The following is a 228,403-nucleotide window of genomic DNA, read 5'->3' as shown; positions in this document are numbered from 1 at the left end:
AGCGCCTGGTCACCGATCTCGGCCTGGCGGTGCACACCGGTGTCGGCACGTCCTCGATCGAAGCCGCCGACCAGGGCGTGCGGGTCACGCTGTCGGACGAGTCGGTGATCGAGGCCGCGCTGGTCGTGTTCTCCGCCGGTGTGCGTCCGCAGGACCAGATCGCCCGCGACAGCGGCTTGGAGGTCGGCCCCCGCGGCGGCATCATCACCGACCTCGGCCTGCAGACCTCCGATCCGAACATCTGGGCCGTCGGCGAATGCGCCGCGGTCGAGGGCACCTGCTACGGCCTGGTCGCGCCCGGCTACACCACCGCCGAGATCGTGGCGGACCGCCTGCTCGGCGGCGCGGGCGAATTCCCCGGCGCGGACATGTCGACCAAGCTGAAGCTGCTCGGGGTCGACGTGGCCAGCTTCGGCGACGCGCACGGCACCACCGAGGGCGCGCTGTCCGTCGTGCTGCACGACGCCGCGAAGGGCACCTACGCCAAGCTCGTCGTGTCCGACGACGCGCAGATCCTGCTCGGCGGCATCCTGGTCGGCGACGCGACGGCCTATGCGTCGCTGCGCCCGCTGGTGGGTCGTCCGCTACCGGCCGAGCCCGCCGCGCTGATCTCGCCCGCGGGCGCGGAACTGAGCGCCGATGCACTACCGGACGATGCCCAGATCTGCTCGTGCAACAACGTGTCCAAGGGCGATATCTGCGGCGCGATCGCCGAGGGTGCCTGCGATATCGCCGGGGTGAAGAAGTGCACCTCCGCCGGAACATCGTGCGGCGGTTGCGTGCCGATGATCAAGAAGCTGCTCGAGCAGTCCGGCGTGGAGATGTCCAAGGCGCTGTGCGAGCACTTCGAGCAGTCCCGTTCCGAGCTGTTCCAGATCGTCCAGGTCACCGGCATCCGCACGTTCTCGGGTCTGATCACCAAGTACGGCAAGGGATCCGGCTGCGATATCTGCAAGCCGACGGTCGCCTCCATCCTCGCCTCGACCTCCAGCGAACACATCCTGGAGGGCGAGCAGGCGGGTCTGCAGGACACCAACGACCACTTCCTGGCGAACCTGCAGAAGAACGGCACCTACTCGGTGGTGCCGCGGATGCCGGGCGGCGAGGTGACGGCCGATCAGCTCATCACCATCGGCCAGATCGCCAAGGATTTCGACCTGTACGTCAAGGTCACCGGCGGTCAGCGGATCGACCTGTTCGGCGCGCGCGTCGAGCAGCTGCCGTTGATCTGGCAGCGGTTGGTCGATGCAGGCATGGAATCCGGGCACGCCTACGGCAAGTCGCTGCGCACGGTGAAGAGCTGCGTCGGCTCCACCTGGTGCCGCTACGGTCAGCAGGACTCGGTCGGCATGGCGGTGCTGCTCGAAAAGCGGTATCGCGGACTGCGTTCCCCGCACAAGCTGAAGCTGGGTGTGTCCGGCTGCGCCCGCGAGTGCGCCGAGGCGCGCGGCAAGGACGTCGGCGTGATCGCCACCGAGAACGGCTGGAACCTCTACGTCGGCGGCAACGGCGGTCTCACGCCCAAGCACGCGGTGCTGCTCGCCGGTGAGCTCGACGACGAGACGCTGATCAAGTACATCGACCGATACTTGATGTTCTACGTCCGCACCGCGGACCGGTTGCAGCGCACCGCGCCGTGGCAGGAGGCACTCGAGGGCGGCATCGACTACGTCAAGCAGGTGGTCTGCGAGGACAGCCTCGGCATCGCCGACGAGCTGGAGGCCACCATGGCCCAGCACATCGATGGCTACCGCGACGAATGGGCCGCGGTGCTCGAGGACGAGGAAAAGCTTTCCCGGTTCGTCTCCTTCGTGAACGCCCCGGACGAGGCCGATCCGACCATCTCCTTCGACGAAAGCGGCGAACGGAAGGTGCCGGTGTTACTCGGCATGCCGGATATTCCGGTCGCTACGCGCGGGAAATGACGGCTTAACCCCATAGAAACAGGACGCCGGTACCAATGAGTAAGGCGTTTGGAGGATGACACCGATGACCGTGATCGATACCCCTGGCATTGCCGCTGCTACCGCCACCGGCTGGACGCAAGCGTGCCGCCTTGACTACCTGATCCCCGGCCGCGGCGTCGCGGTGTTGCTGAAAGGTGGCCGTCAGGCCGCCCTGTTCCTGCTGCCCGACGGCATGCTGTACGCCGTCGGCAACATTGATCCGTTCGGACGCGCGGCGGTCATGTCGCGCGGGATCGTCGGCGACCGCGGCGGCGTGCCCGTCGTCGCGTCGCCTCTGCTCAAGCAGGCTTTCTCACTGGTCGACGGGCGCTGCCTGGACGACGAATCGGCAATGCTGCCGGTATACGCGGTGAGCGTGACCGACGGCATCGTGTCGATTTCCAACGAGCCGGTGGTTGCCGAGCTCGCTTCCTCGGACGGATGAACCAATGAACACAGCATCGCGAAGCGACTCGATGGGGGGCGGTGGCCGGGCGACGGGCGGGTCAACTCCCGATGCAAGCGCCTGTCTCGCGGGATTCACCATCGGCATCACGGCGGCGCGACGCGCCGACGAGTTCGCCACCCTGCTGGTCCGCCGGGGCGCCGGCGTGGTGTTCGCCCCCGCCATTCGCATCATTCCGCTCGCCGACGACGACGAACTGGCGCGGGTGACCCGCCAGCTGGTCGTGGATCCCCCGCAGATCGTGGTGGCCACCACCGGCATCGGCTTCCGCGGCTGGATGGAGGCGGCCGAGGGCTGGGGTGTCGCGGAGCAACTGCGGACCACCCTCGCGTCCACCCGGGTGCTGGCGCGCGGCCCGAAGGCCAAGGGCGCCATCCGCGCGGCCGAACTGCGCGAGGAGTGGTCGCCCGCGTCCGAGTCCTCGGCCGAGGTGCTCGATCATCTGCTCGCCGAGGGTGTGGACGGGGTGCGGATCGCGGTGCAGCTGCACGGCGCGACCACCGAGTGGGAGCCGGTGCCCGACTTCTGCGAGGTATTGCGTTGCGCCGGTGCGGATGTCGTGCCGGTGCCGGTGTATCGCTGGGAGCCGCCGCCGGATCAGCAGCCGATGGACCAGCTGATCGAGGCCATCGTCACCTCCAGCCTGGACTGCGTCACGTTCACCAGTGCGCCCGCCGTCGCGTCGATGTTGATGCGCGCCAAGGAAACCGGACTGCTCGACGGGCTGTTGCACGCGCTGCGCGGCCGGGTGCTGGCCGCATGCGTCGGGCCGATCACCGCGGCGCCGCTGGAGGAACTCGGCGTGCCGACCTCCATGCCGGGGCGGGCCCGCCTCGGTGCGCTGGCCCGGCACGTCGCCGAGGAACTGCCGCGCCGGGCCAATCGGATCTACGCCGCGGGCCACACGCTGAGCGTGCGCGGCGGCTGCGTGGTGGTCGACGGCGAGGTGCGCCAGCTGGCGCCCGCGCCGATGGCGCTGATGCGGTCGCTGGCCAGGCAGCCCGGCCGGGTGGTTTCCCGGGAGCACCTGCTCGCCGCGCTGCCCGGCGGCGGGGACGACACGCACGCGGTGGAAACCGCGATCGCCCGGCTGCGCGCCGGACTCGGTGCGCCGAAGGCGATCCAGACCGTGGTCAAGCGCGGCTACCGGCTGGCCATGGACGCGGCCGAATGCGTCGACAACAACCCGCGGCCCGAACTCGGCGGGCCGCAGATGCCCGGTTTCGGTACACCGCTGCGGCACGCCCAGACCATGGGGGCGTGGTGAGCGCCCCCGCGCTGGTGCTCGTCGCGCACGGCACCAGGAGCGCGCGCGGCGTCGAGATGATCGCCGCGCTGGCCGAAGCGGTCGGCAACGAGCTCGGCGTCGCGGTTTCGGGGCGCGACGCCGATGCCGCTGCGGCCCGGGAACCCCTTCCCCTCGTTCCCGGACCGCAGCAGGCAGCCGTGCCCGTGCTGCGGACCGCTTTCGTCGACGTGCTCGGCCCGTCACCGGCCGAGGTGCTGCGCGACCTGACCGGGCCGGCGGGGGAATCCGTTCCCGCCGTGGTCGTTCCGGCCTTCCTCGCCTCCGGGTACCACGTCTATCAGGATGTGCCGCGGGAGGTGGCCGACAGCGGTCATGGCGCGGTGGCGATCACCCCGGCCATGGGGCCGGACCCGGCGCTGGCCCGGATCATGACCATGCGGCTGCGCGCCGCGGGCTGGCGGCCCGGGGACGCGGTCGTGTTCGCCGCCGCGGGTTCCTCGGATCCCCGTGCGCGCCAGGATGTCCGCCGTGCCGCCGCGATGCTGGCCGAACGGCTGGACACGCCGGTCCGCCTCGGCTATATCGCCACCGGTGCGCCGCGTGTCGCGGATGTCGTTGCCGCGCTGCGTGCTTCCGGTGCCCAGCGAGTCTTCGTCGCGTCCTATCTGCTGGCGCACGGGCTGTTCCAGCAGCGGCTGCACGACGCCGGGGCCGACGGCGTGGCCGAACCCATCGGGGTCCATCCCGCCGTGGTCCGGCTCATCGCCGACCGGTATCGCGTCGCCGCGCGGGAACTGGTGCGGGCGCGCGTGCGCTGACGTACCTCGGTACCTTCGGCCCGCGACTTCGTATAGCGCCGGGTGTGCTCGTTCGTCGGTCGATGTCGAGCCCGAGCGGGGGCCGATTGTCGGGATCAGCCCATCTGGGCAGGTAGGCGCCTGTGCACGCGCCGATTGTGCTGGAATTACGGAGGGTTCACGCCTGGATGCCGTAAGTTTGCCCCTGGATGATTCAGCGGTGGCTTTCCGAATCGCAGGGAGGCGTGTTGACCGGAGCCGACGCCACGGCGCAGCCGATGTACCCGCTGTCGACGGCGCAGCTGCGCTGGTGGGTGGCCCAGCAGTTGCATCCGGGGGTGCCGATCACGGTCGCGATGTACCTGGACCTGTCGGGCCCGCTCGAGATCGGCCTGATGTCGCGCTGCGCCCGGCGCGCGGCCTACGAACTGCAGTCGCCGCACCTGCGTTTCCGGGTGGTCGACGGATATCCGCGCCAGTACGTACCCGCCGCGGCGGAGCTGCCGATCCGGCGGATGCGGCTGACCGACCAGGCCGACCCGATGGCCGCGGCCCTCGAACTGATGGAGCGCGACTACAGCGCACCGCTCGACCCGCTCACCGATCAGCTCACCGTCGCGACGGTCTTCCAGGTGGGGCCGGATCATCACCTGCTGTATTTGCGCAGCCACCACATCGTGCTGGACGGGGTGGGCGCGGCGGCGGTGCTGCGGCGCACCGGTGAGCTCTACCGTGCGGAAGTCGTTGCCGCGCACCGGCTCGACGCCGTGCACGACTGTGCGACCGAAACCGGTGCCACCGCACGGCCCGTCGGTGCCGGTCGCCGCTCGACCACCCGGGTGCTGCGCCGGTCGGCGCGTGCCGTCCCCGACAGTGCGCCGCGCACCGGCTCCTACGCCAGTATGACAATGGAAAACGTTGCGGCGGTGAGTAGTTCGCTGACGTCGTCGAAGGCGTCCGCTGCCGCGCGGGCGTTGACGGTGCCGGAGCTGCTGGAAGACGAACGCAGATACCAGGATTCGGCACGCGCCGGGACGGACCGGGACTATTGGCGCGAGCAACTGCACGCGCTCACCGAGCCGGTCGGCCTGGCCGGTCGTCCCGCGGCGCCCGAGCCGCGACCGCACCGGGTGAGCGCGACGCTGGACGCCGCGACGGCCGAACTGCTCGCCGCCGCCCGCGCCACGCACGGCGCCACCTTCCCGGAACTCGCGGTCGCGGCGTTCGCCTGCTATCTGGCGCGGATGACCGGGCGCGACGAGGTCACACTCACGCTGCCGGTGACCGCGCGCCCGACCGCGGCGCTGCGCCGATCCGCGGGGTCGCTGTCGAACGTGGTGCCGCTGCGGTTGTCCGGTCTGGACACCGCGACGGTCGGCGCGGTGATCGCGCAGGTGCGCTCGCGCGTGATCGGCGCGCTGCGGCATCAGCGGTACCGCTACGAGGACATGCAGCGCGATCGCGGACAGCAGCACGTCGAACGGGGCGGCTTCGGGCCGGTGGTCAACGTGCTCGGGTTCACCGAGCCGCTCAGCCTCGGCGCGCTGACCGGGCAGGCACGGCTGCTGTCGCTCGGGCCGGTGGAAGACCTGCTCGTCAACGGCTACCAGGCCGGTCCGGACGAGCGTTCGGTGAGCATCGACTTCCACGCCAACCGGGCGCGCTACCGGTACGACCTGGTGGCCTGGCAGCACCGCATGTTCCTGGACTACTTCGCGCGTTTCCTGGCCGCCGAAACCGAATGCCCCACACCGGCATTGGATCTCGCGCCACCTGCGCCGGTGGCCGTCGAGCCGAGTGGCCCGATCCGGGTGCTGCCCGATCTGCTGCGGGCGGGGCTGGTGCCCGACGCCGTCGCGGTGCGGGACGGCACGCGCACCATGACCTATCGCGAACTAGACGAGCGCTCGGCGCGGTGGGCCCGGCAGTTGATGGCGGCCGGGGCACGGCCCGGCGAGTTCGTCGTCGTGGCCGTGCCGCGCTCGCTGGAGTCGGTGCTCGCGCTGTGGGCCGTCGCCAAATCCGGCGCCTGCTTCGTCCCGATCGACCCGGCCGACCCACCCGCGCGGATAGCCGCGGTGATCGCGGATTCTGGTGCGCGTCAGGGGCTTACGGTCACCTCGGTGCGTAAGCTGCTGCCCTGCGACACCGGGGAGCTGGTGGGTGCGGGCCGGTGCAGCGTGCAATGGCAGCTGCTCGACGATGTCCGCGCGGTGACCCAGGTGGTGCGCCGGGCGGGCACACCGATAGACGACGCCGAGCGGCCGCGCTCGCTACGACCGGACCACCCCGCCTATCTGATCTACACCTCGGGCACCACCGGAGCGCCGAAAGGGGTGCTGGTCACCCACCGCGGTCTCGGCTCGCTGACCGGTTACATCCTCGGACACTATGGGGTGGAACGAGATTCGGTGGTGCTGCACGCGCACGCGCCGTCGTTCGACGCGCACCTGCTCGAGCTGCTGAGCTGTTTCGCGGCCGGTGCGCGGCTGGTGGTGGCATCGCCGGCCGTGGTCGCGGGCGGCGCGCTCGCCCGGTTGCTCGAGCACAGCGGCGCCACGCACTTCCTCACCACGCCCGCGGTGCTCGCGACCTTGTCGCCGAGCGCGGTACCGGGGCTGCGCGCCGTGGTGGTCGGCGGGGAGGCGTGCCCGCCGGAGCTGGTTCGCGAATGGGCGCCGCACGTGCGCTTGTTCAACGGTTACGGGCCGACCGAAACCACCGTCATGGCAACGCAAACCGAGGCGATGCGCCCCGGCGAACCGGTGTCGATCGGCGCGGCGCTGCCGGGCGTGCTGGCCGTGGTGCTCGATTCGCGTCTGGTCCGGGTGCCGCCCGGCGCGCGGGGCGAGCTGTATCTCGGCGGCCTCGGGGTCGCCGACGGATATCTCCGTGATCCGGCGGGCACCGCGGTGCGGTTCATCGCCGACCCGTTCGGCATCGGCCAACGGCTGTATCGCACCGGCGATCTGGTGAGCGCGAGCCCGGACGGCGCCTTCGAATTCCTCGGCCGGGCCGACGGGCAGGTGGAGGTGCGCGGGCGGCGGATCGAACCCGCCGAGATCGAGTCGGCGTTGCTCGCAGGACCCGAGATCGCGCAAGCCGTGGTGACTGTCGCCGACGCGGGCCGATCCGAGGCGCGCCTGGTCGCCTATGTGGTGACCGCGCCGGGCGCGCGGTTCGATCCGGTGACCACCGCACGCCGACTACACAGCACCCTGCCCGCGGCGCTGGTGCCCGGGGCGCTCGTCGAACTCGACCGGCTACCGGTGTCCGGCAACGGGAAACTCGATCGTGGGGCGCTGCCGTCACCGGTGGCCGCGCCGCGTCCCTACGTCGCGCCCGAGACCGACACCGAACGGCTGGTCGCCGCGCAGATCGAGCGGGCGACCGGGCAGTCGCGGGTCGGCCTGGTCGACGACTTCTTCGAGCTGGGCGGGAATTCCCTGCTGGGCGTGGCGGTTTCGGCCGAGCTGGCGGCCGCCACCGGCGTTCCGGTGACAGTGCGCTGGCTGTACACCACGCCGACAGTCGGCGCGCTCGCCGACCGCATCGCGGGCTACGACGGCGCGGACACTGCGGACGACGCGCTCGGCGTGCTGCTCGCCCTGCGCGGCAACGGCACTCGGCCACCGCTGTTCTGCGTGCATTCCGCGGTGCCGCTGGCGTGGTGCTATGCCGGGCTGGCCCGCTACGTCACCGACCGGCCGGTGTACGGCCTGCAGGCGCCGACGCTGACCGGCCAGGGCGAGGCCATCGGCACCATCGATGAACTTGCCGACAGCTATGTCGCGACGATGGTTCGCGCCCAACCCGAGGGCCCGTATCACCTGCTGGGCTGGTCGCTCGGCGGGCAGATCGCGCACGCGATCGCGGTGCGGCTGCGAGCGCGCGGCGCCACCGTCGGCGTGCTGGCCATGCTGGACAGCGTCGTCGTTCCAGACGGTGCCGTGCCGCCGCCGGTGCCGCGGATGCGAGACCTGCTCACCCACTTGCTCGGTGACGAACCAGTGGACGCCGACGCTGCCCCGGAGGTGAGTGCCGAGGAGGCCGCCGCCGAATTGGCGCGCGCGGGTGCGTCGTTCGGCACCGGTCTGTCCGCGCTCCAGCTCGAGCGGCTGCACCGCGGTTACGTGGACGGCGTGGCGCTCGCGCACGGCTACCGTCCCGGCGTGTACGACGGTGACCTGCTGTACTTTTCGGCGACCCGCGGGATGACCGAGCTGTTCGGTGCCGAGATGTGGCGGCCCTACGTCACGGGTGAACTCATCGAACACCCGGTGGCGGCGACGCACGCTCAGCTCACCAATTCCGACGTCGTCGCCGTGATCGGGCCGATCCTGGCGCGCCATCTGGAGCGCACGGCGGCACCCGTGCCGGCGCGGGAACCGTGAACCACGTGTATTTCGACACGCGCACAGGTGGTTTCGCCACTCCCGGCGAGGGCCGGTCGTGAGCCCACGCACCCACGTAGGGCCGCGTACCGGCCTCGAATGGTGCAATGTCTACGACGATCCGGACGCTTGGGCGGAGCGAAACCCCCACGCGGGCACGCTGTTACGGTACCTCGCCGACCGATTGACCCATCCGGATCCCGCCCTGGGCCGCGACGGGCCGGTGTGTCCCTTTGTGCGCCATACGATGACGCATCACAGCCTGTGGGTCGCCGTCGTGCCCGGCGCGCAACCGGCTGTCGACACCATGACCGCCGCGGTGGACGACGCCTTCGAGATCTATCGCGCGCTGCGCGCCGCCGCCGGACGCGACGCCGGCATGCTGGCAGCCATCACGCTGTTTCCCGACCTCACCCGGTACGGTCCGGTCGACGCGGTGCATCGGGCGCGCAAGACCGCGGTGGTGGCCGAGGGGCTGATGCTCGGCCAGTTCTATCCGGGCTGCGGCGTATCCGGGCTGTGGAACAAGGACTTCCGCCCGCTCGACGCGCCACTGCCGATGCTGGTGATCCGCAAGATGATGAACACCGACTTCCCGTTTCTCGTCGAACGCACCGAATGGCTGTACGCGTATCTGACCCAGGTGGCGCCCGACCTCCCGCGCCGTCTTCGCTGGTCGATAGCCGAACGGCTGCAACGGACCGGGGTCGCCGACGATGGCATCACCGACCTGCGTGTTCACTCGCCGGGCGAACACGCCCGCTGAATGCCACGGGTCGCCATCCGCCTGATAGATACTCGACATCATGCGCCGGCTGATGCGTTGCCTGGTTTCCCTGCTCGTGCTGCTCGCCGCGATCGTCCCGGCCGTGACGGCGGGCGCCGATCCCGATTCCCGCATCCTCGACGTGCGGCCGCTCGGCGGACGGCAACTAGAGGTGGTCGTGCATTCCGCGGCGATGAACAAGCCCATCACCCTGTGGATGTCGCACCCCGGCGCCGGCGCGCCCGCGCTGTATCTGCTCAACGCCGTCGACGGCGGCGAGGACGGCGGGCCGTGGATGCGCCGCACCGACGTCGCGGACTTCTTCGCGGACAAGAACGTCAACGTGATCGTGCCGATCGGCGGGCGGGCCAGCTTCTACACCGACTGGCTGCAGGACGATCCCGCGCTCGGCCGCAATCAGTGGACCACCTTCCTGACCAGGGAACTGCCGCCGCTACTGGAATCGCGGTTCGACATGACGGGCCGCAATGCCGTTGCGGGACTTTCCATGTCGGCGACCTCGGCGCTGAACCTGGCGATCGGCGCGCCCGGGATGTACCAGGCGGTCGGGGCCTACAGCGGTTGCCCGCGCACCAGCGACGCCGGGGCGCAGGCGCTGGTCACCTCGCAGCTCGCGGTGTTCGGCGCGAACGCCGCGAACATGTGGGGCGCGCCGGACAATCCGGCGTGGCTCGCGCACGATCCGACGGTGCAGGCCGAACGCCTGCGCGGGGTGGCGCTGTACGTCTCCTCGGGCACCGGTGCGCCCGGCGAGCACGACAACATCAGCGACACCGGGGTCGACGGGAATCCCGTTCGGCTGATCGATCGAGTCCTGGTCGGCGGCGTGATGGAGACCGTCGTCGGCGGCTGCACCCGGCCGTTCGTGGATCGGCTGCACCAGCTCGGCATTCCGGTCACCGCGAACCTGCGCCCGGCGGGCACGCACGCCTGGACCTACTGGCAGGACGACGTGCACCTGTCCTGGCCGCTGTTCGCCGCGGCCATCGGTGCTTGACCGGCGAACCTGTCGGTGCCCGGAGAGACAATACCGCCATGGCGTATGACGAGGAATTGGCCGATCGCATCCGGCTGATGATCACCCCGGGGCCGGAGCTGTCGGAACGAAAGATGTTCGGCGGCTTGGCCTTCCTGATCGGCGGCAATATGGCGGTGGCGGCCAGCGGGCAGGGCGGACTGCTGGTCCGGGTCGACCCGCGAGAGCACGACGACCTGCTCGCGCGGGATATCGTGAGACCGATGGTGATGGGCGGACGCGACATGACCGGCTGGTTGCGTGTCACCGCCGAGGCGGCCGACGACGACGCGGTGCTGCGCGAATGGGTCGATCGCGGTGTCGGTTACGCGCGGTCGCTGCCGCCGAAGCAGAAGCCGGGCACTAGCCGCGGACCTGCCGGCGGTAGGTGACCTTGTCGAATTCGCGGCCGTACTCGTCGACCGCCGCCACGTCCATCTCGCTGGCGAAGATGCCGGGCCGCACGTCCACGCGCAGGAACGAGTAGTTGCGGAACCGGACCCGCGACCACGCCGCCGCTTCCGCCCGCTTGCCGCCGCCGGGCACCCACACGTAGCTGTTCGGCACCGTCGTGTCCGGTAATTCGTTGCCGCGGTAGGACTCCTGCGAGCCGGGCTGGAACTCGTAGCGGGGACGACCACCGCCGCCGACCGTGTAGTAGACGGTGCCGTCCGACTCCGGATAGACGATCGAGTTGTCGCCCGCCACCTTGGTCGCGGCATTGCCGCGGATCGGGTCGGTGCGTTCGAAGACGTGATTGTGCCCCTGCAGCACCAGATCCACCTGATACCGGTCGAACAGCGCGACCCAGGCGTCGCGGACGCCGCCGTCGCTGGCGTGCGCCTCTGTCGTCGAATAGGCGCAGTGGTGGAAGAAGCAGACCAGGAAATCGATCTCGGGGTCCGCCCGATAGGCGGCCAGCGTGCGCTCCACCCAACTCGTCTGCGCCCCACCGGAATACCCGGTGTTGGCGCGGATCTCATAGGAGATGTCGTTGGCGTCCAGCGAGAGCACCGCGACATTGCCGTAGGTGAACGAATACGCCGACGGGCACCCGGCGGGCCCGTTTCCGGGGAAGTCGAGCCGCGCCGCGTGCCCGCCGTAGCCGAGCGCGCCGTAGGTCGCCTCCATGTCGTGGTTGCCGGTGGCGAACATCCACGGCGTCTGCGCCGCGCTGGTCTCGATCGCGCCGAAGTACACGTCCCAGACATACGGATTGAACTTGTCGAAGCCGGACGCGAGTTTGCCGCCGTGCGGGACGAATTGGTTCGGTTTACCCGCACCGGACGGATCGGCGTAGGCGATATCCCCGGCCAGGATATGGAAATCCGGTTTGGCGGCGGCGATTTGGCGCAGCACATTCGTGGCGTGCGGCGCCGACGGATCATTGTCCGCTTTGTAGTATTTGTCGTCATAATCGCCGGGCGCGACGCCCGGCGGCTGCGCCGGGGTTTCGTCGGTGCCCTGATCGCCCATCATGGTGAACCGGAACGGCAGGAGCGCCGCGCGCGCGGTCGGCATCGCCGGGGCGGCGGCGCGGATATCACCGGCGAATCCGTCCGAGGTGCGCCAGCGGTAGAAATGCGGCAACCGGCCCGGCAGGCCGTCCACCGGCGCGTGCGCGTAGAACTGTTCGGCCGCGAGCACGCCGCCGTCGCTGCGCGGCACCTGGGTGAGCAGGTTGCGCACCTCGGCCTGCACCGTCGCGCCGAGCGCGGGAGTCGGGCCGTGATCGAGAAAAACCTTGGTACCTGCGGGTTGCCGGGACAGCTGTCCGGCGAAACGCAGCTGACTCGCCGCGTCCGGCCCGAAACCGACGTGCCGACCGCCGACCGCCAGTTGCGCGTCCTGCGCGTAGGCGCGCCTGCCGAACGGCGAGGTGCCCACCGCGGCCACGGCGGCGGCCGCCGCGGCGCCGCGCAGGATATTGCGCCGCGACACCGGATGCCGCCGCAGATAGTCCCGGTGCCAATCATGCTGTTCGGCCATGGTCATCTCGGCGGAAAGCTCGGCCGGAATTCCGGTATCCGGAATATCGCCTGCGGGGTTCAGCGGATGCGACGGCATTCGCATCATGCTGTACGGCCCGCCTGTCGCGGGCAACTCGACACCGCAGGCGCCGCGCGAACAATTCGTGAACTTTCCCTTCACCAGCTTCAGTGCCTTTCCGGCAATTGCGACAAAACGCATTCCGTCACCGTTGTCGCGCCGGTTAGGCTCCGGCGATGAGGCCATTCCTCCGCGTGGTCGGCGCGGCGATCGTGCTCGGCGCGGCCGTCTGCGGTGGTGCCACCGCCACCGCCACCCCTGGCACCGACATCACCGCCGTCACCCTCGCCCAAGCCCAGATCCCCGCGGGCCTGCTCCCGTTCGTCGCGGGCACCGATCTGGTGGTTCGCGAAATCACCATCGCCCCAGGCGGTTCCACCGGTTGGCACTACCACGACGGCCCCGTCTTCGGCTTCATCCGCGCCGGCACCCTCACCCACCCCGGCCCCGACTGCACCGGCCCCACCTACCACCCCGGCGATTTCATCTACGAACCCGAAGGCGCCTGGAACGTCCACATCGGCCGCAACCAAGGCCCCACCCCCTTGATCCTCGACGTCGTCTACGCCCCACCCACCGCCCACCCCCTCTTCCAAGACGCCCCCGCCCCACCCTGCGCCTAGTGCTTCCGACGTTTCTGGCCCGCCAGCCTTGAACTGACATAACATCCGTGTTATGAATTGGGGAGAGGTAGAGCTGGAACCGGAGGTGGTCGAGTGGTTCGACTCGCTCGGCCAGGACGACCAGGAGACCGTGATCTTCTATGTCGACCTTCTAGCGGAGCGGGGAGTGCTGCTGGATGAGCCGTACACAAGGCAACTGGACGGAAAGCTGCGTGAGCTCCGTTTCTATCTATCTCGGGAAGCAGTGCGGATCACCTACTGGATTGCATCGGGCAGGCGCATCATTCTGCTGACGGTATTTCGCAAGCATCGGATGCGTGAGACCGCCGAGATAGACCGTGCGGTGCGGGCGATGAAACGATGTGCTGCTGAGGCACATACCGTGGAGGAGGAAGAAATCCATGGGTGAACGGAAAAGCTGGACCGATATCCGTGACGAGGTGATGAGTCGGCCCGGCGCAGGTGCCGGCTACGAGGCGGCGCGGATTCGCTTCGAACTCGGTGCCGCCGTCCGTGAGCGGCGCGAAGAACTCGGACTCACCCAGGCGGAACTGGCGGAGCGGGCCGGTTTGAAGCAGCCTGCGATCGCTCGGTTCGAGGCGGGCGGCACGATGCCGACGATCCCGATGCTGGAGCGTCTTGCGGAGGCTCTGTATCTGCGGCTCAACGTACGGTTCGATCGGCTGCGCGAGGCTGGATGATGGCCTCCAGTGTGTTGGCGGGTGGATGTGGACCAAGCGACAGATAGGTGGGGGTCACAGAGGGTTCGTACGGTTCACAGGGGGTGTGGGGGCTGTGAGGGGTGTGGATGGTGTGTGAAACCGGCCAGTTGGCGGGTGGTTGTGCGGGTGGGGGTGGGGGACGATCGGGGGATGGATGACGGGTTCGTGGTGCGGGTGGTGGAGTGGGCTCGGGGGCGGGGGGATGTGCGGGTGGTGTTGCGGACGGGGTCGCGGGGGCGGGTCGGTGGGGCGGTGGATGCGTTGTCGGACCATGACATAGAGGTGTTCACGACGGATCCCGAGCTGTATGCAGGGGAGGACGGGTGGGTGCGGGAGTTAGGGGAGGTGTGGGTGAACGTCGAGCTGGAAGGGCCGTACGACAACCCGGCGCATCTGGTGTTCTTCGAAGGCGGGGTGAAGGCGGACTTCCAGATACTGCCGGTGGACCTGCTGAGCGAATTCGCCGCGGACGGGCTCGACGAACTGCACGAGCGGGGCTATCAGGTGCTGTTCGATCGCGACGGGATCGCGGCACGGCTGCCCGCGGCGACCGGGGCGGGTCCGGTGGTGGACTTACCGGATCAGCAGGAGTTCACGGCGCACTGCGCGGAGTTCTGGTTCGAGATCGCCCACCTGCCACGATATTTGGCGCGTGGTGACCACTGGGTGGTGCGATCACGGGATCAGGAGACCAAGGACCTGCTGCTGACCATGATCGAATGGCACGCGGTGACCCACCACGGCGCCGGACACGACGTCTGGCACGGCGGCACCAAGATGCGGGACTGGGCCGCGCCGGGCGTGTGGCAGCGCGTCGAAGAGATCTTCGCGATCGGCGACCCGCTGCGCCAGGCCCAGGCCACCGCGGACCTGTTCGCCGAACTCGCCAGGGCGGTCGCCGCGAGTCAGGGCCTGGACTACCCGGCCGCCGCCGAGAAAGCCGTCCGCCCGTACCTCGATCAGCTCCCGCAGCGCTGAAAGGCCAGCTCAACGCGGTGCGGAAAATTCTTCGAAGTTTTCTGACGAGATACGTCGAAGGCGTCGACCCGGCTCCGACCAGAGGGTGACAGCAAGTCACCGATTCGCAAGGAGCACAGCATGTCCGTCAACACCTTCTTCTGGTTCGACAACGCCGCCGAAGAAGCGGCCACCCGCTACACCTCGGTGCTGCCGAACTCGGCGGTCACCGATATCGCCCGCAACGCGGACGGTTCCGCGTTGGTCGTCACCCTCGACCTCGACGGGCACGCCGTCACCCTGATGAACGGCGGACCCGGGCACCCGCTGACCGACGCCGCTTCGTTGCAGGTGGTCGTGGAAACCCAGGACGAGGTGGACCGCCTGTGGGACGCGCTCACCGAGGGCGGTGCGCCCGGCCCGTGCGGCTGGCTGACCGACCGCTTCGGCCTGTCCTGGCAGATCGTCCCCGCCGCCCTGCCGAAGCTGCTGGCGGGCGACGACCCGGCCAAGACCATCGCGGTCGGCACCGCCCTGCGCAGCATGTCCAAGCTGGACATCAAAACCCTGCAGGACGCCTACGACAATGCCTGAGGCCGCCGACGAGGCTCGCGCGGATACCCGCGCGAGCCTTGTCGGCCCTGCTCAGCCGAGTAGGGTCGGCGCATGGAGGAATTCGTGGGAACGGTCGAGTCGGCGCTCGGCGGCGGTGCGTTCGTCGCCGTCCCCGCGGCGGTGTCCGCCGCGCTGGGCGGCGGGCGCGTCCCGGTCCGCGCCACCTTCGACGGCATCGAATATCGCGGTTCCATCGTGGACATGGGCTCGGGTCCGTGCCTGGGGGTGCTGAAAGCGATCCGCACCCAGCTCGGTAAGGGGCCCGGCGACACCGTGCTCGTCACCGTCGCGCGCGACGACGCCGAGCGGACCGTCGAGGTGCCGGACGATCTCGCCGCCGCCTTGCACGCCGCCGGCCTGCGTGCGGCCTTCGACGCACTGTCCTATTCGCGCCGCCGCGAACACGTCACATCGGTAGTCGACGCCAAACGTGAGGACACCCGCACCCGCCGGATCGCGAAGGTGGTCGCCGCACTGCGGTGAAAGCGGTTGTGCCGAAACATGATCAGCGCCAGCGCTGGGGCGTGACCGGTGCGCGCCAGGCGCGGGCATAGCTGCTCTTGGTGCCCGTCTCGGCGGCCTTGCTGCGGTAGACGATGTAGGGACGGGTCAGATAACCGATGGGCGCGCTGAACATGTGCACCAGCCGGGTATAGGGCCAGATGCCGATGAGTACCAGGACGACGAGGCCGTGCAGCTGGAAGGTCCACGGGGTGCCGACCATCAGGTCGGGCCGCGGGTCGAGGGTGAAAAGGCTACGGAACCAAGGGGATACGGTGGCCCGATAGTTGTAGACGCCCCAGAAGACGTTGCTGCCCCAGGTATTCAGCATGCCGGTGATCAGCGCAGCGGCGAGCAGGCCGTACATGAGCTTGTCGTTGCCGGTGGTGGCTTTGCGCACCGCCGGGACGGTGATGCGACGGTAGAGCAGGATGGCGACGCCCGCGAGGACCGCGAGTCCGGCCACCGACCCGCACAGCACGGCGCACAGGTGATAGTCGTATTCGGGGATGCCGAGCGCGTCGGTCCAGGATTGCGGGATCAGCAGGCCCATGACGTGACCGCCGATCACCCCGAGCATGCCGAAATGGAACAGCGGGCTGCCGAGCCGGAGCAGCCGGCTCTCGTAGAGCTGCGAGGATCGGGTGGTCCAGCCGAATTGGTCGTTCCGATAACGCCACAGGTGGCCTAGCGCGAACGACGTGAACGCGATGTAGGGCAGGATCAGCCACAACGCGATCGGCAGGTGCGGGGTCAGGTTCATCGGCGTCCTTCCGAGTCGGCGAACATCGACGGGTCCGCCGCGAAGGGGTCGAGCCCGACCTCTTCCTCGGGTGGGCCCTGAGCGGCCAGTTCCGCGATGCGCCGCCGGTCCGCGGTGGTCGGCGGCGGCAGCGTGGCCAGCACGTCGGCGAGCACGTCGGCGTACGGAGAACCGCTGTCCGCCAACGAGAGCCGGAGCAGCTCGAGCACCGGTACGTGCTCGCCGAGCAATCGTTCGCCGCCGATCGGGTCGACCGTCGCGGCGAATTCCAGGACCACCGGCAGGTGGTCGGGTAGCTCGGTGCCGGCGAGTTCGGCGCCTGCCTGCCCGTAGGCGTGCTTGAAACGCAACAACGCCATGCCGCGCTTTCGAGTATCGCCGTAGGCGTAGTAGGTCAGATGCAAACTGGCGCGGCGGCGCAGGTCGAACGTCTCGACGTAGGCGGCGGCGAGTGCCAATGGCGGTGTGCCGCGCAGATATTCGAGGAACCGCACCAAGCCGGTGCCGATATCGTCCGGTAATTCCGCTGCGGCACAATCCAACCGATCCGTCATCGCCAGCAGTGACTCGCTCGGGTAGTCCAGCAGCAACGCGGCCAGCCGCCACACCAGGTGCCGATCCCGTTCGGTCATCGCGACGGCGGGCTCGGGACGGCGGCGCAGTTTCAGGATGGTCATCGGGCCGCACCGTCCGGTACGTGGATGGCCGAGGCGTCGGGCATCAGGCCCGTGGTACTCGACCCGTCCCAGTCGAGCAAGTTGATTCGATTCGATTTCTCTTGCGGTGCAGCGCCGTTGGTGTCGGTGAGGTGGAACTTGTCGACCATGGTGTCGAGGGCGGTCATGCCCGGCCCACCATCGTTGTCGAGGCTGCATCCGGTGGCGAGGGCGTCGAGTTGGTGGGCTTGTGATCCGGCACCGGACGGGATGACGTAGCGGTGTTCGTATTTGGCGATAGCGAGTAGTCGGTAGAGGGCTTCGATTTCTTCGGGTTCGAGCCGAATCGAGGGGGCGATCGCCGGGTCGGGTTCTTCGCCGAGGTTGATCGAGCGCATGAATGCGCGCATTCCGGCGAGTCGTTGTAGTGCGGCGCGGACGGGTCCTATTTCGCCTGCGGTGAAGAGTTCGGCGAGGTATTCGATGGGGATGCGGAGGGTGTCGATGGCGCCGAAGAGGTTGTGGGGGTTTTCGCCGTCGTGGCCGGTTTCGGTCAACACGTCGACGATGGGTGAGAGGGGTGGGATGTACCAGACCATGGGCATGGTGCGGTATTCCGGGTGTAAGGGTAGGGCGATTTGGTAGTCGGCGATGAGTTTGTAGACCGGGGAGTCCTGGGCGGCTTGGATCCATTCCGGGGAGATGCCGGCGTGTTCGGCTTCGGTGATGACGCGGGGGTCGTGGGGGTTGAGGAAGACGCCGAGTTGGGCGGGGTAGAGGTCGTGGGGGTCGGTGACCGCGGCAGCTTGACCGACTTTGTCGGCGTCGTAGAGCATGACGCCGATGTAGCGCAGGCGGCCGACGCAGGTTTCCGAGCACACGGTCGGGATCCCGACCTCGATGCGCGGGTAGCAGAAGGTGCATTTCTCGGCTTTGCCGGTTTTGTGGTTGAAGTAGATCTTCTTGTAGGGGCAGCCGGTGACGCAGTGGCGCCAGCCCCGGCATTTGTCTTGATCGACGAGCACGATCCCGTCCTCGGCGCGTTTGTAGATCGCCCCGGACGGGCACGACGCCGCACACGACGGATTCAAGCAATGCTCACAGATCCGCGGCAGGTAGAACATGAAGGTTTGCTCGAACTCGAGTTTCACCTGGTCGGACAACCGCCCCAGCAACGGATCCTTACCGACCTGTTCGGGTCCGGAACCGAGGTCGTCGTCCCAGTTCGCACCCCACGTGATCTGGGTGTCGGCGCCGGTGATCAAGGATTTCGGGCGTGCGACCGGGGTGGTGTCCATCGCCGGGGCCGAGAGCAAAGTGTCGTAGTCATAGCTCCACGGCTCGTAATAGTCGGCGACCGTGGGCAGGTCGGGGTTGGCGAAAAGGTTGAGCAGCCGTGTGAACCGTGACCCCGACTTCAACGTCAGTTTGCCGCGCCGGTTGAGCCTCCAGCCGCCTTTCCACCGGTCTTGGTCTTGGTACTGGCGGGGATAGCCTTGCCCGGGACGGGTTTCGACGTTGTTGAACCACATGTATTCGGTGCCGCCGCGGTTGGTCCACGCCTGTTTACACGTCACCGAGCAGGTGTGGCAGCCGATGCATTTGTCCAGGTTCATCACCATCGCCAGTTGTGCCATGACACGCATCTCAGTACTCCACTTCCTGGCTACGGCGCCGGATCGTGGTGACCTCGTCGCGCTGGTTACCGGTCGGGCCGTGATAATTCAACGCGAACGACTGCTGGGCATACCCGCCGATCAAATGCGACGGCTTGATCATGATCCGGGTCAACGCGTTATGGATCCCGCCCCGCTTACCCCGCGCGTCATCGACCTGCGGGCGGTCCTCGATCCTGGGTACACCCACCGCCCGGTCCTGCGCGTGATACATGAACACCGTGCCCTCGGGCATCCGATGCGACACGATCGCCCGCGCCACCACCACCCCGTTACGGTTGACCGCCTCGATCCAATCATTATCGGCCACACCGATCTTCGCCGCGTCACGCTCCGACATCCAGATCGAGGGCCCACCCCGCGACAACGTCAACATATGCAAATTGTCCTGATACGCCGAATGAATCGACCACTTCGAATGCGGCGTCAAATACCGCACCGTCACACCCCGCTCCGACACCGCCCCGACCTCGGGCTCACAGAACAACCCCGTCATATCCAACGGCGGCCTAAACACCGGCAACTGCTCACCCAACTCGATCATCCAATCATGATCCAAATAGAAATGCTGCCGCCCCGACAACGTATGCCACGGCTTACACCGCTCCACATTGATCGTGAACGGCGAATACCGCCGCCCCCCCAGACTCACTCCCCGACCACTCCGGCGAGGTGATCACCGGCACCGGACGCGCCTGCGTATCCGCAAACGTCACCCGCTTACCCTCATGCTCCGCAGCCAAATCCACTAGCTCGGTACCCGTACGACGCTCCAACGCCTCGAAACCCTCGACCGCGAGCCTGCCGTTCGTGGTTCCGGACAAGGCCAGAATCGCCTCGGCGGCATGGATATCCTTGGCGAGTCGCGGGCGACCTTGGGCCGCACCAGAATTCGCCACACCGTTGACTCCGGCCAGATACGCTACTTCGGCTTCGGGATAGGTGGTGATGCCCTTGGTGGTCAGGCCCAGCGTCTCGACCAACGGTCCCAATGCGGCCATCTTCTCGGCGATCTTGGGGTAGTCCCGTTCCACCAGCACCAGTTTGGGCATCGTCTGACCCGGAATCGGCTCACACTCACCGGCTTTCCAGTCCAGCACCCGCCCACCAGCTTGCGCCATCGCATCCGGCGAATCATGTTGCAGCGCAACGGCGACGATGTCCTTGCGCACGCCGAGATGGTGCTCCGCCAGGCGGGAGACCTCCTGAGCGATCCGGTGGAACGCCTCGAAGTCGGTCTTGGCCTCCCACGGCGGTGAAATCGCCGGGGAAAAGGCGTGCACGAACGGGTGCATATCGGTCGAGGACAGGTCGTGCTTCTCATACCAGGTCGCCGCGGGCAGCACGATATCGGAGAACAATGTCGTGCTCGTCATCCGGAAGTCCAGCGACAGCAACAGATCCAGCTTCCCCGTCGCCGCCTGCTCCCGCCACACCAGCTCCTGTGGCCGCACACCGGTCACATCGGTGGTCTGCAGGTTCGAATCCGCACCGAGCAGATGTCTGTTGAAGTACTCGTTGCCTTTACCGGAGGAACCGAGCAGATTGGACCGCCACACCGTCAGGCAGCGCGGGAAGTTCTCCGGGGCATCGGGGTCCTCACACGCGAAACGCAGGTCGCCCGATTTCAGCTTGCTCACCACGTAGTCCGCCGCGGACTCGTCCGCGCGCTCGGCCTCGTCCGCCAGATCCAGCGGATTGCGGTCGAAGGTCGGATAACTCGGCATCCAACCCAGCCGACTCGCCAGCGCGATATTGTCTGCGGCGGTGCGCCCGGCGAACTTGCCGGTGCTCAGGGGCGAGGCGAATGTCTCGGCGGTGAACGGGTCGTAGCGCCACTGATCGTTGGTCAGGTACCAGAACACCGTGCCCTGCATCTGGCGTGGTGACCGCTGCCAGTCCAGCCCGAAAGCCAGTGTGGACCAACCGGTCAGCGGCCGGCACTTCTCCTGACCGACGTAATGCGCCCAGCCGCCACCGTTCACCCCTTGGCAGCCGGTGAGCAGCGTCAGCGTGAAGAACGCACGATAGATCTGATCGGAATGGAACCAGTGATTGGTGCCCGCACCCATCAGGATCATCGAGCGACCGCCGGAACGCATTGCGTTGTCAGCGAACTCGCGCGCGATCCGGGTCGCTTGCCCGCCGGGTACGCCGGTGATGGCCTCCTGCCAGGCGGGCGTATACGGCTCGGACGCATCGTCGTAACCGGTCGGCCAGGTTCCGGGCAGACCGTCGCGTGCGACACCGTACTGCGCCAGCAGCAGATCGAAGACAGTGGTAACCCGTTTTCCCGCAACGGTTCTCGTCGGCACACCGCGAGTCAGTACACCGGGGACGTCGCTGTCGAAGCGGGGAAGACGGACAGTTGCGTGCTCATCACCGTGGTGATAGAGCGTCAACAGCGGATCGACGTCACCGAGGTCGAGGTTCCACCGTCCGGCCCCGGCCGCACCGAAGCGATAGCCCAATGCGCCGTTGGGCACGACGGGATTCGCCTCGGCGTCCAGGAGCACCGTCTTGAACTCGGCTCCTTCGCCATCTTCGCCCAGATCGGCGGCGGTCAGGAACTTGCCCGGCACGAAGTGCCCGTCGCGATCGTCCAGTTCGACCAGCGGTTGGTGCGCGGTTCATCTCGTTGCTGGGTGGGTCGATGTTGTCGTTCTATGACTGGTATGCCGATCTGCCGGTGGCGTCGCCGCAGGTGTTCGGTGATCAGACCGATGTGCCGGAGTCGGCGGATTGGTTCGATGCCGGGTATCTGATCATGTGGGGTTCGAATGTGCCGGTGACGCGGACGCCGGATGCGCACTATATGACCGAGGCGCGGTATCGGGGGCAGAAGGTCGTGGTGGTGTCGCCCGACTATGCCGACAATACGAAGTTCGCCGATGAGTGGGTGGCGGCGCGGCCGGGAACCGATGCGGCGCTTGCCATGTCGATGGGGCACGTGGTGCTGCGCGAGTTCTTCGTCGAACGGTCGACGCCCCGGTTCCTCGATTACGTCAAGCGCTACACCGATCTGCCGTTCCCTGGCTGACCATCGACATCGCCGGAATCGGCGAGAAACCCGCCACCCGATCCGGACCGTACCGCTTGATCGTGTAAACATGCGCCGCCGCGGCGATCTCGGTGGCCTCGCGCCATTCGGCGCGCACGAAGCCGCCCCTACCGCGTGCGGCCTTGTAACGCTTCGCCTTTACCGGGTCCTCGACGATCTCGGCCCAGGCCAGCACCGGATCGCGAAGCCGGGCCTTCGCGTCCCGATACAGTTCGAGCAGTGTCCCGCGGACGTACGGATAGCGTACTCGCGCAGGCGAATACGTATACCAGGAGAACGATGCGCCGCGCGGGCACCCCCGCGGCTCGTACTCCGGCTTGTCCGCCCCGACCGAGGGATAGTCGGTTTGCTGTGCCTCCCAGGTGATCACGCCGTCCTTGACGTAGATCTTCCACGAGCACGAACCCGTGCAGTTCACGCCGTGGGTCGAGCGCACCACCTTGTCGTGCGCCCACCGCTCCCGGTAGAACTTGTCGGCTTCGCGCCCGCCCCGCCGGTGCAGGGTGCGCTGATCGGCGGAGATTTCGCCGCGCTGGAAATACTTGCCAAACTGTAAAAGCAGATCCCCGACATCGTCGGATCGCGAGTCAACCACTACGCCTCCAAGCGGCAGTGAATTCGGTAGCCGTTACTCACTCTAAAGATGTTTTCGGCGTGCTGCCAAGAAACATTCTTCGAGCGCGCCCTATCGGCTGCGCGCGGAGCGTGGAGGCGCTGACCGGCACGGCCGCACGAGGCGGGCGAGAACGCAGGAAGATGCCTGCTACCTGCGCATTTGTCGACTACGCAGGCGGTTGCCCGAGACTATCGGCCAGCATTTGTCAATGCTGTGGAAACGCTGTGTTTTTGGGCGCGTCACATTCGCGGGCGTGTCGATGTCGTTGCCGTGGATGTCGCAAAGTCCGATATGTGTAGTTTCATCTGGTATGAACTAATTGCGCTAGTCGTGAATTGTTCGCTCTTTGTTTGCGCCTGGAAATTGCCGTAAAGGGCGCAATCGATGGGCAATCTATTCGGCGCGCGGCTCGATATCGGCGAAGGTGTCCACCCACCGGTGCGGCGGCCGCGGCGGGTTCGGTTCCCCGGGCCGCGCCAGGCCGACCACCTGCCAGCCCGCGGCGACGGCCGCGTCCAGTTCGTCGGGGTGGTCGGACAGGAACAGGATGCGCTGCGCGGGCACGCCGATCGCGCTCGCGATCTTTTCGTAGGAGGCGGCCTCGCGCTTGCCGCCCGCCGTGGTCAGATCGAAGAAGCCGCTGATCAATGACGCCAGCTCGCCGTCGCGCGCGAAGGTGAACCAATCCTGTTGGTTGCGAACAGATCCGGACGAGTACACGTACAGCCTCAGCTCGGCCGCGTGCCATGCCCGGAGTGCGGGCGGCACGTCGGCGAAGAACTCACCGTGCAGCTCGCCCGCGCGGAACCCCTCCGCGCAGATCAGCCCCTGGGCGGCTTTGAGCGGTTCGGCCTTGACGTCGGAGTCGAGCCAGCCGCGCAGCACGGCCGCGATCTCGTCGGTGTCGGCCGCCGGGCGATCGGCCAGCTTCCGGGTGCCGTCGATGATGGACGCCGCTGCGCCCTCGCGGTTTTCGGCGAGCCAGCCGGGCAGCCGAGCGCGGGTGTAGCCGTAGAGGTCTTCGCGCACCGAGCTGGTCGGGCTGGTCGTTCCTTCGATATCGACGACGATCGTCGTGATCATGACTCGGCGAGCAGCTCGTCGAGGGTCGGGAACCCTTCGCTGATCCGGTCACCGGTGAAGTCACCGACCCAGCCGTCCTCCTCCTCGAAGAACCGGATGGCGATGAAATCGGGCCGGGTGCCCATGTCGAACCAGTGCAGGGTGCCCGCGGGCACCGAGAGCAGATCGCCGCCTTCGCAGACCACGGCCAGCACCTCGTGCCCGAGGTGCAGATAGAAGCAGCCGCGTCCGGCCGCGAAATAGCGGACCTCGTCCTCGGCGTGGCGGTGCTCGTTCAGGAACTTCTCCCGCGCGCCCTTGGCGATCTGCGGCCACTCCGGATTGCTGTCGTCGGGGTGGATGCGGGCGATGTCGATGTGCTTGTACCGTCCGGACTCGTTCAGTTCGGCGACGTTGTCGGTGTAGTGCGCGAGCAGGTCGTCCGAGGACACCGCCGCGGCGTCGGGCAGCACCGGCCAGCGGCCGAAAGTGATGCCGTGCGCGGCCAATTCGGTGCCGATCAGCTCGTCGTCGGTGGTTCGCACCCGCACGTCGGCCGCGTTGCCGGCGGCCATCACCTGGAGCAGGGTCATGTCAGTCCAATCTCGAGTGGGTCCGCGCGCTCGCCGAAGGCCTGTGTCCGGGCGGTCCGGGAGACCAGCTCGCACAGGGCTTCCAGGCATTCGGCGCGATCGCGCGCCTGGGAAAGATTGTCCCCCCACGCGGTGATCCCGTGACCCGCGATGAACAGGATCGGGGGCGCGTCGGGATGGTCGATGAGATAGCGCTCGATGTCGGCGCCGATGCGCGGCACGTCGGTCCAGTTGGGGTACACCGGAATATCGATGGCCGCGGGATCGGTGCCGCCGAGCCCCTTGATGAGTTCGTAGTCCGTGATCCGCATCGTGGTCACGGCGTCGAGCGCGCCGGGGCGGGTCGCCAGTGCGGTGGCGTGGGGCGGGTGGATGTGCACGACCGCCCGGGCCGCGGTGGCGCGGTAGACAGCGGTGTGAATCGCGGTCTCCGCGGACGGTTTCCGGCCGTGGTCGGTGACCGGCGCCGAATCGACGACCCGGACGGTGACCATATCGCGTTCGGTGAGTTCACCTTTGGACAACCCGCTGCCGGTGATCACAGCGGTATCGCCGGTGCGCACCGAGATGTTGCCCGCGGTCCCCGGCATCCACCCCCGCTGATAGAGCCCGCGCGCAATTCCGGCGATCTCCTTGCCGGGCAAGGGTGGCAGGCCCGCGCCGCGGTGCACGACGCCGAGTTCGGTCACCACGGCCGTCACCAGATCGCCCGGCGTCACGTCGAAGGCCGGATTGAACACCGCGGTGCCGGCGGGAGCCGTTGCCACACCGCCGAATCCGGTGACCTCGTCGGCCGCGCGTTCCTCCACCACGATGTCGCGGCCGGTGACCGTGTTCGGATCCCTGGTCGATTCCGGCGCGACCACGATGAATGGAATGCCGTGGTGGCGCGCGGCCAGCGCGAGCGGGTACGTGCCGATCTTGTTCGCGACATCGCCGTTGGCGGTGACGCGGTCGGCACCGACGAGTACGCAGTCGACCTGTCCGGTCGCCATCGCCCAGGCGGCCGCGGCGTCGATGGTCAGCCGGTGCGGGATGCCCGCTTCGGCCAGTTCCCACGCGGTGAGCCGGGCGCCCTGCAGCAGCGGGCGGGTCTCGTCGACCAGGACGTCCGCCACCGCGCCGCGCTCGGCGAGCACCCGCAGCGCGCCGATCGCCGTGCCGAACGCGCTGGTCGCGAGTCGTCCGGTGTTGCAGTGGGTGAGCAGCCGCAGCGGTCGGTCCGCACAGAGTCGCTGCACCAGGTCCGCAGCGTGCGTCGCCGCCGCGCGGTTGACCCGGCCGTCTTCGGCGAGCAGGTCGAGGGTCGCGGCCAGCACGGCGTCCGCGCCCCGCTCGACCTCGGCGCGCACCCGCCGCACCGCCCACGCGAGATTCACCGCGGTCGGCCGTGCGGCCGCGATGCGGTCGGCGTCGGCGTGCACCGCGGCGGTGTCGACCACGCCGTCGACGGTGTGCGCGGCGGTGGCGAGGACCACGCCGAACGCGCCCGCGATGCCGATGGCCGGGGCCCCGCGGATCGCCAGCACCCGGATGGCGTCGATCACCTCGTCGACCGTGCGCAGGCGCAGTTCCCGGACTTCGTGCGGCAGTCCACGCTGGTCGATGGTGACCAGCGCACCGTCGTCCCAGATCAGAGAACTGTCGTCCATCAAGCCCGTCCTTTACCGCATGTCACCAGGTTGTCCCTGGTCAACGGTATCGGAAACGGAACAGCCGGGAAAAGTCGGCTGCGCGCCGGGCGCCGGCGCCGAAAACGCTGCGCCGGGCTCAGGCCGCCGAGGCGCCCGCGCGCAGTTTCGCCGCGCGCTCGCGCGGGTCGTAGTCCGGCCCGACGCCCTCGATCAACAGCAGATCGCCCTCGATGTGGTCGGTGCGCAGCGGCATGATCGCCTGATACGCGGGGGAGCGGTACCACTGCCGTGCCGTGTCCAGATCCGGGAATTCGAGCAGCACCATGGATCCGGGCCAGCTCCCCTCCACGATCTCGGCAGGCGGGCCGTGAATCACGAAGCGGCCGTGGAACGGATCGAGGGTGTCCTGGATGCGTTCCAGGTATTCGAGGATGTCGGCGTGCGGCGTGCGCACACGCAGATGGGCGAAGCCATAGGCGGGCATGAGCGGTTCCCTTGTTCGGTGGCGTCGCAGGATCGGGACGCCACCTCGACCGTAGGAGGCCCGGTGCGGCCGGACAATTACCTCCGGGGTAAGCACCGGTTCGCTTACTCCGCAACGAATTCCGCTTCCCATGCCGCGGCTTCGTAACCCAGCTCGGTGTTGCGTGGCTGCTGCTCGGTGCCCGCGGGAAACAAGCCCTGCGCGAACGGAATGTCTGGCTCACCAGCGTTTCACGCAGGGTGCGGGTAACCCACGGGGTGAACGCGCACAACCGCGGCCGCCGGTTCCACAGTGAACCGGCGGCACGCGGTGTGGATCAGTTAGTTGTGGCCCATCCTGCGCTGATCATCGTCACGCCGGTCGTTGTCCGACTGGCGCTGGTTCGGCATGCGCTGGCCTTCGGAATTTGCGCCGCCTCGGTTCATACCTTGGTTCTGGTTCTGATCCTGGCGCTGTTGCTGCTGCTGCCGATCCATCTGCCTCGGCATTTTCTTAGGCGCTTTCTTCGACTTTTCAGTCATCTCCACTCGGTCCTTTCCGGGGATTGTTATTCGCCTAACGTTCCCCACGATAGCGAGCGGATGGCAATTCCGAAAGGGTAAGTGAAAAAAGCACGTCGCACCGGCGATCCTAGGCAAATGCCCAGGTAGTACGGGGTGTGGCGCGGTGTCAGGGTTTACGGGCCTCGATTAGGAATCGGGTCGAATGGGCGACGAACGGTCCATTCTCTTCGATCTCGCCGTGCATCGTCACGAGTCGATCACGGTATCCCTCGACGGTGAAGTCGGGCACCATCCACGGCACCTTCCGGAGGAAGTAGACCACCGCGCCGATATCGTGGAACTCGACGCGCAACCGTTCGTAGCGCAGATCGACGACTTCCAATCCCGCCGCTTCGGCCGCGGCGCGATCGTCCGCCGGATTTCGCCGCCGCCGAATTTCTTCACTCTGCGGCCCGATGAAATACTCGACCAGTTCGAAAACGCTTGCATCGCCGACATGTTGCGCCAGATAGGTACCGGACGGGCGCAGCACCCGCGCGATCTCGCGCCACCACACGGTGACCGGATGTCGGCTCGTCACGAGGTCAAAGGCGTTGTCGCCGAACGGCAACGGCGGTTCGTCCGGGTCCGCCACCAGCGTGATGCCCAGTGGGTGCAGCAGCTGGGTGGCCTTGGCGACATTCGGCGGCCAGGATTCGGTGGCCACCAGCAGCCGCGGGATCTGCCCCGCACCGGCGAGCACTTCGCCGCCGCCGGTCTGAATATCCAGTGCCGCATCGACTTTGCCGAGGCGCGCACCCAGCAGCCGCTGATAACCCCAGGACGGCCGCTGCTCGGTGGCGCGCCCGTCCAGCCAGCCGAAGTCCCAACCCGCCACGGAGACCGTGCTCGCCTCCGCCACCAGATCCTCGAAGCTTCGTTTCATGCCGGGTGACATTGCCAGCTGGTTGCCACGGCGGCAACGGGAATACCGGGACCCGCCGTCGACGCGGTGATTCGGCCGCGTCACCTGGGTAGCGGCAGGAACTCGACCGTCGCGCCGTCTGCGGCCTCGGCCGGGACGACGACCAGGCCGTCGCGGTCGACCAGGCCGCCGAGGTGGGCGGTGCGGATGTGCGGATCGCCCAGCCAGCCGCCCGCGTCGGCGTAGCGCGCGGGCACGATGCGGGGGACCGGTCCGGAGATCTCGCCCGCGTTGTGCAGCGGACCGAACTGGGTGCGCCCAGGGGTGCTGCCGGTGCGGCCGTCGACCACCGCGGGTGCCAGCGCCAGCAGCGTGGCGACCGCCGCGTACGGATTCCCCGGCAGGCCGAGAACCGTGGTGCCGCTGGGGAGTTCGGCGACCAGGGTGGAACCGCCCGGACGCAGGCGCAGGCGGTGCACCAGTATCCTGGCCTGCGCGCGGGCCACCGCTGTGCGCAGTTGATCGGCCGCACCGCCGCCGGTCGCCCCGACGATCACCAGCAGATCGCATTCCGCTGCCGCGGCGAGCACTTCGTCGAAGCCGTTCGGGGTGTCGCGCAGGTGCACCCGATCGACGGCGTGAATCCCGTACCAGGACAACAGCTCCGGCAGGATCGGCCCGATCGAGTCCCGGGTCTGGCCCGCGTGCAGCGGGCCCTTGTTGCGGATCTCGTCGCCGGTCATGACGATGCGGGCGCGCACCGGGCCGCGCACCGGCGCGGCGGTCACCTCCACGCTCGCGGCCGCCGAGATCAACGCCGAGGTGACCGGAGTGCCCTGCGGCGCAACAAGATCCCCGGGTTCGCGATCCTCGCCGCGGCGGCGGATATCGTCGCGGAGCGGGGTGTCCGGTAGTCGGTGCAGCTGGTCCCCGTCGATCTCGATGAATTCGTCGCGTACCACGCCGGTGGTGCCGTCCGGCACGTGCGCGCCGGTGGCGATGCGCACCGCCTCGCCCGGCAGCAAGCCGACCGGGCGCTGGCCGCCGGCGAAGCCGATATCGCGGCGCAACCGCCACGGGCCCGCACCCGCCACCGCGTAGCCGTCCATTGCCGAGACGTCGAAACGGGGCAGTGGACCGGCCGCGGTCAACGGCGCGGCGAGCGCGGCCCCGCGCACCGCGCGTAGATCGGCTACGTAGCTGGTCAGCCGGGTGAGCCCGGTGCGCAACTCGGTGCGCGCCGCGGCCAGCGCGAGTGCTGCCGCGGGTGGCTGGGCCACCGACTCGCGGGCCAGCCGCACCTGCTCGTCGGTGTCGCAGTCGGCGACGCCGGGGAGCGGGATGATCGCTGAGTCGGCGGGGATCAACGCTTTCATCGGTTGGTTGATCAGCGAATCCAGCCGATCGAGCGCGGCGGTGAGCGCGGTGCGCCGCCACACTCCGATCAGATACTGCGGCCGCCCCGAGTCGTCCGCCGCGAAGACCGCGTCGGCCCCGGATTCTCCGGCGTGCCTGAGCAATTCGGTGATCGACCAGGCGGTCAGGAACGGCAGATCCGCGGCGAGCACGACGACGAACGGCGCGGCCGAACCGAGCGCGCGCAGCCCCGCGCCGATCGCCGACACCGGCCCCGACCCGGGTGGCACCTCACGCACCTGCCGAATCGACTCCGGCAGCTCGGGCCGGTGCGGACCCACCACCACCGTGTGCGCGCAGCCGGTGACGGCCACCAAGGCGGCGTCGAGCATGGAGCGGCCGCCGATGACGATCGCGGGTTTGTCGACACCGCCCATCCGGCTCGCCCGCCCACCGGCGAGCACGATCGCGTCGGCGGCGGTCACCCAGCACGACCTCGAGCAAGGTACAACATGGCGGTCATGCTAATTCGTCGCCGCGACGAACCCGGGAGGCGGCGGCCGACCGGCTAGGCGGCCGGACCTCGAGACAGGGGGCCTAGGCGGTCGAGCGGTCGCGGGCCGGGCGCAGCAGACAGAACTCGTTGGTCTCCGGGTCGGCGAGGGTCAGGCTCGGCACCGAGCCGAGGCTCGCGCCGGTGTGCGCGATGGGTGTCGCGCCCGCGGCGCGCAGCCGGGCGAGTTCGACCGCCTGGTCGTCGTAGGAAGCCAGATCCAGGTGCAGCAGATTGCGACCGGACTTCTCCTCCGGCGAGCGGACGAACTCGAGCCAGGAGCCGAGCCCGGTCGGCGAACGCAGGCCCGCGATCTGCGCGCCGCCGTGCGCGACCGGCCAGCCGGACGCGGCGGACCAGAATTCGGCCAGCCGCACGGGATCCCGGGTGTCCACCACGATGGCGGCCACCGCGCCGGTGTCCACGTACTCCTCCCGCGGTTCCAGCACGCAGAACTCGTTGCCCTCCGGATCGGCGAGCACCACCCAGGGCACCGCGCCCTGGCCGATGTCGATCCGGCGCGCGCCCAGCGACAACGCCCGATCGACCTGCAGCCGTTGATGATCGATCGAGCGGCTGGCGAGATCGAGGTGAATGCGGTTCTTGGCGTTCTTCGTTCGGGTCGCGGGCGCGAAGGTGAGCGCGAGTTCGGCACCGTCGGGGTCGGGCGCCGCGACGTCCACTCCCTCCGGACGCTCGATGGTCACGCCCCACCCCAGCAGCTCGGCCCAGAAGTCCGCGACGAACCGCGGCCGGTCTGCATCGAACACGACACACGCCAGGCGGGTGGACATGAAACAACGGTAACCGCCGCGCCGCCCGCTCCGGGGGTATTTCCGGGACTAGGGGAACGGAAAACGCGCCGCCCGCAGGTCGACTCGGCCGTCCCGCACCGGCGTGCCCTCCGCCGCGAGCAGGCGCAGCTGGCGCTCGGCCAGATGCGCGGCGGGCCTGCCGCTCGCGCCGAGCACCCGGTGCCAGGGCAGGTCGGCCGCGTCGGTGCGCATGATCCAGCCGACCGTGCGCGGCGTGGACAACCCTGCGGCCGCGGCGATATCGCCGTAGGTGGCGACGCGGCCGGGCGGGATCGACGCGACCAGCGCGCGCACCCGCTCGACCTCGGCGTCCGTGGTGGCCACCGGCTCAGAGCACCGAGCGGATCAGTGCGGCTGTCTGGGCCGGAAGTTCTTGCGGCACCATGTGATCGCACTCCCACTCGTGCACGGTGAGCCGGTCGCCCAGGTGGGCGGTGAGCGCGGCGCGGAACTCCGGGGTGACGAACGGCGGCTGCACCTTCGTCGCCTGCACCAGCACGGTCGGCAGCTCGCGAGGAGGCAGCACATAGGGCCGGGCCAGCTGACCCCAATACGAGGCGACCGCGGGCACGCTCATCCGCCAGCCGAACCGGCCGTGCGCCGTGGGCACCAGGTGCTCGGTGAGTTCGGCCGCCAGGATGTGCGGCGCCACGTCGGCCCACGAGGACGCCAGCTTGTCCTCGCGGGCGCGCGCCACGGACTCGTAGTCGGGCTCGGCCACGAGCGATTCGGCGATATCGCCGACGAATTCGGGTGCGAGGCCGATCGCCGGATCCAGCAGCACCAGCTGCCGGACCAGTTCCGGGTGACGTTGCGCCAGATACACCGCCGACGCCCCGCCGAAAGAGTGCCCGACCACGGTCACCGGCTGCCCGCCAGCGGCGGTCAGCAATTCGGCCAGATCATCGGCGACGGCTTCGAAGGTCCACGGCGGGCGCGTGCTCGACCGGCCGTGTCCACGCAGGTCGGGTGCGATGATCCGGACCTCGGGGAGGTGATTGGCGGCCAGGTCCGCCCAGCGTTTGCCGTGGCCGGTCACGCCGTGCAGGGCCAAGACGACCGGTCCGGTAGCCGGGCCGAATCGGTAGGTATGAAGAGCTGACACTGGTCCATTCTGACCTGCGGGCGCAAGGCCCGCTGGGCGAGTCGTGCGGAGGGGGCCGTCGGCGTGTCGGTCGTGTCTGTTGCAATAGCCCGCGTGGTGCGATCGGATAGCGCGGTGCGACTTGTGCGCCGGAACGTGGCGGCACCCCGGCCTCGGGTCTGGGGCGCCGACGTTCGCGTGCTGCTGGATGCCGCCGCCGCGGCCGGGCCGACGCGCCCCGGGTGGCGACCCTGGCAGGTGCTCGGCGGACCGGGCACGGGCAAGACCGCCCTGCTCGTCGACCTGGCGGCCGGGCGCATCGCCGCGGGCGCCGACCCCGAATCCGTGCTGGTGCTCACCCATTCGAAGCAGGCGGCGAGCACCGTGCGCGACGCGATCACGGCGCGGTTGGCCGGCCCGGACGCCGAGGGCGGGGTACCGGGCGCGACCAGGGAGCCGCTGGCGCGCACCCTGCACTCCTACGCCTTCTCCGTCCTGCGCAGACACGCCACCACGCACGGCAATCCGCCGCCGCGTTTGCTGACCGGTGCCGAGCAGGATGCGGTGCTGCGCGAAATGCTGCGCGGTGACCTGACCGACATCGCGGCGGGCGCGGACGGACTGTGGCCCGAGCGATTGCAACCCGCGCTCGCGCTCGGCGGATTCGCCGAACAGTTGCGCGATCTCATGTTGCGCGCCACCGAACGCGGGCTCGGGCCGGAAGACCTGGTGCGGCTGGGTCGCGAGCACGGTAAATCGGAGTGGGTGGCGGCGGGCAACTTCGCGGTGCGCTACGAGCAGACCATGCTGTTGCGCTGGTCGGTGGGCGTCGAGGCGCCGGAGGCCACGGCGCCCGCGCTGGACGCGGCCGAATTGATCGGCGCCGCACTGGATGCGCTGGCCGGTGACGCCGAACTGCTCGCCGCCGAACGGGCCCGCATCCGGTATCTGCTCGTGGACGATGCCCAGCATCTGGATCCGCAGGCCGCGATGCTGGTCAAGGCGCTCGGGCGCAGCGCACACACCACCGTCGTCGCGGGCGACCCGGATCAGGGCATCTTCGCCTTCCGCGGCGCCGACGCGCGCTTCGTCGCCGATCTGGACGCCCCGGACGGGCAGCGGATCGTGTTGCGGGACAACCATCGCTGCGGCGGACCCGTGCAACTGGCGGTGGCCCGGATCGCGGCGCGGTTGCCGGGCAGTGCGCCGCAACGCTTTTCGCTACCGGACCGGGACCATCGCCCGGCCGGCGACGGCACCGAGGTCCGGGTGCGGGTGCTCGGCACGCCTGCCAAAGAGGCGGCGCTGATCGCGGACCATTTGCGGCGCGCGCATCTGACCGGCGCGGTGCCGTGGTCACGGATGGCGGTGATCGTCCGATCGGTGCCGCTGTCGCTGGCCCCCCTGCGCCGTGCGCTGCTCGCCGCCGGGGTGCCGGTGCAGCAGCCCGCGCTGGACACGCCGCTGGCCCGGCGGCGCGGCGCGGCCTGGATGCTGCTCTCCTTGCGCGCGGTGCTCGCGAGCGAACAGAAGTCGGCCTTCGGCCCGGACGACGCCCTCGACCTGCTCGCCGGCCCGCTCGGCGGCGCCGACCAGATCACGCTGCGGCGCCTGCGGCGTGGTGTGCGCCGCAGCGTGCTGGAAGCCGAACGCCACCGATCCCGCTCCGGCCGAGCGAGCGACGAGCCCACGCCGAGCACAGAATTCGAGCAGGTCGAGCCCGCAGCCGAGACTTTCGAGTCGAGCGCCGCCCACCCCGAACCCAGCCCGCACACGCTCGAACGAGCCGCGGACGACGCCGACTGGTACGGCGTGGACGCCGAATGGATCCCGGACGACGTCGAATGGCGCGGCCCCGAAGCCGAGCCGGAGCCCGCCGATACACCCCCGTCCGACCCAACCGTCGATTCGCCCCTCCCCGGCACCGATTCCACCGCCCCGGCCTCCACCGCAGCAACGCCCACGGACGCTGCGGCCACTGGCTCGACGGGTGCCGTCCTCGACGAGGCCGCGTCCGGTGACGTGCTCGCCGGGCCGGAGACTGCAACCGATGGTGTGTTCGCCGCGACGGCGGCCGTGCCTGGCGGGACGGACGCCGCGTCCGGTGACGTGCTCGCCGGGCCGGAAGCCGCGCCCGATGACGTGGCCGCCGGGACGGTGGCCACGCCGGGCGACATGCTCGCCGGGCCCGAAGTCGAGTCTGGCGGCGTGCCTGCCGGGACGGAGGCTGCGCTTCGTGACGTGCCTGCTGGCACAGCGACCGCACCCGGTTATACGTCCGCTGCGACGGGAGTTGCGTCCGGTGTGCTGCGGCACGGGGTTGATCAGTCTTCCGCGGAGGTGTTGCGGGATCTGTTGATCGGGGTGGGGGATCCGGAGCTCCTGGAGCGGTTGACCGAGGTGGAGGCGGCGCCGCTGCGGCGGGTGCTGGACGCGCTGGAGCGGGCGCGGAAGGCGCGTCGTCGCGGTGCGGGGCTCGAGGATGTGCTGTGGGCGCTGTGGACGGGGTCGCGGCTGGAACGACGGTGGGTCGCCCAGTCCGAACGCGGTGGCGCGGTCGGCATGCAGGCCGATCGGGATCTCGACGCCGCCGTCGGCCTGTTCGACGCGGCCGCGAGCTATGTCGACCGGCTGCCGCGCGCCAGCATCGAAGGTTTCGTGGATTACCTGTCGCAGCAAGAGATTCCGAACGATTCCGGCCCGCGTACCGCGCCGAAGGAGGCGGTCGCGCTGATCAGCGCACACGCGGCCGCGGGGCGGGAGTGGGACGTCGTCGCGGTCGCCGCTGTGCAGGAAGGGATCTGGCCGAACCCGCGCCCGCGCGGCACGCTGCTCGACACCGAGGACCTGGTCGACGTAACGGCCGGCGTGATCGACGCGGGCGAACAGGTCAGCCGGGCCGCGCCGATTCTCGCCGAGGAACGCAGGCTGCTGCTGGTCGCGTGCAGCCGGGCCCGGCGCTCGCTGCTGGTCACCGCCGTGGAATCGGTGTCGGGCGAACGCGATCTGGTGCCCTCCCGGTTTCTGTCCGAGTTGCTCGGGTACGACGAGGACGGCGAGCCCGGCGCCTTGCCGGTCGCCGACCCCGGACGCGCCCTGGTGATGCACTCCCTGGTGGCCGAATTGCGCGGCGCGGTCTGCGATCCCGAGTCGGATCCCGAGCGCAGGCAGCGCGCGGCGCATCAGCTCGCCCGCCTGGCCGAGGCCGGAGTTCCGGGTACGCACCCCGACGACTGGTACGGCACAGCCGAATTGAGTTCGTCGCGTTCGCTGTGGTCCGAGGACGAGACCGCGGTGGGGCTGTCGCCGTCCACGGTGGAGTTGTTGCGTACCTGCCCGTTGCGCTGGGCGCTGGAACGGCACGGCGGCACCGACGGCGACAATCCGCACGCGGTCAAGGGCAACCTGGTGCACACACTGGTGCAGGCGCTGGCGGGCAAGGTGCCCGAGGCGCAGGTGCGCGCCGCGCTCGACAAGGCCTGGCAGCAGGTCGATCCCGGCTCCGGTTGGCATTCGCGGCAGGAGCTGCGCCGGACCGAGGCCATGCTGGCGACGTTCATGGCGTGGGTGCGCAATACGCGCGGCGAGCTCACCCAGGCCGGTGTCGAGGTGCCGGTCGACTGTGAGCTGCCCGCGCGCACCGAAGACGAACTGCCCGTGCGGATTCGCGGGCGGGTCGACCGCTTGGAGCGGGATGCGCAGGGCCGCTTCGTGATCGTGGACGTGAAGACCGGGAAGACGCCCGTCACCAAGCAGGCGGCGGTCGATCACGCGCAGCTGGCGACCTATCAGGTGGCGGCGGCGATGGGCGCGCTGGACGCCGCCGTCGACGAATCCGATGCCGAAGCAGGGGAGTCGGACGACTCGGCGGCGACCGACTCCGGTGACACGACGGGCGCACTCGGTGCGCCGGGCGGCGCGCGACTGGTGTACGTCGCCAAGCCGAGCAGCAAAGAGGGCGCGACCCAGCGCATGCAGCCGCCGCTCGATCCCGAAGCACTCGACCAGTGGCGCAACACCATTCACGACGCGGCCGCGGCCACGCAGGGTCCCAGCTATCTGGCCATGCGCAATGACGGCTGCCGTCATTGCGCGGTAGCGGGCAGCTGCCCGGTGCAGGACACCGGCAGGCAGGTGACCGACGAGTGAGCCTGCCGAACAGCCGCACCTGCCGCGCCGACGGGTGTGCCCCGCATCGAAAGGGGCGCGGCCGCGGGGTGTTCCCGTGACCCGCGTGACGCCGCATCAGCTGGCCGACGCGCTGGGGCTCCCGCCGCCGACCGACGAGCAGGCGGCGGTGATCGCGGCGCCGCCGGGACCGACGCTGGTGGTCGCCGGCGCCGGAGCGGGCAAGACCGAGACGATGGCGGCGCGCGTGGTGTGGATGGTCGCCAACCGCCTGGTCCTGCCGGACGAGGTGCTGGGGCTCACCTTCACTCGAAAAGCCGCGCAGCAGTTGACCGCTCGCATCCGGACCCGACTGGCCCGGTTGGCCGGCGCGCCGCTGCTGCGCGAGCTGGACCCGTCGGGGCAGTTGCGCGCCCAATTGTCCGGCGCCGAGCCGGAGATCAGCACCTATCACTCGTACGCGGGCAGGCTGCTCACCGAACACGGCCTGCTGCTGCCGGTGGAGCCGTCCGCGACGCTGCTCACCCAGACCCAGCTGTGGCAGCTCGCGCACCAGGTGGTGCGCTCCTGGGACGGCGACCTGGACACCGACCGCACCCCGGTCTCGGTCACCGAGGCGATCCTGGCCCTGTCCGGCCAGCTCGCCGAGCACCTGATCGAACCCGAGCAACTCGCGGAGGCGCACACCGAGCTGGAGAAGCTGGTGCACACCCTGCCGCCCGGTCCGCGCCAGCGCGGCGGGCCCAGCCAGACCCTGTTGAACATCCTGCAAGTCCAACGGGAGCGGGTCGCGCTGCTGCCCCTGGTCCAGCAACTCGCCGAAGCCCTGAACCGCCGTGGCGCACTGGATTTCGGCGCCCAGATGTCCCTCGCCGCCCGCCTCGCCGCCGAGCACCCCGAGGTCGCCGCCGCCGAACGCACCCGCTTCCGCCTCGTCCTGCTCGACGAATACCAAGACACCGGCCACGCCCAACGCGTACTGCTCGCAGCCCTGTTCGGTGGCGCGCCGGAGGAGACCGCAGGGGGCCCGCACACCCAAGGGGCGACCCGCGCGGCCCCGCCGAGCGAAAGACATGGAGGTCCGGCGACCGCGGCCGAAGATCGCGGTCGCGCCGAGAACGCTGATACGTCAGGGCCGGGGGGCGCGCAGCCCACTGGAACCCGCGCGGCGATATCGAGCGAGGGGTCGGGACGTCCGGCGAGTACCGGCGCGACAGCGGCCGGGCAGAGTGGTCGCGCCGAGGACGCCGACAGGCCGGAGCCGGGGGACATGCAGCCCGCTGGAGCCCGCGCGGCCACGACGCGCGAAGAGGCTGGGCGTCCGGCGAGCACAGGTGCGGCGGCGGCCGGGCGTCGTGGTCGTGCACAGAACGCCGACGCGGCGCAACAGGCGCCGGGCCGACGGCAGCGGTTGGCGGTGACCGCGGTCGGTGATCCGATGCAGTCGATCTACGGCTGGCGCGGTGCCTCGGCGGCGAACCTGCCGCGGTTCGCGACCGACTTCCCCAGTGCGGCAGGCGTTCCCGCGCCGATTCTGCCGCTGCTGACCAGCTGGCGGAACCCGCCGGAGGCATTGGCGCTGGCGAATCTGGTGGCGGATCCGTTGCGGCGCAAGGCGCTCGAGGGTGGCGGTGTCACGGTGGACGCACTGCGCGCGAAACCCGATGCGGGCGCGGGCGTCGTCGCGCTGGCACTCACCGACACCGTTGCCGAGGAACGCGATTGGCTCGCCGTCCGGATCGCCGAGGAGTGGGCGGCTCGCCGCGCCGCCGGGGAACCCCCGCCCACCTCCGCGGTGCTGGTGCGCCGCAACGCCGATGCCTCGCCGCTCGCCGAAGCGTTACGCGCGCAAGGCTTGCCGGTCGAGATCGTCGGGCTCGGCGGTCTGCTCGCGACCCCCGAGGTGGCCGATATCGTCGCCACCCTTCGGCTGATCGCCGAACCGGGTGCGGGCAGCGCGGCCATGCGGGTGCTGACCGGCGCGCGCTGGCGCATCGGGGTCGCCGATATCGCCGCGCTCGCGCGGCGCGCGCGTGCGCTCTCGATCAGCAGATTCACCAGTGGCGAGGCCCAGGAGATCACCGATGCCCCCGCCCTGGCCGCCGCGCTGCGCGAGGTGGCGCCGGAACCGGCCGAGCAGGCCGGTCTCGCCGACGCGATCGCCGATCCCGGTCCGCGCGAGCAGTATTCGGAGTCCGGCTGCGCCCGGATCGAAGCGTTGAGCCACGAACTCGCGGCGTTGCGCGAACGCAGCGGCCAGTCGCTGACCGAGCTGGTCGCCGACGTGGAGCGCACCATCGGGGTCGGCGTGGAGACGCAGGCGCGCCGGGCGATGGCCGGGACCGGTGCCGGCCGCGAGCATCTGGACGCCTTCGCCGAGGTGGTGGCCGGATATGCCGCCGATTCCGGTGCCTCGCTCGGCGGGCTGCTGTCTTTCCTGGCCGCCGCCGAATCGGTCGAGAACGGTTTGGAGCCGGGCGAAGTCGAGGTCGCCAAGGACCGGGTGCAGGTGCTGACCGTGCACGCGGCCAAGGGGCTGGAGTGGGAGATCGTCGCCGTGCCGCACGTGGTGCGCGGGGTGTTCCCGTCCGGTACCGCCTCCGGCACCTGGCTCGGCGCGCTCGCCGAACTCCCGACCACGCTGCGCGGCGATCGCAGGCAGGACGACGCGGGCGAAGGGGTGCCGGTGCTCGACCTGGCCGATCTCTACGACCGGGCCGACCTGGAGCATGCGATCAAGGCGCACAAGGAGGCGCTGGAACGCCGCCGCATCGATGAAGAGCGCAGGCTCTTCTATGTCGCGCTCACCAGAACCGAACGCGTGCTGCTGGTTTCGTCGCATCACTGGGCCGAGACCGGTAGTTCGCCGAAGGGCCCGTCGGACTTCCTGCTCGAGCTGAAGCACGCGAGCGAAGCCGCCGACAGCCCCGCCAATGGTGTCGTCGACGTCGTGCGCTGGGACGAACCGCCGGAGCACGACGCGGTGAATCCGTTCACCGACAACCCGGCCACCGCCGAGTGGCCGCGCGATCCGCTCGGCAACCGCCGCGACCCGATCGAACAGGGCGCCGCGCTCGTCCGGGCCGCGCTCGAGGAACTGCGGCTGCGGCCGCCCGCGCCACGAGAAGCGCCGTCGCACAAGGAATCCGAGCAGCCGCACGCCGGTGCGCAGTCGGCCCCGGACCTGCCCGGCACGCTTTTCGACGATGCCGCACCGGAATACCTCGAACCACCGGATTTCGACGACCCGCCGCCACCCGATCCGCTCGACGGGTTCGATGGTGCGCCGCCGGTCTCCGACATTCCGCCCGATCCGTACGACGAGCCGCTCTCCGCGGCCGATATCGCCTTCGCCGCAGCCGAATTCGATCCGGAGCGGCCGGCGGATCCGGCGGACCCCGACGGCTGGGCCGCCGACGTCGACGCCCTGCTCGCCGAATTCGAGGCCGAGCAGGGCGCGGCGGAGGAGGTCGAGCTGCCCGGTCAGATCGCGGCGACCGCGCTGGTCGAGCTGCGCGCCGATCCGCGCAAACTCGCCGCGCGGCTACGACGTCCGCTGCCGTTCCCGCCGAGCCCGCTGGCCCGCCGCGGTACCGCGTTCCACGCCTGGGTGCAGCGCTGGTTCGGTGCGGACCGGCTGCTGGGCTTGGACGAGCTGCCCGGCGCGTCCGACGGCGGTCCCGCCGACGACGTGGACAAGGAACTGACCGCGATGCAGGACGCGTTCCTGAACTCCTCGTGGGCCAACCGCAGTCCGCTGGAGGTGGAGATCGCGTTCGAAACGTCCATCGCGGGCACCGTGATTCGCGGCCGGATGGACGCGGTGTTCGCCGAACCGGGCGGCGGCTGGATCGTGGTGGACTGGAAGACCGGCGCCGAACCCACGCCCGCCGAGGAGCCCGCCGTGGCGATGCAGCTCGCGGTGTATCGCCTGGCCTGGGCCAGGTTGATGGCGGCGCGGGAGGGCAGGCCGGAGCAGGAGATGCTGGGCCGGATCGGCGCCGCGTTCCATTACGTGCGTACCGGGCGCACCATCGCGCCCGCCACGCTCGCGGGCCCGGCCGAGCTGGCCGAGCTGATCAGGACTGCCGCGCCGACCGGCTCACCTTCAGCGCCTGCGTGATCAGCGGGATCTGCAGCGGCAGCCGCAGCACCGAGCCGATCTTGACCACCTGCGGCAGCTTCTTGTTGCCCAGCATGTCGATCGTCATCTGCACGTTCGCCGGGAAGACCGCGATGAACAGCAGCGCGGCCAGTCGCCCGCCGAGACCGCGGGTGCGCGGGATCGCCAGCGCCGCCGCGACGCCGAGCTCGGCGGCACCGGAGGCGTAGGTGTAGTTGCGCGGTGCGCCCGGCAGGTACTTCGGGACGATCGCGTCGAACGGTTTGGGCAGCACGAAATGCAGCACGCCCATGGGGAACAGCAGGGCGGCGAGGCCCAGCGCGGGGCGGCGGCCGTTGGTGCGGATGGGCGGATGAGCGTTTTCTGCCATGAGGCACCCTTGCATTCACCGGTGTTCGCGTCGAGTCCGGGTCAGGCCGGGCGCAGCGGGTAGGCTCCCGTGCTGTGCCGGAGGGACAAACGATGCCGGGGACGACCGACCCGATGAGTACCAGGGCGGGAGCGTCCATTGTTCGGTGATCGTGCGCGCACCCTCGGGCTGTCGAATCGCCCGCATTTCGCGCTGGTAGGCGTGCTGCGCATCCCGGAAGTGCAGACCAGTCCGTGGATTTCACTGACCAGGCGGGTGCTGTTCGCCATCTTCCTGCTGTTCGCCGCCGCGCTGGTGGTGTACATCGGCCGCGACGGCTACCGCGACAATTCGGGCGACCCGCTGTCGTTCCTGGACGCGTTCTATTACGCGACGGTATCGCTGTCCACCACCGGTTACGGCGATATCGCGCCGGTGACGCCGGACGCGCGCCTGGCCAACATCATCATCATCACCCCGCTGCGCGTGCTGTTCCTGATCGTGCTCGTCGGTACCACCCTCGGCGTGCTGACGGAACGGTCCCGGCAGGCGTTCAAGATTCAGCGATGGAGGCACAGCGTGCGCAATCACACCGTGGTCGTCGGCTACGGCACCAAGGGACGGACCGCGATCGACGCCATGCTCGGCGACGGTGTGCAGCCCGCCGATATCGTCGTGGTCGACACCGACATGGTCGCGCTGGAGCAGGCCGCGAACGCGGGCCTGGTGACCGTGCACGGTTCGGCGACCCAATCCGACGTGCAGCGGCTGGCCGGCGTGCACAACGCCGCGTCGGTGGTGGTCGCGACCAATCGCGACGACACCGCGGTGCTGGTCACCCTGACCGCCCGGGAACTCACCAAGAGCGCCAAGATCGTGGTCTCGATCCGCGAGGCGGAGAACACCCACCTGGTGCGCCAGTCGGGCGCCGACTCGGTGGTGGTGTCTTCGGAGACCGCGGGCCGGCTGCTCGGCATCGCGACCACCACGCCCTCGGTGGTCGAGATGATGGAGGACCTGCTCACCCCGGAGGAGGGTTTCGCGATCGCCGAGCGCGATGTGGAACCGTCGGAAACCGGCGGCTCACCCCGGCATCTCAGCGATATCGTGCTGGGTGTGGTGCGCGGCGGAGTGCTGGTCCGGGTCGGCGAGCCGGATGTGGACTCGCTCGAGGCCGGGGACAAGCTGCTCTACATCCGCCGCACGACCAAGTAGGACCCGCCGCGGCGCGGCGCGATAGTGTCGAGGGGTGCCGGCCTTTCAGCTCAATAATGTTCCGCTGCTGTCCCGTTCCGTGCTCGATCGCGCCGAGGAGACCAGAGCCGACGCGCAGGCCCTGCTCGCGGGCTGGCAGGACGCCAAGCTGCTGCGGGTGAACCAGCGCGGCCAGGTCCGTTTCGAGGACGGCGCGCTCGTCCTGGACAAGGCGATCGAGTTGTCGCCCGAGCCGAGCCCCGACGCGGTGTTCCTCGGCATCGACAACGGCGTCCACCTGTGGGCGGTGCGGGATCGGGAACTGAGCGGATCGCTGACCGATCTGCGCGGCATGGCGAGCACCGTCGACGACCTCACCGCCGCCCTGCTCTCCACCGCCGCCGCCCTGCTGAACTGGCATGACAAGGCCGCCTTCAACAGCGCCGACGGCACCGCGACCACCTCGGCCAAGGCGGGCTGGTCGCGGATCACCGAGAGCGGTTACGAGGAGTTCCCGCGCATCGATCCCGCGGTGATCTGCCTGATCCACGACGGCGCGGACCGGGTGCTGCTCGCCCGTCAGCAGAGCTGGCCGCCCACCTTGTTCTCGCTGCTCGCCGGATTCGTCGAGGCGGGCGAATCGCTGGAGCGCTGCGTCGAGCGGGAGGTGAAGGAGGAGGTCGGCCTCGATGTGCGTGACATCCACTACCTCGGCAGCCAGCCGTGGCCGTTCCCGCGTTCGCTGATGCTGGGTTTCGCCGCGGTCGCCGATCCGGATCAGCCCCTGGTGTTCTCCGACGGCGAGATCGCCGAGGCGCACTGGTTCAGCCGCGACGAGGTGCGTGAGGCGTTGATCGTCGGCGACTGGTCCGCGCAGGGGTCCGGTGCGCGGCTGTTGCTGCCGGGGTCGATCTCGATCGCCAGGACGATCACCGAATCGTGGGCGGGGTTGGGCGACGAACCGACGGCATGAGTCCGCGGCGGACCGGCAAGGTCCGCGCGGAGGGAACGTCCGGATCGGAGCGTTCGGTCAGGCGAGTGTGGCGAGCGCCTGCTTGACGGCGGCCAGCGACGGGTTGGTCGCCGTCGAACCGTCCGCGAATTTCACGGTCGGCACCACGTGGTTGCCGCCGTTCACGCTGCCGACGAATTCGGCCGATGCCGGATCCTGCTCGATATCGATCTCGACATAGGTGATCCCGGCCTCGTCCAGCTGCGTCTTCAGCCTGCGGCAGTAGCCGCACCAGGTGGTCGAGTACATCGTCAGGTCGGGCGTCGCATCAGTCACGGATCTTTCAACGCCGGACAACCCGTTGCTGTTCCACCGGCGCGTTCTTCGGCCCGCTGGGTGCGCGGACCCGGCCGTTCACCGCCGACCTGCTGCGGGATCGGGGAACCGGCTAGAGCACCTCGTCGATCCCGAGACCGTGCCGAGGCCGCCGGCGCGGGCGATCCGGACCGGAACCCTTGCGCCACTTGCCGTCCGCGCGGGTCTGCCACAGCACCGCCCAGAGCAACAGCGCCGCGACGCCGTACACCAGCCCGAGCGCGCCGAGTTGCGGGCCGAACGCGCCGAGCACCAGCGCCAGCACCGCGCCGGGCAGCGGCCACGTGCACACCCAGCGCCACCCGGCGGCGCTGCGCGCGCCCCCGATCGCGACGATCGCGAAATACGCGGCCGCGCCGCCGCACAGCGCCCAGCCGATCCCGGTCGATACGTGACCTTCCGCGTGTTCCACGGCGAGCCCGAGGCCTGCCGTGATGGTGGCGATCGCGCCGGTGATCCAGCAGTGCATGGCCATGACGTACTGCCTGGGCATCGTGTGGTCCGGATCGTCGCCGGTCAGCAATCTCGGCACGATTCCGTACAACAGCGTCAGCGCCCAGAGACCGGCCAGGATCACGAACGCGCCGAACCCGAGAGCGAGCACCCGTGCGTGCCAGGTGACCTCGCCGACCGCCGCGATCACCGCGATGAAGCCCTCGCCGAGCACGATGATCACGTACAGCCCGAGCCGCTCGCCGAGATGCGCGGCGTCGGTGTGCACCGCCCTGATCTTCGGCGGCACCACGTCGCGGAATCGACGCGAGCGGCGGAACCGGCGATCGATGGCCTCCTGCGCGCCGGTGATCATCCCGTCGCCGCTGACCGCGAACATCAGCCACATGTCCAGCGCGAGGCCGGCGGCCCACAGCCAGTACTTCCACGGTTCGGGCACCCACAGCGAGACGACCCACGGCAGCACGCCGACGGTCAGCTGCGCGATCGGCCAGTCGACCAGGTAGGTGCCGCGACCCCAGACGCGCGCGGCGACGGTGCGCACGATGACGTACACCGCGGCGAACGTGGTCGCGTGCCGGTCCGGTATCCCGGCCACCGCGCTCGCCATCACGCCGAGGCCGAGCATCGTCGCGAGCATCAGCGGGACCCTGGTGTGGTCGCGGGCGATGTTGCCGTACAGCATCATGCACGCCCACACCGTCCAAAAGGCCAGGTAGAGCAGGACATACAGGGCGAAGTCGGACAGCGAGGGCCCGCGGTGCAGCAGATGGGTGAGCTGGCCGATGCCCGCGACCGCGACGAGGTCGAAGAACAGTTCTATCCAGGTCGCGTGCCGGTCGGTCGGTCTAGCGTCAACTGACGGCGTGTCGTGTGCCACGAGGCGACAGTATTGGTCACGCCGCGAGAGTTGTCGGCGGGCACTGTCATGATGGGTGCCGTGTCGTCAACCAGCACGCACCAACCCGCCGGCCCTGCGCTGGATTCTCTCGACCCCGAACAGGCCGCCGCGGTGCGGGCTCCCCGGGGTCCGGTGTGCGTGCTCGCGGGGGCGGGCACCGGCAAGACCAGAACCATCACCCACCGCATCGCGCACCTGGTGTCGGCCGGGCACGTGAAGGCCGACCAGGTGCTCGCCGTGACGTTCACCGCCCGCGCGGCGGGCGAACTCCGCGGCCGGCTGCGGGCGCTCGGCCTGGGCGGAGACGCGAACCAGGTGCAGGCGCGCACCTTCCACGCGGCCGCGCTGCGCCAGCTCAAGTACTTCTGGCCGCAGGTGGTCGGCGACGTGCCATGGCGGCTGATCGATGGCAAGTTCCCGATCGTCGCGCAGGCGGCGAACCGGGCCGGGCTGTCCTCGGCCACCGACAGCATCCGTGACCTGCTCAGCGAGATCGAATGGGCGAAGGCTTCGCTCATCGCGCCCGAGGACTATCCCGCGGCGGCGGCCAGACAGCGGCGCGAGCCGCCCTACGACGCGCTGCGCGTGGCCGAGGTCTACGCGGGCTACGAGAAACTCAAAGCCACCCCCGAAGGCCTGCTGCTCGACTTCGACGACCTGCTGCTGCACACCGCGGCGGCGCTCGAGGACTATCCGGCGGTGGCCGACGAGTTCCGTGGCCGCTACCGCAGTTTCGTGGTCGACGAATACCAGGACGTCACCCCGCTACAGCAGCGGGTGCTCGACGCCTGGCTCGGCGACCGCGACGACCTGACCGTGGTCGGCGACGCCAACCAGACGATCTATTCGTTCACCGGCGCCACACCGAGCTATCTGCTCGACTTCTCCCGCCGCTTCCCCGACGCCACGGTGATCCGGCTGGAACGCGACTATCGCTCCACCCCGCAGGTGGTTTCGCTGGCCAACCGGGTGATCGGGGTGGCGCGCGGACGCATCGCGGGCACCCGGCTGCAGCTCATCGGCCAGCGGCCGGACGGCCCGGAACCGGTCTTCGCCGAATACGACGACGGCCCCGCGGAGGCGAGCGCCGTCGGCAAGTCGATCAAGCGGCTGATCGATGCGGGCACACCCGCCGCCGAGATCGCGGTGCTGTATCGGATCAACGCTCAGTCCGAGAGCTATGAGCAAGCGCTCACCGAACTCGGCATCCCGTACCAGGTGCGCGGCGGCGAAGGCTTCTTCTCCCGTCCCGAGGTGCGTCAGGCCGTCTCGGTGCTGCGCCAGGCCGCGGCCCGCGACGACCTGCCCGCGGCCTCGCGCAGCGGCGCGGCGCTGGTCACCCTGGTGCGCGCGGTGCTCGCGCCGGTCGGGCTCACCGCGACCGAACCCGCGGGCGCGCAGGCACGGGAGAAGTGGTCGTCCCTGGTCGCGCTGGTCCGGCTCACCGAGGAACTGGTCGACCACGACGACGACCTGGACCTGCCCGGCCTGCTGCGGGAGCTGGCGGCGCGCGCCGAGGCCAGGCACCCACCGACCGTGCAGGGTGTCACGCTCGCGTCGTTGCACGCCGCGAAGGGCCTGGAGTGGGACGCGGTCTTCCTGGTCGGCCTCGCCGACGGCACGATGCCGATCGCGCACGTGCTGGAGAGCGACGGCAAGGTCGCCGACGAGGCCGCGCTCGAAGAGGAGCGGCGCCTGCTCTACGTCGGCGTGACCAGGGCGCGGGAACATCTGCAACTGTCCTGGGCGCTGGCGTGGGGCGAGGGGAAGCGGCGCACCAGGCGGCGTTCCCGGTTCCTGAACGGCCTGGTACCCGACGATTCCCCGGCCTCGCGGATCGCCGCGCCGGTCACCGAGAACGCGGGCAAAGGCGTGCGCCCGACCTGCCGGGTCTGTGCGAAGCCGCTCATCGGCACCTATGCGACTATGCTTGGCCGCTGTCGTCGGTGCCCGGCGGAACTCGATGCCGAGCTGCTGGTCGCTCTGCAGGAGTGGCGGGCGGAGAAGGCGGAGACATTGCGGGTGCGTGAGTTCGTGGTGTTCACCGACACCACCCTCACCGCGATCGCCGAACAACTCCCAGGTGACGACGCTGCGCTGGCCTCGATCGCCGGGATCGGCGCGAAGAAGCTCGAGCAGTACGGGGCGGACGTGCTCGCGATCATCGCGTCGCGGCTGCGCGCAAGACCCCAAAACCGCAGGTAGAAAATAGGTTGTGTGCTTCGGCGCACTTGCCTATGGTGGGTTTTACGCACCGGGAGGTCATCCCGGCGCGGCCAGTCAACAGGACACAACGAGATTAGGAGGGAGGCAGACGTGAGCATCACATTCTTCAGCGGCAGCGACGTTGCGGTGAATTCACCCATGTCCGCCTCCCGGGGGATCCTCGCCTTGCAGGGGATCGGTCTGTCCGAAATTCGTGGCGCATTCGGCGCGCAAGCACATCTCGCTGAGATGCATGACGCCGTCTGCACCACCCGTATTCAGGACGGGCCCAACGCGGGTAGCTGGCACAAGTCTGTCTTCAAGAAGGCAGACGACGTCGTCGTCATCGCAGCAGAAGCCGGCTATGAGCCGGCGGATCTGCAGGCAACGCGCCTCCGCCCCGCACACCCAGCGATCGTGATCAGGACTCGACAGAGATGTCGAATACCTAGGTAGGGAAAGCTCCCTCCCAGACCTCCTGGCCACGGATCGCACGAAGCGAAACCGTGGCCAATCTTTTTCGGCCCTTCAGCCGGCCGGCCTCGGTTTCGCGGAAACAACGAAACGAACCGCTGCAACGAGCTGAAGGAGAACGACGTGTTCACCGCCCAGGAATGGCCACAAGCCACTACTGACGTGACATGCCGAACCGTGGCCACGACTACCCGGGCCAGGGAGGTCAAGGACGTGCCGTGCCGAGCTGGAGACCCCGATCTCTGGTTCGCCGAGAGCCCGGTCCAACTGGAGCAGGCCAAGGCGCTGTGCGCTTCTTGCCCGATCCGCAAGGGCTGCCTGACGGCCGCCATGGATCGGCGTGAGCCGTGGGGTGTTTGGGGAGGCGAGATCTTCGAACAGGGTGTCGTCATCGCCCGTAAGCGCCCGCGCGGTCGTCCGCGCAAGGTCGCGGTCCCGGCATGAATCCGGGAGTGACTTCCCTCCCTCCGGTCGATGTGCTCGATTCGGTTGGTCCTGACACGGGCCGAGCCAACGAACGAGAAAGCAGACGAACCGCCCGCCGTTGCCCGGTGGGCGGCTCGTTTGCGTTGTGCTGCAGTGGTTTCGGGGGTCAGGTTCGCCGGGGCCGGTTCGGTGCCCGGCGGACCGCCAGCCCGTCGGCAACGGCGAGCACGAGTGTCGTGGTGTCGTCGGTGTGCGCCCACCAGCGGTGGCGCACGCCCGACCCGCAGTAGAAAGTGTCTCCGGTGGACAGCGTCAGCTCCTCGCCGTCGGCGACCAGCGTGATGGTCCCGGAGACCACGTAGATCAATTCATCGTTCTGATGGGTGAATTCGCGCCCGCCCCGGCCGGTTCCGCCGGTGAATTCCAGCGCCCGCAGATCTCGGGCGCCGTGTACCAGCGACCGCACCGAGCCGTCGTTGTCGGTCTGAGCCTGTTCGAGCGCGCCGTCCCCGGCGCGCACGAGCACCGCGCCCGGCGCGTTGTCCGCGGCCGCGAGCAGTTCGGTGGCGGTGGTGCCGAGCGCGTCGGCGATGCGTTGCAGCGAGCGCAGACTGGTGTTGGTGCGCCCGTTCTCCAGCTGACTCAGAAACGATTGCGACAGTTCCGTTTTCGCGGCCATGGTGGCCAGCGTCAGCCGCGCGGCACGCCTGCGGTCGTGCACGACATCGCCGAGCCCGGCCCATCTGGCCGGGTCGCCGCTCTCGTTCCGCACCAATCCAGCCTCTCTCCTTCGCTCTGCACATTGTCGGCTGTGTGGCACAGAAGGCCCGTGTTTACGTCACGGTGATCGGAACGCTTCCCGCGCGTCAGAAGTTGAAGACGGCGACCGTCGTCGCCTGCAGCACGCACATGTTGGAGAAGACGCCGTGATCGCTGACCGGGGCACCGCGCCAGACGCCATCGATGGTGGCGTAGACCGGATCGAAGTTCTGCGGGCAGCGCGGCGGCACGGTGAAGGCGGCGAGCGCCCGGATATTGCCGTCGGCGTCGGTCAGCGCCCGGCAGGCGTCCACCGCGTTCGGATGTGTACCGCCGATCGACGGGGTGCAGGTGAGGGTGACGGCGCGACGTTCGGCGGCGGCGATCGACACCCCGCGGCCCACGGTCAGCGCGAGCACCGAGGGGGCGTCGTCGGCGGCCGCCGCGACGGTCTGCGGCGATATCAGCAGCACCGCCGCGCTGATCGATAGGACGACGATCCGGTTGGTGCAGGACATGACCATCACCCCTCGCCGACGGAGCCGACCCGACCGCATGAGGCTATCCGACTGTCCTTGCCGGACCTGGGAACTCAGGTCACCCGGGCCGAGTCGCTCGGCGGGTCAGCTGGCCGTGCGCTCGGCGCTGAAACCGGGCATCCAGGTGCGAACCAGTTTCATGAAGGGCAGTTCGGCGTCCAACTGGGCGAGGATGCCCACGGAACCGCCCAGCACCCGGAAGATCATCACGTATTCGGCCGGAAGTTGCAGGGCGCGTGCGGTTTTCATCTCCGCGCTGGAGATGTCGGAGGCCTTGCCCGCCACCCGCTGCATCCAGCGGCGGGTGAAATGGAACGAGTCGGACCGGATCGGGTCGGTGAACGGACGCAGGTAGTCCGCGATCTCCTGGTGGGTGACGGTGCGGCCCGGGATCACCCAGCCGTTGTCGTACATCAGATCGGTGAGTTCTTCGAACCGCTCGTCCACCGCGAGCGCGAGCATCCGGCCGAGAACGGGTGGGAACCCGTTCGGCAGCGGAGCGCACGCGCCGAAGTCGATGACGGCGAGCTTGCCGTCGCCCAGCATCATGAAGTTGCCGGGGTGCGGGTCGGCGTGCAGCAACCCGACGGTCGCGGGGGAGGAGAAGTGGAAGCGGCCCATCAGGCCCGCGACCCGATTGCGCAGCGCCCGGCTGCCCTCCGGGTCTTCGGCGCCCGCCTTGATGATCGCGGAGACCGGGGTGCCGTCCAGCCATTCGGTGACGATCACCTTCGGCGCGCTGGCCACCACCTTGGGCACCACGATCTCGGCGTGCCCGTCGAAACCCTTCGCGAAGGCGCGCTGGTTGGTCGCCTCGTTGCGGTAGTCGAGTTCCTCCTCGGTCCGCTCGGTGATCTCGGCGAGGATCGGCTTCACGTCGGCGCCGGGGATCACCGACGCGAGCAGTCCGGTCATCCTGGACAACGTCTTGAGGTCCGCGCGCAACGCCTCGTCGGCGCCCGGGTACTGCACCTTGACCGCGACGGTCCGCCCGTCCGACCAGACCGCCTTGTGCACCTGGCCGATGCTGGCCGAGGCGGCGGGGGTGTCGTCGAACTCCTGGAATCGTTGCCGCCATTGCGTGCCGAGCTGCTGGTCCAGTACCCGGTGCACGGTGTCGGCGGGCATCGGCGGCGCGGCGGCCTGCAGTTTGGTGAGAGCCTCGCGATAGTGCTCGCCGAATTCCTCGGGAACCGCGGCCTCCATCACGCTGAGCGCCTGGCCGAACTTCATCGCACCGCCCTTGAGCTCACCGAGCACGGTGAAGAGCTGTTCGGCGGCCTTCTGGTTCAGCTGTGCGTTGATCTCGGACTTGTCGCCGCCGGCCAGCTTCTTCCCGAATCCCACGGCCGCGCGCCCGGCGATGCCGAGCGGAATCTTGGCCAACTTGGCGTTGCGGGACGAGCGACGGCGCACGATCTCAGACACCTACCCATCATGGCGGAAGGAGCCGCTACTTAGCCACGGCAATCTTGAATCGACGCCGCCTGTGGTTGTGAGCCCGGTCACGTGAACCTCTATGCAGCATAGCTCGCGCGGAGCCGTCCGGACCATCTCGAAACGCCCTGCGGGGTAACCACCTTCAGGTTTGTTCACGCAGGTCCACCGTTATTTCGTGACACGAGCACGCGGTGTGCCGCGGCCAGCGCCGCCGGTCGATCAGGTGCGTATCGAGGTCCAGCTCCAGGGTGCTGTCCAAGATCGCCAGTTCCCGCCTGGTCGACATGGCCAGCACGGCTTCGACCTCGCTGACCGCGAGCGCCGCCGTCGCCGCGATCCGGGCCGGCGACGCGTGACCCACCCGGCCGAGCAGTTGCGCGGCCAGATGCGGCCAGTCCGCGTCGTGGTCGGCGCGCAGCAGGTCGGCGCAGCGCAGGCAGCTGGTCGCGCCCGGCAGTACCAGCGGGCCGACCACGCCGCGCCCGTCGCGGATCCGGACCGGCAGGTGAGCGACGCGATGCAGGCCGAGATCGTCGAGCAGTTGCGGGTCCGGCATCAGCGCGTCGGTCAGCACGACGAGATCGGCGTGCCACGCGGGCACCGCCGGCCCGCTGTAGTCGCGCGAACGGCTCGGCCGCACCCCGAGCTTGCGCAGCCCGGACACGACCGCGTCGGACAGCGGACCGATACCGTGCACCCGCACCGACCGGATCCGGCCGACTCGCTCCTCGGGATGCTCGAGCATCCGGGCCGCGTCCAGGACCTCGAGCAGCGCGATCGCATGATCCGGTTCGATGCCGAGTTCGCCTGCCCGCCAGACGATCTGGGGGCGGGTCTGCATGCCGTCGAGTAGCCGCAGAAACGCGAGCACGGTCTTGGCCGTCAGCCCGGCGGCGTCCAGGACCAGGGCGGTCTCCGGATTCCAACCGAGCTGGACGACACCGGACGGACGGACCAGCACGGTGATGTGCGGATGCAGCAGCGGGCCACGGCGTTGAGTGGTCATGCCGAGCAGTGTGCTCAGCGAGGCTGTCCCTCTCCGCATCGAATCCTGTGGTTATGCACAGGGATTCGCGGTTGCCAACAGGACACTCAGGCGGACTGTCCGCCGTCCTTACCCAGGTCGGGGCCCGACTCGCCGGTGTCCGGGGTGTCCTCCCCGGCCTTGGCGCGCTCGGCCTGCTCCCGCGCTTCGGTCTCGGCCAGCTGCGCCAGCGGATCGTCGAATGCGGTGGCGCCGCCGCCGATCACCGAATCGATGAAGCCGGCGGGGGAGTCCAGATCGTTGGAATCGGGCAGCAGGTCGGGGTGCGCCCACACGCCGTCGCGCTTCTCCATGCCCGCGTCGCTGGTCAGCCTGCGCCACAGCGCCGCGGCCTCGCGCAACTTGCGCGGCCGCAGTTCGAGCCCGACCAGGGTCGCGAAGGTCTGCTCGGCCGGGCCGCCGGTGGCGCGCCGCCTGCGCAGCGTCTCGGCCAGCGCGCCCGCACCGGGCAACCGATCGCCGACGGCGTCGGTCACCACGACCTCGACCCAGCCCTCGATCAACGCGAGCAGCGTTTCCAGCCGCTCCAGCGCCTGCTTCTGCTCCGGCGTCGTCTGCGGTTCGAACGCGCCCTGCGCCAGGATCTCTTCGATCTTCGAGGGGTCGGTCAGCGCCATCGGGTCGATGCCCTGCGCGGCCTCCTCCAGCGCGGAGAAGTCCATCCGGATGCCGCGCGCATAGTCCTCGACCGCGGCCAGCACCTGCTGACGCAGCCACGGGACGTGCCCGAACAGCCGCTGGTGCGCGGCTTCCCGGGCGGCGAGGAACACCATGATCTCGCTCTCCGGCTGCTCGAGGCCCGCGCTGAACTCCGCGATCGCCGCGGGCAGCAGCGCCGCCGTGCCGGACGGGCCGAGCGGTAAGCCGATATCGGTGGAGGTCAGCACCTCCTTGGCGAGCTGGCCGAGGGCCTGGCCGAGTTGCGAGCCGAAGGCGAGCCCGCCCATCTGACCGAGCATGCCGACCATCGGGGCGGCGAACTCCTTGGCCTCCTCAGGCAGCGACGCGGTCCACATGCCCGAGATCTGCTGTGCCACCGGGTCGCACAGCCGCTGCCAGGTGCTCAGCGTCTCCTCGATCCAGTCGTTGGCCGTCCACGCGACGGTCTTGCCGGCGCCCGCGGGCAGCGTGGTCGCGCTGTCGAGCCACAGCTCGGCGAGGTGCGCGGCGTCGGTGACGGCACTGGCGGTGCTCGCCGTGACCGGCGTGATGGTCGAACCGAGCTGCTGGCGCGCCAGCCGTTTGGCGACGTCGTAGTTCACCGGCCCGGACTGCCCCGACCCCGGCTGGCCCATGCCACTGAGCATCTGGCCGAGCGAGGTCAGCATCTGCCCGAGCTGCGACGGATCGAACCCGCCGCCCGGCCCGCCCACACCGAAGCCGAACGGGTTGTTCGACTCGGGACCGCCCGGCTCGTCACCGCGCTTGCGGTCGTCGTCGTCGCGGTTCGAAAATCCGAAGGGGACGTCACTCATATCCCTTACGTTACGCGTGCGGTGCAGGCTGTTGATGTTCGCGCGGCGCGAAATCGAGGTCGCGCGGCGACACGGAATGTTCGCCTCCGGCATCCGGGCAGAGCGGCGATCATTACTGTGGTCCAGGTGAATCGTCGGATCCTCACCCTGGTGGCCGCTCTGATCCCGGTGCTCGTGCTCGGCGCGCTCGGCACCGTGCTCACTGTGCCGTTCGTCGCACTCGGTCCCGGCCCCACCTTCAACACCCTCGGCCAGGTCGACGGCAAAGAGGTCGTCGACGTGCGCGGCACCGCGGTGGACCCGACCACGGGCCATCTCAATATGACCACCGTGTCGGTGCGCGACGGGCTGAGCATCTTCGAGGCGTTCGGCTTCTGGGCGAGCGGCAAGCACGGCCTGGTGCCGCGTGCGGAGGTGTATCCGCCCGGGGTCTCGCGTGAGGAGATCGACAAGTCCAATCAGCAGGACTTCAAGGATTCCGAGGGCAACGCCGAGATCGCTGCGCTGCACTTCCTCAACATGCCGACCGTCGTGCTGCTGCGCAAAGTCTCCGATGACGGCCCCGCCAAGGATCTGCTGAAGGCCGGCGACGAGATCATCAGTATCAACGGCACGCCGATCGCCGCGCCCAAAGACGTGGTCACCGCAGTCGGCGCGCAGAAACCCGGCGACGTGCTGACCGTGCAGGTGCGTCGCGAGAGCGCCGAGCAGACTATCCAGGTGACGCTCGGCGAGCGACCGGACGACAAGGCGAAGGGCTACCTCGGCGTCACGCCGGGCGAGGGCGCCCGCCCGCCGCTGCAGGTGGACTTCAACCTCGCCGATATCGGTGGACCGTCGGCCGGTCTGATGTTCAGCCTCGCGCTGATCGACAAGCTCACCCCGGGCGAGCTGGACGGCGGGAAGTTCGTCGCGGGCACCGGCACGATCGACAACGACGGCAAGGTCGGGCCGATCGGCGGCATCCAGTACAAGATGATGGCCGCCCGCGAAGCCGGTGCGGAGACGTTCCTGGTGCCCGCCGCCAACTGCAACGAGGCTCGGCAGCGCACCCCCGAGGGGCTGCGGCTGGTGAAGGTCGAGAACCTCACCGGCGCGGTGCAATCGCTGAACGAGATCAACGCGGGCAAGGAGACGGTCAGCTGCGGCTGACGCCGGGTCACTCCAGCGTGGCGAGCAACGCCTCGATCAGGTTGGGCGCCAGGTTGGGGTAGGTGCGCAGGTCCATGTCGGCGAATTCGTCGGCGTCGTCCTCGGGACGCACCTGCAGCAGGCACAGCGACGCGCCCTCGCGCAGCACCGCGGCGAACAGCCGGGCCTCGCGGCGATCGGGATGCGCCTCGGCCGCGGCGCGCGCGGCCGCGTCGGCCGCGTCGTGGTCGGCGAGCAGCGGCACCAGCGCCGCGTCCAGGGTGGATTCGGCGTCCGGCGGCAGCACCACGATCTCCTGCACGAGCACGCACCCCTGCACGGCGGGCGGCCAGCTGGTGGTCGCGAGGAACTCGTCCAGCGCCATCGACCCGCCGGTGATGTCGTCCGGGAACGATTCCTGCGCAACGGGTGTCAGCTCCGCGCCCTCGTCGAGTTGCTCGAGCAGTTCGGGCTGCGCGGCGACCAGGTCGGCGGTGGGTACCAGCGCGAACATCTGCGGCGCTCTGCCCCATCCTTCGGCGTCGACGAACTCGGCCACCTCCCGGACGGAACGGGCGAGGACGAGTTCGGCATGCAGATCTGCAGGGGTCACGGGGGACATCAAATCAAACGAGTGGAACACTGCCGCGCCCGCGCGGTCCGAATGTCGAACACCGCCGCGCTTGCGCGGCCCCTAATGTCGAACACCGCCGCGCCCGCGCGGCCCAAATACTGTCCGATTCCGTAGAGTGGGGCGCGACGGTCCGGAAGGACCACCCGCAACATCGGACTGCGGCGCGCCGTCGGGGCCACTCGATGCGCGCGCCGCCGGACCTTGGAGAGTGGCATCGTGGGCATGCGGCCCCCCACCGGCTTACCTTCGCTTTCCCGACGCAGCCGGGTGCTGCTGCTCGCGGCCATCGTCCTCGCGGCGTTGCTGCTGCTCGGGCCACGGCTCACCGACGCCTATACCAACTGGCTGTGGTTCGGTGAAGTCCATTTCCGCAGCGTATATCTCACCGTGCTGCGGACCAGGGTGCTGCTGTTCCTCGGGATCGCGATCTTCGTCGGTCTGGTGGTCTGGCTGGCACTGCTGCTGGCCTATCGGTCCCGGCCGGTGTTCGTGCCGGTGGCCGGCCCGAACGATCCGATCGCCCGGTATCGCACCACCGTGATGAGCAGGCTGCGGCTGTTCGGCGTCGGCATCCCGGTGCTGCTCGGCCTGCTGTCCGGTCTGGTGGCGCAATCGAATTGGGTCACCGTGCAGCTGTTCCTGAACAGCAGCGAGTTCGGCCAGCAGGATCCGCAGTTCCACCTCGACGTCAGCTTCTACGCCTTCGAGCTGCCGTTCTACCGGATGGTGCTGAACTGGCTGTTCGTCGCGGTGGTCATCGCGTTCTTCGCCAGCCTGGTGACCCACTACGTGTTCGGCGGCCTGCGGCTCAGCGGCCGCGAAGGCACGCTGACCCGGGCCGCGCGCATCCAACTCGCCGTGCTCGCCGGACTTTTCGTGCTGCTCAAGGCGATCGCCTACTGGTTCGATCGGTACGAGCTGCTGATGAGCAGCCGCAAGGAGCCCACCTTCACCGGTGGTTCGTTCACCGATATCAACGCGGTGCTGCCCGCCAAACTGATCCTGCTGTCCATCGCGGTGATCTGCGCGATCGCCTTCTTCGCCGGCATCGTGCTGCGCGATCTGCGGGTGCCCGCGATGGCCGCGGCCCTGCTCGTGCTGTCCTCGATTCTGGTCGGCGCGGTGTGGCCGCTCGTCGTCGAGCAGTTCTCGGTGCGCCCGAACGCCGCGGACAAGGAAAGCGAATACATCCAGCGCAATATCGCCGCGACCAGACAGGCGTTCGGCATCACGGACGACAAGATCGAATACGTGGACTACAAGGGGGAGAGCAACAAGAACCCCGTCAACGTCCCGGTCGACGCGGCGACGATCGGCAACGCGCGCCTGCTCGACCCGAACATCCTGTCGCCCACCTTCACTCAGCTGCGGCAGCTGAAGAACTTCTACGGGTTCCCCGAGGCGCTCGATATCGACCGCTACAACCTCGACGGCGATGTGCAGGACTACATCGTCGCGGCGCGCGAGCTGTCCCCGGCGGCGCTGTCCGGTAACCAGAAGGACTGGATCAACCAGCACACCGTCTACACGCACGGCAACGGTTTCGTCGCCGCGCCGGCCAACCGGGTCAACAAGCCGCAGTCCGAGGATCCGAACGCGACCGGCGGCAGCAGCGACAGCGGCTACCCGATCTTCATGGTCAGCGACCTGTTCACGCCCACCGACAAGCAGCGGATCAAGGTCGACCAGCCGCGGATCTACTACGGCGAGGTGATCTCGCAGGCCAATCCGGACTACGCGATCGTCGGTGCGTCCGAGGGGCAGCGTCCGCGCGAATACGATTCGGACGCAGCGCAGTTCACCTACGACGGCAAGGGCGGCGTGCCGATCGGCAACTGGTTCAACCGGCTCGCCTTCGCCGCCAAGTACGCCGAGCGCAACATCCTCTTCTCCTCGGCCATCGGCCCGGAGTCGAAGATCATCTACAACCGCGCGCCGCGCGAACGGGTGCAGAAGGTGGCGCCCTGGCTGACCACCGACGGCAACGCCTACCCGGCGGTCGTCGGCGGCCGGATCCAGTGGATCGTCGACGCGTACACCACGCTCGACAACTACCCGTACGCGCAGAAGACGTCGCTGGACGGCGCGGTCGAGGACAGCGTGGACAAGAAGACCGGAAGGTTGTTGCCGCGCAAGGAAGTCAGCTACATCCGGAACTCGGTCAAGGCCACCGTCGACGCCTACGACGGCACCGTGACGCTCTACGAAACGGATCCCAGCGATCCGGTGCTCAAGGCGTGGCGCGGGGTGTTCCCCGGTGCGGTGAAACCGATGAGCGATATCTCTCCGGAATTGCGCGCGCATTTCCGTTATCCGGAGGATTTCTTCAAGGTGCAGCGCGAAATGCTGACCAAATACCACGTGGACGATCCGCGAGAGTTCTTCACCAACAACGCATTCTGGTCGGTGCCGAGCGATCCGACGATCGAGGGCGGCGGCACGTTCAACCAGCCGCCGTACTACGTGCTGCTCGGTGATCAGCAGACGAACAAGCCGACCTTCAACCTGACCAGTGCCATGGTCGGTTACAACCGGCAGTTCCTCTCCGCGTACATCTCGGTGCGTTCAGATCCGGATGGCTACGGCAAGTTCACGATTCGACGTTTGCCGACGGATACCCAGACGCAGGGTCCGCAGCAGACGCAGAACACGATGACGACCGCGCCCGAGGTCTCGCGGGAGCGGACACTGCTGTCCAACTCGAACAAGATCAAGTACGGCAACCTGCTCACCTTGCCGGTGGCCGACGGCGGCATCCTGTACGTCGAGCCGTTCTACAACGAACGCAACACCGGGCCGAACACCTCCACCTTCCCGCAGCTGCTGCGCGTGCTCGTCAGCTACCGCGACGAGGCGGGCAGCGTGAAGGTCGGTTACGCGTCCACGCTGGCAGAGGCGTTGAACCAGGTGCTGCCCGGCGCGGGTGCGCTGGCCACACCGTTCGGCGGTGACCCGGCGACCAGGCCGAAACCCGGCACCACCCCGCCGGTCGAAGGCACCACGCCGCCGCCCGGCAACAACACCGGCACGCCGCCTCCGCCGCCGCCGGGCGGGGTCACTCCGCCCGCCGGTTCGTCGGCGGCCAAGGACGCCGCGGCCGCGGAGCTGAACCGGAAGATCGAGAACGTGCGAAATGCCATGCGCACGGGCAACTTCCAGGACTTCGGCAAAGCGCTGGACGAACTGGACGCCGCAGTGAAGGCGTATCAGGACGCCGGGCGCTAGGGCGCCCGCGGCCTGAATCGCACCAGGCTGCAACGGAACACGAAAGCGGCGCTGCTATCCGAACGGATAGCAGCGCCGCTTTCGTTGTGCGAGAACTATTCTCAGCTACCGGCGATCGACTCGATCAGCGGGTTGGTCTGCTGCAGCAGCTGCTGGTACTGATCCTGCAGGCCGTACTGCTTGGCCAGCGCGTCGCCGGCGGACTTGGCCTGCTCGACGTAAGCCTTGGTGGTGCCGGGGGCAGGCAGCGCGGGCGCGGCCGGCTCGGGCGCGGGCTCCGGCTCGACCACGGCTTCCGGCTCCGGCGCGGAGGTGCCCGGGCGCAGGTACTGCCCGCACACCGGCCAGGCGCCGACGCCCTGGGTGGCGAGCACGTTCTCCGCGACGCGGATCTGCTCTTCCTTGCTCGCGGTGTGGGCCGAACCCTGGCCGCCGTTGGCCCGCCAGGTGCTCGGCGAGAACTGCAGGCCACCGTAGTAGCCGTTTCCGGTGGCGATCCCCCAGTTGCCACCGCTCTCGCACTGCGCGACACCGTCCCAGTCGTGGGCAGGTGCGGCGGAGGCGGTCGCGGTGGAGAGTGCGAACGGGACGGCAACAAGAGCGCCGGTGACGGCGGCGAGGCCGAGGGCGCGGGCGTTGAACTTCCGGTTCTCAGTCATGTGTGTTTTTCCCTCCCTGCGCCTACCGAGCCCGGCGATCCAGCTGCCGGGTCCCTGCCCCCAGGTCGTCGGGGATCCTCGAACCGTGGGGCAGGGTCGCCGGTATTCGTCGGTTCGAGTTCGAGCCCTTCACGGATGATCCGGGCCGTGAACGCACGGTAACGAAGAAATCTCGGCAGATCACATCTTGATAACACACGAATTGCATGAAGCGAATAACCCGAATATGGTTGTTTACGCAGCTCGCAAACGCCATCAACACGCATTCCGGACGGTCTGTTATAGCAACGTTATGTGTTCGAGATCACTGTTTAATAGTGGTTCAGGTCACGTTTAACCGCTCCGGACGGGCGGATGCCGAGGCCGTGGGCGTGGCGAAGCGGCGTCTGTGATCGGTCCGGCGGGTGAACCGGCGAGTTTTTCCGGATGGGTTCGCGGTGGGGTCTGAGTGCCCTTCACTGTGCCCAGTCGGGTGCCTTTTATGGCTCTGACCAGGCGATTTGGCGTCAACTCTAACCCGTGTGTAATGTTGTGTTCACCGACGCGGGGTGGAGCAGCTCGGTAGCTCGCTGGGCTCATAACCCAGAGGTCGCAGGTTCAAATCCTGTCCCCGCTACTCATGAGGGCGGTCTCGAACGAATAGTTCGGGACCGCCCTCGTTCTTTATCTGGGGTCTGTCAGGTCGGAAGTCCTTGGGTCGTCAATCCCGACCGTAAGCAGCCAGGAACAGGTCGATCGCTGGTTCGACGGTGTCGGTCGCGGTGTTGGTTGCGGTGTCGGTGGGGGTCGTGATCGCGGTGGTGGCGTCCAGCATCCGGGAGTTCAGGGGTGCGCCCACGACCAGCCAGGTCAGCTGTTCGGCGGCGATATCGGGGTCCGGAATCCGCAATGCGCCGCGGCTGTCCAGTTTCCGGAGGGTGGTGGCGAGGTTGCCGATGTTGCGGACCCAGCTCTGCTGCAGATAGGTCGCGCCGACCTCGGGGTGGCGCGCGGCCTCGGCGGTCACCAAGCGGCGCATCTCCACCACGGGCGGGGCGAGCACGCCCGCCCGAAGGCCGCGCGCCCAGGTGATCAGGCCCGCACGGACATCCTCGGCCGCCTCGAGCTGCTCCAGGGCGGGCCGCATGGCGTCGCGACCCGCGCTCGCCCACTGCTCGACCACCGCGGCGAACAAGCCCGCCTTCGACGGATGTTCGCGATAGAGCGAGGTTTTGGATATCCCCGCACGCGCGGCGACCTCGTCCATCGTCGACCCGGCGAAGCCGCGCTCCAGAAACACCGCGCGGGCGACGGCCAGTAGTTCGGTGCCGGACTTCCCCGGCGGCCGGCCGCGGCGTCCACCTGCAGAGCTCATGCGCCCCACTTTAGTACTTGACAGTACTAAGATCCCAACCTAAATTTAATACCGCATCGTACTTAAGGAGTTCGCCATGGTAGTCGCAGGTATCGCCGTCGCGGCGGTCGTCTCGTTCGTCATCAGTGCGGTGTTGTACGCGACGCCCCCGGTCGCGGCGCTGGTGTCGCGGACGAGCACCCCGCGCCCCGGCATCAGCCTGCCGGTGCAGATGGCGTTCGTGGTCCTGCGTGGTCTGCTGGCGGCGGCGGTGCTCGCGATTCTGCTGATCATCGGCGATCGGCATGGCGTCGGAGCCGGAGCGGCGCTGGGCGCGATCGTGGCGATCCTGCCGGTGACCATCCTCGCCGGGGCGATCGTGCACGAGAACGTGCCGATCCCGACCGCCCTGGTGCACATGACCGACTGGGTCCTCAAACTGGTCGTCAGCGGTGTCGTCCTCGGACTGTTCCTCTGATCCTTCGACAGGAGACCTCCCATGGCTACTGGACCCCTCGACGTCACCTTCACCGCCGTCCTCGGAAAAGTCCGCGAAGGCGACACCTGGACGTGCGTGCAACTTCCCGACTCCGCCACGATCTTCGGCACCCGAGGCCTGGTCAAGGTAAAAGGAACCGTGGACGGCGTCCCCTTCACCTCCTCCTTCATGGCCCTCGGCGACGGCACCCACAAGCTCCCCGTCGCCGCCGCGATCCGCCGCCGCATCGGCAAAACCGACGGCGACGAAGTGACCATCCACCTGACCGAACGCCTGAACTGACCCCAACGCCTCTCGGCACGCCGTCGTGGTCCGCCGGGAGTTCGACCCCGCACCACTTCCGCGTTCCCGCACCCGTTTCCGCGCGCCGAAGCGGAAGAGCGGCCGCAGTCTCGCTACGCCGATGACCACCATGCTTGTTCGCGAGCCGCGTTGCATCGGCGACCTTCCTTATGTCGGCGGGGTGCTGAACTGTTCGGCGACACTCGTGCTCGGCGTGATTGAAGCGGCAGCAGATTCCGTGGTGACGCTGCTCTACTGTGGCCGTCAGCCGTCAGCCGTCAGCCGTCAGCCGTCAGCCGTCAGCCGTCAGCCGTCAGCCGTCAGCCGTCAGCCGTCAGCCGTCAGCCGCGGCGCGCCGACGGCGACGCGCCGCAGCCTCGCTGGACAGGTGATCACCAGGTAGTCCTGGCGGCCTCGTGCGAGGTCGACAACACCATGACCTGGTGATCACCTGTCCAGAAGTAATTGCGAGTCGGCGTCGGTGGTCGGATGCGGTGCATAGGATCGGTGATCGTGACCAGCGCTGGATCCGCACGCTCTGCCTTGATCGGAAGCCGCAAGTTCGACGACCGCAACGGGGTGCCCGTGACGGTCGAAGTCGATCAACCCGTCTACGACGACGCCAACGGTTGCTGGCGTTGCGTCTGGCGGATCGGTGGACTGGGTCGCGGCATCGAACCGTTCGACGGCTTCGGCCTGGGCGAGGACTCGATGGAAGCCCTGATGTACGCGCTGTGGGGCGTGGAGGCGGTCCTGAGCGCCCCCCGCAACGACCCACCGGTGACTCGCCACGGCACCACCGACTTGGGCCTGCCGCGCAACTCGACACCTCCCCTGTCCGACGAATATCGCAACCTGTTCGAGGGCATGCTCCCTCCGCACGAGTAGTACGGGTCCGAGTCTCCGGCAACCAACAAGCCGACCCCACCGCGCAGGCGACCCTTCTGACTTCCCGCACCACTTCTGCGCTCCCGCACGTGCTGTGCCAGGCCAGAACAGGTGCGGGAGCGCGGAAGTGGTGCGTCTGTTCTGCTGGCTCCGTGCAGCCGCTACCAGCGGGCGTCGAGTTCTGGGCCCGAGGCCGCCGTGGCGAGGAGGCCGTCGATGATGACGCGGAGTTTCCACGTGGCGCGGTCGGGACCGCCTGCGGTCAGGAAGGGGCCGAGGGCGTGGATCGTCGGGTACTCGTCGGCGGGTAGGGCGGCATAGACCGCGTCGAGATAAGCCCTGGTCTCCTCTTCCGAGCCCGAGCCCGAGCCCGAGCCCGAGATTGCACCGGGGTCGGAGTTAACGCCTGCGCGCGAGTCGGAGCCCTTGTCGGACAGGAGGCCGGGGTTTGAGGCTAGGCCGGAGAGCGAGTCCGCGCCGGAACTCGGGCGGGAGCTGTTGTCGGACTCGGAGCCGGAGTCCGGGGCTGGTTTTGCGTCGAGGCCCGAGCCCGAGCCTCCTCCCGCACGGAACCCTGACTCCAGCGCAGCGGAGGCTATGTATTGGGCGAGGAGGTCTACCGCCCAGGCGCAGGCGGGGTCGGGGAGGGCTTGGCGGAGTAGGCGGAGCATTTCTTCGATGAGGCGGAGGAAGTGGGGGCCGGTGGGGGCTTCGGTGAAGCCGAGGGCGGCGAGGTCGCGGTGGGTGGCGAGGGCGGCGATGGTGCGTTGGACGAGGAGTTCGAGGCGGGCGCGCCAATCGCCGTCGGCTTCGGTGGGGAGTTCGACGGCGGCTACGGCCAGGTCGTGGGCGAGCAGCATCAGTTCCCGTCGGTCGTGCACGTAGACGTAGAGGGAGGCCGATCCGGTGTCGAGGGCTTGCGCGACCCGGCGCATGCTCACGGCGTCGCAACCCGATTCGTCGATGAGCGTGAGGGTGGCCCGTACGACCGCGTCGAGGCTGAGCGGCGCCTTGGCGGGGCTGGTGCGCGGGTTGGGGCGGGGCATGCGCGAATCCTAGCTTGACAAACAGTGCTCGCGGCGACCATCGTTCTGAGCGATCAGTGATCGTTGCGATCACTGATCGTCACCAGGAGGTTGAACATGAGCAATGTGGTCGTGTTCGGAGCGGCGGGCCGGGCGGGACAACACATCGTGACGGAGGCGCTCAGCGCCGGGCACACGGTGACCGCCGCGGTGCGCAGTCCGGCGACGCTGTCGGGACCGTTCCGGGTGGTGCGCGCCGACGTCCGCGATCCGGACAGTGTGCGGGCTGCGGTGGCGGGCCACGACGTCGTGGTCAGCGCGATCGGGCCGTCCGGCTGGCACGCCGACGGCTTGTATTCCGCGGGCGCCCGCGCCTTGGTGTCTGCGATGCGCGAGACGGACGTGCACCGCCTCATCGCCATCACCTCCAGCGGTGTCCGCCGTGACGATCCGAACCACCCGCTCTGGTATCGCCTCGTGGCGAAAACCTTGATGCGCGAGCTCTACGGCGACATGCGCCTGATGGAAACGATCATCCGGGACAGCGGACTCGACTGGACTTTCGTGCGCCCCGCCCGTCTCACCGATGATCCGCCGACCGGCACCTGCCGCGTCCAGGACGGCGAAAACCCCAGCGGCGGTTGGCAACTCTCGCTTACCGACCTGGCCCGGTTCATCGCCGCCGAACTGGACGCACCGCAGTGGATTCGCCGAACCCCCACTCTCGCACAGTGATCGGCGCTAATCGTCCAGCGCGTGCCTGCCGGTGAGCGGCCCCCACACCCCGACCAGGGTGACCATCGCGAGCAGGGCCACGGTGATCACCGAGAAGACCAGTCCCGGCCCGCCCGGACGGTCGAGCAGCGGCAGCAGCAGAAATGGCAGCAGTGCCGTACTGACCTTGGACAGGGAGTAGGTCGCGCCGGACGCGGTGCCGCGCACCGCGGTGGGGAAGGATTCGGGCAGGTAGGCGTGGATGGCGTCGGAGAAGACGTTGCTGGTGATGGTGAACAGCGCGCCGGAGAGCAGAATCAGCGGCACGCTGGTGGCGAAACCGAAGACCAGCCCGAACACCGCCATCAGGGTGGCGGTGCCCATCACCAGATGTTTTCGTTCGAATCGCTCCATCAACGGGATGGCGAGCAGTGAACCCAGCGGATAGCCGAGATAGGTGATGGCCAGATAGCTCAGCGAGGTCACCACCTCGAATCCCTTGCGGTCCAACACGAGTACGGCCAGCGTGCCGAAACCGTAGTACCCGAAGACCTGCAGGATCATCACCGCGGAGAACAACGTGGTGCGCGCGCGATACGGCGGCCGCAGGATCGCGCCGAAGGGCAGCGCGCCTTCCTTCTGCTCTTGCCGGGCCAGCCAGCGCGGCGATTCGGGCATGTTCCGGCGCGCGACGACCACCACCGCGGCGCCGAGCCCGCCGATCACGAACAGCCAGCGCCAACCGTCGACCCCGAAGGGCTGCAACGGAACCAGCCATTTGGCGAGGAATCCGACGGTGGGCACGGCGCAGAAGCCGATGGTGTAGGCCGTGGCGATCATGCGGCCACGCACCTGTGGCGGAACGACTTCGGACAAATAGGTATCGGAGACCGTCATCTCCGCGCCGATGCCGAGCCCGGCCAGGAACCGGGTCGCCATCAGGAAGGTGATGTTCGGGCTGAACGCGCCGAGCAGGGTGAAGCCGGAATACAGCGCGATGTTGACCATGAACATCCGGCGCCGGCCGAACACATCGGACAACCGGCCGATCACCAGCGCGCCCAGGAACTGTCCCGCGAACGCCGACCCGACGATGCCGCTGAGCTGGAAGGTGGACAGGTGCAGTTCTTGCTTCAGTACGCCGGTGATGGTCCCCGCGAGGAACAGCTCGTAGAGGTCGAAGAACAACCCCGCACCGACGAGGACAACCAGTTTGCGATGGATGGGACGAACCGGCAGTTCGTCGAGACGCAGCCGCTCGCGCCCGACATCGGAAGCAGTTGTCATGCCGCCATACTCCTGATCAACCCCCCTTGCGGCAACTAATCCGCGTCATATCCGGTTTTTGTGCCGTTTGTACTCCGACAGTGGGTGCACAACAGCGGATTCCGTTGCCCGCCACGGCGGCCTGATGGTTGACTTGCCGTGCGCCGGGCCGTCCCGGCCACGTCGCAGCAACCCGAGGTCAAGGAGGCCACGGACATGCCCACTCATGAAGGAAGCTGGCCGCAGGGAACGCCGTGCTGGGTCGACAGCCAGGTCGACGACACGGCAGCCGCCCGCGAATTCTATGGCGATCTGTTCGGTTGGGAGGTCTTGGACAGCCCGCCGGACGCGGGCGGATATCTGATGGCGCTACGTCACGGCAAGCCCGCCGCGGGTATCGGACCCAAGCCGGAGGGCATGGCGATGCCCTCGGTGTGGACCACCTACTTCGCCGCGGACAACGCCGACGAGATCGCCGAGAAGGTCAGCACGGCAGGCGGTTCGGTGATCATGCCGCCCTTCGATGTGCTCGATGTCGGCCGGATGTTCGTGGCCGCCGATCCGGTGGGTGCGATCTTCGGCGTGTGGGAAGCCAAGGCGCACACCGGCGCCGGGATCTCCAACGAGGACGGTGCCTACTGCTGGAACGAACTGCACACCGACCGGTACAAGCAGTCGCAGGAGTTCTACGCGGCCGTATTCGGTTGGCACTACACCGAAATCGGCGACGGCAACAACTTCGTCTACTCCACCTTCGGCCTGTCGCCGGAGGGTGATCCGGTCGGTGGGGTCAACGACGCCGGCAAGACGCCCGGTGACGCTCCGTCGTTCTGGCTGACCTGGTTCCAGGTCGACAACACCGACGCGACCATGGCCAAGGCGACCGAGTTGGGCGCCACGGTTCTGATGGGACCCGATGACAGCCAGTTCGGGCGGATGAGTGTGCTGCAGGGTCCGCAGGGCGAGGCGTTCGGTGTCATCGATCCCACGACGACGACGGGTGCACCGCCGACGGGCGCTTAGCGCCGCCGGAGTCCGGTCGCCGCGGCCGCGGTGATTTCCGCGGCCGTGGCGACCTGCGCCAGTTCGACATCATCGGGTGCGGCGGCGGCCCGCTCCGCCGCGCGTACCGCTCGCTCGGCTTCTAGTACGCCGAGGAGGCTGTCGGTGGCCTGCTCGGCGGCGAGGATGGCAGTGTAGGCGGCCTTGGCGGCGTCCGCCGCGGCGCGGGCCGCTTCGACGGTGGTCGTCGCGGTGTCACTGTGCAGGCCGGGTTGTGCTTTCGGCGCCGCCGCGGCCCCGCCGGGGCGGACCGCTCGTTCCCGGGCCTGAGCACTGTCGATTCGTTGCTGCGCCTGCTCGATCAGGGCTTTGCGGGTGGCGGGCGAGGTTGTGCCCCGGTCGGCCCGGTCCTGGGCGAGCGCGACACCGGCTCCGGGCAGGAGCAGCGCGACACCGATGACCGTGGCGACAATCCGGGCGCGAACACAACGCATTGCGGGCTCCATCCATCGAAGAAGACCAGGCAGTCCGCTAAACCGTACTGTCCCCTCGCCTGATTTGCGGAGATCTCGGACGGGCGTGCCGGAAACGGCCGTTACCGCGGGTGCCGCGGGACCAGGCCGTGCTGATAGGCGTAGACGACCGCGTGGATGCGATCACGCACGCCGAGCTTGGCCAGCACCCGTGAGACGTGCGTCTTGACCGTCTCGTCGCCGACCCCGAGCGTGCTCGCGATCTCGGCGTTGCTGCGCGCGTCGGCGAGCAACAGCAGCACCTCCAGCTCGCGCGCGGTCAGCTGCGCCACCTCCGGCGGGGTCTGCGGGGGAGCGATGCTGTGCGCGAACCGGGCGACCAGGCGCTTGGTCATCGAGGGATCGATCAGCGCGTCGCCGCGGGCGGCGATGCGGATGGCCGCGAGGAGTTCTTCCGGTGCCAGGCTCTTCAGCAGAAATCCACTCGCGCCCGCCTGTAGCGCCCGGTAGAGGTTGGTGTCGCTGTCGTAGGTGGTGAGCACCAAGACGTAGGTGCCGCCCGCCGCCACGATGGCCTCGGTCGCGGCGAGGCCGTCCAGCTTGGGCATTCGGACATCGAGGATCGCGACATCCGGTCGCAGCCGGGCGGTTTCGGCGATGGCGGCGCGGCCGTCGCTCACCTCGGCGACGCAGTCGAGGTCGTCCTGGCTGTCGACCACGGCGCGCAGGCCCGAGCGGAACATGCTGTGGTCGTCGGCGATCAACACGCGGATCTGGTTGTTCACGATCCTCCGATCGCCACGGAAACCTCGGTGTGCCAGTGTGTTCCGGTCTGGTCCGGGCCGTACTCCAGCTTGCCGTCGAAAAGCTCCGCGCGCCTGCGCATGCCACCGAGGCCGCGGGGCACCGCGTTGCCGGAGATCGTGGGCGGGTGCGGCATCGGGTTGCTCGCCCGGATGGTGACGCGCTTGGGACGGTAGGCCACCTCCAGTCGCGCATGCGCGCCGTCGCCGTGGCGCAGCGCGTTGGTCAGCATCTCCTGCACGATGCGATAAAGCGTGATGTCGAGCGAATCCGGTAGTGCGACAACAGGGCCGGTCACGCTCACCGCGACAGTCAGCCCGGCGGCGCGGACGTGCTCGACGAGCCGGTCGACATCGGCCAGCCCCGGTTGCCGCTGGCCGTCGTCGTCGTGGCCGTGCAGCAGATCCAGTTGACGGCGCAGGTCCTCCATCGCCGCGCGGCTGCTCGACTCCACCGCCGTCAGCGAGCGGGTGGCGGCCGTATTCGCGGTGCCCGCCAACGCCATTCGGGCCGCGCCCGCGTGGATGCCGATGGCGCTGACGTGGTGCGAGATCACGTCGTGCAGATCACGCGCGATGGCGGCGCGTTCCTCGGTCACCACCCGTTCCAGCGCGACTTGATGTTCCTGCTGACGTAGTTTCGCGCGCTGCTCCAGATCGGCGATATACGCGCCGCGCGCAGCCGTGTAGCGGCCGACCAGCCAGGGCACGCACCCGGCCGACGTGGTTCCGGCGAGTAGCAGGAGCCAGTCGACGGAAGCGCCGCCGCGCGCCAGCAGCCGCGCCACAGTGACGCCCGCACACAGGGTGAGCATGGTGAGCACCGATTTCGAACCGGCAAGCCAGGCGCCCGCCCGGTACCCGGCGACCAGGAAGCCGACATCGGCGAAGCGCGGTCCGAACCCGTGATGGATCAGCAGCAGTGTGGCGAGCAACCGCACCACGACGTGGACCAGCGCGACCACCCCCGCCGTGCGCGGCGGCGCGGCCAGGGCGAGGTCGGCCGCGACGATGCAGGTCACCGCGGCGGCGGTCTGCCACGGGGCGACCGCGAACACGCCGCCGAACCCGAGCACCGTCGCGTCGACCACCGCGGCCGCCACGGCGACGATGACCGATTGGCGGGCGAGTGACCTGCTCACATCCAACAGTTCGCCACCGCCTTCGTGTTGATCCAGCGTCCGATCGTAGCCAGGCGCATCGTCGTGCCTACGCAACTGTGCCCGCGGAACGGCCACGTCGCGTCCCCCGCGGGAGGGATCTCGTCTCCCTCGGCGGCGCGATGTTTGCGCAGGCCAGCGACCGTATCGTCGAAAAGCGACAGCAGACGGTGAAGGAGATCTGATGATCGAGCGTCGAGTGCGGCCGAGGGCCGGCGAGGTGGTGTCGTGAATTCTGTGGAGTTGCTCAGCTATGCCATTCCGGCATTCGCGATATTGATGGCGGTGGAGTGGCTCGCGTATCGCCGCGACCCCGACCGCGCCGAGCACGCCGGGGCCGGCCGGGACACCGTGTCCAACGTGGCGACGTTCACGCTCGGCAGGCTGGTGAAGCCGCTGATGCAGTACGTGCTGCCGTTCTCGGCCGTGGTCGGCGCGGCCGCGATCACGCCGCTGCACCTGTCCCCGAAGTCCTGGTGGGTCTGGGTGCTCGGCCTGGTGGTCACCGATTTCTGCTACTACTGGGCGCACCGTGCCGATCACCGGGTCCGGATCATGTGGACCGCGCACAGCGTGCACCACTCCAGCGAGTACTTCAATCTCTCCACGGCGATCCGCCTGCCGTGGCTGCATCCGGTGGCGACCCTGTTGCGCGGATTGGCTTGGGTGCCGGCGGCATTGCTCGGTTTCCCGGCCTGGATGATCTTCGTGCTGCAGAGCATCGGCCTGCTCTACCAGTTCCCGATCCACACCCAGCGCATCAAGACCCTGCCGCGCCCGATCGAGTTCTTGTTCAACACCCCCGCGCACCACCGCGTCCATCACGGCTCCAACCAGCCGTATATCGACAAGAACTACGGCGGCATCCTCATCATCTGGGACCGCATGTTCGGCAGTTTCGCCGCCGAGTCCGAGCCGATCCGCTACGGGCTCACCAAGAACATCGGCACCGACAATCCGCTGAAGGTCAACTACCACGAGCTGGCCGGCCTGGTCCGCGATGTCCGCGGCGCTCGTACCTGGCGTGGCCGCCTCGGTTACATCTTCGGCCCGCCCGGCTGGACCGAGTTCCCCGCTGCCGCCGAACCCGTTGCGGCGCAACCGGAGAAGTCGATCCAGTTGGCCTGACCGTGGGTCAGTGCTGGTCGAGGAAGAAGCGCACGGACGCGATATGCGGTGAGCCCGCGGTGAAGTCGACGAACACGACACCGCGGGCCTCGCCGATCCGGACACTCGCGCTGACGGTACGGCCCGCCGCGATCAGCTTGCTCCACCGCATGTTTCGCGCCCGGTTCGTGAACTCCTCGAGCGAAACCGGTGTGCCCGCGGGTAATTCGACGACGGCGTAATGGCCGAGCAGGCCGCGGACGCGGGCGATATCGGTGCTGCCCGCGGCGGCGAAAAGGCGTGCCGCCGTGCGCTTGCCCGCGGTGCCGACGCCGCCGAGCGCCCGCATCATGCCGAGCGCTCCGGTGACGCCCTGGTTGGTGATCAGTTGCGGACCGAGTCGCAGCCCGGCGCCCACGCCGCGCGGCCCGGTACGCAGGAGTTGCATGATCATCGGGCCGAGTTCCCAGTGCGCGGCGAGGTGCGCGATCTTCCACTCGCCGTGCTGCTCGGTGAGCTGGTAGCGCAGGTGCATCGGCACCGACACCCGAGCGCCGGTCGCCATCGTGGTCTGGATGGTCAGATCGCGGACCACCGTCGGCGGCCGCACGATATCGCGATCGACAAGGAAGGCAATGGAATTCGGACCGATGAAGGTGTCGTAGAACCGTTCGATGGCGGGCCCGCCGACATGCGGACTCGACCCGACCGGATCGTTGACCACCGCATCGTCCGCGAAAAGCGCGACCCAGCCGGACTTGTCGTGCGCGGCCACCGCGCGCGGTGACGCCTGCACGGCTGTCAACAGCTCCGCGGCCGCGGGTTCGAACGGCATGGCAGTTCCTCCGATGTCGGCATTGACTCGACCCATGGTAGAACAAGTTCCAATTCTGGCGGCCGGTTCCGGTCGGCGGTCGAATCGCGTTCAGCCGACGCCGGAGTTCTGGCCCGCGACCGCGGTGCCCTCACTCCGGGAGGCCGAGCGCATCGGTCATGGCGCAATTGTTCTTCGCTGCTCGAAAGTCTGGGATCAACGATGCATGAACGTTGCAATGCGGCAGGACCTCGTTAGAGTCGAGGCATGGGCATCGAGTGTTCGACCGTTGTCGCGGCACCCCGCGCCGAAGTCTTCGCGTGGCATGCCCGACCAGGTGCGTTCGCCAGGCTGGCACCGCCGTGGCAGCCGGCTTCGGTGCTGACCGAGGCCGATTCGCTGGCGAGCGGCCGGGCCGTGCTCGGCTTGCCGGGCGGATTGCGCTGGGTGGCCCAGCACGACCCGGACGGCTACGACCCACCGCAGCGGTTCATCGACCGGATCGCCGTCGCCGGGATCGCGTCCTGGCCGGCGGGCCTGCTGCTGCGCTGGCAGCACACGCACGATTTCGAGGTCGTCGACGAGACGCATACCAGGGTGGTGGACCGCGTCGCGACACCCGTCCCGGCCTTCGTGCTGCGGCCGATGTTCGACTACCGCTACCGGCAGCTGACCGACGACCTGGTCGCGCACGCCGAAGCGACGCGCGCGGGATTCACGGCTCGGACGATCGCGGTAACCGGCGCCTCCGGCCTGGTCGGTACGGCCCTCACCGCCTTCCTGTCCACCGGCGGCCACACCGTGGTGCGCCTGGTCCGGCACCCGCCCGGGACAGGTGAAAGGCAATGGGACCCGGACGATCCCGCGCCGGATCTGCTCGACGGCGTGGACGCGGTGATCCATCTGGCGGGCGCCTCGATCGCGGGCCGGTTCACCGACGAGCACAAGAAGGCCATCGTCGAAAGCCGCATCGGGCCGACCGAGCGGCTGGCGGCACTGGCGGCTCGGGCGGGCATCCCGGCCTTCGTCAGCGCCTCCGCGATCGGCTACTACGGCTACGACCGCGGGGACGAGCGGTTGACCGAAACCGCTTCGCGCGGTGGTGGTTTCCTCGCCGACGTGGTCGAGAACTGGGAGGCGGCCACCCGCGCCGCGGCCGACGGCGGTGTCCGCGTCGTCACCGTGCGTACCGGGATCGTGCAGTCGCCGCGCGGCGGTACGCTGCGGCTGCTGCGACCCTTGTTCGCGACCGGTCTCGGCGGCCGGATCGGCGACGGTGAACAGTGGTTGTCCTGGATCGGCCTCGACGACCTGGTGGACATCTACCATCGTGCCCTCTGGGACGACACCTTGTCCGGGCCGGTGAATGCCGTTGCGCCACAGCCGGTGCGCAACAGTGAGTACACCCACGTGCTGGCGGCGGTGCTGCACCGGCCCGCGTTGCTCCCGGTACCCGAGTTCGGTCCGGCGCTGCTGCTCGGTGAGCAGGGTGCGCGCGAACTGGCCGCCGCGAGTCAGCGCGTGCTGCCCGCCGCGCTGGAGCGGGCCGGACATCGTTTCCGCACACCGGATCTCGGGACCACGCTGCGACATCTGCTCGGCCGTACCTGAGTTCGACCGCGGGTCACACCGCGGCGTCGCGGGTCAGCAAGATCTGGTGTACATCGAGGTAGCCGCAGCGGAATCCGGCCTCGGCATGCGCCAGATACAGCCGCCACATCCGCCGGAAGACCGGATCGAAGCCCAATTCGGCGACCCGTTCGGTGCGGGCGTTGAACCGCTGCTGCCACAGTCGCAGTGTGTGCGCGTAATGCTCGCCCATCGAGAGTTGTTCGCGCACAATCAGTGTGGTGCGGCGAGCGGCGACGTCGGCGAGCAGCCGGGTGGACGGCAGGAAGCCGCCGGGAAAGATGTACTTCTGCACCCAGGTGTAGGTGTGGCGGGTGGCGCGCATGCGGTGGTGCGGCATGGTGATCGCCTGGATCACCGCGCGTCCGTCCGGTGCGAGCACCCGGTCGATGGCCTCGAAGAAGGTCTCCAGGTATTCGTAGCCGACGGCCTCGATCATCTCCACCGACACGACCGCGTCGTATTCGCCGCGCACCCGGCGGTAGTCGAGCAGATCGACGGCGACGCGCTCGGCGAGCCCCGCGGCCGCGATCCGGTCCAGCGCGAGCGCGCGCTGCTCGGTCGAGAGGGTCACCGAGCGCACCGACGCCCCGCGAGCGGCCGCGCGCAGCGCCAATTCGCCCCAGCCGGTGCCGATTTCGAGCAACCGGGTGCCCGGCCCGACGCCGGCGCAATCGAGGATCCGATCGATCTTGGCGCGCTGGGCGGCGGCGAGGTCGGCCCAGCGCGGCGGCGGCGCGGTGGCCGGGAACAGCGCGCTGGAGTAGGTCAGGGTCTCGTCGAGGAACAGCTCGAAGAGATTGTTCGACAGGTCGTAGTGCCTGGCGATGTTGCCGCGGGTGTTCGACTCGCTGTTGCGTTCGGTGGCCGGCTGTCTGGCCACGTAGAAGCGGCGCAACGCGCGCAGTGGCGCCGGGACGAGGGTGTCGATATGCGCGGCGAACACCGCCAGCGTCGCGGCCGGATCGGGCGCGGACCAGTCGCCGGCCATATAGGCCTCGCCGAAACCGATCAGGCCGCCGACGCCGAGCCGCGTGGCGAAATCGCCGGGGCGGTGCAAGACGAGCCGGGGCGCGTCCGCACCGCCTCCGCCAAGCGTGCTCCCGTCCGGATATTCGACCAGCAGCGGAAGCGCGCGTACGGCGCGCCGGAACAGCTTGTCCGCCACCGCCGCGGCGAGCGTGGCGCGGATGCCGGCGGGCACGCGCTCGATATCGGGCCATGTGGTCGCGGGGAGTGGCGCGACATGGGATCGGATGCTCACCGCGAATACTCCTCGAGGTGCTCGGCGGGTCGGGGGACGAGCGGCAGGCCGCGTGTCCGGAGCTGGACGGCGTACCTGCGAATGCGCACCGAGACCACAAGTGCGGCAAAGGGTATTGCCACTGTCGCGCGCAGGATGGTACGGACGGTGGCCGAATGGCAACGGCCGGTCATCGAGGCGGCGAAGATCGGCCGGTTACCGGCAGCTGAATTCGTGACGCCGCGGGACACGGCGAACACGGTGGACCCGGATGCGGACGACCTTCCTGTTGCCCGCACCGCAGGGTGACCCGAGCCCCCGCCGAGCCATTCGACGGTGCACAGAACGAACCAAGTGGACCCTGGGAATGTGTCGCATCCAGGATGGATTGCCCGCAGTTGTCCAACGGTCGCTATGGCAAACTGCTCTGCATCGAATATGCATCGTTTTCGAGGGTGACCCCTACAAGACTCAGTGCGGTAGCCGACATGGCACGCGCGTCGGCGGGCGCGGGTGCACGCGGATGGATTTCGCCTCGGAGTGCGGGACGGATGGGTGGCGAATTCGGCGGGCGCGTCGTCCGGTCACCCAGCCGTTCGCCGGCGCGGCACGCGCGCAGTCGGTGGGTTGCGGGTGCACGCGGAAGGATTGCGCCTCGGAACGCGCGGCGGATGGGTGGCGAGTTCGGCGCGGGCGGCGTCCGGTCAGCCCAGTTGTTCGATGGCATCGAGCGGGCTCGCGACGCGGTGCGCGGAGTCTGGCGGAATCGCGGCATCTCAGCCTCGGGCAGTCGACGAAGACCTGGGTGGCGTCAGGTCGGTCCAACGGTTCGGCGGTAGTTCACGTTCGCGGTCGGCAGGGTGTGCGCGGAAGGCTTCGCTTCGGAGTGCGGGACGGACGGGTGGCGAGTTCGGCGGGCGGCGTCCGGTCGGCCCAGTTGCTCGATGGCATCGAGCAGGCTCGCGACGTGATGCGTGGAGTTGGGCAAAATCACGGCATCCCAGCCAGGGCCGCCGACGACGACCCTGGCGGCGTCCGGTCGGCTCAGCTGTTCGACGGCGTGGCACGCGCGCGGTCGGGGCGGATGAGCCGGCCAGTCAGCTCAGCTGGTCGACGGCGTCTTGCAGGCTCGCGACGCGGTGGGCGGAGTCGGGCAGGATCACGGCATCCCAGCCGGGGCCGCCGACGAAGACCCGGGCGCCGGCCTCGTGGCACGCGCGGATGGCCGAGGTCAGGGCGGTCGATTCCTGCTGGGACCAGAGCACTACCGCGGCGGGGCGGGTGTGCCTGGCCAGGCTGTCGGCCAGTGCGCCGGTGGGTACGTCCGCGCCGAGCATGTGGGCGCCGATATCTTGTTCGGCCAGTGCCGCCCGCAGCACCTCGAGCGGGAGCGCGTGCGTTTCCCCGCTGGTGCAGGCCAGCACCACCGGTGTCGTGGCGGGTGCGACCGGTGGCGGGTTGGTGCGGTGCAGCACCGAGGTGATGCACCAGGAAAGCAGGTGCTCGACATCGATGCAGCGCTCGCCCGCGCCCTGCCGGTCGACGATGTCGGCGAAAGCGGGGCGGCACAAGCGATCCCAGGTATCGGCGACGCCGTAGGCGCGGAAGTGGGCCTCGAGGTGATCCGATACCGCGCGGGTTTCGAGCATGAAGGCCGCGGCGAGCAACGGATACCGATCGCCCAGTCGCGGGGCCGGTCCGCGCACCGCCGCAGCTGCACCCGCCGGGGTCGCGCCGTCCTGGATGAGCGTCAGCATGCGGCCGAGCTGAGCGATATCGGCTTCGGTGTAGAGGCGGTGCTTGCCCGGCCGATGTTGCGGCGGGCCGATGTTGTAGCGCCGGTTCCAGCTCCGCAAAGTCGCCGTCGGGATGCCGAGTCGCTCGGCTACCGCGCGGACCGTGTAGCCGGCCGCGTCGGAAGCGTGAGCAGAACCGGCGGTCATCGCCTCATTCTGCCTCCCCCGCCGCGCCCGATTCACCACGCCCGGCCGCCGCGCCGTCGCGCGGAGTGTTCGGCGGCCCGCCCACCGTGCTCAACGCGCTACGGCGGCGACGGTCGCCACCCATCGCAGTCCCAGTTCGCCGCCACCGCGACGGCCTCCCGCCCTGCACCCGCCCAACGTAGCCAAGGGCGTAGCGCCGGGCAGCTGAGCGAAGACCTGAGCAGCGCGGTCCAGCTCTGGCGGATCGATGCTGGATGCGTCGCCTGCCAGTAATCTGCGCCGCGGAAGTTGCAGTCCATGTTCTGGGTGGGGATTCCGGCGTGGTCGTCTGGACCAAGCGACAGATAGGTCGAGGGCTCACAGAGAATTCATACGGTTCACAGGGGCTGCAGGCCTTGTGAACCGAATGGAAAGTCTGTGAGCCTCCGCCTCGCAGGGCCGGCCATGGGCCCGCCCGCCGGGTGGGATCATCCGGCCAGCTGCACGGTTCGAGCATGAGGGCGGGCGCTCGGGACCGCGGCGCCGTCGCTGGCCGTCGGCCCCGGGCGCGGCAGCCAACCGTCGCGACCTCTCGCGGTGCCGGCGGCTGCGGCTCGTCCCCGGCGGGATACGGGGATATTGAATCGGTTTTGCATCGTTATGCGATAGGATGGCAGATATCGTCGATAACCGAGGAGTTCGTGTGACATCTCGAAGTAAGCGGCATTCTGCACGTCTTTTCCTGGTTCTGGCCGGATTCGCGGCCGCGGTTCTGCCGATGGCCAGTGCGCAGGCCGCGCCGGTCGCCGGTCCGGCGCCGGTGCCGTCGCTGGACCTGAATCGGTACCTCGGTACCTGGCAGCAACTCGCCGCGGTCCCGCAGTACTTCAACCTCGCCTGCGCTCGCGACACCAAGGCGAACTACTCGCTCGACGCGCAAGGCAATGTCGCGGTGCGCAACACCTGCACCACCTGGACGAACGCGAACAACGAAATCGCGGGCACCGCGACAGTCAACGACCGCGCCACCAATGCGCAACTGCACGTGAGCTTTCCGGGCGTGCCCACCCAGGATCGGCTCGACGGACCCACCAACTACATCGTCACGGCGCTCGCCCCGGACTACTCCTGGGCGGTGGTCACCGACCCGAGCCGGCTGTCCGGCTTCGTACTCGCGCGCGACACCCGGCTCGATGCTGCGTCCTGGTCCAGCGTGCGCGCGGGAATCGTTGCGGCAGGCCAGGATCCGTGTGTGTACCTGACCTCGCCGAGTACCGGTGGCTTCACCGGGATCGTTCCGCTCTGCACAGTGTGACCTCCGGTCCGGCGCTCGTGAGGGTCGCGTCGAGGGTCGCAGGCCTGAGCCGCCCGTCGCGCCGCGGCGCCACCCTTCCGGGCGCCGGACCGCATTCGTTTCAGCACTCGAAGAGGAGCAGATGACCGTCACCATCGCTTTGTTCACGCGCGACCTGCGGGTGCGCGACAACCCGGTGCTCACCGCCGCGCATCGCGAGGGCGCCTCGGTGGTACCGCTTTTCGTGATCGACGAGGCGATCGCCGGTGGTCGGTTCGCGGCGCCGAACCGGGCGCGTTTCCTGGCCGCCGCGCTCGGCGAACTGGACGCCGAGTTGCGGGCGATCGGCGGCAAGCTGGTGGTGCGGCGCGGCGACGTCGTCGAACAGGTGGCCGCGGTGGCCGAAGAAGTGCATGCCGACAGCGTGCATATCGCCGCCGACGTCAGCGGTTACAGCCGCCGGCGGGAACAGGCGCTGCGGGATCGCTTGGCACAGCGCAGTTGTCTGCTGCACAGCCACGCCGCCTCGATCACCGCGGCCGATCCGGAGGTGCTCGTCCCGTCCACCGGCCGCGACCACTTCGCCGTCTTCACACCGTATTTCCGCCGCTGGACCGAGGCGCACCAGCGCACACCGCTCGGCAAGCCGCGCGAACTCACCATGCCGCCGGTACGCAGCGATCCACTGCCCGAACCCGAAGAACTCTGCGCGGGCGACACCTCCCCGCAGCTCGCCGTCGGTGGCGAGACGACGGGGCGAAAGATCGTGCGGGACTGGCTGTCCGGCCCGATCGAGAATTACGAGGAGCGCAACGACGACCTCGCCGCCGATGCCACCTCCCGGCTCTCGCCGTATCTGCATTTCGGTTGCGTCTCGCCGGTCGAGCTGGTGCACCGGGTCGATATGTCCACCCCGGGCGGCCATGCTTTCGCCAGGCAGCTGTCCTGGCGCGACTTCCATCACCAATTGCTCGCGGCCAGGCCGGATATCGCGTGGTCGGACTATCGGCCCCGCCCGGGCGAGTGGCGTGATGATCCGCAGGCCGCCGCGGCGTGGCGGGACGGCCGCACCGGGTTCCCGATCGTCGACGCCCCCATGCGCCAGTTGCAGGCCGAAGGCTGGATGCCCGGCCGGGCCAGGCTCATCACCGCCAGTTTTCTGGCCAAATCGCTGCGCATCGACTGGCGCGTCGGCGCCGCGCATTTCCTGCACTGGCTGGTGGACGCGGATCTGGCGAACAACCAGCTCAACTGGCAGTGGGTCGCCGGTACCGGCACCGACACCAGGCCCAACCGCGTGCTCAATCCCCTCCGGCAGGCCAAGCGCTACGACGAGAACGGTGATTACGTCCGGCGTTGGCTGCCCGAACTCGCCCATCTCTCCGGTGCCGCGATCCACACGCCGTGGCGTGCGAACATCGATCCCGCGGACTATCCCGCGCCGATCATCGAATGTGTCGGCATGTAGCGCACCGATTCCGCGGCAGATGCGCCCGTACCCCTTCCTAATTCGCGACGCCGGGTCTTGAATTGGTACATCGAGGCTTGTTCGTCCCTGCGGAAAGGGGGCCTGTGATGATGGGTACCGTCGATATCGCGATCACCGTCGCCCGGATCTTCGACACGTTGCAGAAGGCGCTATTGCTGCTCATCCTGCGCTGATCCGCCGCCGCGCGGCCGACTGCTGCCAGACTGGTCCGATGGCGACCGTCGTGGCATTGCACGCACACCCGGATGACGAAACCCTGCTCACCGGAGGCACACTGGCGAAGCTGGCCGCGGCGGGGCACCGCACCGTGCTCGTCGTGGCGACCGACGGGCATATGGCCACGCTCGACGGACCCGCGCCGCGGCTGGCCGAATTGTCTGTCAGCGCAGCCGCATTGGGGGTCGCGCGGGTCGTGCACCTGGGCTACGCCGACAGCGGGCACGGCGCGGTGCTCTACGCGGACCCGGCGGACCGAACCCGTTTCGTCCGAGCCGATCCCGAGGAAGCCGCCGCGCGGTTGGCCGCGATTCTGCGCGACGAAGCGGCCGAGCTCCTGTTCAGCTACGACCGCAACGGCGGGTATGGCCACCGAGATCACGTGCGGGTCAGCGAGGTGGGTAGCCGGGCAGCGGAACTGGCAGGCGTGCGGGTACTGCAAGCCACCATGCCGCGCGAAAACGCGCTGCGCATAGCGCGTCTGCTCACCGCGCTCCGCATCCGGGCCAACCTCGCGCGGTTGGACGCAGGCTACAGTCCGGCCGCCGAGATCACCCACCGGATCGATGTGCGCGGCTTCGCGGGTCAACGCCAGACCGCGCTCGCGGCGCACCGCTCGGTACTCGCGGGTACGAGTGGCTTCGCCACCATCGCCAGGCTGCTGCTGCGAATGCCGACGTGGATGCTGGGCCGGATCATGCGGTGGGAGTGGTTCATCGAGGAGGGCGCGGTGCCGCAGAGCCCGCCGCTCGACGACGTGCTCGTCGCCGCTGAGCGGTGAAATCCGTTGTGCGTGAGACGATCTAGGCGGCCGACGGCCGACGCGGTAAGAACACGGTGAAGGTGGCTCCTTCCCCCGGCCTGCTGTCCAAGTTCACCCGTCCGCCGTGCGCGGCGACCAGTGCGTGCACGATCGACAAGCCGAGGCCGGTGCCCCCGCTCGCTCGCGTCCGCGAGGCGTCGGTGCGATAGAAGCGTTCGAACACCCGCGCGGCCGCCTCGGGGGAAAGCCCGGGCCCGGAATCGATTACGTCGAGACGCACCTCGTCGACGCAAGGCGTGAGCCGGACGACGACGGCGGCTGCGGGCGGGGTATGGGTCAGGGCGTTGCCGAGCAGATTGGCCAGCACCTGGCGCAGTCGCGGCTCGTCGCCCAGCACATCGAAGGTGCCCTCGCCCGGTTCGATCACCAGGCCGATCCGGCGCTGCGGTGTGCCCGGCGCGTGCTGGCGGGCGGCCATGGCCTGCGCGCTGTGCACCGCGTCGCCCGCGAGCGCGAGCAGATCCACCGGTTGGCACGCCAGCGGCCGCTTCTCGTCGAGCCGGGCCAGCAGGAGCAGATCCTCCACCAGCAGCCCCATCCGTTCGGCCTCCGATTCGATCCGGCCGACCACCATGGTGGCGTCCTTGCTCGCCCCCTGCCGATACAGCTCGGCGAAGCCACGAATGGTGGTCAGCGGTGTGCGCAGCTCATGGCTCGCGTCCGCAATGAAGCGGCGCATCCTGGCCTCGGAGCGCCGCGCCGCCTCCTCGGACGCCTCGGTGGCGGCGACGCCGTACTGGATCTGCGCCAGCATCTCGTTCAACGAGCGCGCCAGATGGTCGACCTCGGTGTCCACGTTCCGCACCGGGACCCGCCGGTGCAGGTCGCCGCCCGCGATCGCGGCGGCGGTGTCCTCCACCGCGCGCAGCGGCCGCAGACTGCGCTGGATCACCAGGTAGCCGAGCACGCCGAGTGCGACCAAAGCCGTTGTGCCGATGGCCAGTTCGAAGAAGATCAGTCGTGAAACCGTCTCCTGGTTGTCGGTCAGCGGCAAGGCGATGATGGTCGAGCCGTATTCGTTCGAAATGGACAGGACCCGCCAGCGCACCGACGACCCACCGGTCGATCCCACGGTGGCCGGTGAATCACCGAGCTGGGTCGGCAGCTCCGGCGCACCGGAATTGGTCCCGCCGCCATCGGGTTTCGTATAAAGCTGACCTCCGGCGCCCTTGCGCAACTCGAAGAACCGGCGCGGCTGATCGCCGATCGAGCGGGGCGCCGGCAGTTGTGCCGGCGCGTCGGCCGGAATCCATTGCACCGCACCCTGGTCGGAGAGCACCACCTTCATCGGCCGCGGCTCGGCCCAGGAATGCGCCGCGTCGAGCAACTGCTCGTCGGTGCGCTCGGTCAGCGAGCGGCTCAGCCCCGAGGTCACCGCCACCCCGGAGGCGAGCAACGCGGTGGTCGTCAGCAGCAGTACCGCGACTACCAAGCCGATCCGCAACGGTACGGCGGACAGCCGCCGGGCCAGGCGAGCGCGCAGCTTCACGAGTGCCGCACCGAGCGCTGCGCCCGCGTGCCCCACGCACGGATATCACCCATCATGGCCACCAGGATGACCACCGAAATCCAGCCAGAGCTGCGAGCCCGCTGAGTATCTGCTGTGTACTGCGGCCGGTCGGGTCGTCGGTCTCGACCTGCCTCGATCGCCGGGTCCCCGCGGGCGCTCCGCCCGTGCGAGACTCGCTCATGGCCTCTAGCAAGTCACCGCTTGTCCTGCTGCACGGCGTCACCACGTCGGCGCGAGTGTGGGACGAGGTCATCCCGCTGGTCACGCCCCACCACGAGGTCTTCGCGCTGACGGCGCTCGGGCACCGGGGTGGCCCGCCCGTGCGGCGGCGGCCCGCCACCGTCGCCGATCTCGTCGACGGCGCCGAGCGCATGCTGGACGAATTCGGGTTACACCGGCCGCACCTGGCCGGGAACTCCCTCGGCGGCTGGATGGCGATCGAACTCGCCCGGCGCGGCCGGGCGGCCAGTGTGTGCGCGTTGTCGCCGGCCGGGTTCTGGACGGCGGGCACGCACGCGCAATCCGCGGGCGTCACGAAGTTGCGCAGGCTGGCCGCGCTCACCCGGCTCACCCGCACGGTGCAACCGGTGGCCTTCCAGGTGCCGCTGGTCCGTCGCTTGGGCATGCGCGACATCGCTTGCCGCGCAGACCGTTTGACGCCGAGCGCGGCCGCGCAGACCGCGCGTGATCTGCTCGACTGCGCGGTCACCGACGATCTGCTGGGCACCGGTGAACAGATCGCCCCGCTGGACCCGCTGCCGTGCCCGGTCACCCTGGCGTGGTCGAGCCGTGACGCCATCCTGCCGCCGGAGGTCAACGGCAAGATCGCCCGGGAACGCCTGCCCCAGGCTGATTTCGAGCTGCTTCCCGCCGTCGGTCACGTCCCGATGATCGACGACCCGGCCCTGGTCGCCCGAACTATTCTCGCCACCACGCGAACCCACACGCCCGACGCTTAGGTCTCTCGAAGTCCCATTCAGGCCGCCACGGTCCAGCTCGCCGCCTGGCTGCGTCGTTCCTCGCCGGGCGACGAGCTGAACCGCGCAGGCATCCAGCCGGACTTCGCAACCGGGATCATCCCGGCAGCCAGCTCCGCCCAGGCTGAACCCACTTGCGGTCCTTGATCATTCGTCGGGCCGCTCGCTGATTCCGGCCGATGAGCCGGTCGAGATAGAGGTGCCCGGCGAGGTGGTCGGTCTCGTGCTGGAGGCACCGGGCCAGGTAGCCGGTCGCCTCGACGGTGACCGGTGCGCCGTCGACATCCGCTCCGGTGACGCGAGCCCAGTGCGCCCGCCCGGTCGGGAACCATTCACCCGGCACGGAGAGGCAACCCTCCAGATCGTCGTCGGGATCGGGCATCGTCTCCGGGATCGCGGAGGTCTCCAGCACCGGATTCACGACGCACCCTCGATACCGGGTCGGGCCGTCCACCAGGTCGTAGACGAACACCGCCCGCGGATCACCGACCTGATTCGCGGCCAGCCCCGCGCCGTTGGCGGCGGTATTGGTCGCGAAGAGATCGTCGACGAAGGCGGCCAGTTCCGCGTCGAAGGTCGCCACCGGCCGGGCCGGTGTGGTCAGTCGTGGGTCACCGGCAATCAGGATCGGTCGAACAGCCATGCGCATCAGAGTACTCAAATACGAGTAGTCGTGACAGACTAGAAGGGTGAACGAGACTCGCCTGTTCGTGCTTGCGGCGCTGGCCAAGAGCGGCCCGATGCACGGTCATCAGTTGCGCCGCGACGCCCGGCTGGATCGCGCGGAACTGTGGTCGCGGGTGAAACCGGGCTCGCTGTACGGGGCACTGCATCGGATGGCGGACGAGAACCTGATCCGCCCGCTGCGGACCGAGCAACCCGGCGCATTGCCCGCCCGGACCGTCTACGAGATCACCGACGAAGGACTGCGGGAGTTGCGCGCATTACGCGACGAGGCGCTCACCGAAGTCGACATCCGGCCCGATCCGGTCGATCTCGCCCTGGCGGTCAGTGCCGACCTCGACCGGAAGCTGTTGCGCGGCTATCTCGAAGACCGCATCGCCGCGCTCCGCGCGCACGGTTCCCGGATCGCGCATCACCTGGAACGGCGCTGGCCCGAGCAGAGCGTGGTCGACGATCTCGTCGTCGACCACGCCGTCATGCGAATCCAGGCCGAGATCGATTGGCACGAAAAGATTCTCGCCAATATCGACGAACTCGGCGACGCCTCTTGACGGGTCGTGCGGGCTCAGTGGCGGCGGATGAGCAGGACGTTGTCCCGGCGGGTGCCGGGTTCGCCCTCGGGGCTCGGCTGGTCGCGCTCGGCGAGGTCGTCGCGTTCGACGGTCCACTCGGCGGGGTCGAGACGCAGGGCGGCGAGTACCTCGGCGGTGGTGGGGAAGTGGATATCGGTCGGCGGTTCGGTCACCCAGCTCGGCCAATGCGCGTGGCCGACGATGAGCAGTAGACCACCGGGGGCCACGGCGTCCGCCGCGCGGGACAGGATGCGCTCACGCTCGTCGGCCTGCGCGACGGGCGAGTGCAGGTACTGAGCGGAGACGAGATCGAAGGTCCCGGCCGGGAACGAGTGCGCGAGATCGACCTGCTGCCAGGTGATTCCGGTGAGGCCGAGCTCGGCCGCGTGGGCGCGGGCCCGGCCGAGCGCGGTCTCGGACACATCGACGCCGGTGACCTGCCAGCCCCGCTGGGCCAACCAGATCGCGTCCGCGCCCTCGGCACAGCCGAGGTCCAGCGCGGTACCCGCGGGCACCCCGGTGATCTCGCGGACCAGGAGGAAGTTCGGATTGCCGGACCAGACGCGCTCGCGCTCCTGGTAGAAGTTCTCCCAGAACTCGACGGTATTACCGGCCTGGTCTGCGCCGACGCCGTGGCTGTGTGTCTCGGTCATGTCCACCACGATCCCCGCGCGAGGCGCTATTGGCAAACTCGCGTTGCTGATCTGGCAACAATCAATCGGCCTTGCTGTCCGGTTCGCGCTTGGTCAGCTCGACCTTCTGGGTGACCGCGCGGTCTTGGACGAGCGGGGTGCTGCGATGCCCGCCGCTCCACCCGACGCTCGCCTCGGTGCGCATCCGCTCGACCATGTGCGGGTAGTGCAGCTCGAAGGCGGGACGCTCGGACCGAATCCGCGGCAGCTCGTAGAAGTTGTGCCGCGGCGGCGGGCAGGTGGTGGCCCACTCCAGCGAGTTGCCGTAGCCCCACGGATCATCCACGGTGACCACCTCGCCGTACCGATAACTCTTGAACACATTCCAGATGAACGGCAGCATCGACGCCCCGAGCACGAACGCGCCGATCGTGGAAATCATGTTCAGCGCGGTGAATCCGTCGCTGGGCAGGTAGTCGGCGTAGCGGCGCGGCATGCCCTCGGACCCCACCCAGTGCTGCACCAGGAAGGTCAGGTGGAACCCGACGAAGGTGGTCCAGAAGTGCCACTTGCCCAGGCGCTCGTCCATCATCCGGCCGGTCATCTTCGGGAACCAGAAGTAGATGCCGGCGAAGGTGGCGAACACGATGGTGCCGAACAGCACGTAATGAAAATGCGCCACAACGAAATACGAGTCGGTGACGTGGAAGTCCAGCGGCGGCGACGCGAGGATGACGCCGGACAGACCACCGAAGAGGAAGGTCACCAGGAAGCCCAGCGACCACAGCATCGGCGTCTCGAAGGTCAACTGCCCGCGCCACATCGTGAAGATCCAGTTGAAGAACTTCACCCCGGTCGGCACCGCGATCAAGAAGGTCATCAGCGAAAAGAACGGCAGCAGTACCGATCCCGTGGCATACATGTGATGCGCCCACACCGCCACCGAGAGCGCGCCGATCGAGATCGTCGCGTAGATCAGTGCGGTATAACCGAACAGCGGTTTGCGGCTGAACACCGGGAAGATCTCGGTGACGATGCCGAAGAACGGCAGCGCGACGATGTACACCTCGGGATGCCCGAAGAACCAGAACAGGTGCTGCCAGAGCAGCACGCCGCCGGTGGCGGTGTCGTAGATGTGCCCGCCGAGGTGCCGATCGATCGCGAGCGCGAACAGCGCCGCGGTGAGGATCGGAAAGGCAAGCAGCACAAGGATGCTGGTGATCAGGATGTTCCAGGTGAAGATCGGCATCCGGAACATGATCATGCCGGGCGCGCGCAGGCAGATGATCGTGGTGATCATGTTGACGCCGCCGAGGATGGTGCCGAGGCCGGACAGGATCAACCCCATGATCCACAGGTCGCCGCCCGCGCCAGGCGCGTGCTCGAATGTGCTGAGCGGCGTGTAACCGGTCCAGCCGAAGTCGGCGGGCCCGCCCGGCGTGAGGAAACCCGCGGTCGCGATGCTCGCACCGAACAGATACAGCCAGTAGCTGAACGCGTTGAGGCGGGGGAAGGCGACGTCGGGCGCGCCGATCTGCAAGGGCAGCACGGCATTTGCGAAGCCGAACACGATCGGTGTCGCGTAGAACAGCAGCATGATCGTGCCGTGCATGGTGAACAGCTGGTTGTACTGCTCGGTCGAGAGGAACTGCAAGCCGGGCCGGGCCAGCTCGCCACGCATCAGCAGTGCCATCAGGCCGCCGATGAAGAAGAAGGTCATCGCGGTGACCAGGTACATGACCCCGAGCACCTTGGGATCGGTGGTCGTGATCATCTTCCAGAGGTAGGAACCCTTCGGCCCGGTGCGGGCCGGATACGGTCGAGTCGCCTGAAGTTGTTCGGTCTGCGTCACACTCACGGCCGCCGCCACCTCCCGAACCGGGGTTCACCTACGGCCGGCTGGACCGGCCCCGCAGTCAACGTAACCATGTGACGGCGGTCTCACGCCAGCCCTTGATCGACTTTGCCGAAGGTTAGCGGCTGTCCGGCGAATAGCGGGCCCTTGCTTGGTATTTGCTGTCAAGGGGAGCGATCGGCGCGACGCGATGGCGATAGGCCACCGGTATCAGCGAGCGCTCAGAGCTCGAGCGGGTCGCGGATGATGATGCCTTCGACGGCGCGCAGCCGATCGGTCATGGTGGCCAGCAGATCGATCGAGTCGGTCGAGAGGCCGACCGCGGTGTGGATCAATCTGCGCAGCAGCGGGCTGGCCAGCGCGCTGGCCACGCTGATGTCATGGTCGATCGGTGTGGTGCCGAGTGGTCGAACGAGCTGGTCGAGATCCACGGTGAAGTACTCACAATCGGTCATCTGGCCCCCTGGGACCATTGTGGGCGCGCTGGGCCGCGCGCCGACGCGTCGTGCGGTCGGCGAGTTCGATCGCCTGATGCTGCAGCGCACAACGCACTCCCTTCGTCGCTGCATCGACCCAGAACGTTTCGTCCGGTTTCCGGACGACGGACGGAAAACGACAACGATGCCCCGGGCGGACGTGCAACGATGAGGGGCGGCCGAACAATACCGATCTGGTGAGGGGGCCCGCATGGGGACACTGGACGACAGGGTAGCGGTGATCACCGGCGGTGCCCGAGGTCAGGGTCGCGCGCACGCGCTGGCGCTGGCCACGGCGGGCGCGGACATCGTGATCTGCGATATCGCCGAACAGATCGCCGGCCTGCACTATCCGCTCGCCACCCCCGACGACCTGGCCGAAACCGCGAAGCTGGTGGAGGAGACCGGGCGGCGCTGTGTGCCGCTGCGAGCCGACGTGCGCAGCCAGGCCGAGATGAACGCGGTCGCCCAACGTGCCATCGATGATTTCGGTCACATCGACATCCTGATCGCGAACGCGGGTATCGCCTCCAACTCGCCGCTCGCGGACATGGGCGAGCAGATGTGGCAGGACATGATCGAGGTCAATCTCGGCGGCGTCTTCCACAGCTTCCGGGCGGTGGTGCCGCACATGATCGAGCGCCGCTGGGGTCGCATCGTCGCCACCTCGTCCATCGTGGCGCGGATGGGTGTGCGCAACGCCGGCCACTACGCGGCGGCGAAGTGGGGCGTGCTCGGTCTGGTGAAATCGCTGGCTCTGGAGGTCGCCGAGCACGGCATCACGGTGAACGCGATACTGCCCGCGGGAGTGGACACCGACATGATCCAGAATCCGGCCACGTATCAAATGATGTTGCCGGACAAAGAGAATCCCACCCGTGAGGACGTGATGGAGATGTTCGCCTCGGGTCCGCCCAACGGTGATCTGATCGCGCCCGCCGAGGTCGCGGACGCGGTCTTGCTGCTGGTGTCCGAGCACGGCAGGCACTTCAACGGCGAGGCGGTGACCATCTCCGGCGGCATGAGCGCAGGCACCGTGTGACGGGCCGCCCGCCTGGCCGTTCGTGAGCTGTCTCATACTTGGCGCGCTGCCGGAACTTTCCCTTCCGCGTATCCGACCGGTCCTGCGAGACCTGTTGTAGGTGCGTGGACTTTTCAGAGGATGGTGGACTTCAACGTGCAGGTGAAACCCTCGACAGTCCACCTGGTCCGGTTCGGCACCGCGGTCGTGCTGCTCGCCGTCGTCCTCGGCTCGGTGGTCGAGGTGGGCGAGCTGCCCTATCGGGCGGCGGGCACCGCCTATCCCGGATTCGCCGACGTCCTCGGGTACGTGCTGCTGCGCGTCGCCGCCGCGCTGGCCGGTGCGACCGCGCTCGGTGCGCTGGTCTACGCGGTGTGCTGTACCGCGGTCACCGGACGTGGCCGCCTCGATGTCGACGGGTACGCCGGTCTCCGCCTCGCCGAGCGAGCGGGGGTGGTGTGGCTGCTGTCCGCGCTGGCGCTCATCCCGGTGACCGCGGCGAATATCGGCGGCATGACGGTGTCGGGCGTCTTCCGGCTCGGCGCGCTCGGCGCGCTGATCGACGCCGGTGAGAAGCCGAAGGCGTGGATCGTGGTCGCGGTACTCGCCGCGGTGGTGACGCTGGGCGCGCGAATCATGTTGTCCTGGAACGGCGCGGCGGTGCTGCTGCTGGTGGCGGCGATCGCCGTGCTGCCGCCCGCGATGGTCGGCAACGCGGGGGAGGGCCCGAACCACGACTACGGCACCGGCGCGATGATCATCTTCCAATTGGCCGTGTCGGTGCTGCCCGGTCTGCTGTGGTGCGTCACGGAACACGTACGCAGGCAGGGCGAACACGTGGACACGGCGGTGCGCCGCGGCGCGATCATCGGCCTGCTGTGTGTGCTCGCCGCCGCGCTCAGCGGTCTGGTGCTGTGGCTGATCCTGTTGCCCTGGTCGGCGGTGTTCAGTACCGGTTACGGCAGGCTGGCGCTGCTGGTCGGCGCGGCCGGTGTGGGTCTCGCGTTCGTCCTGCGGTTCGCGTTCGCGCGTCGCTCTGCGGCGCCCACCCGCCGGACGGCGCTGCTGATCGCCTGCGGCGCAGCGCTTTCCACGGTGGCGCTGGGCGCGACCGTGGCGATGGCGGTGCAGCCCGCTCCCGCCTTCGCCGATCGGTCCTTCACCGCGCAGGAGGTGTTCCTCGGCTTCGACCTGTTCGATCCGCCGAATGTCGCACGGCTGCTGACCCTCTGGCGGTTCGACCTGGTGATCGGCACCGCGGCGGTGGCGGGCATCGTGCTCTACGTGATCGGCGTCGTACGCCTGCGCCGGCGCGGTGACGCCTGGTCGCGGTGGCGGACGCTGTCCTGGGTAAGTGGTTGTGCCGCACTGCTCATCGCGACCTCGTCGGGCATCGGCACCTACGGCTTCGCCATGTTCAGCATGCACATGATCACGCATATGGCGTTGAACATGTTCGTGCCGGTGCTGCTGGTGCTCGGTGCCCCGGTGACCCTGCTGCTGCGCGCCGTCCCCGCGGCGAAGCGCGGCGAGGTGCACGGGGTCCGGGAATGGGTGCTGGCCCTGCTGCATTCGCGGCCGACCGCGATCATCGCGCACCCCGCGACGGCGCTGACCCTGTTCGTGATCTCGCTCTACGGGCTGTATTTCACGCCGCTGTTCGAGAGCCTGATCCGCTACCACTGGGGGCACGTGCTGATGAACGTGCACTTCCTGATCGTCGGCTACCTCTACTACTGGGGCATCATCGGCATCGACCCGGGCCCGCGCCGCCTGCCGCATCTGGGTCGGCTCGGGGTGTTGTTCGCGGTCATGCCTTTCCACGCCTTCTTCGGTGTCGCCGTGATGTCGATGAACACGGTCATCGGGTCGCGTTTCTACACCAACCTGCAGTTGCCGTGGAACATCGACCTGCTGGCCGATCAGCGGATGGGCGGCGGCATCGCCTGGGTTTCCGGCGAAGTCCCGGTCCTGCTCGTGGTCGGCGCGCTGCTGACCCAGTGGGCGGCGCAGGACCGCCGCACGGCGGTCCGCACCGACCGCAAGGACGACGAGTACCGCGACTCCGACCTCGAGGCCTACAACGCCATGCTGGAGAAACTGGCCCAGACCCGGCGCTGAACCCGGCGAAACCGGTTCGGGCTCACCGCGCGAAGCGCACCTTGCGCAGTCGCAGGCTGTTCGACACCACGAAGAACGACGAGAACGCCATGGCCGCACCGGCGATCAGCGGATTCAGGAAGCCCAGCGCGGCAACCGGAATGGCGAGCACGTTGTAGCCGAACGCCCACACCAGGTTGCCCTTGATGGTGCGCAATGTGGCGTGCGCCAATTCGATCGCGTCGGCGACCGCGCCCAGATCCTCGCGGACCAGGATGACGTCGGCGGCCGCGATCGCGACGTCGGTGCCCGCGCCGATCGCCATGCCGAGGTCGGCGGTGGCCAGCGCCGCGCCGTCGTTGATGCCGTCGCCGACCATCACCACCCGGTGCCCCTGCTCCTGCATGCGGGCGATCAGCTCGACCTTGCCCTCCGGAAGCAGTTCGGCGACCACCTCATCGATGCCGATCTCGTCGGCCACCGCCTGTGCGGCGAAGGCGTTGTCACCGGTGAACATCAGGACGCGCAGCCCGAGCCGGTGCAGCCGGGCGATCGCCGCCGCCGCGGTGTCCTTGACGGTGTCGGCCACCGCGACGACCGCGACGACCGCACCGTCCACCGCGACGAGCACCACGGTGCGCCCGGACTTCTCCTGCCTGCGCACCGCGCGCTGGGACTCCTGCGGGATCTCGATGCCCTGATCGTCGAACAGCCGCGCCCGGCCGACCAGCACCGTGCGCCCGTCGACAACTCCGCGCGCGCCCAAACCCGGTAGCGCTTCGAAGGATTCGACGGCGGGCAGGTCGTCGTCGAGCTGCTCACGGGCGTAGCGGGTGATCGCGGCCGCGACCGCGTGCTCCGAAGCCGCCTCCACCGCACCGGCCCACCGCAGCACCTCGGCGACCGGGTACGGCGCGTGTTCGGTCACCGCGACGACGCTCATCGCGCCGTTGGTCACGGTGCCGGTCTTGTCCAGCACCACGGTGTCCACGTCGCGGGTGGCTTCCAGAGCCTGGTGGCCTTTGATGAAAATGCCCAGCTGCGCACCGCGTCCGGACGCCACCATGAGCGCGGTCGGAATGGCCAGCCCCAGCGCGCACGGGCAGGCCACCACCAGCACCGCCAGCGCGGCCGCGCCCGCGCGATCGGCGCCGGCACCGGCGATCAGCCAGATCACGAACGTCACCGCGGTGATCAGGAAGACGAACGGCACGAATACCGACGACACCCGGTCGGCGATGCGCTGCATGCGCGCCTTGCCGGTCTGCGCTTCTTCGACGAGCCGGATCATGCCCGACAGTTTCGTATCCGCGCCCACCGCTGCGGCTTCCACGATCAGCCGTCCGGTGAGCGCGGTGGTGCCGCCGATCACGGCCATGCCCGCGTGCACGTCGACCGGGATCGACTCACCCGTCATCGCGCTGGCATCGACACTCGATGCGCCCGACACGACGAGCCCGTCGGTGGCGATGGTCTCGCCCGGGCGCACCACGAAACGCTGGCCTTCGACGAGTTCGCCGATGGGAACACGCATTTCGCGACCGTCCCGGGTCAGCACGGTCACCTCGCGCGCGCCTAGCGCGGCCAGCGCCCGCAGCGCGCTGCCCGCCGACCGTTTGGCCTTGGCCTCGAAATACCGTCCGGCCAGGACGAATGCGGTGACGCCCGCCGCGACCTCCAGATAGATCGCGTCGCTCGCCCAGATCGCCGCCCAGACGCCGTCCGGCGCGGGGCCGGACCGATTCGGGTGCAGGAACATGGTGTCCAGCGACCACAGCGTCGCGGTGAGCACACCGACCGAGACCAGCGTGTCCATGCTGGCCGCACCGGCTCTCGCGTTGGCCAGCGCCTTGCGATGGAACGGCGCCGCCGACCAGACCACCACGGGCAGCGCCAGCACCGTGAGCACCAGCTGCCAGCCGGTGAACCGGGTCGAGGGGATGGTGGCGAACATCACCGACAGGTCGGCCAGCGGGAAGAACACCATCAGCGCGACCACCAGCCGGCGCTGCAGGCTGCTGACCTCCGCGTCCTCCGGGGCGGCGCTGATCGCCTCGGCCCGGTCGGTCACCGGCGCGGCACCGAAGCCGATCGCGTCGACCTCGGCGCAGAGTTCCTCGGCGGCGATGCCCGCGGCGGCGTCGATGGTGGCGATGCCGGTGGCGTAGTTCACCGAGGCGGTCACGCCGTCGACCTTGTTGAGTTTGCGCTCGATCCGGTTCGCGCAGGCCGCGCAGCTCATGCCGGTGACGGCGAGCGAGATGCGGGTCGGTTCGGTGGCTGCGGCAGGCTGATCGGGTCGAAGCTGGTCGAGCTCGATGGTCATGAAAGTCCGTTCACGCGGCGGGATCTTGGGTGGAACGCAGGTGGCCGAGGCGACGGCCGAACTGGGCGCCCGGCGGCAACACCAGATCGGCCGGTGCGCGATCGCTGGCCGGTGGCGAGGTATCGGGGCGGCGGCTGCGGTGCACCACCACGACCAGGGCCAGCGCGACGACGAGCACGCCGTGCGAGAGCACCCGCGAGATCGGCACCACGCCGGAGTACAGGTCCGCGACGACGAACGCGCTCAACGCCGCGACCAGCACGCCGAGCACCGGGAGCACACCGGCGGCGGCGTGCGGACGCAGCGCGCAGTAGAGGAAGCCGATGCCGATGGCCAGGCTCCACGCGGTGCTCTCGTTGAGCAGATGCCGGGTCATCTCGGCGCCGTGATGATGGCTCATGCCGAAGTCGAGCCCGGCGAGCTGCGCCAGGCCAAGCACGCATTGCAGGACACCGAGCGCACCGAGCGCGACACGCGCCCAGCCGGCGCCTGTGGTGAACGTGACATCGCGCACCCCGGCCACGGCCGCGCGCCACCGCGACAGTCGCGCGCGATCCGGCCGTTCCAGCTCGGCGGCGGCGAAGATCGCATCGGTCAGATCGGGCGCGTACGACGAGGTGTCGCGCAGCCGTTTCGAGGTCTCGACGGCGGCGACGTACCAGGAACAGCACTCGCCGCACTGCTCGAGATGCTCGTCCACGCGCGCCGCGGGAACGGTCTCCCGTTCGCCGTCGATCCGGGCGGACAGGGCCGTCCGGCACTCTTTGCACTCCACGTCCAGATTGTCGTCTACGGGGCCGCCGAAGTTCCCCGGGGATGCTCGCCGGTTGTCGAGGCCGCCGTGACGACGGTTATTGTTCACCTCATGCCCACCCCCGCCGACGACGACGAGACCACCCGCCTGGCATTGGCGGCGGCTCGCGGCGACCGGCGGGCGTTGGAGAGCTTCATCCGCGCGACCCAGAAGGACGTGTGGCGGCTGCTCGCCCACCTGACCGAGGTCGGCCGGGCCGACGATCTGACCCAGGAGACCTATCTCCGCGCGCTCGGCAGCATCAAGCGTTTCGAGGGCCGGGCCAGCGCGCGCACCTGGCTGCTGTCCATCGCGCGCCGGGTGGTGGTCGATCAGGTGCGGATGGCGGTGGCGCGGCCGAAGATCGCGCACGGTGTGGACTGGGCGGCCGCGGCCGACCGTCAGGTCTCGCGCCGCGACGGCCTCGCCGAGATCGTCGAACTCAACCTGCTGCTCGACGACCTCGCGCCCGAACGCCGGGAGGCGCTCGTGCTCACCCAGGTCCTCGGCCTGTCCTACGCCGAGGCCGCCACCGTGTGCGGCTGCCCGGTCGGCACGGTTCGTTCGCGTGTCGCGCGCGGTCGTGAAGATCTGGTCGCCGCAACCCGATTCGGCATCCGGCGCAGCGCCAACGGCTGAGCCGCCCGGCCGCAACCTCGCCTTTCCTCGCCCGGGATCTGTTGGCCGGGAACAACCTTCGATTCGCCCGCGGTGACTCCGCATGGCCCGCACCGGCTCCGGCCGCCGGAAATTCGCACCGCCCCGTGTCAATTCCGGCGAAGTGGGCATTACCGGCGGTGAAGAAGCGAGGCAATCATGAGTATTTTTCGCAGTGCGAACACTTATCGACGGCGGGACCGCATCGGCACGCGGCGCGGGTGGGGCCGTTCGCGGGACTACCGCGACGGCCGCGGGCGGTCTTGGGGCCGCCGGTCGCAGGATTGGCGTCGGCGCAGGTCCGCGAGTTCGGGCGGATTGGAAGCGGCCGCGCGTTTCGGCTTCGTCGCCCGCGGTATCGCCTACCTCGCGATCGGCATCATCGGGTTCATGCTGGCGATCGGCACGGCCGAACACGAGCCGGACGGCGGCGGTGCGCTGGCTGCGATCGCGAGCAAACCGCTCGGGTATCTGCTGCTGTGGATTCTCGTCTTCGGCTTCGCCGCCTTGGTGGCGTGGCGGGTCACCCAGGTGGCCAGCGCCCGGCGGACCTACTCGGGGGGACACCGGCTCTACGCCGCACTCTCCGGAATCGTCTATGCCCTGGCCTTTTTGGGCACACTGCGGTACGTCGTGCACGGCCGGACGCCGAAGCCGAGCGACGCCATCGCCCGTGACCTGACCGCCCGGATCCTGAGCTGGGACGGCGGCCAGGTGGTCGTGCTGCTGCTCGGCCTGGCCGTCATCGCCTTCGGGATCTGGCAGACCGTGCGCGGCCTGCGCCTCGAATTCGTCGACGACCTGCGCATGGGCTGGATGACGCACGGGTCGCGCCAGGCCGCGATCTGGCTCGGCCGCATCGGCTACGTCGCGCGCGGGGTCGTCGTGCTCGGTATCGGGCTCGCCGCCGTCGTCGCGGCGTTGAACTACGACCCGGCCGAGGCCAAGGGCGTCGACGCGGTACTGCGCGATTTCGCCGAAATGCCTTTCGGCCCTTGGCTGCTCATCCTGGTCGCGCTCGGCCTGATGGCGTTCGGCGCGCTGTCCTTCCTGGAGGCCAAGCACCGCCGCACCTATGGCGGTGTCCCGGTCTGAGCGCCGGATCGGTACGGCTCAGCGGGTGGCGTCCATCCGCTGCGTCCCGATCACGGACAGCAGGCGCAATGCCTCCTCGGCGGAGGATCCCGGTGCGGCGGTATAGATCACGACGCGCTGGTCCCGGTCGGTGAGGTCGAGGACGTCGCAGTTGACGGCGACCGGGCCGACCAGTGGGTGGTCGAAGATCTTGCAGAGCGTGGGTTTCGCGCAGACGTCGTGGGCGGTCCACAAGGCCTCGAATTCCGCACTGCCTGTGCGGAGTTCGTGCACCAGCTCGCCCACCTCGGGATCGTCGGGATAGCGGGCGGCAGTGGCGCGCAGGACGTGGGCCGCGCTGCGCGCGAATTCGTCGGCGTCGGACACGCCGTACAAGCGCCGCCCCGCCACATGCGGGCCGAGGAAGGCCCGGCGCACCAGGTTGCGGTCGCGGCGCGAGAGCGCGGAGAAGTCCTCCATCAGTGCGGCGGCCAGATCGTTCCAGGCGATCACCTCGTAGGTGGCCGACAGCACGACCGCGGCCGCCTGCGGCAGCCGCCGCAGCAGATCGAGGATGCTCTGCCGCACTTCGCGCGACGGACCGGCGGCAGGGCCGGGCGGTGCGCCCGCCAGATGGTGCAGGTGGTCGCGTTCGGCATCCGAGAGCCGTAACGCGCGGGCCAGCCCGGCCAGCACCTCGCGCGACGGACGCGGACCGCGCGCCTGTTCCAGGCGCGTGTAGTACTCGGTGGAGATGAAGGCCAGCTGCGCGGCCTCCTCGCGGCGCAGGCCGGGAGTGCGGCGGCGCGGCCCCGCGGGCAGCCCCACCTCGCCGGGGGCGATCCGTTCCCGTCTGCTGCGCAGGAAGTCCGCGAGTTCTCGTCTGTCCACGCCTCCAGTGTGCTGGAGCGTCGTCGTGCCGAGCCAGGTACACCCGGTACCTGGCTCGGCCGTCGGCCCGGCCCGAGGGTTGACGCCATGGACAACACACAGATCGCCGGAGCGGGTCTCCTGGCCGACAAGGTCGCTTTCGTCACCGGTGCCGGACGTGGGATCGGCGCCGCCGCGGCGCGGCTGTTCGCCAGAGAGGGGGCCCGGGTGCTGCTCGCGGCGCGGACGGAGACGCAGTTGAAAGCGGTGACAGAGGACATCGCAGCGGCGGGCGGCACCGCCCACTACGTGGTGTGCGACCTCGCCGATCCGGCCACTGTACGGGCCGCCGTCGCGCACGCCGTGGATCGGTACGGGCGGCTCGACGTGGCCTTCAACAACGGCGCGGCCGGCGTGCCGCCCGGTCCGATGGACCGGGCGCGGGAAGCCGACTTCGACCACGTCTACGACGTGAACCTGAAGGGCACGTGGGTGGCCATGGTCGCCGAGCTCGAAGCCATCCGGGCGACCGCGGGGACGGGAGCGATCGTCAACACCTCGAGCGTCGGCAGCCTGATGGGCAACCCCGAACTCCCGGCCTACGGTGCGACGAAGGCGGGCGTCAACAGCCTCAGCGCGAGCGCGGCCGTCACGTACGGCCCGGAAGGCATCCGCGTCAACGCCATCGCGCCGGGCACCACCTCGACGGAGATGCTGCACGACTGGGATGCGCAGTCCCCGGGTGTCATCGAGCGGCTCAACGCTGTCACGCCGCTGCGCCGGGCCGCCGATCCGGACGAAATCGCCCAGGCCGCAGCGTGGTTGCTCAGTGACCGGGCCTCCTACGTCACCGGCACGGTGCTGCGCGTCGACGGCGGTATGCGCGCCTGACCCGCCACGGTCTCAGGGATCGGCCAAAGGCTCTGCCGCATAGTGCAATCGAATGACACCGTCCTCGTGGCGTGCGGTGGTGGCGAGCACGCCGAAGACCTTGCGGAGCAGGGCGGGGGTCATCACGTCGAGCACCTCGCCCGCGGCGACGACCGCGCCGCGGTCGAGCACGACCAGCTGATCGCAGTGGCGGACAGCGAGATCCAGCTCGTGCAGGACGGCGAGGGTGGTGATGCCGGTCGAGCGGATCAGGTCGAGCAGCTCGAATCGGGCGCGGACGTCCAGGTGGTTGGTCAGTTCGTCGAGCACCAGCAGCCGCGGCTGCTGCGCCAGTGCCCGGGCGAGCAGCACGCGCTGGCGTTCGCCGCCGGACAGCGAACCGATGGTGCGCTCGGCGTAGGCGGTGACGCCGGTGCGCGCCATCGCGTCCGTGACGGCCAGCCGGTCAGCCGCGGTGTCCCTGCTGAACAGCGAGTGGTGTGGATTGCGGCCGAGCCGCACCACCTCGTGCACGGTGAGTTCGGTTGCGCCGGAGCCGTTCTGCAGCACCGCCGCGGTGGTGCGGGCCGCGGCCCGGATCGACATCGCGGCGATATCGGCACCGTCCACGGCGACGACGCCGCTGCTGGGTGCCAGCGATCGATAGATCGTGCGCAGCAGGGTGGTCTTGCCGCTGCCGTTCGGCCCGACGATGCCCACCACCGCCCCGGGCGCCGCCCGCAACGTCACCCCGTCGAGCACCGCGGCCTCGCCGAAGGTGACCCGCACTCCGGTCACCGACAGTTCGGCGGCCGGTCGCGCGCTCATTGCAGACCGCCGTTGCGACGCAGCAGCCATAGGAAGAACGGCGCGCCGAATGCCGCTGTGAAGATGCCGAGCGGCAGTTCGTTGGGCGCGTCGACGGTACGCGAAAGCAGGTCCACCGCAACCAGATACGCGGCCCCGATCAGTGCGGACAGGGGCAGCACCCGCCGGTGGTCCAGCCCGAACGCCAGCCGCACCACATGCGGAATCACCAGGCCGACGAAGCCGATCCCGCCCGCGGCGGCGATCAGGACGCCGGTCAGCAGCGCGGAGAGCACGAGCAGCAGGATCCGCAGCGTCCGCACGTCGACGCCCAGCGCGGTCGCCTGCTCGTCACCGGTGCCGAGCACGTTGAGCCGCCGCCCGAACGCCAGCACCACCGCCACGGTCACCAGCACCACCACGGTGACCGGGCCGAGCCGATCCCACCGCGCCCCCGCCACGCTGCCCATCGTCCAGAACATCACCGTGCGCAGCTCGTTCGGCGTCGCGCGCAGTTGCAGATAGTTCGTGGCCGCCAGCAGCAGATAGCCCACCGCCACACCCGCGAGGACCAGTCGAGTGGGCGCGAGCCTGCCGCGCTGCTGGCCGAGCAGGAACACCACCGCGATGGTGGCGATCGCACCACAGAACGCCGCGGTGGACACCCCGACACCGCCGAGTGCGCCGCCCGCGGTGACGATCACGATGACCGCACCGAGCGAAGCCCCGGACGACAGGCCGAGCACATACGGGTCCGCCAGCGGATTGTTCACCAGCGCTTGCAACAGCACGCCCGCCACCGCGAGTCCGCAGCCGCACAGCGCGGCCAGCAGGACCCGCGGCAGCCGGTAGCTCCAGACGATCTGATCGACGGTGAAGCCGACATCGGCTGTCCTACCGGACAAGTGGGCGACGATCACGCGGGCGGTATCGGCCGCGGAAACCGTCACCGACCCCACCGCGATCGAGAGCACCAGGACGGCGAGCAACACTGCGGCCGCGGCCCCCAGCGCGATCGGCAGCGGCACTCTGGCCAGTGGCGGCCGGGCGCTGGTCCGCGTCACCGGAACTGCTCGGGGTGCACCAGTTTCGCGATCCGCCCCACCGCCACGTCGTTGCTCGGGCCGAGGTAGATCGAATCCGCCAGTACCGCATAGCTTCCGGTCGCCGCGGCCGGCCACTGCGGGAACTGCGCGAGAATTCGTTTCGCGACCGCGTCGATATCGGGGCTGCGGTAGTTCACCACGACCAGCCCGTCGATGGGCGTCGCGGCGAGCTGCTCCTTGCTGATCGTCACGAAGGTGGTGCCGTCGGTCCGCTCGAACGGATTCACCCCGCCCGCTTTACCGATGACGTCGTTCCAGATGCCACCGGCCGCGATCGCCGAGAAGTCGGAATCATCGCCGCCCATGCCCATCCCGGCGAAGACGAGCAGCACATTCTTCTTCGGCTGCCCGGCTACCTGGGCGGTGGTCGCCGCGATGGCGCGCTGCGAGTCGGCGATGAGCCGATCGGCCCGGCCGGGCACGTCGAAGATGGCCCCGAGGTCGCGCAGCAGGGCGTAGCTGTCCTCGATCGTCGGCGTGCCGGTGACCGCTCCCGTGACGCCGCAGTTGGCCCTGGGCACATAGGTATTCGCACCGGCCGCCGCCAGCTCGTCCCTGGTGGCGAAGCCCTGGTCGGCGGCGAAACCGCCACCGCCGGTCGAGATCACGAGGTCGGGCCGCTGGTTCAGCATGGCCTCCCGGGGAATGTCCTGCAGGCTGTTCGGGGTGATGTTCCCGGTGGGGAGCGCATCGATCGCGGCGGCGCGGCCGGGCACGTCGGAATTGCCGTAGGACTGGGCGTTGGCCACCACCCGGTCGGCCACGCCGAGTGCGAGCAGCGCCGACACCTCGCCGACCGAACCGCCGTTCATCACCACGACACGGTTCGGGGCCGCGGTGAACGTGTAGCTCCTCCCGCAGTTCTCCAGGGAAAGAGGGTATTTCGTGACACCCTCGGTCGCCGCGGTCGCGGGCCGGGTATCGGCGGCATCGGTCACCGACGTGGTGCAGGCGGTCGCCGCGAGCACACTCGCCGCGAGTACCGGCAGCAGTGCGTGTTTGATCAGCATGGGTGCCTCTTCGATGGTTGCGCGCCGACCGGGACCGCGGGCGGCGGGAGGAAACGGGTCCGAATCAGGTAGTCGACGCCGGCCCGCACGGCGGACAGCGAATCCGGTTGCGGCACGGTGGCATCCGCCAGGGCGGCGCGGGTATTCGTGCGGCTGTAAGTGGCGGCGGTGCCCGGCCGGGCCAGGTGTGCGGCGTGCGCGCGGGCGATGGTCAGGGCGTGATCGCCGCGTGCCGAAGCCTGATCCGCCAGTGCGGTCAAACGGTTGTGCCAGTCCGTCGCGGGGACGGTGGCGATCGGATAACCGGATTCGCGCAGCACCGCGACGATCGCGGCGAAGGGCAGTGGCTGTTCGCTGGTCAGATGGCAGGTCCGGCCGACGCCCCGCTGCGTGACCAGATGCGCGATGACAGCGGCCACCCAATCCACCGGGACCACGTCCACCGTGCCCGTCCGGTACAGCTCGTCGGGCACCGCCCCGAGCACGACCATCGCGCGCAGCAGGCTCCAGAACGCGTCGTCCGGGCCGGATACGCCGGTTCCGGAGTGCCCGCCGATCCGGCCCGGCCGGGTCACCGTCACCGGCACACCGCGCGCGGCGGCGGCATACAGCAGCCCCTCCGACACCCACTTGCTCGCGACATAGCCGTTGGGCGGCAACGACGTCGCGGCCACCCGGCGGTCCTCGCTCAGCACGGCCGGATTTCCGTCGACCGCGAAGGCGGTGTCGACAGAGGAGACGAAATGCACCGAGGCGGGGGTGCCGGTGCAGGCCAGCCGCAGTATGCGTGCGGTCCCTTCGACATTCGCCGGACGCAGCCTGGCATAGGGCTCGAAGTGATGGACACGAGCGCCGTTGTGCACGATGGTGTCCACGGTGTCGGCCAGCTCCCGGTAACGCTCGGGGGACAGGCCGAGCAGCGGCTCGGCGAGATCGCCTGCGAGCGGAACGATCCGGGATTCGCGCCGGGCAGATCCGGGGCGCGACGGATCTGCCGGGGGCGGTGGATCCGCCCGGTCGCGAAGACCGTAGCGCGCAAGGGTGTCCCGGAGCCGGGTCATCGCGGCAGCGTCGTCCTGCGCTCGGACGAGGCAGTACACCCGCAGGTCGGTCTGTTCCAGCAGAGCTGCGAGCAGAAACGCACCGAGGAACCCGGTCGCACCGGTGAGCAGTGCGACCCGGGGCGGTGCCGACGGCTCGCCGATCGCGACGAGATCGTCGACCAGGTGCACGTCCTCTTCTAGATCGGCTGTGCTCCAGGGCAATTCATCTATTTCTCGACCTGACTCGAGCCGCTCGGCCAAGCCGGCCACGGTCGGTGTGTCGAACATGGTGCGCAGGTCCCAGCGCGCACCGAAGGCGGCCCGCACCCCGTTGAGCACCCGGGCCGCGCGCAGCGAATGCCCGCCGCGCGCGAAGAAGTCGTCCTCGATGCCGACCGAATCGAGCTCTAGCGCCTCGGCGAACAACCGCACCAGCGTCCGCTCGGCGGGCGTGCGGGCGGGCCGTTCGGTGGTGGCGGCGGCCGGCGGCGCGGGCAGCGCCGCCCGGTCCAGCTTGCCGTTGGCGGTGTGCGGCAGGCGCCGCAGCTCGAGATATATCGACGGCACCATGTAGTCGGGCAGCCGTGCTGCGAGGTGCAGGCGCAGGGCGCGCGGGTCCGGCAGCGCCGCGCCCGCCGTGGGCACCACATAGGCGACGAGCACCTCGGCGTGTATCCGCACCGCCGCGCCGCCGACGCCGGGGTGGGTGGCCAATGCGGCTTCGACCTCGCCGGCCTCGATTCGATAGCCGCGCAACGACATCTGCGTGTCACCGCGTCCGAGATAGTCCAGGCCCCCGTCCGGCTGCCGACGCACCAGATCGCCGGTGCGATAGAGCCGCCCGCCCTTCGGATCGAACGGGTCCGCGACGAATTTCGCGGCGGTCGCGCCGGATTCGCCGAGATAGCCCTGTCCGACGGGTAGGCCGCCGACATACAGTTCGCCCACCACCCCGGGTGGCACCGGCCGCAGCGCCAGGTCGAGCACGTGACACCGCCCGTTGCTGACCGGCCCGCCGATGGACGGCGCGGCGTGCGCGGCCACCGTGGTCCAGGTGGCGTCGACGGTGCATTCGGTTGGCCCGTAGAGGTTGTAGACCGCGATCTCCGGCTCGGCGCGCAACTCGGACCACAGGGCCGCGTCGGTCGCCTCGCCGCCGAGCGCGAGCACGGCGGGCCGGTGCTGCCCGGCGAGCAGTCCCGCCCCGAGCAGCTCCCGTGCGAAAGTCGGTGTGACATCGAGGAAATCGATGTGCTGCGCGCGGATGTAGCGGACGAGCGCGTCTGGGTCGCGCCGCAGCTCGTCATCGATGACGTGCAGTTCGTGGCCCGCCAGCAGCCAGAGCAGCCCTTCCCACGCCGTATCGAAGGTCATCGACGCGGTGAGCGCCGCCCGCATCCGCCGGCCGCCGCAGGCTGCCACCGCGGGTTCGATCAGCTGCTCGCGATGGTGGTGGTAGAGGTTCCGCACGGATCGGTGCGAGATCACCGTGGCCTTCGGTGTGCCCGTGGTGCCGGAGGTGTGGATCACCCACGCCGGATGATCGGGATGCAAGGGGGGCGTGACAGTGTCCGCGGTGACCGCGGCGTGGTCATCGACCAGAACCGCTCGATCGGCGAGTGCGGCGGGGAGCGGGGAAGTCAGTGCGGTCGTGGTGAGTATCGCGCCGAGTTCGGTTCGGCCGCAAAGCCCGTCGAGCAGCACGGCGGTGCGGGCTGCGGGTTGTTCCGGGTCCACTGGGACATAGACCCCGCCGCAGGCCAGTACCGCGAAGACCGCGGCGATCGCATCGCCGGTGCGCGGGAGCAACACCGCGACGGCGTCGCCGGGACGCGTCCCCGCCGCCACCAGCGCGGCTCGCAATTGCTGTGTCCGCGTGGCGAGTTCGCCATAGGTCAGCGATTCCTGGCGTCCGCCGGCACCGGTGGCGACGATCGCCGTGGCCGTTGCCGACCGCAGGGTCTGCGCCGCCAGCACCTCGTGCACCAGGTTCGCCGGCCACCGGCGCTCCGGCCCGTGACCGGCGGCGCGCAGTGCTGCTCGTTCGCCCGGCAGGAACAGATCGATCGCGCCGAGCGGGCGGTCGGGCTCGGTCAGCACGCGACGCAGGAACGTGGTGAACCGCCGCAGCTGAGTGGCGAGTTCGGCAGAGGTATAGGAGCCCGGGTGACCGTCGAGATACAGCGTGGGCGCGTTGCCGTCGCCGCGGTCGTACAGGTTGAACACCAGATCGTCGATCATCCCGGCCGTGACGTTGTGCACCGTGCTGGTGCACGCGCCGAAGCGCAGGTCGTAGTCGAACAGCATGATGTTGACCGAGGGCCCGTACATGCTGCGGTCGGTGCCGACCAGGCCCAGGTCGCGGCGTACCTGCTCGCTCCGATACCGCTGGTGGCGCCGGCCGCGCACCAGGTCGCGGGCGACCCGGCCGGTGAGCGTGGTCAGCGTGGGCTCGCCCGCGAATTCGGTCCACAGCGCGACGCCGTTGAGCGTCATGCACGGCACCCGCAGTGCGGGCGTGCCGGTGCGCAGCATGACCGGCAGCGCGAGGCATACCTCGGTCGCACCGGTCATCCGGTGCACGTAAGCGGCGATGGCCGTGGTGAGCACGTCGGTCCAGTTCGCGCGGGCGGTCTCGGCGACCCGGCGCAACAGCGCGACCGTCTCGGCGTCCAGCGCGGTGAACTCCCGCAGGGTCCGGCCCGCGCTGCTCGGCGCGTGCGGTGTGGCCCCGGACAGCGTCACCGGGGCCGGGCGATTACCGAGGTAGTCGAGCCAGTACGCACGGTCGCGCTCGCGCTCCGGTGATTCGGCGTATGCCGCGTCCGCCGCGATCACCGCGTCCCAGGAGCCGAAAGCGTAGGGCGGCATAGACGTTCCGGTGACGCGCGCGGTGTACAGCTCCGCGACGCGGCGCGCGATCAACGCCATGCCGTAGCCGTCGAGCAGGATGTGATGCACGCGGTGATACCAGAGGGTGCGGTGCGGCGTGAGCCGGAAGACGATGTGCGCGAACAACTCGTCGCCGGTGAGGTCGCGCGGCTCGGCCACGTCCCGGTCCATCAGTGCGCGGGCGGCCGCCAACGGATCCGGTGCGGCGGAGACGTCCACCACCTGCACCGCCTGATCCGGCGTGTGCTCGACCTGACGCGGGCCGTCGGCGACGAAGCGGGTCCGCAGTACTTCGGTCTCGGCTACCGCCGCGCGGACGGCGGCCACCAGCGCGTCCAGCTCGAGCGGACCGGAAATGTCCACGTACTCGGCGATATTGAACGCCGACGACGCCGGGTCCAGCTGCTGGCCGAGCCAGACGCCGAGCTGGGCGGCGGTGAGCGGCCGTCCCTGCGGCGACCTCACCGCGCACGCCGCGGCGCGAGCAGGGGCCACCACGCGGCGAGGGTGGGGTGCTCGGCCAGATCGACGAATGCCGGTGCGGCACCGCGTTTCTTCCACCGTTCGATGAGTCCCATCAGGCGCACCGAGTCCAGCCCGGCGGCGAACAGATCCTCGGTGTCGGTGAGCTCGTCCGGTTCGAGATAGAGCACGTCGGCGATGTCCGCGCGCACCGCGGCATAGGTCAGCGGTTCCATTCAGTTCACCTGTCTGTCCCGCTCGGCCCAGAACCGATCGCGCAATTGCCAGCGCATGATCTTGCCGCTCGGGTTGCGGGGCACGGCGGCGACCACTTCGAAACGGGCCGGGATCTTGAACCACGCCAGGTGTTCCCGGCAGAACGTCATCAGGTCACGCACCCGCACCTGCGTGCCGGGCCGGCACGCGACGAACGCGTGCACCGATTCGCCGAACACGTCGTCCGGTACGCCGATCACCGCCGAATCCGCCACGGCCGGATGCCGGGCGAGGACGTTCTCGATCTCGGCGGGGTAGATGTTCTCGCCGCCCACGATGATCATGTCCTTCAACCGATCTCGGATATAGAGATAGCCGTCGGCATCGACATATCCGGCGTCGCCGGTGTGGATCCAGCCGTCGATCAGCGTCTGGCTCGTGGCCTCGGGCAGTTGCCAATAGCCGAGCATGGCGGCGGGGGAGCGCAGGCAGATCTCGCCGACCTCCCCTGGCGGTCGCTGCGTCCCGGCGGCGTCGATGATCCGCACGGACACACCCGGATACGGCCGTCCCGCGGCGGCCAGCCGGGGATTGCCCGGCACGTGATCGCGCGGCGGCAGGCAGATCGCCGTGTTCCCGGTTTCGGTCAGGCCGTAGATCTGCGCGAACTCGGCGTCGAAGAGCTCGAGTGCTTCCCGCAACAAGGTTTCCGAAATCGGTGATCCCCCATAGACCACCTTGCGCACCGACGCGACCGCCGCCGAGTCGATCGCGGGCTCGGACATGATCAGCCGCAGCATCGACGGGACGACGCACAGGGTGGTGATCCCGTTCTGCGCGATCAGTGCCAGCGCGGTGCCGCTGTCGAACCGCGGCATCGCGACATTGGTGACGCCCGCAGCGAAACCCTGCATCGCCCACCAGATTCCGCCGACGTGGAAGCCGGGAATGCCGATGAGGCTGCGGTCGCCCGCGCGGAAGTCGATCCAGTCCAGGCTCGCGTCGGCCAGCGCGTCGGCGATGGCGAAGAAGCTGCGCTGCGCCAGCACAACGCCTTTGGGCAGGCCGGTGGTGCCGCTGGTATAGAGCTGGATCACCGCATCGTCGCGCCCGCCGGCCGATGAGTCCGAGGCCGGCTCGGCGGGACCGGCCAGCCAGCTCGCGAACTCGTCGCCGTCCAGGTCGACGACGCGGGCGTGCGGCGCGGCGGCCCGCGCGATCTCGGCGGAGTCGGCGTCGACCAGCACAACCGTGCTGCCCGAGTCGCCGATGATGTGTTCGACTTCCGGTGCGGTCAGCCGGAAATTGATCGGGACCAGCACCGCCGCGAGTCGCGCGCAGGCGAAGAACAGCGCGTAGTAGTCGACGGATTCCTTGCCCAGATAGGCCACCCTGTCGTCCGCGGCGATGCCGGCGGCGCGCAGCGCGCGGGCGAGCCGGATGCTGTCGGCGCGCAGTCGTGCGTAGTCGAGTTCTCTTCCCGCGCACGAGATCGCGACCGTTCCAGGGCGGTGCGCCGCGTGCTCTTCGAGAATCGAAGTCACCGTGCGGGCACTCATCGCGCGGCCCCCAGGGCGCGGGCCGCGTCGACGACGGCCAACCGGACGACGCCCGCGCAGTGGCCGCCGTGGTCGTCCCAGCAGCGGAACGAGGTGTCCAACGCGGTGAACGGCGTGCCGTCGAGCGAGCTCGTGCGCTCCCGGCTGTCATCGAGGGTGAACTCACCGGAGAACCGGCGTGGGTCGATCGGCCTGCGGAAATCGCTGTGGAAGCGGGTGATCAGAATGTCCGGCAGCTGGCGTCGCCAGAAATCGTCCATCGTCCACTCGGCGAACACCCCGAGCTGCCCGCGCACCATGACCGCGATGGTCTGATAGAGCATCTGGTTGTAGCAGATGTTCACCTCGACCGAGTTGAGGTGGCCGGTCGCGTCGATATAGCAGGACTCGGGTATCTCGAAAGTTCCGGTGGCGGTGACCTTCTCGCCCGACGATCGGACCTCGAGCGTGCGCAGATAGCGGCAGTGCGGCTTGTAGCAGTGCAGGACCCGCGCCAGCAGCAACGGATCGTCCGGGAACACCCGATCGGTCATGCCGGAACGCCCGGTTCGTCGTCGTACACGGTGACCCGATGCGACACCGCGGGCTCGGCGGTGGCGTTGTGCAGCGCCCGGTGCACCATGGCGCGGTTGTCCCAGATCAGCAGATCGCCCCGCTCGAAGGTCTGCAACCGGATCGCCGGATGCGTGCAGGTCTCGTCGAGTTGTCCGGTGACACCGAGTAATTCGCGCAGCAACTCGGGGCGGTCGGTACCGTCCGCACCGGTGATGGACGTGGTGAAGCCCTCGCTGAGGTAGAGCACCGGCTCGCCGGTGTGGGGGTGCGGATGCACCGTGGGCAGGTGCACCGGCGGTGTTTTGGCCTCGATTTCGGCGAGCACCTCGGAAATGGGCCGATAGACATCGCTCGGCCGGATCTTGAAGTAGCGGGCCACGCTGTGGGTGGCGACCGTGTCCGTGAGTTCGCGCTGCAGTTCAGGGCTGAGCCCGCGATAGGCGGCGACCAGATCGAGGAAGTAGGTGCCACGGCTGTGCTGGGGCACCACCTGGGGCAGGATGAAGGTCAGGTCGAACGGGCGGGGCATGAACCCGTAGTCCGAATGCCAGAACTTCCCGGTCTTGGGCACGCCGACCCGCTGGGGACCGCTGCCGACGTTGGACGATACGAATACCTCGGGTACGTCGGGGTGGTGGTAGATCGGCTCGTAGTACCGCACCGGTTCGCCGAAACCGCTTGCCAGCGCGAGGAATTGGTGCGGATCGAGCTCGACGCCCTTGACCACGGCGATGCGCTCGCGGTACACCGCCCGCTTGACCGCACGGATGTCTTCCTGCGATGCGGGGTCGAAGTCCTCGATCACCACACCGAAATCTCCCTGCGGGCTGATCCGCATGGCTGTTCGCTGCATGACCACTTAGTCGGCCCACTACAGCCGGTAGTTCCCGGCAATTTCGACCGATTCGTCCCGTCGGGTGCGGTTGCTGTGACCTGGCCGACACTCGGCGGTCAACGGTTGCGCGGCCCGTCGGCTGCGGCTAGCGTCCTTGCGCGGTGGACGGCCACCGCTCGCACGGCGAACCGACAGCTCTCGGTTGAAACGCCAATATTGCTTCTCTGCAACATCTTTCGATTTCACAGGCGCGCCTCGGCGGCGCCTGATCTGCCGTCGGTGTGTATCGACGCGAGACGATGAGGGGACTTCCATGGGTAGAACGACATTCGTCGCGGTAGCTGTCTGTGTGGTTGCCGCACTGGCCGGTTCGGCCGCCACCGCGCACGCGCAGGCCGAGCCGGCCGAAATGCACTACACGGCAAGCGCGGTCGGCGCATCGGTGGTGCTCACCACCGATGTGGGCGCGCTGCGCGCGGTCGACGGCCATTTCGAGGTGCGCGATCCGTCCGATCGCCTGGTGGTTTCGATGCCGCTCAGCTATCAAAACGACAACAAAGTATGGCCGATCACAGCGCGGATCGACGGCCGCACCGCCACCCTCACCCCCGGTACCGACCCCGCGACCGCCCGGCCCGCTCCGGCCGAACTGCGTGATATCGCCATCGACCCGCAGTCCACCGACTTCAACACCGCGGTGATGAACTTCGCCACGGTCGCGGGCCTCGGCGTCGCACTCGGCACGCTGATCGGCACGACCATCGGCGCTGCCCTCGGCTGTGTCGCGGGTGGCGCACTGGTCGGTGCCGCGGCCGCGGTGCCGACGATCGGAGTGCTCGCGGTCCCCGGGTTCCTCGGCGGTTGCCTGGTGACCGGTGCCGCCGCCGCCCCGATCGGCGCGATCATCGGCACCATCGTGCTGGGCGTCCCGGCCGCGGTCATCGGCGGGCTGCTCTTCGCGGGCGCGCTCGGCAAGCAAGCCGCGAGCTGACCGGGAGTCGTGCAGTTCGAAAGCCGCTGTGTTGCCTGAATGCCGCCGTGTTGCCTGAAGGGCGTTGTGCTGCCTGAAGGGCGCGCATTGTTCGAAGGGTGCGGCGTTGTTGAAAGGCCGCTGTGCTGTACAGCCCCGAGACGCCGTGCTTCACTTGGTAGACAGGTCCGCCCCGCCACCGAGACGGGCCGAGGAGTCGTCCAATGTCCAGCAACGACGATGCGCGGTACGCCGCTGCTCCGCCGGACAGGTCGGCCGAAGTCGCTGACCTGCTTCGTTTTTCGGTGTTCCGCCCACGGCACGATATCGCGATGATGATGGTGTACGGCCAGATCGATCTCTGGACCGCGCCGAGCTTCCGCGATCAGCTGAGTCGAGTCATCGGCGCCCGATCCACGGTGATCGTCATCGATCTCTCGCCGGTCACCTTTCTGTCCGCCGCCGGCCTGCGCGTGCTGTTCGACGCCCAGGCGCATCTCGAAAAGATGTGTCGGCGAATGGTTTTGATCACGAAGACGCGGTGCGTCGATCGTGCGATCGAGGTAACCGGCTTGGCGTCCAGCTTCCGCCGGGTGCGGTCGCTGGACGCCGTGCTGGCCGATCGTGGCGTGGGATACGAAGAGTCGGCCTAGATTTCGATCTCAGTGCAGCCGCTGCTCCACCCGGTGCCGGGCCGTGTCCGCGAACCGGCCGCCGCGCTTGCGGGCGGTCTCGGCGAGTTCGGGGGCGCGGTCGCGGGCGGTGTCGGCGAGTTCGGCGCTGCGCTCACGCGCGGTTTCAGCCAGCTCGGCGCTGCGTTCCTTGGCGACCTCGGCCCACTCGGCGCCGCGGTGCTTGGCGACATCGGCCAGCTCCGCGCCGCGTTCCTTGGCCAGTTCGGCGAGTTCGGCGCTGCGTTCCTTGGCCAGTTCGGCCCATTTGGGTCCGCGGTTCCTGGCGCGCTCGGCGAGTTCGGCGCCGCGATGCTTGGCCACGTCGGCGAGTTCGGCGCCGCGTTCCTTGGCGGTCTCCACCAGCGGTGCCGCGTGTTCCTTTGCGGCGGCGGCCCATTCGGGGCCGTGCTGCTGCACGGTGTCGGCCAGTTCGGAACCCTTGGTGGCCGCGGTGCTGCCGAGAGCGCCTGCCGCCGAAGCGACTTCGTGTGCCCGGCGGCGCAGCCCCTCGGTCGCGGCGCCGTCCGAGGATCCCGTGAACGGCAGCGCGGCACTGACCGTCGCGGCCGCGCCACGGGCGGCGCGCCTGCCGCGCCAGCCCAGCGACGGCTTGCCCTCCGTATCGGCGGCCGCGATCATCAGCCCGCCGAGCAGCCCGAGGTCCTTGAGGAAGGCGTTGCGCTTGGCCGCCTTCTGCGCGGGATCGGGTTCGTTCCAGAAGTCCTGTTCGGTGACCGTGGCCGGGACCACGGTCGCCGCGAGCACCAGCGCGGCCAGGCGTGGCGCCTTGCCTAGGGCGAGGAGCACACCGCCAGCTACCTGCGCGGCGGCGTTGACCTGCACGACGGTCCCCGGATCGTTCGGCAATTTCGCGGCGTACTGCTCGGACAGCCGTCGCTGGCCGCGCTGCACCAGCTCGGTGGCCGCCTTCACGCGTGACTCCGGGTGCCGCAGCGTATCGACACCCTCCACGACGAAGACAGTGGCAAGTAGTGGGCGGGCAAGTCGGCGCAACAACATGACGGATCCCTTTCCTCGACGGCTCTATTCGACCGGGTTCCCGGAAGGTGTCTCATCAAACCCGGTGGACGGGCAGTAGCGGACGTATCGGACGTCGAATCTACACCGAGTAACGGCAATTATTTAGCAAACGATCTGCCTGGTGTGGGTACGCACCGACCCACCGCGGTCTCCCGCTCTGTCCTGCCGGAAGGTACCCCCGATGAACTCCGAAACGGTCCCAACGACTTTCGAGAAGATCGTCGCTCAGCTCCCCGCCGCACCGGCCTGCACCCTCCGCTTCGACACCGTCCCCTGTCGGCATCGGGCCGAGTGGTTCATCCGCAAACGACCGTGCTGCCATCCCGACGGGGTGGACTTCATGTGCGATACCTGTCACACCCGGATCACCTGGATGCTCGCCCTCGGCATCGAATTCGAGTGCGCCGGTTGCGGTGTGCGCTCGGACAGCTTCGCCGAGCTGTACCCGACCTCGGCGCCGCTCTGAGCCGCGGACTCAGAGACCACCCGCGGCCTTGGGGACCGTGGCCCGGTGCGCGGTCGCGAGGAAGTCGGTGATGACGGCGCTGACCCCGGCCGGGTCCTCGACCATCGGCAGGTGACCGCAATCGGGCAGTTCCACGGCGGTATGGGCGCGCAGCGTGCGGCTGAGCCGGGCACCGGCGCGAGCCGACAGGATGCGGTTCTGCTTACCCCAGATCGTGCAGATCGGTGGGAAGGCGGCGGGCGGGGTGAATTCGTCGAAGGCCGCGAAGGCGGGGAAGTCCTGCACCAAGCCGTGCAGGGCCTGCAGCCGGCCGCGATCGGACCAGTGCGCGCGCAGCCGCGGCGAGTTCTGCAACTGCTGGGCGCGGCCGCGGGCGCCGAGCTGGTTGCCGACGATCAGCGACACCGCGGGGCCGGGCAACGCCAGCCTGCGGGCCAGCGGGCCCAGCGGGAGCCGTGCGTCCGCCCAAGCCAGGCCCGCCGACTGACCGGAACGGACGGTGTCCCAGGTGAGCGGGTTGATCAGCACGAGCGCGCGCACCCGCTCCGGGCGGTCCATCGCGTAGCGCAGGGCGGTGGCGCTGCCGAGGCAATTGCCGACGAGCGCCACGCTCGCGAGCCGGTGCGCGTCGAGGAAGGCGCCGAGCATCCGCACGTAGTCGGCGAGGCGATAGCCCGCCGCGGGCTGCTCGGATTGCCCGTAGCCGGGCAGATCGATCGCGAACACCTCGTGCTCGTCGCGCAGCGCCGCCACCTGATCGTCCCAGATGTGGCGCTGGGTGCCCGCGTTGTGCAGGAAGACGACCGGCGTCCCGCTGCCCACCCGGTCGTAGGCCACAGCCCTGCCCTGATGCTCGAAAACGTCCACGTCGACTCCTCGCGAGCGGCCGGGCAACCAAGTCACCCGTTCTAGGTGCCTTGTCCAGGAACTTCGGCACGTTTCTCGACAGTCTGGGACGCCCGCCGGCCGCGTTGTCGTCGTCGCCGATACAAACCCGGTATCGGCTCCTCCTCCGCCTTGCCGGCGGACGCCCCAGACCGCCGATAAACGCACCGACCTTCCTGGACAAGGCACCAGCAATTTTACGGTGCTGTCAACCGCGTCCGTCAGATCTCGATCCCCGTGCGCACCACTTTGCCGGTGGCGTTGCGCGGCAGCTCGGTGGTGGTGAGGCGCCAGCGCGCGGGCACCTTGTAGTAGGCGAGCCGTTCCGCGGCGAACGCGCGCAACTCCGCTTCGGTTGTCGCCGCGGGGTTTTCGAGTACGACCACGGCCGCGACCTGCTGACCGAGATCCGGGTCCGGGATGCCGACGACGGCGCACTCGCGGACCGCGGGATGCTCGTCGAGGCACTGTTCGATCTCGACGGGATAGACGTTCTCGCCGCCGCGCAGGATGAGATCCGAACGCCGCCCGGACAATCGCAGCCGGCCGTCGGTGAGCACGCCGATATCGCCGGTGCGCAGCCAGCGGTCGGCGGTGATCGCCGCCGCGGTGGCTACGTCGTCGTTCCAGTACCCGAGCATCACATACGGGCTGCGCACGCAGATCTCGCCCTCGGCGCCGTCCGGCACGATCTGCCCGGCGCTGTCGCGGATCTGCACCTCGGCCCCGATCACGGGGCGGCCCACGGTATCCGGGAACGCGGCCAGTTCGGCCGGGGTGGCGATGGTGGCCGCCGTGCTGGACTCGGTGAGCCCGTAACTGGTGACCAGCGCGGTCCGCGCGACCGGAAGCCGTTCGCGCAGTTGCTGTTGCAGTGCCGCCGAGGACGGAGCGGAGTTCAGCGAGAAGGACACCAGCGAGGACAGGTCGTACCCGGACAGGTCGCGTTCGAGCAGCCGGGTCGCCATGGTCGGCATGGCGCCCCAATTGGTGACACGTTCGCGTTCGATGAGCCGCAGCACCCGGTCGGCGTCGAAGCCACCCTGATAGAGCACCGCGGTGTCGCCGGTCACCAGCCGGGGCACCACGAGGTTGTGCAGGCTGGCGATGTGGAACAGCGGCGAGGTGAGCAGAAACCTGCGGCCGTTCGGTATGTCACCGGCGCCCGCGAACTCGGCCGCGAGCGCGTCGTTGAACTGGTGATAGCCGATGACCGCCAGCAGGTTTCGATGCGAGTGCACCGCGCCTTTCGGCCGCCCGCTCGTGCCGCTGGTGTAGAGGACGACGGCGGGGTCGTCTTCGGCCACCGGCGCGAGGGCCGTTGTCGCCCCGGCGAACTCGGCGAGCAACGCGGGCAGGTCGTGCTCCATGGTGAGCACGGGCATCCGGATATCCAGCTCCGCGACCAGGGCCGCGCGCTTCGCGTCGACGATGAGCACGGCGGGGGCCGTGTGCTCGACGCCGTAGGCGATCTCCCGCGGCGTCCACCACGCGTTGTAACCCACCGCGATCGCGCCGAGCTGCTGTGCCGCCCAGAACGTGCAGACCCATTCCGGGGTGTTGGCCGCCAGAATGCCGATGCGGTCGCCCCGGCCGACGCCGTACCGGTCCCGCAGCGCCGCGGCCAACGCGTCGACCGCGCTCGCGTGCTCGGCGAACGAGATCCTGCGGTCCTCGGTCACCAGATAATCGCGCGCACCCCAGTCCTTCGCGGTGGCCAGTACCTCGCCCAGCGAGCGGGCTCGGTTGCGCAGCACCGGCATCGGCGCACCGAGCACCTCCTCGACCACCATCTCGAAGCGGCCGCCGGGGCCGGTCAAACGGGCCACGGCCGCTGCGGCGAACGCCTGTGCATCGAACGGCTTCGTCATCTACCGCACTCCCTCATTCATGGAACCACTACCGCGCGACCGGTGACCAGCCCACGCTCGAGCCGGTCGAGCGCCGCGCGCCCGTCGGCCAGTGCGTACTGCTCGACCGCGATCTCGAGCTTGCCCGAACGAGCCAGCGCGACGGACTCGATCAGATCGGATTTGGTGCCGCCGTACGACTTTCGGATCGAGGCACCCCACGGCCAGCCCGGGCCGCCCGCGGGCGCCGCGGTGATCTCCGGCGTGCCGCCGCCCAGGCCGATCATCCGGTAGGCGCCGTTCGGCGCGACCGTGGCGACGGCGAGCGCGCAGGTCTGGTCGTTGCCGACGAAGTCGAATACCGCGTCGGCGCCACGGCCGTCGGTGCGGTCGAGGATCTGCTGCGCGGTGCCCGGTCCGGCCCGCAGCCCTGCGGCCGCGCCACCGCGCGTCGCCAATTCCAGCTTGTCCGCGGCGACGTCGACCGCGAGCACCTCGGTCGCGCTGGTCGCGGTGAGGATCTGCACCGCCGCGTGCCCCAGCCCGCCGACGCCGATCACCACTGCCACCGAGCCCGGCCGCAACTGCTCGCGTGCACCGCGGATCGCGTGGTAGCTGGTCAGTGCCGCGTCCGCGAGCGGAGCGGCCTGCCGGAAATCGAGATCGCCGATCGGCACGAACGCGTCGGCCGGCATGCGCAGGTACTCGGCCATGCCCCCGTCCGGACCGAGCCCGGGGCACGGCGGCATCGCGGTGCGGCCCGCGGCCAGGCAGACGTTCTCGTTGCCGGACACGCACTCTCGGCACCGGCCGCACGACCAGCACAGGTAGACGACGCCGCGTTCGCCGGCGCTGCGGCCTTCGACCGCCTCGCCGACCGCCTCGATGGTTCCCGCGACTTCGTGTCCGAGTGTCAGCGGCTCCGTGCGCAGCCGGAACGGCAGGTGCAGCACATGCAGATCGGAATGGCAGATCCCGGCCGCGCCGACCCGCAGCAGCAGCTCGCCCGACCCGATCTCGGGGACCGGTACCTCGCGCAGCTCGACGACGCCGGGACCGGTGAGCTGCAAGGCGCGCATCATGCCGAAGCTTCTTGCTCGGCGCGGACCGCGTCGAACACCGCGCGCAGGTAGGCGTCGGCGCGTGGGGAACCGATCAGGCCGGGCGCCATCTTGTTCATGGTGTACGCGACGGTGATGCGCCGGTCCAGGTCGTTGACCACCATCGCGCCGCCGTAGCCCGCCCACCAGCAGACCCGGCCGTCCGGTACCGCGGGTGCGGTCTGCGCCTGCGGCAGTCCGTAGCCGAGGCCGAAGCGCAACGGCACCAGCAGCGCGAGATCGATACCGTCGGACTGCTGGTCGAAGATCAGCTCGATGGTCCGCTCCGACAGGAAACGCCGGCCGTCGAGCACACCACCGCAGGACACCAGCGACTGCACCCGCGCCACCGAGCGGGCGTTGCCGTGCCCGTTCACCGCGCCGATCTCGGCCTCGCGCCACCTGGTGCTCGCGGTCTCGGCGAGGTCGAGCAGCGGGTTGGTCAGCGTTTTGACCAGCACGCTGTCCTGATCCAGTGCGGCCAGGTCGAATTCGAGCTGCGGCGGCGGCACGAGGGGCGCGATGCGGTCGTGATGTGCTGCGGGCGTGCCGATGTGGAAGTCCGCGCCGAGCGGCTCGGCGAGTTCGGCGGCGAAGAACCGGCCCAGCGTCTGTCCCGTGACGCGCCGCACCACCTCGCCGATCAGGTGCCCGTAGTTCAGCGCGTGATAGCCCGAGGCGGTGCCCGGCTCCCACCACGGCGGCTGGGCGGCGAGGCGGGCGCAGGCGGGCTCGGCGTCGTAGATATCGCGCAACTCGATCGGCGGCGCCCAGCCCGAGACCCCGGAGGTGTGGCCGAGCAGGTGCCGGATCTCGATGTCGCCCTTGCCGTTCGCGGCAAATTCGGGCCAATAGTGCGCCACCCGCTGGTGCACGTCGAGCTCGCCGCGGTCGACCAGCAGCAGCGCGCTGAGCGCGGTCATCGTCTTGCTGATCGAGAACACGTTGACCAGGGTGTCGGCCGTCCACGGCTGCGTGCGCTCGACATCGCGATAGCCGCCCCAGAGGTCGACCTCCGCGACGCCGTCCACCGTGACGCAGAGGGCCGCGCCGAGTTCTTCGCCGGCGGCGAGGTGGTTCTCCAATTCCGTGCGCACGTCCGCGAACCGGTCCGCGCAGTATCCCGCGGTCCGCGGCTCGCCGGTCACGCGCGCTCCAGCGCTCGGGCCGGCACAGGCAACGGGTTACCCGCCGCCGCAGCGCGTTTCGCGCCCTCGGCCATTTCCCGCCGCATCGCCCGCACGTATGGTTCGAACTCCACCTGGATGGTGTGCCTGGGCGAGTCGTAGTAGCGGCCGGTCCGGGCGGCCTCCGCCGCGCGGACGGCCGCGTTCATCTCCGGTACCGCGGGCGGCAGATAGTTGCCGGTGAGATAGGCGGCGACGAACTTGCTCTGCTGCTCGGCGAAGTTCACCAGCGTCGGCAGCGGCTGCGCCAATCCGAGGAAGAACAGGTCGGGCACACCGGGTTTCATCATGTGCTGGAACAGCGGGAACCGATTTCGGGCGTCCGGCAACAGGTCCGGATCGGCGAAGAACGGGAAGTTGATCCGATAGCCGGTGGCGCAGACGATCACGTCCACCTCCTCGGTGCTGCCGTCGGCGAAACGCACCCGCGGACCCGCCAGCGCGGTGATCGCCGGCTTGAAGGCGATATCGCCGCAGCCGGCCCGGTGCAGGAACTCCTCACTGGCCGAGGGATGCGCCTCGAACGGGCGATGGTCCGGTTTGGGCAGGCCGTAGAACTCCATGTCGCCCCGGAACTTCCGGACGAACCGCTGTTTGAGCCGCAGCGACACCTTGCGCGGAATCCAGCTCGGCACCGACTGTTTGTCGCCGACCTTGCCGTGCACGTACTTGGGCAGCACCCAGACACCGCGCCGGGCCGAGACGGTGAGTTTCGCGGCGAGGAAGCGCTGGGACAGCTCCGAGGCGATATCGAGTCCGGAGTTGCCCATCCCGACGACCACCACCCGCTTGCCGCGCATGTCCACCGGATCGAACGGATCGTTGTAGGCGTGGCTGTGCAGCAGCACGCCGTCGAATTCCCCGGGATAGTCGGGCAGATTCGGATCCCAGTGGTGCCCATTGCACACGATCAACACGTCGTAGCGGCGCGTGTGGCCGTCGCTGCTCGTCACCAGCCAGCTGTCGTCGGGCGCCCGTTCGGCGGCGGTCACCACGGTGCCGAAAAGGATCTTCTCGCGCAGCCCGAAATGATCGACGTAATCCTTGAAGTACTGGAACAACTGCGAATGGTGCGGGAAGTCCGGCCAATCCGCGGGCACCGGGAAATCCTCGAAGGCGAGCCGGAATTTGCTCGTATCTATGTGCAGCGATTGATAACACGCCGACATGCCGTTCGGATTCTTGAAATACCAATTGCCGCCGACCTCGTCGGAGGCCTCGAAGCAATCGAACGGGATGCCGTGGTCCTGTAATCGTTTGGCGGCGGTGATCCCGGACGGGCCCGCACCGATCACGGCGACGCGGGGGAGTTCGGTTGGAGTCATTCAGTGTCCTCATGCTGAGCGGGGACGTCACCCACCTGCGGTGGCGCCGCGGCGCCACAACCGTCCGGCGCCGTGGCGACCGGAGTGACGTAGGCAACAAGGTAACACTCGCTAGACACTGCGTCTAGTGAATGACATATTGTCTAGTGAGACGCGGCGGACCGCCGCTTCAGTACACTCGAGCAGCGAAAGTCGCACGTCAGCACAGCATTCGACCGACATGGGGTAGCCGTTGCGCACCAACCCGAGCCCGGCGGGCAGCAACCTGCGGGACGAACAGAAGCAGCAGACCAGGGCTCGCCTGCTGGCCTGCGCCAAGGAGCTGTTCACCGACCGGGGCTACGCCGCGGTGCGGGTGGACGACATCGCCGCCGCTGTCGGTTGCAGTCGCGCCACCTTCTACCTGCACTTCAACTCCAAGCAGGAGGTGCTGCGCGCGATCGCCGAACAGGGCACGGCCCCGAGCGCGCTGCATTTCTACGAGGATCTGGACCGGGTGCTCGACACCGGTTCGCGGGCCGAGTTCGTCGCCTGGGTGACCCGGGCGATCGCCTGGTTCCACGAGCACAAGGACCTGCTGCCCGCCTGGGACGAGGCCACCGCGCTGGAGTCGGAGTTCCGCGAGATCGCGCGCAACGGGATCATGGCGCTGCCCAACGCGATGACCTCCTACCTCGCGCGCTGGCCCGCCGACCGCGCGGACGAGGCGCGGCTGCGAGTGGAACTGCTTGTCGCCCAACTCGAACGCTTCTTCACCCGCTGGGCCGTCCAGGGCACCATCAACGTGTCCGCGGAGCGGGCCGCGGAGGTGCTCGCCGACATCTGGTTCCCCGCGCTGCAGGCGCCGCCCGACCGGAACTGACGCCCGTCGAAAACACTGAGCGGTAAGGCGATCCGATCGGCCCGCCGGGGCGTAGCTCCGGGTTCGCTGACCCGGCGGTTCGTCGTGTTCTCGGCCTCGATTTCCCGGTGGCCTGCAAATCTGTCGGTGCGGTGCGGCATCATCTGTGCACGCAGCCATCCACGAATATTGCTCGGAGTCATCAATGCCGTCGCCCAGAACCAAGCTCAAGCCATTGTCGGACAGCGAGATTCAGCGGATTGCCACCGAAATCGCCGGCGGCAAGCCGCCCATGGTGTGGTTCACCGCCGCCGCGGTGGGCGTGCCGGAAGGACGGTCGGGAAAGGTGATCGCGCTCGGCGATCCCGCCGACGGAGACTTCCTGCAGGTCCGGCCCACCGGCTCGAAGGATGTACTGTCCTTTTCTCCGACAGAAGTGACGTTGACCAAGCCGCAGCGAGGTGCGGCGCCTGTTTCCACCGCCCAGCCGAAGTCGACAACCAGGAAGGAAACACCCGTGACCCAGCCGTCGACCTTGACGAGCACCGCGACACCCACCACCCCCGCCAGTTCCGTCACGCCGCCCCCGGTGGTCCCGAAACCCGTTGCGAGCACGCCGGAATCGGAGGAGCAGGACAGCGGCGTGAGCAAGGCGCCCGCACCCAAGCCGAGCCCGGCCGGCGCGAAGCCCGCCAAGGCGGCGGCCCGCCCGAAGGCGAAGACGCCCGAGGTCACGGTCACGCTGACCGGTACCGCCGACGGCGAATGGTCCGTCGACGTGGTCAGCGGCAAGAAGCGCGCGGTGCGCGGCCTCGCCGTGCCCAGTTCCGCGGTGGCGCAGGCCGCCAAGATCCTGCACCCCGAGGTGGCCGACGTGGTGGCCGGCATCCTCGATGCCGCGCGGGAGGCCCAGGAGGCCAAGGTGCAGGCCTTGCAGGCCGAACTGGAAGCGGCCCGGCGGCTGCTCGAGGAACTGGCCGACTAGACCGCCCGGTGCTGTCGACGGTGTAGACCGTCAGACCGCGGTGCTGGTGGATCTGGTGCTCGCGTGCCAGATCCGCCGCCCGCTCTCGGCGGGAGCGTGCCGCACGGTATCGGCGCCGGCGTGCCGCACGGTATCGGGCGCGTGGCGCGCGTCGTCGTGGAACGCGTAGCCGAGCGAGTACTCCTTCGCGTGGTACATGGCCGAATCGGCGTCCCGGATGAGGTCGTAGATGGTGGCGTCGGTGCTGCGCGGCGAACCACAGGCGATGCCGATGCTCGCGGTGATCGGGATTTCGCCCGCGCTCAGCTCGAACGGCCGCACGAACGCGCCGAGCAGTCGTTCGGCCAGGGTCGCGGCCTCCTGCCGGCCGAGCGGGGAGAGCACCACGAATTCGTCGCCGCCGTAGCGGGCGACCACGTCGTCGCGCAGCACCACACGCCGGATGCGCGAGGCGGCGTTCGCGATCAGTTCGTCACCCACCGCGTGCCCGTAGCTGTCGTTGACCATCTTGAAGCCGTCGAGATCGATGAACAGCAGGCAGAGCGGTTGTTCGGCCCACCGCTCGCTGTTGCGATTCAGTGCGCGTAACAGCGCGGAGCGGTTGAGCAGCCCGGTGAGCATGTCGTGATCGGCTTGGTGCTGGGCGCGCCGCTCACTGCGTGAGCTGCGCACGATGGCCCGCTCGCTGCGCACCAGCACCCCGATGAGCAGCAGCGCGAACAGTGACGACACCACCACGCGATCGAGCATGCCGAGCGAGGAACCGACCACCGGCACCAGCGACGCGACGATCAGGACGACCGCGATGAAGCTGGCTCGCTGCCGGGAGTGGTGCGGGTGGATCCGGCGCGGGTTGCCGAGGCCGACCATGGTCGGGTGCAGCGCCGCGACGCCGCCGGTCGCGTACGCGGCCAGCAGCGGCGCCATCAGCATGTCGCGGCTGACCGCGATCGTGCCCGCGGCCTCCATGCTGTAGCCGAGGTCGCCGATGAGCGCGGCGATCAGCCCGATGTGCACCAGCCGCAGCGAGGTTTCCGAGCGGGTCGAGGTGGCCACCGAGTGCGCGATCAGCGTCAACAGCAAGGCGTCCAGCACCGGATAGGTGGCGGCCACCATGGTGTTCACGGTGTTGTCGTGGGTGCGCAGGATGGGGGAGATCAGGAAGGTCCAGGACGCGAGCAGCGCGCCGAGCCCGATCAACCCCGAGTCGAGCACCAGGTCGTAGTTGCCGCGGACCTGACGGGGTCGCAACCAGATCAGGGCGGCGAGGCCGACGGTCAGGTAGCCGAGCAAGGTGAACGCGTCGTCGATCGGATGCAAGCCGTGCTCGGAGGTCTCGCGCAGCGCGCTGCCCGTGGCCGAGAGCACCGACGAGGCCGACAGCAGGTACCAGGGCAGCGGCCGCGCCGGGCGGTGCATCCACAGGCCGATGCCGATCATGGCGAGTGTGCCCGCCAGGATGATCGCCATCGTCAGGTAGGTCAGCACCGGTGACTCGACCGCGACATGCACCATGATCGCGGCCGCGCTTCCCCCGAGAAGCAGTGCGTACCACCGTGTTCGGAATTGCTGCCGCCCTGCTGACCGCGGCCCTTCGCTGACTGTCATCAGCCCCCCTTGGTCGCTCCGTCCCCGGTGAACCAGGCCGCGTAGTAGGTCTGCGTATCCTCCACCGCAACCTCGAGCTCCAACTCGTCGAGCACCGACTTGATGTGGCCGGTGAACCAGGGCCGAGTGTTGTTGTACGAGCACATGTCCCAACCGAACACAGCGCGTTCGGCTATCAAAACCTGGGCAACTGATTCGATCATGGCATGGAATGCGACCCCTTGCCGCGCTCTTGGCGTAACGAGGGTAAAACCGATGTAGAAGATCGCGTCCCGCGCCGCATGTTCAGGATACCGGGCCGCGAAGTATTCCGGACTGATCCACGGCACGGTGTCCAGATGTCTGGTCAGCGTGGTCACCCCGATCGGCTCGCCGAAAGGGGTTCTGGCCACGTGTTTCTGTACCCGCGCGTCGATCATTTCGGCGCGGAATTCCTCGCGGTGCAACACCTGTCTGGCGATGGCTTTGGTGCGCAGCGGGCCGAACGCGTCCTCGTACAGTTCGTAGAACTGGTCGATCTGGTCGTCGGGCACCTTGGTGTCGATGGTGATGTGCACGTCGTCGTTCATCGCTGGAACCCCCACGGGGTGGTGTGATACGCCGCGAGCACCAGCGCGCAGGTCGGCCCGCCGTCGGCGGTGGTCTCGGTCGTGCACAGCTGGATCGGGCCGAAGGTTTCCGGTCGATGCCGGGTCATATCGTCGAGGCTGGACCGGATCAGCGCGGTGACCTGCGCGGTCGTCTCGGCCTCGTGCTCGACGAACAGGCCCGCGCCGGAACCGTCGTCGCGCAGCACCCAGCCGATGCCAGCCGCGGCGGTCTGGCCGGGCTCGTGCGCATGCTGCACCGCGTAGACGCAATAGAGACGATCGCCCCACGGTATCGGTTTACGCACGCGGCCGGTGCGTGCCAACGCCGCCCCGGGCGGAATGACCGACGACAGCCGGATCAAATTGGCATCACCTACTCCCAGGTCGCGCAGTGCTGCGTCGAAGGCCGACATGGCTGTCGTGCCTGCCCCGGTCGCGGCACCGATCTCGATCGTCAACGGCGCCCCGGCGACCGGCCTGCCCAGGGGTGGACGAAGCCGATCTATCCATGGCAGTCCGACCAGGCGGCCGCGCCGCCCCACTGGACCGCTGCGCGGGGTGGTGTGAATCATAGTGCCCTCCCAAAAAGCCCGGCCCAATTTGCAGGCCGGTAATGCGACAAAATCGACTCTGCGTCACAAAGGGGAATCGCGCACCTCCGACGGCCGAAACCAGTGCTACGACGGCGTGTCTCGTAACGTGGGCCGGACGGGTAGGTGTGGACACGACAGACAGCGAGGGACCAGTGCAGACGTGGGCGGCGCCGGGACGGGTCAACATCATCGGCGAACACACCGACTACAACGACGGATTCGTGCTGCCGATCGCGCTGCCGCTGGTGGTCGAGTGCGCGGCCGGGGTGCGCCCGGACCGGCAGGTGCGGGTCACGTCCCGGCAGCGGCCGGGCGAGACCGTGCTGGTCGCGGTGGCGGAACTGGCCGCCCAGCGCGACCGGGTGCCGGGCTGGTCGCGGTATCCGCTCGGGGTGGTCGCCGAATTCGTGCGCCGGGGGCACGCCGTCGGCGGGGTCGACCTCGTGCTGGACGGCGCCGTGCCGATCGGCGCCGGGCTGTCCTCCTCGGCCGCGCTGTCCTGCGCGGTGGCCATCGCGCTGCGGGATCTGTTCGCGCCCACTGTCACCGATCGTGCGCTGATCGAGCTGGCCCGCGCCGCGGAGAACGACTACGTCGGCGCGCCCACCGGTTTGCTGGACCAGTCCGCCTCGATCATGTGCACCGCGGGGCACGCGCTGTTCCTCGACATCCGCGGCTTCCTCGCCGACGACGATGCGAACAACGTTGCCTACGAACAGATTCCGTTCGATCTGGCCCGATTCGGGTTGGAGCTGTTGGTGATCGACACCGGGCAGCCGCACGAGTTGGTCGACGGCGGTTACGCCGAGCGCCGCGCCCAATGCGAAGCCGCCGCCGCCGAACTCGGTGTGCCCGCGCTGCGTGATGTCGCCGCGGTGGCCGACGTGGCGCGGCTCGCCGATCCGGTGTTGCGCCGCCGCGCGCGACATGTCGTGACAGAGAACGCGCGCGTCCTGCGGGTTGCCGAAGAATTGCGCAGCGGTGCGGATCCGCGCGCGATCGGGCCGGTGCTCACCGCGGCGCACGCGTCGCTGCGCGACGATTTCGAGGTGTCCACGCCCGCGCTGGACACCGCCGTCGCCGCCGCGCGCGCCGCCGGGGCGCACGGCGCGCGCATGGTCGGCGGTGGATTCGGTGGCAGCGCGATCGCGCTCGTCGACCGCGCGCACACCGCCGCCGTGGTGGACGCGACCCGGAAACGGTTCGCGGACGCGGGCTTTGCCGAGCCGCGCACCTTCGTCGTCGGCCCAGCGGCCGGCGCGCACCGGCTCGACTGAGCGACCGACCGAGTTCTTTGTGCGCGATTGTGCCCCGCGAGTGAGGCACAATCACGCAGAGTGGGTGTCGGCCGACACCATTCGGCCGGCGACGAGGGACTCGCGCGCCACGCAGTACCCGTAGACGCACGATCTCGTACCACGAAGGATCCCGCTCGACGCCAGGTTTACCGCCAGGAGGGACGCTGTGCCGCTTGCCGATTCACCCGTTCTGACCTCCGTGCTGCTCGCCGCCGAGCCACGGATGTCCACCCATTTCGAGGCCTCGACCACGCTGCGACTCGACGCGGACCCGGTCGACTACGCCTTGGTGGCGCTCTATTTCGTCTTCGTACTCGGCATCGGCTTACTGGCCAGACAGCGCGTCTCGTCCAGCATCGACTTCTTCCTGTCCGGGCGGTCGCTGCCCGCCTGGGTGACCGGTCTCGCGTTCATCTCCGCCAATCTCGGCGCGGTCGAGATCATGGGCATGTCGGCCAACGGCGCGCAATACGGTTTCCCGACCTTCCACTACTTCTGGATCGGCGCGGTTCCGGCCATGCTGTTCCTCGGCGTGGTGATGATGCCGTTCTACTACGGCTCCAAGGTGCGCAGCGTCCCCGAGTTCATGCGCAGGCGGTTCGGCACCGGCGCGCATCTGGTGAACGCGCTCAGCTTCGCCGTCGCCCAGGTGCTGATCGCGGGCGTCAACCTGTATCTGCTCGGCACCATCCTGAACGTGCTGCTCGGCTGGCCGCTGTGGCTGTCGGTGGTGATCGCGGCGGTGATCGTGCTGTCCTACATCACCCTCGGCGGCCTGTCCGCCGCGATCTACAACGAGGTGCTGCAGTTCTTCGTCATCGTGGCCGCGCTGCTGCCGCTCACGCTGGTCGGCCTGCACAAGGTCGGCGGCTGGGACGGGTTGCGGGACAAGGTGACCGCCTCGCCGGGTGGCGGCGCGCAGCTGGACTCGTGGCCCGGCAACGCGCTCAGCGGCTTCAGCAGCAACATCCTGTCGGTGATCGGCATCGTGTTCGGCCTCGGGTTCGTGCTCTCGTTCGGTTACTGGACCACCAACTTCGTCGAGGTGCAGCGGGCGCTGGCCACGCACTCCATCTCCGCGGCCCGGCGGACGCCGATCATCGGCGCCTATCCGAAGATGTTCATTCCGCTGATCGTGGTGATCCCCGGCATGATCAGTGCCGTGCTGGTGCCGCAGATGAGCGAATACAAGGCGGCCAAGGCGGCAGATCCGGACTTCAGTGGCGACACCACTTATAACCAGGCGCTGCTGTATCTGATGAAAGACGTGTTGCCGAACGGACTGCTCGGAGTGGGCCTGGCCGGTCTGCTCGCCGCGTTCATGGCGGGTATGGCCGCCAATATCTCCGCGTTCAATACGGTCTTCAGCTACGACCTGTGGCAGCAATATGTGCGCAAGGATCGGCCGGACGGGTACTACCTGAATATCGGACGATGGGCGACCGTCGGCGCCACCGTCGCGGCGATCTTCACCTCGTTCATCGCGTCGAGTTTCAGCAACATGATGGACTACTTGCAGACCCTGTTCAGTTTCTTCAACGCGCCGTTGTTCGCGACCTTCATCCTCGGCATGTTCTGGAAACGGATGACTCCGGCGGCGGGCTGGATGGGCCTGGTCTGCGGAACCGGTTCCGCCATCGTCGTGTTCATCTTGCACGAGACCAAGGTGTTCGAATTGTCGGGCCAGGGCGCGAGTTTCGTGGCCGCGGGCGTCGCGTTCGTGGTCGACATCGTGGTGAGCGTGCTGGTCACTCAGGTGACCAGGCCGAAACCGGTCGCCGAACTCGTCGGCCTGGTCTATTCGGAGACGCCCAAGGAGGTGCGCACCGATCCCGACGAGGCGTCGCTGCCCTGGTACCAGCGCCCGGTGCTGCTCGCGGGTATCGCCCTGGTGCTCGTCATCGTCCTCAACATCGTCGTCGGATAAGGAGCCGCAATGCTTTTCGACATCCGCACCATCGTCGGCGCCCTGCTCGGCAGTTACGGCGTCATCCTGGTCATCACCGGACTGGTGCACAACACCGCCGCCGAGCAGGCCAAGACCGGCAACGTCAACGTCAACCTCTGGGCCGGGATCGGCATGGCCGTGGTGGCCGTGCTGTTCCTCGCGTGGGCGATGCTGCGCCCGGTCGCGGTGCCCGAGCAGGCGCCCGCGGCCGAGATCGAGGAAGAACCGTCGGACACGCCGTAGCGGAAGGCCTCGCCGGACCGGGTCCGGCGAGGCTGCTCGGCGGTCGGTGACGATCTTCACAGCGGGCAGGTCAGCGGGTCTTTGCGGCGAAATACGTTTGTCGCCGGGCCGTTAGCGAACGTAACGTCTCTTCGGTTTCACACCAACGAGATGAAACGGAGTGCCATGCCATGAAACCAGTGACCGAACGCGAGATCCGATCGTCGTTCATCAACTGTTCCAAGTCCGAAGCCAAGCGGCTGCCGGTACCGCGCGAACTCGACGAGCGTCCCTGGGACGACCTCGATTTCCTCGGCTGGTCGGATCCGTCGCTGCCGGGCCGGTGCTATCTGGTCGTCCCGCAGGACGACGAGCTGATCGGCGTCGCGCTGCGCTACGAAACCGGTGGGTCCGGCCGGGCGCAGATGTGCTCGATCTGCCTGACCACGCACACCGGTAGCGGGGTTTCCCTGCTGACCGCGGCCAAGGCCGGTCCGTCCGGGCGCAACGGCAACACGATCGGCACCTACATGTGCACCGATCTGAACTGTTCGCTGTACGCGCGCGGCAAGAAGACCCCCGCGCTGGGCAACCGGTACCGGGAGAACCTGAATCCCGAGCAGAAGGTCGAGCGGCTGCTGACCAACCTGCAGGCGTTCATCGCCAGGCTCAAAGCCTGATCCCACTTGACTCAGCAATCCGATGAGAAATGGAGGTAGATGCCATGCGCCGACACTCGACGCTCGGCTCGTCGCACCCCGAGTCCCGCGATCACACCAGCCCACTCGGGGTGCACCGGGTTTCCTCTCCGGTCGAGACGGCCCGACCGCATGCGGCCGGACCGTGTCATCCGGGGAGGAAACCCGAGGCGAGCCGGTTACGCCGCGCGTAGCCGAGCCCGCAGACCGACGAGCACGTCGACGACCAGGAACGCGAGCAGACTGAGTCCGACCAGCGGGGCGAACCAGCCGACCACTACCGCGACCAGGACCAGCGGCACGGCCAGCCACGGCGAGGACCGCCGCAGTGCGCCGCGCTTCGGGGCCCGGCCCAGCGGAATCCGCCCGGCGCCGCCGCGGGTCGGTCGTCTGCGCCACCACATGAGGTAGCCGCGCACCAGCACGGTGATCAGCCCGATCATCGCCGCGAGCAGCAGCAACTGGTTGAGCAGACCGAACAGCAGACCCATGTGGAACTGAATGCCCCAGTTGGTGAGCTTGGCCATCAGCGGCCAATCGGCGTACGCGAGCCGATCGGTGACCGCGCCGGTGGCGCCGTCTACAGCGACCGCGTCCACGGTGTACGTGCCCGGCATCCGCCGTTCCTTCACCGCGAACGCCTGGGTGGGCTCGGCCGGGATGCTGATCTCGACGGCCTGGGTGAGGCCGTTGGCGCGCGCCGTCCGGTAGACCTGATCGAGCTGGACGATCCGATCGGACACATTCGCGGGCGCGGGCGCGGCCGTATGTCCGGCGTGGTGATCGCCTCCCGAATCATGCGCGGGCGCAACGGCTCCCGGCAGTGTGGTGGTGACCGAGGGCGTGGTCCAGCTGAGCTGCTGGCGAATTTCGGTGATGTTCTCGCCCGCATAGGTCGACCAGGTCATGCCCGTAGCCGAGAGCAGGAGAATGAGCGGCAGCACCCACATACCGACCGAGCCGTGCCAGTTCACGGTGCGGCCGCGGCCCTGCTGCGACCGGTCCGGCGCGAACAGCCAGCGCGCCGAATTCCGTTGCCTGCGTGCGCGTACCCGCCGCAGCCACACGACCAGACCGGCCAGCGCGATCACCCACAGCCACGACGCGGCCAGCTCGCTGTAGAGCCGGCCGGGTTCGCCGAGGTGCAGATCACGGTGCAGGCGGTCGATCCAGGTGCGCAGCGGGAGTGCGCCGGAACTGCCGTAGACGACCGAATCACCCACGGGCTGAGCGGTATACGGGTTGACGAACACCGCGCGCCGCTCCGACGCGCCCAGGGTGGGATCGGCGAACAGCACCCGGGTGGTGTCCTCGGCGCCCGCCGCAGGGGAGACCGCGTTCAGCGTGAGGTTCGGCTGGGTCGCGACGGCGGCCCCGACCTGTTCGGACAGCGGTTTGGGTGCGCCACCGGTGGACTCCACGGTCAGCAGGTCACGCGACACGATCGATTCCAGGGTCGGTGAGATCGCGTAGAGCGCGCCGGTAACCGCGGCGATGAGGATGAACGGTGCGACGAAGACGCCGGCGTAGAAGTGCAGTCGCATCGCGAGTGCGTGCAGCCCGTTGCGGGCCGCGGGCCGGGGCCGGCCGGGCCGGGCCGGCGTGGAATCGGGTACGGCCGCCGGTGCTCCGGTGTCCGTCGTTATTTCTGTTGTGCTCACGATTTTTCGATTCTGAAGTTCGGGTAACCCGGGTTCTGGCGGTGCGGTCGGCAGGGGTGCCGCACGCAGCCGGAATGCCGGGTCGACAGAGACATAGCGCTGTCCGGGCACGGCCACGGAAAGCAGAGCTGGTCGCGGAGATACGGCGAGCGGATGCTGCTACACGCCGATGGGGCGTCGACGGTGTGCCTGGACACACGTGTACACGCGACCGGTCGGTCGGCGTGACGAAATGATCAGTGGGCGACGGCGACCGGCGGGGCGCGGGTGCGCAGCGATTCGGCGGCGAAGACGCGCAGGATGACTCGGTCGCGGTGGGTGGTGCGCAGCGGCGCGGGTTCCGGCAAGAACGGCAGTACCCGGCGGGACGGCAGCACCCGGCGCAGCACCGCGGTGCCGGCCCGATAGGCGGTTTCCGCGCCGCGGATCACGGCGGCCGCGGCGACGGCCGCGAGTACGTGGGCGGTGAGCATGGCCGGGGTCAGCTGGGCATCGCCGTGATGCAGATGCCCCGAACCCAGACCCATCGTCACGTGGCCGAGCAACTGTCCGGCGACCAGGGCGGCCACCAGACCGGTCGCGGTGTCGCGCAGCGGCGCGAGTCCGGCGACCAGCGCTCCGATCAGTGCGGCGGTGCCGGCGAGCAGAGTGAGGGTGCTACCGCTCGGCGCCATGCCGCCGGACGCCCAGCCATGTGCCGCAACGGAAATGGTGCCCGAGATCGCGCCGGCCGAAGCGCCGCGCACCCGCGCGACGGCGCTGCGTTGTCCCGCAGCAGCCCGGTCGAACTCGTTGTTCACTCGCTGATAGTAGCCGACGGATTGCACGGTTTTCCCCGCCGGACAACCGGGGAAGCAACTGTGGACCGGCCGTCGGCTACCTGCTCAGCTCGCGTCTACGTCCATCTCGATGAGCGGTTTGCGCAGCAGTTTGCCGGTGGCGTTGCGCGGGAGTTCGTCGAGGAAGATCACCTCGCGGGGGACCTTGTAGCGGGCCAGGTTCGCCTTGACGAAGTCCTTGATCTCCTGCGCGTCCCGCTTGGAGTCGGGGCCGGGCACGACGAACGCGCGCAGGCGCTTGCCGAACTCGCGATCGTCGACGCCCACCACGGCGGCCTCGAAGATGTCCTCGCGTCCGGCGATCAGGTTCTCCACCTCGAGCGGGAAGACGTTCTCGCCGCCGGAGACGATCATGTCGTCGTCGCGGCCGTCGATGTAGAGCAGCCCGTCGGCGTCGAAATGCCCGACGTCGCCGCTGGACATCATGCCGTCGACGACCTCCTTGGTGCGGCCGTCGGTGTAACCGGTGAACGCGAAACCGTTGTCGACGAAAATGGTGCCGGTGACATTCGGCTTCGTGATCGGCTTGCGGTTCTCGTCCAGCAGCACGATCTTGATCCCGACCGGGGCTTTGCCCGCGGTGGTCGGCGCTTTGCGTAGATCCTCCGGCGTCGCCACGGTCATCACCGCGCACTCGGTGGAGCCGTACAGGTTGTAGAGGGTGTCGCCGAAGTAGTCCAGCGTCCGGGTCACCACGTCGGGCGCGATGGCCGAGCCCGCCGCGAAGATCACCTTGATGGTGCGCGGGTCGTACTTGGCCAGCACCTCCTCGTCGAGATCGAGGATGCGCTGCAACATGGTCGGCACGACCACCAGCGAGTCGGCGCGGTACTTCACGATGTTCTTCAGCGTCAGCTCCGGATCGAACCGGCGCTGCTGGAAGACCACCCGGTTGCCGAGCGCGACACCGAGGGTGAACTGGGACAGCCCGGTGCCGTGGAAGATCGGCGCGGCCATGATCATGGTGCCGTTGTGCGGCAACGGCACCCGGTCGACGAACTGGGCCGAGGCGAACGGGCTCACCCGGTCCCGCGGCGCGCCCTTCGGCGTACCGGTGGTGCCGCTGGTCAGGATGACCATGCCGCCCGGCTTCGCGGGCGCGGGCAGCGGTGCGGTGGATTCGCCCGCGATGAGCGAGGCGATGGTCGGGATCGATGGATCGGCGTTGTCCTTGGCGTCGACCCAGGTGAGGATCCGCGGGATGTCGGCGGGAATCGCGCTCATCAGGTCCAGGAACTCGCTGTCGTGCAGCACCGCCTTCACCTTTTCGCGCTCGGCGACATCGGCGAACTGCGGCTTGGCGAACCCGGTGTTCATCAGCACCGTGCGCACGCCGAGCTTGCCCGCGGCGAGCAGGCTCAGCACCATGCCGCGGTGATCGCGCGCCAGTACCGCCACCACGTCGCCCGGCCGCACACCCTGCGTCGCCAGGCCGCGGGCCAGCGCGTTCGACTGCTCGTTCAGTTCGCCGAAGGTCAGCTCACCCGCCTCGTCGACGATCGCCCCCGCGTTGGGCCGGGTCTGCGCGGCATGCATGGCGACGCCGGCGAACGGGCCGAGTTTCGTCACGTTGATCGCCGAGCGCACGGCCTGGTCGAGCCGGAGCGGATTGAACAGATGCCGCTTGACCATGACATTCACGCCGAGAGCGAGTGTTCCGGCCTTGCGGGCAGTGCCGCTCAACGCGGGGAAGGAGACAACCATCGACAACAACCTTCCGGCGGTCCCACCCGGGGAGCCGATGGGTGGTGCGGACCGCGACTACGGGATCCAGTGCTGCCGCTAACAATAGCAACCATCTGTAACCGGATGTGTCACGTATCTCAACAGCTCCTACCGGTGGGTAACCAGCCGATGACCGTCAGGCGGTGGTGTCGTACTCCACCAGCACCCGCCGCAGCAGTTTGCCGGTCGGATTGCGCGGCAGGTCGTCGAGGAACACCACCTCGCGCGGCACCTTGTAGCGGGCCAGGTTGTTCTTGACGTAGGCCTTGATCTCCTCGCCGTCCGGGTTCTGGCCCGGCTCGGGAACCACGAAGGCGCGCAACCGCTTTCCGAATTCGGCGTCGTCCACGCCGACCACCGCCGCGTCGAAGATGTCCGGCCGCTCCAGCAGCAGGTTCTCCACCTCCTGCGGGAAGACGTTCTCGCCGCCGGAGACGATCATGTCGTCGTCGCGGCCGTCCACCATCAGCAGGCCGTGCTCGTCGAAGTGGCCGACGTCACCGCTGGACATGAAGCCGTCGATGATCTGCTTGTTGCGGCCGTCGGTGTAGCCCTCGAACGGCGTCCCGCTGCGGATGAAGATGCGCGCGGTCGTGCCGATCGCGGTGACCGGCTTGTCGTTGTCGTCGAACAGGCGCACCTCGCAGGTGACCGGCGCGCGGCCGACCGTGCCGGGCGCGATGGCCAGGTCTTCCGGGTTCGCGATGGCCGCCACCGAGCATTCGGTCGAGCCGTACAGGTTGTACAGGACCGGCCCGAACGCCTGGGTGGCCTTCATGGTGAGCTCCGGCGACAGCGCCGAGCCCGCGAGCAGGATGACCTTCAGCGACGAGGTGTCGTACTTGGCGCGGATGGCCGGATCCAGCTCCGTCATCCGGTGCAGCATGGTCGGCACCGCGACGAGCATCTCCGCCTTGTGATCGGCGATCAACTTCAGGGTCGCCTCGGCGTCGAAGCGGCGGCGCACCACGATCTTGTTGCCCATCGCCATGCCGACCAGCCAGGTGCCGAACCCGGTGCTGTGGAAGATCGGCGACACGATCACCTGCGCGCCCCGGTACGGGAACGGGACGCGGTCGAGGAACTGCGCGGTGGCCAGCGGCGACACCTTGGCGCGGGTGGCGCCCTTCGGCAGGCCGGTGGTGCCGCTGGTGAGAATGATGAAACCGCCCGGCTTGCTCGGCGGGGCCAGCTCCTCGCTGGAGTTCGCCGCGACCAGGTCATCGAGAGTCTGTGCGCCCGTGGGCAATTCGGTATCTTCGTCGACCCACGTGAGATAGCGCGGCAGGTCGGCGGGCAGTGCGTCGAGCAGGCCGAGGAACTCGCTGTCGTGCAGCATCGCCTTGACCTGCTCGCGCTGGCACACCTCGGCGAACTGCGGCTTGGCGAACCCGGTGTTCATCAGCGCCACCCGCACGCCGGCCTTGCTCGCGGCAACCATGGACAGGATCAGGCCGCGATGGTCGCGGGCCAGCACCCCGACGACGGTGCCCTCGGTGAGCCCCGCCGCGTGCAGGCCGCGCGCGATCGCGGTCGACTGCTTGTCGATCTGGCCGTAGGTCAGTTCACCCTTCTCGTCGGCCAGTGCGAGGGAGTCCGGCGCGATGCGCGCGGCGTGGCGGATCAGCGTGGCCTGCGGCCCGTAGATCTGCGATTCCTTCATCGTCCGAAGCGTTTCCAGCGGTTTGCGCGGATCGGAGACCCCGCGCTTCCGCAGCACTCCCAACGCCTTCACGACCTCGAGCGCGTGCGCCACCTTCATGTCGAAACACCTCCACAGAACCTCGCGTCGGCACTCGACCTAGCGAACTGGTACGGCCACTTTTGGCATACCGTAGCAGTGCTCAGTGTGCGGGGTCACAGACTGAACCGGATTAATCGGACATGGTCGCCGTGTCGGGGTCCGGCCCGCGGGATTTCAGGGATTTCGTGGGAGGAATTTCGGTAACCGGCGTGTCGCCAGACCGCCGGACCGGCGGTTATTTGACATGGTCAGCCGCTGCGCGTTCGATGCACGCAAGGGGTAGTCGAACACCAGAATGGAGGCTGATTCAACGATGATCATCAGGCTTGTTCGCTCGACTTCGGTACCGGCGCCGGATTGCACCTGCGGTCCGAGCTGCCAATGTGGCTGCCAATCCGGCGGCGCCTGCTCGTGCGGTGACCAGTGCGGCTGATCCGCACCCTCGTCGTGGTCGTCTTCGCGCTCTGCGCCGGTCAGCTCGGCGACCTGAGTTAGGTTCAGCGCCGCGCGCTGGCCAGTGCGATCAGCAACGGCACCACCCGGCCCGCGGGCACTTCGAAACGCCCGCGGCCGGCGGTGTGCAGCCAGCCGACGGCGGCCAGCTGCCGCAGATGGTGATAGACCTGGCCCGAGGTGCCGACCCCCTCGAGTCCGACCAGTTCGGCGGCGGTCCTGCGGCCGCCCATGATCTCCCGCAGCAGCCGCAACCGCACCGGGTTGCCCAGCGCGGCAAGGCATTCCGCGGTCTCGGCCCAGTCGTCCTCGATCAGGTCGCCGGTGGTGAACGTGGCCTGCCAGCTGTACTGCTCGTCGGTCGGCAGTCGCAGCGAACCCGCGAACAGCACGCCGCCGTTCGGCTCGTCGGTCGCGGCGAACTCCTCGTGCAGGCGGGTGGCCGCCCAGCGGTCCGACGACGCTTCGTGCCCGTTCCCGTTCGCGAAGGGCAGCAGCCCGTCGAGCCGCCGTTCGAGTTCCGCGACCCGCTCTTCCAGACTCACGCCACAAAAGCTACGGAACTACGTAGTTCCGAACAAGAGGTCATTCGAGTGCACGACGGCCGCCGCGGGCTGCCCCGCGACGGCCGTCAAACCGGTCGCTCAGTTGTAAACCGCGCCGAACGACGGCACCGAGATCGTGCCCAGTTGGTACTGATACCCGTCCGGGTTCGCGTCGCTCACCGGAACCGACCAGCGGTGCCACAGGCTGCCGTACACCGCGGCGACGATCATGCCCGCGCCGGTGTCCAAGGCCCGGGACCGAATGGTGGTGTCCACCGGGACGTCGTTGTGCTCGTTCAGCACCTCGGTGCCGCTGCGCCCGTTGGACAGATTGATCCACAGCACCTCGAGTTTCGCGCCACCCTGATTCGGCGCGATGGTGCCGGGTCCGCCGAAGAACCCGAACCGGAACCCGTCGAGCCCGAGTGCGATACCCGACCCATAGACGCCGGGACCGTCACCACGGCCGATATCCGACTGGGCCGGAATCTGGAACGGTTGCGCAGGCAACGCCACCTGTCCGGCCTTGTTCAGCTGCCCCGAAGCGAGCAGCCGATCCACCGCCTGCTCGGCCTGCGCGTTGCCCGCGGCCGCCGCGCGCAACTGCTGCGCGGCCGTGCCCCAATCGACGGTGCTCGGCGCCGCACCGGCACTGCCGGCGAAAACGCCCGCGGCCACCGCCGTTGTGGCGAAAACAGTCGCGAGGCGACGGATCACACTCGGTCGTTCCATATGCAGTTTCTCCTTGAGGTCTCTGGTACAGCTCGAGAGAAAACATTCGCTCAATTGTCGATCAAGAAACACCGGCCGTTACGCAACCACCCCTGACCGAACCGCTCCACTATCCAACTCGCATGCCTCTTCTGCCGCCGCGACATTCCGGAACATTCCAACTGGAACCCAACAATCCCGACATTCAGGGCGAATTCCGCCTCAACCGCAACCGCCGAATCTGAAACGAGCGCAATCGTGCGGCCTGCGAAAGCTGTTGGTGGGGTTCACAGAGCATGCATACGGTTCACAGGGGGTGTAGGGCCTGTGAACGGTACGAATGGTCTGTGGAACTCCCCGGGGTGCAACGCCGCTCACGATTCGTATGCCTATTCGCCGATGCCCCCAGGTCTGAAGTAGGTGCCGACGTCGAACGCGGGATATGCGTTCCGTTCTGGAACCGAAAAGTGTGGCATAACTGGAACCTGGAGCGGAAGGTCGCTTTTCGGTGTCGAAAGTGCCGGTGTTCCAACGATTCTGGTCGGCAGGTTCGCGTAGGGTGAGGCCACCTCATTCCGAGGGGCGATGGACATGGTCCGACATCGCGCCCAGGAAGGAGGTGGTGGGGAATGGCGAAACATCGCCGCAAAAAGAGCAAGGCCCCGGTCGATTACGGCATCTGCGTAACGGCCGCTGTCGCAATCGCCGGGGCGCTCATCCTGGTCCGCCGAGTGTGGACTAGGTAAACCACCAGGTGGGGCCGCTGTTAGCGCAGCGGCTCTCCCGCTCGGCATCACTCGCGTGACAACCGCAACTGTACACCCCAACGCCTGTACATTTGCGGCGAAATTCGACGACACCGGTGCTGAGCATGGTTAGCACTTGGCGTCGCGACCGGGAGCCGTCAGCTGCCGGATTCGGTGACGGTAATTCTTGCGAGGCTCACGCCACTCGCGGTTCGTAGCAGTTCTACCTCGTAGCGGTTTCCGGTGCGGGCATCCAGGACCACAGTGGACCGTAAAGTCACGAGATCGGACGTGATACTCACGGGGGTGAGCACGCTGTCGGGCTCGAGTCGATACCGTTCGCGCACAAGCCGAATCGCCTCGCGCCTGGCCGAGTCGTCGGTGATCGCCAACGGCTCGTCGGTCTCGCGGCCGCCCCACAGGCTCGGCAGTCGCTTTCCGATTCCTTTGACCCCGTCCCATGCGGCGCCACCGGCTATCCCGGCGGCGATCACGGAACCTACCGTCGGGGCCATCTCCACGACGAAGGACCACACCATCGCCGAACTGCCCCAAGAGTATTGGTACCGCCGCTCGTCCAAGACGAATTGGTCCTGCTTGGGGAACTGGCTTTCGATGAACGCTCGCACCTCGGTCTGGTCGACGCTTCGGCCACCGAAGGTGAGCGTCCAGTCGTCACTGGGCGGATCGCCGAGCTGGTCATGAATCCGAAGGTTGATCCGGACCTGATCGGGTGTTCCTGCACAGCACCAGTATGCCAATCCGCCGGTGTTCGCGAGCGCGCCCGCCGGTCTGAAACACAGCGCCTGCGTTCCATCACGAGATAGCTCGGGGTTCACGGAGCTTTTATACGGTTCACAGGGAGTGTAGGGCGTGTGAACCGTATGAATGATCTGTGAACCCCTCCGGGACACAACGGGATGTGGTCCGTTTGGCCCGAAAACGATGGCACAACTGGAACCTCGCGCGGAAAGTCGCTTTTCGGTGTCGAAAGTGCCGGTGTTCCAACGATTCTGGTCGGCAGGTTCGCGTAGGGTGAGGCCACCTCATTCCGAGGGGCGATGGACATGGTCCGACATCGCGCCCAGGAAGGAGGTGGTGGGGGATGGCGAAACATCGCCGCAAAAAGCAAGAGGCTCCGGTCAACTACGGCATGGTGCTGGTCGTTGCTGCCGTAACCGCCGGAGCGCTCGTGCTGGTCCGCTGGCTGCGGGCTAGATGATAACCCACCTGGTGGGGCGTCGGCTGCAACCGGCGTCCCATCCCCCAGCATCACTCGCGTGACAACAGCAACTGTACACGCCCGGGTATGTGGTGTTGCGGCGAAATTCGATGAATTCCACTGCCCGTGGCATCGGGTATTTCGGTATTCAGGTGATGAGGCTGATCAAGAACCGGGTGAGGACCGCGGTCAGATCGGCGAGGGGCGGGCGGGGGTCGGTGGTGCTCCACCGATGCACCAGTGCCATCAGCGCGCCGATGAAACCGGTTGCGGCGGTGGCATATCCGCCGGGTGGGGCGAAGTCGGGTCCGCAAGCGTTGCGCAGTTCGGCCTCGAAGAACTGCATCCAGATGGCGCGCTGTTCGATCCGGTGCTGTTCGACCCGGTCGCTGACGCCGATCACCTCGACGAACGAGATGGCGGCGCGGCGCGGATCGCTGCCGACCGACTCGGCGAACGCGGTCACGGCGGCGGTGGCGCGGGCGGTGGCGTCACCGGGTGCGGCGGCGGCCGCGGTCAGCACGGCTTCGCGCGCATCGGCCTGGATCAGGTCGTAGACGGCCAGCAACAGGTCTTCGCGATTGTCGAACAGCTCATAGAACTGGGCGCGAGCCAAACCCGCGGCGCGGCACACACTGGTGATGGAACTGTTCCGATAGCCCGATTCGCCGAAGACGGTGAGTCCGGCGTCGAGGAACTGCCGACGCCGGTCTACCCGCCGGTCCTGCACCGGCCGGCCGCCGTAGGTTCGGGTCGTCGTGGTCACGCCACCACGATATCGGTGCCGGCTCAGCCTGTTCGGCAACAGCCGGGGTCACTGCAGCTGGTCGGCGGCGGCGTTGCGTTCCACTGCCATGAAAGCCCCGTCGCGCGGCAGACTCCACTGCGGGCCGACGAACACCGAGTCTGCGCGATCGTCGGTGCCTGCGAGATGTTCGAGCCACGCCATCGACAGTCCAGCGACCGGATTGTTCGGCAGGTCGTCGTTGACCGTGAAATGGGTGCCGTTGACGGCGGCGGCGATATAGGCGGGCGCCCGGAACTGGGTTCGGTAGTCGATCAGCCTGGGCCACAGTGCGTCCGGGGTGATCACGTCGAGGTTGCCGGTGATGCTCAGCATCGGAACTCCGACGAAAAGCCCTGTCGGAGCTTGAATTCCGGTACCGACACTCAACGCACCGATGATCCGCAGCCGCGGGTCGAGCAGCTGCGCGTGGTCGGGAAGGTAACTCGCGCCCCAGAAGGTCGCACCCGCACCGCCGGAGTGTCCGCCGAGGATGGTGCGGGTGAAGTCGACCTTGCCGTGCAGCGGTGAGTCCGGCCGCGCCTCCTCGCGCAGCAGCGCCTGGATACCCCACAGATCGTCGGTGGGAAAGGAGTTGATGAAGTTGTACGGCATGGCGACCACGAAACCGCGACTGGCCCACAGCCGGGCGATCTGGTCGTATTGCCCTGCGTCACCGTCGAGTCCGGGCAACCACACCAGTACCGGTGCGGCGGACTGGTCCGGCAGGTCGGTGGGCCAGTAGTACAGCATCCCGATGGGCGAATCGAGGCCGTGCGGGAACGCCGTGGTGCACTGCATCTTGTCGCCATCGCGGCCGCCCATGATCCAGAACCCGAGGCGCTGGATGCTGCCGTACAGGTCATCACACGGATGCAACTGCTGCGATACCGCTACCGTGTGCGGTCCGAGCTGCGCGAACGTCCGATGGATATCCCCCTGCACCGTCTTGGGCCACACTCCGCCCGGCCCACCGGAGACCGGCGGCAGATTCGGATCGCCGGGCTCGGCCCCGGCGGCCCCGACGCCGGGCAACAGCATCGCAGCGACGAAAACCAAAGCGGTAAGCGCAGATCGGTACACCATTGTCTCCCGACATCAATTGCCAGACGCCATCGTCTAACATATGCCGCAGCAGCATACGCGAGGTGTGACCCACATCGCAATGGCGAACTCGCGGTCGGAATCCTGGCGACCCGGACAGCAAATCGGCGTCGGCCCAGATCTGGACCGACGCCGATTTGCCTTCGGGTACGAACTACTTCAGTTCCGCACTCGTCTTGCCGAGGATGCGGCGGGCGACGATGAGCTGCTGGATCTGCTGGGTGCCTTCGAAGATGTCGAGGATCTTCGAGTCACGGCCCCACTTCTCCAGCAGGGTGCGCTGCGAGTAGCCGATGGCGCCCGCGAGTTCGACGGCCTTGAGCGAGACGTCGGTGCCGGTGCGGCCGGCCTTGGCCTTGGACATCGAGGCCTCGAGCGAGTTCGGCTTCTTGTTGTCGGCCATCCACGCGGCGCGCAGCGACAGCAGGTAGGCGGACTCGTAATCGGCTTCCATGCGCAGGAATTCGGCGGCCGCGGCGTGCTGGTTGTTCGGCGGGGTGTCGTAGGAGATCTCGACACCGGCGTCGGTCAGGATGGCCCGCAGCTCCTCGAGGGCGGCGCGGGCGACGCCGACCGCCATCGCGGCGACCATCGGCCGGGTGTTGTCGAAGGTCTGCATGACCCCGGCAAAACCCTTCTCCACGTTGACTTCCGGGCTGCCGAGGATGTTGTCCTTCGGAATCCGGCAGTCCTGCAGCAGCAGCACCGCGGTGTCGGAGGCCTTGATGCCGAGCTTGTGCTCGAGCCGGGCCACCGAGAGACCGGGAGCGTCGCGCGGCACCACGAACGACTTGATCGCCGCGCGGCCGAGACTGCGGTCGACCGACGCCCACACCACGATGTGGGTGGAGCGCTGGCCCGCGGTCACGAAGATCTTCTCGCCGTTGAGCACCCATTCGTCGCCGTCGAGCACGGCGGTGGTGGTGACGGCGGCGGAGTCGGAACCGAACGACGGCTCGGTGATCGCCATGGAGGCCCACACCTTGCCGAATCGCTTCAGCTGCTCGTCGGTGGCGACAGCCGCGATGGCCGCGTTGCCCAGTCCCTGGTAGGGGATCGAGAGCATCAGGCCGACGTCGCCCCAGGAGGTCTCCAGGGCGTTCAGCAGCGCGGACATGTTGCCGCCGTTGCTGTTTCCGAGCAGCTCGGTGGCGTGCCCGTTGGTCTCGCTGTCGTCTTCCCGGCCGCCGGCCGCGCCGCCGATCTTCTGCGTGCCGGAGTCGGCGAGGCCTTCGACCATGGCAGCCATGGTGTCCAGCTCGACCGGGTACTCGTGCTCGGCGAGGTCGTATTTGCGCGAGATCGGGCGGAAGATCTCGGTCGCGACCTGATGGGCCTGGTTGGCGCTGGCCCGCAGCTTCTTGGGGAGTTCGAGGTTGATCATTGTTGAGGTCTCCTGAAGTAAGGAACGGGCCGACTAGATGAGCACGACACCTTCGGCGACGCCGATGGCCCGCAGATCGCGGTACCAGCGCTCGACCGGGTGTTCCTTGGTGAAGCCGTGACCGCCGAGCAGTTGCACGCCGTCGAGGCCGATCTGCATGCCCTTGTCCGTGGCCAGCTTCCGGGCCAGCGCCGCCTCACGGGCGAAGGAGAGTCCCTGTTCGGCGCGGGAGGCGCCGCGCAGGGTGACCAGCCGCAGCCCGTCGAGTTCGATCGCGATGTTGGCGACCATGAAGGCGACCGCCTGCCGATTCGAGATCGGCTCGCCGAACGCTTCGCGCTCGTTCACGTACGGAATCACGTAGTCCAGCACGGCTTGTCCGGTGCCGACGGCGAGCGAGGCCCAGCCGAGGCGGGCCAGCCGGACCGCGTCGGCGTAGTCCTCGGCACGCTGCTTGGCGTCGCCGTCACCGAGGATCGCGTCGGTGCCGACCGCGACGTTGTCGAGCAGCAGGCGGCCGAGCCCGGCCGCGCGCAGGCCCATGCTCGGATCGGCCTCGACCACCAGGCCGGGCGCGTCCGAGGGGACGATGAAAAGCGCAGGGCGGCCGTCGAGTTCGGCGGCGATCAGGAACAGTTCGGCGTCCGCGGCCGCGGGCACCAGGCTCTTCACGCCGGAGATCCGGTAACCGCTGGGGGAGCGAACGGCCTTGGTCTGCAACGCGAACGGATCGAACAGTGCGCGCGGCTCGCTGATCACGACGGAAGCCTGCGGCACGTTCTCGCCGGTGAAGGCGGGCAGGTAGGTCTTCTGCTGGGCGTCGGTACCCCACTGGGAGAGGGCGACCGCGACGCCGCTCGGCGCGAGGATGGGCAGCGCCAGGCCCATGTCGCCGTGCGCAAGCGCCTCGGCCACAAGGGAATTGGTGACCGCACCGCGCTCGGAGGCGGCGCCTTCGAGTTCCTCGGGCACGTTGATCAGCGTGATGCCCAGTTCGGCGGCGCGTTCGAGCAGATCGCGCGGGGCCTTGGCGGCCGCGTCGGCCTCGTAGGCGGCCGGGCGCAGGATCTCGTCGGCGAATTCCTTCACCGTCTCGGTGATCATCTGCTGCTCGTCGGTCGGCGTGAGGTCGAAGAAGTCCTTGTTCTTCGCCTCGTTGGGCGCGAGCCGCTTCGGCTGGCCGTTACCGGTGACCTTGGCGAAAACGCGGGTCGCGGCGCCGAGGGTGCGGAAGCCGGTCTTGGTGCCCTCGTAGGTGACTCGCTCGATCGGCTTGCGCAGGTTGTACTTCTCGGCGAGTTCCGACCCGGTCAGGGTCGTCATCACCCGCATAGCCGCGCCCATCCAGTCCCGTTTGGGGTGGTTCAGGCCGACCGCGGACGTGTCTGGACGTCGCTTCGTTGCGCTGTCTCGAGTGCTCATCATCACCTGTTTTCTCGGGTGGGTGGGGGTGAGGTCTTGTCCCAGCTATCTTACTCCTGAGTAAGACTATCTTACTCCCCAGTAAGAACCGCGTCGAGGTGCAGCATACGCCGCTGTGACCGGCTCGGCAGCGCGACCTCCGGCCGAGCGTGCGTAGCCCGGACCGCCCGCGCGACGGCGGCGTTTGTGCCACGCTGAAGGGGTGCCCATCGTTGCGGCGTGCTTTGCCGTAGTTCTTGTCACATTGGCCTCGCGTTACGGGTATCACCGGGACGAGCTGTATTTCCTGGCGGCCGGTCGGCATCTTTCCTGGGGGTACCCGGACCAGCCCCCGTTGACTCCGCTGGTGGCCGAGCTGATGGCGGCAATCGATCCCGATTCGTTACTCCTGCTGCGGCTGCCCGGCGTGCTCGCGGCAACCCTCGTGGTGGTCTGCGCCGGACTGCTCGCTCGGGAGTTCGGCGGCGGCCGAGGCGCGCAGGCACTGGCCGCCGCGGCGGTCGCGAGCGCCGCCCTGCTGATGGGCGCCGGGCACATGCTCAGCACCGCGGTGTTCGACCTGGCCGTGTGGTCGGTGCTGTCGCTGCTGGCACTGAAACTCGTGGGCCAGGACGGCGTCGAATCGACGGCTCGGCGAAAATCGTTGTGGTTCAACGGCCCACGTCTGTGGATTGTGATCGGCGTGGTCGTGGGCGTCGGCTTGCAGAACAAACTGCTGCTCATCTTCCCGCTCGCCGCGCTGGTGGTCTCGTTGCTCCTGTTCGGGCCGCGAAAGATCTTCGCCACCAAGTACTTTCCCCTCGCGATCGGGATCGCCGTGCTGATCTGGCTGCCCTATCTGGTGTGGCAGGCACGCAACGGCTGGCCGCAATGGGAGATGGGCCGGGCGATCGCGGGCGGCTCCTCCGGCACCTCGGATTCCCCGATCATGTTCGTGCTCTTGCAGTTCGGGCTGATGGGCCCCGTGTTGGTGCCGCTGTGGCTCTTCGGGTTGTGGCGGCTGGCCAGGGACCGCCGCTATCGCGCCTTCGCCGCCACGTACGGCCTGCTCTTCGTGCTGTTCCTCGTGATCGGCGGCAAAGCCTATTACCTGGGCTCGATGTATCCGATCCTGCTCGCGGCCGGTGCCGTCCCGCTCGCGGGCTGGTTGGGGGAGCGCAAGACCCGCTGGGCCGCAGTGAGTTTCGGTGTCGCGGTCAACGCGGCGCTCTGTGCGGTGCTGTTTCTGCCGGTACTGCCCGTCTCGGTGCTGAAGGACACGCCGGTCCTCGCGGTCAATTACGACGCCGGCGAGACGATCGGCTGGCCGGAATTCGTCCGTCAGGTCGGCGCGGTGCGTGCGGGCATGGGCGACAATGTCGCCGTGCTCACGGCCAACTACGGCGAAGCCGGAGCCATCGAACGCTTCGGCGCCCCGTACCGCCTGCCCGTGCCGCATTCCGGCCACAACTCGTACTGGTGGTGGGGGCCGCCGCGCGACGGCACCGCCGAGTACCTCACCGTCGGTATCGACCGTGACCGCCTGGCCGAGATCTTCGCCGATATCCAACCCGCGGGCCGGATCGACAACGGGCTCGACATCGACAACGACGAGCAGGGCGAACCACTGTTCATCTGCCGCGACCTGCGCGCGCCGTGGTCCGAACTCTGGGCTCGCGCCAAGCACCTGGGCTGACCCGGCAGACGGGTCAGCCGTGCCGGTATCTCAAAGACTGTGCCGAACCAGGAACTCGTCGACGGTCTTACGCCACTGCTCGGGCTGTTCGGCCATGAGGACGTGACCGGCCGCGATCTCGGTGTACTCGGCTCCCGGGATGGTGTCGGCGAGGAAACGCGAATTCGACGGGTCGATCAAGAGGTCTTCGGTCGCGTTGACGATCAAGGTCGGCACCTCGAGCCGCGGCAGATCCCGTGTGGTGTCGACTCGTTCGACCAGGGCAGCCTGCTGCCGGGTGCCGCCCGGGATGGTGGTGGCGCCGGCCCGGACGGCTTCGTCGACCGCGTCGGCGGACAGCTCGTTCAAGAAGGTCGCGCTGAACGCCATCGAAAGCGTCAGCCGGGAGAAGGTGGTGGCTTCCCCACGCTCGAGCAGGTCCTGCCAGAGCTGCACAGCCAGGCGAGCCCGGTTGTCGGCCTTGGCGAACCCGGCGGCCAAGATCAGGCCACGCACCCGGTCGGGGTGTCGTACTGCGGCCCGCACGGCCACCGTGCTGCCGAGTGAGTAGCCCAGCACAGTGAACGTTTCCACGCCACGCTCGACCGCGGCGCCGACGAGCGCGTCCGCCAAGCCGTCGAGGTCGAGTCGCACGTCCTCGTCCGGATAGTCGGAGGCGACCACGGTGTGCGTCGCGGCCAGCGCCGGGATCAGGGTGCCGAAGTTGGTGTCGATGGTGCCGCCCGCGCCGTGCGCGAGAACGAGGCCGGGGCCGGAACCGGTGACGGTCGTCTGCAAGGGAATTGCTGTCATGCCGGCCAAGTTAGGAATTCACATGAGTGTGAAGGCAAGCGGGCGGTGAGGGAGGTCATATGTTGATCGGAGAATTGGCCCGCCGCACGGCCGTGAGCACCCGCCTGCTCAGGTATTACGAGGAGCAGGGGTTGCTGGAGCCACAGCGTGACTCGCTCGGCTATCGGTCTTATGCCGACGACGCGCCGGAGCAGGTCGGCTACATCAGGCAGATGTTGGCGGCGGGACTGTCGACCGAGGACATCCGCGGCCTGCTGTCGTGCGCCGTGGATCGCGGGGACGCGCGGTGGATCCAAGCCTGCGACAAGTCCCTGGGCATTGTGGCGAACAGGCACAGCGAGCTGGACACCAGAATCGCCGAACTCGAACGGCAGCGGGAACTGCTGGTGCGCACCCGGGCCACGATCCGCGAAGCGCAACCCGTCACGTAGGTCTGCTGAACTGCACCGCACTGGGCGCGCGCCGAAACACGATGCACGGACGCAGCGAGCCGGCCCAGGATGTTCCCGGACCGGCTCGCGGTGGCGTTCGGCGCTACTCCCGCACGTAGTACCGCAGCGTCCCGTACGCGGTCAACGCCGCGAAGATGACACCCACCGGCGCGATCACCAGCGCGACCATCGCGATGTCGTCGCCGGTGATCCGCGGAAACACCTTGCTGGAGAACAGATCGCCGAGCGCCCGGTCGATCACCAGCGGCCGCGCGATGAGCAGGCCGAGCACCGCGACCACCGATCCGGCGAGCGCCGCGACCACCGCCTCCAGTAGGAACGGCAGCTGGGTGTACCAGCGCGTCGCGCCGACCAACCGCATGATGCCGACCTCGGTGCGGCGGGTGAAGGCCGCGATCTGCACCATGTTCGCGATCAGCAGCAGCGCCGCCAGCGCCTGGAGCACCGCGAGGCCGAAGGCCGCGTTGCGCAACCCGTCGAACAGACTGACCAGGCGGTCCACGATGTCCTTGTCGTTGCGCACCAGGCCGACGCCGGGCCGCTCGTAGAACTTCTCATAGATCTGCGGATACAGTTCCGCGTTCTTCATCTTCACCCGCAGCGACGCGGGCAGCGGCGTCTCGCTGACGTATTTGGCCAGCTCGGGCTGGTCCTTGAAGGTCTTCTCCTTGGCCTCGCGCACGGCGTCGTCGCGGCTGAGGTACTGGACCGATTCCACGTCCTTGGTCGCCTTCAGGTCCGCCATCAGCGTCTTGCACGGATCCCGCGAGCAGTCCGGGTCGTTGGCCGAGACGTCCTCGGTGAGGTACAGCCGCACCTCGAGCCGATCCAGGAAGTACTGCTCGGTCTTGTCGGCGATCCGCACCGCGAGCAGACCACCGCCGAGCATGGTCAACGAGACCGCGACGGTCAGGATCATCGCGATCGTCATGGTGACATTGCGGCGCAGGCCCGCGAAGACCTCGCTGAACAGGAAACTCGCGCGCATCAGCGATCAACCCCGTAGACGCCGGTCGCCTCGTCGCGCACCAGCCGGCCCCGATCGAGTTCGATCACCCGTCGGCGCATCGCGTCGACGATGTGGTTGTCGTGGGTGGCCATCAGCACCGTCGTCCCGATCCGGTTGATCCGCTCCAGCAGCATCATGATGTCGCCGCTGGTGTCCGGGTCCAGGTTGCCGGTGGGCTCGTCGGCGAGCAGCACGAGGGGCCGGTTCACGAAGGCGCGGGCGATCGCCACGCGCTGCTGTTCGCCGCCGGACAGCTCACTCGGTAGTCGATCGGCTTTGCCGCCGAGCCCGACCATCTCCAGCACCTCGGGGACGGTGCGCTCGATGAACTGGCGTCGCTTGCCGATCACCTCCAGCGCGAACGCGACATTGTCGTGCACCGACTTCTGCTGCAGCAGCCGGAAGTCCTGGAACACGCAGCCCATCCGCTGGCGCAACTTCGGCACTTTGCGACCGGGCAGCCTGTCCACCCGGAAGTCGGCGACCTGGATCTGTCCCGCGGTAGGGGTCTCCTCTTTCAGCAGCAGCCGCATGAAGGTCGACTTGCCCGAACCGGACGGCCCGATGATGAAGACGAACTCGCCCTTGCCGACTTCGACGCTGATGTTGTCCAGCGCCGGTCGCGTCGAGGTCTTGTACGACTTGGTGACGTTGCGCATGGTGATCACATCAGCCCCCTGACGGGGTGTCGCAGACCCGCTCGTCCAGGCGGCTTTTGCCTTGTCTGGCAGGGCATTTCGCTCCAATCGTGGCACTGCTCTACATCGGTGCCCAGCGGTCGGCCACGGCTGGGCTTCGTGCGGTGGCGCGCTACCGGCCGAATTCCAGCTAACCAGGGGTAACCCGCGCCAGCGATCCTAGCGCTTGCCGCGGCCGGTCCACGGGAGCACGGACGCACCTGTCCGATCCGGTCGCTATCGGTTCGGCCATTCGCCCCGCGGGCCGAGCTGGCCGCGGCCGGTGCACCCGCGTCCCGCCGCCGCGCCGAACTCGGCGGCCCCTCGGGTCAGCTCCTGGAACACCCGCAGACCTTCGCCGATCTTTCCGGCCGCCTGCTCCAACTGCTCGGGCGGGAGCCGCTTGCCGCACGCTGCCGCGTCGAGCAGCTGGTCACGGACCTGTTCGAGATTCCACGTCGCCCACTCCCGGCGCGAAGGTTGTGACATGGGCCGACGATACCTCGAGTCGAACTCATGTTCGATATGAGCGGCTCGGGCGTCAGGTGTGCGGGCCGGGCCGGGCGACGCGGTGGGTGAAGGTGCCGTGGAAACCCCACGGGATGTGGTGGTCGAGCCAGGCGGTGGCCAGCGGTCCGCGCTCGGGATCGCGGGCGTCCAGAATCAGCAACTGCGAACGGTTCTCGGTGAGTTCGTGATTGAGGGCGAGCAGCCACCCGTCGTCTTCGGCGGCGTCGCGGGAGCGGGGTACGAACAAAGGCTCGCCGACCGAACTCGCGCCCAGTTCGCAGCTGCGAACCGTACCGGTGTGGTGGTCGACCTTGACGATGGAGTCGAACAGTCCGGCGGGGCCGCCCGCGCCGGCGAGGTAGGTGTATCGGTGTTCGCGGGTGCCGCGACGCCAGTCGTATTGCGGGAACTCGCCGGAGCGGTCGGTGAGTTGGTGTTCGATGACCTGGCCGCTCTTGGTGATTCGGTACTGCATCAGCCTGGAGTCCGGGAACTGTGGTCGCCCGGCATCGGCGCGGTTGACCATTCCGGTCATGCGGCGGAACTCGTCCCATGCGGTGTCCAGGCGCACCAGCTCGAGCACGACGTCGTCGCCGTCGTCGTAGGCGTTGGTGAGGTGCACATGAAGTAGCGCTTCGTGCTCTACGATCCGCGCCCTGCCGCCGTTCTTCGGGACGAGCAGAAAACGAGTTCCTTTGGCGCGCTTGAAGTCGAGTGCCTCGATGAACGAGTGGGTGGCCAGCGCGATCTTCGGGATGTTCGGCAGAATCGGGTCGAGCACGAACACCAGATACCTTGCGGTGAGGGCGAAGTCGTGATTCCAGGGCAGGTCGAGCATCGGGATGGTCGCGAGCCGGTGTAGTCGCCCGCTCCGGTCGATACGGTAGGTGCGGATGCGCGGGGTGGGCAGGATGTCCAAGCCGAAGTTGTACATCTCACCGGTGGCGGGATCCCATTTCGGGTGCGCGGAGAACGCACCCAGAAAACCGAGCCTGCCGTCGAAATCCGTGGGGCCCAACGTGTCCAACGTGTCGGGGTCGATCCGGTGCGGGTTGCCGAGTTCCCACAGCGCGAGCAGCCCGCCGTCATAGTTGACGATATTGGTGTTGGCGACGTTCGCCGGGAGCCGGCCGACGTTGGCCACTGGACCGCCCGGAATCTGCCCGCCCACACCGCGATAGCGGATCCGATCCGACCGTTGCCCATGCTCGAAATGTCTGGTGCGGACGTAACGATTGCGGAAGCGCACCGTCGACCCGTCGAGCACGAACTGCGAAACCATCCCGTCACCGTCGAACACGTTGTGCAGCAACGAACGTCCGACCTGATGCTTACCCGGCCCGATCCGATACAGCGTGCCCCGCAGCTCCTCCGGCAGTCGTCCGTCGATCCGGGTGACGTAGTAGTCGAGCTCGTCCAGCAGCGGCGCAGTGACCTGGCGGTAGGCGGGGCCGTTGGGCACGTTGGTCATCTGGATTCTCCCTTGAATCGCAAATCTGATGACGCTTGTCATCTGATGACGTACGTCCGCAAATGTAGGAGTCCGCCTAGAGTGTTGTCAATGACGAACCAGGCCGTGCGCAGCTACGGCGGTGTCAGCGCCGCCGACCGCAGCGCCGAGCGTCGCGCTCGGCTGCTCGCCGCCGCCCGCACGACCTGGGGCGAATCCGGGATCGCCGCCGTCACGGTGCGTGGCGTGTGCAAAACCGCGGGACTCACCGATCGGTACTTCTACGAGCACTTCCCCAATCGAGAAGAACTGCTGGCCGCCGTCGCAGACGAGGTGCGCGACCAGTTGCTCGCGATACTCGTGCAGGCGGGGGTGTCGAGTGCCGGACCGGCCGAGGTCCAGCTCCGCTCCGCGCTCCAGGCATTTCTGGAGGCAGTCGCGGGTGATCGGCACATCCACCGCATCGTCGCCAGCGACCCCGGCGACTTACCGGCCCTGGTGCGGCGGCGACACGACGTGCTGACGATCATCGCCGACCTCGTGGTCGCGCACGCGCCCACGGCGCTCGGGATCACCCCCGACCCGGCCTGGCTCCGCCGCGCAGCCCTGTTCATCACGGGCGGTGTCAATCAGCTCATCGAAGGCTGGCTCGACGGCACGCTCGAGCTGACAACCGCCGAACTCGCCGCCGAGTGCGCCGACATGTGTGTCGGCGTGCTCGGCAACACGCGCACCTCCTGAACGCGGCGAGGTGAGCGCGACGGGCTCAGCGGGGCGGGGCGACCGCCGGATTCACTGCTGCCGGAACGGTGTTCAACGGTTCCGGGCGGGACACCATCGCGTCGTCCGGCTTGACGAACAGGTACAGGACGAGCGTCGCGATCCACGCCGCCATCAGCATCGCGGTGGAACGTCGCGGTCGTACTGATTCCTTCAAGAGCGTGCTGGGACGCACCGACTCCTTCAGAAGCGAGATGGTTCTACGTGGTCTCACTGATACCCTCCCGGCGCAATGCTGCGGCTACCCGCACCCGCAGTTCGCGTCCGACTTCGAATTGTTTGCCTGGCAGTGTGCGGGCAACCATTCGGATGTTCATCTGGTCAACGGTCAGATCCTCGACACCCATCACCGAGGGTTCGTCGAGGAGCAGTGGTTTCAACCGAGCGTCTTCGTACGCCTTTGTACCGACGTCGTGCAGGATCTCGTTGATCCTGGTGATATCGGCCGTCGCGGGCACCGGTACGTCGATGGCGGCGCGGGCCCAATCCTTCGACAGATTCGTCACTTTCACGATCTGCCCGTTGGGCACGGTGATCACTTCACCGTCCGAGTTGCGCAAGGTGGTGATCCGCAACGTGACGTCTTCGACGGTACCCTCGGCCATCTCCGCGGAGCCAGTCACCGCGATGCGAACTACGTCACCGAAGCCGTACTGCCGCTCGGTGATCAGGAAGAATCCGGCCAGGATGTCCTGCACGATGCGCTGCGCGCCGAAGCCGAGCGCGGCGCCGAGTACCGCCGCCGGAGCGACCAAACCGGTGATCGCGAAACCGAGTCTGCGCAGCACCTCCATGCCGACCAGCACATAGACGATGGTCAGCACCACCCAGGTGACCACCTGCGCCAGCGCGTGCCGATGCTTGGCCGCTTCGGACCGCACCAGCGCGTCGCCGCCGCGGAAGCCCTCGTCGATCTTGCGCGTGATCCGATCCCGGATAAACGTCGCGAATCGACTGAACAGCACCGCGCCGAGAATCAGCAGCACGATCTCGAGACCATTGGAACGCAGCCAGTTCGTGGTCTCCGAGGTCGTCGCGAGCGACATGGTCAACACCTCGAGGGAACTTCCGACTGGACGCACGCCAGACAGGTTACCGGCGTCCGCCCGCCGATTCCGCGCAAGCGGGCGGACTTAATGAGCAAAAAGCCGGACTTAACTGGGTTGTTCGCGTCAGCTGGCCTGTTCGCGCATCCGCCAGCGGATACCCGATTCGATGAAACCGTCGATGTCACCGTCGAGTACCGCCGACGGGTTGTTGACCTCATAGTTCGTCCGAAGATCCTTGACCATCTGGTACGGGTGCAGCACGTAGGAGCGCATCTGGTTGCCCCAGGAGGCGCCCTCGTTGGTCTTGAGCGCGTCCATCTCGGCGCGCTCTTCCTGCCGCTTGCGTTCGAGCAGCTTGGCCTGCAGCACCCGCATCGCCGAAATCTTGTTCTGGAGTTGGGATTTCTCGTTCTGGCAGGTGACCACGATGCCGGTCGGGATGTGCGTCAGGCGTACCGCCGAGTCGGTGGTGTTGACGCTCTGGCCGCCGGGCCCGGAGGACCGGTACACGTCGACGCGCACCTCGCCTTCCGGGATCTCGATGTGGTCGGTGGTCTCGACCACAGGCAGCACCTCGACCTCGGCGAACGAGGTCTGGCGCCGGCCCTGGTTGTCGAACGGGCTGATCCGCACCAGGCGGTGCGTGCCCATCTCCACCGAGAGTGTGCCGTAGGCGTAGGGCGTCTTCACCGCGAAGGTGGCGCTCTTGATACCGGCCTCTTCGGCGTAGGAGGTGTCGTAGACCTCGACCGAGTACTTGTGCCGATCGGCCCAGCGGATGTACATGCGCATCAGCATCTCGGCCCAGTCGGCGGCGTCCACGCCACCCGCGCCCGAGCGGATGTTGACCAGCGCGTCGCGCTTGTCGTACTCGCCGGACAGCAGGGTGCGCACCTCCATCGCCTCCACGTCACCGTGCAGCGCGGCGCGTTCGGCGTCGGCATCGGCCAGCGCGGCGGTCCGCGAGTCGCCCTCTTCGCCCTCGGCCAGCTCGTAGAGCACCGGCAGGTCGTCTAGGCGCTGACGCAATTCCTCGACCCGGCGCAGCTCACCCTGCGCGTGCGAGAGCTCGCTGGTCACCTGCTGCGCGTGGTCCTGGTCGTTCCACAAATCGGGGTCTGCGGCTTGATGCTCGAGCTCGTCGATACGTCGGCGCAGCTCCTCGATGTCGAGGACCGATTCGACCGTCTTGAGGGTGGCGTCGAGTTCGGCGAGATCAGCGGAAACGTCAGGATGCACGATGCTCAAGCCTACTGGTACAGCGTCACTGCCGAAGCAGCAGTGCGGCCGTGCCGGGTCGTGCCGGGGGACCGGTGATCGTCCGGCGGCGCTCAGACCGCGCGCAATGCGCCGGGACGGCGGCCGGTCAGGGTGTCGAGGGCGCTGGCCGTGGCGTCGTCCGCGGGCAGGTGCACGATCAAGTGCTGATCGTCGTCGGCGGACAGTTCCAGGGTTTCGTAGGCCAGGCGCAGCGCGCCGATCTCGGGGTGCACGAAACGGTTGATCCCGGTGGCGGCGGGCAGACTCGGCACTGTGTCGACCCGCTCGGTGAACTCCGGGCCGACGGTGACGGTGAGTTCGTCGGCGAGCATCGCGATGTGCGCGTCGTTGCGGAACGGCCCCTGTTTGAGGGTGGCGACCGTGTGATCGGCGAGGTGGTGCCAGTCCGGGTACGCGGTGCGCGCCCGCGGGTCGGTGAACACGAACCGGGCCAGGTTCGCGGGCGTGCTGTCGAACAGGCCGGTCGGCGCCATCAGCCGGTGGTAACCCTCGGTGTGCGCGAGCACCTCGGTGAGCCGGTTCACCACCACCGCGGGCGCGGGCTCGAGCCGGTCGAGCACGGCGCGCACCGCGGGACGCACCTCCCGCGGCGGCTGCGCGTCACCCATGCAGGTGAACCCGCTGTCGGCCGATTTCGTGAGGCGGTGCAGGTGGATTCGGCCACTCGGGGTGAGCCGCAGCGCATCCGCGAGCGCGGAAAGCACCTGCGGTGACGGACGACGGTCGCGACCTTGTTCGAGGCGGGTGATGTACTCCACGCTCACACCGGCCAGCATGGCCAGCTCAGCGCGGCGCAGCCCGGGCGTGCGGCGGCGCGGCCCGGTGGGCAGTCCGACCTCGGCGGGGGTGACCGCCTCGCGGCGGGTGCGCAGGTACAGGCCCAGCTCGTTGTCGCTCACCTGTCGAACGTAACAAGCGGTCACCCGCCGAGGGTGTCCCTGCCACTACCACTCTCACGACGGTCTCCCTCGTCTTCGCGGCGGCCAGCAGATTGATCTGTGCGGCGATCGGACGGTCACCGCGACAGTGGAGGAGAAAACTGATGTCGGCTTTGAAACTCGCGGTGATCATCGGCAGTGTCCGGGAGGGACGGTTCGGACCCGTTGTCGCGGAATGGTTCACCGAGCACGCCAGGAATCACGGGGCGTTCGAGGTGGACGTGATCGACCTGGCCGAAGCTCATGTTCCGCTGGCGCTGCCCGAGGTGCCGCCCGCGATGGACCCGAATCCCGAACGTCCGGCAGGCATGACGGAACTCACCCGGCGGCTGACCGAGGCCGACGCGTTCGTGATCGTCACGCCCGACTATAACCGCAGCATCCCCGCGGCGCTGAAGGCGGCGATCGACTGGCATTTCACCCAATGGGACAGCAAGGCAATCGGATTCGTCGGGTACAGCGGTCTGAGCGGCGGGCTGCTCGCGATCGAGCACCTGCGGCAGATCTTCAACGAGCTCAACGCGCACACGGTGCGCAACTACGTCTCGTTCCCGCGTTATTACCTGCTGTTCGACGAGCAGGGCAAGCTGCGCGATCCCGAAGAGCCCGCCGCGGCCGCCCAGGCCCTGCTCGACCAACTGCACTGGTGGGCCGAGGCGTTGAGCGCGGCTCGCGCCGTCACGGTGGCGTGAGCCTTTCCCGGCCGTGTCCGGTGCGGGCTCGGCGGTGGATCGAGGCGCGAACCCACGTCGACGACGCACAACTCGCCCGCGCGGTCGTCCCGCTCGATGCCGGGACCGATAGGGTGCGTGCGTGGCTGACTACTCCTCGGACCTGGAACTCGCCCTGCGGTTGGCGGACGAGGCCGACGCGATCACCCGGGCGCGGTTCGGCGCGCTCGACCTGCGGGTGGACGCCAAGCCGGATCTGACGCCGGTGTCGGACGCGGATCTGGCGGTGGAGAAGGCGATCCGTCAGGTGCTGGGTGAGCAGCGGCCGGGCGATGCGGTGCTGGGGGAGGAGTTCGGCGGCGACGTCGAATTCGAGGGCCGGCAGTGGGTGATCGACCCGATCGACGGCACCAAGAACTTCGTCCGCGGGGTGCCGATCTGGGCCACCTTGATCTCGCTGCTGGACGACGGTGTCCCGGTGGTCGGCGTGGTGAGCGCGCCCGCGCTGTCCCGGCGCTGGTGGGCGGCGGCGGGCGCGGGCGCCTGGCATCGCGTCGACACTGCGGCGCCGACACCGATCGCGGTGTCCGCGGTCGGCGAACTCGATGCCGCCAGCCTCGCCTTCTCCAGCCTGTCCGGCTGGCAGGAACGCGGCCTGCGGGACAAGTTCCTCGCCCTCACCGACGCCGTGTGGCGCGTCCGCGGCTACGGCGACTTCTTCACCTACTGCCTGCTCGCCGAGGGCGCCGTCGACATCGCCACCGAACCCGAAGTCTCCCTGTGGGATCTGGCCGCCCTCGACATCCTCGTCCGCGAAGCCGGCGGCCGCTTCACCGCACTCGATGGCACCCCGGGCCCGCACGGCGGCGACGCGATCGCCACCAACGCTCTGCTGCACGACGAGACACTCAGCCGCTTGCGGGCCTGATCGGCCTGAGCTGTTTCCGGCAGATCCGTCGTCAGGCGTCGGCGGGGATCAGTAGGCGCTCCATCAGGACGACGTTGATGTTGCCGTGGAAGTGGGCCGGGAGCGGGACCTCGCGGAGTTCGGTGAAACCCTGTGCGGTGTAGTACTTCCGGAGCACCGGGTTGTTGGCGGCGGTGTCGAGGCGCTGCAGGGTGATGCCCTGGTCGAGGGTGTAGTCGGTGCAGAACTGGATGATCCGGCTGCCGAGTTCGCGACCGCGCTGTTCCGGCGCGACCATGAGGCCGTGGATGTAGCCGGCCTCGGTGTCGTCGTCCGCGCCCCAGAAATCCGGATCACGCCACACGAGGCGGACCGTGGCGAGCAGGGTTCCCGTGTCGTCGCGCCAGACGAACCATTCGCCCCGGTCCGTCTCGGCGGCGACGAGTTCGGCGGGATATTCGCCCGGATGCCACTGGTCGATGCCGTTGTCCACCATCCACCGGGCCAGTCGATCCCGCAGGTGCGCGATGTCTTCGGCGTCGGCGCGGGTGGCCGCGATCATGGGAGCGGGTTCCGGCATGCTGCTTCCTTTCCGAACTGCGGCGTGCTGCACATCTGTTCTACCGCGTGGGTGTTGCGGGGGTGAGGTCGATATCGGCCGGCGGGCGCAGGCGGCGCAGGGTGCCGTCCATCGCGGTGAGGTACAGCGCCCACGAGTCGCCGTCGGGCGCGATCCGGACGGAGGTGGTGCCGTCGGGCGGGTTACGCGTCGAGTCCGGTTTGATCAGTCCGGTGATGATCGCGCAGGCCGCGCCGGTGCTGGGATCCACCTTGTTGATCGCGCCGAAGGCATGGTCGGCGACGAACAGGGTGTCCGAGCGGGTGGCTTCCATATCGTCGGGAAGGGTGACCAGATTCGGAATTCCGGCGATTGCGACCGGACTTTCCGGCGCGTCCAGCGGAACGCGGAAGATCCGCATGGTCAGGTTGTCGGTGTAGATCGACCGCCCGTCCGGCGCCAGCGCGAGCCCGTTGGTGAGCGGCAGGCTGGACCAGGTTCGGGTGTATTCGCCGGTCGAGGGACGGTAGCGGCCGATGCCGGTCTGCGGCGCGCGCACGCCGATGGTGGTGAAGAGCAGATCGCCGTCGGGTAGCAGCAGCAGGCCGTTCGGGCCGTTCAGCCCGGTGAGCAACACGGTCACCGCGCCGGTCGCGATCTCGTAGCGCTGTAGCGTGCCCGGTGCGGCGGTGAGTCCGTCGCCGGTGAGGAAGTAGACGTACGGCCCCGCGACCCGCACCCCCGCGGGGAAGTCCAGTCCGGTGAGCAGCTTCTCGAAACGGCCGGCGCTGTCGATATGGGCGAGGAACCCATCGACGATGCCGGTGACATAGAAGCCGCCCGCGCCGTCGGAGTCGAGATTCTCCAGATTGCCCACGCCCTCGACCACGGTGCTCGCCTGCCAGCCGTCCGCACACTGTGGCGTTGTCGTCGGCGCCGCGGCCGCGGTCGGCGTGGCCACGGCGAGCCCCGCCGCGACTGCGACCGCGAGGACGGCGGTCCTGATCCGGTTGCTCCCCAGCCCTATTGCCATGTGCGCCAACCTAACAGGGGCCGGTCGGCGGCTCCTCCCGGCGAATTCCACGTGATTCGGCGCGGTCGCAGGTCAGGGCAGTGGACCGGAGACGTGGGATTGTGGTTTGTCCCCATGTGGAGTAATCGAGAGCCGAGCTGCGGAATCTGTCGACGTACCGGTGGCGCCGTGCGCGGGCACTCGTAGGATGGGCCGGGTGACTCCCCCCGATGCATTCGCGGCCGTGGCGACCGACACCGAACCCGGTGTGGACGCGGGATCCGGTGCGGCGCAAGAGGTTCTACGCCGGGTCTTCGGTTACGACAGCTTCCGCGGCGATCAGCGCGAGATCGTGGAACACGTGGTCGCGGGTGGTGACGCGCTGGTGCTCATGCCGACCGGCGGCGGCAAGTCGCTCTGCTATCAGGTCCCGGCGCTGGTGCGTCCGGGTGTCGGTGTGGTGATCTCACCGCTGATCGCGCTGATGCAGGATCAGGTGGACGCGCTCAGCGCGCTCGGCGTGCGCGCCGGATTCTTGAACTCGACCCAGTACCCGGACGAGCGTCGCACGGTGGAGGCACAGTTCGTCGCGGGCGAACTCGACCTGCTGTACCTGGCACCGGAGCGATTGCGCTTGGAATCGACGGCGCAGCTGTTCGATCGGGGCAAGGTCGCGCTGTTCGCCATCGACGAGGCGCACTGTGTCTCGCAGTGGGGCCACGACTTCCGGCCCGACTACCTCGCATTGTCGGTGCTGCACGAGCGCTGGCCGGATGTGCCGCGCATCGCGCTGACCGCGACCGCCACCGGCAGGACCCGGGACGAGATCGTGCAGCGCCTGGACCTCGGCTCCGCCCGCCGGTTCGTCGCCAGCTTCGACCGGCCGAATATCCAGTACCGGATCGAACCGAAGAACAAGCCGGATCGGCAGCTGCTGGAGTTCATCAACACCGAACACGCGGGCGACGCAGGCATCGTCTACTGCCTGTCGCGCAATTCCGTGGAGAAGACCGCTGCCTTCCTCACCGAGAACGGTATTCGCGCGGTGCCGTATCACGCCGGACTGGACAACCGCACCCGCGCGCAGAACCAGGCGCGCTTCCTGCGCGAGGACGGCCTGGTCGTGGTCGCCACCATCGCGTTCGGCATGGGTATCGACAAACCGGATGTGCGCTTCGTCGCGCACCTGGACCTGCCGAAATCGGTCGAGGGCTACTACCAGGAGACCGGTCGCGCGGGCCGCGACGGACTGCCGTCGACGGCGTGGATGGTGTACGGCCTCAACGATGTTGTGCAGCAACGCAAGATGATCGATTCGTCCGAGGGCGACGCCGCGCACCGGCGGCAATTGCAACTGCATCTGGACGCGATGCTCGCGCTGTGCGAGACGGTCAGCTGCCGACGGGTGCAGCTGCTCAACTACTTCGATCAGCCGGGCGCTTCGTGCGGCAACTGCGACACCTGCCTCACGCCGCCGGAATCCTGGGACGGCACCGTGCCGGCGCAGAAGCTTCTGTCCACGGTGCTGCGGCTGAAGCGCGAACGCGGCCAGAGCTTTGGTGCGGGCCATATCGTCGACATCCTGCTCGGCAAGAAGAATCCCAAGGTGCTGCAACACGATCACCACGAGCTGAAGGTGTTCGGGATCGGCACCGATCTCCGTGATATCGAATGGCGTGGCGTGGTGCGGCAATTGCTCGCGGGTGGGCTGCTCGCCGTGCACGGCGACTACGGCGTGCTGACGCTGACCGAGGCGAGCAACGAGGTGCTGTTCGACGGACGTCAGGTGCTGCTGCGTCGCGAACCGGAGCGGGTCACCAAACCGGCCCGTGCCGCGAAAGCGGGTAAGGCCGCGGTCGATATGGCGCCTACGGATGTGCCGGTATTCGAGCGGCTGCGGGAATGGCGGGCGGCGACCGCCAAGGAGCAGGGCGTCCCGGCCTATGTCGTGTTCCACGACGCCACGCTGCGCGAGATCGCGGCGCGCAAACCGTCGAGCCTGGCCGAACTCGGGACCGTGGGCGGCGTCGGCGAGAACAAGCTGGCCAAGTATGGCGAAGGGGTGCTCGAAGTACTGGCCGGAGAGTGACATTCTGCACCTTCCCGGCATGTGTCCCGCGGGCCTGATCACGGCTCGGGCTCGCGGGAAACTCCCTGTGTGACAGCGGTATTCGTGTGCGGCGCGGCGTGTCGAGGTATGCGGACATGCGTATAAGACAGCGGTTGGTAACGGAGCGGTTGCCCGTTGTGCCCTTTTTGTTCAGAAGACCTCGTAAAGCTCCGCACATCCCATGTCTCTACGAACAATGGAGTTTTCGCTCATGCCCCCTGTCTCGTCGCGTTCCCTGCCCCGCCGGTTCCGTGCGGGCGCAGTCATGGGCGCCGCCGTTCTCGTCGGAGTCCTGGCCGCCTGCGGATCCTCCGACTCCACGAAGCAGGGCAACGGCGAGCTCATCAGCCCCAAAGCCCAAGGGACGCTAAGCGACAACGGCGGCGCCCGCCGGACCACCGGCGATCGCACCGAGGCCCTGCGTGCCTCGCTCAACGGCAACCAGGCCAAGAACGTCATCCTGCTGATCGGCGACGGCATGGGCGACTCCGAGATCACGCTCGCGCGCAATGTCGCCGAGGGTGCGGGCGGGTACTTCAAGGGCATCGACGCGCTGCCGCTCACCGGCTCCTACACGCACTACTCACTGGACAAGAAGACCGGCAAGCCGGACTACGTCACCGAGTCCGCGGCCAGCGCCAGCGCCTGGGCGACCGGCACGAAGACCTACAACGGCGCGATCAGCGTGAACCTCGCGGGTGAACCGCAGACCAACCTGACCGAGATCGCCAAGGCGAACGGCAAAGCCACCGGCAACGTCAGCACCGCCGAGATCCAGGACGCCACCCCGGCCGTGCAGGCCGCGCACGTCACCGAGCGCAAGTGCTACGGCCCCGAAGAGACCACGGCGAAGTGCCCGACCAACGCGCTGGAGAACGGCGGTCTGGGCTCGATCAGCGAGCAGTTGCTGAACACCCGCGCCGACGTCACCCTGGGTGGCGGCGCGAAGAGCTTCGAGCAGAAGGCGGTCGCGGGCCAGTGGCAGGGCCAGACCCTGCGGGACCAGGCCAAGGCCCGGGGCTACAACCTGGTCTCGGACAAGGCCGGTCTCGACGGCGTCACCAAGGCGGACCAGGACGCGCCGGTGCTCGGCCTGTTCTCGCCCGGCAACATGCCGATCCGGTGGGCCGGCGACACCGCGGTCCCGAACGGACTGAGCCTGCCCGCCCAGACCTGCCGGCCGAACCCAGAGCGCGCGGCCACCGTGCCCGACCTGGCGAGCATGACGCGTAAAGCGATCGACCTGCTCAAGGATCGCAAGGACGGCTTCTTCCTCCAGGTCGAAGGCGCGTCCATCGACAAGCAGGACCATGCCGCCAACCCGTGCGGTCAGATCGGTGAGACCGTCGACCTGGACGAGGCCGTGCAGGCCGCGCTCGAATTCGCGAAGAACGACGGCAACACCCTGGTGATCGTCACCGCCGATCACGCGCACAGCAGCCAGATCGTTCCGCTCGAGACCAAATCCCCGGCGTTGACCAGCAAGGTCGTCACCAAGGACGGCGCCGAGATCGGCGTCTCGTACGGCACCTCCGATGTCGCTGGTTCGCAGGAGCACACCGGCACCCAGCTGCGCATCGCGGCCTACGGCCCGCGCGCCGCGAACGTGGTCGGCCTGACCGATCAAACGGACATGTTCTTCACCATCTCCGACGCGCTCGGCTTGGATCGCAGCAAGAAGCCGGTCGTCGCGGCGAAGTAAGGCGACACGGTTCCGGTTCGTCCCGCCCGGCATCGCCGAACCCGCCCCGATGGGCGAAGATGGGTGCCGGGCAGGGCGCCGGATCGTGGAGGATTTCAGATGCCTGACAACAACTTTGGCCGCCGGGGTTTCCTGGCCGGTGCGGCGGGCGTCGCGGCGGGTGCGTCGCTGGTCGGCCTGTCGCCCGCGCAGGCGGTACCGGTCGCGCCCGGGGTCACCAAGTTCGACTTTCCGACCGAGCGCAGGCTGCGGGTGCTGGTGACCGGCGACGCGGGCACCGGAACCCGCACGCAGTGGGCGGTCGCCGACGCGATGCGGGAGTTCCACCGCCGTGAACCCGTGTCGCTGGCGCTCGGCCTCGGCGACAACATCTACGAGAGCGGCCCGAACAGCGGCACCGACCACCAGTTCGCGGACAAATTCGAAAACCCCAACGCGGGACTGGATTTCCCGTGGTTGATGGTGCTCGGCAACCACGACACCAGTTCCGTGCTGCCCGGCGACGGTGGGTGGCTGCTCCGCGGCAATCACGAGGTCGAGTACCACGCCAACTCGCCACGCTGGTGGATGCCCAGCCGGTACTACTCGGTCCGGGTGCCGGAGCAGAACCCGGTCGTAGAGTTCTTCGTCCTCGACCTCAACCCCATCGCCGCCTACGTGCCGCCGATCCTCTCGCCCTACTGGGCTGTCGACGGCCAGTTCATGAACGAGCAGCGCGCCTGGTTGGACCGGGCGCTCGCCGAGTCGACCGCCACCTGGAAGATCGCCTGCACGCACCACCCGTACCTCAACAACGGGCCGCACGGCGACGCCGGAAACTACGAGAACCTGCCGATCGAACCGATCAACGGCGTCCACGTGAAGCGGTTCTTCGAAGATCACGTGCTCGGCACCTGCCAGTACCTGCTGTCCGGCCACGACCATTCGCTGCAGGTGCTCGAGCCGACCATCGGCTCCAAAGGCACCCGCCAAATCGTGTCCGGCGCGGCCGCCAAAACCGTCGGCGCCGAACCCGCGATCACGCCGCGCGCCGGGCATCCCGCGCTGTTCGAGAACTATCACGAGCTCGGCTTCATGGTCCTCGATCTCACCGAAAGCCGTACGGACCTGCGGGTATTCACCGTCGACCCGGCTACCGCCGCGGGGCGCGAGGTCTTCGCCCGACGTCTCGCCTGAGTACCAACTGCGTTGCGGCGCGCGGTAATCGGGGCGTGTCGCCGCCGTCCGGGTTACCGTGCTCGCTATGGCTAGCGGTGATGGCCCGGACGACGACGCGGCCGGCAGCTCTCCGAGCGCCGAGGCCCCCGATGCGCCGCCGGTCGTCGGCCGCGGCGTCGACCCGAGCGTGGAGAGCGTGTGGTTGCGGCACCGACTACCGCCCCGCCCGGGCAGACCCCGGATCTCCACGGTGTTGCTCGTGCTCGCCTTCATCGCCCTGTTCACGGTCTGGGTGCTGTTCCGGCCCGCCGGCTGATCGCTGAGTGCCACGCCACAACCTGGGAATAATCGGGTTGCCGCGTCACTTAAGGTTGATCGTTATGAAGGAACAGGGGCGTAAGGTCATCGCGACCAATCGCCGGGCGCGGCACAACTACACGATCCTGGACGTCTACGAGGCCGGGATCGCGCTGGTTGGTACCGAGGTCAAGAGCCTGCGTGAGGGCAAAGCCTCGCTGGTGGACGCGTTCGCGACGGTCGACAACGGCGAGGTGTGGCTGCGCGGGCTGCACATCCCGGAGTTCAGCCACGGCACCTGGACCAACCATTCCCCGCGCCGGGTGCGGAAGCTGTTGCTGCACAAGCGTGAGATCGATCGCCTGGTCGGCAAGTCGCGGGAAGGCAACCAGACGCTGGTTCCGCTGTCCATGTACTTCTCCGACGGCAAGGTGAAAGTCGAACTGGCTCTCGCCAAAGGTAAGCAGGACTACGACAAGCGCCAGGACATGGCGAAGCGCACCGCAGAGCGTGAGGTCACCCGCGAGCTAGGGCGGCGGATCAAAGGCATGCGTTGACGGCGGTCCTGCTGGGGCTGGTCGCTGCGCTGGGTTACGGCGTCAGCGATTTCTTCGGTGGGGTCGCGGCCCGGCGGGTGAACGCGCTGCGTGTGGTCATCTACTCCTATCCGCTGTCGGTCGTCCTGGTCCTGGCAGTGCTGCCGTTCGTCGCCGGGGACATCGACGCGGTCTCGATGGTGTGGGGACTCGCCGCCGGTGTCGCCAGCGGATTCGCGGTCTGGTGGTTCTACGCGGCGCTGGCCGCAGGTCCGATGGCCGTGGTGTCCCCGCTCACCGCGCTGCTCGTCGCCGGGATTCCGGTGCTGATCGGCCTGTTGATCGGCGAACGCCCCAGCCCGCTCGCGTACGCGGGCATCGTGTTCGCGCTCATCGCGGTGCTGCTGGTCAGCCGCGAATCACCGGACGAGGTGACCGAGGAGATCACCGGCGGCCGGGAACTGCGTTTCACCAGACGGGTCGCGCTGCTCACCGTCGGCTCCGGCGTCGCCTACGGGTTCACCTTCGTGTTCCTGCACGAAACCGCCGCCTCGGCCGGACTCTGGCCGCTGCTCGCGCAGCGCATCGCCGCCAGCCTGGTGATCTGGCTGGTCGCCGCCGCGGCCGGGCAATTCCAGCGGCTCCGCGGCGAACCGCTCCGCCTCGCCTGCTACATCAGCGTCCTCGATGTGATCAGCAACGCAGCCCTGCTGTACGCCTTCCACGGTTCCATGCTCTCGCTGGTCAGCGTGCTCGGCTCGCTCTACCCGGCCGCGACCGTCCTACTCGCCATGGTGCTGCTCGGCGAGCGCGTCGGACGGTTACAGCAGGTAGGGATGGTGCTCGCGCTCACCGCCGTCGGACTCATCGCCGTGGCGTGACACCCGCCGAATAATGGGAAGAACCCGGCATCGGCCGGTGTTAATATGAACAGCCCGGCAAGGTGCTGGGACGTACGGGGCTGAACGGTTTCGACTGCGTACGTAGATCTAGGGGAAGCGTGTCGGTGCAGGCAAGAGACCACCGTAAGCGTCATTGCAACCAATTAAGCGCCGATTCCAATCAGCGCGAGTACGCCCTCGCTGCCTAAGCAGTAGGTCGTCTCTGTCAGTCCGGGTTCGTCCCTCGACCCGGGTACTGGCATCAGCTAGAGGGACTTACCGTCCGAGCCGGTCGCGGACCCGGACGGAAAATCAAACAGCGACTGGGATCGTCATCTGAGCTTGTTCGCGAGACTCGGAGATCCAAGTAGAGACACAGCGAACTGCACACGGAGAAGCCCTGGAGACGCGGCGGAGGACCCGGGTTCGATTCCCGGCAGCTCCACGAGTGCGAGGCCCATGCCCACAGAGGGCGTGGGCCTCGCTCGTTCCGCTGAGTGTTCTGTGGGGGTGCAACCCCCACACCCCGCCCGGCGGGCTTCGCCCCCGGACCCCCTCCCGGACGCTGCCCGTCTGCCGGTCCCTATGCAGCGTCCCCGGACCCCTCCCGGGCGCTGCCCGTCTGCCGGTCCTTATGCCGTGCCCCCGGACCCCCTCCCGGACGTTACTTCCTCTGTCAGTCCTACGCTGACTCGGCTCCCGGCATGTGGCCAACGGTGGACTGAGCTGGGTATAGAGGCTGGTGACGATCCCGGTTACAGGAACTCGATTTGCAACTGCTGCAACAACTCTGTTCTCGAGATCAGTATCGCGCATTGGCGGGGTGGGCGGATGAGTCCTGATGAGCGGGGTGGGAAGATAGACCGTCGCCACGGCGCTTGCCGAGGTGCTGGGTCACCAGGCGGGCTTCTGAGGAGGGAGCGGGGACGATGGCGTCAGTCGAGCAGCAAGTGCAAAGTGCCGACAGTGTGATCTGTCAGAATCTTGACAGTCTCACGTGCGACCGGGGGTTCCTGTCGCAGAATGTCCTGGCGCAGCTGCGAAATCTCGTCGAAGGGCTGATCGTCTGGGCGAATCTAAACGATCCTTTCGCTGAGTTTCACTACAACCAGGTTGCGTCGGCGTTGGATGTTGTCAGGGCGACGGCCAAGTTCAGGCTGCTGGCCAGGTTCCACGCCCTGCTCCAGGCGAGTGTGTCACACTACACCTTGGATCGTGACCCGTCCGAGCGCCTGATGCTCAAGTACTATGAGTACTTGCTCCGGACCCGCGACCTGGCGAAACAGCAGTTCGGCATCGCCCTTCTGGGTAACCTTGAGAAGTTTCCGATCGATCTCGATCCATCACTTCGCGAATACTATGAGAAGATTGCGGCGCGTATAGACGTGCAACCCGACACGCGCGCATCGGGCGATCGCCGCGATAGATATTATATTCACGGAGCGCGTCCTTTCTTCATCGACGGCAATATTTACTATGAGGTCACGTTCTCTCTGGCGCACAATCGGACGAGTAAGTTCGATCGCATTATCGGCTTCACGGATATTGATATTACTGATAAGTATGCGGCTCTGCTGGAACTTGCGTCCGATACAATCACAGTCCTCGGTCAGACGATGCCTATCGCGGTCATACGCTCGTGGGAGGTGTCGATTCGCCCGTGTGAGTTCAATAACTTTGCGCGACTCTTCGGGGAGAGGACTCAGGTTCAGTCGAACCACATCGAGTTTCGCAACATAATGCATTGCCTGACAACTACTCACTCAAGTCTTCTCGACCTTGTGGATATGACCGACGAACGGTACGCCGAGTTTCGTGTCAAAGCGCTGGAGAATTCACGTCGAGCTCCGTCTATCTTCCCCGTAGTCGACCGCGCCCGGAGGGTGATTCGCGCCGATCAGCCGGGGTCTCGCCTGCTGCGATATCTTATGCTTCGGATGAACAACCAGGTCATCCGAGCCCAATACGAGCCGGAACCGTGTAGACAGTTGTCGAATCTCCGGGCGTCACACGGGTGTAGGCCGTTCGACACGATGCCGTTCTGTACTTCACCGCGCGGACATAATCCGCGTTTCGCGGATCTCGCGGAGAGTCTGAACGTGTCGAGCCGACCGCATGAGCTGTTGGCACGACGGATCAGGAATAATGTAGAGCAGCGCGGGACTATTTACACACCGGTTACGGAGCTCGAAGATCTGGGTGATGTGGACGCACTGATCGCACGCCACAACGGCGAACTCCCGCCTTCCCAGCGCCACGCACGTCGGAAGCTTGCGCGGGCAAATGGTTACGTGTTCATGGTCGGGTATGAAGACGACACCGTAACGATCATCGAGAAGCTGCAGAAGATCGCGTCCAAAGGCGTTGAGGATCATCGCAAGAACGTGAAGCGGTGGATCAACGCGAATCCTGACGCTATCGACGACGAGTTGAAATCCGATGCGTTGCAGGCACTCTTCGAACGCTCGAAGGTCGCGGTCGTCTACGGTGCTGCCGGCACCGGGAAATCAACCATGGTGAGTATTATCGCCAGCTATTTCACCGAAAAGCAGAAGCTCTTCCTCGCACACACGAACCCGGCCGTCGACAATCTGAAGCGGCGAGTGGAAGCACCCAATGCGGAGTTCAGCACGATTAGCAAGCACATTTATGGCAACGCATCATCGGGCATAACGTATGACGTGCTCGTGATCGATGAGTGCAGTATCGTGAGCAATGCGAGTTTGCTCAGCGTGTTAGAGAAGACGTCGTTTAATCTTCTCGTGCTCGTGGGTGATGTCTACCAGATCGAGTCGATCGAGTTCGGAAACTGGTTCGGTATCATCCGATCTTACATTCCAAAAGAATCGGTATTCGAACTTGCGAAGCCGTTCAGGACCACCGACGAAGCATTGCTCACATTGTGGGATCGAGTGAGAAACTTGGACGATCGTATCGAGGAGTCTCTTTCGAAGAATGGCTACTCAACCGTGTTGGGAGCCTCGCTGTTCCAGCATCATGGTGCCGATGAGATCGTGCTCTGCCTGAACTACGACGGCCTTTACGGTATTAACAACGTTAATCGCTTCCTGCAAGCTAGTAATCCGAATCCAGTCGTAATCTGGAACGATTCCACCTATAAGGTGGGAGACCCGATTCTTTTCAACGAGACCGATCGGTTCCGTCCGGTTATCTTCAATAATCTGAAGGGTGAAATCCGGCAAATTGACCGTGTGCCCGGTCATATCACGTTCGAAGTAGAGCTGGACCGAGATATCTCGGAGTCCGAGGTGGAATTCACCGATCTGCGATGGGTAGGGGGATCGACCGTACAGTTCGATGTTTTCGAACGTGGAAACACCGATGACGACGACGATACGTTCAATACCATTGTGCCGTTTCAGATCGCATACGCCGTGTCGATTCATAAGGCGCAGGGCCTTGAGTTTGATTCAGTCAAGGTTGTTATCACCGATGCAAATGAAGAAAGCATCTCCCATAATATTTTCTACACTGCGATCACTCGCGCGCGTAAGTACCTGACTGTGTTCTGGACGCCGGAAACGCAACATCGAATTCTGAGTGGGCTTGTAGTGCGTGAGAATACAAAAGATGAGAACCTGTTGAAGGTGCGTCGCGGTATAATTCCTGTGACTGCGCGGCAAAAGCGCCAGAAAACCCGTGAACGACCGTAGGCGATGTTGTAGCAGGAGAGAGCCCGAGCGGGTCAAACCGTTTTTATTGCTCTTTTGCGAACTTCGCCAGTCGGATCGCGATTTCGTCGATACTGTTGAGTTCGCCTGTCGCCACTGCGATTACGAACGGATAGGTCTCGAGCAGTGGCGCATTTTGGACGGTGACTCGATGGCCGTTGATACCAAGAAACACGACGGCTGAGGTCCACGCGGTTCGTTTGTTGCCGTCTACGAACGCGTGGTTGCGCGCTAGCGATTCGAGCAATGCCGCTGCCTTGTCGAAAACTGTTGGATACGCGTCCTCACCAAATACCGTAGTGCGGTAACGGAACACGGCTGCTTGTAGTAGACCCGGATCGCGCACGATGGCCGCGCCGTCGGTGGCTGCTGAAGCGATCTCGAGCACGTCCTCGAGTTCGAGGTATCGGACTTCGGTCACTTGAGTTTGTCCAGCAGTTCGCGATGCTCAGCGATAGCGAATCCGATCTCGGTGCGCACAGTGTCGCGGTGCTGCCAGCGGGCGACGTACTCGGCCACGGCCCGGTTGATGAGCGCGTTCATGCTCACGCCTTCCCGCTCGGCTTGGTCGCGAACGGCACTCTCGTTGTCGTCGGTCAGTCTCAGGTTCATCGCCATATCTCGAATGGTACTACTGTGGTACTGCCTGTGGACAGGTGTTTTCGGTCATGGCTGCGTGCCCACTGCGGGTGTTCGCGCTCGGTTAATGCACCGGAGCGTCGGCTCGCAAGATGATCACGTCTGGGCGTGGGCATTAAGGCGCAGCGGGGTGGTGGAGCTGGCGGGGGTGCGCGTCGTAACGCTTACGATAAGGGTTGCGGATCGGGGGGACCTGGCGTGAGGTCGATCGAGGAGACCCGCTCAATTGCCAATCACCTTCCACCGCTGCGCAAGCCGCCGACACGCTGCGCCCAACTCCGGCGGTTCCACCTCGCTCAGCTCGGTGTCGAACGTGGCGAGGATGCCCGCGATACCTGCCCAGGACCAGGCGCCGAGGGTGAGGCGGCAGTGTTCGAGGTCGAGGTGTTCGACGACGGAACCGCCTGGCGCCCAACGAGCTACGGTTTCGGCGGGCAGGTCGAGGCGCGCGGATCCGAGGCATTCCCAGGCGGCGGGGGTGTCGCCGCGGTTGTGGCTGGTCATGACGAAGTGGGCGACGTCGTTGCCGGGGAGGTCTCGCGGGGTGAAGGCGTGGCCGGGGGGTGTGTGCAGGTGGAGTCGGTCGACGCGGTGGACGCGCCAGGTGCTGTCGGCGGGGTGGTGGGCGACGAGGTACCACCGGCCGGCCCAGACCACGAGATGGTGTGGCTCGATACGATGTGGCGGCGTGAAGTCTCGGTCGCGGGGGTGGGGGCGGGAGCCGTCGGGGCGTAGCGCCTCGACGACGAGCAGATGATGGGTGCGTACCGCGCTGCCGACGACTTTCAGCGCGTCGGCGGCGATGGGCGGAGCCGGAAATTCCCAATAGTTCTGCAGTGCGGTGAGTTTCAGCGATTCCATGGCGGTGCGCAGCCGGGCGGGCATCACTTGCTCGAGCGTCTTCAGTGCTCGAGCGGCGTCGGCACCGAGGCCGAAAACAGTGCTCGGCGCGGTCTGTAGCGCGACCGCGACGGCCAAGGCCTGCTCGTCGTCGAACAGCAGGGGCGGCAGCGTGTGGCCGGTGCCCAATTCGTAGCCGCCCGCGGGACCGTGCACGGTCGTGACCGGATAGTCGAGCGCTCGCAGGGTTTCGATATCGCGCCGGACGGTGCGCGCGCTGACGTCGAGTTGCGCGACCAGTTCGTCCAGCGACCACCGGCGGCGGGCGGCGAGCAGGGACAGCAGGCGCAGTGCGCGCCGGGAGGTATCGGCCACCGCACCATTGTGGCCACTCGATGGCCGGTACTGGTGAGATCGTCGGCTCCGAGGTTGTCCGGCAGCTGGTAGAGGAGTCGAAACAGGATGCGCATCATCGTCGTCGGCGGCGGGATCGGTGGGTTGGCGCTGGCCGCCGGTCTGCGGCGGAACGGGCTCGAAGTGGTTGTCTACGAACGCGATACCGATGTGGCGGCGACCGGCGGCTATCACATCACGCTGGACGGCAGGGCGCAGGCGGCGCTGCGTGGCCTGGTCGCGCCGGAGGTCTTCGAACGGGTGCTGGCGTCGGCCTCGGCGCTGCGGCTACGCGAACGAGACGCGATGTGGGACCGGCGTGGGCGGTTGCTCGGCCGCGGCCGGGATCTCGGCGACGACCCGAGCGTGGACATCGACCGGATCACCTTGCGGACGGTGCTGGCCGACGCGGTCGGCGCGGACCTGCGGCTGGGCCGATCCGTCACCGGGGTCGGTCTCGGTGCGGACGGCAGACCGCTGGCGAATTTCGCCGACGAGCCGCCGGTCTCGGGCGACCTGCTGGTCGGGGCGGACGGCGCGCATTCGCTGGTGGCCCGGCAACTCGCCGGTCGCCCGACGAACTCGCCCGCCGGTGTCATCGGCTTTTCCGGACGGACCTCGGTCGACGACCTCAGCGCAGCTGAGCAGCTTCGCCTGGGACCGCGTTCGGGGCTGGCGGTGGGACCGCGCGGTTCGGCGCTCTACGTCGGCTATCTCGACCCGGTGGGCAACGCCGTACTCGACGCACCCGAGCTTCGGACCGCGATCACGACGGGCCCGACCTACATCTGGGGAGCGATGTTTCCCGAGTCCGCGGCGACCGACTCGATCCGGAACGATCACGGTGTCGCGGTGCGGACCGCGCTGCTGGAGCGGTTCCGGCGCCACGGTTGGCGCGAACGCACGCTCGAGGTCGTCGCCCGTGCCGATCCGGACAGCGTCGCGGCGTTCCGGTTCAACGCGGCGTCGACGCGGGCACGGGACCTCGCGCCGTGGCCGGCCGGGCCGATCACCGCGCTCGGCGACGCCGTGCACGCGACGCCGCCGACGGCCGGTATGGGTGCCGGCGCGGCTATTCGCGATGCCGCGAGCCTGGTCGAACAGCTCGGTGCAGTTGCCGACGGAACCGTGAACCTGCCGGTGGCGGTCCGCGATTTCGAAGCGGGCATGCGGCTGCGCGGCAGCGAAGTGCTGATCATGGCGATGAAAACGGTGCGCTGGATACTGGCCACCGACACTCGGCTGGGTGCGGCCGTCACGGTGGCGGGCGGGCCGGTGCTGGCGGGCGCCCACCGACTTCGCCCCCGCCAGTGAGGTGGCCGTCCCACTGGTTTTCGCGTTGCGGTGTGCTCGTCCGGCGGCGGCAGTACGGTTCTGATCGGAAGTAACGCAGGTATTCCATTGGGAGGTCGAATGCTGCCGTGGTCCACTGAGCTGGCCGGACGAATCGATGAGTCGGTGATCAACAGCGCTGTGTTGCAAGGGAATCCGCTGGGCGACCCACATGAGCGGCCGGTCCTGGTTTATCTGCCACCGGGTTACGACGACGAGCCGCAGCGGCGTTATCCAGCGGTCTATGTGATCCAGGGTTATACGGGGGACGTCACCATGTGGCGCAACCGGCAGCCGTTCCGGCGGCCGTTCCCGGAGACGGCCGACCGGGTGTTCGCCGACGGCGCGGCGCCGCCCGCCATCGTGGTGTTCGTCGACGCCTGGACCGCTTACGGCGGTAGCCAATTCGTCGACTCGCCCGGCACCGGTAAGTACCACACCTACCTGTGCGACGAAGTGGTGCCGTGGGTCGACGCCCACTATCGGACCCTGCCGAGCGCGGCGCATCGGGCGATCACAGGCAAGTCGAGCGGTGGCTTCGGCGCGATGATCACACCGATGCTGCGGCCGGATCTGTTCGGCGCGTTGGCCACGCACGCCGGCGACGCGCTCTACGAGTTCTGCTATATCCCGGAGTTCGCCAAGGCGGTGCGGCATCTGCGCGCCTATGACGGGGATATCCAGCGCTGGTGGGACGACTTCCGGTCGCGCGTCGCCTTCACCAAACCGGAGGACAGCGACCTACTCGGCCTGTTGGGCGTCTCGGCCTGTTTCTCCGCGCGCGAAGACGGCACGGTGGATCTGCCCTTCGATCCGGTGACCGGGGTGCTCGACGCCGCGGCGTGGGAGCGTTGGCTGGATTGGGATCCTGTCCGCATGGTCCCGAAATACGCGGAGGCCCTGCGCGGTTTGCGCGGGATCTGGATCGACGGCGGCACCCGCGACGAGTGGTACCTCGATATCGGCGGGCAGGCGTTCCGTGCCGCGTTGCTCGCCGCCGACGTGCCCGCGGACCTCATCCAGTTCGAGCTGTTCGACGCGGGGCACGGCGGGATCGACTACCGCTACCCCCTCTCGCTCGCCTGGTTGTGTCACCGGATCGCGCCGTAGGGGGAGTCGGCTGAACGGCTGATACCGAGGTGCGGTGACGGTTGCCACCATGGAGGTGGAACAGTCACCGCACGATCGGAGCCTGCGATGAAAGCCGAACTGCCGCAAAGGCGTCGATGATGTCCGGGCGCAGCGACCGCGAGCAGCGGGTCGGTCTGCCCAATCCGGGTGCCGGTGACCAGGATCCGCGACAGATCGCCTATACGTTGTTCTCGCACGCGGCGTTCAGCAACCTTGTGTGGGGCCGGGCGGGCATCGTCGAAACTTTCGAGGCTTTGAGTGCGGTCGCACCGGCCTATCTGACCGCGAGCCCGAAATATGAGTGGCTCGCGGAGTTTCCGCAGCACGGCAACGTGTACTGGTTCGCGCTGACCGGTCCGCAGGGTTCGGGTATCGCGACGCTGGTCGTTTCCGGCGCCGATACGGACTTCACCACCACCGAACTCGCGATGCCGCTGCGTGAGCTGCGGGAGCCGTGGCAGTGGGGGATGGGTGTGCCGGTGCAGCCCGGCGCGAATCCGCCGGCCGGTGCCAGTGTTCCCGCCGGGTTCGCGGAGGTCTTCGCGTCGAGCGATCTGATTCCGCTTTCGGTCCTGTTCGACAACCCCGCGATTGCCGAACGCCGGAGCACCATGATCAGATCCGGCGGAGCATCGGCGAGAAGAGCTGCACAGGAACCGGTTTCGCCCTGGCGGGCACTTTCCAAACGGCTCGCGGTGGACGTCGGCCTGTGGTTGTTCGGCCTGATCCTCATCGCCATTGCGGGCATGGGGCATCCCGCGGGTTATCAGCCCGACGGCATACTCGTCCTCATCGCGCTGCCGTTGCTGGCGGCGCTGGCCGCCCGGTTCGAGATCGATCGTCGGCTGGCGGCCGGCGGCAACGAGGGCTACATCGCCGGATTCGCGCTAGGCGCCGTCATCTTCGTCTGGCAAGCGTTCGACAGTAACGGTGCTTGGCCGTACCCCGCGTGGCTGTGGTGGGTCGCCCCGGCGTTGGGTGTGCTCGGCTACTTCGGCCAGGCTGCGCTCAGAGCGAGCCGGTAGCGGCGGCCGGGCCTGCATGGATTGCTCTGGGGGGCAAAGCGATGCTTATTCTTGGCCATGTTCGACTCACGGCACATTCGGGTTTTCGACGAGGTCGTACGGACCGGTTCATTCGCCGCGGCGGCGCGGCACCTCGGTTACACGCAGCCCGCGATCAGCCAGCAGATGAAGGCGCTCGAACGGTCGGTGGGCACGCCGCTGTTCGTCCGGGTGGGCCGGGGTTTGCGGCTGACCGACGCGGGCGAGATCCTGGCCAGGCACGCGGCCGGGATTCTCGGCACGATCTCGGCGGCGCAGCAGCAGATGACCGCGATCACCCGGCTCAAGTCGGGGCGGGTCCGGGTCTGCGCGTTCCCCAGTGCGTGCGCGACGCTCGTCCCGTCGGCGGTGGCTTCGATCAAATCGCGGCATCCGGGCATCCGGATCGAGCTGTTCGACGCGGAGCCGCCCGAATCGGTGGAGGCGTTGCGGCGCGGCGACTGCGATATCACCCTCGCCTTCACCTACGACGCGGGCGAGCAGCCGGAATTCGATGACCTGTACAAGGTTTCGCTGCTCGACGACCCGCTGATCGTGCTGCTGCCGCGCGGGCACGCGCTGGCCCGGCGTCGCACGGTCGAGTTGGCGCAGCTGGCCGAGGAACGCTGGATCGCGGGATGTGTGCGCTGCCGAAGCCATTTCATCGAATCGTGCGCGACCGCGGGTTTCGAACCGCACATCGATTTCACCACCGACGACAACCTCGCCGTGCAGAGCCTGGTGGCGGAGGGCACCGGGGTCGCGGTGATGCCGAGCATGGTGCAGTCGTTCATCCGGCACCCGAAGGTGGTCAGCCGCCCGGTGATTCCCGCGGACTCGCGGACGGTGGCGGCGTACACGCTGTCCGGTCATCAGAAGATCCCGGTCACCCAGCTGATGATGGAAGCCATCCAGTGTGCCGCCAATGCGATGACCCTGACCTGAAACCTGTTGTGTCCAACTCTGTTCCATCCATAAGTGATCCTTGGGTATCGGCAAGAATGTCTAAGTAGACCGCACCGGTCCGTAGCCGCATCCTGGTCCGTATGACGACCAGCACAGCCGCACCCAGCACGCCACAGCTCGCCGATCTCGTCTGCGCGGTAAGGGAAGTCGTGCTGCTCGAACGTCCGCCCGCCGAGGCGGCCCGGCTCGTCGCCGAACGGCTCGAGCCCTTCCTGCGGCAGCCGGGTCTGCTGCCCGAGCAGTACCGCGAGGGCGATCCGCAGCGGTATCGGCAGCACCTGGTGCACACCGAGGACGACGGCAGCTTCTCCGTGGTGGCCATCGTCTGGCGGCCGGGACAGCAGACGCCGATCCATGATCATGTGGCCTGGTGTGTCGCAGGCGTTTACGAGGGCACCGAGACCGAACAGCGGTACGAGTTGCGCGGCGCGGGGCCGAGCGCGCGGCTGGTGGTGGCGGCCGACGCGACCAACGCGGCAGGCACGGCGGTGGGTTTCGCGCCGCCCGGAGATATCCATCTGGTGCGTAATGCCGGTGCGACAACGGTGATTTCGATCCATATCTACGGCGCGCACATCGGCAAGCTCGGCACCAGCGTGCGCCGGGAATACCGACTGCCCATCGCGGACGCCTGATGGATGCCATGGTCGCGCCCTCCGCCACGCTGGCCCTGAACGAGAAGATCAACGCGCGGCGCGCGGCCGGCGACGACATTCTGCACCTCGGGTTCGGCGAAGCAGGTCTGCCGGTACTGCCGGAAGTCGCTGCGGCACTGGCCGAAGGGGCGACGGCGAATTCGTACACGCCTGTGGCCGGGACCATGCCTGCGCGAGCGGCCGCCGCACGGTATCTCTCGCGTGGCGGGCTGCCCACGAGTCCTGAACAGGTGCTGCTCGCGCCGGGGAGCAAGGCGTTGCTGTTCGCCGCGATCGCGGTGCTGCCCGGCGATGTCGTGCTGCCGATTCCGTCGTGGGTGAGCTATCCGGCGCAGATCGGGGTGATCGGCAAGCGTGCCATCGGCGTGCCGATTCCCCGCGAGGTGGGCGGCGTGCCGGACCCCGACCTGCTCGAGGCGGCGCTCGCAACCGCGCGCGCCGAGGGCGCCGATCCGCGGATACTCATCCTGACCGTGCCGGACAATCCCACGGGAACAGTGGCCGGCGCGGCGGTCATGGGGCGGGTATGCGAGATCGCCGATCGGCACGGGCTGACGATCCTCTGCGACGAGATCTATCGTGATCTCGCGTATGACCCTGCGACACTGTGCAGTCCAGCCCTGCTGTTGCCGCAGCGCACCATCGTGACCGGCGGCTTGAGCAAGTCGATGGCTCTGGGCGGCTGGCGCATCGGATACCTTCGTACACCGCCCAGTCGCACCGGACAGCAACTGGCGCAACGGATCAGCGGCCTCGGCAGCGAGATCTGGTCCTGCCTGTCCGGCCCCATGCAGGCGGCGGCGACTTTCGTCTTCGACGCGCCGGCAGTGGTGACCGACCGCATCGTCGCCAGCCGGCGACTGCACGCCGCCGTCGCCACCACCGCCCACACGATCTTCACCAAGGCCGGAATCGCTTGCCGCGCACCGCAGGCCGGTTTCTATCTCTACCCGGACCTGGAAAGCCTCCGGCCCGCACTCGCCCGACGCGGCATCGAAACCGGTGTCGCCCTGGCCGACTACCTGCTGGACGATTTCGGCATCGGCGTCCTGGCCGGCGAACATTTCGGCGACAGCCCCACGGCGCTACGCTTCCGCGCCGCGACCAGCCTGCTCTACGGCAGCACCCCCGACCAGCGCCACCAAGCCCTGACCAGCACCGACCCCACCGCCCTCCCGTGGATAGCCACCGCCCTCGACCGCCTGCACGCCACCCTTCAATCGCTGACCTGAGCATTCAAATCAAGACGGACCGTCTCGTTTCGCTGTAGGGTGGGGGGATGGCGGGAGCTGGTGGGCCGGATCCGGGGCGGCGGAGTGAGCGGTCGCGGAGTGCGATTCTGACCGCGACGTACGAGCTGATCTCGGAGGTCGGGTACGGGAAGTTGTCGATCGAGGCGATCGCGGCGCGGGCGGGGGTGGGGAAGCAGACGATCTATCGGTGGTGGCCGTCGAAGGGAGCGGTGGTCTTCGACGCGCTGGCCGCGCTGAGCGAGGGCGCGGACGGCGATATCACGCTGCCGGACACCGGCGATCTGGCGGCGGATCTGCGAACGGTGTTGCGCGCCACGGTCGCCGAGTTCGCCGACCCGGCGTTCGAGGCGCCGATCCGGGCGCTCAACCTTGAGATCATCAACGATGCGGAGCTGGCGCGGACCTATCGGGACCGGATGGAGCAGCCGATCAAAGCGGCGAAGCTGGCTCGGCTGCGCAGCGCCCAGCAGGTGGGGCAATTACCGCCGGACGCCGACCTCGAACTGATCCTCGACCTGCTGTACGCGCCGATCACCCAGCGCTGGCTGATGCGTTCCGGCCCGCTCGACGCGGCGTTCGCCGACGCGCTGGTCGACGCGGTGCTGCGCGCCTTCGCGCCGGACTGAGCGTCCGCACCTGACGCAGCACGCCGATCCGACCTGGGGGAGCGTTCGGCGACGCGGATCGCGACGGTGCCCGGCGTATGATCTCCCGGCGTCGTCTCGAACCAGTTGTTTGCGCGAATCCATGGCCCGGGAAAGGTGCGAGATGGCGAACATGGCCCGAGGATTGCTGGCTACCGTCATCGTCGCCGCCACGTTCGCGTTCGGTTGCTACTGGTACGTTTTCGGCCGGCCGGATTGGTTGTGGAACGGGCCCAAGACAATTGCGATATCGGGTCAGCGATTCGCGGTCGCGGGGGTGTACGACCAAACGCGGGGACCGGTGCAGTGCCTGACCGAGCGGCGATCCATCCTGCTCACCGGGCTCGAATATTGCGTGGTCGACGAGGCGGAGCCCGCGACAGGAGCCCTGTTCTGGTATCTCGGCGAGGTCTACTCCATCAATATGCAAGAACCACTGGGGTTTCTGTAGCCGTGTCCCGGCCGGGGTAAGGTCAGGTCAACTGCATATTCCTACCCTCGAAGGGGCGGTACCGATGCCGGCCGACCAGCTTGTCGAGAAATTCCGTGCTGTCGATACCACCGCGCTGTGCGATGCCGATAAATCGACGCGGGTGCTGGACAGTGCGATTCGACCCCGCTCGGGTGCCGTGCGGATCTTCGGTCCCGCGTTCACCGTCCGGTGCACCGGCGACTTCTTCGCGGTGCTCCGCGCGATCGAGACCGCGGCGCCCGGCGATGTGCTCGTCGTCGACGGCGGCGGCAGCGAGATCGCCTTCGCCGGTGAGCTGTTCGCGCGGGGTGCGCTCGTCCGTCAGCTCGGCGGCATCGTCATCGACGGCGGCTACCGCGATATCGCCTACGTCCGGTCCTGCCCGCTGCCGATCTACAGCCGCTTCGTCACCCCGATGGCAGGTAGCACAACCGAACTCGGCGAGTTGCAGATCCCGGTGACCTGCGGCGGTGTGCCGGTGGTGCCCGGTGATCTGATCCTCGCCGATGAGGAGGGCGTCATCGTGGTCGCCCCGGACCGCATCGAGACTTTGCTCGACGACGCCGCGGCGGTCAAGGAGGCCGAGTCCAGGCTCGTCGCGAAACTGGCTGCGGGAGCCACCCTCAGCGACGGACTCAATGTCGCCGCGCACGCCGACGCGCTGCACCGGGGTGAACCGTCGGCGCTCCAGTTCCTGGCCTGAGCCTGCGGCGAAAAGTTGGGCGCGGCAGTGCGATTCGCCGGTTACAGCGTGGGGCCCAGTTCGCGGATCACCTCGATCAGCAGATCCGCTTCGGGCTCGGTGATGCGCCAGTTGACGAAAGTCGGGCGCAATGCCGTCACGCCACGATATTTCGTGGTGCCCACGTAGACCCGCCCGTCCGCGAGGATGGCCGCGCCGAGCCGGGCGTTGAGATCATCGAGATCGGCCTCGGCGACGCCGGGTGGCCGGTAGCGGAAACAGGTGACGCACAACTGCACCGGGGCCAGCAGCTCGAAGTCGGCGGCCGCGTCGACCACCCGGCCGAGATGCGCGGCCACGTCGAGGTGGCGTTCGACCATCTCCCGATACCCGGTCCGGCCGTAGGCGCGCAGCGTCGCCCAGATCGGGAACGCGCGTGCGCGGCGCGAGGATTCGGGGCCGTGCATGTTGTAGCTGAGCTGTTCGTCGTCGAGGGTCGGCAGGTAGTCCGCGCCCCAGCTGCCGAAGGTCTTGCCGAGCACGGACTTGTCCTTGACGAACGAGAAGCCACTCTCCTGTGGCACATTGAGCCATTTGTGTCCGTCGGCGGTGATCGAGTCGGCCCGCTCCACCCCCGCGGCGAGGTGCGCGGTGCGCGGCGACACGGTGGCGAACAACCCGAATGCGCCGTCGACGTGGAACCAGGCGCGATACTTCTCGGCCAGTTCGGCGAGGTCCGCGAGCGGATCGCAATCGCCCGCGTTCACCTCACCGAGATTGCCGACGAGCACGGCGGGCGCCCCGCCGAGTTCGGTCAGCGCCTGCTCCAACGCCCGCAGGTCGAGCCGTCCCGCGTCGTCCCGGACGAAGGTGCGCAGCGTATCCCGGCCACAGCCGAGTATCTGCAGCGCCTTTCGGGTGCTGGCGTGCACGAGACCGCTGGTGAACACCGGCATCCGCGGCAGCCCCGCCAAACCGTCGGCGACGACGTCGTGCCCGTGCCGGCCGGCCCACCAGTAGCGGGCCGCGGCGAGCCCGGTGAGGTTCGCGAAGGTGGCGCTCGGCGTGAGCACCGCGCCGAAGTCCGCGGGCAGCCCGAAAAGGTCTTTGAGCCAGCCGAGTACCACGGTTTCGGTGCGCGCGGCCAACGGGGAAGTGACCCAGAGGCCCGCATTCTGGTCCAGCAGAGCGGTTATCCAGTCGCCGGCCAGTGCGGCAGGCGTCGCCCCGCCCACCACGAGGTGGAAGAAGCGCGGTCCGGCGCTGTGCACCGCCGCTTCGGTGCCGACGCGCAGCAATCGTTCGATTGCCGCCAGGGTGCCGTCGCCGTGCTCGGGCAGCGCACCGGCGAGTTCATCGATCAGCGGATCGGCGGTGCCGTCGTGCACCAGGCGTTGCGGCAGGCTGTCGAGATACGGTCCGGCGGTGGCGCGCACCAGCTCCAAAGCGCGTGCGGCGAATTCCTGTTCTTTCAGCGGATCGGCCATACCTCTACCGAACTCTCGTGGGTTCGCTCTTGTAAATAGCCAACCATTGAGAGCCGATGCGTATCAAACATTTTCGTTGTGCTGCCCGCAGCCGGAACGAGACTTTCTCGCCCCCTTGGATTTACGAAACCGCCGCTAGTCTGAATCCTATGATCACGCTCAAGAAAGAAGACGGCGCCGCAGATCTTGCCGGTGTCACCAAGCTGAGTGTCGGGGTGAGCTGGGATCCTTCCGGGGGCACCAGCGGCGGCGCACTGGGCTGGGCGCGGCGTAAGCGCGGCGTCGACCTCGATTTGATCGCCATCCTGATGCAGGGCAGTGAGCCGGTTCGTTTCGCCGGACTCGATTCGCTGGACCCGCTCGGCAACGGCTCGGTGCTGCACTCCGGTGACGAGCAGACCGGCGCCGCCACCGGCGACGACGAGACGGTGCACGTGACGTTCGCGGACGTGCCGGGCGGCATCGACGCGATCGTGTTCGTCGCCGCGGCGTTCAAGAAGGGCAGCTCCTTCGAGAAGGCGAACAACATCAGTTTCAAGGTGTACGACGCGAGCGGCGGTAGCAGTCAGCAGGTCGCCGACATCTGGCCGTCACTGCTCGGCGCGGACAATGCGAACGCCGTCGCGCGCGCGTTCCGCAACGGCGCGAACTGGCAGCTGGAAGTGCTCAACCGCAAGGGCAAGATCAAGCAGGGCGACAAGCAGGCGCTGCTCCGCTTCGCCCTCGCGTAGCCGACCCTGGTCCGGACCGGCTCGCGCGGCGCGTGGGCGGGTCAGGTCAGGTGGTCGAATTCGCCGCTGACCCAGCGGATATGGCGTTCCGCGGAGCGGTGCACGGCCTGTTTGGCGTCCTGGTCCACGGTATCGCCACCCAGCGTGTAGAGCCGGTCGTACTCGAACTGGTCCAGCCGGTCGACGATGCGCCGCACGACGGCGGGCGACAGCGGCACGTGCTTGGGGAAGTTGCGCTGGAACGTCACCCAGCCGGGCGCGAGGCTGCCGCTGACGGTGTCGCCGGTGAGCAGGGTGCCGTCGGCGGTGCGGGCGACGGAGCTGCCGCGCATGTGGCCGCCGACGTGGATCAGTTCGAGGCCGGGCAAGGGCTCGATGCGGTCGGACCAGTACTCCAGCACCGGATCCGGACGCGGTACCCATTCCTGGTCGAGCGCGTTGACCAAGACCGGTACCTTGCCGAAGGCGTGACTCCAGCTGACCTGTGCGCCGAACATGTGCGGGTGGCTGGTGGCGACCACCGCGACGCCGCCGAGCGCGCGGACCCGCTCGACGATGTCGTCGTCGATGTACGCGGGCGGATCCCAGAGCAGATTCCCGTGTGGCGTCTGCGCGACGAACGACCAGTGGCCGATCGCGAATCGCGGTGTGCGGCGCAGGCTGTGCAGTCCGCGCCCGTGGTCGCGGTGTTCCACCTCGTGCGGTTGTCGCGCCAGTTCCGCATGCGTCGTCCAGTGCCCGTGCGGTCCCAGGTCGCCGCGCTCCTCGATGCTCACCGCGTCGCTGGCGAACACACAGCCGTTGTCGGGCGGCGGCGCAACGGTATTCGCGTGTTCGAGCCCGCACCCATCACAGATCCACGTCGTCATACCCGACAGTCTGAAACCTCGACCGCACTCGAGGTCAACCCGTTCATGGGACGTTTCGGTAGGCTGCCCGGGACAGCTCGGTCGGTGCAGCGAAGTGTGATCCGCAGGGAGCAGCATGAGTGGCGTGGGCGCTAGACGTATGACCAGGGCCGCCGCGGCCGTATGCGCGGTGGTGACGGCGGCCGCCTGCGGTGGGCGGGACGCGGCGCCGGACGATCCTTTCCTGTGGCTGGAAGAGTTGGACGGCGCGCGGGTGCAGAGCTGGGTGGCGGCGGAGAACGAGAAGACGCTCGGCGTGCTGGAGCAGGACCCGCGCTACGCCGAGAATCTCGCCACGGCAAAGGAACTCGGGAACGCGCCCGACCGCCTGCCGATGCCGCAGCTCGTGGACGGACGGATCGCCAACTTCTGGCAGGACCCCGAGCACACGCGTGGGATCTGGCGGGTCGCCTCGGTCGCCGATTACGAGTCGGCACAGCCGAAGTGGACCACGCTGCTCGACCTGGACGCGCTGGCCGAAGCGGAGGACAAGAACTGGGTCTGGAAGGGCGCCGACTGCGAGTCGGTGCGTGGGACGCGCTGCCTGATCAGCCTGTCCGAGGGCGGCGAGGACGCGGTCACGATCCGCGAATTCGACGTGACCACCGCACAATTCGTGTCCGACGGGTTCGTCCTGCCGCGGAGCAAACAGAATGTCGCGTGGTCCGGCGAGGACACCTTGCTGGTGTCGCGGGAATGGCAGCCGGGCGAGGTGACCACGTCGGGTTATCCGTACATCGTCAAGAAGGTGCACCGGAGCCGACCGCTCGCGGACGCGACGGAGGTGGTGCGTGGCGAAAAGACCGACGCGCTGGCGACGGCGCCGCTGCTGCTGAGTGACGGAAACGGCCACCGGCTCAACGTCGTTCAGCGCTCGCCGTCGTTCTTCGAACGTAGCTTCACCCTGCTCACCGGGTCGGGCACGGCCGCCCTCGCGCTGCCCCCGAAGTCGGACTTCGCCGGACGGGTCGGCGACCGGATCGTGCTGACCGTGCGGCAGGACTGGACGACCGAGGGCGCGACTTTCCGGGCGGGGTCGCTGGTGTCGCTGAACGCCGACGAGATGGCTGCAGAGCCGCAGCGGCTCCGCGCCACCCCGGTGTACGTGCCGGGCCCCACCGAGACCGCCGAGGGTGTGCTCGCCACCCGTGATCGGCTGGTCGTCACCGCGATGAACGACGTGCGCGGCCGTGCCGCCGTCTACACCCCGCAGCCGGACGGTTCGTGGTCGGCGGCTCCGATTCCGTTGCCGGACAACGCCGCGATCGCGACGGTGGACGCGGACGCGAAGGGCAGCGCCGCGTATCTGTCGGTGACGTCCTTTCTGGATCCGACCACCGTATGGCGGCTGGACGCCGTGAGCGGGCAGGCACAACCGGTGAAATCCACGCCGTCCCGGTTCGATTCTTCCCGGTACGTGGTCGAACAGCACAAAGCCGTCTCACCCGACGGCACCCAGGTGCCGTACTTCATCGTGCACGCCGCCGATCTGCGTTTCGACGGCAGCACGCCCACGATCATGTACGGCTACGGCGGCTTCGAGATCTCCCAAACCCCTACCTACGACGGGGTTCTCGGCAGGCTGTGGCTGGCGCGGGGCGGCGCGTTCGTGGTGGCGAACATCCGCGGCGGCGGTGAATTCGGGCCCGCCTGGCACGAGGCCGCGTTGACCACCAACCGTCAGCGCGCCTTCGACGACTTCGCCGCGGTCGGCAAGGATCTGATCGCCAGGAACATCACCGCGCCACGTCATCTCGGCATTCTGGGTGGTTCGAACGGCGGGTTGCTGATGGGTGTCGAACTCACGCAGCACCCGGAGATGTGGCAGGCGGTGGGCATTCAGGTGCCCCTGCTCGACATGGTGCGTTACGAGAAGATCGCCGCGGGGGCTTCCTGGGTCGGCGAATACGGCAGTGTCGCCGATCCCGTGCAGCGCGCGTTCCTCGAATCCATCTCGCCGTATCGCCAATTGCGTTCCGGTGTGCGATATCCCGAGCCGTTCATCTGGACCACCACCAAGGACGACCGGGTCGGTCCGCAGCACGCGCGCAAGTTCGCCGCGCGGCTCGCTGAACTAGGCAACCTGTACCTCTTCTACGAGGCGACCCAGGGCGGCCACGGCGCGGGCACCACGATCGATGAGCAGGCGCAGATGAGCGCACTGCAATACACCTACTTCATGCGGCGGCTCATGGCGCCGGGTTAGACCGGCTCAGACGAAGAACGTCTCGGTGGTGCCGGTGAACCGGTCGAGCGCGTGCGGCGGCAGCACGGCCTGATCGGCGGGATGCTCCGAGATCGGCAGGATCTGGCTGCGGAACTGCCCGATGGCGCGCAATTTGGCCTCGACCGCCGGGCCGGGCAGGGTCAAGGTGCGGGCACGGCTGCTGGGCACGACGGGATGTTCGGGAGTCGCCCAGTGCCACATCCAGATCGGGAATTCGAGCAGCCGGGTAGCCGAACCGGCGCAGGCCGCCGCGGCGGCGCGACCCACCGCCTCGTGGTCGGGGTGCCCGTCGTGGCGCCACGTCGTCGCGCACCACACGCCGGAACGTCCGCATTCGGCGAGCACGCCGGTGATGGCGTCGGTCACCGCCTCTTCCGCGGCAGCTACCTTGCCGTCTTCGACACCCAATTGGAGCGGTGCGTCTACGCCCAATTCCGCTGCCGCGCGCCGTGATTCCAGCGCGCGCAGGTCCGCGAGCTCGGCCGGCGAGTAGGTGGGCGAGCCGGGATGGGAACCCTCGCCGTCGGTGACCGTGACGACCGTGACGGGCAGGCCTTGCGCGCGGGCCAGCGCGATCAGTCCGCCGACGCCGAGCACCTCGTCGTCGGGATGCGGGGCGACCACGACCAGATGCCGCCAGCCGACGAGGGAGAGCTCGTGCTGGCGCTGCCGCCAGGGCGACCAGGCGCTGACCGGGGTGCCTCGGGCGGCTAGGTCGATGATCTGCATGCGTCTCGGCTACCCCGCACGGTCTGGGGCAAACGGCGGACGGGACCGGAATGTGGTCCACCTCGCTACGCGGCATGGTGTGCTGGTAGCCGGGTATGTCCGCGGAAAGACGAGGTACGACGCCGAGGAAGACGACAGATCGCAGAGGAGCCGAGGAATGACCACGATCGCGGAAATGATTGTCAGCGCACTGGCCGAGGAGGGCGTGACCCAGGTCTGGGGTGTCGTCGGCGACGCGCTCAACCCGATCACCGACGCGATCCGCCGCGACGATCGGGTGGAATGGATCGGGGTGCGGCACGAGGAGGTCGCCGCCTACGCGGCAGGGGCGCAAGCCCAGCTCACCGGCACCATCGGGGTGTGTATGGGTACGGTCGGGCCCGGGTCGATCCACCTGCTCGGCGGGCTCTACGACGCGAAGAAATCGCACGCGCCCGTGCTGGCGATCTGCGGCCAGGTGCCCACCGCCGAGATCGGCAGCGAGTACTTCCAGGAGGTCGACAACGACTCGGTGTTCCGCGACGTCGCCGAGTTCACCGCGACGGTCACCACCCCGGCACAGCTGCCGCGGCTGCTCGAGCAGGCGGTGAACGCCGCCGTCTCGCGCCAGGGCGTCGCCGTGCTGACGATTCCCGGTGATGTCGGCGGACTGAAGCTCGCCGATCCCGATGCCCGCCCGCGTTTCGTCGCCCGCGATCGCACGATCGTTCCCGGCCCCGATGAGCTGCGCCAGGCCGCCGAAACGCTGAACCAGGCGGAGAAGGTGACGTTGCTGGTCGGGATCGGGGCCAGGGAAGCGCGTGCCGAGGCGCTGGAACTGGCGGCGAAACTCAACGCGCCCATGGTGCTGACGATCAAAGCGAAAGAGGGCCTCGAGGACGACAACCCGTACGCCGTCGGGCAGACCGGGCTGATCGGCAATCCGGCCGCCAACGCGGCGCTCGAGGACTGCGACGTGCTGTTCCTGGTCGGCACCGACTTCCCGTATCGCGACTGGTATCCCACCGGCAAGACGGTCATCCAGCTCGACGCGCGGCTGGAGCACATCGGCCGGCGTACCGCGGTCGACGTCGCGATGGTCGGCCATGCGGGTCCGGCGTTGCGTGAGCTGCTCCCGAAGCTGGACGCCAAGAAGTCGGACAAGCACCTGTCGAAGGCGCAGTCGCACTATCAGAGCTGGATGGAGCATCAGCTGCGGTTGGCCGAGCCGAAGCACGACCGCAAATTCCTGGGCCGGATCCGGCGGCACCTGGACAACCCCGATGAGCTGATCCGCCCCGAAGCGGTCGCCGCGGCGGTGAACAAGCACGCGTCCGACGACGCGATCTTCACCTCGGATACCGGCATGTCGACGGTGTGGCTGTCCCGGTTCCTCACCATGCGCGGCTCGCGCCGGCTGCTCGGTTCGTTCAATTTCGGGTCCATGGCCAACGCGATGCCGCAGGCCTTGGGCGCGCAGATTCTCGACCGCGACCGGCAGGTCGTCGCCTTCTGCGGTGACGGCGGACTGCTGATGCTGCTCGGCGACCTGCGCACGGCCGTCACCTACGACCTCCCGTTCACCGCGGTGGTGTTCAACAACGGCAGGCTCGGCATGGTCAAGCTAGAGCAGGAGGAGGGCGGCCTGCCCGAATTCGGTACCGTGCTGGACAACCCCGACATCGCCGCGGTCGCGCAGGCGATGGGGTTGCAGTCGCGCCGGGTCACCGACCCGGACGAGCTCGACGGGGCGATCGCGGAGGCGCTGCGGCTACGCAAGCCGGTGCTGCTGGACGTGGTCACCAACCCCGACGAGATCTCCGTGCCGCCGAAGCCCACGCTGGATCAGGCCTGGGGCTTCGCCATCGCCAAGGTCAAGGAGAGCATCGAGAGCCGCGCGTGAACCGCTACCCGGCTCCGGCGGCCGGCCGGGTCTGATCATCGGTAGATCCCATGACAACCGGGCGCGGAAGGTTTAGTGTCCGAGGACATTCCAAGGTTGTCGGGATCGGGCACGGGGAGTTCCGTCGTGCTCGGGTGTGTCTCGAAGGCCGGTTATGAATCGGGAGAACGCGTGAGATTCACAAGAGCTGGTGCGCTGCTCGCGGCGGCGCTGATGGCCACAAGCCTCGGCGCCACCGCATGTTCGTCGGACGGCGGTGCGGATTCGAGCATCGTGACCACCAATGCGGGGGAGCCGCAGAACCCGCTGGTGCCCACCAACACCAACGAGAACATGGGCGGTCGCGTGGTCGACCGGCTGTGGGCCGGGCTGAAGTACTACGACGCCGACGGCAAGGCGCACAACGAGGTCGCCGACAAGATCGAGACGACCGACCGGAAGAACTACAAGATCACCCTGAAGCCGGACTGGAAGTTCAGCGACGGCACACCGGTCACCGCGAAGTCGTATGTCGACGCCTGGAACTACGGCGCGCTCAGCACGAACGCGCAGCTGCAGAGCTACGTGTTCAATCCGATCAAGGGCTTCAAGGACGTGTCGGCGGAGAACCCGACGGTCAAGACGATGTCCGGGCTGAAGGTGGTCGACGATCGCACCTTCACCGTCGAACTCGAATCGCCGTCCATCGACTTCGAGACCGAACTCGGATACGCGCCGTTCTACCCGCTGCCGGAGGTGGCGTTCAAGGATATGAAGGCGTTCGGCGAGCACCCGATCGGCAACGGGCCGTACAAATTCGCCAGCGACGCCGCGTGGCAGCACAACGTGCAGATCGACCTGGTGCCCAACCCGGAGTACAAGGGCGGGCGGCCGGCCAAGAACGACGGTCTGCGCTTCGTGATGTACCAGTCGTTCGACACGGCGTACGCCGATCTGCAGGCGGGCAACCTCGACACCCTCGACGTGATCCCCGACAGCGCGATGGGCACCTACCAGCAGGACCTCGGCGATCGCGCGATCACCAAGCCGATCGCGTACAAGGCGTCCATCGGCATCCAGACCACGGTGCCGCACTTCGGCGGCGAGGAAGGGTTGCTCCGGCGCAAGGCGCTGTCGATGGCGATCAACCGGGAACAGATCTCGCAGAACATCTTCCACGGCACCCGGATTCCGGCGCGGGACTTCACCGCGAGCACGCTGCCCGGCTTCAAGGGTGACCTGCCGGGCTCGGAGTTCCTGAAGTTCAACCCGACCGAGGCCAAGAAGCTGTGGGCCCAGGCCGATGCCATCTCGCCGTGGTCGGGCACGTACGAGATCGCCTACAACTCCGACGGCGGCCACCAGGGCTGGGTCGAGGCCACCGCGAACAGCATCAAGAACACCCTCGGCATCGAGGCCGTCGGCACTCCGTATCCGACGTTCAAGACCATCCGGGACCTGATCAACGCCAAGACGATCAACAAGGCGTTCCGGTACGGCTGGCAGGGTGACTACCCGACGATGCTGCAGTTCCTCAGTGCGATGTACTACAGCTTCTCCGAGACCAACAACGTCAACTACAACAACCCCGAGTTCGACAAACTGCTGAACGAGGCGCTGGCCGCGTCGACGCAGGAGGAGTCCTACAAGATCGTCGCGCAGGCGCAGACGCTGTTGTTCAAGGACATGGCCGATATCCCGATGTTCGACTACCAGGCCGCCGCAGGCCGCTCGGAGAACATCAAGAAGGCCGAGCTGGCCTGGAACGGACTGTTCGACTTCGAGGGAATCGAGAAGTAGCAGTTCGGCATTCGCCGGGCGAGGCCCGCTGACGCGCGAAAGCGTCGGCGGGCCTTCGCTTGTCAGCCCTGCTGGGTGGGGACCACGATCATTTCGGCCACGTTCATCCGTTTGGGCGCCGCGACCGCGTAGCCGATCGCGTCCGCGATATCATCGGCCACAAGGGTTTCCAAGCTGCCGCGCCATTCGGCGAGCCCGGCCTTCTGGCTCGTGTCGCGCATGCCGTCACCGAGTTCGGTGCGCACCAGTCCGGGCTCGATGTTCTTCACGCGCACGCCACGCGGTCCGAACTCGGCGCGCAGATTACGGGTCAGATGGGCGACCGCCGCCTTCGTGGCGGTGTAAACGCCGTAGTTCGGGAACACCTGGTGTCCGCCGATGGAGCCGATCAGGACCAGATCGGCGCGGCTGCCCGCGTGCGCGGCGGCGAGCAGGTCGTCGATGAAAGCCCTTCCGGTGTAGAGCAGTCCGCTGATATTCGTGCCCACCATTTGATCCCACTCGGCGGTGGCGGCGGCCTCGAACGGTGCGGCGAGCATGACACCCGCGTTGGCGACCACGAGATCGACCGGGCCGAGCGCGGCCCGCACGGTGGCCGCGGCATCCAGCACGGACTGCTGGACCGTGACATCGGTGGCGACGGCGAGCACCTCGCCGCCGATCTGTGCGGCCAGTTCGTCGAGCCGGTCCTTGCGCCGCCCGAGCAGGGCGACCTTCGCGCCGTCGGCCGCGAGCCGCTGTGCGGTGGCGGCGCCGATACCGCTGGTCGCGCCGGTGACGACCGCCACGCGGCCGGTGAGGTTGTTTGTCATGACCACAACATTCGTGCAGGTCACGACGCCGTGCCAGGGGAAGGACTTCCTGGTAGTGGGAGGGCCACCCAGGAACGCGGGGGCTCACTTACGCTCGAAGTATGGATTCCGACAACCGACTGGGCGCCTTCCTGCGGGCGCGGCGCGAGCTGGTGCGCCCAGAGGATTTCGGGATGTCCGGCGGTGGTCAGCGCCGGGTATCGGGCCTGCGCCGCGAAGAAGTCGCGCTGCTTGCCGGCATGAGCGCCGACTATTACGTGCGGCTCGAGCAAGGGCGGGACAAGCACCCCTCCGAACAGGTGGTGGCGGCGTTGGCGCGGGTGTTCGACCTGGACGAAGAGGGCACCGCACACCTGCGGGACCTGGCCAGGCCGCCGGTGCGGCAGCGCAGGGCGCCGCAGCGTGCGGAACGCGTGAGCCCCGGGCTGGCGAGCCTGATGGCGCAGTGGCCCAATACACCCGCGCTGGTGCTCGGCCGGTATCTCGATGTGTTGATCGCGAATCCGCTTGCCGCGGCGGTCAATCCATGTTCGGTGCCCGGCGTCAATCAGGTCCGGATGATGTTCCTCGACCCGGAAGCCCGCCGGATCTACCCGGATTGGGCGCAGCACGCGGCGGAGACCGTGGCGAGCTTACGCGCCAATGTCGGTACGGATCTGGACGATCCGCGGTTGACCGACCTCGTCGGCGAGCTGTCGCTCAAGAGCGAGGACTTCCGTACCCTGTGGGCCAGGCACGATATCCGCGCGAAGATCGCGGGCCGCAAGCGCTTCGCGCATCCCCTGGTCGGTGAGATGACCCTGGCCTACGAGACCTTCACGGTGAACGGCGCGCCGGGGCAACTGCTCATCGCCTATCACGCGCAACCGGGTTCGGATTCCGAACGTACCCTGGCCTTGCTCGGCAGCATGATCGCCACCGGCGACCCGCTGCTGCACGACCCCGACGCGCACGCGGTCGAGGCGGGGCGCGGGGGCTCGGTCCGGCCACCGGACTGAACCCTGGGCGGTGTGGCCGGGCCCGGCGATACTCGACGGTGCTTGCGCGGCAGGCGTTGTCGAGATGAGCGGAGGAACCACGGTGTCCGAGGTGCCGACAGCGGCCGAGTTGCTGAAAGCCGCAAAGACTTTCGCGCCCGAGCTGGCGAAGCGAAGGCAGGAGATCGATGCGGCGCGGCAGTTGCCCGCCGATATCGTCGAGCGGCTGCGCGCGATGGGGATCTACGCGATGGGCTTCAGCGCCGAACTCGGCGGGCCCGGGCTCACCTCACTGGAGCAGCTGGAGGTGTTCGAGGCGCTGGCCTACGGTGACACCGCCACCGGCTGGTGCGCGATGATCGGCGCGGCGACCGGCGTCTACGCCGGGTTTCTGGACGAGCAGGCCGTCGCCGAGCTGATGCCGACCCGCGATCTCATCACCGCCGGACTGATCGCGCCCGCGGGCCGCGCCGATCGCGTTCCCGGCGGCTACCGGCTGAGCGGGCGCTGGAAGCTGGGCAGCGCCATCAACCATGCCGACCTCGTGGTCGGCGGCGCCATGGTGTTCGACGACGGTGCCCCGGCGACCGCCGACGGTGCCCCGCTCGCGCGGATGTTCTGCATGCGGCGCGATCAGGTGCAGGTCTTCGACACCTGGGACAGCACCGGTTTGCGCGGCAGTGGCAGCAACGATTATGCCGTCGACAACCTGTTCATCCCCGCACATCACTCCTTCGACTTCTTCGAACCGAAAAGCGGCACAGGCAAACTCGCCGAACCGGAGACGCTGCCCCGGGTGATGCCCGGCGTCCCGCTCGGTGCCGCACGGGCCGCGCTCGATCACGTCCGCGAGCTGGCCGAGGGCAAGGTGCTGCCCGGTACCGGGCAGCGGTGGGCGGACAACTATCGCGCCCAATACATCCTGGGCGAGTGCGAGATGGAGTACATCGTCGCCCGCGCCGCGGTGGTGGAAAGTCTGCGCACCCAGTGGGAAGCCTTGGACCACAAGCGTTTCGCCGAACTTCCCGCCGACCTCCGGATCCAAACCCTGCTGACCCGGACCCACGCGTACCGGGCCTGCCGCCGCATCGTCGCCCGGCTGTGCGAGCTGGTCGGCACGGCGTCGGTGTACAAGCCCAGCCCACTCGATGTCTGGTTGCGCGACACCAGCACCATGACAACCCATCTCATGGCCCACGACCAGATGCTCCAAACAGCAGGCGCCTTCCTGCTCGGCGGCACCCCGGAATTCCCTCTGGTACTCGGCGAGCGCTGAGCCCTACGGTGCAACGGCGGTCTGCTGTTGGCAGACACAGCGCCGATCAGGGGCTGAGCGCGACTACACCTGAGGCATGATCGAAACATCGCACCTGGACTATCGAGGCCAACTAGCCGACAGATTGTTCCGCCATCGGACGATCTTGCTCACCGGTGAGGTCGACGACGCGATGGCCGAGCGGGCCTGCACCGAGCTGGTGCTGCTGTCCGCCGAGAACGCCAAACGCGACATCGTCGTCTACATCAATTCACCCGGCGGCTCGGTGCTCGCCGGGCTCGCCATCTACGACACCATGAAGCTGATCCCCAACGACGTGGTCACCGTCGCGGTCGGGTTCGCCGCGAGCATGGGGCAGGTGCTGCTCGCCTCCGGCACGCACGGCAAGCGAATCAGCTTGCCGCACAGCCGGATCATGATGCACCAGCCGTCCGCGGGCATCGGCGGCACCGCGATGGATATCGCGATCCAGGCGGAGAATCTCGAGTACATGAAATTGCAGTCCGAGCAGATCCTCGCGGCCGAGACCGGCCACACACTCGAGGAGATCCGCGAGGACAGCGACCGGGACCGCTGGTTCACCCCGGAGCAGGCGCGCGAGTACGGGATCGTCGATCGGATCGCCGAAGACTTCCACCAGATCGCACCATTCACCAACGGACACCGAGCGGGGCTGTAGCCATGTCGCAATACACCATTCCGCATGTCATCGAACGGACGCCGAACGGCGAGCGCTCCTTCGACGTGTTCAGCAGATTGCTCAACGACCGAATCATTTTCCTCGGCACCGAGATCGACGACGGCGTCGCCAATGTGGTGATGGCACAGTTGCTGCATCTGGAGTCCGAATCGCCGGACCGGGAGATCGGCATCTACATCAATTCGCCGGGCGGTTCGAACACCGCGATGCTCGCGATCTACGACACCATGCAGTTCATGCGCACCCCGATCGAGACCTACTGCATGGGCCAGGCGGTCTCCGCGGCGGCGGTGCTGCTGGCCGCGGGCGCCCCGGGGCGCCGGTATGTGCTCGCGCACTCGCGGGTGCTGCTGCATCAGCCGTCCGCGCAGGGCCAGGGCACCATTTCCGACCTGGCACTGCAGGCGGCGGAGGTGATGCGGATCCGCGCGCAGACCGAGGAGATCTTGAGCAAACACACCGGGCAGCGGGTCGAGCAGTTGCGCAAGGACACGGCTCGCGACCGGGTCTTCACCGCCGCGGACGCGGTGGCGTACGGGCTGGCCGACGAACTGATCGTGACTCGCGGCCATTGAGCGGGGATCCAGCGCGGCGTCGAGCGGTCAGCCCTCGGCGCCGCGGCTCTGGATATCGCGGAACACGCTGTCCCCGAGCGGGTTTCGCGGGTCAGGCGGCCAGCGCCAACATCTCGACGCGGGTCTCGGAGACCTTGCGGGGGCGCAGTTGGCGCAGCGCGCCCAGGCGGCGCGCGCCGCGGAAGAGCAGCGATTCGATCGGCATGCCGAGTGCGCCGCAGATCGAGTGCAGCATCTCCGAGGACGGTTCCTTGCGGCCCCGCTCGATCTCGGACAGGTACTGCTTGGACATCCCCACCTCGGCCGCGACCTCGGCCAGCGTCCGATCCTGGTCCAGCCGCTCGTCCCGCAGCACCTCGCCGTACACGGCGCGCAACAGCGGGGTCGCCGCCTCGACCGGCTCGCGACGGGGCTCGGCGCTGCGGCGCGCAGCGAGATCGACCACCACGCCATCGTCTTCTGCTGCCATACCCACGAGTCTCGCACCCCGCGCCGCCGATCGACGCGATGTTCACCCAGGGCGGAAGTGTCCCTCGCGCGCAGCCATCGACAAGCATGTTTGCGCAGGGTTACCGGGGTACTCGATGCGCAGGAGGTGTGACATGCCGAAGCAATGGAGTGATAAACGGGAACGTCAATACGAGCACATCAAGGACTCGGCCGAGGATCGTGGCGCGAGCACCAAACGGGCCAAGGAGATCGCGGCGCGGACGGTGAACAAGAACCGTGCGCAGTCCGGTGAGTCCGAGACCGCGAGCCGCTCCTCGCTCGAGGACAAGTCACCGCAGAGCCGCGGCGGACAGCGTTCCGGGCGCAAGGGACCCAAGGGGCCGACCCGCGATCAGCTGTACAACGAGGCTCGCCAGCGCAACATCGAGGGCCGCTCCAAGATGAACAAGTCCCAGCTGGAATCCGCGCTCGGTCGCAAGTAGCGCCCGGAATACGCTCCCGGCGCAGGGTTCTCACCAGCGCGGGAGCGTATTCGCGCGTGCGGGGGGAGTAAAAACCGAATTCTCCTTGTCGTAGAGATGTGCTTCGCTGGGCAACGGCGGCGAAGCACATTGATCTGTGGATGGGAGAACTGCCGTGGTAGCGATCGACGTCGAACGGCCGATTCGCGGGGGACGAGCCTGGACCGTGTGGCGGGGCATCGCGGAGCGCGGACTCGGCGGCGTGCCGCCCACGGCGCTGGTACTGGCCGGGATCGTCAGCGTGCAGGTGGGTGCGGCACTGGCCAAGCAGTTGTTCGCGGTGACCGGGGCCGCGGGCGCGGCCGGCATCCGACTGGTCTTCGCGGGGCTCGTGCTGGTGTTGTTCTGGCGTTCGGCGTTGCGCATCGGCTGGCGCGCGGTGCCGGTGGCGCTCGCGTACGGCGCGGTGCTCGCCCTGATGAACCTGTCCATCTACGAGGCGATGGATCGGATTCCGCTCGGCATGGCGGTGACGATCGAATTCCTCGGACCGCTGGCCGTCGCGCTGGCCGGGTCGCGACGCTGGATCGACCCGGTGTGGGCGGTGCTGGCGGGCGGCGGCGTGCTGTTGCTGACCCAGGCCGAGGGCGAGGTCGAATGGGTCGGCGTGCTGCTGGCGCTGGCGGCCGGGGTGTGCTGGGCGGGCTACATCCTGTTGAGCGCGGCCCTGGGCGAACAGACCAGCGGCGGTGGCGGACTCGCGATCGCGATGGCCTTCGGCGGGCTGCTGATCGCGCCGATCGGGATCATCGAAGCGGGCAGCGCGCTGCTCGATCCCGAGATACTGGTGGTGGGGTTCCTGGTGGCGATGCTGTCCTCGGTGCTGCCGTATTCGGTGGAACTCGAAGCGCTGCGGCGCATTCCGCCCCGGGTGTTCGGCGTGCTGATGAGCCTGGAGCCCGCGGTGGCCGCACTGGCGGGTCTGATCCTGCTGGGGCAGGTGATGAACATTCCGCAGTGGCTGGGGATCGTCTGCGTGGTGGCCGCTTCGGCGGGCGCGACCCGCACCTCGGGCAAGGCTTGACCCGGATCGGGCAGCGTGCGGTGCTACGCGGCGAGCGCCGCGCGGACCTCGTCGAGCGAGGGGTTCACCAGTTGATGTCCGTTGACGAGCACCGTCGGGGTGATCTCGTCACCGCCGGTGATCGCACGCACCTCGGCGGCCGCTGCCGGATCGCGGGTGATGTCCACTTTGGTGAACGGGATGCCCGCCCGCCGCAGTTGGAAGCCGAGGCGCTGGCAGAACGGGCACCATCGGCGCCAATAGATGGTGATCGGTGCGTCGCCGGATTCGGTCACGGTGTTTCCTCGCGGTTTTCAGCGGGCGGACCGGCGGCTGCGGCTCGCCGGTCCCTTCGAGCCTATACCTGCGCTTTCGGCCTTGTCAGCGGTGAAGGTCCCCCTGTATTGCGCTGCGGTGGGGCGAGTTCGGCGGTTCGGGCACGCACTGGGCCCGGCCGGGGTGAGGATCTAGGGGAGTTGCCCCGGGTGCGTGGCCACGTCGGCCGGGGTGCGGACCGGTGACAGGACGGATAGGACCCTCGGGATGCGGATGCGAATCGGTGTTGTGGCGGGAGTGTTCGGGGTGGCGGCGGTGCTGGCCGCGCCCATGGCGGCGGCGACGGTGACCCAGGTTTCGATGTATCCGGGGATCAATTTCGGGCTGGCGACCAACTACGGGACCGGCTGCACCTACACGGCGCGCGCGGCGGTGACCGATGTGACGCAGCCCGTGGTCTTCTACGACAACGGGGTGCCGTTCGCGGTCGTCCGTCCGTCCGGCGGTACCGCGCTGAGCGACTGGGTGCCCGCGACGGAAGGCCCGCACACGATCAGCGCGGTGCAGGCCCCCGACGACCGCATCGTCGCGACCGTGGACCTGCGCGTCGGACGCGGTGTGCATCTGGGCTACGGCTGCAACGTCTTCGGCGGCTGACCCCGCGGCTACACCAGGTGAAGCCCGGTTGGCACGCACGTACCGGGGTGGCGGCGGCGTGTCCGAATCGTCTGCTCCGTCCGGTGGCCGCGACGCCGAACCACGGCTACCATCAGCGCATTCGAGCGCCCGCCGAGGAGAACAGTGATGCCGGAGACTCCGCTCGGGGCAGCGGTCACCGCCCCACGTCGCGGCGCGTGGTCAACGGGGGTGCGGTCATGATCCGGGTCGAACTCGATATCCGTTCCGGCAGACCGAATCCCCAGTGGCGGCTGTCCTCCGGTGACGAGGCGCAACTGCACGGTTTGATCGCCGCGGCACCGCGGGCGGCCGTCGGCGGCAGCGAAAACGACAGCGAATACCAGGGTTTCATCGCGCAGCTGTCGGAGGCGGAGACCCTGCGGGTGCAGCGCGGCGTGATCGAGATCGAGCGCGGTGGCGAGCGGACCTATCGCACCGACGCGGACCGCGCGGTCGAGCGCTGGTTGCTGGCAACCGGGCGCGCCTCGCTCGAACCGTGCGACTACCAGGCTGTCGTCGCGGCACTCTGGGCGTGAGCTCGCGGGCATGACACTTGTCATGCCGCAGTCGTGATGGTTGACAGATCCGCCCGCTCCCCGGCGTCCGTAGCGTCAATTCTCGTAGCGCACCGCTGAATACGCCGCCGAGGAGCACCCGATGACCGTCACCACCACCACCGAGTCCGCTGCCACCGTCGCACCGATCAGCCACCTGAGCCTGCTCGCGCCGATCGCCCGCGATATCGCCGTCCCGGTGGGCGGCTACTTCGTCATGCACGCACTGGGTTACAGCGATTTCGCCGGGCTGCTGGCCGGTACCGTGCTGTCCGGGGCGATGGTGGTCGCCGAGGCGATCCGGCACCGCAGGCTGGAGGTGTTTCCCGCGATCCTGTTGAGCGTCTTCGCTTTCGGCCTCGTCGCATCGCTGATCAGCGGCGACCCGCGGATGATGATCGTGAAGGATTCGGCGGGCACCCTGCTGATCGGCCTGGCCTTCCTGATCAGCGCCGTGGTGGGCAAGCCGCTGACCTACCTGGCGGCGCGCAAGGCGGCCGTCGCCGGTGGCCCGGCCCGGGTGGCTGCCCTCGAAGCGGTCTACCGCGACAACGCCGCGAAGCGCCGGATGTTCGCCACCCTGGCCGTGCTGTGGGGCGCGGGTCTGGTGGTCGAGGCCATGATCCGGGTGGTGCTCGCCTACCAGCTGCCGATCCCGACCATGGCGTGGCTGTCCCCGGTCCTGATGATCGCGGTGATCGTGCCGCTGCTGGCGGTCACGGTCGCGCTGCGCAAGCGGGCTGATTGCGCCTGAACCGCGCAGTTCACGCGCCCGCTCGGCCCGGTCCGCCACGGACCGGGCCGACGTCGTGAACTCGGTCACCGGGCGCGCGCAGGTAGTGTCGGTTTCGTCGAGTTTGCCACCCCACGGAATGGAGAAAGCAGTGCAGATCCAGATCAATACCGGAAGCGGCATCCACGGCGGCGCGAGCCTGATCGAGCGGGCCGAAGCCGAAATCGCCTCGGTGCTCGACCGTTTCAGCGCGCAGCTGACGCGGGTCGAGGCGCATCTCACCGATCAGAACGGCGAGAAGGGCGGACCGGACGACAAGCAGTGCGTGCTCGAGGCGCGGCCGAACGGTCAACCGCCGGTCGCGGTCACCCATCGGGCGGCGTCGGTCGAGGAGGCGTACACCGGTGCGGCGGAAAGCATGGCGCATCTGCTGGACAGCCGGTTCGGCAAGCTGCACCACACCAAGGGCGGGGAGTCGATCCGGCACATGACTCCGGCTCCGGAGTAGACCGCCGCGGTCGTCAGGCCCCGGTGGTGGAACCGGGGCGGACGATCATCAGCACGGTGACGACCACCCACAGCAGGTTGAAGATGCCGGTGTCCATGCCGAGCCGCCGGATCAGTGCCGGGGTCGTGGCAGGCAGATCGGCGAGGATCTTGTGCTGACCGGGCAGGATGAGCATGGCGAGCACCCCGGCGGCGGCCGCGGTCAAGCCGATGGAAACGATGAGCCACTTGTCGGTGAGTACGCCGAGGCTCAAGGCGGTGAGCACGCCGAACGTGGGGACCAGGATTCCGATGTAGGCGTAGACCCGGCAGATGCGATGCAGCGTCGCCAGTACGGCGGCGTCGCGATCGTTCGCGGGGCCGGCGAGGGCGCGGCGGGTGGTGGGCGCGAACATGCTCGCCGCGACCGTGACCGGCCCGACGGCGATGATCACGGCCAGCACATGGACCGAAAGCAGGAACTTCGTCACAGCCGCGAGGTTAACGATCATCGGGCCGAAGCGAAATAGGCGAAACGGCCATACACCGGTCGATTCTCGCCAATAGCTCTGACGTCGTAGTTTGCGCAAGATGTACTGCTCATGGCTATTGGCTGGAATCCGGGTGCACCCTATCCTGAAGCCATGCATGTCGTAGCCGTCCTGGCGCTGGACAAGGTCATTCCGTCCGACCTCGCGACGCCGGTCGACGTGTTCGGCGGCGCGCGCCTGCCCGACGGGCGGATGGCCTATCGGGTGCGCGTCTGCGGTGTCACCCCCACCGTCGACGCGGGCGCGTTCACGCTGCGTCCGCCCTACGACCTCACCGCGCTGGCCGAAGCCGACACCATCATTGTGCCCGGCCGGGCCGAGCCCGAGCGGCCCGTGCCGGAAGAGGTGCTCGACGCGCTGCGGCGGGCGGCGGCCGCGGGCACCAGGATCGCGTCCATCTGCGTCGGCGCGTTCGTGCTCGCCGCGACCGGCCTGCTCGACGGGCAGCGGGCGACGACGCACTGGATCGCCGCGACGCAGTTCGCCGCCCGCTATCCCGAGATCGACCTCGATCCGGACGTGCTCTACGTGGACAACGGTCAGCTGCTCACCTCCGCGGGCGCCGCGGCGGGAATCGACTTGTGCCTGCACATGATTCGGCGCGACCATGGTTCCGCGGTGGCCGCCGACACCGCGCGGCTGTCGGTGGTGCCGCTGGAACGTGAAGGGGGACAGGCGCAATTCATCGTGCACGACCAGCCGCCGACGCCGCGCGGCTGTTCGCTGGAGCCGGTGATGCAGTGGATGCGGGACAATTCCGCGAAGGATCTGACCCTCGACGACATCGCCGCGCACGCCAAACTCAGCACCCGCACCCTGAACCGGCATTTCCGCGAGCAGGTGGGCACCACGCCGCTGCAATGGTTGCTGCGGGCCAGGATTCGGCAGGCGCAGTACCTGCTGGAGTCCACCGGTCACCCGGTAGACCGGATCGCCGGGCAGGTCGGGTTCGGCTCGCCGACCGCCTTCCGGGACCGATTCAAACGCGTAGTCGGCACCACCCCGCAGAGCTACCGCGCGGCGTTCCACGGTGCCGGCGTCGGCAATTGAATCCGGCTGGAAGTATGTCGGATCAAAACGGAGCTTTGTTCTCCGTTTCTCGATAGGATCGGGTCGTTCATCCTGATCCACCATCGAGGCAAGGGGCAGGTTCATGACCGAGAGTGAGGCACCATCCGGGCTCGACCCGGCCGATATTGATTTCGAACAGGCCTACCAGAGCGGAACCCTCGTCGAGGGTGCCGTGATGGATCGGCTGCCCTGGGAGATAGATCGCCCGCAACCACTGCTCGTGGAGTTCGAGCGCGGCGGCCGGGTCACCGGCGATGTGCTCGACATCGGTTGTGGCCCAGGGGATACCGCCATCTATCTGGCCGGATGCGGCTACCGGGTGACGGGCCTGGACTTCGCGCCGACCGCCATCGAGAAGGCTCGCGCGCGCGCCGCCGAGCGCGGCGTGACGGTGGCCTTCGCCGTCGCGGACGCCACCGAACTAGACGGGTACGACAATCGATTCGACACCGTGGTCAGCAGCGCGCTCGCGCACTGCCTCGACCCCGAGCAGCGCAAAGCGCATGTGGCAGCACTGCATCGGGTGATGCGGCCCGGCGCGCGGCTGTTCCAGCTCTGCTTCTCGGCAGGGCCGCACAGCGCCGGCTACGCGCCCTATGCGGTCGGCGAAGACGAGTTGCGCGCGGCCTTCGCCGCGCCGGACTGGCGACTCACCGAGCTGCGGCCCGGCAAGCTGACCGCGATCAAACCGCCGCCGGCGTTCCGGGAGATGCTGCAGGGCATGCCGCTCGAACTGGACGCGGACGGTCACCTGCTGCTGCCGGTCTGGGTGCTGGAAGCCGAACGGGCCTGAGTCGATGCGTGACCGATGATTTTCCGCGCGCCGTACCGTCGGATCAGGCAACGTACTCACCACTGATCCAGGAGTTGGGCGATGAGAAAAATCACCGCAGGTCTGTTCATGTCCCTCGACGGCGTCATCGACAACCCGCAGGACTGGCACTTCCCGTACTTCAACGACGAGATGGGCGTTGCGGTCAACGCCCAGCTCGGCGGCGCCGACACCCTGCTGCTCGGGCGCAACACCTACGAGGGGTTCGCCGGCGCATGGCCGGATCGGGAGGCCGCGGGCGGCGAGGACGCGGCCTTCGCGAAGGTCCTCGGCGACGCGCGCAAGGTCGTCGTCACGCACCAGGATCTGGAGTTCACCTGGCGCAATTCGGAGGTGTTGCAAGGCGGTCTGCTCGAGGGCGTGACCGCGCTGAAGAACGAGCCCGGTGGCGATATCGGGATGAGCGGTTCGGTCTCGGTCGTGCTCCAACTGCTCGACGCCGGACTGCTGGACGAATTGCACCTGCTGGTGCACCCGATCGTCGTCGGCAAGGGCGCTCGGCTGTTCCCGGACCGCGAATCGACGCTGCCGCTGCGGCTGCTCTCCTCGCAGACGTTCGAGACCGGCGTGCTCAACCTGATCTACACCCGCGACGAAGCGGCCACCACCGCCACCTACGACGACGCGAAAGTGCATCTGCCCGAGGCCGGTCAGTAGTAGTCGTCGCGCTGCCGCCGGGCGGGGGTGTCGAGCAGGTGTGCGAGCTGCTTGACCACCTCCGCGGCCAGCACCGCCTGTCCGGACGCGGAGAAATGAATCCGGTCCGCGCTCAACAGATTCGGGCGGTCGTTGAGCGGGTGCTCCCAGCAATCGACCACGGCGACATCGTATTCCGCGGCCAAGGCGCGGGTGAGGTCGTTGACTCTGCGGACGCGGTCGGTCCAATCCGGGAAGACCGGCACCACATAGGCTTTGCCGAGGGTGAACACGGTCATCGTGGCGCCGGTGCGCGCACCGAGGCGATACATATCGCGCAGCTGCTGCTCGATCTCACCGAAATCCGGTGTGCGGCGGACGATATCGTTGCCGCCGCTGGACAGGTGCAGCAGATCCGGGGCGAATTCCAGTAGTCGATCAGCTTGCTGCCGGACGACCTCCGCGGTGGTCGCGCCGACCACGCCGGTATTGCGATACGCGAGATCGGGCCGCACCCGGCGCAGCACGTCGGCGACGCGATCGGCCCAGCCGAGGGTCGCGTAGCCCGGGCTGGGGTCGCCGGTGCCGACCGACAGGCTGTCCCCGATCACGGCGAAGCGCCGCCAGGGGGAGTCGTAGAGCAGGGCCGCGGCCTCCAGCGGGGGTAGGCAGAACGGGTCGGTCTCTTCGGTGGTGGGGTACGCCACGGTCATGAAACAAACAATACGTTCGGCCGTATGTCTATATCAAGTGTCAATCTTCGGCGGCCATGACCTGGAGTAGATCGCGCAGCGCGCGCTGCTGAGCGGCGGTGAGCGAGGTCAGCGGCGAGTCCGCATTGAGCAACTCGACCGCGAGCGCCCGCTGCCGGGTGCCCGCCGGGGTCAGCACGATCTGCTTGGCGCGCCGGTCGCTCGGGTGCGGCTCGCGGCGGATGAGTGCCTGTTCCTCGAGCCGGTCCAGGACGAAGGTCGCGTTGGACGGCTCGCACGACATCCGGGTGGCGAGTTCGCGCGCGGTGATCGGCTCCGACAGTTCGCGCAGGGCGATGACCTGGGACGGCGTCAGGTCCAACCGCTCGGCGACGCGGCGGATGTGCTGATCGAGGCGGTGGGTGAAGCGGTGCACGAGTTTGCAGACGTCCCGGTCGAGTTCGGTCTCCACGGGCGGCTGGGGTCGGCGCTTCATTGCTCCGAGTCTAGCGCGCATCGTTCGAACTGTGATAGTTCTAGTTCGTATCATTTGAGTTAGAACTATATGAGGATGCTCTGATGCGCCCTGCTGTCCTGTCCCTGATGCTGGTGGTCTTCGGTCTGACGACCGGAGAGTTCGTGATCGCCGGGATCCTGCCGGAAGTGTCCGGCGGACTATCGGTTTCGGTGCCCGCCGCGGGCATGCTGGTGACCGCCTACGCAATCGGCATGATCGTCGGCGGGCCGGTGGTGACCATGCTGACCGCGCGGATGTCGCGCAGGCGGCTCGTCGCCGGGCTGGTCCTGTTCGCGATATTCGCCAACCTGGGCTCGGCCCTCGCGCCGAATTACCCTGTGCTGCTCGCGATGCGGGCGGCCGCCGGACTGATCGTCGCCACCTTCTTCGCGGTCGCGATCGCGACCGCGGTGTCGACGGCCGAACCCGGGAAAGAAGCCACCGCGGTCGCGCGGGTAGCGCTCGGCCTGAACCTCGGGATCGTGCTCGGCACGCCGATCGGCGCGCTGATCGGCCAAAGTTTCGGCTGGCGGGCGACTTTCGTCGCGGTGGCGTTGTGCGTGGGTCTCGCGCTGCCTGTGGTGCTGCGGTACCTGCCGGACGCGCCCGGAACCGCCGCCGAATCGGTATTCGGGGAGTTGCGCGTCTTCGGCGACCGCGCGGTCTGGTCGGCGATCGCGCTGACGGTGCTCGGAAACATCGGTGTCGTCACCGTTTTCACCTTCATCACACCGTTGCTCACCGATTTCAGTGGATTCGGCGCGGGTGCGGTGCCGGTCCTGCTGCTGGTGTACGGGGCGGGTGCGGTCGTCGGCAATCAGGTGGGCGGATGGCTCGCCGACCGCACCCGGACGGCGGTGGCGAGCCTGCTCGCGGTGCTCGCCGTGGCGCTGTTGCTGTTCTGGGCGCTCGGCAGCGGCCGAATCGCCGCGGTGCTACTGACTTTCGTGATCGGCGCGCTCGCGTTCGCGATCGTTCCCGGCATGCAGACGCGGGTGATCGCCGCGGCCGCCGCCGCGCCGACCCTGGCCGTCGCGGTCAATGCCTCCGGCTTCCAGCTGGCGGCCGCCGGTGCGGGTCGGCTGGGTGGCTGGGTGCTCGGCGACGGTTCGGGTCTGCGGGCGATTCCCCTCGTGGGCGCGGTGCTGACGCTGGCGGGCCTGGTTCTCGCGCTGGTGCTGCTCTGGCGGGACCGCGAACAGGTTGCCGAGTCCGCGCCGGAGCTGGCCGAGCAGCGTTAAGCGGTCAGTGCTTTCGCGACGATGCCGCCCGTGATCGCCTTCGTCAGATAGTGCGTCGAGTCGTGCGGGCTCGCGCCGTTGTCCAGTGGTTCCTCGGTGACCGGCACCACCCCGGCACCGGGGAACGGCGGGAAGAACGGGGTGAGATCGAGATGCGCGGCGACCAGATCGTCGCGGTCCACCAGATTGTGCCAAGCGGCAACGGCTTTCGGGACCGTGGCCGGTTGCGGGCGGAGCCGCTCGTAGATGACGGTGCGCAGGCCGAGCGGGGACCCCATGGTCAGCAGGGTCACCTCCTGGTCGACGCGGTGCAGTGCCTCGTAGGCGACGACCGAGCCGAGCGAGTGCGCGACGACCAGTTCGGTCTCCGGCCCCACCTGCGCGAGCACCTGCTGTTGCGCGTACTCGCGCACGTTCTCGTCGGTGAAATAGCGGGCCACCTGGGACAGCGCGCGCACCACGAACTTTTCCGCGAGCCCGATGCCGAACGGCGCGAACCAGCGCAGCCGCACCAAGGCGTTGAGTGCCGGGCGCAGTGCGGCTTTGGGTCCCTGCGGCTTGGCCTCCGGCGGCACCACCGCGGTGAGGCGCTGCGCGGTCAACCGATCCCGCTGGTCGCCCGCGTGCTCGGCGGCAGTCGCCAACCACAGTTCGGCGAGCTGTTCCATCAGCTCGAGCTGTTCGTCGTCGAGATCGCCGACGGCGCCGCCCTGCGCTCCCTCGGCCAGGAACTGATTGCCGTAGAACGCCATCCTGGTCGAGATGTCACCCGGTGTTCCGTTGCGCCACAGGCGATCGGCGAGTTCCAGGTCGCCGTGGTTGCGCACCCCGCCCGCGAGGCCGGGCAACCACTGGGCCTCCAGCGTGTCGGCCGACGCCTGCTCCTGTGCGATGCCGTGTACGAGGACGATCGTTGCCAACGTCCCCACCCCTTTCCTCCGGCCGTGCGGCCTGCGACGTTGTCCGCGGTTATTGTCCCGCATCAGCGGGCGCCGGGTTCAGCTCTCGCGCCACTTGATCGAACACCCCATGCTCGGCCGGTGTGGTTCCGGCACCGGCGCGCCATCCAGGACCGTCTCGATGGCGGACCGCAATTCCTTGCCGGTCACCGGCTTTCCGTTGCCCGGGGTGGATTCGTCGAGCGCGCCGCGGTAGGCCAGTGCCAGGTTCGCGTCGTAGAGAAAGAAGTCCGGCGTGCACGCGGCGCGAAAGGCGCGGCCGACCTGCTGTGTCTCATCGATGAGATACGGAAACGTCCACCCGGCCCGAATCGCCTGGTCACGCAATCCGATCGGGGCGTCGTCCGGGGAAATCCCGGCGTCGTTGCTGCAGATCGCCACCGCGGGCATGGGCAGCGAGTCCACCACCTCGCCCAGCATCGACTCGACATGCTTCACATACGGACAATGATTGGACGCGAACACAACCAGCAGCCCTGGACCACCCGCGAAATCCGCGCGCGAATGCACCCGCTGATCGAGATCCGGCAGCGCGAAATCCGGCGCCGGCGTGCCGAGCGGAACCATGAACGATGCAAGCGCCATAGCGCCATGCCTTCCGTCGGGATCGAAGACGCCCCGAGCATAATCCCGCCACCCCCAACCCGCCCCGCGAATCAGCCCCCCGACAGCCGTTCGCTACCTGATCAACTCGCGAGGTCGGCGGGGTTGGTGTTTGCGCCGCAGAGGATGACGCAGACCTTTTCGTTGGGTGCTGGGGTGTAGGCGGAGGAGTGGAGGGCGGCTAGGGCGGTGGCGGCGCCGTATTCGACGGCGAGGCGGTGGTTCTCCCAGAGGGTGCGGCGGGTGGCGATGATGGTTTCGTCGTCTACCAGGATCGAGTCGACGTGGTAGTGCTGGGCGGCGTGCAAGGCCAAGGCGGTGGCGCGGCGGGCGCCGAGGGAGTCGGCGGCGATCGAGTCGACGGGGACGTCGACCAAGCGGCCGGCCTCGACGGCGGCGTGCAACGCGCGGCAGTTCCGTGGTTCGACGGCGACCGTGCGGATGCCGTAATGGTCTGCGGCGGTGGCGATTCCGGCGAACAATCCGCCGCCGCCGACCGCGACCACGACGGTGTCGAGGTCGGGCATCCGCTGCTGGATCTCCACCATGAGGGTGCCCGCCCCCGCGGCGATCAACGGATGGTCGTAGGCGTGGGACAGCAGCGCACCGGTCGAGGCCGCGAAATCCTGGCTCGCCGCCAGCGCGTCCGCGTACTGCGTGCCGACCAGATGCACTGTGGCGCCATAGGAATGCAGCCGCCGCACCTTCACCTCCGGCGCGGTGGCGGGCAGGAACACGGTGGCTTCGACACCCTGCGTCCGGGCCGCCCAGGCACAGGCGAGCCCGGCGTTACCGCCCGAGGCGATCGTCACGCCAGCCGGGGGCAGGGTGCCGTTCTCCTGGTGCGCCAGTAGGAAATTCAGCGCACCGCGGACCTTGAAACTGCCGGTGTGCTGGAGCAGTTCCAGCGCGAACCACAGATCTCCCGCACCGTCGCCGGCGGGCGCGAGGGTGATCGGCCGCACCCGGTGTGCCACCCGCGCGACGGCGGCCTTGATATCGGTGTGGCCGAGTTCCATTGTGCTCCTCAGTGTTCGCGGCGGTGCGGTGCGAACTCCAGGGTAAGCAGTGCGGCGGCCGCGATGAGCACCTCGCGCCAGCGGATCAGCACGTACCGCTGGTCGGACAGCGCATGGAACTTGCGCAGGAACCGATACAGCGATTCCAGCCGGATGAGTGGATCGCCGAGGTGCACGAGGACGTACAGCAGCTTCCCGATGCGGGACTTCTCTTTGTCGGCGAACAGTTCCGGAAAAGGCGCGAAGGCCAACGAGATCCGCTTGATGCCGTGCGCACGGGCGTAGTCGACCAGATCGATGATCATCCGCTCGTCCAGGCCGTTCGGGGCGCCCTTACGCCGCCACGGCACGTCGAGGCTCAACTCGCGGCCGCGTCCGGAGATGCCGTAGCGCTGGAAACCCGACACCGTGCCGTCCGCGTCCTTGGCCATGACCACCAGCATGTTCGGGTTCCGGCCGTCCAGCAGATGGTCGAGGATCATCGAGAAGCCGCGAGTCTGCCTGCCCTTACCCCATTCGTCGACGATGCCGAGCAGTTCGGCGCGCTGGGTATCGGTCAGGGCCGACTCGTCCACGATCTCGGTGGTGACGCCGAAATTGCGGGTGCGGCTGACGGCTTGGCGCAGGTTACGGAAATGCCGGCCGACCATCGCGAAATCGTCGACCTCGAGCACCACGTCGCGCCCGATCGGAACCGCGTGCAGCCCACGGTGTTCCAGCGCGCGCACGCGCCACAGCTCGGCCAGCTCCGGGCTCGCGCCGAGCACGGCGATGCGCCAGCCCTGATTGAGCGCGAATTCGGAGAACTCTGTGAGCAGTGCGGGGAAGGCGGCGCGGTCACCGATCGGGTCGCCCGCGACCACGGCGATACCGAAGCGGGCCCGATAGCCGACGCCCGCGGTCGAATCCGCGTTGAAGAAGTAGGTTTTCGAGGAGTGCAGCGCGAAGGGGGCGAGCGGATCCCGTTCGGTGCGGCCGACGAGTTCGGCGACCCGGTACAGCTGATCGGGCTGCGGCCTGCTGGACTGCGGGAGCACCAGCAGGAAACCGCTCGAGGCGAGCAGCACGAAACCGTAGCCGGGATGCTCCGCGCGGTAGGCGAGATGGGCGATGGCCAGGACCAGCAGCGCGACCGCGAAGTGGGCCAGCGTGATCGGCCTGCGCAGGTGCAGCCCGCGGGCCACGAAAACACCGGCGAGCGAGACGGCGACAAACCACGCGTGGTCGACGCCGTGGTTGGCGGCCTGATGTGCCTCGTACACGAGCAGGACACTGAGCGCCAGGGCCACACCGATAAACACCGGCCGTACCCACGAGTCCGCCGGGAAAGCGGCTTGCCGGTATCCGATTCGCGTCGCTATGCGCGCGGGCACGGCGGCCGCTGCGCGTTCCTCGCTCACATCCCCACCAGCTTCGCCATGTGGTCCTCCCGATGATCGCCTACCGAACAACATTAAGCGGAACCGGCGGTAACGGGGAACAGCGGTCCCCGAAAACCGGCCGGTTGGTCGCGTGACGGCACGATCCCGCGGTTGCTGGGGTCGAGGCCGACCCCAGACGAAACATAGGATGATTCAGTCTTATTCCGCGGAGAGCGAACGACGGAACAACGTCACAAGATCGTCCAGGTGACGTTGGTAGGCATCCTCGCGGTACACCGGGACGTCCCGCATGGTGAAACCATGCGGTGCGCCGGAGTAGACGACCGAGGTGTACCGCGTGCCCGCCGCGTCCAGCGCCTGCTCGAGGCGGGAGATCTGCTCGGGCGGCATGGCCGAATCCTGATCGGCGTGCGCGACGAACACCTCCGCGGTGATGCCCGGCGCCGCGAAGTGCGGACTGTCCGGCTGGTCCGCGGCGGCCAGGTTGCCCCCGTGGAAGCTGGCCGCGGCGGCGATGCGATCGCCGAACGCGGCGGCGGTGCGCAACGCGAGCCGCCCGCCCATGCAGTAGCCGGTAGTGGCCACCGGGCCCGGCGTCACGGCCGGGGCGGCGGCGAGCCAGTCCAGATAGTGCCGCGCGTCCTGGAGGGCGCCCTCGGGCGTGAGGGCGGCGCGCACCGGCGCCAGTTCGGCGAAGAACTTCGCGCCCGCGTCGGGCTCGGTGAGGTCCGGCATGGGCAGCACCGGCGCGCGGCCGGTGCGATAGAAGATGTTCGGCGCGAGCACGCTGAAACCTTGCGCCGCAATGGTCTCCACCAGTTCGCGCAGGTAGGGACGCAAGCCGAACGCGTCCATGTAGAGCAGTACGCCGGGGTGGCGGGCGCCGTCGTCCGGATGGGCGAAGTAAGCGTCCGCGGTGCCGTCGGGGAGTGGAATATCGATCGCCTGAAAAGCCACAGGGGAAGTCACCGGAGCGAGTCTACGGAGGAATGACGGCGGCGGTCGACCCGTCATTACCTCGGCAAATTACCGCATATCTCACTGATTTCGGGCGTGTGTACCCGCTATTCGCCGCCGGAGTTGACATGCTCTCTGTCGGTGCCTTGTACGGCTCCCGAGTGGTCACGTTTCACCAGCGCCCGCGGGGTCCGCGCGATTACGTCACCGTGTTCGATCGCCGATCCGTACCAATCGCCTGGTGAATGGGCGCGACGAGAGGTTTGACTCGTGAAATTGAGCTGGCTGGTGGTTCCGGCGCTGGTCGCCGTGGCGGTGGCAGGGTGCTCCGACGACAAGTCGGCGAGCCGGGAATCGACCTCGTCGAGTGGTGCGGCGACCTCGAGTTCCGCCGCTCCGGCCGCCGATTCGAACAATGACGACGAAGCGGGCGGTGTGCGAATCGCGCTCGGCGAGACCAAAAAGGTCCCGATTCCCGCCGACGCGGTGATGGATATCCGGGTGCCCGCGGACTGGGGCGCCGCCGCGAATGCGTTGCGCTGCACCGCGGTGGACAGTTCCGGCCGGAACGAAGATCTCCGATCCAGCGACGCGAAAAAGACCGAAACGGTCGATGGCAAGGACTGGGTCACGGTGTGGACGTTTTCCGCCGCGCCCGCCGGTGATGTCACCGTGGGGTGCAAGGACCCCGACTCGAGCATCGCGGCCGCCCATCCCGCGCCGTTCGTCCGGGTGGTGCCGCGCGGCGTGCTTCCGGTGCCGCCGCAGCGCTGAGTCGGCCTGCCCTGCTCGGCGGGCGGGCAGCGTAGGCGACTCTGTCGGTGGGTACCGGTAGCGTCGAGTCATGGGCGCAGGCGGGTACCGGGAGCGGCCGTCGCGGTTCGCATCGGCCGTGGCGTGGACCCGCACGGTGACCGCCCGGGACGCCACCGTGCCGGTGCTGCCGGACGGCTGTATGGATCTGCTGTGGGTCGGCGGGCGACTGATGGTGGCCGGACCCGATACCCGGGCTTTCCGGCCCGTGGTCGCGGCCGATACCCGGTATGCCGGGTTGCGCTTCGCTCCCGGCACCGCGCCCGCCTTGCTCGGGGTGCCCGCGGCGGAACTGCGGGACCAGCGCGTCGAACTGGCGCAGATCTGGTCGTCGGCGTCGGTACGGCAGTTGGCCGACCAGGTGACCGAGGCTTCGGATCCGCTGGCGGCCATGGAGGCGATCGTCCTGCGGCGCGCCACCGAGGTGCCGCCGCCCGATCCGGTGCTCCGGCGGGTGGTCTCGGCCTTGGACGCGGGCTGGTCCGTCGGGGCGACCGCGGCCGCGGTGGGGCTCAATGCCCGGCTGCTGCATCGGCGTTCGCTCGCCGCCTTCGGTTACGGTCCCAAGACGCTGGCGCGGGTACTGCGCCTGCAGCGCGCGCTGGCGCAGGCCCGCGCGGGCGTGTCGTTCGCCGCGACCGCGGTCGGCGCCGGTTATGCGGATCAGGCGCATCTGGCGCGCGAGGTCCGCGATCTCACCGGAATGCCGTTGGGGCAGGTGCTGACTCGATCGGGAACCGCCGCGGACCAGGCGAGTGTCGGCTGACCCGCTTCAGGCGGTGGGCAGCGCGGCGTACAGGTCGATGCCGTTGCCGTCCGGATCGAGCACGACCGCGTACCGCTGGCCCCAGAACGCGTCCCACGGCTTCAGCTCGCCGTGGTAGCCCGCGTCGACCAGATCGGTGTAGACGGCGTCCACTTCGGCGGGATCGGCGCACCGGAAGGCCAAGCCGATCCGGCCCGCGCTCTTCGGGGGTGTCCAGGTGGGGTGGAACGACTTGACGGTGGCCTCGGTGTCCAGGGCCAGCCGCAGCCCGTTCGGCAGCGCCGCCTCGGCATGCGGCGCCTCTTCCGAGCCTTCGGGGAAGTCGAGGCCGAGCCGCCGATAGAACGCGACCGAGGCGCTCATATCGGTGACGACAAGGCCGGCGACGTCGAGTTGAGGAGTCATACCTGAACGGTAGCCAGCCGCGTCCACCGCGGTCTTGAACGAATCGGACAACGCCGCCGGACGGTCAGCGGGCCGGGGCGGGCACCAGCTCGGCGATGAGGTTCTCCACCAGGATCCGGATGCGGTCGCGGATGGTGCGTACGACATCGATGGTCTGCTCGGCCGGGTCCGGCAGGACCCAGTCGCGATAGCTGATGCCCGGGAAGAAGGGGCAGGCGTCGCCGCAGCCCATGGTCACCACGACATCGGAGAGGCCGACGGCGTCCATGGTGAGCAGCTTGGGGGTGCGGCCGGCGATGTCGATGCCGACCTCGGCCATGGCGGCGACCGCGACCGGATTGAGCGCGGCGGCCGGTGCGCTGCCCGCGGTTCTGACCTCGATGCGGTCACCGGCCAGCGCGCTGAGGAACCCTGCGGCCATCTGCGATCTGCCTGCGTTGTGCACGCAGATGAACAGCACGCTGGGCTTGTGCGGCATAGAGGCGCCTTTCGAGGTGAGCTGAGCAAGGGTATGCGGTGCCGCCGGACCGATCGTCCGGCGTGGTGTCATCGAAACGCTGTCGAAGCGTACGGGATACGTATACCAGCGTGGCGAAGATCGTTACCGCGCACCGGGCCGCCGCCTGCCGTGGCGGGAGCGCGATGCCGGTCGGGGCATCGAAGTTGTTGCTACACAGCGATAATCGGAGCAGCGCGGCGGCAGGCGCAGCGCGGCCGGGGTCAGCTCCGGACTGGTCGGTATTTCCACGGCGCGGGCCGCGCTGTCGTCGGAACAGCGCGGCCCGTGCGGTGGAGTTCGTGAAAACCGTTGACGGACAACGGAGGAGTCGGACCGGTCGACGTGCCTCAGATCGGCCGGAAATCGATCATCTTGCGCAACCGCAGCCGGTCGCGCTCCAGCCGCCGCGCTTCGAAGGCGATCGGGAAGTAGCGCACCCGCTCCGGCAGCAGCGGGACCGTGCGCGCGAGCACCCAGCCGAGCGCGCGCAGCTTCCGCTCGTCGGCCGCGGTCCAGGTGAGCCCGAGTTTGTCGCGGGCGACCTCGGGCGTGGTGCCGACCGTCACGAAGTACTGCATCCGCCCGATCGGGGCCGCCGCGCGCCGCCAGACCGGCGCGAGCACCCGCGGCAGCTGCTTCGGCGGCGCGACCGAGCGGATCACCCGCAGGTAGTCGCGGGCGGTGTCGGTGGCCACCAGGTGATCGGCCACCTGGTCGGCGAAGAACTGCTCGAACTCCCGATAGTTCGCCGGAATCTCCTTGGGCGGCACCGAGAAATTGCGCATGAGCTGCACCATCTCCTGGTAGACCGCTTCCTTTTCCGCGTCCGTGAGCGGATTGCGGGCGAAGTACCTGGCGTTCTCGGCGAACGCGAAGGTGCCGGTGTGCAACACCCAGGCCCACGGTCCCGACGACAGCGCCTTGTGCCGGACGCCGTGCGCGTCGGTGGTGTTGAGCGAGGCGTGCATGGTGCGCAGCCGATCGGCCTCGGCGATGGCCTCTTCGCCGCCGTAGATCCACATCATCACCGACGCGATGCTGCGTACCGCGCGGCCCATCGGGTCGGTGCGGAAGGTGGAGTGTTCGTCGACGACGGCCGAGATGCTCGGCTCCATGGTCTGCAGCAGGAACGCCGAGCCCGCGGTCAGCGAGAACGTGATCAGGCCGGTCTCGTCCCACAGTCGGCTGCCCGGTTCGAACGGGCGGCGGGGCGGCAGCGTCGCTGGATGGGTGGCTTCGAGGGCGGCGGTCATCGTGATCTCCCTTGATCAGCAGCATTCAGGCGATGAGATAATCAGAGTAACATTCTCTCATCATCTTCGGGTCGCCTGCGACCTACGCTTGGGTGCTATGACGAGCGAGTGGCGCAGTCGCGACGGCCGGATCGGCGTGCTCACCGGGGCGGGTATCTCGACCGACTCGGGCATTCCCGACTTCCGGGGCCCGCGTGGCGTGTGGACGAAAGATCCGATCGCCGAACTGCTTTCGACGTATGACAGCTACCTGGCCGACCCCGACCTGCGCCGGCGCTCGTGGCTCGCGCGCCGGGACAACCCGGCCTGGCAAGCGCAACCCAACGCCGCCCATCGGGCGCTCGCCGAATTGGCGCGGGCTGGGCGGGCGGTCACCATCATCACCCAGAACATCGACCGGCTGCACCAGCGCGGCGGGTTCCCGCCGGACCGGGTGATCGAGATTCACGGCAACATGTTCGAGGTGGTCTGCGTCGAATGCGATTACCAGGCCACGATGGCCGACGCCCTGGCGCGAGTGGCGGCGGGCGAGGCCGATCCGCCGTGCCCGGACTGCGGCGGCGTGCTGAAAGCGGCCACCATCATGTTCGGCCAGCAGTTGGACCGGCGCGCCGTGACCAAGGCCGCGCTCACCGCGGAAACCAGCGATATCTTCCTGGCGATCGGCAGTTCGTTGCAGGTCGAGCCCGCGGCGTCGATGTGCGCCGTCGCCGTGCAGAACGGGGCCGATCTCGTCATCGTCAATGCCGAGCCGACCCCGTACGACTCGATGGCGACCGAGCTCGTCCGCGAACCCATCGGCACGGCGGTGCCGCGGCTGGTCACCGAAATCCTCTCGGCGGGAACGTGATCGGTCAGAGCGGGCCGAGCACCCGGTCGACGTAGCCGTTGCTGAAACGACCCTTCGGATCCAAGCGGCGGCGTACCTCGGCGAAGCGATCCCAGTCGGGGTAGCGCTCGCGCAACGTATCCGCAGTCTGGAAGTGCCGCTTACCCCAGTGCGGCCGGCCGTGGTACTTGTCGAAAACCGCTTCGCAGGCACGGAAATACGGCTCGTAGGCCATGCCGCGGTACTGATGCACCGCGATGTAGCAGGTCTCGCGGCCGCCCGCGGGGGAGAGGAACGCGTCGTCCGGGGCGACCCAGCGCACCTCGATCGGCATCGGCGTCTCGAAATTCGTGGCCAGCGCTTTGATTTCGCGGATCGCCGCGGCGGAGTGCTCGCGCGGGATCGCGTACTCCATCTCGGTGAATCGGACCAGTCGTGGCGAGGCGAACACCCGGTAGGACCGATCGACCTGACGACGATAGCTGCCCGCGTAGGCGGCGCCCTTGTGGATCCACGGCACCATGCGCGGCTGCCAGCGGCCCAGCTTGCACAGCGCGTCGAAGGTGTAGTTGGACATCAGGATATCGGCGAACCAGTCGACGGTCTTGCCGCGCGGTTGCTCGGCCAGTTCGACCGGGTTGTTGCGCTTGGTCAGCGCCAGCGGGCTGTGCGCGAACATGTAGAACTCGAAATGCTGGTTGCCGTCGACGTGCGTATCCAGTTCTGCGAGTACGTCTTCCAGCGGGATCGGGCGCTCGACGCCCTCGAGTACGAACGACGGCACCATTTGCATCGTCACCGCGGTGACGATGCCGAGCGCGCCGACGCTGACCCTGGCCGCGCGCCAGCCGTCCGGGTCGGTCTCGGCGTTCAGTTCCACCGTGCTGCCGTCGGCGAGCAGTAGTTCGATGGAATGCAGTGCGGCCGAGAGGTTTTGCAGCGTCGCACCGGTGCCGTGGGTGCCGGTCGCGGTAGCGCCCGCGACGGTCTGCACGTCGATATCGCCCAGGTTCGGAAACGCGAGGCCGTGCGCGTGCAGCGCGTTGCTCACCGCCTTCAGGGTGCTGCCCGCCTCGATCCGGACGCGCCCGGTGGCGGTGTCGACGTCGAGGATGCGATCGAGCTTCGACAGGTCGAGCAGGACGCCGTCGGTCAGGACGGCGTCGGTGAACGAATGCCCGGCTCCGGCGACGCGGACGGTCTGTCCGGCATCGGCGGCGCGAGCGAGGATCTCGGCGATGTCGTCAGTGCTGCGCGGCGTCGCCACGATTGCCGGTGCGCACTGCTGATCGCCAGCCCAGTTCACCCACGAGTTGGTCATGTGACCAACTGTAGGGGATGCCCTCCTGATGTGGGCTTTCTATAACGTAGTTGTTACCTTCGGCGGCCCGTGCACGCGCCCTTCGCCTGCTCCACCTCGACGTCGGTGAGCGGGGGGACGAGCAGTTGCTGGCGCGGGGTGCTGTCCGCGCGCACGCCGTTCAGGGCGATCGCCATGTAGCGCTGCCAGACATCGGGATTGACCGACCGGGAGAACTCGGCGATGCCGTCGACCATGTGGATCAGCGCGAAGAAATCGGAGGGCTCGACGCCGGGAGCGAGCACGCCGGCCTCGCGGGCCCGATCCACGATGGCCGTCACGGTCGGCTTGATCCGGTCGCGCACGACCACGAAGCGGTCGATGTTGTCCTCTTCCAGTTCGAGCATGACCGAACTGAAACCGCGGTTCACCGCCATGTGCCGGCACGCGTACTCGAAGAACTCGACCAGGCCGAACCAGGGATCGGCGTGCCGGTAGGCGGCGTCGGCGGCCTCGGCGAACTCCCGCAGGTTCTGCTCGAAGACCTCGGTGATCAGGTCCTTCTTGTTGGCGAACCGGCGGTAGACGGTGCCGACGCCGACACCCGCCCGCTCGGCGACGTCGTCGAGGGTGATCTCGAGTCCGTGGTCGGCGAACAGCTCGCGCGCGGCGGCGATGATCCGCTGCTGATTACGCGCGGCATCGGCACGCAGGCGGCGGGGCGGAGAAAGTGCCGTGGCGTGATTCACACCCACATCCTAACAAGTATCGGGATTAAGCGGAGGCGTTCTCTCCGTTATGGTGGTAGCTTTTCACGGTAACCGGAGACGCCAACTCCGCATCAATACTCGAGACAAAGGGGACACATGACTACCACGTTCGACCGTGGGGCACCCGCCCCCGCGAAAGCAGACCAGGGCCGTCGCGGCTCGCACGCCCTGCGCTGGTGGGTGCTCGCCACTCTCGGCGTGGCACAGCTCATGGTGGTGCTCGACGCCACCGTCGTGAACATCGCACTGCCCGCCGCGCAGCGCGACCTCGGCTTCACCGACGGGGACCGGCAGTGGGTCGTGACCGGTTACGCACTCGCGTTCGGCAGCCTGTTGCTGCTCGGTGGTCGCCTCAGTGACCTGTTCGGCCGCCGCAACACCTTCATCATCGGCCTGATCGGCTTCGCCGGCGCCTCCGCCGTCGGCGGCGCGGCCACCAGCTTCGAGATGCTGGTCGCGGCCCGCGTCGGGCAGGGCGTCTTCGGCGCGCTGCTGGCGCCCGCGGCGCTCTCGCTGCTCACCGTGACCTTCACCGAACCGTCCGAGCGTGCCAAGGCCTTCGGCATCTTCGGTGCGGTCGCCGGCGCCGGTGGCGCGATCGGCCTGCTGCTCGGCGGCATGCTCACCGAATGGGCCAACTGGCGCTGGGTGATGTTCGTCAACCTCGCGTTCGCGGCCGTGGCCCTGGTCGGCGCGGTGCTGCTGCTGGCCAAGCACGTCACCAACGAGCGGCCCAAGCTCGACATCCCCGGCACCGTCGTGGTGACCGCGGCGCTGTTCGGCATCGTGTACGGCTTCTCCCACGCCGAGTCGACCAGCTGGACGAACCCGGTCACGCTGACCTTCCTCATCGGTGGTGCGGTGCTGCTCGCGGCGTTCGTGGTGATCGAGAGCCGGGTCGCGCATCCGCTGCTGCCGCTGCGGATCGTGCTCGACCGCACCCGCGGTGGATCGTTCCTGACCGTGTTCGTCATGGGCATCGGCATGTTCGCGATCTTCCTGTTCCTCACCTACTACATGCAGCTGAGCATGGGCTACTCGCCGATCAAGACCGGCCTGGCGTTCCTGCCGATGGTCGCGGCGATGGTCGTCTCGTCCACCACCGTGCCCTCGCTGGTGCTGCCCAAGCTCGGCCCGAAGATCGTGATGGCGGGCGGCTTCCTGATCGCGGCAGGCGGCATGGCCTGGCTGACCCAGATCGGCCTGGACACCGGCTACTCCTCGCACATCCTGCCCGCGCTGATCCTGCTCGGTCTCGGCCTCGGTGGCGCGATGTCGACCGCGTTCCAGGGCGCGACCGCCGGTGTGCACCACGAGGACGCCGGCGTGGCCTCGGCCATGATCAACACCAGCCAGCAGGTCGGTGGCTCGATCGGCACCGCGCTGCTGAGCACGATCGCCGCCTCGGCCGCCACGGACTACCTGTCCTCGCGCACGCCCGACCCGCTGACCGTCGCGCAGTCCGCGATCGAGAGCTACACCACCAGCTTCTGGTGGGCGACCGCGATCTTCGTGGCGGGTGCGGTGATCACCGCCGTGCTGATGCCGAACACGGTGCCCGCGCCGTCGGAAGGCGAGCCGGTCATCGCGCATTGAGCGTTCCGCTCGAACGACACAGCGCCCGCGTTCTCCATGAACGCGGGCGCTGTGCTGTGTGCGGTGGTTCAGCAGTTACTGGGGGCCGGCAGTCCGGCGAAGCGGTCGCCGAGGTAGGTGAACGCCTGGGGGGCGCCCGCGGCGATCGCGGTGCCGTGATCGGCGCCCGGCACCATGTTGAGCAGCACGGGAACGCCTGCGGCGCAATAGCGCCCGAGCACGTCGCGTACGAGCTGTGGGGAGACCTGGTCGTTCGCGCCGTGCCACTCGTAGATCGGCGTGCGCGGGACGCCCGGGTAGATCTCGATGCTGTTCTCGTGCAGGATGCGCGCCACCGTCGGATCGGCGTACATATCGCCGAAGAAGACGTCGCCGAAGCTCTTGTTGGCGCCCGCGTTGATGATCTCCTGGGTGCACGCGTTGGCGAGCTGGCTGCGCAACGCCAGGCCGGCCGGGTTCAGCACCTCGTCCATCGGCAGTTCACCCGGGTATTCGCGCTCGAGGCCGATGGCGGCCGCGAACCCGAGGCCGAACAGCGGGCTCGGCTGCATGCCGACGTCGAGCGCGAGCTTGCCGATGTTCATCGGGACACCACCCTGCGCGGCGCCGACGATGTTCAGCTCCGGCGCGTACTCGGGGGCCAGTGCCGCAGCGAAACCGGTCGCCATGCCGCCGCCCGAGTAACCGGCCATGCCCACCGGGCTGAGTCGCAGATCCGCTGGGCCGAAACGCTGTACGGCGCGGATGCCGTCGAGGGTCAGCCTGCCGCCGAGCTTCGCGGCCCCGTAGGAACTCATCGGTCCGAGATGATCCGGCACGGCCACCGCCCAGCCCCGGGCGAGCAGCAGGTTCAGCGCGGGCGCCTCCTGCATGGTGCCGTTGAAGATGCTGTGTGAGGGCGCGCATTGCAGGCCCAGCGAGTTGACGAACGGCTGGTAGGACACCAGCGGCCGGTTCATGCCGCCACCCGGGGGCAGCAGCAGGGTGGTCATCGCGGCGATCGGATCGCCCGCCGAATTGCTCGACCGGTACAGCAGCTGCCACGCGGACGCGCCGGGGAACCCGTTGGCGGCCACCGGCCTGCTGCGGATCACGTCACCGGGCTGGAAGTTTCCGACATCCGGTGGTGCCCAATAGAACCCGTCGCCATCGGCGACCGGGTAGATCGGCGCGGCCACCGCGGGTGCCGCGTGACCGAGTCCGGCCGCCGCGACCGCGAGTGCCGCGATGGAGAGTCGCCGCAGTGTCCGGCGGACGCCTAGCCGTCTGCCGGATATTTGCTGATGACCCGCTCGGCGTGCTGCCTTCGCCGTCGGGTGCGCATTCGGTTGTGCCCGCTGTGCCGCCATCGTTGCTCCGACCTGAGAGGTGAAGTGGGGGGAGACAACTTCGGCCAAACCTTCAGGCCATTCGTACGCGGAACTGGCCGGGATGTCAATGAACAACGCTGTTCGCAGTCTTCGCGCGGGTGGGGTGCGGCTGAACGGACCGTCCGGTCCAACCGATAACATTGCCTGGATACGGTAAATGTCATGGGATGCATTGCCATCGGGATTCTGATGGTTCCGCACCCCGAGGGATGGGTAGCCCACAGACTGCTGCGTCCCGTTCTCCGGATCGGAGTGCTCGGCGGCTGCACTACTTCACCTACTGCCTCGCGGTTCGTAGACTGCTCGGGTCGGTGGCTCGGGGGGATCGGTAGTGGCGGCGCCGGGGGACAACTGGCACGACTCGGCGGTCGACGGCGCGACGAAAGGGGGCCTGGGCATGAACGAAGCGGGACAGTGGCAGCCGGCGGCGCGGTTGACGGTGTTACTGGACGAAGACGACAAATGGCGACACACGCCCCTGTACGCGGAGATAGTCAGCCGGGCACGGGACACCGGTCTCGCCGGAGCGAGTGTCTGGCGCGGCATCGAAGGCTACGGCGCGTCCTCGCGCATCCACACCACGCGCATTCTGGACATGGCCGATCACTTGCCGCTGGTGCTGATGCTCGTCGACGAACCGGAGCGGTTGCGCGCGTTCGTCGAGCAGAACGCGGAACTGTTCACCACCATCAACGTCGCGCTCTCGCCACTGGAGCTGTGGCACGGAGCCGCCCGATGACGCTGCCGTACTACCCGCTGCACCGTGCCGTAGCAGCACGTTTCGAGTCTCTGCTGCCACTTGGGGCACCGACCGTTAACATTGTCGGTTCGGCGCTGCTCGGTGGACTGGTCGGCGCGGGTGCGGGCAACAGGCTGCCGGCCGCCGCCGGTCTGCGCGGCGCGCTGATCACGTTCAGCACAAGCCTCGTCGCGGTATTCGCCGCGGCGTCGACGACACAGTGGTTGTGGACATGATCCTGATGACGAGCAGGGCGCAGCCGACGAGGAAGGGAGACCCGAGCATGGCCCATGATCGAGCAGGGCGACTCGCGCGTCCCACCGACCTGGAGGACATCGCCCACCTGGTCACGGCCTATTACAGTCGCATCCCGGATCCGTCCGATCCGGCGCAGCAGGTGGTGTTCGGCACCTCCGGCCATCGTGGCTCGAGCCTGGACACCGCCTTCAACGAGGCGCATATCCTGGCCATCACCCAGTCGATCGTGGAATACCGTGCGACGCGCGGGATCACCGGTCCGGTGTATCTGGCCAGGGACACGCACGCGCTGTCGGAGCCCGCGCTGGTCACGGCGCTCGAGGTGCTCGCCGCCAACGACGTGGTGGCGATGATCGACGCCAGGGATCGGTACACGCCGACGCCCGCGCTGAGTCATGCTGTGCTGCGCCACAATCGGGGCGGCACCAAACATCAGGCCGACGGCATCGTGATCACGCCGTCGCACAACCCGCCGCGCGACGGCGGCTTCAAATACAACCCGCCGCACGGCGGCCCGGCCGACAACACCGCCACCGACGCCATCGCCGCGCGGGCCAACGAACTGCTGCGCAGCGGCCTGTCCGGGATCAAGCGGACCACCCTGCAGCACGCGCTGGAGACCAACGTCCATCGCTACGACTACCTCGACCACTACATCGCCGATCTGCCGAACGTGTTGAACCTGGACGCGATTCGCGGCGCGGGCATCCGGCTCGGCGCCGACCCGATGGGCGGGGCGAGCGTCGACTACTGGGAGGAAATCGGGCAGCGCTACGACCTCGAGCTCGAGGTTGTCAACCCGTTCGTCGACCCCACTTGGCGTTTCATGACGCTGGACAGCGACGGCAAGATCCGGATGGATCCGTCCTCGCGGTACGCGATGGCCTCGCTCATCGCGATCAAGGACGACTACGACCTGTCCACCGGCAACGACGCCGACGCCGACCGGCACGGCATCGTCACCCCCGACGGCGGTCTGATGAACCCGAATCACTTCCTCGCGGTCGCCATCGAATACCTGGTCGCGAACCGGATGGGCTGGGACGCGCTCACCAAGATCGGCAAGACGGTGGTCACCTCGTCGATGATCGACCGGGTGGTCGGCGTGCTCGGCCGCGACGTGCACGAGGTGCCCGTCGGGTTCAAGTTCTTCGTGCCCGGATTGTTCAGCGGCAGCCTCGCTTTCGGCGGTGAGGAGAGCGCGGGCGCCTCGTTCCTGCGGATGGACGGCACCGTCTGGACCACCGACAAGGACGGCATCCTGCTCGCGCTGCTCGCCGCCGAGATCGCCGCGGTCACCGGGCAGAGCCCGTCGGCGCGCTACGTCGAACTCGAAAAGCGGTACGGCACTCCGGCCTACGCGCGGATCGACGCCGCCGCGACCCCGGAACAGAAAGCACTGCTGGCGAAGTTGACTCCGGACATGATCACCACCAAGGAGATCGCCGGTGAGCCCATCACGTCCGTGCTCACCAGGGCGAAAGGAAACGGCGCGCCGCTGGGCGGCCTCAAGGTGACCACCGAGAACGCCTGGTTCGCCGCCCGCCCGTCGGGTACCGAGGACAAATACAAGATCTACGCGGAGTCGTTCCACGGCCCCGAGCATCTGGCGCAGGTGCAGGCGGCCGCGGAGGAAGTGGTGGGACAGGCGCTATCCGGTGAGTGACGGATCGGCGAGCGGTAGATCGAGCGTCCGGAGCAACCGCCCCGAAGCCCTTCCCATCGAGATCTGGGTGCTCGTCGGCGGTGCGTTCGTCATCGCCATCGGGTTCGGCCTGGTCGCGCCGGTGCTGCCGCAGTTCGCGCGCAGCTTCGGGGTCGGGGTGGCGGCGGCCTCGGCGATCGTCAGCGCGTTCGCGCTCATGCGGTTGCTCTTCGCGCCGGTGAGCGGACGACTGGTGCAGCGGCTGGGCGAGCGGTCGGTGTACCTCGGCGGCCTGCTGATCGTCGCGGTCTCCACCGGTGCCAGCGCGCTGGCCCAAAGTTACTGGCAGCTGATGGTTTTGCGGTCGCTCGGCGGCATCGGGTCGACCATGTTCACGGTGTCCTCGCTGGCGCTGGTGATCCGGATGTCGCCGCCCGCCGCGCGCGGACGGGTGTCCGGACTGTGGTCGACCAGTTTTCTGATCGGGTCGGTGAGCGGGCCGCTGGTCGGTGGTGCACTGTCCGGGCTCGGGCTGCGGATGCCGTTCGTGATCTACGCGGTCGCGCTGCTGGCGGTGACTGTCGCGGTGTATCTGGCGCTGCGCGATTCGCAGCTCGCCGCCCCCGAACCCGTCGGCGGCGTGCGGATGATGTCGTTCCGGGAGGCGTGGGCGCGGTCGGAGTACCGCGCGGTGCTGTGGTCCAACTTCGCCAACGGCGCGGCGATCTTCGGCGTGCGGATGGCGCTGGTGCCGTTGCTCGTGGTGGAGGTGCTGCACCAGACGCCGGGCATGGCCGGGGTGGCGTTGACCGTGTTCGCCGCGGGCAATGTCGCGGTGCTCTTCCTCGCCGGACGGTACTCGGATCGTCTGGGGCGCAAGCCTTTCCTGATCGCGGGATCGCTGGTGTGCGCGGTGGGCACGGCCGGACTCGGTGTCGCCGACACCTTGCCGTGGCTGCTGATCACGTCGTTCGTGGCCGGGCTCGGCGCGGGCATGTTCACCCCGACGCAGCAGGCCGCGGTCGCCGACATCATCGGGCCGAACGCGCGGGGCGGCCCGGTGCTGGCCGGTTTCCAGATGGCGGCAGACTTCGGCACCGTGCTCGGTCCCGTCGCGGTCGGTGCCCTGGCGCAGCAGGCGTCCTACGGACTGGCGCTGGCGGTGACCGGTGCGCTGCTCGCCGTCGCGGCCGTCGGGTGGGCGATCGTGCCGGAGCCACTGCGCAAGCGATCCGCCGAGGACACGGTCGACTGTGATCACCTCTGCGGTGCGGATGGCGCCGATCACCAGTTGACGGCGCGCGCGGACAAGGTGGATCAGGCGGTGAGCGAGGTCGCGGGTGCGCCCGTCGCGGACAGTGCGGTGCCGCCGGTAGCCGAACCCGCTGTCACCGAACGAGACCGGGTGCAGCAGCCGGACGTGGACAGATCGCACGGGGCGACTACGGCTCGTTGAGGAGGGGCGGTGTGTGACTTCCGGTCGGTCTGGGCGCGTAGCGCGCTGACGGGCGATGGGTGGTTGCCGCGTGCAGGGGTCACGTGTCTGTTGTGTAGCGCGTTGAGGGGCGATCGGTGGGTCGCCGCGTGCGGGGGTCACCTTTCTGTTCGCGTAGCGCGTTGGCGGGCGATCGGTGGGTCGCCGCGTGCGGAGGTCACCTTTCTGTTCGCGCAGCGGGCTGCCGGGCGATCGGTGGTCGCCGCGTGTACGGGTCGTCGCAGCGTGTGGGGGTGGCGCGCCGGTGCCGTGGGCGTTGCGGCAGAGTGTGGGGGTGAGCGAATCGCGTTCGAACTACACCCCGCGGCCCATGTCCAGCAAGACCACGTACGCGCTGGGGGCGGTGGCCCTCGCGTTGATCGCGGTGATCGTCGTCGCGGCGATCAACTGGGGGCACGACGAGGCGAGCGTGCGCAACGACGGGTACGGACCGGTGCGGGACGCCTCGGTCCGGGCGCAGTTGGAACCGGACGGTTCGATTCTGCTCGGGCGCGTCGACGCCAAAAAGACGATCGATATCTTCGAAGATCCGCTGTGCCCTGGCTGCGGAAATCTGGAACGCATCTACGGCCAGGAGATTGCGCAGAAAATCGACGAGGGCACACTGGCGGTGCGCTACCGGCTGGTGAACTTCCTGGATGCCCGTTCGCGGAGCAAGGACTATTCCAGCCGGGCGGTGGCCGCGAATCAGTGTGTCGCTGAGGGCGGTTCGGGGCCGGTGTACTCTAAGTTCCATATGGAACTGTTCACCACCAAGCGACCGAGCGAGGGCGGTGCGGATCTGAGCAACGACGAACTCGCTGCGCTCGCCCGGGTCTCGGGCGCGCCGGAGTCGCAGTTGCAGTGCATAGCCACCGGTGCCCGGGTCGACGAGGCCAAGGTCACCGCCACCGCCGCGACCGCGGCGCTCGGCGAGGCGCTCGACGGCACAGCGGCAACTCCCGCTGTGTTCGACGGGAAGACGAAGATCGATGTGAGCAACGAAGACTGGGTGGATGTGCTGACCCGGTAGTAGTGAGTGCCCGATTGTGTCATTGGGCCGCGCCGCATGTGGCTGTGTAGCTAGGCTTTTCGAATACGGTCAATTGTCCGAGTCCGCCCGAAGGATGAACGATGACGAGTTCCGAGTCGGCGCCTGTTGATTTCGACGTGAGCAAGCCGAGCATCTCGAGGGTCTACGACGCGCTACTCGGTGGTAAGGACTTTTACCCGTCCGACGAGCGAGTCATCGAACATCTTCGGCAAACGATGCCCGAAGTCGACGAACTGGCCAGGCTGAATCGCGCCGTACTCGGTCGTGGCGTCAAATACCTGGCCGGAAAAGCGGGCCTGAAGCAGTATCTCGACCTCGGCGCCGGGCTGCCCACCATGGAGAACACCCACCAGGTGGCGCAGGCGTTCCAGCCGGACGCGAAGGTCGTCTATGTCGACAAGGATCCGATCGTGTTGGCGCACGGGCGCGCATTACTCGGTGACAACGATCAAATTCGAGTCATCACCGCCGATTTGCGCGATCCTGCGGCCGTGCTGGCGCATCCCGATGTGCAGAAGATGATCGATTTCTCCGAGCCGGTGGCGGTCATGTTCGTCGGCATGCTGCACCACCTACACGATGACGAAGATCCGGAAGGCGTTGTCGCGGGATACATGGACGCGGTGCCCGCCGGCAGCCATTTGTTCGTCACACACTTCCTCGACAACGGCCCGGAATCGCAGGCGCTGGAGAAGTCGTTCCTCGATTTCCTCGGCACCGGGCGATTCCGGACCGAGGCGGAGATCCTCCGGTTGTTCCGTGGTTTCGACCTCGTCGAGCCCGGCCTGGTGCCGCTGAGCAATTGGCAGCCGGACACTATCGTGCGCGACCCCCTCCCGTTGGTCGAGCAGATCATCGTCGGCGGGATAGCCGTCAAGTCCTGAGTCCGAGGGCCGAGCCGGACGCACCACCCGCCACGGCCCGGCCCGCCCGGCACGCGATCCGACTCCCAGAGTTCCCCGGGACCGCGGCGCCGAGCATTCGGGTGGTTCGAGGGCATGCAGTGGGTTCGCCGGCGCCCGGTTGGTTCGAGGGCATCCGGTTGGTGCCGGGCATCCAGTTGGTTCTGGGGCCGAGCCCGTCGAACGCTGTCGAGGGGCTCGGCCCGCTCGACGGGCGATCCGGCTTCCCCAGCCGGCCGGATAGCCGCAGTCGAGCATTCGGTTCGTCTGTGCAGGGTGATTCGTTGTGCGGCCGAAAGTTTCGTTGTTGGGCCGGGCCGGCGACTCCACCAGTCGCCGGCCCGGCCTGCTCGACGGCGCCGTCCCGGCTTCCCCAGTAACCCGGGACTGCTGCGCGTCGATATTTCGGGTGGTCGGTGGGCGGGGCGTCGACTCCGGCTGCCGACGTCCCGGCCCGGCTGCTCGACCGTCGGATCCGTTCCCTCATCGCCGCGGATCCGCGCCGGTCGAACTCGTGGTTCAGTACGCGGTGTCGACCGCGGGAGTTGCTGTGTCATCGGGGATTTCGTCCTCCGGTGTGATCCGGCACAGTTGCCGATGGACCAGGACGTGACCGCGCAGGGGATAGGCGATATCGTCGGCCAACGAGCGGGTGTTCGACTCGACGACCGGAGCTTGCTCGGTCGGCGCGCCGGAATCGTTGTGCGGGAACAGATATCGCGCACCTTCGCGCGCCGTCGTCTGTTGCGTGCCGGTGGGTGTGGTCCACTGCAGCCGGTCGGCTTCGGCCAGCCAGGTCTCCCACGGCACTTTTCGCTTGTCCACCAACACTTTCAAGCGGTTGTGCCGGGTGCACAGTGCCGTCACGTCGGCGCGGGTGGCGGGGGAGCGGTGGTGTGCGAGTTCGGATTCCGCCGCGGGCATCACGCAGTTCGGGAACCGGCACATGCCGTCGAGAGCGCGCACCTCGCGCGCCAATCGCGGTGTGTGCGCGACCTGTTCGGCGGCGACCGGCTCGTCGGCATCCGACTGCTCCGGAATCACTTGGAACCGAGCATGTTCGGCGACCATCCGCGCCAGCGCCGCATCGATCGGACCGTAACCGGCCAGGAACGCCGGCGCCTCCGTCATGCCGAGCAGCGTGTCCGCCGGAATGCCGATCTGGATCAGCGGCCGCCGCGGCGGCTGCGCCACCTCCCGCTTCGGACATCGTTCGCCACGTCCGCACGTGCACCGCAATCGCCCCGAACCGTCCGCGAGCGCCACCAGCGCATCCGCTCGCCGCTGCGGCATCGTCCGCGGATCCGACGAACACACCTGCAAACTCATCTCCCGCAGCCGCATCGCCACCGTCTGCGCGCCCGGTGCCGGCAACACCCCGTCGAACACCGCCATGCTGTCCTGGATCGCCCGAATCCGGACGTCCCGATCGTCCTGACGCCGCTCCCGCCGCCATTGCGCCCCAACCGGATCCAGCCGCGCCACCCACCGCCGCGCCGTCTGCCGCAGCCGCCCCGGCGTGGTCCTGGTCGCCGTCTCCAGCAACCGCGGCTCCAACTCGGCCAGCACCTCCCTGGCCACCGCGCGCGTGTTGTCGATCAGCACCCGCACCTTCGCCAGATCGATCCGCCCCGCGGCGAACTCCGCTCGCGTGCGCGGCAACCACCCTTCCAGCGCCAAACCCACATCGATCATCGCCGCGACCGACCCCTCGTCGACCTGGACCGCCATCGCCGCTTCGGTCGCCGCGAACTCACCCGCCCGCACCCCACCCGGCCCAGGCTCCGCACTCGACGCCCGATGCCGCCGATACAACTCGCGAACCGCGAACACCTCCGCCGCCTGTGCCGCCGCCGCGGCCCCATGCGCCGTCCGAAGGGCCTCGATCAACCCCTCATCGCTCATGGCCTGAAAGTCCATCACCGAGGAACCGCCTCCTTCGAACATGCGTTCGAGTCTACGACTCCGAAACCCCCGCCGCCACCCCCAATTCAAGGCGATTTGGCCGCCACCACACCCGTGGTGTAACTTCGTTCAGGCAGTCAGGGAAACCTGAAAGCAACCACTCGGGGCTATGGCGCAGCTGGTAGCGCACCACACTGGCAGTGTGGGGGTCAGGGGTTCGAGTCCCCTTAGCTCCACCGATGTAGTCGGTATACGAACCGTCCCTTCGGGGGCGGTTTTTGTATTTTCCGCCTTGGGCGGGTCCTGTGGGGTGGGGGATCCGGAAGATCGGGCGCGATGGCGGTGACCTTCGGGACCGCTCGCAAAACCCCATCCGTCTTCCGCAAGAGTTAGCCATCTTCCGGAGAGGGGCGGGACTCAGCGTCGCGAAGCCGAGAGCGACCGGTCCACACCAACGAATCCGTCGGGGTTTGCCAGTCGGTCAGCGGACTCGGTAGGACTGGCTGCCGCGAAACAGGTAGATGTTTTCTGTCGACAGCCTGCCCGACCGGGCCGCCCGGACAGGTCAGACCGGCTCGTGCCGGTGCTGTTAACGCAGGGGATTCGCGGGATGCTCGGCCGTCGAATCGCCGACATGCGCGAGAAAGCGCAGTAAGACCGTGGTCACGTCGTCGGGGCGCTCCTGTTGGGTCCAATGGCCGCAATCTTGCAGCAGCACAGTCGAGTACAGCTGCGGAGCGTCCTGTTCGAGGTCGCTGAGCACCTGATCTGCGCCGCGCGCAGACAGGGCGGAGTCCCGGGTACCCCCGACATACAGCGCCGGGACTTCGATCCGACGGCCGTGAAAAGCGGACAGCAATTTCCAGTTCCGGTCGATATTTCGATACCAGTTGAGCGCGCCGGTGAAGGCGCGATCACCATGCCGGTCGAACTCCCGGACGTATACGCCGATATCGTCCTCGCTCAGCCAGCCAGGCAATGGGATCGCGTGCGCCGCCGGGTCGATGAGCCCCTCCGCGGGCACGATCCACGTCCGCGGTTCGGACTCGCCGGAAGCGCCGGTCAGGATATACCGGAAGCTGGCGGAGGGGTCCTGCACCAGTTCGGCGTCGGCGATCCCCGGTTGCTGGAAATAGACCTGATAGTACTTGTCGCCGAAACGCTTTCGCGAGGTGGCGAGGGGGACGCACCCGCCGGGAAGGTGAGGGGGCACACTCAGACCCGCCACTGCCCGCACCACATCGGGGCGCAGCATGGCGACCGTCCAGGCGACTATGGCACCCCAATCGTGTCCGACCACCACCGCCTGCTCGGTGCCCAGCGCGTGAATCAGCCCGATGACGTCACCGGCCAGATGCAGCAGGCTGTACTCCTCGATCTCGGCAGGCTGGTCACTGCGGGCATAGCCACGCTGATCGGGAGCCACGACCCGATATCCCGCCGCGGCCAACGGCTGGAATTGATGCCGCCACGAATACCAGCACTCCGGGAACCCGTGCAGCAGCAGAACCAGCGGCCCTTCTCCCTGCTCGGCAAGATGTATCCGGAGATCGCCGATCTCGACGAAGCTGTGCTCTATCTCGTCTATCACACTTCCTCCTCGGTTACGGTCGGCTAGTTCCTTCTTGCGGCCAATACAGTTTCGGTCAGGTCCGGAATACTCCGCGGCGGTACCGCGAACGCATTCTTGACCTGGCGCGTGAGGCGGTCGGCCAGCACCCGGTGTGTACGAATTTACTGATCCGGAGCTGTCCGCGGCCAGGGGCAAGTGGTCAAACTACCGCTGGGATATTGACCATTCGGCGCACATCAAGTGCTACGAAGTACTCTTTGACTGCTTCGTGCGCTTCACCCTTGAACATTTGGCGCGGGATGCGGCATGCTCAGGTTATGAGCGCATCTGTGCCGGATGACGTGGCGGCAGCCGTACGCCGAATAACGGCCGCGTTGGCTGTCGACCTTCCGGTGCTGACAGTTGAAATGGTCCGACTGGTGTCCTCTGAAGTATCTGATCTGCGGCGGCCGGATATCGAAGAAGTAATGCTGGCGCTCGTCCGAACGAGTATCGGAACTCAAGTGGATCAGTTGGCGCGAAGCGTGCCATTGGAATTGTCGGCACCCTCCGCGGAGGTCGTACAGCTGATCCGGTCACTCGTGCACCTCGGCGTTTCGCTGCATGCCGTGCTGCGTGGCTTCAGGATCAGCACGCAGTTCATGGTAGAACGTTGGACCGACGCCGTCGCGGTCCACGGGGTCGATCCGCGGATAGCGGTCGAGGTGATCAAAGCCGGTATCGCGGAGGCGCTCGATCGCGCAGAGTTCGTTACCGAGCGCCTGGTCGAGGAGTTCCGCGACGAAGACGAGCGCCGCGCACGGGAACGCTCACTGGCCCATGTCGAAGACGTGCGCCGCTTGTTGTCGGGCGCTCCGGTAGATGTCGGTGCCGCCGGTAATCGATTGGGTTACAACTTATCCGGACGCCACGTGGCGCTCGTGGTACGCGACCGCAGCGCGGGACCTGCGGACGGAAGCGCGCTCGACACGGTCGTACGCAAACTCGTGCCTCCGGGTCGAGGGCTTTCCGTGCGGATCGATCTGCGCACCGCGTGGTGCTGGCTACCGAGGCCGCTGGAGGAGCCACCACGTGTGCCGACGTGGACGGAACCGGTTATGGTCGCGATGGGTTGTCCCGCAAATGGGTTGGACGGATTCCGGCAGAGTCATCGTCAGGCCGTCGAAGCAATGCGGGTCGCCGAACTCGCGCACCGATCGTCGTCGACGGTGACCGAGTACAGCGAAATCGCTTTGGCTGCACTGTGTTCGAACGACCCGGAGAAGTGCCGCGACTTCATACGAACGCAACTCGGCGGATTGGGTGCGGACGATCCTGCAACCGACCGCCTCCGCGAAACGCTGCGCGCCTTTTATGCCGCCAACAGTAACTACCGGGCGACCGCTGCGCGGCTCGGATTGCACCACAACACGATTCGCTATCGCCTGGAACAGGTCGAGCACGTGCTCGGCCACCCGGTCGACGAACGACGTCTGCCCGTGGAACTGGCACTGCACCTGGCGGATATCCTCGGCACCAGTGGCGCGCCCACCGCGTGATGGCCGTCGTGCTCACAGCACTACGACAGTGCGCAGCACTTCCTCGTTGCGCAATTTTCGGAACGCGTCCTCTACCTGGTCGAGCGTGATCGTCTCGGTGACGAAAGCGTCCAGATCGAGGTGGCCCTGCCGGTACAGGCCGATCAGGTACGGGAAGTCGCGAGAGGGCAGGCAGTTGCCGTACCAGGCGGATTTGAGTGCTCCACCGCCGACCCGCAGGTCGAGCAGCGGGATGTCGAGCACGATGTCGGGTGTGGGCACACCGAGCAGCACGACCGTTCCTGCGGTATCACGGCTGTAGAAGGCCTGCTTCCAGGTGTCGAGCCGTCCGATCGCGTCGATCACCACGTCCGCGCCGTGACCGTCGGTGAGTTCGCGGATTCGTGCCACCGGTTCTGTGGCACGTGCGTCGACGGTGTGGGTGGCCCCGAATGTCCGTGCCCAGCCGAGCCTTCGCCGGTCGGTGTCTACCGCGATGATCTTCTCGGCCCCGGCGATGCGGGCCCCGGCGACCGCGGCGCTGCCGACCCCGGCACACCCGATCACCGCGACGGTGTCACCTCGATCGACCGCGCCGGTCCACAACGCGGCACCCACTCCCGTCGCGATCCCGCACCCGATCAGCGCCGCCGCCGCGGGCGCGACTTCGGGGTCGACCTTCGTGCATTGTCTGGCGTGCACGAGCGTCTTCTCGGCCAGCGCCCCGAGGCCGAGCACCGGTGTGAGAGCGGTGCCGTCGGCGAGGGTCGGCCGTTGCCCGGCGGTCAGTGGCGCGGCACAGTTCCACGATTTTCCGCGCCGGCAGGCCCGGCAGGCGCCGCAGACCGCACGCCAGTTGAGGATCACGAAATCGCCCGGCGCGATGTCGGTCACGTCCGCACCGACCGCCTCTACCGTGCCGGACGCTTCGTGTCCCAAGAGAATCGGGAAATCGCCGCCGCCGATCCCGTCCCGATAGTTCGCGTCGGTATGGCACACGCCGCACGCCTGGACCCGGACCACCGCCTCGCCGGGTCCGGGGTCCGGAATTACTATCTCGGCAACCTCGACCGCGGCTCCCACCGACCTTGCGACCACGCCGAGAACGGTCTGCACCATGACACCGCCTCCTCTTCTACAGAGCGTCGACATAAATCAAAGCTCCGATCCGGGTGGACAATTCGATCACGACGACCGCCGATCCGATGCGCACCCGGCGTTCATGAGGTTCGACGTTGCCAGGTGTCGCCGTCTTTTACGAGTGGCACCCTTTACTCCGCGGTCAAGCTGAGCTTTACCGATCGTGCGACACGACTAGGTGGAAAGACTTGTCAGGCGATGCAACTGGTGCCGGAGCAGTTCGGCCAATTCCTCCGCCTCCGCTGCGGAGGGTGCCAAGCCTGTGATCGACAACTGTCCTTGAAAGGTGTAGATGAACAGCACGTAGTACGGTGCGAGTGGTGTCATAACCGATGCGCCGACCGGGTCGGTCACCTGTGGATGCGGCCGGAAGTCTCGGACGATCAGGGAGTCCGGCGTCACCAGTTCGGGTATAACTCCCCAGTTGGTCGCACTCACGGTTGCCGGCCGGTAGGAGTACTCGGCCTGCCAGGCGGCGATTTGATCGGAAGGGTAGAAATAGTACCGAGTCAAGCTGCCGTCGGCGAGATCGCAGGCCAGTTTTCCGGTTACCGCTCGGGCCAGTTCCAACAGGTCGGCCGAGGATCCAGGCGGGGGAGCGAAGCGTGCCATGCTGAGCATGTTCGTCGCCTCTGTGAGGCCGACTGGTGGTTCGAGCCTACTGCGCAAATCCACGGGGAACGAGTACCGCACTTCGGGGAGATCGACTTCGGCGGCGTCGGCCACCGCGCAGAGGAGCGCTGCGGACACCAGTCCGTTGACGGTCGCACCGGCCGCGTGGCCCAACTCGATGACTGCTCTCGTCTGTTCGGATGTCAGTCGCACCAGTCCGACCGGTGCCGCTGTGCTGTTCGGAGTGGTTGAACTGTCACGCGCCGCTGTGACAGGGTCCGCCTCGGGCCGTGGGTCCACGTCGTCGATACCGTGGTGGCGCAGTATGAACTCCGTCGATTGCGGATAGGGCTGCCGCTGTACGGCAACCTCTCGTCCGTCGATTGCTGCGGTGTAGTAGCGCCACAAATCCTCCACCATTCGAAGTGCGTGGCCGGCGTCGGCGATCGCATGGTGGATCAACAGGGTGACCCATGCGGTGTCGACGTCCTCGTATTGCACTTCGATACCCGCGGTGCGGTGCCCGATCCCGGTGGAGCCTGTCGCCGAGTATGCGTTGTCGCGGACGCGGATGTAGGGCGCGTCGCCGGCGCGGGCCAGTGCGGCGCCCCCCAACGCGCTCGCGACGATACGGCATGACAGCACCGGGTTTGCGGTTTGCAACGTCGTAAATGCCTCGGTCAGGCTCTCGAGTTCGAGGACACCGTGTACGCAAACGGAGTAGCCCACGCAATATCCCACCGCAGCAAACTGTAATTCGCTGCCGTCCAGTGCACGAACCAGCGTCTCGGTCGTGGCCTCAATGCTCATGGTTTCTCCTTGGAATACCGTATCGCGGCCGACCAGTAGCGGACCACGCTGTACTCTGAGGGGTGCTCATATATTCATTGCGCACCGTCGGCGAGCATCCGATAGCAGGCAAAAATATCGCCTCAGCCGTCGTCACTCGGCAATAACTCTATCCGCCCGAGCGTCGATTAATGAGGGACGAATGGTCAAAAACTCGGCTAATGGTCGACCATGTGGTGCATTGCCTCGCCTGAGCGGTCTGTAGGCATCGCTCCGATCTGGCGTATCGAGCGGCGGGTGCCCCGGCGGTCCCCAGGCGAGGCGCCGCGGTCCTGTCGGCATAGGCGATGCAGGACAACCGGTCACGCCGCCCCTCAGGCGGCTGGCGATGATCGCCGCGTCCCACCGGGGGAAGACCAGTGGAGGTAGGACCAGCGATTGGCGGCGCCTGGCTGTTCCGGGGTTCGGTGGGCAAGTGTTATGGCTCATAGTGGGATTGCCATATCAATCGTGACGCCGCTTCCGGATCGGACTCCACCGTGGGTGGGTTGTGCCATATCCGGGTGAGCATTTCCCCGACTCGGTATTGCGGCCATCCCGGGTCGCCGGTGCGGGCGAAGGATGTCCAAGCTGTGCGTATCTGGCGTGACAGGGGGTCGAGATTCGTCTCGGACCCGATCAGCTCTGCTGCGGCCCCCTTGGCGCTGCCGAAGATGAACGGGACGTCGATGCCGTGATAAGCGCCGAGTGCGCGGGGTTCGATCGGCGAGGGGAAGGTGAATTCGTACGCGAAGGTGCGGCCGCCGGCTCGAGCGTGGGATCGCGCGCAGTAGAGCGATGGCATTCGGAAGAGCGCGTCGGAACGAATCAGAACATCCAGGTCGGGTTCAGGTAGTCCGGGGTGTGCCTCCCGATACGCCTGTATTGCGCCGGTGGCGAGCCCTTCGGAGTGTGCCGTGATGTCTGGGGACGTCACGGAGCCAGGGTGTGCATAGAGCCGGAACTCGTCTCTGGTGAACCCGGCGATCAAGTCCACCCCGCGACCGGCGCCCGCGCGCATTCCTGCCCAGGGAGTCGTCGGCAGGACTTCGTCACCGATGACCGGATAGTACGGTGTGAATGCCTCGGTCGCGGTCCACGCCGAGGGGTCGGCCGCGAACGCGGCCAGAGCCGCGCCCTCTGCCGCGTGAATCGTCTCGGGAGGCACCCCGGTGAGCGCCGCGACGGTGGGAGGCGCTCCGATTCCGGCAAGAATCAGCTCGCTCACCCGGCGGCTTTCGGCGGCGCTGTAGAACCGGGAACTGGGGCTCTGCACTATCGCGCGCTGGAAGAGACCAGCTGATACTGGTGATGACACCAGCATCGCCACCGACGTCCCGCCTGCCGATTGGCCGAAGATCGTGACCTTGTCCGGGTCGCCACCGAACTCCGCGATATTGTCCTGGATCCAGTGCAGTGCGGCGAGCTGGTCCAGTGTCCCGCGGTTGGCCGGGGAATCTTCCACCCAGCCGTAACCTTCGTAGCCGACCCGGTAGTTCACCGTCACCACGACCACGCCGTCGTGGGCCAGGACCGCGCCATCATATTGAGGATTGCTCGTCCCGCCGAACCTGAAGGCACCGCCGTAAAACCAGACCATCACCGGTAGTCGAGAATTGCCGATATCGGGGGTCCACACATTGACGGTCAGGCAATCTGTGCTGTCGCCTGGTCGCCACTCGCCGACTGTCCCCGCCATCGAACCCTGCGGCGGGACGGCACTGAAAGCGTGCGCCGGACGAACGCCATCCCACGGCTGCGGCGGCTGCGGCGGCAGGAACCGATTCTTCCCGTCGAGTGCCGCGGCGTAGGGCACACCTTTGAAGACGGAGACCGCGTCTGATGTCTCTCCGCGGACCGCTCCGAACCGAGTCTTTCTGATCATACGAACACATCCTTCGGATCTCCGCCTGTCTGACGGGGACATACAGCTCCCTGCATGGCGGCCGAGCGCAACGCCGACGCCGTGAGGCCGTCACGGGCAGACCCTGGCCTACTTCAGGTCGAGCAGGACCTTGCCGATCGCGCCTTGTTCGACGGCATCGTGCGCGGCCGCGGTCTGTTCCAAGCTGTAGTGATGCAGCGGCAGACCGGCGTCTTCCCCGACCCGCAGAGCCCGCTCGGTGAGTGCGGAGCTGACGTCATCGATGGCTGCCCGCAACAGCGCCGTGTCAAGGGAATGCAGCACGGTGAATTGGTAGCGCAGGTTTTTGCGGTAGGTCTCCCGCAGTGGCAACGTCAGTGTGTCGCCGCCATTGTCCGCGTAGATCGAGACGGTGCCGTGGATCTTCGCAACGGCCAGATCCAGCGCATTATTCTGTGCCGGCGCGACTTCGGCGATCAGATCGACCCCACCGGGTGCGATCCCGAGGATTTCCGGGGCGGGATCGGACTCTCGGTAATTCAGCACGTGATGCGCGCCGGCCGCACGTGCCAACCTCGCTTTCGTGGAAGAGCTCACGGTCGCTATCACCCTCGCCCCTGCCCAGCGCGCCAACTGGATCGCAGCGTTGCCGACCGCGCCGGCGCCCCCGGCGACCAGCACAGTTTGCCCCGCCAGCGCCGCAGGGCCCAGCCGCGTCACCGAACCGGAAGTCAACAGGCGGTGCGCGGTCAGGAACGGCACGCCGAGCGCGGCACCGAGATCGAAAGAAGCACTCTCCGGCAGCGGGACAACCCGGTGGGCGGGCTGCACGGTCAGTTCACTGGCCGTACCGTAGCCGTGACCCTGCTGGGCCAGCAGCAGCCATACCCGGTCACCAACGGCGACATGATCGACACCGGGCCCGGCGGCCTCGACGAAGCCCGCACCGTCCTGGCCGGGTGCCAGCTCGCCATCGACAGGGCCCGGTGCCGCGCGAAACCCCCAGTCCGCTGGATTAACGCCGGCGCGGACGATGCGGACCACCACTTCACCAGGTCCCGGTGCGGGATCGGGCCGCTCGACAAGACGCAGCACCGAAGATGGACCGGTCTCTGAATAGACGATTACGCGCATTCCTCTCGCAACCTCCGCACGCTTTCGCTGATGTCGATCGATGAAACACGGATTACCATTGCGTTCACGGTGCACCTTTGACAAGGTCATCGAGGGCTCGTACCGCGGGTAGTCCAAGAGGCAGATCCGACGGTTGGTCGAATTCCCACCACGGCGTGGTTATCGCTACTGTCCCTACTGTCAGCCGCTTTGATCGAATCAGTTCGCCGAGCATAGTAGTTAATTCCATTCCCCGTCCTCCGAGTTCGTCATAGAAGGTCCACCACGACGGGGTCAATTTGATGAGTCCGGCGTAGCGTCCATCAATCTCGGATACGTCACGGGGTCGTGCGCCGATCTCGGTGAGTCGACCCGCTGCGTCATGGCGAAAAGTTTCGGCATCGATCAACGGGCCGCCGAACCGCTTGCGCCACTTGGGCTCCCAGTCAGGATCGTAGGCTACCGCAGTGGGCCAGAACGACCGGAGCAAAGCGGCTACGGTTGCTGCGGAGAACAAGACGTCGCCGTATGCAACGACGAAAGGCTCATCAGCGAGCCAGCCGCGCGCCGCAGCAAGCGAATCGACCACCGTCGACTCTTCCCACAGAGAGTTGTGTAACGCCCGAAGACCGGTAGGTTCCCAAGATCCAGCACGCCAGCCGGTCACGACCGCGATATCGTCCGCACCACCGCGGGCCAGGGCTTCCAGTTGCCGCTCCAGCAACGTGGTTCCGTACATGCGCAGCATGCATTTTGGATGGGTCGCGGTCAGCGCGCCCATTCGGCTTCCGCTGCCCGCGGCGAGAACAACGGCTTTCACGCCCTGCTCCGAAACAGAGCGGTGATGAGCTCGATATCGTCTCGGGCCTCGA

At 68.1% G+C, this 228,403-nt stretch carries 213 protein-coding genes, 2 tRNA genes, 1 other RNA gene and 2 pseudogenes (1 of these 218 running past the window's edge); 104 read left to right on the top strand and 114 right to left on the bottom strand.

Going from position 1 to position 228,403, the window contains the following annotated elements:
• From nirB to O3I_RS34940, 8 genes are all read left to right on the top strand, one after another.
• Window positions 1-1,925, top strand: partial view of a nitrite reductase large subunit NirB gene (gene nirB, locus O3I_RS34975; protein WP_014987764.1) — the 3' portion only. The gene continues 610 nt to the left of window position 1, outside the view; only the last 1,925 of its 2,535 coding nucleotides appear in the window; its start codon lies beyond the left edge, outside the window; its stop codon occupies window positions 1,923-1,925.
• A gap of 64 nt (window positions 1,926-1,989) precedes the next feature.
• Entirely contained in the window at window positions 1,990-2,391 is a 402-nt protein-coding gene (gene nirD, locus O3I_RS34970; RefSeq protein ID WP_014987763.1) for a nitrite reductase small subunit NirD, read from the top strand.
• Between the two features lie 31 nt (window positions 2,392-2,422).
• A complete protein-coding gene (locus tag O3I_RS34965) occupies window positions 2,423-3,679 on the top strand; it encodes a uroporphyrinogen-III synthase (protein ID WP_014987762.1) in 1,257 nt (418 codons plus the stop codon).
• A complete protein-coding gene (locus tag O3I_RS34960) occupies window positions 3,676-4,479 on the top strand; it encodes a sirohydrochlorin chelatase (protein ID WP_041564748.1) in 804 nt (267 codons plus the stop codon). Before O3I_RS34965 ends, O3I_RS34960 begins: the two co-directional genes overlap by 4 nt.
• A 224-nt stretch (window positions 4,480-4,703) precedes the next feature.
• Window positions 4,704-8,852 (top strand): amino acid adenylation domain-containing protein, encoded by a 4,149-nt coding sequence (locus O3I_RS34955; RefSeq protein WP_424769561.1) that lies wholly within the window; start codon window positions 4,704-4,706, stop codon window positions 8,850-8,852.
• A gap of 58 nt (window positions 8,853-8,910) precedes the next feature.
• Entirely contained in the window at window positions 8,911-9,618 is a 708-nt protein-coding gene (locus O3I_RS34950) for a DUF6875 domain-containing protein (protein ID WP_041563066.1), read from the top strand.
• A gap of 40 nt (window positions 9,619-9,658) precedes the next feature.
• Complete coding sequence (locus O3I_RS34945) at window positions 9,659-10,636, top strand: alpha/beta hydrolase (RefSeq protein ID WP_014987758.1); 978 nt, start codon at window positions 9,659-9,661, stop codon at window positions 10,634-10,636.
• 38 nt (window positions 10,637-10,674) lie between these two features.
• Entirely contained in the window at window positions 10,675-11,046 is a 372-nt protein-coding gene (locus tag O3I_RS34940) for a TfoX/Sxy family protein (RefSeq protein ID WP_014987757.1), read from the top strand.
• Here the strand turns inward: O3I_RS34940 and O3I_RS34935 are convergent.
• Window positions 11,018-12,721 (bottom strand): metallophosphoesterase, encoded by a 1,704-nt coding sequence (locus tag O3I_RS34935; protein WP_041564746.1) that lies wholly within the window; start codon window positions 12,719-12,721, stop codon window positions 11,018-11,020. The two genes, O3I_RS34940 and O3I_RS34935, sit on opposite strands and share 29 nt — an antisense overlap.
• Window positions 12,722-12,879: 158 nt before the next feature.
• On the opposite strand from O3I_RS34935, the gene O3I_RS34930 reads away from it, so the two are divergent.
• The 6 genes from O3I_RS34930 to O3I_RS34905 all read left to right on the top strand — a co-directional run bounded on the left by O3I_RS34930 (window position 12,880) and on the right by O3I_RS34905 (window position 16,103).
• Window positions 12,880-13,326, top strand: a complete 447-nt coding sequence (locus O3I_RS34930; protein WP_041563065.1) for a cupin domain-containing protein — start codon at window positions 12,880-12,882, stop codon at window positions 13,324-13,326.
• A gap of 52 nt (window positions 13,327-13,378) precedes the next feature.
• On the top strand, window positions 13,379-13,735 hold the full coding sequence (locus O3I_RS34925) for a type II toxin-antitoxin system RelE/ParE family toxin (protein WP_014987754.1): 357 nt from the start codon (window positions 13,379-13,381) through the stop codon (window positions 13,733-13,735).
• On the top strand, window positions 13,728-14,027 hold the full coding sequence (locus tag O3I_RS34920; RefSeq protein ID WP_014987753.1) for a helix-turn-helix domain-containing protein: 300 nt from the start codon (window positions 13,728-13,730) through the stop codon (window positions 14,025-14,027). The genes O3I_RS34925 and O3I_RS34920 overlap by 8 nt, the downstream gene beginning before the upstream one ends.
• Before the next feature lie 171 nt (window positions 14,028-14,198).
• On the top strand, window positions 14,199-15,026 hold the full coding sequence (locus O3I_RS34915) for an aminoglycoside 6-adenylyltransferase (RefSeq protein ID WP_041563064.1): 828 nt from the start codon (window positions 14,199-14,201) through the stop codon (window positions 15,024-15,026).
• A 120-nt stretch (window positions 15,027-15,146) separates the two neighbouring features.
• Entirely contained in the window at window positions 15,147-15,599 is a 453-nt protein-coding gene (locus O3I_RS34910) for a VOC family protein (RefSeq protein WP_014987751.1), read from the top strand.
• A 72-nt stretch (window positions 15,600-15,671) separates the two neighbouring features.
• Window positions 15,672-16,103, top strand: coding sequence for a YdeI/OmpD-associated family protein (locus O3I_RS34905; RefSeq protein WP_014987750.1), 432 nt, complete (start codon window positions 15,672-15,674; stop codon window positions 16,101-16,103).
• A gap of 22 nt (window positions 16,104-16,125) precedes the next feature.
• Here the strand turns inward: O3I_RS34905 and narI are convergent, their stop codons facing one another.
• From narI to O3I_RS34885, 4 genes and pseudogenes are all read right to left on the bottom strand, one after another.
• Window positions 16,126-16,884, bottom strand: coding sequence for a respiratory nitrate reductase subunit gamma (gene narI, locus O3I_RS34900; protein WP_014987749.1), 759 nt, complete (start codon window positions 16,882-16,884; stop codon window positions 16,126-16,128).
• On the bottom strand, window positions 16,881-17,561 hold the full coding sequence (gene narJ / locus O3I_RS34895) for a nitrate reductase molybdenum cofactor assembly chaperone (protein WP_014987748.1): 681 nt from the start codon (window positions 17,559-17,561) through the stop codon (window positions 16,881-16,883). The genes narI and narJ overlap by 4 nt, the downstream gene beginning before the upstream one ends.
• Window positions 17,558-19,186 carry a nitrate reductase subunit beta gene (gene narH, locus O3I_RS34890; protein ID WP_051066816.1) on the bottom strand — a complete coding sequence of 543 codons (1,629 nt, stop codon included), beginning with the start codon at window positions 19,184-19,186 and terminating at the stop codon, window positions 17,558-17,560. Before narH ends, narJ begins: the two co-directional genes overlap by 4 nt.
• Before the next feature lies 1 nt (window position 19,187).
• Window positions 19,188-21,807: pseudogene (locus O3I_RS34885) on the bottom strand (molybdopterin-dependent oxidoreductase); the annotation flags it as partial.
• A 62-nt stretch (window positions 21,808-21,869) separates the two neighbouring features.
• On the opposite strand from O3I_RS34885, the gene O3I_RS34880 reads away from it, so the two are divergent.
• Entirely contained in the window at window positions 21,870-22,256 is a 387-nt protein-coding gene (locus O3I_RS34880; RefSeq protein ID WP_014987746.1) for a molybdopterin-dependent oxidoreductase, read from the top strand.
• Here the strand turns inward: O3I_RS34880 and O3I_RS34875 are convergent.
• The 11 genes and pseudogenes from O3I_RS34875 to O3I_RS34830 form a co-directional block, all read right to left on the bottom strand.
• Window positions 22,248-22,890, bottom strand: a pseudogene (locus O3I_RS34875) (molybdopterin-dependent oxidoreductase); the annotation flags it as partial. The gene O3I_RS34880 and the pseudogene O3I_RS34875 sit on opposite strands and share 9 nt — an antisense overlap.
• A 396-nt stretch (window positions 22,891-23,286) precedes the next feature.
• Window positions 23,287-23,976, bottom strand: a complete 690-nt coding sequence (gene mtnC / locus O3I_RS34870; RefSeq protein ID WP_014987744.1) for an acireductone synthase — start codon at window positions 23,974-23,976, stop codon at window positions 23,287-23,289.
• Window positions 23,973-24,548, bottom strand: a complete 576-nt coding sequence (locus O3I_RS34865; protein ID WP_014987743.1) for a 1,2-dihydroxy-3-keto-5-methylthiopentene dioxygenase — start codon at window positions 24,546-24,548, stop codon at window positions 23,973-23,975. The genes mtnC and O3I_RS34865 overlap by 4 nt, the downstream gene beginning before the upstream one ends.
• The gene (locus tag O3I_RS34860; protein ID WP_014987742.1) at window positions 24,545-26,200 is read right to left on the bottom strand and encodes a bifunctional S-methyl-5-thioribose-1-phosphate isomerase/methylthioribulose 1-phosphate dehydratase; all 1,656 of its coding nucleotides are present in this window, start codon (window positions 26,198-26,200) and stop codon (window positions 24,545-24,547) included. Before O3I_RS34860 ends, O3I_RS34865 begins: the two co-directional genes overlap by 4 nt.
• Window positions 26,201-26,318: 118 nt before the next feature.
• Entirely contained in the window at window positions 26,319-26,666 is a 348-nt protein-coding gene (locus O3I_RS34855; RefSeq protein ID WP_014987741.1) for a DUF1330 domain-containing protein, read from the bottom strand.
• 320 nt (window positions 26,667-26,986) lie between these two features.
• Window positions 26,987-27,187: a hypothetical protein gene (locus O3I_RS45165; RefSeq protein WP_141691864.1), complete on the bottom strand. Its 201-nt coding sequence runs from the start codon at window positions 27,185-27,187 to the stop codon at window positions 26,987-26,989.
• Window positions 27,188-27,335: 148 nt separating this feature from the next.
• Entirely contained in the window at window positions 27,336-28,094 is a 759-nt protein-coding gene (locus tag O3I_RS34850; RefSeq protein WP_014987739.1) for a class I SAM-dependent methyltransferase, read from the bottom strand.
• Window positions 28,095-28,174: 80 nt separating this feature from the next.
• Window positions 28,175-29,914, bottom strand: coding sequence for an NTP transferase domain-containing protein (locus O3I_RS34845; protein WP_014987738.1), 1,740 nt, complete (start codon window positions 29,912-29,914; stop codon window positions 28,175-28,177).
• 112 nt (window positions 29,915-30,026) lie between these two features.
• Window positions 30,027-30,776, bottom strand: coding sequence for a VOC family protein (locus tag O3I_RS34840; protein WP_014987737.1), 750 nt, complete (start codon window positions 30,774-30,776; stop codon window positions 30,027-30,029).
• A 48-nt stretch (window positions 30,777-30,824) separates the two neighbouring features.
• A complete protein-coding gene (locus O3I_RS34835; RefSeq protein WP_014987736.1) occupies window positions 30,825-31,121 on the bottom strand; it encodes an MGMT family protein in 297 nt (98 codons plus the stop codon).
• A 4-nt stretch (window positions 31,122-31,125) separates the two neighbouring features.
• Entirely contained in the window at window positions 31,126-31,902 is a 777-nt protein-coding gene (locus O3I_RS34830) for an alpha/beta fold hydrolase (protein WP_041563062.1), read from the bottom strand.
• Window positions 31,903-31,998: 96 nt separating this feature from the next.
• Here O3I_RS34830 and O3I_RS34825 point away from each other — a divergent pair, with 96 nt between their 5' ends.
• Entirely contained in the window at window positions 31,999-36,030 is a 4,032-nt protein-coding gene (locus tag O3I_RS34825; RefSeq protein ID WP_041564744.1) for a PD-(D/E)XK nuclease family protein, read from the top strand.
• 76 nt (window positions 36,031-36,106) lie between these two features.
• Entirely contained in the window at window positions 36,107-40,132 is a 4,026-nt protein-coding gene (locus O3I_RS34820) for an ATP-dependent helicase (protein ID WP_014987733.1), read from the top strand.
• Here O3I_RS34820 and O3I_RS34815 read toward each other — a convergent pair.
• Window positions 40,089-40,502, bottom strand: coding sequence for a DoxX family protein (locus tag O3I_RS34815; RefSeq protein WP_014987732.1), 414 nt, complete (start codon window positions 40,500-40,502; stop codon window positions 40,089-40,091). The genes O3I_RS34820 and O3I_RS34815 overlap by 44 nt on opposite strands.
• A 138-nt stretch (window positions 40,503-40,640) precedes the next feature.
• On the opposite strand from O3I_RS34815, the gene O3I_RS34810 reads away from it, so the two are divergent.
• Window positions 40,641-41,696, top strand: a complete 1,056-nt coding sequence (locus O3I_RS34810) for a potassium channel family protein (RefSeq protein WP_014987731.1) — start codon at window positions 40,641-40,643, stop codon at window positions 41,694-41,696.
• A gap of 34 nt (window positions 41,697-41,730) precedes the next feature.
• Window positions 41,731-42,648, top strand: coding sequence for an NAD(+) diphosphatase (gene nudC, locus O3I_RS34805; RefSeq protein WP_014987730.1), 918 nt, complete (start codon window positions 41,731-41,733; stop codon window positions 42,646-42,648).
• Window positions 42,649-42,705: 57 nt separating this feature from the next.
• Here nudC and O3I_RS34800 read toward each other — a convergent pair whose 3' ends face one another.
• A complete protein-coding gene (locus O3I_RS34800; protein ID WP_029897242.1) occupies window positions 42,706-42,936 on the bottom strand; it encodes a mycoredoxin in 231 nt (76 codons plus the stop codon).
• 139 nt (window positions 42,937-43,075) lie between these two features.
• Window positions 43,076-44,335, bottom strand: a complete 1,260-nt coding sequence (locus tag O3I_RS34795) for a low temperature requirement protein A (RefSeq protein WP_014987728.1) — start codon at window positions 44,333-44,335, stop codon at window positions 43,076-43,078.
• Between the two features lie 51 nt (window positions 44,336-44,386).
• Between O3I_RS34795 and O3I_RS34790 the strand changes: the two genes are divergently transcribed.
• The 3 genes from O3I_RS34790 to O3I_RS34785 all read left to right on the top strand — a co-directional run bounded on the left by O3I_RS34790 (window position 44,387) and on the right by O3I_RS34785 (window position 47,479).
• Window positions 44,387-46,561, top strand: coding sequence for an ATP-dependent DNA helicase UvrD2 (locus tag O3I_RS34790; protein WP_014987727.1), 2,175 nt, complete (start codon window positions 44,387-44,389; stop codon window positions 46,559-46,561).
• A gap of 111 nt (window positions 46,562-46,672) precedes the next feature.
• Window positions 46,673-47,017 carry a hypothetical protein gene (locus O3I_RS45160; RefSeq protein WP_014987726.1) on the top strand — a complete coding sequence of 115 codons (345 nt, stop codon included), beginning with the start codon at window positions 46,673-46,675 and terminating at the stop codon, window positions 47,015-47,017.
• A 141-nt stretch (window positions 47,018-47,158) separates the two neighbouring features.
• Window positions 47,159-47,479 (top strand): WhiB family transcriptional regulator, encoded by a 321-nt coding sequence (locus O3I_RS34785; RefSeq protein WP_014987725.1) that lies wholly within the window; start codon window positions 47,159-47,161, stop codon window positions 47,477-47,479.
• Between the two features lie 148 nt (window positions 47,480-47,627).
• On the opposite strand, the gene O3I_RS34780 is transcribed toward O3I_RS34785, so the two are convergent.
• From O3I_RS34780 to O3I_RS34760, 5 genes are all read right to left on the bottom strand, one after another.
• Window positions 47,628-48,233 (bottom strand): helix-turn-helix domain-containing protein, encoded by a 606-nt coding sequence (locus O3I_RS34780; protein ID WP_216226510.1) that lies wholly within the window; start codon window positions 48,231-48,233, stop codon window positions 47,628-47,630.
• 94 nt (window positions 48,234-48,327) lie between these two features.
• A complete protein-coding gene (locus O3I_RS34775; RefSeq protein WP_041564741.1) occupies window positions 48,328-48,738 on the bottom strand; it encodes a subtilase-type protease inhibitor in 411 nt (136 codons plus the stop codon).
• A gap of 105 nt (window positions 48,739-48,843) precedes the next feature.
• Complete coding sequence (locus tag O3I_RS34770; RefSeq protein ID WP_041563061.1) at window positions 48,844-50,187, bottom strand: ABC1 kinase family protein; 1,344 nt, start codon at window positions 50,185-50,187, stop codon at window positions 48,844-48,846.
• Window positions 50,188-50,341: 154 nt separating this feature from the next.
• Window positions 50,342-51,205, bottom strand: coding sequence for a TOMM precursor leader peptide-binding protein (locus O3I_RS34765; RefSeq protein WP_014987721.1), 864 nt, complete (start codon window positions 51,203-51,205; stop codon window positions 50,342-50,344).
• Between the two features lie 86 nt (window positions 51,206-51,291).
• Entirely contained in the window at window positions 51,292-52,719 is a 1,428-nt protein-coding gene (locus O3I_RS34760) for a zinc-dependent metalloprotease (RefSeq protein ID WP_014987720.1), read from the bottom strand.
• Window positions 52,720-52,845: 126 nt separating this feature from the next.
• Between O3I_RS34760 and O3I_RS34755 the strand changes: the two genes are divergently transcribed.
• Window positions 52,846-53,871 carry a YlbL family protein gene (locus O3I_RS34755; protein ID WP_141691865.1) on the top strand — a complete coding sequence of 342 codons (1,026 nt, stop codon included), beginning with the start codon at window positions 52,846-52,848 and terminating at the stop codon, window positions 53,869-53,871.
• A 7-nt stretch (window positions 53,872-53,878) separates the two neighbouring features.
• On the opposite strand, the gene O3I_RS34750 is transcribed toward O3I_RS34755, so the two are convergent.
• The gene (locus O3I_RS34750) at window positions 53,879-54,472 is read right to left on the bottom strand and encodes a PPA1309 family protein (RefSeq protein ID WP_041563060.1); all 594 of its coding nucleotides are present in this window, start codon (window positions 54,470-54,472) and stop codon (window positions 53,879-53,881) included.
• A gap of 228 nt (window positions 54,473-54,700) precedes the next feature.
• Between O3I_RS34750 and O3I_RS34745 the strand changes: the two genes are divergently transcribed.
• Entirely contained in the window at window positions 54,701-57,709 is a 3,009-nt protein-coding gene (locus tag O3I_RS34745; RefSeq protein WP_041564740.1) for a UPF0182 family protein, read from the top strand.
• A gap of 101 nt (window positions 57,710-57,810) precedes the next feature.
• Here O3I_RS34745 and O3I_RS34740 read toward each other — a convergent pair whose 3' ends face one another.
• Complete coding sequence (locus O3I_RS34740) at window positions 57,811-58,368, bottom strand: transglycosylase family protein (protein WP_014987716.1); 558 nt, start codon at window positions 58,366-58,368, stop codon at window positions 57,811-57,813.
• Window positions 58,369-58,910: 542 nt separating this feature from the next.
• Between O3I_RS34740 and O3I_RS34735 the strand changes: the two genes are divergently transcribed.
• A tRNA-Met gene (locus O3I_RS34735) sits at window positions 58,911-58,984 on the top strand.
• Window positions 58,985-59,068: 84 nt separating this feature from the next.
• Here the strand turns inward: O3I_RS34735 and O3I_RS34730 are convergent.
• Window positions 59,069-59,722, bottom strand: coding sequence for a TetR/AcrR family transcriptional regulator (locus O3I_RS34730; protein ID WP_014987715.1), 654 nt, complete (start codon window positions 59,720-59,722; stop codon window positions 59,069-59,071).
• A gap of 76 nt (window positions 59,723-59,798) precedes the next feature.
• On the opposite strand from O3I_RS34730, the gene O3I_RS34725 reads away from it, so the two are divergent.
• From O3I_RS34725 to O3I_RS34715, 4 genes are all read left to right on the top strand, one after another.
• On the top strand, window positions 59,799-60,179 hold the full coding sequence (locus O3I_RS34725; protein ID WP_014987714.1) for a DUF1761 family protein: 381 nt from the start codon (window positions 59,799-59,801) through the stop codon (window positions 60,177-60,179).
• 21 nt (window positions 60,180-60,200) lie between these two features.
• Complete coding sequence (locus O3I_RS34720; protein ID WP_014987713.1) at window positions 60,201-60,482, top strand: DUF1905 domain-containing protein; 282 nt, start codon at window positions 60,201-60,203, stop codon at window positions 60,480-60,482.
• A gap of 121 nt (window positions 60,483-60,603) precedes the next feature.
• Window positions 60,604-60,885 carry a hypothetical protein gene (locus O3I_RS45155; RefSeq protein ID WP_141691866.1) on the top strand — a complete coding sequence of 94 codons (282 nt, stop codon included), beginning with the start codon at window positions 60,604-60,606 and terminating at the stop codon, window positions 60,883-60,885.
• A 110-nt stretch (window positions 60,886-60,995) separates the two neighbouring features.
• Window positions 60,996-61,370 carry a DUF6968 family protein gene (locus O3I_RS34715; RefSeq protein WP_141691867.1) on the top strand — a complete coding sequence of 125 codons (375 nt, stop codon included), beginning with the start codon at window positions 60,996-60,998 and terminating at the stop codon, window positions 61,368-61,370.
• Between the two features lie 161 nt (window positions 61,371-61,531).
• Here the strand turns inward: O3I_RS34715 and O3I_RS34710 are convergent, their stop codons facing one another.
• Entirely contained in the window at window positions 61,532-62,416 is an 885-nt protein-coding gene (locus O3I_RS34710) for a TetR/AcrR family transcriptional regulator (RefSeq protein ID WP_014987711.1), read from the bottom strand.
• Between the two features lie 96 nt (window positions 62,417-62,512).
• Between O3I_RS34710 and O3I_RS34705 the strand changes: the two genes are divergently transcribed.
• Window positions 62,513-63,130, top strand: coding sequence for an NAD(P)-dependent oxidoreductase (locus tag O3I_RS34705; protein ID WP_014987710.1), 618 nt, complete (start codon window positions 62,513-62,515; stop codon window positions 63,128-63,130).
• Between the two features lie 6 nt (window positions 63,131-63,136).
• On the opposite strand, the gene O3I_RS34700 is transcribed toward O3I_RS34705, so the two are convergent.
• Window positions 63,137-64,396, bottom strand: a complete 1,260-nt coding sequence (locus tag O3I_RS34700) for an MFS transporter (RefSeq protein WP_014987709.1) — start codon at window positions 64,394-64,396, stop codon at window positions 63,137-63,139.
• 195 nt (window positions 64,397-64,591) lie between these two features.
• Here O3I_RS34700 and O3I_RS34695 point away from each other — a divergent pair, with 195 nt between their 5' ends.
• Window positions 64,592-65,398, top strand: a complete 807-nt coding sequence (locus tag O3I_RS34695) for a VOC family protein (protein WP_041564739.1) — start codon at window positions 64,592-64,594, stop codon at window positions 65,396-65,398.
• Here O3I_RS34695 and O3I_RS34690 read toward each other — a convergent pair.
• The 3 genes from O3I_RS34690 to O3I_RS34680 all read right to left on the bottom strand — a co-directional run bounded on the left by O3I_RS34690 (window position 65,395) and on the right by O3I_RS34680 (window position 67,795).
• Complete coding sequence (locus O3I_RS34690) at window positions 65,395-65,871, bottom strand: hypothetical protein (protein WP_014987707.1); 477 nt, start codon at window positions 65,869-65,871, stop codon at window positions 65,395-65,397. The two genes, O3I_RS34695 and O3I_RS34690, sit on opposite strands and share 4 nt — an antisense overlap.
• A 101-nt stretch (window positions 65,872-65,972) precedes the next feature.
• A complete protein-coding gene (locus O3I_RS34685) occupies window positions 65,973-66,635 on the bottom strand; it encodes a response regulator (protein WP_014987706.1) in 663 nt (220 codons plus the stop codon).
• Window positions 66,632-67,795 carry a sensor histidine kinase gene (locus tag O3I_RS34680; protein WP_237748190.1) on the bottom strand — a complete coding sequence of 388 codons (1,164 nt, stop codon included), beginning with the start codon at window positions 67,793-67,795 and terminating at the stop codon, window positions 66,632-66,634. The genes O3I_RS34685 and O3I_RS34680 overlap by 4 nt, the downstream gene beginning before the upstream one ends.
• 246 nt (window positions 67,796-68,041) lie before the next feature.
• Between O3I_RS34680 and O3I_RS34675 the strand changes: the two genes are divergently transcribed.
• Window positions 68,042-68,941 carry a sterol desaturase family protein gene (locus O3I_RS34675; protein ID WP_237748189.1) on the top strand — a complete coding sequence of 300 codons (900 nt, stop codon included), beginning with the start codon at window positions 68,042-68,044 and terminating at the stop codon, window positions 68,939-68,941.
• 7 nt (window positions 68,942-68,948) lie between these two features.
• Here O3I_RS34675 and O3I_RS34670 read toward each other — a convergent pair whose 3' ends face one another.
• Window positions 68,949-69,755: a nuclear transport factor 2 family protein gene (locus tag O3I_RS34670; protein WP_014987703.1), complete on the bottom strand. Its 807-nt coding sequence runs from the start codon at window positions 69,753-69,755 to the stop codon at window positions 68,949-68,951.
• A 246-nt stretch (window positions 69,756-70,001) separates the two neighbouring features.
• Between O3I_RS34670 and O3I_RS34665 the strand changes: the two genes are divergently transcribed.
• Entirely contained in the window at window positions 70,002-71,345 is a 1,344-nt protein-coding gene (locus O3I_RS34665) for a TIGR01777 family oxidoreductase (protein WP_014987702.1), read from the top strand.
• A 13-nt stretch (window positions 71,346-71,358) separates the two neighbouring features.
• On the opposite strand, the gene O3I_RS34660 is transcribed toward O3I_RS34665, so the two are convergent.
• The 3 genes from O3I_RS34660 to O3I_RS34650 all read right to left on the bottom strand — a co-directional run bounded on the left by O3I_RS34660 (window position 71,359) and on the right by O3I_RS34650 (window position 74,549).
• Window positions 71,359-72,627 carry an SAM-dependent methyltransferase gene (locus tag O3I_RS34660; protein ID WP_014987701.1) on the bottom strand — a complete coding sequence of 423 codons (1,269 nt, stop codon included), beginning with the start codon at window positions 72,625-72,627 and terminating at the stop codon, window positions 71,359-71,361.
• The gene (locus tag O3I_RS47110) at window positions 72,624-72,800 is read right to left on the bottom strand and encodes a DUF1365 family protein (protein ID WP_366929489.1); all 177 of its coding nucleotides are present in this window, start codon (window positions 72,798-72,800) and stop codon (window positions 72,624-72,626) included. Before O3I_RS47110 ends, O3I_RS34660 begins: the two co-directional genes overlap by 4 nt.
• Before the next feature lie 903 nt (window positions 72,801-73,703).
• Window positions 73,704-74,549 carry a MerR family transcriptional regulator gene (locus O3I_RS34650; protein WP_014987699.1) on the bottom strand — a complete coding sequence of 282 codons (846 nt, stop codon included), beginning with the start codon at window positions 74,547-74,549 and terminating at the stop codon, window positions 73,704-73,706.
• Between the two features lie 757 nt (window positions 74,550-75,306).
• On the opposite strand from O3I_RS34650, the gene O3I_RS34645 reads away from it, so the two are divergent.
• The 3 genes from O3I_RS34645 (at window position 75,307) to O3I_RS34635 (ending at window position 78,308) form a co-directional block, all read left to right on the top strand.
• Entirely contained in the window at window positions 75,307-75,843 is a 537-nt protein-coding gene (locus O3I_RS34645) for a lipocalin family protein (RefSeq protein ID WP_014987698.1), read from the top strand.
• 121 nt (window positions 75,844-75,964) lie between these two features.
• Window positions 75,965-77,290 (top strand): cryptochrome/photolyase family protein, encoded by a 1,326-nt coding sequence (locus tag O3I_RS34640; RefSeq protein WP_014987697.1) that lies wholly within the window; start codon window positions 75,965-75,967, stop codon window positions 77,288-77,290.
• Between the two features lie 232 nt (window positions 77,291-77,522).
• Window positions 77,523-78,308 carry a PIG-L deacetylase family protein gene (locus tag O3I_RS34635; protein ID WP_014987696.1) on the top strand — a complete coding sequence of 262 codons (786 nt, stop codon included), beginning with the start codon at window positions 77,523-77,525 and terminating at the stop codon, window positions 78,306-78,308.
• 22 nt (window positions 78,309-78,330) lie between these two features.
• Here O3I_RS34635 and O3I_RS34630 read toward each other — a convergent pair whose 3' ends face one another.
• Entirely contained in the window at window positions 78,331-79,875 is a 1,545-nt protein-coding gene (locus tag O3I_RS34630; RefSeq protein WP_014987695.1) for a sensor histidine kinase, read from the bottom strand.
• Window positions 79,876-80,039: 164 nt separating this feature from the next.
• On the opposite strand from O3I_RS34630, the gene O3I_RS34625 reads away from it, so the two are divergent.
• A complete protein-coding gene (locus O3I_RS34625) occupies window positions 80,040-80,819 on the top strand; it encodes an alpha/beta fold hydrolase (RefSeq protein ID WP_041564736.1) in 780 nt (259 codons plus the stop codon).
• Between the two features lie 115 nt (window positions 80,820-80,934).
• Here O3I_RS34625 and O3I_RS34620 read toward each other — a convergent pair whose 3' ends face one another.
• Window positions 80,935-81,480 carry a peptide deformylase gene (locus O3I_RS34620; RefSeq protein WP_041564735.1) on the bottom strand — a complete coding sequence of 182 codons (546 nt, stop codon included), beginning with the start codon at window positions 81,478-81,480 and terminating at the stop codon, window positions 80,935-80,937.
• A 46-nt stretch (window positions 81,481-81,526) separates the two neighbouring features.
• On the opposite strand from O3I_RS34620, the gene O3I_RS34615 reads away from it, so the two are divergent.
• Entirely contained in the window at window positions 81,527-82,072 is a 546-nt protein-coding gene (locus tag O3I_RS34615; RefSeq protein ID WP_014987692.1) for a PadR family transcriptional regulator, read from the top strand.
• A gap of 14 nt (window positions 82,073-82,086) precedes the next feature.
• On the opposite strand, the gene O3I_RS34610 is transcribed toward O3I_RS34615, so the two are convergent.
• The 3 genes from O3I_RS34610 to O3I_RS34600 form a co-directional block, all read right to left on the bottom strand.
• The gene (locus tag O3I_RS34610) at window positions 82,087-82,746 is read right to left on the bottom strand and encodes a class I SAM-dependent methyltransferase (protein ID WP_014987691.1); all 660 of its coding nucleotides are present in this window, start codon (window positions 82,744-82,746) and stop codon (window positions 82,087-82,089) included.
• Between the two features lie 61 nt (window positions 82,747-82,807).
• On the bottom strand, window positions 82,808-84,583 hold the full coding sequence (ctaD, locus tag O3I_RS34605; RefSeq protein ID WP_193364885.1) for a cytochrome c oxidase subunit I: 1,776 nt from the start codon (window positions 84,581-84,583) through the stop codon (window positions 82,808-82,810).
• Between the two features lie 218 nt (window positions 84,584-84,801).
• On the bottom strand, window positions 84,802-85,035 hold the full coding sequence (locus tag O3I_RS34600) for a hypothetical protein (protein WP_014987689.1): 234 nt from the start codon (window positions 85,033-85,035) through the stop codon (window positions 84,802-84,804).
• A 232-nt stretch (window positions 85,036-85,267) separates the two neighbouring features.
• Here O3I_RS34600 and O3I_RS34595 point away from each other — a divergent pair, with 232 nt between their 5' ends.
• Both O3I_RS34595 and O3I_RS34590 read left to right on the top strand, forming a co-directional pair.
• A complete protein-coding gene (locus tag O3I_RS34595) occupies window positions 85,268-86,098 on the top strand; it encodes a mycofactocin-coupled SDR family oxidoreductase (protein ID WP_014987688.1) in 831 nt (276 codons plus the stop codon).
• 120 nt (window positions 86,099-86,218) lie between these two features.
• Entirely contained in the window at window positions 86,219-88,198 is a 1,980-nt protein-coding gene (locus tag O3I_RS34590) for a cytochrome c oxidase assembly protein (protein WP_014987687.1), read from the top strand.
• Window positions 88,199-88,220: 22 nt separating this feature from the next.
• Here the strand turns inward: O3I_RS34590 and O3I_RS34585 are convergent, their stop codons facing one another.
• Window positions 88,221-90,503 (bottom strand): heavy metal translocating P-type ATPase, encoded by a 2,283-nt coding sequence (locus tag O3I_RS34585; RefSeq protein ID WP_014987686.1) that lies wholly within the window; start codon window positions 90,501-90,503, stop codon window positions 88,221-88,223.
• A 10-nt stretch (window positions 90,504-90,513) separates the two neighbouring features.
• The gene (locus tag O3I_RS34580; RefSeq protein ID WP_014987685.1) at window positions 90,514-91,278 is read right to left on the bottom strand and encodes a zf-HC2 domain-containing protein; all 765 of its coding nucleotides are present in this window, start codon (window positions 91,276-91,278) and stop codon (window positions 90,514-90,516) included.
• A 90-nt stretch (window positions 91,279-91,368) separates the two neighbouring features.
• Between O3I_RS34580 and sigC the strand changes: the two genes are divergently transcribed.
• Together sigC and O3I_RS34570 are read left to right on the top strand one after the other, a co-directional pair.
• Window positions 91,369-91,935 (top strand): RNA polymerase sigma factor SigC, encoded by a 567-nt coding sequence (gene sigC, locus O3I_RS34575; RefSeq protein ID WP_014987684.1) that lies wholly within the window; start codon window positions 91,369-91,371, stop codon window positions 91,933-91,935.
• A gap of 177 nt (window positions 91,936-92,112) precedes the next feature.
• Window positions 92,113-93,048, top strand: a complete 936-nt coding sequence (locus O3I_RS34570; protein WP_141691869.1) for a DUF1206 domain-containing protein — start codon at window positions 92,113-92,115, stop codon at window positions 93,046-93,048.
• Window positions 93,049-93,066: 18 nt separating this feature from the next.
• Here O3I_RS34570 and O3I_RS34565 read toward each other — a convergent pair whose 3' ends face one another.
• Entirely contained in the window at window positions 93,067-93,918 is an 852-nt protein-coding gene (locus tag O3I_RS34565) for a helix-turn-helix transcriptional regulator (RefSeq protein WP_014987682.1), read from the bottom strand.
• An 87-nt stretch (window positions 93,919-94,005) separates the two neighbouring features.
• Here O3I_RS34565 and O3I_RS34560 point away from each other — a divergent pair, with 87 nt between their 5' ends.
• Window positions 94,006-94,788: an SDR family NAD(P)-dependent oxidoreductase gene (locus O3I_RS34560; RefSeq protein WP_014987681.1), complete on the top strand. Its 783-nt coding sequence runs from the start codon at window positions 94,006-94,008 to the stop codon at window positions 94,786-94,788.
• Between the two features lie 12 nt (window positions 94,789-94,800).
• Here O3I_RS34560 and O3I_RS34555 read toward each other — a convergent pair whose 3' ends face one another.
• The 8 genes from O3I_RS34555 to scoE are packed head-to-tail and all read right to left on the bottom strand — an operon-like array spanning window position 94,801 to window position 105,270.
• Entirely contained in the window at window positions 94,801-95,595 is a 795-nt protein-coding gene (locus O3I_RS34555; protein WP_014987680.1) for an ABC transporter ATP-binding protein, read from the bottom strand.
• On the bottom strand, window positions 95,592-96,638 hold the full coding sequence (locus O3I_RS34550) for a FecCD family ABC transporter permease (RefSeq protein ID WP_014987679.1): 1,047 nt from the start codon (window positions 96,636-96,638) through the stop codon (window positions 95,592-95,594). Before O3I_RS34550 ends, O3I_RS34555 begins: the two co-directional genes overlap by 4 nt.
• The gene (locus tag O3I_RS34545) at window positions 96,635-97,690 is read right to left on the bottom strand and encodes an ABC transporter substrate-binding protein (protein ID WP_014987678.1); all 1,056 of its coding nucleotides are present in this window, start codon (window positions 97,688-97,690) and stop codon (window positions 96,635-96,637) included. Before O3I_RS34545 ends, O3I_RS34550 begins: the two co-directional genes overlap by 4 nt.
• Window positions 97,684-102,090, bottom strand: a complete 4,407-nt coding sequence (locus O3I_RS34540; protein WP_014987677.1) for a non-ribosomal peptide synthetase — start codon at window positions 102,088-102,090, stop codon at window positions 97,684-97,686. The genes O3I_RS34545 and O3I_RS34540 overlap by 7 nt, the downstream gene beginning before the upstream one ends.
• A complete protein-coding gene (locus O3I_RS34535; protein WP_014987676.1) occupies window positions 102,087-102,323 on the bottom strand; it encodes a phosphopantetheine-binding protein in 237 nt (78 codons plus the stop codon). The genes O3I_RS34540 and O3I_RS34535 overlap by 4 nt, the downstream gene beginning before the upstream one ends.
• Window positions 102,324-103,847, bottom strand: a complete 1,524-nt coding sequence (locus tag O3I_RS34530) for a long-chain-fatty-acid--CoA ligase (protein WP_041564730.1) — start codon at window positions 103,845-103,847, stop codon at window positions 102,324-102,326.
• Between the two features lie 11 nt (window positions 103,848-103,858).
• Window positions 103,859-104,395, bottom strand: coding sequence for an FcoT family thioesterase (locus tag O3I_RS34525; RefSeq protein WP_014987674.1), 537 nt, complete (start codon window positions 104,393-104,395; stop codon window positions 103,859-103,861).
• A complete protein-coding gene (gene scoE / locus O3I_RS34520) occupies window positions 104,392-105,270 on the bottom strand; it encodes a (3R)-3-[(carboxymethyl)amino]fatty acid oxygenase/decarboxylase (protein ID WP_202804897.1) in 879 nt (292 codons plus the stop codon). Before scoE ends, O3I_RS34525 begins: the two co-directional genes overlap by 4 nt.
• Before the next feature lie 295 nt (window positions 105,271-105,565).
• On the opposite strand from scoE, the gene O3I_RS34515 reads away from it, so the two are divergent.
• On the top strand, window positions 105,566-106,243 hold the full coding sequence (locus O3I_RS34515) for a hypothetical protein (RefSeq protein ID WP_051066813.1): 678 nt from the start codon (window positions 105,566-105,568) through the stop codon (window positions 106,241-106,243).
• A 203-nt stretch (window positions 106,244-106,446) separates the two neighbouring features.
• Window positions 106,447-106,875 (top strand): STAS domain-containing protein, encoded by a 429-nt coding sequence (locus O3I_RS43175; protein WP_014987671.1) that lies wholly within the window; start codon window positions 106,447-106,449, stop codon window positions 106,873-106,875.
• Between the two features lie 9 nt (window positions 106,876-106,884).
• Here the strand turns inward: O3I_RS43175 and O3I_RS34505 are convergent, their stop codons facing one another.
• Window positions 106,885-107,916, bottom strand: a complete 1,032-nt coding sequence (locus O3I_RS34505) for a DoxX family protein (protein ID WP_041563057.1) — start codon at window positions 107,914-107,916, stop codon at window positions 106,885-106,887.
• A 202-nt stretch (window positions 107,917-108,118) separates the two neighbouring features.
• Between O3I_RS34505 and O3I_RS34500 the strand changes: the two genes are divergently transcribed.
• Window positions 108,119-108,403, top strand: a complete 285-nt coding sequence (locus O3I_RS34500) for a hypothetical protein (RefSeq protein ID WP_014987669.1) — start codon at window positions 108,119-108,121, stop codon at window positions 108,401-108,403.
• A 9-nt stretch (window positions 108,404-108,412) separates the two neighbouring features.
• On the opposite strand, the gene O3I_RS34495 is transcribed toward O3I_RS34500, so the two are convergent.
• From O3I_RS34495 to O3I_RS34475, 5 genes are all read right to left on the bottom strand, one after another.
• Window positions 108,413-109,270 (bottom strand): alpha/beta fold hydrolase, encoded by an 858-nt coding sequence (locus tag O3I_RS34495; protein ID WP_014987668.1) that lies wholly within the window; start codon window positions 109,268-109,270, stop codon window positions 108,413-108,415.
• A gap of 239 nt (window positions 109,271-109,509) precedes the next feature.
• Complete coding sequence (locus tag O3I_RS34490) at window positions 109,510-111,159, bottom strand: class I adenylate-forming enzyme family protein (protein ID WP_014987667.1); 1,650 nt, start codon at window positions 111,157-111,159, stop codon at window positions 109,510-109,512.
• 17 nt (window positions 111,160-111,176) lie between these two features.
• Window positions 111,177-112,217, bottom strand: coding sequence for an NAD(P)-dependent alcohol dehydrogenase (locus O3I_RS34485; protein ID WP_041563056.1), 1,041 nt, complete (start codon window positions 112,215-112,217; stop codon window positions 111,177-111,179).
• On the bottom strand, window positions 112,217-113,386 hold the full coding sequence (locus O3I_RS34480) for an EstA family serine hydrolase (RefSeq protein WP_014987665.1): 1,170 nt from the start codon (window positions 113,384-113,386) through the stop codon (window positions 112,217-112,219). Before O3I_RS34480 ends, O3I_RS34485 begins: the two co-directional genes overlap by 1 nt.
• Complete coding sequence (locus O3I_RS34475; RefSeq protein ID WP_014987664.1) at window positions 113,383-114,750, bottom strand: flavin-containing monooxygenase; 1,368 nt, start codon at window positions 114,748-114,750, stop codon at window positions 113,383-113,385. Before O3I_RS34475 ends, O3I_RS34480 begins: the two co-directional genes overlap by 4 nt.
• A 232-nt stretch (window positions 114,751-114,982) precedes the next feature.
• Between O3I_RS34475 and O3I_RS34470 the strand changes: the two genes are divergently transcribed.
• Window positions 114,983-115,612, top strand: a complete 630-nt coding sequence (locus O3I_RS34470; protein WP_014987663.1) for a TetR/AcrR family transcriptional regulator — start codon at window positions 114,983-114,985, stop codon at window positions 115,610-115,612.
• A gap of 231 nt (window positions 115,613-115,843) precedes the next feature.
• Here the strand turns inward: O3I_RS34470 and O3I_RS46650 are convergent, their stop codons facing one another.
• Entirely contained in the window at window positions 115,844-116,242 is a 399-nt protein-coding gene (locus O3I_RS46650; protein ID WP_237748187.1) for a hypothetical protein, read from the bottom strand.
• Between O3I_RS46650 and O3I_RS46645 the strand changes: the two genes are divergently transcribed.
• A complete protein-coding gene (locus O3I_RS46645) occupies window positions 116,235-116,576 on the top strand; it encodes a DUF6319 family protein (RefSeq protein ID WP_237748186.1) in 342 nt (113 codons plus the stop codon). The genes O3I_RS46650 and O3I_RS46645 overlap by 8 nt on opposite strands.
• Before the next feature lie 30 nt (window positions 116,577-116,606).
• Here O3I_RS46645 and O3I_RS34460 read toward each other — a convergent pair whose 3' ends face one another.
• The 3 genes from O3I_RS34460 to O3I_RS34450 are packed head-to-tail and all read right to left on the bottom strand — an operon-like array spanning window position 116,607 to window position 119,346.
• Window positions 116,607-118,184, bottom strand: a complete 1,578-nt coding sequence (locus O3I_RS34460) for a GGDEF domain-containing protein (RefSeq protein WP_141691870.1) — start codon at window positions 118,182-118,184, stop codon at window positions 116,607-116,609.
• On the bottom strand, window positions 118,184-118,741 hold the full coding sequence (locus tag O3I_RS34455; RefSeq protein WP_237748185.1) for a hypothetical protein: 558 nt from the start codon (window positions 118,739-118,741) through the stop codon (window positions 118,184-118,186). Before O3I_RS34455 ends, O3I_RS34460 begins: the two co-directional genes overlap by 1 nt.
• 8 nt (window positions 118,742-118,749) lie before the next feature.
• On the bottom strand, window positions 118,750-119,346 hold the full coding sequence (locus O3I_RS34450; RefSeq protein ID WP_141691871.1) for a pyruvoyl-dependent arginine decarboxylase: 597 nt from the start codon (window positions 119,344-119,346) through the stop codon (window positions 118,750-118,752).
• A gap of 173 nt (window positions 119,347-119,519) precedes the next feature.
• Between O3I_RS34450 and galK the strand changes: the two genes are divergently transcribed.
• The 4 genes from galK to O3I_RS34430 all read left to right on the top strand — a co-directional run bounded on the left by galK (window position 119,520) and on the right by O3I_RS34430 (window position 123,515).
• Window positions 119,520-120,644, top strand: coding sequence for a galactokinase (galK, locus tag O3I_RS34445; protein WP_014987658.1), 1,125 nt, complete (start codon window positions 119,520-119,522; stop codon window positions 120,642-120,644).
• 244 nt (window positions 120,645-120,888) lie between these two features.
• Window positions 120,889-122,592 carry a sodium:solute symporter family protein gene (locus O3I_RS34440; protein WP_041564726.1) on the top strand — a complete coding sequence of 568 codons (1,704 nt, stop codon included), beginning with the start codon at window positions 120,889-120,891 and terminating at the stop codon, window positions 122,590-122,592.
• Window positions 122,593-122,601: 9 nt separating this feature from the next.
• Window positions 122,602-122,856: a hypothetical protein gene (locus O3I_RS34435; RefSeq protein ID WP_014987656.1), complete on the top strand. Its 255-nt coding sequence runs from the start codon at window positions 122,602-122,604 to the stop codon at window positions 122,854-122,856.
• Window positions 122,857-123,026: 170 nt separating this feature from the next.
• On the top strand, window positions 123,027-123,515 hold the full coding sequence (locus tag O3I_RS34430) for an FBP domain-containing protein (protein WP_014987655.1): 489 nt from the start codon (window positions 123,027-123,029) through the stop codon (window positions 123,513-123,515).
• Window positions 123,516-123,712: 197 nt separating this feature from the next.
• On the opposite strand, the gene O3I_RS34425 is transcribed toward O3I_RS34430, so the two are convergent.
• The 11 genes from O3I_RS34425 to O3I_RS34375 form a co-directional block, all read right to left on the bottom strand.
• Window positions 123,713-125,194, bottom strand: a complete 1,482-nt coding sequence (locus O3I_RS34425; RefSeq protein ID WP_014987654.1) for a PepSY-associated TM helix domain-containing protein — start codon at window positions 125,192-125,194, stop codon at window positions 123,713-123,715.
• A gap of 236 nt (window positions 125,195-125,430) precedes the next feature.
• Complete coding sequence (locus tag O3I_RS34420) at window positions 125,431-125,994, bottom strand: hypothetical protein (RefSeq protein WP_141691872.1); 564 nt, start codon at window positions 125,992-125,994, stop codon at window positions 125,431-125,433.
• Window positions 125,995-126,078: 84 nt separating this feature from the next.
• Window positions 126,079-127,737: an acyl-CoA synthetase gene (locus tag O3I_RS34415; RefSeq protein WP_014987652.1), complete on the bottom strand. Its 1,659-nt coding sequence runs from the start codon at window positions 127,735-127,737 to the stop codon at window positions 126,079-126,081.
• Between the two features lie 157 nt (window positions 127,738-127,894).
• Window positions 127,895-129,520, bottom strand: a complete 1,626-nt coding sequence (locus O3I_RS34410) for an acyl-CoA synthetase (protein ID WP_014987651.1) — start codon at window positions 129,518-129,520, stop codon at window positions 127,895-127,897.
• Window positions 129,521-129,999: 479 nt separating this feature from the next.
• Window positions 130,000-130,500 (bottom strand): ArsR/SmtB family transcription factor, encoded by a 501-nt coding sequence (locus tag O3I_RS34405; RefSeq protein ID WP_014987650.1) that lies wholly within the window; start codon window positions 130,498-130,500, stop codon window positions 130,000-130,002.
• A 99-nt stretch (window positions 130,501-130,599) separates the two neighbouring features.
• Window positions 130,600-131,232, bottom strand: a complete 633-nt coding sequence (locus tag O3I_RS34400; protein ID WP_014987649.1) for a hypothetical protein — start codon at window positions 131,230-131,232, stop codon at window positions 130,600-130,602.
• A gap of 883 nt (window positions 131,233-132,115) precedes the next feature.
• Window positions 132,116-132,871 carry a hypothetical protein gene (locus O3I_RS34395; RefSeq protein WP_148282715.1) on the bottom strand — a complete coding sequence of 252 codons (756 nt, stop codon included), beginning with the start codon at window positions 132,869-132,871 and terminating at the stop codon, window positions 132,116-132,118.
• Window positions 132,872-133,327: 456 nt separating this feature from the next.
• A complete protein-coding gene (locus O3I_RS34390) occupies window positions 133,328-133,945 on the bottom strand; it encodes a TetR/AcrR family transcriptional regulator (RefSeq protein ID WP_014987647.1) in 618 nt (205 codons plus the stop codon).
• Window positions 133,946-133,993: 48 nt separating this feature from the next.
• Complete coding sequence (locus tag O3I_RS34385) at window positions 133,994-135,022, bottom strand: alpha/beta hydrolase (protein WP_237748184.1); 1,029 nt, start codon at window positions 135,020-135,022, stop codon at window positions 133,994-133,996.
• A gap of 199 nt (window positions 135,023-135,221) precedes the next feature.
• Entirely contained in the window at window positions 135,222-136,451 is a 1,230-nt protein-coding gene (locus O3I_RS34380) for an acyl-CoA dehydrogenase family protein (RefSeq protein WP_014987645.1), read from the bottom strand.
• 33 nt (window positions 136,452-136,484) lie between these two features.
• Entirely contained in the window at window positions 136,485-137,879 is a 1,395-nt protein-coding gene (locus tag O3I_RS34375) for an acyl-CoA dehydrogenase family protein (RefSeq protein WP_081594209.1), read from the bottom strand.
• A 196-nt stretch (window positions 137,880-138,075) separates the two neighbouring features.
• On the opposite strand from O3I_RS34375, the gene O3I_RS34370 reads away from it, so the two are divergent.
• Complete coding sequence (locus O3I_RS34370) at window positions 138,076-139,548, top strand: glycosyltransferase family 39 protein (protein ID WP_141691873.1); 1,473 nt, start codon at window positions 138,076-138,078, stop codon at window positions 139,546-139,548.
• Between the two features lie 30 nt (window positions 139,549-139,578).
• Here O3I_RS34370 and O3I_RS34365 read toward each other — a convergent pair whose 3' ends face one another.
• On the bottom strand, window positions 139,579-140,340 hold the full coding sequence (locus tag O3I_RS34365; RefSeq protein WP_014987642.1) for an alpha/beta fold hydrolase: 762 nt from the start codon (window positions 140,338-140,340) through the stop codon (window positions 139,579-139,581).
• 59 nt (window positions 140,341-140,399) lie between these two features.
• Between O3I_RS34365 and O3I_RS34360 the strand changes: the two genes are divergently transcribed.
• Entirely contained in the window at window positions 140,400-140,771 is a 372-nt protein-coding gene (locus O3I_RS34360) for a MerR family transcriptional regulator (protein ID WP_014987641.1), read from the top strand.
• A gap of 103 nt (window positions 140,772-140,874) precedes the next feature.
• Here O3I_RS34360 and ftsX read toward each other — a convergent pair whose 3' ends face one another.
• The 4 genes from ftsX to O3I_RS34340 all read right to left on the bottom strand — a co-directional run bounded on the left by ftsX (window position 140,875) and on the right by O3I_RS34340 (window position 144,459).
• Window positions 140,875-141,780 (bottom strand): permease-like cell division protein FtsX, encoded by a 906-nt coding sequence (gene ftsX, locus O3I_RS34355; RefSeq protein WP_014987640.1) that lies wholly within the window; start codon window positions 141,778-141,780, stop codon window positions 140,875-140,877.
• Window positions 141,780-142,469: a cell division ATP-binding protein FtsE gene (gene ftsE / locus O3I_RS34350; RefSeq protein ID WP_014987639.1), complete on the bottom strand. Its 690-nt coding sequence runs from the start codon at window positions 142,467-142,469 to the stop codon at window positions 141,780-141,782. The genes ftsX and ftsE overlap by 1 nt, the downstream gene beginning before the upstream one ends.
• A gap of 246 nt (window positions 142,470-142,715) precedes the next feature.
• Window positions 142,716-142,967, bottom strand: a complete 252-nt coding sequence (locus tag O3I_RS34345) for a DUF6374 family protein (RefSeq protein ID WP_014987638.1) — start codon at window positions 142,965-142,967, stop codon at window positions 142,716-142,718.
• Window positions 142,968-143,019: 52 nt separating this feature from the next.
• Window positions 143,020-144,459 carry a carotenoid oxygenase family protein gene (locus O3I_RS34340; protein ID WP_014987637.1) on the bottom strand — a complete coding sequence of 480 codons (1,440 nt, stop codon included), beginning with the start codon at window positions 144,457-144,459 and terminating at the stop codon, window positions 143,020-143,022.
• Between the two features lie 90 nt (window positions 144,460-144,549).
• Between O3I_RS34340 and O3I_RS34335 the strand changes: the two genes are divergently transcribed.
• The gene (locus O3I_RS34335; protein ID WP_014987636.1) at window positions 144,550-145,179 is read left to right on the top strand and encodes a TetR/AcrR family transcriptional regulator; all 630 of its coding nucleotides are present in this window, start codon (window positions 144,550-144,552) and stop codon (window positions 145,177-145,179) included.
• 25 nt (window positions 145,180-145,204) lie between these two features.
• Here the strand turns inward: O3I_RS34335 and O3I_RS45140 are convergent, their stop codons facing one another.
• From O3I_RS45140 to O3I_RS34320, 4 genes are all read right to left on the bottom strand, one after another.
• On the bottom strand, window positions 145,205-145,393 hold the full coding sequence (locus O3I_RS45140; RefSeq protein ID WP_141691874.1) for a hypothetical protein: 189 nt from the start codon (window positions 145,391-145,393) through the stop codon (window positions 145,205-145,207).
• Window positions 145,394-145,418: 25 nt separating this feature from the next.
• The gene (locus tag O3I_RS34330; protein ID WP_014987635.1) at window positions 145,419-146,264 is read right to left on the bottom strand and encodes a mechanosensitive ion channel family protein; all 846 of its coding nucleotides are present in this window, start codon (window positions 146,262-146,264) and stop codon (window positions 145,419-145,421) included.
• 126 nt (window positions 146,265-146,390) lie between these two features.
• Window positions 146,391-147,506 (bottom strand): peptide chain release factor 2, encoded by a 1,116-nt coding sequence (gene prfB, locus O3I_RS34325; RefSeq protein WP_014987634.1) that lies wholly within the window; start codon window positions 147,504-147,506, stop codon window positions 146,391-146,393.
• A 92-nt stretch (window positions 147,507-147,598) separates the two neighbouring features.
• Window positions 147,599-148,447: a helix-turn-helix domain-containing protein gene (locus O3I_RS34320; protein WP_014987633.1), complete on the bottom strand. Its 849-nt coding sequence runs from the start codon at window positions 148,445-148,447 to the stop codon at window positions 147,599-147,601.
• A gap of 143 nt (window positions 148,448-148,590) precedes the next feature.
• On the opposite strand from O3I_RS34320, the gene O3I_RS34315 reads away from it, so the two are divergent.
• The gene (locus O3I_RS34315; RefSeq protein WP_014987632.1) at window positions 148,591-149,178 is read left to right on the top strand and encodes an NADPH-dependent FMN reductase; all 588 of its coding nucleotides are present in this window, start codon (window positions 148,591-148,593) and stop codon (window positions 149,176-149,178) included.
• A 121-nt stretch (window positions 149,179-149,299) separates the two neighbouring features.
• Complete coding sequence (gene hisN, locus O3I_RS34310) at window positions 149,300-150,085, top strand: histidinol-phosphatase (protein WP_014987631.1); 786 nt, start codon at window positions 149,300-149,302, stop codon at window positions 150,083-150,085.
• Between the two features lie 31 nt (window positions 150,086-150,116).
• On the opposite strand, the gene O3I_RS34305 is transcribed toward hisN, so the two are convergent.
• Window positions 150,117-150,644 (bottom strand): GNAT family N-acetyltransferase, encoded by a 528-nt coding sequence (locus O3I_RS34305; RefSeq protein ID WP_141691875.1) that lies wholly within the window; start codon window positions 150,642-150,644, stop codon window positions 150,117-150,119.
• A 40-nt stretch (window positions 150,645-150,684) separates the two neighbouring features.
• A complete protein-coding gene (locus O3I_RS34300; RefSeq protein ID WP_014987629.1) occupies window positions 150,685-151,656 on the bottom strand; it encodes an SMP-30/gluconolactonase/LRE family protein in 972 nt (323 codons plus the stop codon).
• 196 nt (window positions 151,657-151,852) lie between these two features.
• On the opposite strand from O3I_RS34300, the gene recQ reads away from it, so the two are divergent.
• From recQ to O3I_RS34265, 8 genes are all read left to right on the top strand, one after another.
• A complete protein-coding gene (recQ, locus tag O3I_RS34295; protein WP_014987628.1) occupies window positions 151,853-153,724 on the top strand; it encodes a DNA helicase RecQ in 1,872 nt (623 codons plus the stop codon).
• A gap of 286 nt (window positions 153,725-154,010) precedes the next feature.
• Window positions 154,011-155,447 (top strand): alkaline phosphatase, encoded by a 1,437-nt coding sequence (gene phoA / locus O3I_RS34290; protein ID WP_014987627.1) that lies wholly within the window; start codon window positions 154,011-154,013, stop codon window positions 155,445-155,447.
• 99 nt (window positions 155,448-155,546) lie between these two features.
• Complete coding sequence (locus O3I_RS34285) at window positions 155,547-156,623, top strand: metallophosphoesterase (RefSeq protein WP_014987626.1); 1,077 nt, start codon at window positions 155,547-155,549, stop codon at window positions 156,621-156,623.
• Window positions 156,624-156,690: 67 nt separating this feature from the next.
• Window positions 156,691-156,921, top strand: a complete 231-nt coding sequence (locus O3I_RS34280; RefSeq protein ID WP_014987625.1) for a hypothetical protein — start codon at window positions 156,691-156,693, stop codon at window positions 156,919-156,921.
• A 64-nt stretch (window positions 156,922-156,985) separates the two neighbouring features.
• Entirely contained in the window at window positions 156,986-157,459 is a 474-nt protein-coding gene (smpB, locus tag O3I_RS34275; RefSeq protein ID WP_014987624.1) for an SsrA-binding protein SmpB, read from the top strand.
• Window positions 157,456-158,319: a DMT family transporter gene (locus O3I_RS34270; protein ID WP_014987623.1), complete on the top strand. Its 864-nt coding sequence runs from the start codon at window positions 157,456-157,458 to the stop codon at window positions 158,317-158,319. Before smpB ends, O3I_RS34270 begins: the two co-directional genes overlap by 4 nt.
• 76 nt (window positions 158,320-158,395) lie before the next feature.
• Window positions 158,396-158,767: a transfer-messenger RNA gene (ssrA, locus tag O3I_RS43455) on the top strand.
• Window positions 158,768-159,248: 481 nt separating this feature from the next.
• Complete coding sequence (locus O3I_RS34265) at window positions 159,249-161,993, top strand: AAA family ATPase (protein WP_014987622.1); 2,745 nt, start codon at window positions 159,249-159,251, stop codon at window positions 161,991-161,993.
• Between the two features lie 43 nt (window positions 161,994-162,036).
• On the opposite strand, the gene O3I_RS34260 is transcribed toward O3I_RS34265, so the two are convergent.
• The 3 genes from O3I_RS34260 to O3I_RS34250 all read right to left on the bottom strand — a co-directional run bounded on the left by O3I_RS34260 (window position 162,037) and on the right by O3I_RS34250 (window position 163,865).
• Window positions 162,037-162,432 carry a type II toxin-antitoxin system death-on-curing family toxin gene (locus O3I_RS34260; RefSeq protein ID WP_014987621.1) on the bottom strand — a complete coding sequence of 132 codons (396 nt, stop codon included), beginning with the start codon at window positions 162,430-162,432 and terminating at the stop codon, window positions 162,037-162,039.
• The gene (locus O3I_RS34255) at window positions 162,429-162,629 is read right to left on the bottom strand and encodes a hypothetical protein (RefSeq protein ID WP_014987620.1); all 201 of its coding nucleotides are present in this window, start codon (window positions 162,627-162,629) and stop codon (window positions 162,429-162,431) included. Before O3I_RS34255 ends, O3I_RS34260 begins: the two co-directional genes overlap by 4 nt.
• Before the next feature lie 243 nt (window positions 162,630-162,872).
• Window positions 162,873-163,865: a helix-turn-helix transcriptional regulator gene (locus tag O3I_RS34250; RefSeq protein ID WP_014987619.1), complete on the bottom strand. Its 993-nt coding sequence runs from the start codon at window positions 163,863-163,865 to the stop codon at window positions 162,873-162,875.
• Window positions 163,866-163,952: 87 nt separating this feature from the next.
• On the opposite strand from O3I_RS34250, the gene O3I_RS34245 reads away from it, so the two are divergent.
• The 9 genes from O3I_RS34245 to O3I_RS34205 all read left to right on the top strand — a co-directional run bounded on the left by O3I_RS34245 (window position 163,953) and on the right by O3I_RS34205 (window position 172,083).
• Complete coding sequence (locus tag O3I_RS34245) at window positions 163,953-165,197, top strand: FAD-dependent oxidoreductase (RefSeq protein ID WP_014987618.1); 1,245 nt, start codon at window positions 163,953-163,955, stop codon at window positions 165,195-165,197.
• Between the two features lie 99 nt (window positions 165,198-165,296).
• A complete protein-coding gene (locus O3I_RS34240) occupies window positions 165,297-166,325 on the top strand; it encodes an alpha/beta hydrolase (protein ID WP_014987617.1) in 1,029 nt (342 codons plus the stop codon).
• Between the two features lie 119 nt (window positions 166,326-166,444).
• The gene (locus O3I_RS34235; RefSeq protein ID WP_041563053.1) at window positions 166,445-167,371 is read left to right on the top strand and encodes a hypothetical protein; all 927 of its coding nucleotides are present in this window, start codon (window positions 166,445-166,447) and stop codon (window positions 167,369-167,371) included.
• Window positions 167,372-167,428: 57 nt separating this feature from the next.
• Complete coding sequence (locus tag O3I_RS34230; RefSeq protein ID WP_014987615.1) at window positions 167,429-168,334, top strand: LysR family transcriptional regulator; 906 nt, start codon at window positions 167,429-167,431, stop codon at window positions 168,332-168,334.
• Between the two features lie 101 nt (window positions 168,335-168,435).
• Complete coding sequence (locus tag O3I_RS34225) at window positions 168,436-168,990, top strand: cysteine dioxygenase family protein (RefSeq protein ID WP_041563052.1); 555 nt, start codon at window positions 168,436-168,438, stop codon at window positions 168,988-168,990.
• On the top strand, window positions 168,990-170,243 hold the full coding sequence (locus tag O3I_RS34220) for a pyridoxal phosphate-dependent aminotransferase (protein ID WP_014987613.1): 1,254 nt from the start codon (window positions 168,990-168,992) through the stop codon (window positions 170,241-170,243). The genes O3I_RS34225 and O3I_RS34220 overlap by 1 nt, the downstream gene beginning before the upstream one ends.
• Window positions 170,244-170,290: 47 nt before the next feature.
• The gene (locus O3I_RS34215) at window positions 170,291-170,890 is read left to right on the top strand and encodes a TetR/AcrR family transcriptional regulator (protein ID WP_014987612.1); all 600 of its coding nucleotides are present in this window, start codon (window positions 170,291-170,293) and stop codon (window positions 170,888-170,890) included.
• Window positions 170,891-171,032: 142 nt separating this feature from the next.
• Window positions 171,033-171,359 carry a hypothetical protein gene (locus O3I_RS34210; protein WP_014987611.1) on the top strand — a complete coding sequence of 109 codons (327 nt, stop codon included), beginning with the start codon at window positions 171,033-171,035 and terminating at the stop codon, window positions 171,357-171,359.
• 64 nt (window positions 171,360-171,423) lie between these two features.
• Window positions 171,424-172,083 (top strand): RraA family protein, encoded by a 660-nt coding sequence (locus O3I_RS34205; RefSeq protein ID WP_014987610.1) that lies wholly within the window; start codon window positions 171,424-171,426, stop codon window positions 172,081-172,083.
• A 41-nt stretch (window positions 172,084-172,124) separates the two neighbouring features.
• Here O3I_RS34205 and O3I_RS34200 read toward each other — a convergent pair whose 3' ends face one another.
• Entirely contained in the window at window positions 172,125-173,549 is a 1,425-nt protein-coding gene (locus O3I_RS34200; RefSeq protein WP_014987609.1) for a pyridoxal phosphate-dependent decarboxylase family protein, read from the bottom strand.
• A gap of 149 nt (window positions 173,550-173,698) precedes the next feature.
• On the opposite strand from O3I_RS34200, the gene O3I_RS34195 reads away from it, so the two are divergent.
• Complete coding sequence (locus O3I_RS34195; RefSeq protein ID WP_014987608.1) at window positions 173,699-174,280, top strand: TerD family protein; 582 nt, start codon at window positions 173,699-173,701, stop codon at window positions 174,278-174,280.
• 41 nt (window positions 174,281-174,321) lie between these two features.
• Here O3I_RS34195 and O3I_RS34190 read toward each other — a convergent pair whose 3' ends face one another.
• The gene (locus O3I_RS34190) at window positions 174,322-175,149 is read right to left on the bottom strand and encodes a hypothetical protein (protein ID WP_014987607.1); all 828 of its coding nucleotides are present in this window, start codon (window positions 175,147-175,149) and stop codon (window positions 174,322-174,324) included.
• 124 nt (window positions 175,150-175,273) lie between these two features.
• Here O3I_RS34190 and O3I_RS34185 point away from each other — a divergent pair, with 124 nt between their 5' ends.
• Window positions 175,274-177,394, top strand: a complete 2,121-nt coding sequence (locus O3I_RS34185) for a prolyl oligopeptidase family serine peptidase (protein ID WP_237748183.1) — start codon at window positions 175,274-175,276, stop codon at window positions 177,392-177,394.
• Window positions 177,395-177,400: 6 nt separating this feature from the next.
• Here the strand turns inward: O3I_RS34185 and O3I_RS34180 are convergent, their stop codons facing one another.
• Window positions 177,401-178,144, bottom strand: a complete 744-nt coding sequence (locus tag O3I_RS34180) for a PIG-L deacetylase family protein (RefSeq protein ID WP_014987605.1) — start codon at window positions 178,142-178,144, stop codon at window positions 177,401-177,403.
• 157 nt (window positions 178,145-178,301) lie between these two features.
• Here O3I_RS34180 and O3I_RS34175 point away from each other — a divergent pair, with 157 nt between their 5' ends.
• Both O3I_RS34175 and O3I_RS34170 read left to right on the top strand, forming a co-directional pair.
• On the top strand, window positions 178,302-180,026 hold the full coding sequence (locus O3I_RS34175) for a thiamine pyrophosphate-dependent enzyme (RefSeq protein ID WP_014987604.1): 1,725 nt from the start codon (window positions 178,302-178,304) through the stop codon (window positions 180,024-180,026).
• Between the two features lie 213 nt (window positions 180,027-180,239).
• Window positions 180,240-181,805: a peptide ABC transporter substrate-binding protein gene (locus tag O3I_RS34170; protein ID WP_014987603.1), complete on the top strand. Its 1,566-nt coding sequence runs from the start codon at window positions 180,240-180,242 to the stop codon at window positions 181,803-181,805.
• 62 nt (window positions 181,806-181,867) lie between these two features.
• On the opposite strand, the gene O3I_RS34165 is transcribed toward O3I_RS34170, so the two are convergent.
• On the bottom strand, window positions 181,868-182,617 hold the full coding sequence (locus tag O3I_RS34165) for an SDR family oxidoreductase (RefSeq protein ID WP_014987602.1): 750 nt from the start codon (window positions 182,615-182,617) through the stop codon (window positions 181,868-181,870).
• Window positions 182,618-182,718: 101 nt separating this feature from the next.
• Between O3I_RS34165 and O3I_RS34160 the strand changes: the two genes are divergently transcribed.
• From O3I_RS34160 to O3I_RS34145, 4 genes are all read left to right on the top strand, one after another.
• Window positions 182,719-183,615 carry a helix-turn-helix transcriptional regulator gene (locus O3I_RS34160; RefSeq protein ID WP_014987601.1) on the top strand — a complete coding sequence of 299 codons (897 nt, stop codon included), beginning with the start codon at window positions 182,719-182,721 and terminating at the stop codon, window positions 183,613-183,615.
• A gap of 64 nt (window positions 183,616-183,679) precedes the next feature.
• The gene (locus O3I_RS34155) at window positions 183,680-184,870 is read left to right on the top strand and encodes an acyl-CoA dehydrogenase family protein (protein WP_041563049.1); all 1,191 of its coding nucleotides are present in this window, start codon (window positions 183,680-183,682) and stop codon (window positions 184,868-184,870) included.
• Window positions 184,871-184,949: 79 nt separating this feature from the next.
• The gene (locus tag O3I_RS34150) at window positions 184,950-185,549 is read left to right on the top strand and encodes a ClpP family protease (RefSeq protein ID WP_424769592.1); all 600 of its coding nucleotides are present in this window, start codon (window positions 184,950-184,952) and stop codon (window positions 185,547-185,549) included.
• Window positions 185,550-185,551: 2 nt separating this feature from the next.
• Window positions 185,552-186,145: an ATP-dependent Clp protease proteolytic subunit gene (locus O3I_RS34145; protein ID WP_014987598.1), complete on the top strand. Its 594-nt coding sequence runs from the start codon at window positions 185,552-185,554 to the stop codon at window positions 186,143-186,145.
• A 91-nt stretch (window positions 186,146-186,236) separates the two neighbouring features.
• Here O3I_RS34145 and O3I_RS34140 read toward each other — a convergent pair whose 3' ends face one another.
• A complete protein-coding gene (locus tag O3I_RS34140; protein WP_041563048.1) occupies window positions 186,237-186,614 on the bottom strand; it encodes a helix-turn-helix domain-containing protein in 378 nt (125 codons plus the stop codon).
• 133 nt (window positions 186,615-186,747) lie between these two features.
• On the opposite strand from O3I_RS34140, the gene O3I_RS34135 reads away from it, so the two are divergent.
• Together O3I_RS34135 and O3I_RS34130 are read left to right on the top strand one after the other, a co-directional pair.
• Window positions 186,748-187,077, top strand: a complete 330-nt coding sequence (locus O3I_RS34135; protein WP_014987596.1) for a hypothetical protein — start codon at window positions 186,748-186,750, stop codon at window positions 187,075-187,077.
• 154 nt (window positions 187,078-187,231) lie between these two features.
• The gene (locus tag O3I_RS34130; protein WP_014987595.1) at window positions 187,232-188,140 is read left to right on the top strand and encodes an EamA family transporter; all 909 of its coding nucleotides are present in this window, start codon (window positions 187,232-187,234) and stop codon (window positions 188,138-188,140) included.
• A 23-nt stretch (window positions 188,141-188,163) separates the two neighbouring features.
• On the opposite strand, the gene O3I_RS34125 is transcribed toward O3I_RS34130, so the two are convergent.
• A complete protein-coding gene (locus O3I_RS34125; protein ID WP_014987594.1) occupies window positions 188,164-188,415 on the bottom strand; it encodes a glutaredoxin family protein in 252 nt (83 codons plus the stop codon).
• A gap of 247 nt (window positions 188,416-188,662) precedes the next feature.
• Between O3I_RS34125 and O3I_RS34120 the strand changes: the two genes are divergently transcribed.
• The 4 genes from O3I_RS34120 (at window position 188,663) to O3I_RS34105 (ending at window position 190,868) form a co-directional block, all read left to right on the top strand.
• Window positions 188,663-189,052, top strand: coding sequence for a hypothetical protein (locus tag O3I_RS34120; RefSeq protein WP_014987593.1), 390 nt, complete (start codon window positions 188,663-188,665; stop codon window positions 189,050-189,052).
• A gap of 218 nt (window positions 189,053-189,270) precedes the next feature.
• On the top strand, window positions 189,271-189,609 hold the full coding sequence (locus tag O3I_RS34115) for a hypothetical protein (RefSeq protein WP_063632379.1): 339 nt from the start codon (window positions 189,271-189,273) through the stop codon (window positions 189,607-189,609).
• Between the two features lie 121 nt (window positions 189,610-189,730).
• The gene (locus O3I_RS34110) at window positions 189,731-190,381 is read left to right on the top strand and encodes a VC0807 family protein (protein WP_014987591.1); all 651 of its coding nucleotides are present in this window, start codon (window positions 189,731-189,733) and stop codon (window positions 190,379-190,381) included.
• Window positions 190,382-190,511: 130 nt separating this feature from the next.
• Window positions 190,512-190,868 carry a hypothetical protein gene (locus O3I_RS34105; RefSeq protein ID WP_014987590.1) on the top strand — a complete coding sequence of 119 codons (357 nt, stop codon included), beginning with the start codon at window positions 190,512-190,514 and terminating at the stop codon, window positions 190,866-190,868.
• Window positions 190,869-190,881: 13 nt separating this feature from the next.
• Here O3I_RS34105 and O3I_RS34100 read toward each other — a convergent pair whose 3' ends face one another.
• Window positions 190,882-191,337: a hypothetical protein gene (locus O3I_RS34100; protein WP_014987589.1), complete on the bottom strand. Its 456-nt coding sequence runs from the start codon at window positions 191,335-191,337 to the stop codon at window positions 190,882-190,884.
• Window positions 191,338-191,490: 153 nt separating this feature from the next.
• On the opposite strand from O3I_RS34100, the gene O3I_RS34095 reads away from it, so the two are divergent.
• The 3 genes from O3I_RS34095 (at window position 191,491) to O3I_RS34085 (ending at window position 193,957) form a co-directional block, all read left to right on the top strand.
• The gene (locus O3I_RS34095; RefSeq protein WP_014987588.1) at window positions 191,491-192,447 is read left to right on the top strand and encodes a GlxA family transcriptional regulator; all 957 of its coding nucleotides are present in this window, start codon (window positions 191,491-191,493) and stop codon (window positions 192,445-192,447) included.
• A 103-nt stretch (window positions 192,448-192,550) separates the two neighbouring features.
• The gene (locus O3I_RS34090) at window positions 192,551-193,261 is read left to right on the top strand and encodes a class I SAM-dependent methyltransferase (RefSeq protein ID WP_014987587.1); all 711 of its coding nucleotides are present in this window, start codon (window positions 192,551-192,553) and stop codon (window positions 193,259-193,261) included.
• A gap of 81 nt (window positions 193,262-193,342) precedes the next feature.
• Window positions 193,343-193,957: a dihydrofolate reductase family protein gene (locus tag O3I_RS34085; RefSeq protein ID WP_014987586.1), complete on the top strand. Its 615-nt coding sequence runs from the start codon at window positions 193,343-193,345 to the stop codon at window positions 193,955-193,957.
• Here the strand turns inward: O3I_RS34085 and O3I_RS34080 are convergent.
• Window positions 193,951-194,649, bottom strand: coding sequence for an SGNH/GDSL hydrolase family protein (locus tag O3I_RS34080; protein WP_014987585.1), 699 nt, complete (start codon window positions 194,647-194,649; stop codon window positions 193,951-193,953). The two genes, O3I_RS34085 and O3I_RS34080, sit on opposite strands and share 7 nt — an antisense overlap.
• A gap of 40 nt (window positions 194,650-194,689) precedes the next feature.
• Window positions 194,690-195,124, bottom strand: a complete 435-nt coding sequence (locus O3I_RS34075) for a MarR family winged helix-turn-helix transcriptional regulator (RefSeq protein ID WP_014987584.1) — start codon at window positions 195,122-195,124, stop codon at window positions 194,690-194,692.
• Between the two features lie 83 nt (window positions 195,125-195,207).
• On the opposite strand from O3I_RS34075, the gene O3I_RS34070 reads away from it, so the two are divergent.
• Window positions 195,208-196,386 (top strand): MFS transporter, encoded by a 1,179-nt coding sequence (locus O3I_RS34070; RefSeq protein ID WP_014987583.1) that lies wholly within the window; start codon window positions 195,208-195,210, stop codon window positions 196,384-196,386.
• Here O3I_RS34070 and O3I_RS34065 read toward each other — a convergent pair.
• From O3I_RS34065 to O3I_RS34045, 5 genes are all read right to left on the bottom strand, one after another.
• Entirely contained in the window at window positions 196,383-197,315 is a 933-nt protein-coding gene (locus tag O3I_RS34065; RefSeq protein ID WP_014987582.1) for a hypothetical protein, read from the bottom strand. The genes O3I_RS34070 and O3I_RS34065 overlap by 4 nt on opposite strands.
• 69 nt (window positions 197,316-197,384) lie before the next feature.
• Entirely contained in the window at window positions 197,385-197,930 is a 546-nt protein-coding gene (locus tag O3I_RS34060; protein ID WP_014987581.1) for a thioredoxin family protein, read from the bottom strand.
• Between the two features lie 101 nt (window positions 197,931-198,031).
• The gene (locus O3I_RS34055) at window positions 198,032-198,967 is read right to left on the bottom strand and encodes a threonine/serine dehydratase (protein ID WP_014987580.1); all 936 of its coding nucleotides are present in this window, start codon (window positions 198,965-198,967) and stop codon (window positions 198,032-198,034) included.
• 8 nt (window positions 198,968-198,975) lie between these two features.
• Window positions 198,976-200,268: a bifunctional lysylphosphatidylglycerol flippase/synthetase MprF gene (locus O3I_RS34050; protein ID WP_237748181.1), complete on the bottom strand. Its 1,293-nt coding sequence runs from the start codon at window positions 200,266-200,268 to the stop codon at window positions 198,976-198,978.
• Window positions 200,269-200,547: 279 nt separating this feature from the next.
• Window positions 200,548-201,318, bottom strand: coding sequence for a dienelactone hydrolase family protein (locus tag O3I_RS34045; protein WP_237748180.1), 771 nt, complete (start codon window positions 201,316-201,318; stop codon window positions 200,548-200,550).
• Between the two features lie 258 nt (window positions 201,319-201,576).
• On the opposite strand from O3I_RS34045, the gene O3I_RS34040 reads away from it, so the two are divergent.
• Together O3I_RS34040 and O3I_RS34035 are read left to right on the top strand one after the other, a co-directional pair.
• The gene (locus tag O3I_RS34040; protein ID WP_014987577.1) at window positions 201,577-202,080 is read left to right on the top strand and encodes a hypothetical protein; all 504 of its coding nucleotides are present in this window, start codon (window positions 201,577-201,579) and stop codon (window positions 202,078-202,080) included.
• Between the two features lie 70 nt (window positions 202,081-202,150).
• Window positions 202,151-202,885, top strand: coding sequence for a DUF6597 domain-containing transcriptional factor (locus O3I_RS34035; protein ID WP_014987576.1), 735 nt, complete (start codon window positions 202,151-202,153; stop codon window positions 202,883-202,885).
• A 6-nt stretch (window positions 202,886-202,891) separates the two neighbouring features.
• Here the strand turns inward: O3I_RS34035 and O3I_RS34030 are convergent, their stop codons facing one another.
• The 3 genes from O3I_RS34030 to O3I_RS34020 form a co-directional block, all read right to left on the bottom strand.
• Window positions 202,892-203,290: a VOC family protein gene (locus O3I_RS34030; RefSeq protein ID WP_081594355.1), complete on the bottom strand. Its 399-nt coding sequence runs from the start codon at window positions 203,288-203,290 to the stop codon at window positions 202,892-202,894.
• Between the two features lie 64 nt (window positions 203,291-203,354).
• A complete protein-coding gene (locus O3I_RS34025) occupies window positions 203,355-203,768 on the bottom strand; it encodes an arsenate reductase ArsC (RefSeq protein ID WP_014987574.1) in 414 nt (137 codons plus the stop codon).
• 368 nt (window positions 203,769-204,136) lie between these two features.
• Window positions 204,137-205,042 (bottom strand): oxygenase MpaB family protein, encoded by a 906-nt coding sequence (locus tag O3I_RS34020; RefSeq protein WP_014987573.1) that lies wholly within the window; start codon window positions 205,040-205,042, stop codon window positions 204,137-204,139.
• Between the two features lie 97 nt (window positions 205,043-205,139).
• Here O3I_RS34020 and O3I_RS34015 point away from each other — a divergent pair, with 97 nt between their 5' ends.
• The gene (locus O3I_RS34015; protein ID WP_014987572.1) at window positions 205,140-205,892 is read left to right on the top strand and encodes an SIR2 family NAD-dependent protein deacylase; all 753 of its coding nucleotides are present in this window, start codon (window positions 205,140-205,142) and stop codon (window positions 205,890-205,892) included.
• 4 nt (window positions 205,893-205,896) lie between these two features.
• Here the strand turns inward: O3I_RS34015 and O3I_RS34010 are convergent, their stop codons facing one another.
• Together O3I_RS34010 and O3I_RS34005 are read right to left on the bottom strand one after the other, a co-directional pair.
• On the bottom strand, window positions 205,897-207,192 hold the full coding sequence (locus O3I_RS34010) for a D-arabinono-1,4-lactone oxidase (RefSeq protein ID WP_014987571.1): 1,296 nt from the start codon (window positions 207,190-207,192) through the stop codon (window positions 205,897-205,899).
• A 53-nt stretch (window positions 207,193-207,245) separates the two neighbouring features.
• Window positions 207,246-207,920: a TetR/AcrR family transcriptional regulator gene (locus O3I_RS34005; protein ID WP_014987570.1), complete on the bottom strand. Its 675-nt coding sequence runs from the start codon at window positions 207,918-207,920 to the stop codon at window positions 207,246-207,248.
• Window positions 207,921-208,037: 117 nt separating this feature from the next.
• Between O3I_RS34005 and O3I_RS34000 the strand changes: the two genes are divergently transcribed.
• Window positions 208,038-209,537, top strand: coding sequence for an MFS transporter (locus O3I_RS34000; protein ID WP_014987569.1), 1,500 nt, complete (start codon window positions 208,038-208,040; stop codon window positions 209,535-209,537).
• Between the two features lie 68 nt (window positions 209,538-209,605).
• On the opposite strand, the gene O3I_RS33995 is transcribed toward O3I_RS34000, so the two are convergent.
• Complete coding sequence (locus O3I_RS33995; protein WP_081594207.1) at window positions 209,606-210,886, bottom strand: lipase family protein; 1,281 nt, start codon at window positions 210,884-210,886, stop codon at window positions 209,606-209,608.
• Between the two features lie 352 nt (window positions 210,887-211,238).
• Here O3I_RS33995 and O3I_RS33990 point away from each other — a divergent pair, with 352 nt between their 5' ends.
• From O3I_RS33990 to O3I_RS33965, 6 genes are all read left to right on the top strand, one after another.
• Window positions 211,239-211,646, top strand: coding sequence for a DUF190 domain-containing protein (locus O3I_RS33990; RefSeq protein ID WP_014987567.1), 408 nt, complete (start codon window positions 211,239-211,241; stop codon window positions 211,644-211,646).
• Window positions 211,643-211,882 (top strand): camphor resistance protein CrcB, encoded by a 240-nt coding sequence (locus O3I_RS33985; RefSeq protein WP_014987566.1) that lies wholly within the window; start codon window positions 211,643-211,645, stop codon window positions 211,880-211,882. Before O3I_RS33990 ends, O3I_RS33985 begins: the two co-directional genes overlap by 4 nt.
• 47 nt (window positions 211,883-211,929) lie before the next feature.
• On the top strand, window positions 211,930-213,570 hold the full coding sequence (gene pgm, locus O3I_RS33980; protein WP_014987565.1) for a phosphoglucomutase (alpha-D-glucose-1,6-bisphosphate-dependent): 1,641 nt from the start codon (window positions 211,930-211,932) through the stop codon (window positions 213,568-213,570).
• Window positions 213,563-215,005: an MFS transporter gene (locus O3I_RS33975; RefSeq protein WP_014987564.1), complete on the top strand. Its 1,443-nt coding sequence runs from the start codon at window positions 213,563-213,565 to the stop codon at window positions 215,003-215,005. The genes pgm and O3I_RS33975 overlap by 8 nt, the downstream gene beginning before the upstream one ends.
• A 313-nt stretch (window positions 215,006-215,318) precedes the next feature.
• Window positions 215,319-216,056 carry a DsbA family protein gene (locus O3I_RS33970; protein WP_014987563.1) on the top strand — a complete coding sequence of 246 codons (738 nt, stop codon included), beginning with the start codon at window positions 215,319-215,321 and terminating at the stop codon, window positions 216,054-216,056.
• Window positions 216,057-216,157: 101 nt separating this feature from the next.
• The gene (locus O3I_RS33965; RefSeq protein WP_014987562.1) at window positions 216,158-216,961 is read left to right on the top strand and encodes an SAM-dependent methyltransferase; all 804 of its coding nucleotides are present in this window, start codon (window positions 216,158-216,160) and stop codon (window positions 216,959-216,961) included.
• A 537-nt stretch (window positions 216,962-217,498) separates the two neighbouring features.
• Here O3I_RS33965 and O3I_RS43170 read toward each other — a convergent pair.
• Window positions 217,499-218,926: a DUF222 domain-containing protein gene (locus O3I_RS43170; RefSeq protein WP_014987561.1), complete on the bottom strand. Its 1,428-nt coding sequence runs from the start codon at window positions 218,924-218,926 to the stop codon at window positions 217,499-217,501.
• Between the two features lie 121 nt (window positions 218,927-219,047).
• On the opposite strand from O3I_RS43170, the gene O3I_RS33955 reads away from it, so the two are divergent.
• Window positions 219,048-219,120, top strand: a tRNA-Ala gene (locus tag O3I_RS33955).
• 353 nt (window positions 219,121-219,473) lie between these two features.
• Here O3I_RS33955 and O3I_RS33950 read toward each other — a convergent pair.
• Window positions 219,474-220,475 (bottom strand): alpha/beta fold hydrolase, encoded by a 1,002-nt coding sequence (locus tag O3I_RS33950; RefSeq protein WP_014987560.1) that lies wholly within the window; start codon window positions 220,473-220,475, stop codon window positions 219,474-219,476.
• 299 nt (window positions 220,476-220,774) lie between these two features.
• On the opposite strand from O3I_RS33950, the gene O3I_RS33945 reads away from it, so the two are divergent.
• Window positions 220,775-221,995, top strand: coding sequence for a PucR family transcriptional regulator (locus tag O3I_RS33945; RefSeq protein WP_167829197.1), 1,221 nt, complete (start codon window positions 220,775-220,777; stop codon window positions 221,993-221,995).
• A gap of 12 nt (window positions 221,996-222,007) precedes the next feature.
• Here the strand turns inward: O3I_RS33945 and O3I_RS33940 are convergent, their stop codons facing one another.
• The 5 genes from O3I_RS33940 to O3I_RS44270 all read right to left on the bottom strand — a co-directional run bounded on the left by O3I_RS33940 (window position 222,008) and on the right by O3I_RS44270 (window position 228,351).
• The gene (locus tag O3I_RS33940) at window positions 222,008-223,093 is read right to left on the bottom strand and encodes an S-(hydroxymethyl)mycothiol dehydrogenase (protein ID WP_014987558.1); all 1,086 of its coding nucleotides are present in this window, start codon (window positions 223,091-223,093) and stop codon (window positions 222,008-222,010) included.
• Window positions 223,094-223,288: 195 nt separating this feature from the next.
• Window positions 223,289-224,536: a phthiocerol/phthiodiolone dimycocerosyl transferase family protein gene (locus O3I_RS33935; protein ID WP_014987557.1), complete on the bottom strand. Its 1,248-nt coding sequence runs from the start codon at window positions 224,534-224,536 to the stop codon at window positions 223,289-223,291.
• 457 nt (window positions 224,537-224,993) lie between these two features.
• The gene (locus O3I_RS33930; protein ID WP_014987556.1) at window positions 224,994-226,439 is read right to left on the bottom strand and encodes a carboxylesterase/lipase family protein; all 1,446 of its coding nucleotides are present in this window, start codon (window positions 226,437-226,439) and stop codon (window positions 224,994-224,996) included.
• Between the two features lie 108 nt (window positions 226,440-226,547).
• Window positions 226,548-227,552, bottom strand: coding sequence for an NADPH:quinone reductase (locus O3I_RS33925; RefSeq protein ID WP_041563045.1), 1,005 nt, complete (start codon window positions 227,550-227,552; stop codon window positions 226,548-226,550).
• Window positions 227,553-227,616: 64 nt separating this feature from the next.
• Window positions 227,617-228,351, bottom strand: a complete 735-nt coding sequence (locus tag O3I_RS44270; protein WP_014987554.1) for an NTP transferase domain-containing protein — start codon at window positions 228,349-228,351, stop codon at window positions 227,617-227,619.
• Window positions 228,352-228,403 lie beyond the last annotated feature (52 nt).

It is taken from the genome of Nocardia brasiliensis ATCC 700358, assembly GCF_000250675.2.
GTDB lineage: Bacteria > Actinomycetota > Actinomycetes > Mycobacteriales > Mycobacteriaceae > Nocardia > Nocardia brasiliensis_B.
Note: the sequence above shows the minus strand (reverse complement) of the source record. Positions and strands in the feature narration are given on the sequence as shown.

What these genes read in the sequence shown, in the direction of transcription:
- nirD (WP_014987763.1), top strand. Translation starts at nt 1,990, where the DNA reads ATGACCGTGATCGATACCCCTGGCATTGCCGCTGCTACCGCCACCGGC.
- O3I_RS34965 (WP_014987762.1), top strand. Translation starts at nt 2,423, where the DNA reads ATGGGGGGCGGTGGCCGGGCGACGGGCGGGTCAACTCCCGATGCAAGC.
- O3I_RS34945 (WP_014987758.1), top strand. Translation starts at nt 9,659, where the DNA reads ATGCGCCGGCTGATGCGTTGCCTGGTTTCCCTGCTCGTGCTGCTCGCC.
- O3I_RS34940 (WP_014987757.1), top strand. Translation starts at nt 10,675, where the DNA reads ATGGCGTATGACGAGGAATTGGCCGATCGCATCCGGCTGATGATCACC.
- O3I_RS34935 (WP_041564746.1), bottom strand. Translation starts at nt 12,721, where the DNA reads ATGCCGTCGCATCCGCTGAACCCCGCAGGCGATATTCCGGATACCGGA.
- O3I_RS34930 (WP_041563065.1), top strand. Translation starts at nt 12,880, where the DNA reads ATGAGGCCATTCCTCCGCGTGGTCGGCGCGGCGATCGTGCTCGGCGCG.
- O3I_RS34925 (WP_014987754.1), top strand. Translation starts at nt 13,379, where the DNA reads ATGAATTGGGGAGAGGTAGAGCTGGAACCGGAGGTGGTCGAGTGGTTC.
- O3I_RS34920 (WP_014987753.1), top strand. Translation starts at nt 13,728, where the DNA reads ATGGGTGAACGGAAAAGCTGGACCGATATCCGTGACGAGGTGATGAGT.
- O3I_RS34915 (WP_041563064.1), top strand. Translation starts at nt 14,199, where the DNA reads ATGGATGACGGGTTCGTGGTGCGGGTGGTGGAGTGGGCTCGGGGGCGG.
- O3I_RS34910 (WP_014987751.1), top strand. Translation starts at nt 15,147, where the DNA reads ATGTCCGTCAACACCTTCTTCTGGTTCGACAACGCCGCCGAAGAAGCG.
- O3I_RS34905 (WP_014987750.1), top strand. Translation starts at nt 15,672, where the DNA reads ATGGAGGAATTCGTGGGAACGGTCGAGTCGGCGCTCGGCGGCGGTGCG.
- narI (WP_014987749.1), bottom strand. Translation starts at nt 16,884, where the DNA reads ATGAACCTGACCCCGCACCTGCCGATCGCGTTGTGGCTGATCCTGCCC.
- narJ (WP_014987748.1), bottom strand. Translation starts at nt 17,561, where the DNA reads ATGACCATCCTGAAACTGCGCCGCCGTCCCGAGCCCGCCGTCGCGATG.
- narH (WP_051066816.1), bottom strand. Translation starts at nt 19,186, where the DNA reads ATGCGTGTCATGGCACAACTGGCGATGGTGATGAACCTGGACAAATGC.
- O3I_RS34880 (WP_014987746.1), top strand. Translation starts at nt 21,870, where the DNA reads ATGTTGTCGTTCTATGACTGGTATGCCGATCTGCCGGTGGCGTCGCCG.
- mtnC (WP_014987744.1), bottom strand. Translation starts at nt 23,976, where the DNA reads ATGATCACGACGATCGTCGTCGATATCGAAGGAACGACCAGCCCGACC.
- O3I_RS34865 (WP_014987743.1), bottom strand. Translation starts at nt 24,548, where the DNA reads ATGACCCTGCTCCAGGTGATGGCCGCCGGCAACGCGGCCGACGTGCGG.
- O3I_RS34860 (WP_014987742.1), bottom strand. Translation starts at nt 26,200, where the DNA reads ATGGACGACAGTTCTCTGATCTGGGACGACGGTGCGCTGGTCACCATC.
- O3I_RS34855 (WP_014987741.1), bottom strand. Translation starts at nt 26,666, where the DNA reads ATGCCCGCCTATGGCTTCGCCCATCTGCGTGTGCGCACGCCGCACGCC.
- O3I_RS45165 (WP_141691864.1), bottom strand. Translation starts at nt 27,187, where the DNA reads ATGACTGAAAAGTCGAAGAAAGCGCCTAAGAAAATGCCGAGGCAGATG.
- O3I_RS34850 (WP_014987739.1), bottom strand. Translation starts at nt 28,094, where the DNA reads ATGAAACGAAGCTTCGAGGATCTGGTGGCGGAGGCGAGCACGGTCTCC.
- O3I_RS34840 (WP_014987737.1), bottom strand. Translation starts at nt 30,776, where the DNA reads ATGTCCACCCGCCTGGCGTGTGTCGTGTTCGATGCAGACCGGCCGCGG.
- O3I_RS34815 (WP_014987732.1), bottom strand. Translation starts at nt 40,502, where the DNA reads ATGGCAGAAAACGCTCATCCGCCCATCCGCACCAACGGCCGCCGCCCC.
- O3I_RS34800 (WP_029897242.1), bottom strand. Translation starts at nt 42,936, where the DNA reads ATGTACTCGACCACCTGGTGCGGCTACTGCCGCAGGCTGAAGACGCAG.
- O3I_RS34790 (WP_014987727.1), top strand. Translation starts at nt 44,387, where the DNA reads ATGGGTGCCGTGTCGTCAACCAGCACGCACCAACCCGCCGGCCCTGCG.
- O3I_RS34775 (WP_041564741.1), bottom strand. Translation starts at nt 48,738, where the DNA reads ATGTCCTGCACCAACCGGATCGTCGTCCTATCGATCAGCGCGGCGGTG.
- O3I_RS34765 (WP_014987721.1), bottom strand. Translation starts at nt 51,205, where the DNA reads ATGACCACTCAACGCCGTGGCCCGCTGCTGCATCCGCACATCACCGTG.
- O3I_RS34760 (WP_014987720.1), bottom strand. Translation starts at nt 52,719, where the DNA reads ATGAGTGACGTCCCCTTCGGATTTTCGAACCGCGACGACGACGACCGC.
- O3I_RS34750 (WP_041563060.1), bottom strand. Translation starts at nt 54,472, where the DNA reads ATGTCCCCCGTGACCCCTGCAGATCTGCATGCCGAACTCGTCCTCGCC.
- O3I_RS34740 (WP_014987716.1), bottom strand. Translation starts at nt 58,368, where the DNA reads ATGACTGAGAACCGGAAGTTCAACGCCCGCGCCCTCGGCCTCGCCGCC.
- O3I_RS34730 (WP_014987715.1), bottom strand. Translation starts at nt 59,722, where the DNA reads ATGAGCTCTGCAGGTGGACGCCGCGGCCGGCCGCCGGGGAAGTCCGGC.
- O3I_RS34725 (WP_014987714.1), top strand. Translation starts at nt 59,799, where the DNA reads ATGGTAGTCGCAGGTATCGCCGTCGCGGCGGTCGTCTCGTTCGTCATC.
- O3I_RS34720 (WP_014987713.1), top strand. Translation starts at nt 60,201, where the DNA reads ATGGCTACTGGACCCCTCGACGTCACCTTCACCGCCGTCCTCGGAAAA.
- O3I_RS45155 (WP_141691866.1), top strand. Translation starts at nt 60,604, where the DNA reads ATGACCACCATGCTTGTTCGCGAGCCGCGTTGCATCGGCGACCTTCCT.
- O3I_RS34710 (WP_014987711.1), bottom strand. Translation starts at nt 62,416, where the DNA reads ATGCCCCGCCCCAACCCGCGCACCAGCCCCGCCAAGGCGCCGCTCAGC.
- O3I_RS34705 (WP_014987710.1), top strand. Translation starts at nt 62,513, where the DNA reads ATGAGCAATGTGGTCGTGTTCGGAGCGGCGGGCCGGGCGGGACAACAC.
- O3I_RS34700 (WP_014987709.1), bottom strand. Translation starts at nt 64,396, where the DNA reads ATGACAACTGCTTCCGATGTCGGGCGCGAGCGGCTGCGTCTCGACGAA.
- O3I_RS34695 (WP_041564739.1), top strand. Translation starts at nt 64,592, where the DNA reads ATGCCCACTCATGAAGGAAGCTGGCCGCAGGGAACGCCGTGCTGGGTC.
- O3I_RS34690 (WP_014987707.1), bottom strand. Translation starts at nt 65,871, where the DNA reads ATGCGTTGTGTTCGCGCCCGGATTGTCGCCACGGTCATCGGTGTCGCG.
- O3I_RS34670 (WP_014987703.1), bottom strand. Translation starts at nt 69,755, where the DNA reads ATGCCGTTCGAACCCGCGGCCGCGGAGCTGTTGACAGCCGTGCAGGCG.
- O3I_RS34665 (WP_014987702.1), top strand. Translation starts at nt 70,002, where the DNA reads ATGGGCATCGAGTGTTCGACCGTTGTCGCGGCACCCCGCGCCGAAGTC.
- O3I_RS47110 (WP_366929489.1), bottom strand. Translation starts at nt 72,800, where the DNA reads ATGACCGGCCGTTGCCATTCGGCCACCGTCCGTACCATCCTGCGCGCG.
- O3I_RS34650 (WP_014987699.1), bottom strand. Translation starts at nt 74,549, where the DNA reads ATGACCGCCGGTTCTGCTCACGCTTCCGACGCGGCCGGCTACACGGTC.
- O3I_RS34645 (WP_014987698.1), top strand. Translation starts at nt 75,307, where the DNA reads ATGGCCAGTGCGCAGGCCGCGCCGGTCGCCGGTCCGGCGCCGGTGCCG.
- O3I_RS34640 (WP_014987697.1), top strand. Translation starts at nt 75,965, where the DNA reads ATGACCGTCACCATCGCTTTGTTCACGCGCGACCTGCGGGTGCGCGAC.
- O3I_RS34635 (WP_014987696.1), top strand. Translation starts at nt 77,523, where the DNA reads ATGGCGACCGTCGTGGCATTGCACGCACACCCGGATGACGAAACCCTG.
- O3I_RS34625 (WP_041564736.1), top strand. Translation starts at nt 80,040, where the DNA reads ATGGCCTCTAGCAAGTCACCGCTTGTCCTGCTGCACGGCGTCACCACG.
- O3I_RS34620 (WP_041564735.1), bottom strand. Translation starts at nt 81,480, where the DNA reads ATGGCTGTTCGACCGATCCTGATTGCCGGTGACCCACGACTGACCACA.
- O3I_RS34610 (WP_014987691.1), bottom strand. Translation starts at nt 82,746, where the DNA reads ATGACCGAGACACACAGCCACGGCGTCGGCGCAGACCAGGCCGGTAAT.
- O3I_RS34600 (WP_014987689.1), bottom strand. Translation starts at nt 85,035, where the DNA reads ATGACCGATTGTGAGTACTTCACCGTGGATCTCGACCAGCTCGTTCGA.
- O3I_RS34595 (WP_014987688.1), top strand. Translation starts at nt 85,268, where the DNA reads ATGGGGACACTGGACGACAGGGTAGCGGTGATCACCGGCGGTGCCCGA.
- O3I_RS34590 (WP_014987687.1), top strand. Translation starts at nt 86,219, where the DNA reads ATGGTGGACTTCAACGTGCAGGTGAAACCCTCGACAGTCCACCTGGTC.
- O3I_RS34585 (WP_014987686.1), bottom strand. Translation starts at nt 90,503, where the DNA reads ATGACCATCGAGCTCGACCAGCTTCGACCCGATCAGCCTGCCGCAGCC.
- sigC (WP_014987684.1), top strand. Translation starts at nt 91,369, where the DNA reads ATGCCCACCCCCGCCGACGACGACGAGACCACCCGCCTGGCATTGGCG.
- O3I_RS34570 (WP_141691869.1), top strand. Translation starts at nt 92,113, where the DNA reads ATGAGTATTTTTCGCAGTGCGAACACTTATCGACGGCGGGACCGCATC.
- O3I_RS34560 (WP_014987681.1), top strand. Translation starts at nt 94,006, where the DNA reads ATGGACAACACACAGATCGCCGGAGCGGGTCTCCTGGCCGACAAGGTC.
- O3I_RS34555 (WP_014987680.1), bottom strand. Translation starts at nt 95,595, where the DNA reads ATGAGCGCGCGACCGGCCGCCGAACTGTCGGTGACCGGAGTGCGGGTC.
- O3I_RS34545 (WP_014987678.1), bottom strand. Translation starts at nt 97,690, where the DNA reads ATGCTGATCAAACACGCACTGCTGCCGGTACTCGCGGCGAGTGTGCTC.
- O3I_RS34535 (WP_014987676.1), bottom strand. Translation starts at nt 102,323, where the DNA reads ATGGAACCGCTGACCTATGCCGCGGTGCGCGCGGACATCGCCGACGTG.
- O3I_RS34525 (WP_014987674.1), bottom strand. Translation starts at nt 104,395, where the DNA reads ATGACCGATCGGGTGTTCCCGGACGATCCGTTGCTGCTGGCGCGGGTC.
- scoE (WP_202804897.1), bottom strand. Translation starts at nt 105,270, where the DNA reads ATGCAGCGAACAGCCATGCGGATCAGCCCGCAGGGAGATTTCGGTGTG.
- O3I_RS34515 (WP_051066813.1), top strand. Translation starts at nt 105,566, where the DNA reads ATGGGTAGAACGACATTCGTCGCGGTAGCTGTCTGTGTGGTTGCCGCA.
- O3I_RS43175 (WP_014987671.1), top strand. Translation starts at nt 106,447, where the DNA reads ATGTCCAGCAACGACGATGCGCGGTACGCCGCTGCTCCGCCGGACAGG.
- O3I_RS34505 (WP_041563057.1), bottom strand. Translation starts at nt 107,916, where the DNA reads ATGTTGTTGCGCCGACTTGCCCGCCCACTACTTGCCACTGTCTTCGTC.
- O3I_RS34500 (WP_014987669.1), top strand. Translation starts at nt 108,119, where the DNA reads ATGAACTCCGAAACGGTCCCAACGACTTTCGAGAAGATCGTCGCTCAG.
- O3I_RS34490 (WP_014987667.1), bottom strand. Translation starts at nt 111,159, where the DNA reads ATGACGAAGCCGTTCGATGCACAGGCGTTCGCCGCAGCGGCCGTGGCC.
- O3I_RS34485 (WP_041563056.1), bottom strand. Translation starts at nt 112,217, where the DNA reads ATGCGCGCCTTGCAGCTCACCGGTCCCGGCGTCGTCGAGCTGCGCGAG.
- O3I_RS34475 (WP_014987664.1), bottom strand. Translation starts at nt 114,750, where the DNA reads ATGACTCCAACCGAACTCCCCCGCGTCGCCGTGATCGGTGCGGGCCCG.
- O3I_RS34460 (WP_141691870.1), bottom strand. Translation starts at nt 118,184, where the DNA reads ATGACAGTCAGCGAAGGGCCGCGGTCAGCAGGGCGGCAGCAATTCCGA.
- O3I_RS34450 (WP_141691871.1), bottom strand. Translation starts at nt 119,346, where the DNA reads ATGATTCACACCACCCCGCGCAGCGGTCCAGTGGGGCGGCGCGGCCGC.
- O3I_RS34440 (WP_041564726.1), top strand. Translation starts at nt 120,889, where the DNA reads ATGTCCACCCATTTCGAGGCCTCGACCACGCTGCGACTCGACGCGGAC.
- O3I_RS34435 (WP_014987656.1), top strand. Translation starts at nt 122,602, where the DNA reads ATGCTTTTCGACATCCGCACCATCGTCGGCGCCCTGCTCGGCAGTTAC.
- O3I_RS34430 (WP_014987655.1), top strand. Translation starts at nt 123,027, where the DNA reads ATGAAACCAGTGACCGAACGCGAGATCCGATCGTCGTTCATCAACTGT.
- O3I_RS34415 (WP_014987652.1), bottom strand. Translation starts at nt 127,737, where the DNA reads ATGGTTGTCTCCTTCCCCGCGTTGAGCGGCACTGCCCGCAAGGCCGGA.
- O3I_RS34410 (WP_014987651.1), bottom strand. Translation starts at nt 129,520, where the DNA reads ATGAAGGTGGCGCACGCGCTCGAGGTCGTGAAGGCGTTGGGAGTGCTG.
- O3I_RS34400 (WP_014987649.1), bottom strand. Translation starts at nt 131,232, where the DNA reads ATGGAACGACCGAGTGTGATCCGTCGCCTCGCGACTGTTTTCGCCACA.
- O3I_RS34380 (WP_014987645.1), bottom strand. Translation starts at nt 136,451, where the DNA reads ATGATCAACCTCGAACTCCCCAAGAAGCTGCGGGCCAGCGCCAACCAG.
- O3I_RS34365 (WP_014987642.1), bottom strand. Translation starts at nt 140,340, where the DNA reads ATGACAGCAATTCCCTTGCAGACGACCGTCACCGGTTCCGGCCCCGGC.
- O3I_RS34360 (WP_014987641.1), top strand. Translation starts at nt 140,400, where the DNA reads ATGTTGATCGGAGAATTGGCCCGCCGCACGGCCGTGAGCACCCGCCTG.
- ftsX (WP_014987640.1), bottom strand. Translation starts at nt 141,780, where the DNA reads ATGCGCGCGAGTTTCCTGTTCAGCGAGGTCTTCGCGGGCCTGCGCCGC.
- O3I_RS34345 (WP_014987638.1), bottom strand. Translation starts at nt 142,967, where the DNA reads ATGTCACAACCTTCGCGCCGGGAGTGGGCGACGTGGAATCTCGAACAG.
- O3I_RS34340 (WP_014987637.1), bottom strand. Translation starts at nt 144,459, where the DNA reads ATGACCAACGTGCCCAACGGCCCCGCCTACCGCCAGGTCACTGCGCCG.
- O3I_RS34335 (WP_014987636.1), top strand. Translation starts at nt 144,550, where the DNA reads ATGACGAACCAGGCCGTGCGCAGCTACGGCGGTGTCAGCGCCGCCGAC.
- O3I_RS34330 (WP_014987635.1), bottom strand. Translation starts at nt 146,264, where the DNA reads ATGTCGCTCGCGACGACCTCGGAGACCACGAACTGGCTGCGTTCCAAT.
- O3I_RS34315 (WP_014987632.1), top strand. Translation starts at nt 148,591, where the DNA reads ATGTCGGCTTTGAAACTCGCGGTGATCATCGGCAGTGTCCGGGAGGGA.
- O3I_RS34305 (WP_141691875.1), bottom strand. Translation starts at nt 150,644, where the DNA reads ATGCCGGAACCCGCTCCCATGATCGCGGCCACCCGCGCCGACGCCGAA.
- O3I_RS34300 (WP_014987629.1), bottom strand. Translation starts at nt 151,656, where the DNA reads ATGGCAATAGGGCTGGGGAGCAACCGGATCAGGACCGCCGTCCTCGCG.
- phoA (WP_014987627.1), top strand. Translation starts at nt 154,011, where the DNA reads ATGGGCGCCGCCGTTCTCGTCGGAGTCCTGGCCGCCTGCGGATCCTCC.
- O3I_RS34285 (WP_014987626.1), top strand. Translation starts at nt 155,547, where the DNA reads ATGCCTGACAACAACTTTGGCCGCCGGGGTTTCCTGGCCGGTGCGGCG.
- O3I_RS34280 (WP_014987625.1), top strand. Translation starts at nt 156,691, where the DNA reads ATGGCTAGCGGTGATGGCCCGGACGACGACGCGGCCGGCAGCTCTCCG.
- smpB (WP_014987624.1), top strand. Translation starts at nt 156,986, where the DNA reads ATGAAGGAACAGGGGCGTAAGGTCATCGCGACCAATCGCCGGGCGCGG.
- O3I_RS34265 (WP_014987622.1), top strand. Translation starts at nt 159,249, where the DNA reads ATGGCGTCAGTCGAGCAGCAAGTGCAAAGTGCCGACAGTGTGATCTGT.
- O3I_RS34255 (WP_014987620.1), bottom strand. Translation starts at nt 162,629, where the DNA reads ATGGCGATGAACCTGAGACTGACCGACGACAACGAGAGTGCCGTTCGC.
- O3I_RS34245 (WP_014987618.1), top strand. Translation starts at nt 163,953, where the DNA reads ATGCGCATCATCGTCGTCGGCGGCGGGATCGGTGGGTTGGCGCTGGCC.
- O3I_RS34240 (WP_014987617.1), top strand. Translation starts at nt 165,297, where the DNA reads ATGCTGCCGTGGTCCACTGAGCTGGCCGGACGAATCGATGAGTCGGTG.
- O3I_RS34235 (WP_041563053.1), top strand. Translation starts at nt 166,445, where the DNA reads ATGTCCGGGCGCAGCGACCGCGAGCAGCGGGTCGGTCTGCCCAATCCG.
- O3I_RS34230 (WP_014987615.1), top strand. Translation starts at nt 167,429, where the DNA reads ATGTTCGACTCACGGCACATTCGGGTTTTCGACGAGGTCGTACGGACC.
- O3I_RS34225 (WP_041563052.1), top strand. Translation starts at nt 168,436, where the DNA reads ATGACGACCAGCACAGCCGCACCCAGCACGCCACAGCTCGCCGATCTC.
- O3I_RS34220 (WP_014987613.1), top strand. Translation starts at nt 168,990, where the DNA reads ATGGATGCCATGGTCGCGCCCTCCGCCACGCTGGCCCTGAACGAGAAG.
- O3I_RS34215 (WP_014987612.1), top strand. Translation starts at nt 170,291, where the DNA reads ATGGCGGGAGCTGGTGGGCCGGATCCGGGGCGGCGGAGTGAGCGGTCG.
- O3I_RS34210 (WP_014987611.1), top strand. Translation starts at nt 171,033, where the DNA reads ATGGCGAACATGGCCCGAGGATTGCTGGCTACCGTCATCGTCGCCGCC.
- O3I_RS34205 (WP_014987610.1), top strand. Translation starts at nt 171,424, where the DNA reads ATGCCGGCCGACCAGCTTGTCGAGAAATTCCGTGCTGTCGATACCACC.
- O3I_RS34200 (WP_014987609.1), bottom strand. Translation starts at nt 173,549, where the DNA reads ATGGCCGATCCGCTGAAAGAACAGGAATTCGCCGCACGCGCTTTGGAG.
- O3I_RS34195 (WP_014987608.1), top strand. Translation starts at nt 173,699, where the DNA reads ATGATCACGCTCAAGAAAGAAGACGGCGCCGCAGATCTTGCCGGTGTC.
- O3I_RS34190 (WP_014987607.1), bottom strand. Translation starts at nt 175,149, where the DNA reads ATGACGACGTGGATCTGTGATGGGTGCGGGCTCGAACACGCGAATACC.
- O3I_RS34180 (WP_014987605.1), bottom strand. Translation starts at nt 178,144, where the DNA reads ATGCAGATCATCGACCTAGCCGCCCGAGGCACCCCGGTCAGCGCCTGG.
- O3I_RS34175 (WP_014987604.1), top strand. Translation starts at nt 178,302, where the DNA reads ATGACCACGATCGCGGAAATGATTGTCAGCGCACTGGCCGAGGAGGGC.
- O3I_RS34170 (WP_014987603.1), top strand. Translation starts at nt 180,240, where the DNA reads ATGGCCACAAGCCTCGGCGCCACCGCATGTTCGTCGGACGGCGGTGCG.
- O3I_RS34165 (WP_014987602.1), bottom strand. Translation starts at nt 182,617, where the DNA reads ATGACAAACAACCTCACCGGCCGCGTGGCGGTCGTCACCGGCGCGACC.
- O3I_RS34160 (WP_014987601.1), top strand. Translation starts at nt 182,719, where the DNA reads ATGGATTCCGACAACCGACTGGGCGCCTTCCTGCGGGCGCGGCGCGAG.
- O3I_RS34155 (WP_041563049.1), top strand. Translation starts at nt 183,680, where the DNA reads ATGAGCGGAGGAACCACGGTGTCCGAGGTGCCGACAGCGGCCGAGTTG.
- O3I_RS34145 (WP_014987598.1), top strand. Translation starts at nt 185,552, where the DNA reads ATGTCGCAATACACCATTCCGCATGTCATCGAACGGACGCCGAACGGC.
- O3I_RS34140 (WP_041563048.1), bottom strand. Translation starts at nt 186,614, where the DNA reads ATGGCAGCAGAAGACGATGGCGTGGTGGTCGATCTCGCTGCGCGCCGC.
- O3I_RS34135 (WP_014987596.1), top strand. Translation starts at nt 186,748, where the DNA reads ATGCCGAAGCAATGGAGTGATAAACGGGAACGTCAATACGAGCACATC.
- O3I_RS34120 (WP_014987593.1), top strand. Translation starts at nt 188,663, where the DNA reads ATGCGGATGCGAATCGGTGTTGTGGCGGGAGTGTTCGGGGTGGCGGCG.
- O3I_RS34115 (WP_063632379.1), top strand. Translation starts at nt 189,271, where the DNA reads ATGATCCGGGTCGAACTCGATATCCGTTCCGGCAGACCGAATCCCCAG.
- O3I_RS34110 (WP_014987591.1), top strand. Translation starts at nt 189,731, where the DNA reads ATGACCGTCACCACCACCACCGAGTCCGCTGCCACCGTCGCACCGATC.
- O3I_RS34095 (WP_014987588.1), top strand. Translation starts at nt 191,491, where the DNA reads ATGCATGTCGTAGCCGTCCTGGCGCTGGACAAGGTCATTCCGTCCGAC.
- O3I_RS34090 (WP_014987587.1), top strand. Translation starts at nt 192,551, where the DNA reads ATGACCGAGAGTGAGGCACCATCCGGGCTCGACCCGGCCGATATTGAT.
- O3I_RS34085 (WP_014987586.1), top strand. Translation starts at nt 193,343, where the DNA reads ATGAGAAAAATCACCGCAGGTCTGTTCATGTCCCTCGACGGCGTCATC.
- O3I_RS34080 (WP_014987585.1), bottom strand. Translation starts at nt 194,649, where the DNA reads ATGACCGTGGCGTACCCCACCACCGAAGAGACCGACCCGTTCTGCCTA.
- O3I_RS34075 (WP_014987584.1), bottom strand. Translation starts at nt 195,124, where the DNA reads ATGAAGCGCCGACCCCAGCCGCCCGTGGAGACCGAACTCGACCGGGAC.
- O3I_RS34070 (WP_014987583.1), top strand. Translation starts at nt 195,208, where the DNA reads ATGCGCCCTGCTGTCCTGTCCCTGATGCTGGTGGTCTTCGGTCTGACG.
- O3I_RS34060 (WP_014987581.1), bottom strand. Translation starts at nt 197,930, where the DNA reads ATGGCGCTTGCATCGTTCATGGTTCCGCTCGGCACGCCGGCGCCGGAT.
- O3I_RS34055 (WP_014987580.1), bottom strand. Translation starts at nt 198,967, where the DNA reads ATGGAACTCGGCCACACCGATATCAAGGCCGCCGTCGCGCGGGTGGCA.
- O3I_RS34035 (WP_014987576.1), top strand. Translation starts at nt 202,151, where the DNA reads ATGGGCGCAGGCGGGTACCGGGAGCGGCCGTCGCGGTTCGCATCGGCC.
- O3I_RS34030 (WP_081594355.1), bottom strand. Translation starts at nt 203,290, where the DNA reads ATGACTCCTCAACTCGACGTCGCCGGCCTTGTCGTCACCGATATGAGC.
- O3I_RS34025 (WP_014987574.1), bottom strand. Translation starts at nt 203,768, where the DNA reads ATGCCGCACAAGCCCAGCGTGCTGTTCATCTGCGTGCACAACGCAGGC.
- O3I_RS34020 (WP_014987573.1), bottom strand. Translation starts at nt 205,042, where the DNA reads ATGACCGCCGCCCTCGAAGCCACCCATCCAGCGACGCTGCCGCCCCGC.
- O3I_RS34015 (WP_014987572.1), top strand. Translation starts at nt 205,140, where the DNA reads ATGACGAGCGAGTGGCGCAGTCGCGACGGCCGGATCGGCGTGCTCACC.
- O3I_RS34010 (WP_014987571.1), bottom strand. Translation starts at nt 207,192, where the DNA reads ATGACCAACTCGTGGGTGAACTGGGCTGGCGATCAGCAGTGCGCACCG.
- O3I_RS34000 (WP_014987569.1), top strand. Translation starts at nt 208,038, where the DNA reads ATGACTACCACGTTCGACCGTGGGGCACCCGCCCCCGCGAAAGCAGAC.
- O3I_RS33995 (WP_081594207.1), bottom strand. Translation starts at nt 210,886, where the DNA reads ATGGCGGCACAGCGGGCACAACCGAATGCGCACCCGACGGCGAAGGCA.
- O3I_RS33985 (WP_014987566.1), top strand. Translation starts at nt 211,643, where the DNA reads ATGACGCTGCCGTACTACCCGCTGCACCGTGCCGTAGCAGCACGTTTC.
- pgm (WP_014987565.1), top strand. Translation starts at nt 211,930, where the DNA reads ATGGCCCATGATCGAGCAGGGCGACTCGCGCGTCCCACCGACCTGGAG.
- O3I_RS33965 (WP_014987562.1), top strand. Translation starts at nt 216,158, where the DNA reads ATGACGAGTTCCGAGTCGGCGCCTGTTGATTTCGACGTGAGCAAGCCG.
- O3I_RS43170 (WP_014987561.1), bottom strand. Translation starts at nt 218,926, where the DNA reads ATGTTCGAAGGAGGCGGTTCCTCGGTGATGGACTTTCAGGCCATGAGC.
- O3I_RS33945 (WP_167829197.1), top strand. Translation starts at nt 220,775, where the DNA reads ATGAGCGCATCTGTGCCGGATGACGTGGCGGCAGCCGTACGCCGAATA.
- O3I_RS33940 (WP_014987558.1), bottom strand. Translation starts at nt 223,093, where the DNA reads ATGGTGCAGACCGTTCTCGGCGTGGTCGCAAGGTCGGTGGGAGCCGCG.
- O3I_RS33935 (WP_014987557.1), bottom strand. Translation starts at nt 224,536, where the DNA reads ATGAGCATTGAGGCCACGACCGAGACGCTGGTTCGTGCACTGGACGGC.
- O3I_RS33930 (WP_014987556.1), bottom strand. Translation starts at nt 226,439, where the DNA reads ATGATCAGAAAGACTCGGTTCGGAGCGGTCCGCGGAGAGACATCAGAC.
- O3I_RS33925 (WP_041563045.1), bottom strand. Translation starts at nt 227,552, where the DNA reads ATGCGCGTAATCGTCTATTCAGAGACCGGTCCATCTTCGGTGCTGCGT.